Raw genomic sequence first — 226,081 nt, 5'->3', positions numbered from 1 at the left:
AGCGTTTCGGCGGTTCGGCCCGCTTCACCGCCAAGGTCGGCGACAGCTCGGAAGCGTACCTGCTGGTCAACTTCCAGCAGTCGTCGAGCAACTATACGGGGCGTCCGGCCACCATCCGCGCCAACGCACCGGCTGGCATCCTCTTCCCGCAGTTCTCGACGTCGCAGAACCAGACCCCGGCACTGGCAGCCGGGTCCTCGGTGCTGGCACTGCCGGTCTATGTCTGCGCCGCGCGCGTGAACTGCGGCCCGACCAACGGCACGCTCAACCCGAACAACCCGTTCGCGGCACAGGGCCAGGTCGCTCGCCTCGTCGGCGCACTGCCCGACACCGTCACGTCGAACGCAACGCGTAGCCGCGTCTACCGTGCGGCCTTCGGTCTCAAGGGCACCGTGCTCAACGACATCGACTACGACTTCAACGCGACCGCGATGCACACCGACCTGCGTCTCAAGACCAACGGGTATGTGTACATCCAGCATCTGCTCGATGTGATCGCCGACGGCAGCTATAATTTCGTCAACCCGGGCCTCAACACCCAGGCCGTGCGCGATTACCTGTCGCCCGAGAACATCACCGACACCTCGTCGGACCTGTACCAGGCACAGCTGACCCTGCAGAAGTCGCTCGCGACCCTGCCTGGCGGCGACCTGCGTCTCGCCGTCGGCGGGTCGATCTTCTACGAAGCCGTCGATGCACCCAGCGCCAACGACGACTATAATGGCCCGACGCAGCGCTACTTCACGCTCAACGCGTTCGGTACCAAGGGTAACCGTACGGTCAGCTCGGCCTTCGCCGAAATCAACGCGCCGATCCTCAGCGTGCTGACGCTGAACGGTTCGGGCCGCTACGATCACTATTCGACCGGCCAGAGCAACTTCTCGCCGAAGGTCGGCGCGATCTTCACCCCGGCCCGGCAGCTGACGGTCCGTGGTACCTACTCGCGCGGCTTCCGTATCCCGAGCTTCGGCGAGGCGAACGCACTGCCGACGACCGGCTATGTGACGCAGTCGCTCTCCACCATTCCCGCCGCATTCCTGGCGCAATATGGTGCAGGCTGCTCGGTGGCGACGCCGACCGGCTGCCCGACGTACCTGACGTCCTACTCGATCGGCCAGACGACGCTGGCGTCGCCGAACCTGAAGCCCGAGAAATCGCGCAGCTTCACCGGCGGGATCAAGATCGACCCGATCCGCAGCCTGTCGCTGACGGTCGATTACTACAACATCAAGAAGACCGGCGCGATCACCACGCCGGACAACTCGCCGGCCATCGCGGCCTATTACGCCGGTGCTGCGATCCCGACCGGGTTCGAGGTCATCGCCGACGCGGTCGACACCAACAACCCGGGTGCGCGTCCGCGTATCGCGTTCGTCCGCTCGCAGCTGATCAATGCCGACACGATCAAGTCGTCGGGCATCGATTTCGGCATCAACGGTGCGTACGACTTCGGTCCGGTCAAGTGGACGTCGAACCTGAACGCCAGCTACATCATCGAGCTGAGCACGACGATCGACGGCGTGAAGCAGCGCTACGAGGGAACGCTCGGCAACTTCAACCTGACGGCCGGTTCGGGCACGTTCGAGTGGAAGGGCAACTGGCTCAACACCTTCGACTTCGGTGACTTCGCGCTCAGCAGCACGGTCAACTACACGTCGGGTTACGACCTGTCGGCGACCGACCAGGGCAACGACTACAAGGATTGCGGCCTGGCCGCCGCCTACAACAACTGCCACGTGAAGAGCTACATCACGGTCGACGCGAACGTGAACTTCAAGGTCAACGACCGGTTCAGCTTCTACGTCAACGCGCTGAACGTGTTCGATCGCCTGCCGCCGGTGGATACCGTCACCTACGGTGCGTATCTGTACAACGCGGTGCAGGGTGGCGACGGCATCTTCGGTCGTCAGTACCGTGCAGGCGTGAAGTTCGGCTTCTAAGCCGCCTACACGACGCAAAGATTGGGGCGGGTCCTTCGGGACCCGCCCTTTTTTGTGTCCGGCGGTGAGCGTGACTTCGTTCGTCACCCCGGGTCTAGCCCGGGGTGACTGGGGATGGTCAGGCTTAGGCGACCGTGAGTGCGAGCTCGCCGTCGCCTTCGTCCACCCGGACTGTCGCGCCGTCCCTGACTTCGCCGCGCAGGATCAGGTCGGCGAGCGGGTCCTGGAGGTAGCGTTGCACCGCGCGCTTCAGGGGGCGGGCGCCGTAGACCGGATCGTAGCCGACGCGGCCCAGCCAGGCGCGCGCGGCGTCGGTCAGGTCGAGCACGATCTTGCGGTCCGCCAGCAGCTTGTCGACGCGCGAAACCTGGATGTCGACGATCGGGGCCATCTGCGCCATGCCGAGCCGGTGGAACAGGATGATCTCGTCCAGCCGGTTGAGGAATTCCGGGCGGAAATGCGCGCGGACGATCTCCATCACCTGCGGCTCGACCGCGGACACGTCCTCGCCCTCCATGTTGGCGAGATACTGGCTGCCGAGGTTCGACGTCAGGATGATCAGCGTGTTGCTGAAATCCACCGTGCGGCCCTGGCCGTCAGTCAGCCGCCCGTCGTCGAGAACCTGCAGCAGCACGTTGAAGACGTCGCTGTGTGCCTTCTCGACCTCGTCGAACAGGATTACCTGGTACGGCCGCCGCCGCACGGCTTCGGTCAGCACGCCGCCTTCCTCATAGCCGACATAGCCCGGAGGCGCGCCGATCAGGCGGGCCACCGCGTGCTTCTCCATGAACTCGCTCATGTCGATGCGGACCATCGCGGCGGGATCGTCGAACAGGAACTCGGCGAGCGCCTTGGTGAGCTCGGTCTTGCCGACGCCGGTTGGCCCGAGGAACAGGAACGAGCCGAGCGGGCGGTTCGGATCCTGTAGTCCGGCGCGTGCGCGGCGGACCGCGGTCGAGACTGCGCGGACCGCATCGGCCTGGCCGATCACGCGCTTGCCGATCGTCGCCTCCATCGCGAGCAGCTTCTCGCGCTCGCCCGACAGCATCCGGTCGACCGGGATACCGGTCCAGCGGCTGACGACCCCGGCGATGTCGTCGGCGGTGACCTCCTCGCGCAGCATCGCGCCCTGCGTCTGCTGCTCGGCTTCCTCGAGCTGGCGCTGCAGCTGGGGGATGGTGCCGTAGGACAGCTCGCCGGCGCGTGCGAGGTCGCCCGAGCGCTGCGCCTGCTCGAGTTCGAGCCGGGCCGCGTCGAGCCGTTCCTTGAGCTTCGCACCGCCTGCGATCTTGTCCTTCTCCGCCTGCCAGCGCGTGGTGAGCGCGGCCGACTGCTCCTCCAGATTGGCGAGTTCGCCCTCGATGTTGGCGAGCCTGTCCTGCGAGGCCTCGTCGGTCTCGCGCTTGAGCCCTTCGCGCTCGATCTTGAGGCGAAGGATGCGACGGTCGAGCGTCTCGATCTCCTCGGGCTTGCTCTCGACCTCCATGCGAATCCGCGACGCGGCCTCGTCCATCAGGTCGATCGCCTTGTCGGGGAGGAAGCGGTCGGTGATGTAGCGGTTCGACAGCGTCGAGGCGGCGACGATCGCGCCGTCGGTGATCCGGACGCCGTGGTGCAGCTCGTACTTTTCCTTGAGGCCGCGCAGGATGCTGATCGTGTCCTCGACCGTGGGCTCGCCGACGAACACGGGCTGGAACCGCCGCTGGAGCGCGGGGTCCTTCTCGACATGCTTGCGGTATTCGTCGAGCGTGGTCGCGCCGACGCAGTGGAGTTCGCCGCGGGCGAGCGCGGGTTTCAGCAAGTTACCGGCGTCCATCGCGCCTTCGCCTTTGCCCGCGCCGATCAGCTGGTGCATCTCGTCGATGAACAGGACGATGTCGCCCTCGGCGGCCTTCACCTCGTCGAGCACGCCCTTCAGCCGTTCCTCGAACTCGCCGCGATATTTCGCACCGGCGATCAGGCTGCCCATGTCGAGCGACATCAGGCGGCGGTTCTTGAGCGTGTCGGGGACGTCGCCATTGGCGATGCGAAGGGCTAGCCCTTCCGCGATAGCCGTTTTTCCGACGCCCGGTTCGCCGATCAGCACTGGGTTGTTCTTGGTGCGGCGCGCGAGGATCTGGATCGTACGGCGGATCTCCTCGTCGCGGCCGATCACGGGGTCGAGCTTGCCGTCGCGTGCCGCCTGGGTCAGGTCGCGCGCGAACTTCTTGAGCGCGTCGTAGCGGTCCTCGGCACCGGCAGTGTCGGCAGTGCGGCCCTGGCGCAGGCTATTGATCGCGGTGTTGAGGCCTTCGGGGGTCGCGCCGCTGGCCTTGATCGCCTTGCCCGCCGCGGTGTTGAGCGACAGCGCGAGCGCGACCAGCAGCCGCTCGACCGTGACGAAGCTATCCCCGGCCTTGGTCGCGATCTGTTCGGCCTGGTCGAGGATGCGGACCGCGTCGTTGTCGATCCCGGGCGTCGTCTGGGCGCCGGAACCCGAGACGGCGGGGATCTTCGCGAGCACGAGGTCGGTTTCGGAGACGGCACGCTTGGGGTCGCCGCCGGCGGCGGTGATCAGCCCTGCGGCCATGCCCTGCTCGTCCTCGAGCAGCGCCTTCAGCAGATGCTCGGGCGCGATCCGCTGGTGGTTCATGCGGATCGCGACGGTCTGCGCGGATTGGAGGAAGCCCTTCGCGCGGTCGGTGAATTTGTCGATGTTCATGCCAGTTTCCCAGTCGGACTATTGCCGACAAGGTAGTGTTGCATTTGGGCAACACAAGAGGCATTTGCGCCCTATGTAGTATCTACAGGTAATCGTCAGGCGCGGCCCATCGGACGACGGACCGGGATGCCCGCGGCGGCCAGTGCGGCGTGCGCGTCGCCGATCGAGGCCTGGCCGAAATGGAAGATCGAGGCGGCGAGCACGGCGCTGGCATGGCCGTCGCGGATGCCGGCGACGAGATCGTCAAGCCCGCCTACGCCGCCGCTCGCGACCACGGGGACGCTGACGCGGTCTGCGATCGCTCGGATCAGCTCGAGGTCGTAGCCGCTGCGCGTGCCGTCGCGGTCCATCGAGGTGACGAGCAGTTCGCCGGCGCCGAGTTCTGCCAGGTGCAGCGCGTGTGCTACGGCGTCGATTCCGGTGCCGCGGCGGCCGCCATGCGTGAAGACTTCCCAGCCGCCCTCGACGCGGCGGGCGTCGACACTGGCGACGCAGCACTGGCTGCCGAAGCGTTCGGCAATGTCGGCGACGAGTTCGGGACGCTCGACCGCGGCGGAATTGACCGCGACCTTGTCGGCGCCGGCGAGCAGAAGCGCGCGGGCGTCGTTGGCGGTGCGCACGCCGCCGCCTACTGTCAGCGGCATGAAGCAGACCGCGGCAGTGCGGCTGACGACGTCGAGGATCGTGCCGCGGCCTTCGTGGGACGCGCCGATGTCGAGGAAACAGAGCTCGTCGGCGCCGGCGGCGTCATAGGCGCGGGCCTGTTCGACGGGGTCGCCGGCGTCGCGGAGCTCGACGAAGTTGACGCCCTTCACGACGCGGCCGTCGGCGACGTCGAGGCAGGGGATGACGCGGGCTCTGACGGTCATGCTTGGGTCCAGAAGGGGGTTTCACGCGGAGGCGCGGAGACGCGGAGGGGCGGCGTAGCCGCGCAGGAAGGGGTTTTCGCGCAGAGGCGCAGAGGACGCAGAGATAGAGAGGCTGCGCGCGACGGTGAGCGGAGCATCCAGACCATAGGATGAGGGACTGCTGTCGCGGTCAGGCGCGCAGCCTCTGCGTTCTCTGCGCCTCTGCGCGAAAAATCCTTCTCTCCGCGTCTCCGCGCCTCCGCGTGAACCCTCATGCGGCCGAGGCTACAGAAAGCGCTGCGGCAAGGTCGAGGCGGCCGTCGTAGAGGGCGCGGCCGGTGATGACGCCTTCGACGCCGTCGCGGGCGTGGAGGGCTAGGACGTGGATCTCGGCGATGCCTTTCACGCCGCCGCTGGCGATCACGGGGATGTCAACCGAGCGCGCGAGGTCGACGGTGGCCTCGACGTTGCAGCCTTTGAGCATCCCGTCGCGGCCGACATCGGTGAAGAGGAGCGAGGCGACGCCGACATCCTCGAAGCGGCGGGCGAGGTCGACCGCGCTGGTCGTCGAGACGTCGGCCCAGCCCTTGGTCGCGACCATGCCGTCCTTGGCATCGACCGCGACGACGATGCCGCCCGGGAAATCCTTCGCGACGCCGCGGACGAAGTCGGGATCCTCGAGCGCGGCCGTGCCGATGACGACGCGCGAGACGCCGAGGTCGAACCAGCCTTCGACGCTGGCGCGGGTGCGGATGCCGCCGCCGAGCTGGACGTGCCCGGGGAACTGCTTGACGATCGCCCTGACCGCGTCGCCGTTGACCGAGGCACCCGCGAACGCGCCGTCGAGGTCGACGACGTGGAGATGACCGGCGCCCGCTTGCGCGAACAGCATCGCCTGCGCGGCGGGATCGTCGCCGTAGACGGTGGCGCGGTCCATATCGCCCTCGGCGAGGCGGACGACCTGGCCGGCCTTGAGGTCGATGGCGGGGAAGACGATGAGCGTCATGAATTTCGTTCCAACTCGTCACCCCGGCGAAGGCTGGGGTCTTTTCGTAACAGGGAGACCCCAGCCTTTGCCGGGGTGAGGGGCAGTCTTACGGCGCCCATGCCAGAAAACGCTCCAGCAGCGCGAGGCCGTAGCGCTGGCTCTTCTCGGGGTGGAACTGGACCCCGACCATCGTGTCGCGGCCGATCGCGGCGGTGACCGCGCCGGCATGGTCGGTGGTCGCGATCACGTCGCTGCCGTCGAACGCGAAGCTGTGGAGGAAATAGGCCTCGCCGGGTTCGATCAGCGGATGTACGCCGTTGGGCACGACGTCGTTCCAGCCCATGTGCGGGACCTTCGCCTCCATCGTGGCTGGCTCCAGGTGGCGCACGCGGCCGTGGATCCACCCGAGTCCGGCGTGCGTACCCATCTCCTCGCCGGCGTCGGCCATCAGCTGCATGCCGACGCAGATGCCGAGGAAGGGCGTGCCTTCGGTGCGGACTCGGCGGTCGAGGGCGTCGATCATGCCGGGAACCGCGCGCAATGCAGCAGCGCAGGCACCGTAGGCGCCGACTCCGGGCAGGACGATCCGGTCCGCCTTCGCGACCGTGTCGGCGTCCGCGGTCACGATCAGGTCGGTGCAGCCTGCGGTGCGCAGTGCGTTCTCGACCGAATGGAGGTTGCCGGCGCCGTAGTCGATGAGCGCGAGGGTCAAATCCCCCTCCCGCTTGCGGGAGGGGTCAGGGGAGGGGGTGACATATCCGGGACCGCAACGCTGGAGGACAGGCCCTCCCCCAGCCCCTCCCGCGAGCGGGAGGGGGGCATTAGAGTATTCCCTTGGTCGACGGGATCGCGTCGGCCTTGCGCGGGTCGATCTCGATCGCAGTGCGCAGCGCGCGTGCGACGCCCTTGAACGCGGCTTCGGCGATGTGGTGGTTGTTGGTGCCGTACAGCGTCTCGACGTGCAGCGTGATGCCGGCGGCCTGCGCGAAGCTGTGGAAGAAATGTTCGAACATCTCGGTGTCCATGCCACCGAGACGCGGCTGCGAGAACAGGTCCTTCCAGACCAGCCACGGCCGACCCGAGATGTCGAGCGCGACCCGGGTCAGCGTCTCGTCCATCGGCGACAGCGCGTCGCCGTACCGCGTGATGCCGCGCTTGTCGCCGAGCGCCTGCGCGAAGGCCTGGCCGATCGCGATCCCGGTGTCCTCGACGGTGTGATGCTCGTCGATGTGCAGGTCGCCCTTGGTGCGGACGGTCAGGTCGATGAGCGAATGGCGCGAGAGCTGTTCGAGCATGTGGTCGAAGAAGCCGACGCCGGTCGACACGTCGTAGACGCCGGTGCCGTCGAGGGTGACGGTGACGTCGATCGCCGTCTCGGCGGTGGAGCGGGAGATCGTGGCGGTGCGCATGAACCCCCCATAACGCACCCGTCGGCGCATGCAATCTTGACCCCCCTTCGAATGGCGCTACCCAAGGGGACATGAGCGATGGCCTAACCGATAGTCTGATTCCGTACGATGAGATCGTCCAGGAAGCCCTGCGTGCCGTGGTCGGCCGTGTGCTCGGGTCGGTCGCGGAGGCCGGCGGGCTGCCCGGCGAGCATCATTTCTACATCACCTTCAAGACGCAGGCGCCCGGCGTCGACATCCCGAAGCGGCTGATCGAGCGGTTTCCCGACGAGATGACGATCGTGATGCAGAACCGCTATTGGGATCTGGTCGTCGACGAGGAGCGGTTCTCGATCGGGCTTTCGTTCAACCAGGTGCCGTCGAAGCTGGTGATTCCCTATTCGGCGATTACTGGGTTCCAGGATCCGGCTGTGAGCTTCGAGCTGCGGTTCCAGGCGCAGGAGGGGCCGGACGACGGCCCCGGCGGGCATGACGCGGCGGAGAATGACGGGCCGACGGTGACGCCGGTCGAGGACGGCTCGAACGTGGTGTCGGTCGACTTCAAGCGGAAGAAATGACGTCATCCTGAACTCGGTTCAGGATCCACCTTTCCGTCGCGAGCGCGGTGGGTGGCGCTTGGTGGATGCTGAAACAAGTTCAGCATGACGGGGGTTTGTACGGGATGACCCAAAACACCACCCGGACCGAAACCGACTCGCTCGGTCCCATCGAAGTCCCCGCAGACGCGTACTGGGGTGCGCAGACCGAGCGCAGCCTCGAGAACTTCCCGTTCGGCGCGCGCGAGCGGATGCCGATCGAGATCGTCCATGCGCTGGCGCTGGTGAAGCAGGCGGCAGCGCGGGTGAACCGGGCGCATGGCCTGCCCGCGGAGAAGGCCGACGCGATCGAGGCGGCGGCGGCGGAGATCGTCGCTGGGAAGCTCGACGACCAGTTCCCGCTCGTCATCTGGCAGACGGGCAGCGGGACGCAGTCGAACATGAACGTCAACGAGGTGATCGCGGGGCGCGCCAACGAGGTGCTGACCGGCACGCGCGGCGGCAAGACGCCGATCCACCCGAACGACGACGTCAATATGAGCCAGTCGTCGAACGACAGCTTCCCGACCGCGCTGCATATTGCCGCGGCGCTGGCCTCGACCGAGCGCCTGCTGCCGGCGCTCCAGCGGCTGGAGGATGCGCTGTTCGCCAAGGCGGCGGCGTGGGACGACATCGTCAAGATCGGCCGCACGCACCTCCAGGACGCGACGCCCCTGACGCTGGGGCAGGAGTTTTCTGGGTATGGCGCGCAGCTGAAACTCGCGCGGGTGCGGATCGAGCCGTTCGTGACACACGCGCTGGCGCGGCTGGCACAGGGTGGGACGGCGGTCGGGACCGGCCTCAACGCGCCGGCCGGGTTCGGCGAGGCGTTCGCTAGGGAGGTGAGCGCGCTCACCGGCTTTGCGTTCGAGACCGCTCCGAACAAGTTCGAGGCGCTGGCGTCGAATGACACGCTGGTGGATTTCTCAGGGCGGCTCAACAGCCTCGCGGTCGCGCTTACCAAGATCGCCAACGACATCCGGTTGCTGGGGTCTGGGCCGCGGTCTGGGCTGGGCGAGCTCGACCTGCCCGCCAACGAGCCCGGCAGCTCGATCATGCCGGGCAAGGTCAATCCGACTCAGTGCGAGATGCTCACGATGGTGGCGGGGCAGGTGATCGGAAATCACATGGCGATCACCGTCGGGGGGATGCAGGGGCATCTGGAGCTCAACGTGTTCAAGCCGCTGATCGGGGCGAACGTGCTGCGGTCGATCGACCTGTTGAGTGTTGCGATGGAGTCGTTCGCGCGGCGCTGCGTCGACGGGATCGAGCCGAATCGGGGGCGGATCGGCGAGCTGGTCGATCGGTCGCTGATGCTGGTCACCGCGCTCGCGCCCGAGATCGGGTACGACAATGCCGCCAAGATCGCCAAGCATGCGCATGCCGAGGGGCTGACGCTGAAGGAGGCGGGGCTGGCGCTGGGGCTGGTCGATGCCGAGACGTTCGACCGCGTGGTGCGGCCGGAGGATATGCTGGGGCGCTGAAATCCCCCCCCTGCAAGGGGAGGTGGCTGGCGCAGCCAGACGGAGAGGTGTCACCCTATCGATAGCGGGTCACCCCTCCGTCAGCCCTGCGGGCTGCCACCTCCCCTTGCAGGGGAGGATTGTCGGCACGGAACCTCCGCCGCCGTCCTGCGCTATCCCCGCAGCAAAAAGGGAAACGGACATGGGTGCAACGACCATCGGCGCGCTGATTGGCGCGGGGATCGATTCGATGAGCGGCGACGACGGCAACGCCGATGGCGCGATCATCGGCGCGATCACCGCCAACGTGCTGAAGGTCGTCGTGCCGATGGCGGTGACCTATGCGATCGGCTGGGCGGTGCTTCGCGGCGCGGCTGAGCTGAAGGACCAGGTTTTTGGAGAGGTGAAGGCATGACTGGACGGATTGTCAGCGCATTGGTTGGCCGCGAAATGGGTCGCCGCGAAGGCGGCAGCGGTACCAAGGGCGCGATCGCGGGCGTCGTCGCGATGAGCGCGATGCGGCGCATGGGTCCGCTGGGTCTGATCCTTGGCGGCGGCTATGCGGCCAAGAAGGCCTATGATCGCAACAAGGCGCGCAAGCAGGGCTATTGATCGCCCGCGAGTCCACCGCGTGAATATCGGGCGCGGGGCGACCATGGGTTGACGCCCATGGCCGCCCCGCGCCAAAGGCGCGCATGCCTCATTCCACACAGTCCGACCTGCATGGCTTTCGCCGCCGCGGCGTGTTGTTCGTCCTGTCCTCGCCGTCGGGCGCCGGCAAGTCGACGATCGCGCGACGATTGCTCGCCGACGAACCCGAGCTCGCCATGTCGGTGTCGGCAACGACCCGCGCGATGCGGCCGGGCGAGGTCGAGGGCAAGGACTATCATTTCGTCGATCTCGAGGAATTCCGCCGCATGGTGGCGGAGGACGAGTTCCTCGAATGGGCGCACGTGTTCAACCATCGCTACGGTACGCCCAGGGGGCAGGTCGAAGCGATGCTGGCCGCCGGCAAGGACGTGCTGTTCGATATCGACTGGCAGGGCGCGCAGCAGCTGTTCCAGATTTCCGGCGCCGACGTGGTCCGGGTGTTCATCTTCCCGCCGTCGATGGAGGAACTGCACCGCCGCCTCACCAGCCGGGGGACGGATTCGACCGAGGTCATCGACGCACGGATGGCGCGCGCCGCGAACGAGGTCAGCCACTGGGACGGCTACGACTATGTGCTGGTCAACGACGACGTCGACAGCTGCATCCGCGGCGTGAAGACGATCCTCGCGGCCGAGCGGTTGAAGCGCTCGCGGCAGCAGGGGCTGATCGGGTTCATCCGGCGGCTGACGCGCTAGGCATCGTCATGCTGAACTTGGTTCAGCATCCACCCAACCACACACGGTATCGCACGTGGACGGGTAGACCCTGAAACAAGTTCAGGGTGACGGGGTGAGTAATCCCAGGAACTGCACGCCGAAATCGAACTCGCGGCGCTTTGCCGCGCGCGACTGAGCAGCCTGCCAGTCTTCGCCCCACATCTCGACCGACCAGTCCTCGTCGATCCCGGCCGCCGCCCAGGCTGTGTTGGCGTCGATCCGCTGTTCGAGCAGCGCCAACGCGATGATCACCGATCCGGTGAGCGTAACGACCGGGGACAGCCCGGCGAGCGCGAACGGATCGAAGGCCGCGACGGTCGTGCTTAGCCTGGCGATGGTCGCGGGCGGCTGCGTGACGTGCATCACGCCGGACGTCACCGCGAAATGCACGTCATAGCGAGCCGCAGCCCAATCGAGCAGCGGATCCCAGGACGCGGCCTGGCGCTCGACCAGCGGCGGCGGGCCTTCGGAGCGATAGCAGAGCAGGTCGCTCTCGGCATAGCGCGCGAGCCCTGCAGCGAACGCGGCAGGATCGGTCGCGATCGGATCGGTAGCAGCGTTGGCGAGGCCGGTCAGCGGCATTGCCCTGGGATCGATGTCGGTGCCGACCGCGCGCCATTCCTCGGCAACGGCCTGCGCCAACGCATCCGTCGGGAGCGCGAGTGGCCGGCGACCGGGCGTGCGCACCGGCTTGCTGTCGAGCGTGACCACCCGGGCGTCGTCGATCGCGACGTCGGTCCAGAAGCGCTTCATGCCTCGGGCGTCCGCCAGCGGTGCGCGAGCGCCCTTGGCACCACGGCGATCAGCAGCAGCGCCGACAGCACGATCGCGACGCCGAGCGCTTTCTGCGGCCAGGCATAAGCGCGCGCGATCAGCACGAGACCGAGCATCGCGCCCGCGGTGCCGGCGATGCGCACGCCGACCAGCGCCAGCCAGCGCCCCTGCGCCTTGTCGGTCACGGACGGGCTACCAGCCGCGGCAGATCGGCGACGTCGCTGGCGACGACGTCCGCGCCTGCGTCGGACAGTTCGTGGATGGCGTGATAGCCCCAGGCGACACCCACCGCGCGCGCGCCCGCTGCCTTGGCCATCGCCATGTCGAAGCTCGTGTCGCCGATCATCGCGGTATCCTGCGGGCTTGCGCCGGCCTCCGCCATCGCGGCGAGCAACATCGTCGGATCGGGCTTGGACGGGTGGCGGTCGGCGGTCTGCAGCGTCACGAAATGGCCGGTGATCGCGTGCTGATCGAGGATATGCGCGAGGCCGCGGTCGGACTTGCCGGTCGCAACCCCGAGCAGCCAGCCGTCATCGACCAGATTGCGCAGGACGTCGGCGATGCCGTCGAACAACGGCTCCTCGATCAGCGTGCCGCTCGTGCGCATCGCGCGGAACGATTCCTTGTAGCGCTCAGCGAGCAGGCGGTGCGTGTCGTCGTCCGCCTGCGGAGTCAGGACGCGCATCGCCTCAACCAGGCTCAGCCCGACGATGCGGCGGATGGCGGCGCGGGGCGGCGCGACGAGGCCCGACTCCTCGAATGCGGTTTCGCAGGCGACGCAGATGTTCGCCTGGCTGTCGACGAGCGTCCCGTCGCAATCGAATACGGCTAGGCGGATGGACATCGCGCTCTGGTAGATGATGCGGGAGGACAGTCAACGCGCATACCCACGACTGTCGACCAAAGCCGCGCGTCCGCGGCGGAGGCCGGGGCCCAGTTGGTGAGGTCGATGTAAGGGAGCGATGCCCGTCGCCACGATCGTTTCCCAACTGGGCCCCGGCCTCCGCCGGGGTGGGTTTTCAACGGTTTACCGCTTCGGCGCGCCCTTGGGCTTCACGCCGCCGGGTTTGCCCGCTTTCGCGCCACCGGACCGTGCATTGGCGCGGGGCTTGTCGTCCTGCGCGCCGCGCCCGCGACGTTCGCCGCGATGCTCCTTGCGCATCACCTTCGAGTGCGCCTTGGCGCGGCTCTTCAGCTGCTCCTTCGACATCGGGGTCTTTTCTTCGAGCACCAGCGCGTCGCCGAGCTTCTCGTCGAAGCCCAGTTGCTTGAGGCTCTCGGCGAAATGCGTCGGCAGCTCGGCGGTGACGTCGATGCCGCCGCCATCGGGATGGTCGACCTTGATGCGGCGCGCGTGCAGATGCATCTTCCGCGAGATGCCGCCGGTCAGGAACGCCGCGGCGCCGCCGTATTTGCCGTCGCCGACGATCGGGTGGCCGATCGCCGCCATGTGGACGCGGAGCTGGTGCGTGCGGCCGGTGAAGGGCTGCAGCTCGACCCAGGCGGCGCGGTTGCCGGCGCGCTCGATGACGCGGTAGCGGGTGCGTGCGGGCGCGCCCTCGGCCTCGTCGACATGCATCTTCTCGCCGCCGGTGCCGGGCTGCTTGGCGATTGGGAGCTCGATCATGCCGTCCTCGATCGACGGTACGTCGACCACCAGTGCCCAATAGACCTTCCGTGCGGTGCGGCTCGAAAAGGCCTTGGCGAAGAACGCCGCGGCGCGGCTGGTGCGCGCGACGAGCAGCGCGCCCGACGTGTCCTTGTCGAGCCGGTGGACGAGCTTGGGACGGCCCTCATTGTCGTACTGCAGCGCGTCGAGCAGGCCGTCGACATGCTGCGTGGTCTTGGTCCCGCCCTGCGTCGCGAGACCGGGGGGCTTGTTGAGGACGAACGCCTGGAAGTCCTTGTGGATCACCATCGCCTGCGCGGCCTCGGTCTCTTCCTCGGAAAGGATCACGCGTTCGCGGACGCGCTTGGGCTTGTCGACGTCGGCCGCGGCCTTGTCGGCCTCGGGGGGCGGCACGCGCAGCATCTGGCCGGCGGCGATGCGGTCGCCGGGGGTCGCGCGGGCGCCGTCGACGCGGAGCTGGCCGGTGCGCGCCCACATCGCGACGGTGGTGTAGCTGGTGTCGGGCAGATGCCGCTTGAACCAGCGATCGAGACGGATGCCGTCGTCGTCGAAGCCGACATTATATTCGCGGACGCCGGCGTCCTTGCTGTCGCTCTTGCCTGCGGTCATGCGACGGTCCTTGCAAGCGTGAGGCCGGCGAACAGCGCGGCGATCGAGCCGATGACGGACACGAGGACATAGCCGAGCGCGACCGTCAGCTGGCCGCGTTCGATCATCGTCACCACATCGAGCGAGAAGGACGAGAAGGTCGTGAACCCGCCGAGCACGCCGACGCCGAGCAGCAGCCGCCACGTCTCGCCACCGTTCGACGCGCGCGCGAGCACGCCAACCAGCGCCCCCATCAGCAGCCCGCCGACAAGGTTCACGGCAAGCGTGCCATAGGGGAAACCGGGTCCGAACAGCGACAGCGTCGCGCGGCCCGTCAGATACCGCGCGCCGGAGCCGAAGGCGCCGCCGAGCATGACATACAGGAGAGACATGATGCGCCCGTAGCGCGAATCGCGCCCCGGCGGAAGCCGCGCGTCCGGACTCCGGTCAGATCCCGGCGTTGGAGACGAGATCGACCTCGCTGCCGCCGCCGCTGCGCGCCGTGACATAGACGACATAGGCGTCCTCGCCGCGAGTGCCGCCGAGCACATGCTGCGCGCCGTCGGTGCGGTGCCCGGTCGAATACCCCGCCTTCGTCGCCCTGGTGTAGTAGAAGTCGATCAGGCGATCGACGGTCGCGGCGCTGGCGAAGCTGACGACGCGGAGCCGGCAGCCGTCCTGGTCCGCACCCGCTGCCTCGGCGAGCCGTGCGTCGGGGTAGAGCGGCAGGTCGGCGGGCAGGCGGTTCGCCCAGCCCGCGCTGTAGCCGATCGCGCCGGCGCAGGCCGCGGTGCGGCGATTGGCCTGGCGTTCGGCAAGCGCGCCGAGCGTCAGCGCACCCTTGGCAGCCTTGCATTCGGGGCAGTCGCCGCTGGGCGCCGGTGCCTTTTTCAGCGTCGCCGGGTCGGTCGGATCGGTGCGCGGCGCGACTCCGTCGGGCGGCACCGCGCCGCTGGCCGGGCGGGGCGGCGGACGGACCGCGTTGCCGTTGGACGATTGCGCGAGCGTCGGGTCGACCATGATCTGGTCGGCGAGCGCCGCGGTGAGCGCAGGGTCGCGCGCGTTGCCCGTATTGCTCGCGGTCAGTTCGGCGTCGAGGCTGTTCAGATCCTGGCCGGCGGGAGCCTTGTCGCACGCGATCAGGGCAAGAGCGAGCAGGGGGATGGCGCGAATCGGTTTCATGGCGCGAGTGTATAGCGGGGCGGGCGTCAAGAAAGCGTTGTCGCGAGGCTGGGCTGGATCGCGCGGCACACTTGTCGGCGACCGAGCGCTACGCCATATCCGGGGCATGCTGAACCTTGTCTCGATCCTCATCGGCCTCGTCACGCTCGCCCTGGGGCTGGTCGCGTTCATACCGCTGCTGGGGTGGATGAACTGGATGGTGATCCCGATCGGGATCGTCGGCGCGGCGGTCGGCGCGCTGTCGTCGAGCAATGCCGGGCGGAACCTCAACGTGGTGCTGATCATCATCTTCGCGCTGCGGCTGATGCTGGGCGGCGGGATTATCTGATTTCGGGCGGCATCGTCGATGGCGATGCGGCTTGTGCCTTACCATGGGTGGCGTCGCCGGTACGACTCCGCGACACGTCAACGTCGTCATCCCCGCGGAGGCGGGGATCCATATACTCGGACGTTGCGGGCTTCCCGCAAAGCTAGCCAGTCTGGATCCCCGCCTTCGCGGGGATGACGGATTTGGGACGCACGGGTGGGCTATCGTGCTGTCCCGTAGTGCCGCGCCTTCGAACGTTTGCGTGCGCGGCACGATGGATGCCGGACCATGTCCGGCGTGACGCGGGATTACGCCAGCGTGTGCTCGAGCGTGATCTCGCAGTTCAGGACCTTCGAGATCGGGCAGTTCGCCTTGGCGTCCGCGGCGATCGCCTCGAACTCGTCCTTTGCGATGCCGTCGACCTTGGCGTTGAGCGTCAGCGCGGACTTGGTGATCTTGAAGCCGTCGCCGTCCTTGTCGAGCGTGACCTTCGCGCTGGTTTCGAGCGTGCCGGCCGAATAGCCCTTGCCCGCGAGCGCGAAGCTCAGCGCCATCGTGAAGCAGCTCGCATGCGCGGCGGCGATCAGTTCCTCGGGGTTGGTGCCGGGCTCGTTCTCGAACCGCGTGTTGAAGCCGTAGGCGTTGTCGGAGAGGACGCCCGACTGCGTCGAGACATGGCCCTTGCCGTCCTTGCCGAGGCCTTCATATTTTGCCGAAGCGCTACGGGTCGTCATGATTTCTGTCTCCTGAAATGCAAAAGGGGCGCCCGCGATCATCTCGCGAGCGCCCCGATTGTTCCGCCGCCCGGGCCTAACCCAGGGGATTGCCTAGTGGTCCGGGCAAGGCCCGGACCGGGCCGTTTAGCGGCAGCGACGGTTGTTGTTGCTCGAACCCTTGTCGATCGCGCGACCGGCGAGACCGCCGAGGACCGCGCCGCCGAGCGTACCGACCGTGCGGTCGCCGCGGGTGTCGACCGTGCGGCCGAGCAGCGCGCCACCGACGCCGCCGATGATCGTGCCGGTCGTGCCGTTGTTCTTCTTACAATAGATCCGGCCGTCGCGACCGCGCCATTCGCGACGCGCTTCGGCGGACGACACCGGGACCAGCATCGTCGGCAGGACCATCGCGGTGCACCCCAGGGCGAGCATCATCTTACGCATATTCTTACTCCCGTTTTGAAAAGAACTGTTGCCGTAACGTTGGGAGAATAAGGACGGTTGCATGAACCTGAAACAACCGCACGTTCAGGAAGCCAAAGGGTTCCGTCGCGTGCGGCAACGAACTGGGATAAGCCCCTGCAAATGCTGCCGACACCCATCCTTCCCGTCGCAATCCTGCCCGTCGCGGCGCCCTGGGCCGATCTGGCCGGGCTGGCGGTTTTCGCCGCCTCGGGCGCGCTTGCCGCGGCGAAGCGCGGGCAGACCGCGGTCACGCTCGCCTTCTTCGCGCTGATCACTGGGGTCGGCGGGGGTACGGTGCGCGACTTGCTGATTGGTGCGCCGGTGTTCTGGGTGCATGACGCGCGTGCTGCGGCGGTGTGCCTGGCGATGGCGTTGCTGATCTGGACGACGCCGGCGCGCTGGTGGAAGGACGAGGCGCTCGACTGGTTCGATGCGCTGGGGCTTGCCGCCTATGCGGTGTACGGCGCGTCGAAGGCGATGCGCTATGGCATCCCGCCGGTCCCGGCAGCGGTGATGGGGGTGGTGGCCGCGTGCGTCGGGGGGATCATCCGCGACGTGCTGGCGGGCGAGCCGTCGATCCTGATGCGGCCCGAGCTGTACGTCACGGCCGCGGCGCTGGCGTCGGCGACCTATGTCGGGCTGGTGTTGCTGGGCGTGCCGCAGGGCTGGGCGGCGCTGGCCGGCGCGAGCGCGGGGTTCACGCTGCGCGCGGCGGCAATCCGGTTCCACCTGGCGCTGCCGGCGTATCCGGGCACGCGGTGAGCCTTCATCCCGGCGTTCGTCGGGATGACGGATGAGCGCCCGATCCGGCGTTACAGGAAGCGTTTCAGCAGCCCGACATTGGTCTTGCCCAGTTCGATCACCGAATCGCCGCGGCCGCTGAGGACTGCCTTGGCCATGTAGAGCGTGAAGCCCTTCATCTGTTCGATCGTGATCTTCGGCGGCATGGACAGTTCGGTGCGCGCGGTGACGGCGTCGAGCAGCGCGGGGCCGGGATGCGCGAGGACGTCGCGAACGCCGGCCTCGACCTCGCCCGGATCGGTGATGCGAACGCCGTGGATGCCGATCGCCCGCGCCATCGCGGCAAAATCGGGGTTGTCGAGCGTCACGCCGGTCTCGACCAGGCCCGCCGCCTTCATCTCCATCTCGACGAAGCCGAGCGTGCCGTTGTTGAAGACGATGATCTTCACGGGCAGGTTGAGCTGCTTGATCGTCAGCAGCTCGCCCATCAGCATGGCGAGACCGCCGTCGCCCGACAGCGTCACCACCTGCCGCCCCGGATAGGCCGCCTGCGCGCCGATCGCCTGTGGCAGTGCGTTGGCCATCGAGCCGTGGTTGAACGAGCCCAGCAGGCGGCGGCGGCCGTTCATCGCGAGGTAGCGCGCGGCCCAGACGGTGGGCGTGCCGACATCGCAGGCGAACACCGCGTCGTCGGCGGCCTGTTCGCTGAGTACGCGCGCGACGTGCTGGGGGTGGAGGACGCCGCTGCCGGGGGTGCCGTGCGCGAGCTCGTCCAGGCCTTCGCGCGCCTTCGCATAATCCTTGCGCGAGGCCTGCAGGAAGTCGCCGTCGCGGGGCGCGGTCAATTTAGGGAGCAGCGCGGCGATGGTCGCGCCGACGTCACCGATCAGGCCGATGTCGATGCCGGTGCGGCGACCGAGGTTCTCCGAGCGGATATCGATCTGCGCGACCTTGGCCTTGGTCGGGAAGAACTGCCGATAGGGGAAGTCAGTGCCGAGCATCAGCAGCGTGTCGCAGCCCATCATCGCGTCGTAGCCCGACGAGAAGCCGATCAGCCCGGTCATGCCGACGTCATAGGGGTTGTCATATTCGACGAACTCCTTGCCGCCGAGCGCATGGACGATCGGCGCCTGCAACGTCTTGGCGAGATCGAGCAGCGCCGCGTGTGCGGTACGGCAGCCGCGGCCGGCAAGGATGGTGACGCGGCCGGAGCCGTTGAGCAACGCGGCGAGTTCGGCCACGCCCGCCGCATCGGGGACGATCGTCGCAGGCGCGGGCAGCAGCACGCCGCTGGACCTCGCGAGCGTGCCGGTCGTGGTCCGCAGTGCGACATCGCCCGACATCGCGACCACCGACACGCCGCGCTGCCCGACCGCGGCGCGGATCGCGGTGTCGAGCGTGCGCGGCATCTGGTCGGCGTCGCTGATCGTCTCGCAATAGACGCTGCATTCGCGGAACAGCGCCTCGGGGCGGGTTTCCTGGAAATAGTTCGAGCCGATCTCGGCGGTCGGAATCTGCGCGGCGATCGCCAGCACGGGCACGCGCGTGCGGTGGCAGTCGTAGAGGCCGTTGATGAGGTGCATGTTGCCGGGGCCGCACGAGCCGGCGCAGACCGCGAGCCTGCCGGTCAGTTGCGCCTCGGCACCCGCGGCGAACGCCGCGGCTTCCTCGTTGCGGACATGGACCCAGTCGATCTTGCCCTGGCGGCGCAGGCTGTCGGTCAGGCCGTTGAGGCTGTCGCCGACGACGCCGTATATACGTTCGACGCCTGCGAGGTGCAGCGTCTCGGCGAACAGATACGCGATCACGGTCTTCGACATGGGGTACTCCAGGGCTGATGGCGGAGACCCTGTAACGGACCGCGCGCGCGGCCTGTTCCGGCCGACGCTACGGCGTGGCGTGCCCGGGGGCCGGATCGTCGAGCAGGATCGGCACGCGGCCGCGCTTGTCGGGCTTCTTCGCGAGCATGCTCTTCACCGCGCCGACCGCGGCCCTGGCGATCGGCATGATCGGCGGGCCGATACCGACCTGGCAGCCCTTCTGCGAGGCGGCGCAGGGCGTGTTTTCGAGCGCGAGTGCCCGTACCGCGCTTAGTTCCGGGTTCGACGCGACGGGACGATCGGGCGGGCCGCGTTCGTCGGGCAATGGGAGGCGCGGCGAGCTGGCCTGGGTGGAGCCGCAGACGACGATGTCGCGGCCGTCGTCGGAAGTCCGCGCGCACGGGTCGGCGAGGATCGAGAAACGCTGCGGTACGGGCGGTGTGACCGGGGCGGGGGGCGGCGTCGCGGTTGCCGCCGCCGCTTGCAGGAGCAGCGCGAGGATCATGGCGCAGGGGTCCGCATGCCGGCGAATTTCGTCTCGCCGGATCCGCCCACGGTGGCGCTGACGCCTGCCCCGCCGCCGCCGACGAGGAAGGGGCCCATATCCTCCATCGGGGTGCGCGCGTGGACCAGCGCGGCGCGCTGTTCGGCAACGTTGTCGCGGCGGGCGGGTGCGGTCTTGAGGGGAACGCGGAAGCGATCGGCGTTGCGCAGGCCGCAGACGGTGATGTCGGTCGAGTTGGGATCCTGCACGCAGCGCTGCGCGACGCTTGTCATGCGGCGCGCGGTGTCGACGAGGGTAGCCGTGTCGGCCTGCAGGGCCAGGATATAGGGAAACATCTGGCACCCCGTAGCGGCGGACGGAGCGATGCTGCCCGATCGCCCGGCAGAACGCCAGCGGTCGTTAGCGGGGACGGTTCATTCCCGATCGGCCTGGATCGGTGCGACGCCGAGTCGCGGGATGTCGATCGCCGGGCAGCGGTCCATCACGACCTTGAGACCGGCAGCCTCGGCGCGGGCGGCGGCCTCGGGATTGGACACGCCGAGCTGCATCCAGACGGCCTTCGCGCCGACGGCAATCGCCTGGTCGACGGCCTCGCCGGCAGCGGCCGAGTTGCGGAAGATGTCGACGATGTCGATCGGATCACCGAGCTGCGCGAGCTCGCGGAAGACGAACTCGCCGTGGATATGCTCGCCGGTGATCTGCGGATTGACGGGTATGACGCGGTAGCCGTGCGCCTGGAGTTTCGCCATCACGCCGTAGGAGGGCCGGTCGGGGCGGTCGGAGGCGCCGATCATCGCGATCGTGCGGGCACCTTCGAGCAGTGCCTTGATGTCGGCATCGGCGGTGAGCGGCATCGACGCCTCCTAAAATCTGGTCCGCTCGTACCGTGACTCTACGCGTCAGGTACGACCGGTGAAGACATAACGTCGAAAGACTCCGCTGGTTTCACAGTGTTTTCAACCATGCGACGAGCCGTGCGGCGAGTGGTGCGAACACCGTGTCGCCGGGGTCGGCGGCGGGCGGCTTGCCGGCGTCGGAGGCGGTGCGCAGCGCGATCGTCAACGGCACGCGACCGAGGAAGGGGATGCCGAGCTCGGCCGCCGCCGCCTCCGCACCGCCATTGCCGAACGGGTCGGACGATTCGCCGCAATGCGGGCAGACATAGCCGGCCATGTTCTCGACCAGGCCGATGATCGGCACGCCGGCTTTCTCGAACAGGTCGATCGCGCGGCGTGCGTCGATCAGCGCGAGGTCCTGCGGGGTGGAGACGATCACCGCGCCTGTGGGGCGATATTTCTGGACCATCGTCAGCTGGACGTCGCCGGTGCCGGGCGGCAGGTCGAGCACGAGCGTGTCGACCGCGCCCCAGTCCGCCTCGACCAGCTGGCCGAGCGCACCCGCTGCCATCGGTCCGCGCCACGCGAGCGCACGGCCCGGTTCGACGAGCTGGCCCATCGAGAGCAAGGGCACGCCGTAGGGAGTCGGGACCGGATCGAGCACCTTGTCCTTCGCGGTCGGGCGGGTGCCCTCGACGCCCATCAGCCGCGGCTGGGACGGGCCGTAGATATCGGCGTCGACGAGGCCCACGCGGCGGCCGGCCCTGGATAGCGCGATGGCGAGATTGGCCGACAGCGTCGACTTGCCGACGCCGCCCTTGCCGCTCGCGACCGCGATCAGGCGGCGGGTGGAGCGTTCGGCGGTGAGCGCGATGCGGACCTCGGCGACGCCGGGCGCGGTCGCGGCCATCCGCACCGTCGCCTCCAGCGCATCGCGTGCCTTGGGATCGAGGCCGGTGGCGTCGAGCACGATGCCGAGCCTCGCGCCTTCGAGCCGTACCGTGGCGCGCGCGCCGGCCACTGTGGCGATCGCCGCCTTTACCGCTTCGATGTCGATCATGCGCGGCAGATAGGGTGGCCGCGGGCGCTTGGCACTGTTTTTCCGCCGCCGCGGTCTTATAAAGGCATGATGACGAACTTCTCGCGCTGGTTCCGGCGTCCCCCTATCCTTGCGGTAGAAACTCCCAAAGGCCCCTGGGGCGGCTCTGGCGACGATGGTACGGGCAGCACGGGTGGCCCGCGCAATCCCTGGGCGACACCGCCGGGTGGGCGCAAAACGCCCGTCAAGCCGAGCGCGCTCGACGAATTCCTGCGCAAGGCCCGCAACACCGGTGGCGGTGGCGGCGGTGGTGGCGGCGGCAATTTCGGCGGCCTTCCGTCCGGTGCCAATGCGCGGACGCTGTGGGCCGTGGGGGTCGCGGTGATCTTCGTCGCGTGGGTGCTGTTCACCTCGGTGCACCAGATCGGCCCGCAGCAGCGCGGCGTCGTCACCTATTTCGGCAAATATGCGGGTACGCTCGAGCCCGGCCTGCGGCTGACGCTGCCGGCGCCGCTGGCGGACGTCGAAGTGGTCGACGTGCAGAAGATCCGCACCGACAATTTCCCGGTTGGCGAGGGCGAGAACCTGACGCTGACGGGTGACCAGAACATCATCGACCTGGCCTATTCGGTACGCTGGGACATCGCCGATCCGCGCGATTTCGTGTTCCAGCTCGCGCAGCCGCAGGACACGGTGCGCGCAGCCGCCGAGAGCGCGATGCGCGCGGTGGTCGCGACGACCACGCTGAGCCAGGCGATCGGTACCGGCCGAACCGTCATCGAGCAGCGCGTCGCCGAACTGACGCAGCAGATCCTCAACGACTACAAGTCGGGCGTCCGTATCCAGGGCGTCGCGATCAAGCAGGCGGCGGCGCCGGCACGGATCGTCGAGGACTTCAATGCGGTGACCGCGGCGCAGCAGGAAGCGATCGCCAACCTCAACCAGTCGCGCTCCTATGCGCAGCAGGTCGTGGCGCGCGCGCAGGGCGAGGCCGCGTCGTTCGACAAGGTCTATGAGCAGTACAAGCTGGCTCCCGAAGTGACGCGTCGTCGCATGTATTACGAGACCATGGAGGCCGTGCTGGCCAAGACCGACAAGACGATCGTCGAGACCCCCGGCGGCGTCGTGCCGTACCTGCCGCTGTCGAACGCGAAGCGGTTGCCCGAGCCCGATGTCGCGCCCGTGGCGCAGGCGGGGGCAGGCCAGTGACCGGCTTCTATCGCAACCCCGTCGTACTCGGGTTCGTCGCGCTGGCGCTGGTGATCCTGGCGGCCGCGACGTTCGCGATCGTGCCCGAGACCAAGCAGGCGGTGATCCTGCGCTTCGGCCAGCCGGTCCGGACCGTCAACGTGTGGCAGCCGAACGTTCCGTTCGGGCAGACCGGCGCCGGCCTGATCGCGCGCATCCCGTTCATCGACCGCATCGTCTGGGTCGACAAGCGCGTGCAGGACCTCGAGCTCGACAACACGCTGGTGCTGTCGACCGACCAGCTGCGGCTGGAGGTGGACGCCTATGCGCGCTACCGGATCATCGATCCGCGCAAGATGCGCAACGCGGTCGGCAGCGAGGACCGGGTCCCCGACCAGCTGCGGCCGATCTTCGGGTCGGCGTTGCGCAACGAGCTCGGCAAGCGGCAGTTCGTCGAGCTGCTGAGCCCCGAGCGCGGGCAGCTGATGGACAATATCCAGGTCGGGCTGCAGCGTGTCGCGAGCCAATACGGCGTCGAGATCGTCGACGTGCGGATCAAGCAGGCGAACCTGCCGGTCGGGCTGCCGCTCGACAGCGCGCTCAAGCGCATGCAGAGCGCGCGCCAGCAGGAAGCGATCACGATCCGCGCCGAGGGCCAGAAGCAGGCGCAGATCGTCCGCGCGCAGGCCGACGCCGATTCCGCGCGGATCTATGCGGAAAGCTTCGGCAAGGATGCCAGTTTCTACGACTTCTACCGCGCGATGCAGTCGTACCGGCACACGTTCGGCGCGGACGGCGGTGCGAAGCCGGAAGGTTCGACCTCGATCATTCTTTCGCCGAACAACTCGTATCTGAGGGAATTCGAGGGCCGCGGGCGTTGAACGCCTGACGACCCGTTCATATTCAAGCATCGTTCAGCATGATTTGGCGATGAGCCACCTGTTTCGACCGATGAAACGAGAGGATACCACTTCAGTGCGTTACGCTTACGCCATCACGACTGCGCTTCTGCTTGGCGGGGCCACCGCGACGCTCGCGCTGCAGCCCGCCGCGCAGGTCGCACAGAACGAACCCGGCGCGATCCAGGCGGTCGCGCCCAAGCCCGGCGCGCCGATGAGCTTCGCCGACATGGTCGCCAAGCTGCAGCCCGCGGTCGTCAACATCTCGACCAAGCAGACGATCGTCCAGCAGCAACAGGCCAATCCGTTCGCGGGCACGCCGTTCGGCGAGCTGTTCGGCGGCGGCCAGGGTGGTGCGCCGGTGAAGCGCGAGGGCGCGTCGCTGGGCTCGGGCTTCCTGATCTCGCCCGACGGCTATGTCGTGACCAACGCGCACGTGATCCGTCCCGGCGCCAAGGGCGCGACGGTGAACTCGATCACGGTCACGCTGACCGACAAGAAGGAATATACCGCCAAGATCATCGGCCAGGATCCGGATTCGGATCTCGCGCTGCTCAAGATCGACGCGACCGGGCTGCCGTTCGTGAAGTTCGGCAATTCGGCCGGCGCGCGCGTCGGCGACTGGGTCGTCGCGATCGGCGAGCCGTTCGGCCTGGGCGGCACGGTGACCGCGGGTATCATCTCTGCGATCAACCGCGTCACCGGGCAGGGCGGCGCGTATGACCGCTTCATCCAGACCGACGCGTCGATCAACCAGGGCAATTCGGGCGGGCCGATGTTCGACCTGAACGGCAACGTTATCGGCATCAACAGCCAGATCTTCAGCCAGTCGGGCGGCAATATCGGCATCGGCTTCGCGATCCCCGCGGAGCAGGCCAAGCCGATCATCGACACCTTCATGAAGGGTGGTTCGCTCAAGCGCGGCTATCTGGGCGTCGGGCTAGGCGGTCCGGTCGACGAGGATGCGGCAGCGGCGCTCGGCATTCCGAAGAACCGCGGCGAGCTGATCTCGCGCGTCGAGCCGGGCGGTCCGGCGGCGAAGGGCGGCCTGAAGGTCGGCGACGTGGTGACCAAGGTCAACGGCAAGGACGTGACCCCCGACCAGACGCTGTCCTATCTGGTGTCGAACGTGACGCCCGGGCAGGTCGCGCGGCTCGACGTGATCCGCGCCAGCCGTCCGACCGCGGTGAGCGTCACGGTGGCCGAGCGGCCGTCGCAGGAGGCGCTCGCGGCGCTGGTCGGCGGCGGTGACGACGGGTTCAGCGCGGACGACGACGATGCACCCGCCACCGGCGGTGCGGTCGCGCCGACCAGCGGCAACGCACTGGGGCTAACGGTACAGCCGCTGACGCCCGCGATCGCGCGTGCGCCTGCGGTGAACGTCGATGCGACCGTGCAGGGCGTCGTGATCGCGCAGGTCGACCCGTCGAGCGACGCGGCCGGCAAGCTGAAGCGCGGCGACGTGATCGTGGCGGTCAACGGCGCGCAGGTCCGCAGCGCGGCCGACGTCGCCGCCGCGGTGACGGCAGCCAAGGCCGCGGGGCGTCCGCAGGTGCTGCTGCTCGTGCAGCGCGCACGCGGCCCGGGCGCGTTCGTGCCGGTGAAGATCAAGGGCTGATCCTCCGCCAGGTTGAGAAGGGGCCGTCGTTTCCGGAAGGGAATGGCGGCCTTTTTTTGTGGGTACGGGGGCGCGCGTTTTCTTTTGAGCCCCGTCGGCGCCCCGTCTAGGTTCGGGCAAAGCGAACGGAGGCGGTAATGGGCGAGGGCATCTTCATCGGTCAGGGCGGCGGCAGGCCGCAGGTGCTCGAACTCAAGCGCGCCAACCGACACGGGCTGATCGCCGGCGCGACCGGGACCGGCAAGACGGTGACGCTGCAGGGGATCATCGAGGGCTTCTCAGCGAACGGCGTGCCTTGCTTCGTCGCCGACGTGAAGGGCGACCTGTCGGGGCTGGCGATGGCGGGATCGCCGACCGCCAAGACCCACGAGACCTTCGCGGCGCGCGCGGAGGAGATCGGCGATGCCGACTGGGCCTATGCCGACAACCCGGTGCAGTTCTGGGACCTGTATGGCGAGCAGGGGCATCCGATCCGCACGACGATCAGCGAGATGGGGCCGTTGCTGCTGGCACGGCTGATGGACCTGAACGCGGTGCAGGAGGGGGTGCTGGAGATCGCCTTCCACGTCGCCGATACCGAGAAGCTGCTGTTGCTCGACCTCGACGATCTGCAGGCGATGCTGGTCGACTGTGCGGCGCGCGCGGACGAGCTGACGACGACCTATGGCAACGTGTCGAAACAGTCGATCGGCGCGATCCAGCGGTCGTTGTTGCAGCTGAGGACACAAGGCGCCGAGCATTTCTTCGGCGAGCCCGCGCTCGACCTGGCGGATTTCATCGGGGTCGACGATCGCGGGCGCGGGATCGTCAACATCCTGGCTGCCGACAAGCTGATGGCGAGCCCGAAGCTCTATTCGACGTTCCTGCTGTGGCTGATGAGCGAGCTGTTCGAGGCGCTGCCCGAGGTCGGCGATCCCGACAAGCCGACGCTCTGCTTCTTCTTCGACGAGGCGCATCTGCTGTTCGACGAGGCGCCCAAGGCGCTGCTCGAGAAAATCGAACAGGTGGTGCGGCTGATCCGGTCGAAGGGGGTGGGGGTGTATTTCATCACGCAGAACCCGATCGACATTCCCGACACGGTCGCGGGGCAGCTCGGCAACCGCGTGCAACATGCGCTGCGCGCGTTCACGCCGCGCGACCAGGCGGCGGTGCGGTCGGCGGCGGAGACGTTCCGGGCGAATCCGGGGGTGGACGTGGCAACCGCGATCACCGAACTGAAGGTCGGCGAGGCGCTGGTGTCGCTGCTGCAGGCGGACGGGGCGCCGAGCCCGGTCGAGCGTACGCTGATCAAGCCGCCTGCCAGCCGGGTCGGGCCGATCACGCCGCAGGAGCGCGCGGTGATGATCCAGACCGATGCGATCGGGGACAAGTACGACACGCTGGTCGATCGCGAGTCGGCCGAGGAGCTGCTGGCGGCGAAGACGGAGGCGGCGAGCGCCGCCGCGGCGGCTGCGAAGGCGACGACGGACGCCGAGAAGGCGGCCGCGATGCAGGCCAAGGCCGATGCGCAGGCCGCCAAGGTCGCGGCGCGCGAACAGGTGGCGCAGGAGCGCGAGGCGGCGCGCGAGGCCGCGAACTCGCCCTGGACGAAGATCGCGACTTCCGCGACACGCGCGGCCGGGTCGTCGATCGGGCGACAGGTGGCGAACGAGATCGGCAAACAAGTGTTCGGGACCAAGTCACGGAGCCGCTCGTCGTCTGGCGGATTGGTCGGGACGGTGCTGCGCGGGGTTTTAGGCGGGCTGTTCCGGGGGTAAGGTTGCTCGCCATATCAGATCCCCGGCGAAGGCCGGGGCCCAGGTGGGAAGGCTCCGGTAACGATGGATCGTCCCCATGTTATGGCCGTTCCTCAACTGGGCCCCGGCCTCCGCCGGGGAACTGGCTGAACTAGACACGGCAGCGATCCGAAGGAGTTTGCCATGAGCCTGGATTTCGAGACCGCAACCGACTGGGCCGCGGTGGGCGAAGCGTCGCTCGACGAGGCGATCGACCTGCGCCGGGCGATCCATGCCGATCCGGAGATCGGGCTGCACTGCCCACGGACCTCGGACAAGATCAAGGCGGCACTCGCCGGGCTGCCGCTCGAGATCCGCGAGGGGACGTCAACCACGGGTTTCGTCGCGGTCCTGCGCGGCGGGCGCGACGGGAGTGCCGGCGGCAACGGGCGGACGGTGCTGTTGCGCGGCGATATGGACGCGCTGCCGATGCAGGAAGAGACCGGGCTGCCCTTCGCGTCGCAGACCCCCGGGGCGATGCATGCGTGCGGACATGATTCGCATACTGCGATGCTGGTCGGCGCAGCGAAGGCGCTGTGCGCGCGGCGCGACGACCTGCCGGGGACGGTGGTGTTCATGTTCCAGCCGGGCGAAGAAGGGCATCACGGCGCGCGGCACATGATCGCCGACGGGCTGCTCGACGATCCGCTGCCCGAGGCGGGGTTCGCGCTGCATATCTCGCCGAACATGCCGATGGGGACGGTGGTGAGCCGGTCGGGGACGCTGATGGCGTCGACCGATACGCTGCGCGCGACGATCACCGGGCGTGGCGGCCATGCGGCGATGCCGCACGACTGCCTCGATCCGCTGCCGATCGCATGCGAGATCGTGACCGCGCTGCAGGTCTATGTCGGGCGGCAGGTGCCGGTGACGGATCCTGCGGTGCTGTCGATCACCAAGCTCAACGCGGGGAGCGCGCACAACGTCATCCCGTCGACCGTCGAGATGCTGGGGACGATGCGGACGCTGTCGGAGCGGACGCGCGAGCAGCTGCGCGCGGCGTTCACGCGGATGGTCGAAGGAATCGTTGCGGCGCACGGCGCGGTCGGCGAGGCGCGGATCGAGGAGGGTTATCCGGTCACGGTCAACGATCCGCGCGCGACCGAGCTGATGAAGGCATGCGCGACCGGATTGAACGGCGAGGCGGGCTGGGCGGTGATGCCGCCGATGATGGGCGCAGAGGACTTCTCGTACGTGCTGCAGAAGCTGCCCGGCGCGATGGCGTTCATCGGTGCGGCGCCCGAGGGGAGCGATCCGGGGACCAACCCGCCGCTGCACAATACGAAGATGACGATCGACGAGCGGGTGATGGCGCACGGGATTGCGATGCACTGCGCGGTGGCGGAGCGGTTCCTGGCGACAGGGTTCGACTGACTGTCGCGGGCCGTCCGATCGAACCACCCCGGCGGAGGCCGGGGCCCAATTGGGAAGGTCGGTGTAACGGCGGATTGCCCTTCGTTACTACGGTCACCCAATTGGGCCCCGGCCTCCGCCGGGGTGGCCCCGGGCTCGAATGGCAGCCAACAAAAAAGGGGCGGGGCCTTTCGGTCCCGCCCCTTTCGGCATTTCGAACGGTCAGGCTCAGAAGTGCGTGATGATGCCGAGCATCGGACGCAGGCTCTGTGCCTTGCCCCAGGTGTTCACTTCGGCGCGGATGCGGAAGCCCGCGTTGCCGGTGATGCCCTTGAGGCCGATGTTCTGCGGGCCGACTTCGGCGCCGATGCCGTAGGTCACTGCGCCATAGTCACGACCGGTGTCGCCGCCGCGGGTCGAGCGTGCCGAGAAATGGTCGAAGTTGACCCACTGATAGCCAGCCTTGGCGTAGAACAGGCCGCTGTCGCCAGCGCGGAAGCCAACGCGGCCAGCTGCGCCATATTCCCAATCGATGTTGCCATCGACACCCTTGATCACGTTGCCTTCGGCACCGACGAACACCGGCCCGAGCGGAACGTTGACGCCGACGACGCCCTGAACCAGCGCGCCCTGGGGCTTGTAGTGGCGACGCAGCGAACCGTCGGCGTTGATTGCCTGCGGCAGACCGCGGCCGCTCTCGTTGTCGAACTGCTCCCAGCCGCCCATGATGCCGACATAGGGCTCGATGCCGAATGCCTTCGAGCCGTCCGGAGCCGCGGCTTCGCCGGGCTGCGCGCTGTTGTCGGTGGGGGCCATCGTCGTGTCCTGCGCGAAAGCGGGAACCGCAACGGTAGCGGCGGCGAGGGCGATGGCGAGGGAAAGCTTACGCATTAGTATCTGACCTTTTGTCGTTTCGATGCCGTGGTCCGGTCGCTCACCGCGCCTGGTCCAGGTACCTCCAAACCGGCCAATGACAGTATTGTTGCGTTGCAAACAACCGCGAGACGGAACTTATTCGGGCTGTTGCGAAAGCGTCACGGTTCCTGTCAATTTGGTGAACGAACCATGGCCGATTGGGGGCGAGAACCGGTCAGGTGTGTCGCAATCAAGGCACGTGGACGCCTGGCGCCTTGATCCGCCGGGTCGGCACTGGTGCGAATCATTTCGCGGCGGACCGTGCGGACCGGGTCGTGGCTGCCTTGGCGAGCGCGTATCGGTCGATATTCGCCTTGGCGCGTTCGGCCGCGATCATCGTGGTGTCGATCGGTTTGGCAGGCTGTCGCGAACAGGCGCCCAGGCCGACGAGCGAGATCGCGACCAGGATATGCGTGGGCGCTCGCGTGGCGAGGGAGCCGCGGCGGACGCGGCCCCGGCGCGTCATGGCTTCAACGCGACATCGTCGGAATCGTCGAGCTCGTCATCGTCGATGCTGCCGTCGTCGAGCGAATCCTGGACGTCGTCCTCGTCCTGGTCGTCCTCGTCCATCGTGACGCTGGCATCGGTCTCGCCGACTTCTTCGGAGTCCATGTCGAGATCGTCGATATCCTCGTCCTCGGAATCCTCGTCGCCGACGTCCGGGTTGAGGTTCGTCATGATGATGCCGTCGGTCGGCCCGTTGCCGGTCGCCTCGAGGATCTCGGCGCGCTGGCTCTCGTCATAACCGTCTTCGTCGAAGCCGTCGTCGCCCGAACCGGCGCTTGGAATCTGGTGTCCGCCCATGATGTCACTCCTCAGGCCGCGGGATGCGGGTCCGTGGGAAGCGAACGGCGGGGCGGCCTTGCGGGTTCCGTCAGGCGGGCCGGGATGACGGCTGCGCGGGCCGGAACAGCCGGCCGCGCTCGGTAACCGCGACGGCGACCAGCGCGACGAGTCCCGCGAGGAGGAAGCCGACCACCAGCGGGATCGTCGTGCCGTCGAACGCCTGGCCGATCAGCGCGCCGGCGACGGCACCCGCAGTGACGCTGACGAAGCCCTGCACGCTCGACGCCGTGCCGGCGATGCGGCCCATATTCTCCATCGCCATCGCCGAGAAGTTCGAGGTGGCGAGACCGAAGCAGCCGAGCGTCAGCGCCTGGAAGACGGTGAAGCTGACGAGGGTTTCCCATCCGAGCAGGATCGCGGCGAGGTGGAGTAGCGACACCAGGATGAGGCCGGTCAGCGCGCCATGGCTGATCAGCCGGGTGCCGAGCCGCATGACGATCCGCGAGTTGAGCAGGTTGGCGACCGCCATCGTCACCGAGCTCGCCGCGAAGATCACGGGCAACAGCGCGGCCTGCGCGAACACGTCGGCCATGATCTGTTGGATCGAGTTGAGATAGCCGTACAGCGCGCCCATCAGCGCGGTCGAGGCGAGCATGTAGCCGAGCGACTGGCGGTCGACGAGCGTCATCCGCCAGTCGGCGAGGATGCGCGAGGGCGTGATCGGCAGGACGTTCTCGGGCGCCAGAGTCTCGGGCATGCGGATGTAGAACCACAGCAGCACGCCCGTCGTCAGTACGGCGATGGTGGCGAAGATCAGCCGCCAGTCGCCGAACTGCAGCACCAGCCAGCCGAAGCTCGGCGCGAGGATGGGGACGATCATGAAGACCATGAACGCGATCGACATGACGCGGGCCATCGCGCGGCCGTGATAGCAGTCGCGGACTAGGGCGATCGTCGCGACGCGTGCAGCGGCGATCATGGCGCCGCCGAGGACACGGGCGACGAGGAGCAGCGTGAAGCTGCCCGCGATCGCGCAGGCGAGGTTGGCGACGACATAGGCGGCGAGCGACCAGAGCAGCACGGTGCGGCGGCCGAAGCGGTCGGCGAGCGGGCCATGGACGAGCTGCGCGACGCCGAACCCGATCACGAAGGCGGTGACGATGTACTGGCGCGCATTGTCGCTCGCGACGCCCAGCGTCTCGCCGATCGCGGGCAGCGCGGGCAGCATCGAATCGATGCCGAGCGCGGTCAGCGACATCAGCGAGGCGACCAGCGCGACGAATTCGACAAAGCCGATCGGCGCGCCGCGCATCGTCGGCGAGTCGGTAGTGGGAGCAGACGTCATGATGCGGGGGCCCCTACAGCGTCATGGTGCAGTGCGGAACCCTTCGCGGCAGCGGATCGCTGGGCTATGGTCCGGCCTCACCGTCAGGAGACCGTCATGCTTCGTCCCCTCCTTCTCGCCGGCCTCGTGCTGGGCGCCGCTGCCTGCAACCGGTCCGACGAAGGTACGTCGGTGTCGATCAACGCCGATGGCGGCAACGTGATGGGCGCGATCAACGGCGAGACGGGCGAGATGAAGATCGACGTTCCGGGCTTCAAGGGATCGGTGACGCTGCCCAAGATCAAGCTCGATTCGGGGGACTTCGATCTCAACGGGGTGAAGCTATACCCCGGGTCCTCGATCACCAACGTCGCGGTGACCGGCGACGGCCAGGAGGGCGGCGGGCTGCGCGTGCGGTTCGCGAGTCCGGCGACGCCCGACGTGGTGCGCGGCTGGTTCGCCGAGCGTCTCGCCAAGGTCGGGTACCGGGTGAAGGCGGACGGCGCGAACCTGATCGGCACGACCGACGAGAACAAGCCGTTCCGCCTCGAGCTGGCGCCCGACGGTGCGGGGAAGGCGAGCGGGACGGTCGTGATCGGCGGATGATCCTTCGTTGGGGGGGCGTTTGGCAAAGCACGATCGAGGCGCCTATATGCAGCGTTCCCCAATATGGACGCCGCCATCATGCTCGATACCCCCGCCGCCCAGGTCCCGACCCTCAGCCTCGCCATGCAGGACAGCGATCCCGACGGCTTCGCCGCGGCGTTCGGCGGGTCGTTCGAACGCTATGGCTTCGCGGTCATCGCCGATCACGGCATCCCGCAGGACCTGATCGACCGCGCCTGGGCCGAGACCAAGCTGCTGTTCGACCTGCCCGAGGACGAGAAGCGGCAATATCACGTCCCCGGCGGCGGCGGCGCGCGCGGCTACACCCCGTTCAAGACCGAGATCGCCAAGGACGCCAAGGTCGTCGACCTCAAGGAGTTCTGGCATGTCGGCCGCGAGCTCGCCGCCGGGCATCGTTATGCCGACCAGATGGCGCCGAACATCTGGCCCGACCGGCCCGAGGGGTTCAAGTCGGTGTTCGTCGAGCTGTTCGCGGCGTTCGATGCCGCGGGCGACCGGCTGCTGTCGGCGATCGCGCGGCATCTGGGGCTGGCGCCCGACTGGTTCGACCCGGCGGTCAAGGACGGCAACAGCGTGCTGCGGCTGCTCCACTATCCGCCGATCCCCGCCGATGCGGAAGGGGTCCGCGCCGGGGCGCACGAGGACATCAACCTGATCACGCTGCTGCTCGGCGCCGAGGAAGCGGGACTCGAGCTGCTCGGCAGCGACGGGGAGTGGCTGGCGATCAAGCCGCCCGAGGGCGCGATGGTGGTCAATGTCGGCGACATGCTGCAGCGGCTGACCAACCATGTGCTGCCGTCGACCACGCACCGCGTCGTCAACCCGCCGCCCGAGCGCCGCGGCCATTCGCGCTACTCGATGCCGTTCTTCCTGCACCCCGCGCCCGACTTCCTGATCGAGACGCTGCCGGGGACGGTGAGCGCCGAGCGGCCGAACCGCTATCCGACGCCGATTACCGCGCATGATTACCTGCACGAGCGGCTGGTCGAAATCGGGTTGGTGAAGGCGTAAGCCCCCGGTTCTCCCGCGAAGGCGGGAGCCCAGGGTTACGCGCGCTGCCGCCTGGTACTTCTGGGCCCCCGCCTTCGCGGGGGAACGGGGTCCGACTCACCCTTGGGGCGGCTCGTCGCATTGGCAAGGCTTCGGTAACCGTCGCCGCCTAGCGCGGAGGCGATGGCGTACCGAGTTTCCCCGCGCGGGGTTCCGCGCAAATCCGGCATATGGTGGACGAGTTTGCGGGAGGCGCGCGGCGTGCTGCTCGCCGCGCTGGCGCTCGGGCTGGGCGTGGTGGCGGTCGAGCGGGGCGGGGGCGATGCGGCCGCCTATCCCGACGCGCCCCGGCAGACCGGGGCCGCGCGATTCTCGATCTGCGGGTCGGGCAAGCGGATCGACTGCGTGGTCGACGGCGACACCTTCTGGATGGACGGCGCGAAGATCCGCATCGCCGATATCGACACGCCCGAAACGCACCCGCCGCGCTGCACCGCCGAGGCGAAGGCCGGGCGTGCTGCAACGCTCAGGATGCAGGCGCTGCTGAATGCGGGGCCGTTCGAGCTCGTGCCGATCCGGCGCGACGTCGACCGCTATGGGCGGAAACTGCGGCGCGTCGAGCGGGACGGCGTGTCGCTGGGCGCGGTGCTGGTCGGCGAGGGGCTGGCGCGCGACTATGGCGGCGGCCGGCGGGCCGGGTGGTGCGCCGCGGGCTGACGCCCCGTACCGAAGCCTGCCCTACCCAGCCCCCACCACCCGGCCTGCGAAAGCTCATGCGCGCTGCTGGGCGGGGGGATGCGGGCGATCATCGTCGACGTCGGGCAAGTCGGCATCGACATCGGTATCGGCCAGCCCGGTCATGGCCGGGGCAAAATCCGCCTGCATCGCGATGATCGCGGTCGCGCGCGCGGTCATCTTGCCGCCGGGATCGAACGGCGCGGGGTCGAGGTGGCCAGCAGGACCATCGGCATGCGGTCCGACGGGATCGCCTGTTCGACGACGATCCGCCCCTCGCGCCAGATCTGGCGCGGCGTGCCCGCGGTGGCGCGTTCGAACGCCACGGTCATCAGCCGTCCGCCGGCGCGCATCAGGGCCGCGTCCGAGGCGCGCAATGGCTTCGCTCTTGGAGTGTTTGCGCAAACGGTAGGCGGAGCGCGGGGTGATGTCGGCGGCGTCGACGGCGATCGAGATGCTGCCGCCGTTCGCGAGCGGGTTGAGGAAGACGCGCGGCCGGTCCGCGAACCAGCCGTCGTGGCGGCGGTGGAGCGCCACGATCATCATGCTCTCGGTGATCGCCTGCGACGCCTGATTCGACGGCGGGTCGGGGTCGTCGACCATGTCCCCATGGCCGAAATTGGTGACGACACGGCCGGTGCGTTCGCCGCGTAGGAGTCCGTCTTCATGGTTGTGCCCCTGTTTCAGGAGCCATGCCAGCTATGCGCGGTTTGGGGGTGTTGGACAGCGGGTTTGTTGGGTGGGGCCGGGACTTATGGCGGGGCGCGGTTTATGGTGCGGCGCGACCATGAAACCAGTCGTCGACGAGCAGGAAGCTGGACGATACGGGCGGGCTGCCCGCGCGTGGCTAAGACGCGTGGAAGCGGGCCAAGATCGAGCGCGGGCTGGCGCAGTGCCGGGATCGTAGCGCGATGATCCCGTCGAACAGGTTTTGCGCGACTTGTAGCGCCCTTCCGTCATGCCGGACCCTTCGGCGAAGCTCAGGATAGGCTTGGTCCGGCATCCACGGCGCGGCATAATTGAGATGCTTTGGTTCGCGGGACGGTGGACACCGGACCAAGCCCGGGGTGACGAACGTGTCGTCATCCCGGGCTCGTCCCGGGATCCAGAGTTACGGGCGCTGCGGGCTGTTACCCTGGATCCCGGGACAAGCCCGGGATGACGGGGCGGTCGCGCTACGCAGCGTCGCGGACGAGCGCGCCGCTCCCCTTCCATCCGTCATTCCCGCGAAGGCGGGAATCCATACTGGCTGGCCTCGCGGCTGGAGGCGCGAGGGTCGAGGATCTGGATCCCCGCCTCCGCGGGGATGACGGCGTATGTGGGGCGGCTGCGGTAGCCTCAGGCGGCGTCGCGGACGAGTGCGCCGCTGGCCTCCAGTCGCTGGTGCAGCGCATCGGCGGAAAGTTCGAAGCCGTTGGGCCAGGCGAGCGCGCCACCTTCGATAAAGGCACGCGCGAAATAGGCGGGGTCGGCGAGCGGCCGCGTCATCACGGTGTCGCGCGCGATCAGCGCGCCGGCGGACCAAGGGGCGGCGGTGCCGTCGGAGAAGGTGAGCAACAACGTCGTGTCGCCTTGGACGGCGAGGCGGGTGAGCTTAATCATCGAGGTCTGCACCGGCGATCATCTCCAGCGGCAACAGGTCTACGCCGCGCTGCCAGTTTGCCATGAGTTCGGGTTGGTGGTCGAGAGCCCATTGACGGACGATCCGGGTCGCCCGGTTGGGCAGGCTGCCCCGGATGATCGCACCGTCGCTGATCCGAACGAAGGCTTCGAAGCCTTGGTAGCTCGCGTGGAAATGGGGTGGCGGATGATCATCGAAATACATCCGAATCACGATGCCGAAGAAGAGCGAGATTACCGGCAATTACTAGTCCGACCTCGCCTCACACTCTGCATACTCGTACGCGAGTTTGCGAAATTTGTCTACGTCAACCAGATACTGTTCTAGCTGATCGAAGTGGCGTTTAAGGCTGTTTCGGTATTGCTCGACTTCAAACGACGAGCAATTTTGACTAGCTGCGCAATAAGGCCGCGATGGTTTGCTGCTGTAAAGCATGGGTGCTCTTGGAGCCATGCAGAATCCATACGCCGCACTCGCCTGAGAGTTCTGTAGGCCAGTTGCGATGCTTAGTAGGGTGACGATTATAATGGACCTGTAAGATCCACGACGTTTCATCGTATGCACCGCAAATCTCCCCAAGCCGAATAGGTATATCTTGGGGGTCAATTTGGCATTCTGTAAATAGTGGAATTCGAGGCGCTGGAATATGGATGAATTCGATTGAGGCCATCACAAGATGGTACGACATGGGCAAAGCCCATGCCGTCGGTCGGCGCTTGTAGCGCCGCCGGCCGGTCGCGCCGCCGGTGGCGGGAGTTAGCTTTGCGCTAACTCCTCGCGCGGCGCGACTTACTCAGCCGCAACCGAGTCCGAAAACATATCCCGAACCTCACCCAGATCCAGGTTCGCCGCAGGCCCACGCTTCGCGCTCTGCCGCTTGTCGAACGAATCCCAGACGTCGGTCCACTGGCCCTTGGTCGCGGCCTTCGAATATTCGGTCGCGCGGGCTTCGAAGAAGTTGGCGTGCTCGACGCCGTTGAGCATCGGGGCGAGCCAGGGCAGCGGGTGCTCGTCGATCATGTAGATCGGCTTCAACCCCAGCTGGTTCATCCGCCAGTCGGCGATGTAGCGGATGTACTTCTTGATCTCCTTGGGCGTCATGCCGTTGACCGGGCCCATTTCGAACGCGAGGTCGATGAAATTGTCCTCGAGCCGGATCGTCGTCTGGCACACGTCGGCGATGTCGTCCTTCACCGCCTTGGTCAGGCACTGGCGCTCGGCGCAGAAGGTGTGGAACATCTTGATGATGCCCTCGCAGTGCAGCGTCTCGTCGCGGATCGACCAAGTGACGATCTGGCCCATGCCCTTCATCTTGTTGAAGCGCGGGAAGTTCATCAGCATCGCGAAGCTGGCGAAGAGCTGGACGCCCTCGGTGAAGCCGCCGAACATGGCGAGCGTGCGCGCGATGTCCTCGTCGTTGTCGACGGTGAACTTCTGCATGTAATCATGCTTTTCCTTCATCTCGGCATATTCGAGGAAGGCGCCATACTCGCTCTCGGGCATGCCGATGGTGTCGAGCAGGTGGCTGTAGGCGGCGATGTGCACCGTCTCCATGTTGCTGAACGCGGTCAGCATCATCTTGATCTCGGTCGGCTTGAACACCCGGCCGTATTTCTCGTGATAGCAGTCCTGCACCTCGACGTCCGCCTGGGTGAAGAAGCGGAAGATCTGCGTCAGCAGGTTGCGCTCGTGGTCGGTGAGCTTCTGCGCCCAGTCGCGGCAATCCTCGCCCAAGGGCACTTCCTCGGGGAGCCAGTGGAGCTGCTGCTGGCGCTTCCAGAACTCGAACGCCCAGGGGTATTCGAACGGCTTGTACTGCTTGGAGGCTTGGAGGAGGGACATCGGATACTCCGGTACGATGAAGAGATGAAAACGGGGAAACTGAATTACTTGAGTCAGGGGCGGACGGTCAGGGACTGGCGGCCCAGGACTGCATCGCGCCGGCCGACATGGCGAGGACGATCGCGCCCGAGACGAGCATGATCCCGATCATCCTGAACGCATAGACCTGCCCCTGGGTTACCCGAGGGGAGGCGAGGCGGACGAGGCATGCTATCCCGATCAGGCCGAACACGCCCGCGACCGCAAACATGATCAGCACCTGCCAGCTCATGCGACCAATTCCGGGCCTGCGCGTTCTGCACCCGAACCCAACACAGGAGAAGACCCATGGTCGATGTCAGCCAGATCCAGGAACATGCCGAAGTCATCGGCGCAGACGGCGTCCATGTCGGCACCGTCGACCACGTCGAGGGCGACCGCATCAAGCTGACCAAGAAGGACTCGGGCGCGCAGGTCAAGGAAGGCACGACCAGCCACGAGGGCCATCACCACTTCATCTCGCTCGGCCTGGTCGCCGGTGTCGAGGACGGCAAGGTGCGCTTGAGCGCGAATGCCGACGTCGCCGTGACGTTCGAGGAAGAAGCGTAGGACTGGACCTCCTCTCCCCTTGTGGGAGAGGAAGGGGCCCGCGGCCGCAGGCCGGGGGAAGGTGAGGGGGCCGTCCATCATGGGCGGCCCTTTTGCATGTCAGGCGAAAGCGCGGCGCCGATCGTCTGGATCACGCCGTCGATGTTTTCCATGACCTCGTTGTTCCAGAAGCGCAGCACGCGATACCCTTCGTTGTTGAGAAATTGGGTGCGGGCCGCATCATAGCCTGCCGTACCAGCATGCGTGTCGCCGTCGATTTCGATGACCAGCCTGGCAGCGTGCGAGCAGAAATCCACGAAATAGGGTCCTAACGGGACTTGGCGGCGGAAGCGTTGCGCGGGATGCGCCTCGCGAACGGCGCCCCACAAGCGGCGCTCAGGTTCACCCGTATTCCTGCGCAACACGCGGGCGCGTCTTGTCGTGTCAGCAGGCAGCAGTTGGCGCTTCGTCAGGCCTTCCGCATTCCCCCTCACCTTCCCACGCTTCGCGCGGGCCCCTTCCTCTCCCACAAGGGGAGAGGAGTCCTGCTGTCCCTCTTCCCTTGTGGGAGAGGAAGGGAGGCCCGCAGGGTCGGAAGGGTGAGGGGAACCTATCGATGACACCTCACTGGCACGCCAGACATTCGTCATAGTCCTTCGACTCGACCTCGATCTGGCGCAGGTCGATCGTGTTGTCGGCCTCGACGCCGCCGGCGAACCCGGCGCGCTGCACCGACTTCGAGCGGAGATAGTAGAGCGACTTGATGCCGAGCTCCCAGGCGCGGAAGTGGAGCATGAGGAGGTCCCATTTCTCGACGTCGGCGGGGATGAACAGGTTCAGCGACTGCGCCTGGTCGATGTACGGCGTGCGGTCGGCGGCGAGTTCGAGCAGCCAGCGCTGGTCGATCTCGAAGCTCGTCTTGTAGCAGTCCTTTTCCTCGGTCGAGAGGAAGTCGAGGTGCTGGACGCTGCCGCCCTGCTCGAGGATCGAGTTCCACACCGCGTCGCTGTTCTTCGACTTCTCGGAGAGCAGCTTTTCCAGATACGGGTTCTTGACCGAGAAGCTGCCCGACAGCGTCTTGTGCGTGTAGATGTTCGCCGGGATCGGCTCGATGCACGCGCTGGTGCCGCCGCAGATGATGCTGATCGACGCGGTCGGCGCGATCGCCATCTTGCAGCTGAACCGCTCCATCGCGCCGACATCGGCGGCGTCGGGGCAGGGGCCGCGCTCGATCGCGAGCTGCATCGACGCTTCGTTGGCCGCGGCGTTGATGTGCTTGAACATGCGCAGGTTCCACGACTTCGCCATCGCGCCCTCGAAGGGCAGGCCGCGCGCCTGGAGGAAGCTGTGATAGCCCATCACGCCGAGGCCGACCGAGCGCTCGCGGCCCGCCGAGTAGGCGGCGCGCTCCATGCCGGGCTCGTGGCGGTCGATGTAATCCTGCAGGACGTTGTCGAGGAAGCGCATGACGTCCTCGATGAAGCCCTTCTCGCCGTTCCACTGGTCCCAGGTTTCGAGGTTCAGCGACGACAGGCAGCACACGGCCGTGCGGTCGTTACCGAGATGGTCGCGGCCGGTCGGCAGCGTGATCTCGCTGCACAGGTTCGAGGTCGAGACCTTGAGGCCGAGTTCGCGGTGATGCTTGGGCATCGCTTTGTTCACGTGGTCGGCGAAGATGATGTAGGGCTCGCCGGTCTGCAGGCGGGTCTCGACGAGCTTCTGGAACAGCGAGCGCGCGTCGACGGTGGCGCGGATCGCCTGGTCCTTGGGGGAGCGCAGATGCCATTCGGCGCCGGCGCGGACGGCTTCCATGAAGTCGTCGGTGATCAGCACGCCGTGATGCAGGTTGAGCGCCTTGCGGTTGAAGTCGCCCGAGGGTTTGCGGATCTCGAGGAACTCCTCGATCTCGGGATGCGAGACGTCGAGATAGCAGGCGGCAGACCCGCGGCGCAGCGAGCCCTGCGAGATCGCGAGGGTCAGCGAATCCATCACGCGGACGAACGGGATGATGCCGCTGGTCTTGCCGTTGAGGCCGACCGGCTCGCCGATGCCGCGGACATTGCCCCAATAGGTGCCGATGCCGCCGCCGCGCGAGGCGAGCCAGACATTCTCGTTCCAGGTGTCGACGATGCCGTTGAGGCTGTCGGGCACCGAGTTGAGGTAGCAGCTGATCGGCAGGCCGCGGCCGGTGCCGCCGTTCGAGAGAACGGGGGTGGCGGGCATGAACCAGAGCTTCGAGATCGCGTCGTAGAGGCGCTGCGCATGGCCGGCGTCGTCGGCATAGGCCGAGGCGACGCGGACGAACAGGTCCTGGTAGCTCTCGCCCGGCAGCAGGTAGCGGTCCTTCAGCGTTTCCTTGCCGAAATCGGTGAGCAGCGCGTCGCGGCTATGGTCGACCTCGACCGGATAGGGCTGCGGGCGCACCGAGTGGCTGTCCTGCGCCTGAGCCGCCTGCGGGGCGGCCGCTGCGGCGGTGTCGAGGGTGTCCGTGGTCATGTCGCTATCCCGGCTGCTATCACTGAAGTCCATCGAAACCGCTCCCCATTCGTTCTCGGTCCGTTCGAATCGGGAGCGGGCTCCCTATTACACCCGCGCGACCCCAAGCGGAGAACAAAAAGAGATCACGCAGCCGAAACGACGGTTGCGATGCTCCTGCCTGCATATGGTAATGCAACGACAATTCTACCAGCGATTGGGTCCGGCAACGAACGCAACCCCAAGAGATTGTGCCAAAGCGGAAGGCGACGCAAGCGGGTTGATGACGGGACGGTCATCTTGCGGGTCGGTTCGACCGGCGATGCCCGCGCGACGCACGGACTTCTGCGGGGTTCACGATGTGCAAGGGAACAGGGCGCGAACGAAAATATTTTGGTGGGGATGGTCGGGGTGTCTTCTCCACCCGTCATCCCGGGCTCGTCCCGGGATCCAGGGTTACGGGCGGGTCGCTTGGGGCTCTGGATGCCGGGACGAGCCCGGCATGACGAAGGGGGGGCGGCTGACCGAACGGGGCGTCGTACGACGGGGGGCGGCGTCAGGCCGAGCGGCGGAGGACGCGGGAGACCTGGGCGGGGGTGAGGCGGTCGAGGTTGAAGGCTTCGGCGAACTCGATCCCTGCCTTGCCGTCCTTGGCCCAGCGGATGCGGGCGGTGATCATCTGGTCCTCGAGCAGTTCGATCTGCATCTCGATCCCCGCGGGGTCGCCCTCGATCGCGATCCCGTCGATCATCGCGCCCTTGGTCGAGATGTCGCGGATGCGCACGTCGCCGCGGGCGCCGTCGATCGCGATCCGCGCGGAGCGGAGCATCTTGGTGCGCGGCGACCGGCTGACCTTGAAGCCGCTGGGCTTGGCGATGCCGGCCTGTCCGCCGAGTTGCACCAGGACCTCGTCCGCGGGCGCCGGGCGGCCATAGACATAGCCCTGGATATGGCTGCAGCCGAGGTCGCGGATCAGGTCGATCTCGTCCTGGATCTCGACGCCCTCCGCGGTGGTTTCCATCCCGAGCGTGTCGGCGAGCGTGACGATCGCCTTGATGATCGCGGCGTTGCGGTTGCCCGACTGTGCCGCGCCCTTCACGAACGACTGGTCGATCTTGATCTTGTCGAACGGCGCGTTGCGCAAATAGCCGAGACTCGAATAGCCGGTGCCGAAATCGTCGAGCGCGAGGCGGACGCCGATCCCCTTCAGCGCCTTGAACATCTGGTCGGACGACTGCGTCTCGTCAAGGAACACGCCCTCGGTGATCTCGAGTTCGAGCCGGCCGGGCGCGATACCCGAATGCGCGAGTGCGCTGGTGACGAGTGCGGGCAGCGCCGGGTTGGCGAACTGGATCGGCGAGACGTTGACCGCGACGCGGATGTCGCCCGGCCAGCGCGCCGCCTCGAGACAGGCGGTGCGCAGGACCCATTCGCCGATCCCCTCGATCAGTCCGCTCTCCTCCGCGATCGGGATGAAATCGGCGGGCGATACGTTGCCGCGGGTCGGGTGGGTCCAGCGGATCAGCGCCTCATAGCCGACGATGCGCGCGGTCTTGGTGCTGACGACGGGCTGATAGGCGAGGTGGAAGGCGCCGTCGGACACCGCGGTGCGCAGGTCGTCCTCGAGCTGCTTGCGGCTCTTGGCACCCGCCAGCATGTCGTCCGAATAGAAACGGTGGATGCCGCGGCCGTCGCCCTTGGCAGCATAGAGCGCGAGATCGGCGTTGCGGACCAGCGTCTCCGAATCCTCGCCATGTTCGGGTGCGACCGCGATGCCGATCGAACAGCCGATCGCGACTGAGGCGCCGCTGATGAAATAGGGCTGGGACAGCGACGTGATCAGATCGCGCGCGAGCACCGCGAGCTGCTCGCGATTGTCGATGCCGGGCAGCACGACCTTGAACTCGTCGCCGCCGAGGCGCCCGACCAGACCGGCGTCGCCGACCCCGCGCTGCAGACGCTGCGCGACCTGTTTGAGCAATGCGTCGCCCGCCTGGTGGCCGAGCGTGTCGTTGACCGCCTTGAAGCGATCGAGATCCATCAGGAACAGCCCCGTAGGGCGATGCGGGCCCGCCTGCTGCGCGAGCGTCTTGTCGAGCGTCAGACGCATGCGCTGGCGATTGGCGAGACCGGTCAGGCCGTCGAACAGCGCAAGGCGAGTGATCTCAGCCTCCGACTTGCGCTTCTCGGTGAGGTCCGAGCCCGAGCCGATAAAGCCCTGGAAGCGGCCGATCTCGTCGACCAGCGGGCGCCCCGAGATCGACCACCAGCGCGGCGAGTCGGTGTCGATCGGCGGGTCGATCGCGGCACGAACCGAATAATCGGCGAACGAGGTGCGCGAGGAGAGATGGAAGGCGAGCGTGCGTTCGGTGCTGTCGCTGTCCATCCGGAACAGGTCGGTCAGCAGCATGCCCGCGGGGCTGCCCCCGGTCGGGGTCAGCTCGCCCGCGACCTTGGCAGAGATATAGGTGACGCGGCCGTGGCGGTCGGCTTCCCAGAACCAGCCGGTGCCGTGGCTTTCGAACTCTGCGATCATCTTCACCGCGAGGCGACCCTCGCTGCCTTCGTCGACGCGGTCGAGCGCGATGTCGTGATCGACCTGGGCGAGCCGGTGCGCGACCAGCGCGAGGCAGCCGAGGAAGAGCACCGCGACGGCGAAGGCGAGGCTGATCCCCGACAGGATCGCGAGCATCAGCACCACGCCAGCGCCGAAGCCGAGCGTCGCGACGCGGACCGGGTGGATGCTGAGCGCGGTGACGCCGATCGCGCCCGAGACCGCGACGAAGCAGCCGAGCTGCACCGTGCCGACGGGCATCCGCGTCGTCGTCCAGAGCAGCGCGAGCAGCCCGGCGGCGAGACCGGCCGCACCCGCGGTGAGGATCCGGTAGCGCTGATGCGCCGGCCAGCGACGCATCGCGGGAACGCGCAACGTCGCCAGCAGCGCCAGCGAGACGATCGCGACGATCCCGACATAGACGCCGATCAGCGGCAGCATCGCGCCCCGCCCGTCGATCGCGGCGATGACGATCAGCAGCACGCCGGCGACGAGCTGGGTCGCCAGCGTGAACGGCCATACCGCGCCGATCTGCGCGAGCAGCGCGCTCTGGACCGCGACGACCTGATCGCGGCCGTCTTCTCCCAGCCCGAACAGGCCATAGGCCGCGGGGCGACTGCGTTGGCGACGATCGGCTTTGGGAAGGGGCGCGTGCATGGCGCTGGATAGCCCCGGATGCGTTGCGAAACTGATAAGCGATCAGGGTTAACGCGCGTCGATCGCCCGAAATCGGTTCGATCGCGCGCGCCGGGGACTCAGTGCTTGGGCAGCGGCGTACTGCCTTCGATCAGCGCCCTGGCGGTCTTGTAGCAATCCTCAATATGCGCGTTGCCGACGAGCTTCATCGCGCCGAAACTGATCGAGGCGGCGACCGCGGAACCGGCGAAGGGGACGAACTTGGCGACCGAGCCGACCGCGAGTCGCGTGCCGATGCGGCGGAGCAGTGCGGCGACGACGCGTTTGGTGACCATCCGGCCGATCATCGTGTTGCCCATGCTGGTCGCGAGCACGAAGACCTGCTGCGCAAGGCGCGGGTCCATCTTCTCGATCTGCGCATGGTCGAGCTCGAAGCGTTCGCTGATCTTCGGCAGCAGCGTCGTCAGCAGGCCGACATCGGCAACGAGGTCCGCGCCGGGGACCGGCACGACCGCGGCACCCGCCGAGATCAGCGCGCGGTTGGTGACGAGGCGGCGGGTTTCGTCGCGGATGCGGTCGAGTTCCGCGAGGCTGGTGATCATGGCGGGCGCTGTCCTGAAAGAGAGGTGCGGGCAGAACGCGCTTGCGGCCGGTAAGTGCCGTCAGACCGGTTGCGTTACGATCCGCGACGCGGCTTCGCTGGCGACGATGGGGGCGCCGGGAACCTGGAAATAGCCGGCGCGCGCCATCGCCTCGCCGCGCGCGATCCCGGCGGTCCAGATCGCGAGCCACGGCGCGAGCAGCAACCCGAGCGTCACCGGGATCAGCCACAGGGCGGTCATCGGCGCGAACGGCGACAGCAGCAGGAACACCACGCCCAGCGCCATGTGCCAGCGATAGCGCGGGAACGCGTCGGCCCAGGCAAGCCCGTCGCGGTTGCGGTTCTGCGGTGCCCAGCCCGAGGGACGGCCGCGCAGGATGTTGAACAGGTCGATCGTCTGCGTGAGCGCGGTGACCGGCGCGACCAGCATCGACAGCGGCACGTCGAGCGCGACCGAGCGCAGGATCGCGCGACGGCCGCCGAACGATTGGCGGCGCGGCGTGTCCGCGAACGCCCAGATCACGCTAAGCAGCTTGGGACCGAACAGCAGGACGAGCGTGACGCCGAACACCTGCAACGACACCGCCGCGTTGACGATCGTGGTCTGGCCCGCGAGCGCCTGCAGAATCGTCGTCGCGATCAGCACCAGCCAGGCGGGCGAGGTGATATAGGCGGACGCGCCGATCAGCAGCTGCAGCCGGCTTATCCAGTGGAAGCCTGCACTGTTCAGCAGGCGGAGATGCTGGATATTGCCCTGTGCCCAGCGGCGGTCGCGGACCGCCTGGTCGATCAGCGTCGGGGGATATTCCTCGTGGCTGTCGTCGATCATGATCATGTGCACCGACCAGCCGCGGCGGCGCAGCAGCGCGGCCTCGACCATGTCGTGGCTCATGATCGCGCCGCCGAACGGGGGCTTGCCCGACAAATCGGGGAGGCCGCAGCTCGAGGCGAAGGCGGTGACGCGGACCAGCGCGTTGTGGCCCCAGAAGGTCGCCTCCGCGCCCGACCACCAGACCAGCCCCGCGGTCGAGATCGGGCCGTAGAGTCGGCTGGCGAACTGCATCCAGCGCTGGAACAGCGTCTGCGCGTCGATGACGGTGGGGACGGTCTGGAGCAGGGCGATGCCCGGGCGCTGTTCCATGACCTGCGCCATGCCGACCATCGCGCGCCCGCCCATCAGGCTGTCGGCATCGAGCATCATCATATAGTCGTAGGCGCTGCCGAAGCGGCGGATCCATTCGGCGACGTTGCCCGGCTTGCGCCCGACATTGTCGGTGCGGCGGCGGTAATAGACGGGCACCGCAGCGCGGGGGGCGAGCGCCTCCCAGGCGGCGAACTCTTCGGGCTCGGCGGCAGCGGCGGAATCGCTCAGGATGAAGAAGTCGAACAGGTGCGCCGCGCCGGCATCGGCGAGCGAGCGCGCCATCTGCTCGACGCGACCATAGACCGCGTCGACGTCCTCGTTGTGGATCGGGACGAGCACCGCGGTGCGGCCGTGGAGCGTGCCGGCGCTCTGCGGCGCGGGGACGAAGCCGGGGTGCGACCCGGTGATCAGCAGGACGAAGCCGATCGCGGCGTTGAGGAAGCCGAACGCGATCCATGCGAACAGCGGGAAGAACAGCAGCAGCAGCGCGACGTCCCACGCGTCGATGCCGTCCTGGATCAGCGATTCGCGCAGCGTCGTCGATGCGGCGGTAGCGAACAGGCCGGTGAGCAGCACGAGCAGCACGCGGCGGCCGAGCATGTCGCCCGAATCGACGCTCTGGCCCTCGGCGATCGGCGCGTTGGGGCGCGGCGGCTCGCCGAAGCGCTGCACGGGCATTGCGATCGGCGCTTCGGGGGGGAGCGGCTGCATCAGAAGATCGGGGCCAGCACGGTTTCGCTGAGCGAGGTGGTGCCGCGCTTCAGGAACAGGCGGACATCGGCGGGGCCGCCGCCCTCGATCGCGACGTCGGCGGTGACGCGCCAGCGGTTGGGCTGGCCGACGACCGGATAGGCGGCGCTGGCGAGCAGCTTGCCGCGGGCGACGTCGATCTGCGGGGTGACGCCGCTCGAGCGGTCGAGCCCGGCGAGACCGGGGCCGACGAAATCGACGACGAGCTTCTTGGCACCCGCGATCGCCTCGCCGCCAGGGCGGCCGGCGGTGCCGCGCCAGGACTCGACCGCGTGCGCGACGTTGGCGGTGTTTGGGGCGACGGTCGGATCGGTCGAGCCCCAGGTCAGCGCATAGTCGAATTTGAGCGTCTGGCCGGCGCGGACCGGCGCGGCGGGGGTCCAGAAGGCGACGATGTTGTCGACCGTCTCGGCGGCGGTCGGGAAGGCGAACAGCGTGACGGCGCCCTTGCCCCATTGGCCCTGCGGCTCGACCCAGAGGTTGGCGCGGCGATCGTAGAAGGCACCGTCGTCCTGGTAGTGATCGAAGGCGCGGTCGCGCTGGATCAGGCCGAAGCCCTTGGGGTTCTCGTCCTGGAAGCTGTCAGTGGTCTCGTGCGGCGGGTTGGCGAGCGGGCGCCAGATGCGCTCGCCGGCGCCCGTGTGGAGCGCGAGGCCGTCCGAATCATGGATTTCGGGGCGCCAGTCGGTGCCGGCCGCGCGATTGCCCTCACCGTACCAGAACATGCTGGTGGCGGGCGCGATGCCGAGGCGCTGGATGTCGCGGCGGATGTTCAGGACCGACGAGACGCGCTGGCGGACGCCGTTCGCATGGGTGGATTCGAAGCGATAGGCGCCGGTCAGGCTGGGGCCGTCCATCAACGCATAGATCGTATAGGCCTGCGGACCGGTGCGCTCGATCCAGAATTCGGTGAAGTCGGGGAACTCCTCCTTGTCCGATATGCCGGTGTCGATCGCGATGCCGCGCGCGGACAGGCCGTACTGGTCCTGCGAGCCGGCGGTGCGGAAATAGCTGGCGCCCATGAAGGCGAGCCAGTCGCTCTTGCCGCCCGGCGCCATCGCGCGGAAGCCGGCGATGCCGAGTGCGGGGGCGTGGCCTGCCTCGCTCTCGAACAGGTCGGGGGTGAAGGGCACCGGGATCGCCCGGCCGTTTTCGACCACGTTGATCTTGACTGGCATGGGCGCGTAGCGGCCGAGCGGGAACAGGCGGATGCCGCCGGCGAGCTGCTTCGCCTCGCGGTAGCGGATCGCGCCGACCTTGTCGTAATCGACCGCGGCGGCGGCGGCGACCTTGGCCGGGGCGGTGTAGGGCTGGCGGGCCAGGGCGGCGGCGCGCGCCTGCAAGGCGTCCCATGAGAACGGCGCGGCGGCGGCGGTGGCAGCGCCGCTGGCCCTGGCAGCGACCATGAGCGCAGCGAGGCCGCCCAACATCTCGCGTCGGTAGAAGTCGACCATGAATACCCCTGTGCCGTGTCCGTCGCCGTGTTCGTCGAACGATCGTTACGGGACTGACTCGTTGTGCAACGCGGCATAACCTATCGCGTTCCCGTGTGCATCCCCACGCAAATGCGACGGTCCGGGTGCTTCACGCTTTCGCGCGATACCGGGTCCACAGCCGCAACACGACGAAGATCGCGGCGACGACGCCGATCAGGATCGCGATGCCGACGAGTTTGTTGCCCCCGAGTAGCTCCAGCACCTGATCGCCGAACAGATAGCCGATTCCCGTGAACAGCACCGCCCAGACGATCGCCGAGACCGCGTTGAGCGCGACGAAGGTGCGCGCGGGGACGTGGCTGGTGCCGATCGCGATCGGGCTGATCGTGCGCAACCCGTAGAGAAAGCGGAAGCCGAGGATGAACGCGGTCGGGTGGCGATCGAGCGTGCCAAGTGCCTTGGCAAAGGCGGGCTTCTCGATCATCCGGCGGATGCGTGCGGTGTCACGGTAGCGGCGGCCGATGAAGAAGAAGAGCTGATCCGCGGCGAACGAACCGGTCGCGGCGGCGACGCCGGTGCCGACGAGCGGGAGCAGGTGCTGGTGCGCGAGCAGGCCGCCGGTGACGACGCTGGTCTCGCCCTCGAACCCGGCGCCGAGGAAGATGGCCGCTAGGCCGTATTGGGTGATGAATGATTCTATCGACATGGGGGGCCTTGGACGAAGGGTTTGAGCGCATCCCAGGCGGGTTGCTTGGCCGCCAGCCCGATCGTGTGGAGCGGGCTGCTCGAGGGGAGCGTGATGCGGGGGGCGGGGTGTTCGCCGAGTAGCGGCGCGCCATGCTTTGCCGCGGTGGCGCCATTGAAGGCGATCGCCTGGAGCTCGGGGAGCGTGGCGGCGAGCGCGGCGAGGTCGTTGCCGGCGATGTCGCGGATCGCGGCGTCGGTGCTGCCGGGGCGCAGCGCGGTGGCGACGACGTCCCACAGGCCGATCCCACGCGCGAGCAGCGCGGCGAGGCGGTCTTCGTAGGGAAGCGCCATCAGGTCGTGGCCGATCACCGGGGATAGCAGCCGCCAGAACTGGTTCTGCGGGTGCGCGTAATAGCGCGCTTCGGCGAGCGAGCGGTCGCCAGGGAGGCTGCCGAGGATCAGCAGCCGGGTGTTCGGGGCGACCACGGGTGGGAAGGAGCGCTTGAGCATGAGGGTACCCTACCTCCGTCACCCCGGACTTGTTCCGGGGTCCATCGTGTCGCGTACTCGATGGTCCGGGGCGTGCGGTGGCATGGATGCCGGAACATGTCCGGCATGACGGGGGAGGCGAGGGCGGTCCGCCAATTGCGGGCCGGGGGGAAACGCGCTTATGTTCGCGCCCATGAAAATGCTCCTCTCCGCAAGCCTCGCCGCGATCGCCGTCGCGAGCCCCGCCGCCGCCCGCCAAATCACCATCGACGACGTGGTCGGCCTGTCGCGCGTGTCCGCGCCCGTCGTGTCGAAGGACGGGCGCTGGCTCGTCTGGCAGCAGCGCGAGACCGATCTCGCCGCCGACAAGGGCCGGTTCGACGTCTGGCGGCTCGATATGACCCGCAAGGGCGCGGCGCCCGAGAAACTGGTCGCCGAGGCGGACGTCAACGAGACGTCGCCCGCCTTCTCGCCCGATGGCACGACGGTGTATTTCCAGTCGGACAAGGGCGGCGACGATGCGATCTGGTCGGTGCCCGTGGCCGGCGGTACGCCGCGGCAGTTGACGACGGTCAAGGGCGGGATCGGCGGGTTCAAGGTCGCGCCGACCGGCGACAAGCTGCTGGTCTGGGCGGATCGCCGGCCGGGCGCGCCGAGCCTGGAGCCGGCGATGGTCAAGAAGGATCCCAATGCCGGCGGCGCGCGGACCTATGACCAGCTGTTCGTGCGCCACTGGGACACCTGGGCGGACGGGAGCCGGTCGCAGCTGTTCGTGCTGCCGCTGACGCCTGGCGGTGCGGCGGGGAACGGCGTGGCGATCGGCGGGCAGCTGATCGGCGATACGCCGTCCAAGCCGTTCGGCGGTGGCGAGGAACTCGCCTGGTCGGCGGACGGCAAGACGGTGTATTTCGCGCTGCGCGAGGCGGGGCGGATCGAGCCGCTGTCGACCAACATGGACATCTTCGCGGCCCCCGCGGACGGGTCGTCGCCGCCGGTCAACCTGACCGATGCGAACGACGGGACCGACACCGCGCCATCGGTGTCGCCGGACGGCAAGTGGCTGGCGTACACGGCCATGAAGCGCGCAGGGTACGAGGCGGACCGGCTGGTGCTCCAGCTGCGCAACCTGGCGACGGGCGAGACGCGCGCACTGACCGAGGGCTGGGACCGGTCGGTCGCTTCCGTCGCCTGGTCGCCGGACGGCGCGCGGATCCTGGTGACCGCCGAGGATACGCAGGAGACGCCGATCTGGTCGGTCGACCCGAGGAGCGGCAAGGTCACGCGACTGACCGGCGTCGGCAACGTCACGGCGGTGGTGCCGACGGCGAAGGGCATGGTGTTCGCGATGAACAGCCTGGTCGCGCCCGACGATTTTTACCGGATCACGGGCAAGGGTAAGCCGGTGCGGCTGACCTCGGTCAACGCCACCAAGCTCGCCGGGATCGAGATGCCGAGCGTCACGCGGTTCAGCTTCGCGGGCGCGGGCGGCGACACGGTGTGGGGCTATGCGGTGAAGCCCACCGGCATCACCGGCAAGCTGCCGGTCGCGTATATGGTGCATGGGGGGCCGCAGGGGTCGAGCAACAACAGCTGGTCCTATCGCTGGAACCCGGCGGTGTTCGCAGGCGCGGGATACGGGCTGGTCGCGGTCGATTTCCACGGGTCGACCGGCTACGGCCAGGCCTTCACCGATGCGATCCGGAACGACTGGGGCGGCAAGCCGCTCGAGGACCTGAAGCTGGGGCTGGCCGCGGCGACGAGCAAGTTCGGCTGGCTGGACGGCGACCGCGCGTGCGCGCTGGGGGCGTCCTATGGCGGCTATATGATGAACTGGTTCGAGAGCCAATGGCCCAACCGCTTCAAGTGCATCGTCCAGCATGACGGCGTGTTCGACGCGCGCGCGATGGCGTACGAGACCGAGGAGCTCTGGTTCGACGAATGGGAGCATGGAGGGCACCCCTATTACGAGGACCCGGCCGCGTTCGAGAAATGGAACCCGGTGAACTATGTCGACAAGTGGAAGACCCCGATGCTGGTGATCACCGGCGAGAAGGATTTCCGGATTCCGTACACGCAGGGGATTGCGAGCTTCACCGCGCTGCAGCGGCGCGACGTGCCGTCGCGGCTTCTGGTGTTCCCGAATGCGAGCCACTGGGTGCAGCGGCCCAAGGACAGCCGGCAATGGTATGGCGAGGTGATCGGGTGGATGGACAAGTGGACGGCGAAGCGGTGAGCCCCCCGTCATGCTGAACTTGGTTCAGCATCCATGGCTGTGCGGGCGCAGCGGTCGATCGTAGGCGCTGCGTTTGCCGCGCGATGGATCTTGAAACGAGTTCAGGATGACGGAGTTGGGGGGAGCGGCGGGCGTTTCGCGAATCCTCCCCCGCCAGGGGGAGGTGGCAGGCGCAGCCTGACGGAGGGGACGGAAAGGGAAACGCCCGTTCCGTGTCCGCCCCCTCCGTCACCTTCGGTGCCACCTCCCCCTGGCGGGGGAGGATTGATGGGGGTCAGTGCTTGCCGCGGGCCTTGTGGATCAGGTGGACGATACCGGCCACTGCGCTGCCGAGGATCATGCCGATTATCCCCGCGCCCACAGCGTTGACGAGCCAGGACACCGCGCCCTTGGCGACCGGGACGGCGGCGGCAGCGCTCTCCGCGGCGTGGTGGATCACGTGCGGGACCGTCGTCAGGCCGTAGCCCTCGATGCCGTGGACGATGATGCCGCCGCCGACCCAGATCATCGCGGCTGTGCCGATGATCGACAGCGCGCTCATGACGATCGGCATGCCCTTGACGAGGCCGCGGCCGATCGCCTGGACGCCGGTGTTGCTGCGCTGGGCCAGGTGGAGGCCGATATCGTCCATCTTCACGATCAGCGCGACGACGCCGTAGACGCCGATCGTGATGCCGATGCCGACGAACGCCAGCACGATCGCCTGTTCCCAGATCGGCTTGTCGGCGACTTCCGACAGCGCGATGACCATGATCTCGGCCGACAGGATGAAGTCGGTGCGGACCGCGCCCGCGACCTTCGAATTCTCGAGCGCCTTGGGATCGGTAATGACCTCTTCCTCGGCCTCGACATGGCCGCCGCCGAACGCTTCGAGGACTTTTTCCGCCCCCTCGAAGCAGAGATAGGTGCCGCCGATAATCAGCAGCGGGGTCAGCAGCCACGGCGCGAACGCGCTGAGTGCGAGCGCGGCCGGCAGGATGAAGAGCAGCTTGTTGCGGAACGAGCCGAGCGCGATCCGCCAGATCATCGGCAGTTCGCGCTTGGGCGAGAAGCCGGTCATGTAGCGCGGCGTCACCGCGGCATCGTCGACCACAACGCCCATCGCCTTGCTGCCCGCCTTGCCCGCGGCGGCGGCGACGTCGTCGAGGCTGGCGGCGGCGAGCTTGGTGATTCCGGCGATGTCGTCGAGCAGCGCGACCAGTCCTGTGGGCATCGATGGTGTCTTTCTCGTGGTCGGTGTATCGGCGCTCGGTACCGTGACAGGATTGTCATGCAACGCCTTTCGCCCTTGCGGTAGTGCGCGGCGCGCGGAAAGGTTGCAGGCAAGACGCCCAAAGCGACAGGACCCGCCATGACCGCCCCGCAATTGACGAACGATTTCATCACCCGCCTGCCCAAGGCCGAGCTGCACCTGCATATCGAGGGCAGCCTGGAGCCCGAGCTGATGTTCGCGCTGGCGGCGCGCAACAAGGTGGCGATCCCGTTCGCCAGCGTCGAGGACGTCCGCGCGGCATACAGCTTCACCAATCTGCAGACCTTCCTCGACATCTATTATGCAGGCGCCGCGGTGCTGAAGACCGAGGAGGATTTCCGCGACCTCGCGGTCGCCTATTTCGACCGCGTCGCGCAGGACGGCGTGGTACATGCCGAGATCTTCTTCGATCCGCAGACGCATACGCACCGGGGCATCCCGTTCGACGTGGTGGCGAACGGGTTGTTCGCCGGGATCGAGGAGGCGAAGGCGAAGCACGGCATGAGCGTCGGGCTGATCATGAGCTTCCTGCGGCATCTGTCCGAGGAGGATGCGTTCGAGACGTTCGCGCAGGCCGAGCCGTGGCTCGACCGGCTGATCGGCGTGGGGCTCGATTCGTCCGAGATGGGCAACCCGCCGTCGAAGTTCGCGCGGGTGTTTGCGGCCGCAGGCGATGCCGGGCTGATGCTGTGCGCGCATGCGGGCGAGGAGGGGCCGGCCGAGTATGTCCACGAAGCGCTCGATCTGCTGCATGTCGACCGGATCGATCATGGCAATCGCGCGCTCGAGGATCCGGCGCTGGTCGCGCGGCTGGCGCGCGATGCGATGACGCTAACGGTGTGTCCGTTGTCGAACGTCGCGTTGCGCAACGTCGATACGCTCGAGAACCATCCGATCGACCGGATGCTCGATCTCGGCCTGCGCGCGACGATCCATTCGGACGATCCGGCCTATTTCGGGGGGTATATCGGCGAGAATTACCGGCAGACCGCCGCGGCGCGGAACCTGTCGCGCGAGCAGGTGGTAACGCTGGCGCGCAACAGCTTCCTGGGGAGTTTCCTGGATGACGAGACGCTTGCGGGGCATCTGGCCACGCTCGATGCCTATGTGAAGGCGAACTGACCTTTGATCCTCCCCCGCAAGGGGGAGGTGGCGCCGAAGGCGTCGGAGGGGGCGGACATGAAACCGCCGTTCCCCTGTCCGCCCCCTCCGTCAGGCTGCGCCTGCCACCTCCCCCTGGCGGGGGAGGATGAGGCGGTCGAGTGACGGACATGTGAGATTCGATGATCAAACGCTTCCTCGCGGTGTTCGAGCCGTTCATCCTCATGCTGCTCGGCACCGTCGTGCTGGCGAGCCTGCTGCCCGCGCGCGGCGGGTGGGCGACCGCGGTGAGCTATGCCGCCGATGTCGCGATCGTCCTCCTCTTCTTCCTCCACGGCGCGAAGCTGTCGCGCGAGGCGATCCTGGCGGGGCTGCGCAACTGGCGGCTGCATCTGGCGGTGCTGGCGGTGACGTTCGTCGCCTTCCCGGCATTGGGGCTGGGCGTGGCGGCGTTGCCGTTCGTCACCGGGCCGCTCGCCGCCGGCCTGTTGTTCCTGACCTTGCTGCCGTCGACGGTGCAGTCGTCGATCGCGTTCACCGCAATCGCGCGCGGCAATGTCGCGGCGGCGGTGTGCAGCGCGTCCTTCTCCAACCTGCTCGGGATCATCGTGACGCCGGCGCTGGTCGCGTTGCTGATGCCGAACGCGGGCGGGGGCGGAGTGTCGGTCGAGGGGGTCGAGGCGATCGTGCTGCAGCTGCTCGTGCCGTTCGTCGCGGGGCATCTGCTGCGGCCGTGGATCGGCGCGTGGGTGTCGCGGCGCAAGGCGGTGCTGGGCGTGGTCGACCGCGGGTCGATCCTGCTGGTGGTCTATTCGGCGTTCGGCGCGGCGGTGGTCGAGGGGCTGTGGCAGCGGCTGTCGATCGGCGACCTGGTGCTGATCGGCATGCTGTGCTGCGCGATGCTGGCGTTGGTGCTGGGGCTGACGGTCGCGGTCGCGCGTGTGATGAAGCTGCCGCGCGAGGATGCGATCGTGCTGCTGTTCTGCGGGTCGAAGAAGAGCCTCGCGGCGGGGGTGCCGATGGCGGGGGTGCTGTTCCCGGCCGCGCAGGTGGGCGTGATCCTGTTGCCGCTGATGCTGTTCCACCAGATCCAGCTGATCGCGTGCGCGGTGATCGCGCGGCGGTATGCGGCGGCGGATGCGAAGCAGGAACCGCTATCCTGACTCCCGCCGGCATCCTGACGAACGTCAGGATCCAGGGTTACGGGCGCTGACGTTTGGAGCTCTGGATCCTGACGTTCGTCAGGATGACGGCAGGGTTGGGTTGGATGGTAGGCTCAGCAACACCGCCCGCCGCCCTTGCCGCCGTAGCGGGCCTGTTGCCGGTCGCGGAAGAAGGTCTTTTCGTCCATCGGCGCGTGGTCCGGGTGGCGGTCGGCCATGTGCTGGCGATAGGCGGTGTAGCTCGGCACGCCGACCATCAGCAGCGCGGTTTCGCGGAGGCGGGCGAGGATCGTCATTCCGCCGGAACCAGCTGCGGCGGGACTTCGCTGACCGTCGGGCGGTCGGTTTTCAGCGCGGCGAGGCAGGTGCGGATGCCGAAGCCGAGGATCGACACGACGACGCCGAGGAACAGCGCGATCAGCGCGGCGTCGATGCGGTCGTTGAAGACGATGCGGTGCATCTCCTCCATCGTCTTGGCAGGCGCGAGGATCTCGCCGCGGGCGGCCGCGTCGCCGAACTTGGCCGCGTGCGCGAGAAAGCCGACCTTCACGTCGCTGGAGAAGAGTTTCAGCAGCCCCGCGGTGATCGTGCACAGGCACAGCCAGGCGGCGGGGACCATCGTGACCCAGGCGAAGCGCTGGCGCTTCATGCGGAACAGCACGACCGTGGCGAGCACCAGCGCGACCGCGGCGAGCATCTGGTTCGAGATGCCGAACAGCGGCCACAGCGTGTTCACCCCGCCCAAGGGATCGGTGACGCCCTGATAGAGGAAGAAGCCCCAGGCGATCACGCACAGGGCCGTTGCGATGATCCCGGGGACGATCGCGGAGGCATTGCGGAACGAAGGCACGACGAGGCCGATCAGGTCCTGCAGCATGAAGCGCCCGGCGCGCGTGCCCGCGTCGACCGCGGTGAGGATGAACAGCGCCTCGAACAGGATCGCGAAATGGTACCAGAATGCCTTCATAGCCGGGCCGCCGACGACGTTCGAGAAGATCTCCGCCATCGCGACCGCGAGCGTGGGCGCGCCGCCGGTGCGGCTGATGATCGTCGCCTCGCCGACGTCCTTGGCGGCCTGCGTCAGCGCGTCGGGGGCGATGAGGAAGCCCATCTTGCTGACCGCGGTCGCGGCGGAGACGGCGTTGGTGCCGACCACCGCGGCGGGGCTGTTCATCGCGAAATAGATGCCGGGATCGAGGATCGTCGCGCCGACCAGCGCCATGATCGCGACGAAGCTCTCCATCAGCATCGCGCCATAGCCGATGAACGGGGCGTCGCTCTCGCTGGCGATGAGTTTGGGCGTCGTGCCGCTGGCGATCAGCGCGTGGAAGCCCGACACCGCGCCGCACGCGATGGTGATGAACAGGAACGGGAACAGCCCGCCCGACCAGACCGGGCCGCTGCCATCGATGAACTTGGTGAGCGCGGGCATTTTCAGCGGCGGCGCGACGATCGCGATGCCGACCGCGAGGGCGACGATCGCGCCGATCTTGAGGAAGGTCGACAGATAGTCGCGCGGCGCGAGCAGCAGCCAGACGGGGAGCACCGAGGCGACCGCGCCGTAGCCGACCATCATCACGCAGAGCTGGACCGGGGTCAGCGTGAAGATCGGGCCCCAGACCGGCGAGGCGGCGACGCTGCCGCCATAGACGATCGCGAGCAGCAGGCCGATCACGCCGAGCACCGAGACCTCGCCGACCTTACCCGGGCGGATCCAGCGCGTGTAGATGCCCATCGCGAAGGCGAGCGGGATCGTCGCGGCGACGGTGAACAGCCCCCAGGGGCTGCCGGCGAGCGCGCGGACGACGATCAGCGCGAGCACCGCGAGGATGATGACCATGATCGCGAACGCGCCGATCAATGCGATCACGCCGGGGACCGCGCCCATCTCCATGCGGATGAGTTCGCCCAAGGACCGCCCGTCGCGGCGCATCGAGATGAACAGCACCATGAAGTCCTGCACCGCGCCTGCGAGCACGACGCCGGCGAGGATCCAGAGCGTGCCGGGGAGATAGCCCATCTGCGCGGCGAGCACCGGGCCGACCAGCGGGCCGGCGCCGGCGATCGCGGCGAAATGGTGGCCGAACAGCACGTTGCGGTCGGTCGCGACGTAGTCGAGCCCGTCGGCGCGGCGGATCGCAGGCGTCGGGCGGCTCGGGTCGAGCTGCATGACGTGGCGTGCGATGTAGCGCGCGTAGAAGCGGTAGGCGATGAGGTTGATCGAGACCGACGCGGCGACGATCCACAGCGCGTTGACGTTCTCGCCGCGGACGAAGGCGATGACCGCGAGTGCGCACGCCGCGAGCAGGCTGAGCGCGCCCCAGCCGAATTTTTCGCGTAACGTCATGCGGTACCCCTACCGTTCAGGAAAACGACCACCCCGGCGAAGGCCGGGGCCCAATTGGCAAGGTCGATGTAACGGACCGGTGCGCGTCGTCACAGCTGTTTCCCAATTGGGCCCCGGCCTTCGCCGGGGTGGAAAAGACTATTTCCGCCCCTTCAACTCGTCGCCGACGATCCGCACGACGTGCAGCACGTTGGTCGATCCCGGCGTGCGGAACGGCACACCCGCCATCACGATCACGCGGTCGCCGGCCTTGGCCATGTTGTGCCGCAGCGCCATGCGCTTCGACTTGCCGACCATGTCCTCAAACGATTCGACGTCGCGGGTGTGGACCGCGTGCGTGCCCCAGAGCAGCCCGAGCCGGCGCGCGGTCTCCAGGCTGGGGGTGAGGACCAGCAGCGGCACGCCCGGCCGCTCGCGCGCGATTCGCCGGGGCGTCGAGCCCGAGGTGGTGAAGCAGATGATCGCCACCGCATCGACCGTCGCGGCGATGTTCTTCGCGGCCTCGGCGAGCGCATCCGCGGTCGTCGGATCGGGCTTCATCACGGTGAAGTGCATGCGGTCGCCGTGCTCGGGATCGCCCTCCACCGAGACACCGATCGCGTTCATCATCGCGACCGATTCGACCGGCCAGTCGCCCGCCGCACTCTCGGCCGAGAGCATGATCGCATCGGCGCCGTCATAGATTGCGGTCGCCACGTCCGAGACTTCGGCGCGGGTCGGCGACGGCGAGGTGATCATGGATTCGAGCATCTGCGTCGCGACCACCACCGGGCGGCCCATCCGGCGCGCAACCTCGACGATGCGCTTCTGCAGCGGCGGCACCGCCTGGGGCGGCATCTCGACGCCGAGATCGCCGCGCGCGACCATCACGCCGTCGCACGCCTCGACGATCTCCTCGAGCCGGTCGATCGCCGCGGGCTTCTCGATCTTGGCGAGCAGCGCGGCCTTGCCGCCGATCAGTTTCCGCGCCTCCCAGAGGTCCTCGGGCCGCTGCACGAACGACAGCGCGATCCAGTCGACGCCCTGGTCGACCGCGAAGTCGAGATCGCTGCGATCCTTGTCGGTCAGCGCGGCCATCGGCAGCACGACGTCGGGGACGTTCAGCCCCTTGTTGTTCGACAGCATGCCGCCGACCACCACGACCGTCTCGATCTGCGTCGGGCCGTGTCCGGTGACGCGCAACACGAGCTTGCCGTCGTCGAGCAGCAGGCGGGCGCCGGTCTCGATCCCCTCGAAGATCTCGCGGTGCGGCAGTTCGACGCGGGTGGCGTCGCCGGGCGTGGTGTCGCGGTCGAGCAGGAAGGTCGTGCCGGTCTTGAGCTCGACCTTTCCGGCCGCGAACTTGCCGACGCGCAGCTTGGGGCCCTGGAGATCGGCGAGGATCGTCGTCGGGCGCCCGAACTCCTTCTCCATCGCGCGGATCGCCTGGATCACCGCGATCTTCGACTGCTGGTCGCCATGGCTCATGTTAATGCGGAACGCGTCGGCGCCCGCCTCGAACAGAGTCGCGATCATGTCCGGGGAATTGCTCGCCGGGCCCAGCGTCGCGAGGACGCGCACCTTGCGGGGGCGTGGGGATATCGCCTTCGTCATTCAGCACTCCTGGGGGCTTTGCCGGTTCGTGCCTTAACCCCTATCTCGACACGATCAACCTCAACCACGGGATGGACGCGGATAATGGACAAGCTCGACGAACTCGACGATGCCGTAGCGGCGGCAGCCTTTCGCCGGCTGGTGCGCCACCTGCGCCACCGCGGCGACGCACAGAATATCGACCTAATGGGATTGGCCGGCTTCTGCCGCAACTGCCTGTCCGACTGGGTCGAGGAGGCGGGGCACATGGACAAGGAGGCCGCGCGCGAGACGGTCTACGGCATGCCCTATGCGCAGTGGAAGGCGCAGAACCAGGGCAGCGCGAGGCCCGAGCAGCTCGAGCGGATGCGCGCGAGCGTGGCGTTGAACGCACCGGGGAACGCACCCGCCTAAAGCGGCATTGAGCCGCGCACGGTTAACGCCTAGACGCGGCGCCGCACCGGGTCGCGCGATTCACCGGCCGTCCTTCGCGGACGCCGATCGCGCCCGGTCTGTCTTTTGAGCGAATGGGGATATCATGACGGACGAACGCCAACACGGCATGGGCGGCGGCGCGGTCGCGGCAGACGAACTGCGCCTGCTGATCGAGCGCGCCGAGCGGCTCGAGGAAGAGAAGAAGGGCATTTCGGACGACATCAAGGACGTCTTTGCCGAAGCCAAGGGCCGAGGTTACGACGGCAAGGCAATGAAAAAAATTATGGCTATCCGAAAAAAGAAGAAGGAAGAATATCAGGAGGAGGAAGCTATACTCGAAGTTTATTTACAGGCTTTGGGAATGCTCTGATAAACTGGACGGGGGCGATCAGTCGTCCTCGTCTATAGCTAAAGCGGCGCGATATTCCGAGAGCGCGCCCTTGTCACCACTTAAAAGTGCATCAACGATTGTGCGCATTTCCGTTGCATGCGTTCGAAAGGCGGCGGTTGTGGCGGTAAGAGCCGCAAGTATCGAATCGTTGATCCACGAGAACGCTATTTCTGCTCTTGCCATATCGTCATTGCCGAGATGTAGATCTTCCCGGCTCTTGGGATGGGTGATGCGGTGGCGCGCGCTCAATGCATCTTTTAGAGCCGACCAGCCTGTGCTTCCGAAATCAAGAGACAGTTCCGGATCGATAAGCTTCGCCTGTCGGTTTGTGAGTTTTATTATCGTGGGTAGAGTAATGAACTTTACTTGCTCTATGATCGTGCCTCGGTCAGTGACGCTAAAGCTTCTTTCCTGTAGGGCAAGGTCAGCTACCGGGGTAAGTAGGCCCATGCTTTTCGCCATCGATCGTACCTGCTGCCGGTATAACCAGATAGATCCTTCAATTGCTGCGAAGATCGTTCGAATGACTTCGCGGCGGTGTGTCTGAGAGTCGCAGTCATCCCGGCGCGCCCTCGCAACGAGCACGTCTTCCATCAAGGTGCCCAGAAAACTTAGGCGCAGCTCGTCGTCAATGGGGGAGTCTTGCATGCACTGCCGTCTCCCATGCTCCGCCTAACCTATCAAGGAGTATTGGCCTCCGCCGGCTGCGTGGTCCAGCCGAGGCCGGGAATCGTGATCGAACGCTTGCCGGCGAGGTCGACGCGGCAGACGATCAGGTCGCGGCTCTCGATATAGCCGATCAGGCGCTTCACGCGGCCGATCGAGCTGGTGCCGTAGGTCGCGGCGATGCGTGCGTCGGACGGGCAGGGCTCGCCCTCGCGCGCGGCGCGGGCGACCAGCAGGAACGCCCCGAGCATGTCGTCGGGCAACCCGCTGGCGACGTCGAGCGCGGCGGTCCACGCCTCGTCCGTCATGTCGAAGATTCCGGCGCGCGCGCAGCTCAGACGGCGGACGAAGCCGGGCAGGTCGAGCGGCGGCTTGGCGAGTCCCGCCATCCGGCAGCGCACCTGGAAATCCTGGAACAGCACCGAGGGCGGGCGCAGCGACGATTCGGCGTCGGCGACGATCGCGCGGAATACCTCGGCATAGATCGCCTCGACCTCGTCGTCCGACTTGTCGGGCGGCGGGGGGGCGGCGGTGCGCGGTTCGGGCGTGCGGCCGATGCCGTCGATCAGTTCCTCGGCGGGGACGCGGCGCGGGCGCGAATCGAACAGCAGGCCGAGCTCGGGCGCGTCGATAACGGGTTCGGAGAGCAGGTCGGCGAGGTCCATCGGCGTGGCGGTGGGGAGCGGCGTGAGCTTGGGGCTGCCGCTGCGTGCCGAGGTCTCGACGTCGCCGATCTTGACCGTGATCGGCCGCCTGGAGACCGCGGGGCCAAGCGCCATGAAGGTGCCGCGCTGGAGGTCGCGGATCGCCTCGGCCTGGCGGCGCTCCATGCCGAGCAGGTCGGCGGCGCGCGCCATGTCGATGTCGAGGAAGGTGCGGCCCATCAGGAAGTTGGACGCTTCGGCCGCGACGTTCTTGGCGAGCTTGGCGAGACGCTGCGTCGCGATGACGCCCGCGAGCCCGCGCTTGCGGCCGCGGCACATCAGGTTGGTCATCGCCGCGAGCGAGGCGCGGCGGACTTCCTCCGACACTTCGCCGCCGGTGACGGGGGCGAACATCTGCGCCTCGTCGACGACGACAAGCGCCGGGTACCAATGCTCGCGCGGGGCGTCGAACAGCGCGGAGAGGAACGACGCGGCGCAACGCATCTGGCCCTCGACCTCGAGTCCCTCGAGGCTGAGCACCGCCGACGTGCGGTGTTCGCGCAGGCGGGTGGCGATCCGCGCGATCTCGCGTTCGCTGTATTCGCCCGCCTCGATCACGACATGGCCGTGCGGGCCGGCGAGAGTCACGAAATCGCCCTCGGGATCGATCACGATCTGCTGGACCTGGCCTGCCGAGCGTTCGAGCAGGCGGCGCAGCAGATGCGACTTTCCCGACCCCGAATTGCCCTGCACCAGCAAGCGTGTGGCAAGCAGTTCCTCGAGGTCCATCGCCACGGCGGTGCCGTTGCCGTCGGTTCCCATGTCTACGCGTACCGTCATGCCGGGCGTTTGGCAGGTCGGGCGCCCCTGCGGCAAGCGGCGAGTTCGGATTCTATGATCCTCCCCCGCCAGGGGGAGGTGGCGCCGAAGGCGACGGAGGGGGCGGCAACTCCAACGCCGGTTCCGTGTCCGCCCCCTCCGTCACCTGCGGTGACACCTCCCCCTGGCGGGGGAGGATGGAAACGCGTTCACATTCCGGGCTAGACCCGCCCCATGACCCAGACCTCATCGCTCGACGAACTTTCGCAGCGCCTGCTCGGCAAGCCGCCGGGGGCGCTCGACGACGAGGAGCGGCGCGTCCTGGCGGGAATCGAGGCGGGGACTACGGTCAGCCGTGACGCCGCAGACGTCGCCGACGAACAGGCGAGCTTCGGCGACCGGCTGGCCGACCGGGTCGCGGCGGTCGGCGGGTCGTGGGGGTTCATCATCGCCTTCGCGGCCGTGCTGTTCGGGTGGATGATCCTCAATTCCGAGATCCTCGGGCATGTCGGGCGAGCGTTCGACCCCTATCCGTACATCTTCCTCAACCTGCTGCTGTCGACGCTGGCGGCGATCCAGGCGCCGGTGATCATGATGAGCCAGAACCGGCAGTCGGCAAAGGACCGGTTGGCGGCGAGCCTCGATTACGAGACCAACCTGCGCGCCGAACTCGACATCCTGCGCGTGCACCACAAGATCGACCATCTGGTGCTCGACCGGCTCGACGCGATCGAGCGGAAGATCGACGGTCTGGCGAAAACGCCGCCCACGGCCTAAGAGCGGCGCAACAGCTCAAAAGAGGCACCGATGGCAGGCCATTCCAAATACAAGAACATCATGCACCGCAAGGGTGCGCAGGATAAGAAGCGCTCGTCCGCGTTCAGCAAGCTCAGCCGCGAAATCACCGTCGCCGCCAAGATGGGCCTGCCCGACCCCGACATGAACCCGCGCCTGCGCGCGGCGATCAACGCCGCCAAGGCGATGTCGCTCCCCAAGGAGAACATCCAGCGCTCGATCGACAAGGCGAGCAAGGGCGACGCCGAGAATTACGAGGAAATCCGTTACGAGGGGTTCGGCCCCGGCGGCGTGTCGCTGATCATCGAGGCGCTGACCGACAACCGCAACCGCACCGCGACCAACGTGCGCGTCGCGGTCGCCAAGAACGGCGGCAATCTGGGCGCGAGCGGCTCGGTCAGCCATGCGTTCGACCGGGTGGGCCTGATTTCCTATCCCGCGAGCGCGGGCGATGCCGAGGCGGTGTTCGAGGCGGCGCTGGACGCGGGCGCCGAGGACGTGACGTCGAGCGAGGACGGCCACGAGATCTGGACCGCGGTCGCCGACCTGCACGAGGTCGCCAAGGCTTTGGAGGCCAAGCTGGGCGAGGCCGAGGGCGCGAAGCTCGCCTGGCGGCCGCAGACGATGGTCGATGTCGGCGAGGACGATGCGGGGACGCTGTTCAAGCTGATCGAAGTGCTCGACGAGGACGACGACGTGCAGACGGTGTGGGGGAATTACGAGGTCTCGGACGAGATTCTGGAGAAACTGGGCTGAATTTGATTCACGCAAAGGCGCGAAGGCGCAATGAAGAAGAGGTTTTCGCGCAGAGGCGCAGAGAGCGCAGAGGGAGCGCGCGCGCTTCATCTGTTGCCCGCGTCAGCGGGCCTTTGCACCCGCGGGTAACAGCACAGGCGAAGGTCTCGCTAAGGCGAGACGATGGCCCCGACCGCATCACCTCGGCGTCCTCTGCGCCTCTGCGCGAACACACCTTCTCTTCGCGTCTTAGCGGCTTCGCGTGATCATCCTCGGCCTCGACCCGGGGCTCGGCACGACCGGATGGGGCGTGATCCGGGCGGAGGGGAACCGGCTCAGCCATATCGCCAACGGGCAGGTGAGGACCGACCCGTCGATGGCGCTGCCGCGGCGGTTGACGGCATTGTACGGTGCGTTGATCGACGTGATCCGCGCCGAGCGGCCCGATGGCGCGGCGGTCGAGGAGGTGCTCGGCAACACCAACGCGCAGTCGACGCTGAAGCTGGGGCAGGCGCGCGGCGTCGTGTTGCTCGCCGCGGCGGGGGCGGGGCTGCATATCGGCGAATATCATCCCTCGACCGTCAAGAAGGCGGTGGTGGGATCGGGGGGGGCCGAGAAGCGGCAGATCCAGGCGATGATGGCGGTGCTGCTGCCGGGGACCAAGCTCGCCGGGCCCGACGCCGCTGATGCGCTCGCGGTGGCGATCACGCATGCGCATCACCTGGCGAGCGCGCAGGCGCAGGCGCGGCGGAGCATCGCCTGACGTCTGACTCTTGGGTTGCGCTCGCCGCGATTGGCTGCGAGCAGAGCGCGCCGAGCAATCACGGCGGGGGGGAAGAACATGGCCGATCTGCTCGCAAACGCACGGACGATCATCGCGCATATCGCCGGGCATCTGCAGGCCGATGTCAGCGTCGAACTGTGGAACGGCGAGATCGTGCCGCTGGGGCCGAATGCACGCGACGACATCCGCATCGTGATCGCATCGCCCGCGGCGATCGGGCGGCTGGTGCGATCGCCCAAGCTGATGACACTGGTCGAGGTGTACATCGCCGGCGGGATCGACATCCAGGGCGGCAGTCCGCTCGAGGCGCTGGGGCGGTGGGAGCATCTGCGCGCGGTGGGGCTGGTCAAGTCGGTGAACCGCGGGCTGATCATGAAGGCGGCGTGGCCGTTCCTGTTCGCGACCGACGGCGACAAGGGCGCGCTGAGCTTCGGCGACCGGGTCGGCGCGCTGTTCGGCAAGGGCCGCGACGACACCGCGATGATCCAGTTCCACTACGACGTGTCGAACGCTTTCTATCAACTGTTCCTAGACCCCGAGATGCAATATTCGGCCGCGGTGTTCGCGACGCCGGAAACGAGTCTCGCGGATGCGCAGCTCGCCAAGATGGATCTGATCTGCCGGAAGCTGGAGCTGGTGCCGGGCGACCGGATGCTCGATCTCGGATGCGGCTGGGGTGGCCTAGCGTGCCATGCGGCGGAGTTCTTTGGCGCGACCGTACACGGCATCACGCTGTCGCAGGAGCAGCATGACCTAGCGCAGGCGCGCGTCGCGAGCCGGGGCTTGAGCGACCGGGTGACGATCGAGCTGCGCGACTATCGGACGATCGAGACCCCGGGGATTTACGGCAAGATCGCGCAGATCGGGATGTTCGAGCATGTCGGGATCGACAATCACGACCGGCATTTCGAACAGATGCACCGGTTGCTCGGCCCGCACGGGTTGTATTTGCACCAGGCGACAACTCGGCGCGCGACCAAGGACCTGACCAAGTTCCGCAAGCGGACCGCCTATATGGCGGTGATCAACCGTTATATCTTCCCGGGCGGCGAACTCGATTATATCGGGATGACGACGACCAATCTCGAGCGGCACGGCTTCGAGGTGATGGATGTCGAGAGCATGCGCGAGCATTATTACCGCTCGCTCAAGGCCTGGAGCGAGGCGCTGTACGCGAACCGCGAGGCGGCGGTCGCCGAGGTCGGGCTGACGCGGACCCGGTTGTGGCTGTTGTATCTCGCGCTGTCGTGCACCGGGTTCTGGCGCGGGGTGCTGTGCGATTTCCAGACGCTCGCGCAGAAGCGGACGGTGGGGTTGTCGGGGCTGCCGTTGCGGCCGGGGTATCGAGGGCTCTCCTGATCCTCCCCTGCGAGGGGGAGGTGGCACGCGTAGCGTGACGGAGGGGGCGGGAACTCCAACGTCCGTTCCGTGTCCGCCCCCTCCGTCGCCTACGGCGCCACCTCCCCCTGGCGGGGGAGGATTTAGCGGTGCTTCAGGCCACGGACACGGTGCCAGACGTAGAACCCCACCAGCGCGATCAGGACCAGGCCGATCAGCAGGTCGGCAGAATGGAACGCCGCCTTCACCCGCGGGTCGCTGTCCCATTTGTCGCCGAGCTTCATGCCGACCCAGGCAAGGCCGAAACACCACGGCCAGGAGCCGATGAAGGTGTAGAGGTGGAACGGCACCAGCTTCATCCGCGCGACGCCCGCCGGAAACGCGATGAACGAACGGATCACCGGGAGCAGCCGGCCGATCAGCACCGCCGCCGAGCCCCAGCGCACGAAGAAGCGGTCGGCGGCGTCGAGCTCGCCCGGGCCGATCAGCACGTAGCGGCCCCAGCGCTCGGCCATCGGGCGCCCGCCGCGCTTGCCGACCTCATAGGCGACGATCGAGCCGAGATTGCACCCGATCGCGCCCGCGGTGGCGGCGAGATAGAGGTCGAACCGGCCGGTCGAGACGAGATAGCCCGCGAACGGCATGATGATTTCCGACGGCAGCGGGATGCATGCACTCTCGATCGCCATGAGGATCGCGATGCCGACATAGCCGCCCGACGAGATCACCCAGATGGTGAAGGTGGCGAGGACGCCGAGGATCTTTTCGAACATGGGCGCGCGATCTGGGGCAAGTGGCGCGGCCGGTCAATCGGAACCCGCTGCGGCTCCGGTCTGTTGGGGGCGAATGACAGATCTCACACTCAACGACGGCCGCACCATGCCCCAGCTCGGCATGGGGACGTGGCAGATTCCCGACAGCCAGGTGGCGGCGATCGTCCGCAACGGGCTCGATATCGGCTTCCGGCTGGTCGACACCGCCGCGATCTACGAGAACGAGCGCGGGGTCGGCGACGGCTACAAGGGGTCGGATGCGTTCCTGACGACCAAGTTGTGGAACGACCGGCAGGGCGATCCCGAGGCCGCGCTCGACGAGAGCCTCGCGCTGCTCGGGCTCGACGCGGTCGACCTGTATCTGATGCACTGGCCGGCGCCGGGGCAGGGACAATTTGTCGACGCGTGGAAGGCGATGGTGGCCCTGCGCGATGCGGGGAAGACGCGGTCGATCGGCGTGTCGAACTTCGAGCCCGCGCATCTGGACGCGATCGTCGCGGCGACCGGCGTGACGCCGGTGGTGAACCAGATCGAGCTGCACCCGAACTTCCAGCAGCGCGAGGCGCGGGCGTATCACGAGCGGCACGGGATCGTGACGCAGAGCTGGAGTCCGCTCGGGCAGGGCAAGACGCTGCTGACCGACGCGCGGATCACAGACATCGCGGCGAAGCATGGGCGGAGCGCGGCGCAGGTTATCCTGGCGTGGCATCTGGCGTTGGGGCTTTCGGTGATCCCGAAGGCGTCGGATGCCGAGCATCTGACGGACAATTTCGCGGCGCTGGACCTGACACTGGACGATGAGGATATGGCCGCGATCGCGGCGATGGATGACGCGGGTGGGCGGATGGGGCCTGAGCCGGGGTCGATGTAACAGCAGACCGCCCCCTATTCCGTCATCCCAGCGAAGGCTGGGATCTCGTGCGGCTGGCAGGGGACAGGAGCCGCGGGAGACCCCAGCCTGCGCTGGGGTGACGGGGTTTGGATGGGACGACCCCTATATCCGCCCACCCACGACGCGCAGATCCTCGACGAACCGCGCATATTCCTCCCGCGCCTGGCCCTCGTCGGGCAGGCGCAGCAGATAGCTCGGGTGGACGGTGATCCACGCTTCGCCGCCGCTCGGTAGCTCCATCGCGCGGCCGCGGTTCTTGCCGATCGCCATGACCTTGCCGAACAGCGAGCGCGCGGCAGTTGCGCCCAGCGCCACCGTGACCTTGGGCTTCACGAGCATCTGCTCCTGCTCGACCCACCAGCGGCACGCGTCGATCTCGCCGGCAGCCGGCGACGAGTGGATGCGGCGCTTGCCGCGCTGTTCGAACTTGAAGTGCTTGACCGCGTTGGTGACGTAGGCGCGCGCGCGGTCGACGCCGGCCTCGGCCATCGCGCGGTCGAACATCTGGCCGGCGGGACCGACGAACGGGCGGCCGGCGAGGTCCTCCTGGTCGCCGGGCTGTTCGCCGACGAACATCAGCGGGGCATCGACCGGGCCTTCGCCGAACACGGTTTGCGTCGCGGGCTTGTACAGCGGGCAGCGGGTGCAGCCGGCGGCCTCGTCGCGCAGCGCCTCCCAGGCAATCAGGCTGTTGCCGCCGATATGCTCGCGTGACTTGGTGATCATGCCCGACTCCCGTGCCTGCGCTGCTGCGAGCATGCCAGGGACCAGCGCGGTCTCGGGCATGTTCTTCCAGTATTTCTTCGGCATCTCCTTTAGCATCGCGCCGATCTTCACGCGCGCCGGGTTGAAGGTGCTGGCATAGTAGGTCTTCCAGACGTCCTCGGTCGGGTCGCCGTCGGGGGCGTCGGCCTTGCTCGCGCCGGGGCCTTCGGACAGCGCCTTGCCGTCCCAGTGGATCGAGACCTCGGGCGTCAGGATCGACCAGCGCATGCTGGCGAAGCGGTTGACGAAGAACGCGGCGTTGGCGCGGACGATGTGGTGATCGGGTTCGAACCACGCGACGAAGCGCGGGGCGCCGTCCCCCCCATCACCGTCCTCCACCTCGCGGAAGCGGAGGAAGGCGCGCATCTTGTGGATGTCGCGGCGGACATCCTTGGCGATGCGGTCGAGCCGGCGGACGAGCGGGTCGGCGCGGTCCTCGATCGCCTTGGGCTCGCGGCGCAGGCGGAAGAGCAGGGTGTAGAGCAGCGCGAAGCGTTCGGGGTCACTGGCGAGGATCGCCGAGCGCGCGAGGTCGAGGAACGCGCGGGGGACGCTGAGGCCGCCGGGGGCGGGGGCGGCGACCGGATCGGCGGTGGTCGCGAAGAGATCGGCGGGGGCGTCGCCGACCTGCCAGACGACGTCGTCGGGGGGGGTGTCGCTGGCGATCAGGCCGCGCGCGGCGTCGCGCCAGCCGTCGAAATCGTCGGGTTCGGTGAGTGTTACGACGCGCATCGAACCCCAACGCCGTCATGCTGAACTCGTTTCAGCATCCAGGCCGCCTCATGCGATATCGTTTGCGGAAAGATGGACCCTGAAACGAGTTCAGGGTGACGGGGGTCACGCAAACATTTCCATCTGTTTGGGCCTTGGCTTCGGAGCGATCAGTGGGCGAAGGTCCGCCGTGTCGGACAGCACGACCGGGCGCCAGTCTTCCGCGATAATAAAAGGCCGGAGCTTCGCCACCGACACGGTCAGCCGCGCGACGTCGGCCAGGTGCAGCCTCCGCCAGCGCCGGCTCGCCAGGATGCCGTTGACCGCTTTCACCCCCAGCCCCGGCACGCGCAACAGCATCTCCCGCGGGGCGCGGTTGACGTCGACCGGGAACGATCCGCGGAACTTGAGCGCCCAGGCGAGCTTGGGGTCGATGTCGAGCGGGAGCATGCCCGTCGCGTCGTCGGCGGCGGCGACTACCTCGTGCGGCTGGAACTCGTAGAAGCGCATCAGCCAGTCGGACTGGTAGAGCCGGTGCTCGCGCATCAGCGGCGGGCGCTGCAACGGCAGCACGGCGCTCGCGTCCGGGATCGGGCTGAACGCCGAATAATAGACGCGGCGCAAACCGAAGCGATCGTAGAGCGTCGAGGCCTTCTTCACGATGTCGCCATCGGTCGCGGCGTCGGCGCCGACGATCATCTGCGTCGACTGGCCCGCGGGGGCGTAGCGCGGCGCGGACTTGTACTTGGCCTTGGCGTCCTTGCCGTCGACGATCGAGGCCTTCACTTCCGACATCGCGGTTTCGATACGGACGCCGTCCTTTTCGGGGGCGAGCCGCTTGAGGCCACCCGCGGTCGGCAGCTCGACGTTGATCGACAGGCGATCGGCGTAAAGCCCCGCCTGGTGGACCAACTCGGGATCGGCGTCGGGGATCGTCTTGAGGTGGATATAGCCGCGGAAGTGATGGTCTTCGCGCAAGCTACGCGCGACCTCGACCATCTGCTCCATCGTGTAGTTGGACGAGGCGATGATGCCCGAGGAGAGGAACAGACCCTCGATATAGTTGCGCTTGTAGAAGGCGATGGTCAGGTCGACGACCTCCTTCGCGGTGAAGCGCGCGCGGCGGACGTTCGAGCTCTTGCGGTTGATGCAGTAATGGCAGTCGAAGATGCAGCTGTTGGTCAGCAGGATCTTGAGCAGGCTGATGCAGCGGCCGTCGGGGGCATAGGCGTGGCAAATGCCCATGCCTTCGGTCGAGCCAAGCCCCTTGCCGTCCTTCGAGTTGCGTTTGGCAGTGCCGGACGAGGCGCAGGACGCGTCGTATTTCGCGGCGTCGGCCAGGATCTCCAGCTTTTCACGGGTGTCGAGCTGCGCCATCCGTTCGCTGTACGTTCTCGATCGAGCGTTGTCGATTGCTTCAGATCAAGAGAACAGGCCTAACAGGTAGCGGATCAGGTCGACGATGCTGCCCAGGCTGACCGGTAGGAGCAGCAGAACCAGCGCATAGGCGAGCAGCAGGCGGGTCAACGCCTTTTCGTGGCGGAAGGGCGGCTTGCGCGGGGGCAGGTCGTCCTTGCGGGGCCAGATGGTCGAGTCGTCGAGGAACATGCGCGGAGGATATCGTATCGGCGCGGGCGCGTCATTCCGCCGCGAGCAGGCCTTCGGCGGCCTGCAGGTCGACCGAGACGAGTCGGCTGACGCCGCGTTCGATCATCGTCACGCCGAACAGGCGGTGCATCCGGCTCATCGTCACCGCATTGTGCGTGACGACGAGGTAACGCGTGGCGGTGTCGGTCGCCATCCGGTCGAGCAGGTCGCAGAAGCGTTCGATATTGGCGTCGTCGAGCGGCGCGTCGACCTCGTCGAGCACGCAGATCGGCGCGGGGTTGGTCAGGAACAGCCCGAAGATCAGTGCGACCGCCGTCAGTGCCTGTTCGCCGCCCGAGAGCAGCGTGAGCGACTGGAGCCGCTTGCCGGGGGGCTGCGCCATGATCTCGAGTCCCGCCTCGAGCGGGTCGTCCGAATCGACGAGTTCCAGATGCGCGGCGCCGCCGTCGAACAGCGTCGAGAACAATGTGCGAAAATGCCCATTGACCGCCTCGAACGCGGCGAGCAGCCGTTGCCGCCCCTCGCGGTTGAGCGTGCCGATCGAGCCGCGCAGGCGGTTGACGGCTTGGCCGAGTTCGTCGCGCTCTGCGGCGTTGCCGACACTGGCGGCTTCGAGCTCGGCGAGTTCCTGCGTCGCCATCAGGTTGACCGGGCCGATCCGTTCGCGGTCGAGCGAGAGGCGGTCGTGCGCGGCGGATTCCTCCGAGGGCGCGCGGACGGTGGCGGCGTCGAAGGCGAGGCGTTCGGGGAGGACGGGGGCGGGGCAGGCGAAGCGTTCGCCCGAGAGCCGGCCCATCTCGACGCGGCGCAACTCCTGGTTCTCAACGCGCGCGACCGCGCCGGCGCGGTGTTCGCGGGCCTGGGCGAGCGCTTCGTTGGCGCGGCGGTGCTCCTCGTCCGCGGTGCGGAGGGCGGCGTCCGCAGTCAGTTCGGCCGCCGCGCGCTCATCCGCGGTGACGCGCGCGGTTGCGTGGTCGGCGTCGCGGCGAACGATGTCGGCGTCGAGCGCGGCGGGGCGATCGACGAGCGCGGCGATGTCGAGCGCGAGGCGGGCGGCGCGCGCGTCCATGTCGGCGATGCGTTTGGCGGCCTCGCCCGCGCGGGCGCGCCAGCTGCGCGTGTCGGCCTGCGCCGCGGCGAGGCGTTCGCGGTGGGCGGCGTGCGCGCGTTCGCCGGATGCGCGGTCGGCGCGTGCCTGGCCGACGGTCGCGCGGCAGGCTTCGGCGTCGCGTTGCAGCGTGGCGACGCGGTCGGCGTTGGCGCGGCCGTCGGGAACCGCGGCCATCGCCGCCTGCGCTGTGACCAGTTCGGCGGCGGCGTCGGCGGCATCGTCCGCGACACGCGCGGCGCGCGCGTCGAGATCGGCGCGCTGGCTGGCGAGGCGTTCGAGCGCGGTGGTCGCGCGGTCCTCGATGCGAAGCGCATCGCGGCCCTCGGTCTCGGCGCGTTGCAGTGTGGCGCGCGCAGTCTGTGCGGCCTGGCGGGCGGCGGCGATCGCCGTGTCGATCGCCGCTTGCGCGGTTTCGGCATCGGCCAGTGCGGCGGCGGCGGGGGCCCGGGCGTCGTGCAGCGCCTTCAGGCGGTTGAGGCGGACGAGCCGTTCGACTGCGGCGGCACCGCTGCCGCTGGCGGCGAACCCGTCCCAGCGGCGCAGCACCCCCGCGCGCGTGACGAGCCGCTGGCCGACCGCGAGCGGGTGTCCGGCGTCGGTGTCGGTGACGAAGATCTGCGCGAGGCGGCGCGCGAGGGCGGGCGGTGCGTCGACGTGCGGGGCGAGCGGTTCGGTGCCCGAGGGGGCCTCGGGGTCGTCGGGCGCGGGTTCCGCGCCGGTCCAGGCGGCGAGGCCGGTGTCGAGATCGTCGGCGAGCGCGGCGGCGAGCGCGCGTTCATAGCCGGGGCGGGCGGCGACATGGTCGAGCAGGCGGTCGCGGCCGCTCGCCTGCGTCGCTTTCGTCAGCGCGGCGGCCTCGCTGTCGATCGCGGCGAGTTCGGCGCGGGCGGTGGCTCGGGTCGCCTCGGCGGTGTCGCGCGCGGCGATCGCAGTGCGTTCGTCGGTGTCGGCCTGGGCTAGCGTCACGCGCGCGGCGTCGGCGGTGGCAGCGGCCGTCGTGCGCGCCGTTGCGGCTGCGGCGCGCTCGGCTTCGAGCGGGGCGGGCTGGGGGAGCACCCGAAGCGCGGCGGCGAGGCTCGCACCGTCGCGCGCGGCACGATCGGTGCGCGCGCGGGCGGCGGCAAGTGCGGCGCCGGCGACGCGGAGTTCTGCGGCGTCCTGCGCCTGGCGGGCGAGCGCCTGGGCGAGCGCAACCTCGGCATCGCGCGCACGGCGTTCCGCCTCGGCAAGCGCGGCGTCGAAGGCCGGGCGCGCCTGTACTGCGGCAGCGATCGCGGCGTCGAGCGTACGCGCCTCGTCGGCAAGGCGCGCGAGCGCGGCGGCGGCGTCGCTGGCTAGCGAGCCTTCGCGGTCGCGGTCCTCGGCGATGCGGTCGCGATTGGCGATCAGTTCGGCGATACGCTGGTCCAGGCTCGTCTTCTCGGTCCGGAGCGCGGCGAGCGCGTGCGCGGCATCGCTGGCGGCGTCGCGCGCGGCGAGGGCTGCGGCGCGTGCGGTGCCGACGGTACGCGCGGCGTCGAGTTGGGCGGTAGCGGCGGCGCGTTCGGCATCGGTGGCGGTGCGGACGCGGGTCTCGGCGTCCGCGGCTTCGGCCTTGGCGGCGTCGGCGGCGGCCGCGGCTTCGCGCCAGCGGGCGAAGATCAGCCGCGCCTCGGCGACGCGGATCTGGTCGGAGAGCTGGCGATAGCGGTCTGCGGCGCGCGCCTGGCGGCGCAGCGCGGCGACGCGCGCGTCCTGGTCGGCGATCACCTCGTCGAGCTTGGCGAGATTGGCTTCGGTGGCGCGAAGCTTGGATTCGGCGTCTTTCCGGCGGACGTGAAGCCCCGAGATTCCTGCCGCATCCTCGAGCATCGCGCGCCGGTCGGCGGGCTTGGCGGCGATGACCGCGCCGATCCGGCCCTGGCTGACGAGCGCGGGGCTGTGCGCGCCGGTGGCGGCGTCGGCGAACAGCAGGCCGACGTCCTTGGCGCGGACGTCGCGGCCGTCAATCCGGTAGGCGGAGCCGGCGCCGCGTTCGATGCGGCGGACGATCTCGGTTTCCTCGCCCGCGATCTCGGCGAGGATCGAGACTTCGGCGAAGTCGCGCGGGGGGCGGGTGGTGGTGCCGGCGAAGATCACGTCTTCCATGCCGGCGCCGCGCAGGGACTTGGCGCTGGCCTCGCCCATCGTCCAGCGCAGCGCTTCGAGGAGGTTGGACTTGCCGCAGCCATTGGGGCCGACGACGCCGGTCAGCCCGGGCTCGATCCGCAGGTCGGCGGGTTCGACGAAGCTCTTGAACCCCGCGATGCGGAGGCGTTTGATCTGCATGTTGGCGCCCCCCTTCTGCCGGTCGCGGCTAGCCTAGTCGAAGGGCGGTGGCACAAACAGGCCTGTCCTTCGACTTCGCTCAGGACGAACGGGGGGGTACTCGATCCTCCCCCGCCAGGGGGAGGTGGCGCCGAAGGCGACGGAGGGGGAGGACACGGAACGGATGGTAGCGTTTCCGCCCCCTCCGTCACGCTACGCGTGCCACCTCCCCCTGGCGGGGGAGGATTGTGGGACGCCTACGCGCCCGCGGCCTTCAGTGCCTTCTCCATCGCAGCCCAGGTCACTACGCCTTCGACGTTCTTGCCGTTGAGGAAGAAAGTCGGGGTGCCCGTCACCGAGCCGTCCTGCATCGCCTTCTCGGTCGGCTTGGCCATGATCTCGAGCTGCTTCTGGTCGGCTAGGCAGGCGCGCGCCTTGGCCTCGGGGATGCCGCGCTGCTTGACGAAGTCGATCGCGCCCATCTGTTCGGCGAGCGCGGTCGCGACCTGCGTCGGGGACTTGCCCTGCAGCGCTGCCTGCGCGGGCTGCGGCATCGCCTGCAGCTTGTCGAGGAACGCGATCTGGTTCTGATAGGTCTGTTCGAGCAGCGGGAAGAAGCTGTCGACGGTGCCGCACTGACCGAGCAACGTCAGCGCAACGTCGGAGGCGCCGTGGACGAGGAAGTCGCGGAATTCGAAGCTGACCTTGCCGGTCGAGACATAGTTGTCGGTCAGCGGCTTGTACGCCTCGCGGCCGAACGCGCCGCAGGTCGGGCACGAGCGCGCGCCATATTCGACGAGCTTGATCGGCGCGTCGGGGTTGCCCATCCGATAGCCCTCTTCGGTCTTCACGACCGTCTCGGACCAGTTCTTGCCGGCGGGTGCGGGGGTCGCGGCGACCGGGGTCGCGGAGGTCACGCTGTTGGCGGAATCCTCCTTCGAGCAGGCCGCGAGGGGAAGGGCCACGAGGGCGATGGCAAGGAGGGGTGCGTAGGCGAACTTCATGCGAGTACTCCGCTTGGGATTATCTGGCGCCGGCGGCGCGTAAGGCGGGTTCGAGCTGCTTCCACGCGGCGTGGGGCGCGCGCTTGCCGTTGACGTAGAAGGTCGGGGTCGAATCGATTTCCGATGGCGCGTTGGCGGTCAGCGCGACGATGCGGTCGATCTCGGCTTGGTCGGCGAAGCACGCGCCGATCGCCGCGTCCGACAGGCCGCGCGCCTTGACGAGTGCGGTCAGGCCGGCGCCGTCGGCATTGGCGCGGAGCTGCGCCTGGGTCGGGTAGAGCCCGATCCGCGCGCCGTTCGCCTGCTGGAAATCGATGCCGCGCTGGAGCCAGCTCGGCTGCGCGGCGAAGATCGCGGCGGTTGTGCCGGCAAATCCCTTCGGCCCGGTGCATCGCGCGAGCACCGCGGCGGCGAGGTCGAGCTTGTCGCGGATGAAGTGGCGGATCTCGAGGCTGGTCGAGCCTGAGGCGATCATCTGCTTGTGCAGCACCGCTTCGGAATCGCCGGAGAACGCCGCGCAGTGCGAGCAGGTGTAGCTGGCATATTCGACCAGCTTCACGCGCGCGGCGGGGTTGCCGATGACATAGGCGCCCGCGGGCGTCTTCGTCGCGACGGCGTTCCAGTCACGCCTGGGCGCCGCACCGGTGAGGAGGACGACGGAAACGAGGGCAAGCAGCAAGCGCATTCAGCTGATCCTGGGAGGGCCGTTGGTCGAGGCGACGCCGGCGGCAAGCGATTCGAGGACGGCGCGGAGTTCGGGGTCGGCGATGCCCTTGAGGCTGTCGCCGAGCTCGAGCGGGACCGCGCGGATCGACGGCGGGCTTTTGCGCGGCGGCGGCGCGGCGACCTCGCCCTGGCGGATCGCGACCTTGGCGACCGCGGCATAGCCGAAGAAGCGGTTCACGCGCTCCATGATCTCGGGCGTGATGTGCTGCATCATCGGCGCGTGGGCGCCGCGGACGGTCAGCGTGAGCGTGCCGTCCTGCTTCTTGCCGACTGGGAAGCGGATCGATTCGGGGGTGCTGGCGCCCGCCAGCTTCTCGCCGACGATCTCGGGCCAGCGGCTGACGATCGAGGATTGCACGAAGCCGAAGCGCCTGAACGCCGCGCCGCCGATCGACGGCAGCAGCTCCGACACGGCGCGCGCGCGGTTCTCGCGCGGGGCGTCGGGGTCGGTGCGACCTTTCGCTCTGGGACGCGGGCTGGGCGGCTTGCTCATCCGCGAACCCATGCCATAGGCGGCGTGTGAACGCCAAGCGCTCTTCGGTGTCGGACGCCCTGCTCGACTGGTATGACGTGCATCGCCGCGTGCTGCCGTGGCGGGCTGCAGCGGGCGCGACGGCGGACCCGTACCGGGTGTGGCTGTCCGAGGTGATGCTGCAGCAGACCACGGTCGCCGCGGTGACGCCGCGCTTCCTGGCCTGGACCGCGCGCTGGCCCGATTTCGCGAGTCTGGCGGCTGCCGACGATGCGGACGTGATGGCGGCGTGGGCGGGGCTCGGATACTATGCGCGGGCGCGCAATCTGGTCGCCGCCGCGAAGGCCGTGGTCGCGGAGCATGGCGGCGTGTTCCCGGGGACCGAGGCCGAGCTGCGCGCGCTGCCGGGACTGGGCGCGTACACCGCAGCGGCGGTGGCGGCGATCGCGTTCGGGCAGCGCGCGGTGGTGGTCGATGCCAATGTCGAGCGCGTCGTCGCGCGGCTGTTCGCGATTGCGACGCCGCTGCCCGCGGCGCGGCCGGCGATCCGGGCGGCGGCGGATACGATCACGCCGGACCTGCGCGCGGGCGATTTCGCGCAAGCCATGATGGATCTGGGGTCGGGGATCTGCACGACGCGCGCGCCCAAATGCCTGCTCTGTCCGCTGCGCGACGCATGCGCGGGGTTTGCGGGCGGCGCGCCCGAGCTGCTCCCGGTCAAGGCGAAGAAGGGGGTAAAGCCGCAGCGGCACGGCACGATCTTCTGGCTGGATCGCGGCGGACAGGTGCTGCTGGTGCGGCGGCCCGACACCGGGCTGCTGGGTGGGATGCGCGCATTGCCGACGGGCCCTTGGGTCGATGCGGCACCCGGGTTCGAGGATGCGCCGGCGCAGGCGGACTGGCGGATGCTCGATATCCGGGTGTCGCATGGCTTCACGCATTTCGACCTCGACCTGTCGCTTGCCGTGGCCGAGGTCGAGGCGCATCAGCCGTCGACCGAATCGACCGAATGGTGGCCGATCGACCGGCTGGATACAGCCGGGCTGCCGACCGTTTTCGCCAAGGCCGCCCTCGCCGTGAAGGGGGCCATCAGGAGGGCTGCATGACGCGTACGCACTGGATTACCGGCGGCATCGCCGCGCTCGCCGCGACCGCGGCGTTCGGGCAGGCGCAGCGCGCGGCGGTGCAGGCGCCGGATTCCGGGGTCGCCACGACGACCGCCGCGCTGCTGCCCAACACGCAAGGACTGTTCGCGGGCTACGTCCGTGACGACAAGATGCCGGGCATCGTGGGCGCATTCGGCTTTGGCGACCGGCCGACGCTGTTCCCCGCCGCGGGAAGGATCGCCGAAGGAGGTCCGGTGGCGACCCCCGATTCGCTGTGGCGGGTCTATTCGATGACCAAGCCGATCACCGGGATGGCGGCGATGATGCTGGTCGAGGACGGCAGGCTCAAGCTCGACGATCCGGTGAGCAAGTATATCCCGGCGTTCAAGACGATGACCGTCGCGACCAATCCCGAAACATCGCTGGAGGGGCGGCCGGCGCGCAACGCGATCACGATCCGGATGCTGCTGACGCATACCGCGGGGCTCGGCTACAGCATCAACGCGAAGGGTGCGTTGCTGAAGGCGTATGAGCAGCTCGGGGTGCTGCCGTTCACGGTCAACGCGCAGACGGAGATGCAGATGCGGCGCGCGCGGCCGACCTCGCTCGCCGCGTTCGCAGACCGCGTCGCGACGCTGCCGCTGATCGCCGAGCCGGGCGCCAAGTGGAGCTATTCGATGGGGCTCGACGTGATGGGCCGCGTGATCGAGGTCGCAAGCGGCATGAGCTTCGAACGCTTCCTGCAGACACGGATGTTCGCGCCGCTGAAGATGAATTCGACCTATTGGAGCGTGCCCAGGAGCGAGGTCGGGCGGCTGGCGACGAATTACGCGTTCGTGGGCGCGAACCGCACGCCGCTCGATCCCGCGGCGACCTCGGCATTCCTGACGCCGCCGAGCTTTGCCTATGGCGGTGCGGGGCTGGTGATGTCGGCGCGCGATTACGACCGGTTCCTGCACATGCTGCAGGAAGGCGGCACGCTGGACGGCGTGCGCGTGATGAAGCCCGAGACAGTCGCGCTCGGCATGTCGAACCTGCTGCCGGCGGGGGTCAGTTTCGGCGGGATCGGCAACGGCAATGGCGGGACGACGCGCAGTGCGGGGATGGGGTTCGGCGCGGGCGGATCGGTCGTGCTGGCCGATATGCCGGGCGGCGCGTCTAAGGGAACGTACGGCTGGGGCGGGGCGGCAGGCACGATCGGCTGGGTCGATCCGGTACGACATAGGCGAGGAACGGTGATGGTGAATTATTTCCCCGGTGAACGCTGGCCGGTGCGGCAGGAAACGATCGCGGCGCTCGCCAAGGATGCAGCGCGGTTCGCCCGATGACCGGTAACGCTGGGATCGGCTTCACGGGAGGCACGCTCGATCGCGCCGATGCGCTGCGGCACGATGTCGGGGGTCTCGCGGCGGCGCTGGCGGATCCGCGCGCGCGGCTGCTGATGCTCGACGGGTTGATGCCCGCGATGGTCGATGCGGGGCTGCTCGGCTGGACGTCGACCGCCGACCTGCCCGACGACGCCGAGCCGATCCTGCTCGGGCTCGACGGCGAGGGGCGGCCGCATTTCGCGGCGCTGCTGGACGGCATGCGCGTCGACAACACACCGGCGATGCGGTCGCCGCAGCTGATGGCGGCGCTGCATGCGCTCGCGCCGGGCGAGGCGGCGACCTATGCCGCGGCGCGCAGCGTGATCGATTGGCATGTCCGGCACGGCTTCTGCGCGAAGTGCGGGCATGGGACCGCACCGTTCCGCGCGGGCTGGGGGCGCAAATGCCCCAATTGCGCGACCGAGCATTTCCCGCGCGTCGACCCGGTGGTGATCATGATCGCCGAGCATGACGGGCGTGCGCTCCTCGGGCGGGGCAAGAACTGGCCCGCAGGCCGCTATTCGGCACTCGCCGGGTTCATGGAGCCCGGCGAATCGATCGAGGAGGCGGTCGCGCGCGAGATCGTCGAGGAATCGGGGGTGCGGGTCGGCAACGTCCGCTACGTCGCCAGCCAGCCCTGGCCGTTCCCGTCGTCGCTGATGATGGCCTGCATCGCGGAAGCCGAGGACGACGCGATCACGATCGATCCGAACGAGCTCGAGGATGCGATGTGGGTGCCGCGCGAGATGGTCCGCGCGGTGCTGCGCGGTGAAGAGGGCCCGTTCGTGGCGCCGCCTCCCTACGCGATCGCGCATACGCTGTTGACGGAGTGGGCGAAGGGCTAATCTCCCTCTCCCCCTTGGACAGGGGGAGCAGGCTGTCAGCCGCGCTTGCGGGCCTGGGGGTATGTCCCCAGCACGCGGAGCCATTTCGAGTGGAAGCCCAGTTCCGCCAGCGCGCGGTCGAGGTTCGCGTCACCGGGCTTGCCGACCACGTCGGCGTAGAATTCGGTCGCGGCGAAGCTGCCGTTGCGCTGATAGCTTTCGAGCTTGGTCATGTTGACGCCGTTGGTCGCGAACCCGCCCATCGCCTTGTAGAGCGCGGCGGGGACGTTGTGGACCTCGAAGATCAGCGTCGTCATCCAGTCGCCGTCGCCGAGCGCGGGCTTGCCGCCGCGGGCGAGCGTGACGAAGCGCGTGGTGTTGTGGTCGGCATCCGCGATGTCGACGTCGAGCAGGTCGAGGCCGTAGAGCGCAGCCGCGGCGGGCGGCGCGAGCGCGGCGATCTTGGGGTCAGCGAGTTCCGCCACCAGCGCCGCGGCGCCTGCGGTGTCGGGATAGCTGACCGGATCGATCCCGTGCGCCTTGAGCCAGTGGCGGCACTGGCCGAGCGCCTGCGGGTGGCTCATCGCCTTACGGATGCCGTCGCGCGGGCCGGTGCCCATCAGTGCGTGGCGGATCGGCAGGAAATGCTCGCCGGTGATGACGAGCCCCGATTCGGGGAGCAGGAAATGGATGTCGGCGACGCGGCCGTGCAGCGAATTCTCGATCGGGATGATCGCGCAGTCGGCGCGACCGTCCTTCACCGCATCGATCGCGTCGGCGAAGTCGAAGCAGGGCAGCGGCAGGCCGTCGGGGAAGGCTTCGAGCGCGGCGACATGCGAGTTCGCACCGGGTGCGCCCTGGAACGCGACGGTGCGCGCAGGGTCGGCTGCGGCGGCTTCGGTCATCCGCGCGACGATCGGACGGGCGGGGATCGCGAAATTTTCCATGGAGCGGGCGGGTAATGCGCTCGGCACGCGGCGGCAAGCGCGGCTTGCGGTGCGCGCAAGGCTTTCCTATGGGTCGACGCAATCATAGGGGCAGAGGCGCAAAAATGGACAATCGGACCAACACGATCGCCGGCTGGGTTCTTGCAGGCTGCGGCGCTGCGCTGGGCTTGTCGATCGTCGGTGGCATGGTGTTCCACGGCGAGCGTCCCGAGAAGATGGGCTATGCGATCGAGGGCGTGGTCGCCGAAGGTGCCGACGGCGCCGCGGCCGACGTGCCGATCGCATCGCTGCTGCCGACCGCTGACGCCGCCAAGGGTGCCGAAGTGTTCAAGAAGTGCGCGGCGTGCCACACCGTCAACCAGGGCGGCGCGAACGGCATCGGCCCGAACCTGTACGCGACGCTGGGCGAAGGCATCGCGCAGGGCAAGGGCGGGTTCGCCTTCTCGGATGCGTTGAAGGCGGTCGGCGGCAAGTGGGACTTCGACAAGATGAACGCGTGGCTGACCAGCCCGCGCAAGTTCGCCTCCGGCACGAAGATGACCTTCGCCGGGCTCGGCAACCCGCAGGATCGCGCCAACGTGATCGCGTACCTGAATGCGCAAGGGTCGAACCTGCCGCTGCCGGCAGCGCCTGCTGCGGGCGCCGCTGCACCGGCGGCTGCGGATCAGCCGGCGACCGCCGACGCGGCGGAGGCTGCGGCGACGAACGGATCGGATACCGCGGATATCGCGAACACCGGTACGCCGGCATCGGGCGCGCCGTCGGTCGATCCGGAAGCCGCACGCAAGGGTGCGCGCAGCGAGAAGTAAGCTTCTTCCTTCGTCATGCTGAACTCGTTTCAGCATCCACCCCTCCCCGGGCGATAGCGTGCGGGGAGGGGTGGACCCTGAAACAAGTTCAGGGTGACGAAGACTCAGCACTCCGCCGCAGGCGCGCAAGGGTGCTTGCAGTCAGAAATCGTTTATTACTCCGTCATGCTGAACTCGTTTCAGCATCCACCCCTCCCCGGGCGATAGCGTGCGGGGAGGGATGGACCCTGAAACAAGTTCAGGGTGACGGAGACTAGGGGGCACACCTCGTCATCCCGTCGTCATCCCGTCGTCATCCCGTCGTCATCCCGCACGGCGCGGGCGTGACGGATTATGACGGGAGGGCCTCAGGCCTCCGCCGTCTCCTTTTCGGCGCGCTCGCGGTAGAAGGTCTGCACAACCTCCCAGGCTTCGTCGGCGGTTTCGACATAGTGGAAGATGCCGAGGTCCTTTTCGCTGACCACGCCTTCTTCGACCAGCGCCTCGAAATTGACCACGCGGTCCCAGAAGGCGCGGCCGAACAGCAGCACCGGGATCGGCTGGATCTTGCCGGTCTGGATCAGCGTCAGCAGTTCGAACAGCTCGTCGAACGTCCCGAACCCGCCCGGGAACGCGGCGAGTGCGCGCGCGTGGAGCAGGAAGTGCATTTTCCGGAGCGCGAAATAGTGGAACTGCACCGACAGCGACGGCGTGACATAGGGGTTGGGCGCCTGTTCGTGCGGCAGGACGATGTTGAGCCCGATCGATTCGGCGCCGACATCTGCAGCACCACGATTGGCCGCCTCCATGATCGAGGGACCGCCGCCCGAGCAGACGACGAACTGGCGCCAGCCACGTTCGTCGCGCGGCAGCACGCTGACCTTGGCCGCGAGTTCGCGCGCGACGTCATAATATTTCGACTTCTCGACCAGCCGCTCGGCGATCTTCTTGGATTTCTCGTCGGTCGCGAGCGCGAGCAGCGCCTGCGCCTTGGACGGTTCCGGGATGCGCGCCGAGCCGTAGAACACGAAGGTCGAGGCGATCTTCGCCTCTTCGAGGACGAGTTCGGTCTTCAGCAGTTCGAGCTGGAACCGCACCGGCCGCAGGTCTTCGCGCAGCAGGAAGTCCATGTCCTGGAAGGCGAGCCGGTAGTGCGGGTGCTGGGTTTGCGGGGTGGAAACGATTTCGCGGGCGGTTTCAGCATCCTGGCTGGCGTTCGCGAAAACGCGCGATGGTATACGGGTATCTGTCATTTCGGCGGATTTAGAGGAAAGTCGGGACCGGTGCTAGACCGGTGCGTCAGCGGCAGAATCGTGCGCCGTCGTCCTCCAGATGGAGGTGGTTGCGGTGCGCCGCGTTGTAGTCGGGGCTGAGCACGGTGCCGAACCGCCGGCACGCCGAGGCGCGGATCGTCTGCAGGAATCGCCGCACCTGCGGGTCGCCCGAATTCCAGTCGTTCAGGATCGTGATCCGCCGCCCGTCCTTCAGCACGAAGCCGCCGATGTCGATCGCGTTGGCGATCGCATGGCCTGATCGGCGGGAGCCGTTGCCGGCGGAGCCGACGATGTTGCGACAGGCGTAGCTTCCCATCGAATCGATTCGCGCGAGTTCGCTGCCGAGCATCTGGTACGCCGCGGGAGCGACCGCGTTGCGCGCCCAGGTGACGAACGCCCGCGCCTCGCCGCAGCGGATCGCGGTGAGGTTGTTCACCGGCACGCCGATCTCGAGCAGCTGGACCGTGCCCGACAGGCCGCAGCCGGGGCCGGTCTGCTTGTCGGGGAGCGCGCGGAAGGTGACGCCCGCGGCGCGCAGATCGGCCTCGCACTGCGCGGTTTCGCGGGCGGGGACGCGCGACAAATCGGGGCGGACCTGCGCTTGCGGGCGCTTGGGCGAGCTGCCGCAGGCGGCGAGCGCTAGGGTCAGTCCCAATCCCATCGTCATGCCGGACTTGGTCCGGCATCCACCGTAACGCGCGATCATCATCCGGTTGGTTTGCGGCACGGTGGACCCCGGAACAAGTCCGGGGTGACGGAGCGGTGGTGGCAAGGGTCCGGTCGAGTCTTTGCGGGTTGCCACCTCCACCCCCCGCGGCTAGGGCGGGAACGGGCCACGCGGTCCCAACGCCGCGCGTGCTCTCTGTGAGGAGAGACTATTTTGACGGACACGACCTACGCCCCCGCCACGGGTGCGCCTGCACTGCCGACGACGAAACCGGCACGCCCCTATTTCTCCAGCGGTCCCTGCGCCAAGCCTCCGGGCTGGGATGCGGCCAAGCTGGCGACGGCGAGCCTCGGCCGCTCGCATCGCTCCAAGATCGGCAAGCAGCGACTCCAGTACAGCATCGACCTGATGCGCGAGCTGCTGAAGCTCCCCGACACGCACCGCATCGGCATCGTCCCCGGGTCCGATACCGGCGCGTACGAGATGGCGATGTGGACGATGCTCGGCGCACGGCCGGTCACCGCGCTCGCCTGGGAAAGCTTCGGCGAGGGCTGGGTGACCGATGCGGTCAAGCAGCTCAAGATCGATCCCACCGTGGTGCGCGCCGATTACGGCCAGCTGCCCGACCTGGATGCGGTCGATTGGTCGAACGACGTCCTGTTCACCTGGAACGGCACCACCAGCGGCGTGCGCGTGCCGAACGCCGACTGGATCCCCGACGACCGCGAAGGCCTGTCGTTCGCCGACGCGACGAGCGGTGTGTTCGCCTATGACATCGACTGGGCGAAGATCGATGTCGCGACGTTCAGCTGGCAGAAGGTGCTGGGCGGCGAGGGCGCGCACGGCGTGCTGATCCTCGGCCCGCGCGCGGTCGAGCGGCTGGAAAGCTACACCCCCGCCTGGCCGCTCCCGAAGGTGTTCCGCCTGGTGTCGAAGGGCAAGCTGACCGAGGGCGTGTTCAAGGGCGAGACGATCAACACGCCGTCGATGCTGGCCGTCGAGGACGCGATCTGGAGCCTCGAATGGGCGAAGTCGCTCGGCGCGGGCGGGCTGATCGCGCGGTCGGACGCGAACGCCGCGGCGCTCGACGCGATCGTCGAGGAGCGCGACTGGCTCGGCCATCTCGCCGCCGATCCGGCGACGCGGTCGAAAACCAGCGTGTGCCTGACCGTCGAGGGCGCCGACGAGGCGTTCATCAAGACGTTTGCCGGGCTGCTCGAAAAGGAAGGCGCTGCGTTCGACGTCGCCGGGTATCGCGACGCACCGCCGGGTCTGCGGATCTGGTGCGGGGCGACCGTCGACACCGCGGATATCGTCGCGCTCGGGCCGTGGCTCGACTGGGCGTACGCGAAAGCGCGCGCGGCCTGAACCCTCTCGTGCTCCTGCGAACGCAGGAGCCCAGGGCCGCACGCGCTGCCCTTTGAAACCCTAGGCTCCTGCCTTCGCAGGAGCACATGCTCCCCCATTCGAAAGTAGAACCATGCCCAAAGTCCTCATTTCCGACAAAATGGATCCCAAGGCTGCGCAGATCTTCCGCGAGCGCGGCGTCGAGGTCGACGAGATCACCGGCAAGACCCCCGAAGAGCTGATAGCGATCATCGGCGAGTATGATGGCCTGGCGATCCGCAGCGCGACCAAGGTGACCAAGGCGATCCTCGCGCATGCGACCAACCTGAAGGTCGTCGGCCGCGCCGGGATCGGCGTCGACAATGTCGATATCCCCGCGGCCTCCGCGCAGGGCGTGGTCGTGATGAACACGCCGTTCGGCAACTCGATCACCACTGCCGAGCACGCGATCGCGCTGATGTTCGCGCTCGCGCGCCAGCTCCCCGAGGCGGACGCCTCGACGCAGGCGGGCAAGTGGGAGAAGAACCGCTTCATGGGGGTCGAGCTGACCGCCAAGACGCTGGGGCTGATCGGCGCGGGAAATATTGGCGGGATCGTCGCCGACCGTGCGCGCGGCCTCAAGATGAAGGTCGTCGCGTACGATCCGTTCCTGACGCCCGAGCGTGCGCTGGAGATGGGCGTCGATAAGGTCACGCTCGACGAGCTGCTGGCACGCGCCGACTTCATCACGCTGCACACGCCGCTGACCGACCAGACGCGCAACATCCTGTCGGCCGAGAATCTCGCCAAGACCAAGAAGGGCGTGCGGATCATCAACTGCGCGCGCGGCGGGCTGGTCGACGAGGCGGCACTGAAGGCCGGGCTCGATTCGGGGCATATCGGCGGCGCGGCGCTGGACGTGTTCGTCGAGGAGCCGGCGAAGACCTCGCCGCTGTTCGGCACGCCGAACTTCGTCAGCACGCCGCATCTGGGTGCGTCGACCAACGAGGCGCAGGTCAACGTCGCGATCCAGGTCGCCGAGCAGATGGCGGACTTCCTGATGTCGGGCGGCGTCACCAATGCGCTCAACATGCCGAGCCTGTCGGCCGAGGAAGCGCCGCGGTTGAAGCCGTACATGGCGCTGGCCGAGAAGCTGGGCTCGATGGTCGGGCAGCTGGCGCACGGCGCGATCGACCGGATCTCGGTGCACAGCGAAGGCGCGGTTGCCGAGCTGAACCCCAAGCCGATCACCAGCGCAGTGCTGTCGGGCTTCCTCAAGACGCAGACCGCGACGGTCAACATGGTCAACGCGCCGCTGATCGCGCGCGACCGCGGTGTCGAGGTCCGCGAGGTGCGGACCGAGCGCGAGGGCGATTACCACACGCTGCTGCGCGTCGCGGTGCGCACCGACGACGGCGAGCGCTCGGTCGCGGGCACGCTGTTCGGCGACCAGGCACCGCGCTTGGTCGAGCTGTTCGGGGTCAAGATCGAGGCCGATCTGGCGGGGCCGATGCTCTACGTCGTCAACGAGGACGCGCCGGGGTTCATCGGGCGTCTGGGTACGGCGCTGGGCGAGGCGGGCGTCAATATCGGGACGTTCCATCTCGGGCGCCGCTCGGCGGGCGGCGAGGCGGTGCTGCTGCTCTCGGTCGACGAGCCGGTGACCGCCGAGCTGCTGACCCAGGTCCGCGCGCTGCCGGGCGTGAAGACCGCGATGGGGCTGAACTTCTAAATCGCTTACCGAGCTTGTTCCCCGGCGGAAGCCGGGGTCCAGTCGGGATGGTCGTCGTGACGGTTTGCAACGTCCACCCAACTGGGCCCCGGCCTTCGCCGGGGAACGGCTTTTCGCGATACGCTTTCCCTTCACTCGATCCGCGGCTATCCGCCACCGCATGACCGCACTCCTCCCCGAAGGCTATCGCGACCGCCTGCCGCCGTTCGCCGATTCCGCTGCCGCGCTCGAAGCGCGCGTGCTCGAAGCCGCGCGGCTGCATGGCTATGAGCGTGTCGATCCTCCGCTCGTCGAGTTCGCCGACGGGCTGGAGATGCGGCTGAAGGCCGGCGGGCTGCACGATGCGGTGCGGTTCGTGGATCCGGTGTCGCAGCGCACGCTCGCGATCCGGCCGGACATCACCGCCCAGGTCGGGCGGCTCGCCGCGACGCGGATGGGGCATCACCCGCGGCCGGTGCGGCTGTCCTATGCGGGGTCGGTGCTGAAACTGCGCGCGTCGCAGCTCGCGCCGGCGCGCGAATGGCGCCAGATCGGATGCGAACTGATCGGGCTCGATTCGGTCGCCGCGGCGCAGGAACTGGTGACGGTCGCGGTCGATGCGCTCGAGGCCGCCGGCGCGACCGGGCTGTCGATCGATTTCACGCTGCCCGATCTTGTGCAGACGCTCGCCGACGGGCCGCTGCCCGTCGCGGCGGATCGGATCGCCGAGTTGCGCGACCGGCTCGACGCTAAGGATGCCGGCAGCGTCGCGGCGATCGCGCCCGACTATCTGCCGCTGATCGAGGCGGCGGGGCCGTTCGACCAGGCGATCGCGAAGCTGCGGGCGTTCGATACCAGCGGGGCGCTCGGCTCGCGGATCGACGGGCTCGTACGGATCGCCGCGGCGATCGGCGACCGGGTGACGCTGACGCTCGATCCGACCGAGCGGCACGGGTTCGAATATCAGAGCTGGCTCGGCTTCTCGCTGTTCGCCGCCGGGCTGTCGCAGGAAGCGGGACGCGGCGGCACCTATACCGTCGTGCACGAGACCGGCGCGGAAGAAGCGGCGACCGGATTCTCGCTCTACGCCGACGCGTTGGTCGCGAACGGTGGCGGCGTCGATCGCCGCCGGCTGTTCCTGCCGTTCGGCACGCCCGTAGCAGACGGTGCCGACATGCGCGCGCAGGGCTGGGTCACGGTCGCGGCGCTGGAGGCGGGGGATACCCCGGAAGCACAGCTTTGCACGCATCTATGGGTGGCGGGCGAGACGCGCGCGCTGTAGGCGCTAGCCGCACTCTTTCCCCGTCATGCCGGACTTGTTCCGGCATCCATCGCGCCGCACCATCGAGAGACTTTGGTTTGCAGCACCGTGGACCCCGGACCAAGTCCGGGGTGACGGCAGCATCTAATTCCGGCCGGCTCGTCCTGCCTTGTGGGAGACACGTAATGGGCAACGTAGCAGTCATCGGCGCGCAATGGGGCGACGAGGGCAAGGGCAAGATCGTCGACTGGCTCGCCGAGCGCGCCGACATGGTCGTGCGCTTCCAGGGCGGGCACAATGCCGGCCACACGCTGGTGGTGGGCGAGAATGTCTACAAGCTGTCGCTGCTGCCGTCGGGCATCGTGCGCGGTACGCCGTCGTTCATCGGCAACGGCGTGGTGCTCGATCCCTGGGCACTGAAGGACGAGATCGCCCGGCTGGGCGCGCAGGGCGTCGTCGCGACGCCCGAGACGCTGCGGATCGCCGATACCTGCGCGCTGATCCTGCCGTTCCACCGCGACCTCGACGGTCTGCGCGAGGATGCGAGCGGCGCGGGCAAGATCGGCACCACGCGGCGCGGCATCGGGCCTGCGTACGAGGACAAGGTCGGGCGCCGCGCGATCCGCGTGTGCGACCTCGCGCACCTCGACGATCTGGGCGCGCAGCTCGATCGGTTGACCGCGCATCACGACGCACTGCGCGCCGGGTTCGGCGAGAGGCCGATCGACCGCGAGGCGCTGATCGCCGAGCTGCGCGAGATTGCGGGCTTCGTTCTGCCGTTCGCCAAGCCGGTGTGGCGCGACCTCAACGAGGCACGCGCCGCGGGCAAGCGGATTCTGTTCGAAGGTGCGCAGGGCGTGCTGCTCGACGTCGATCACGGCACCTATCCGTTCGTGACGTCGTCCAACACCATCGCCGGTGCCGCGGCGGGGGGCTCCGGGCTCGGACCGTCGGCTGTCGGATTCGTACTGGGGATCGCCAAGGCCTACACGACGCGCGTCGGGTCGGGGCCGTTCCCGACCGAGCTCGAGAACGAGACCGGCGAGCGGCTGGGGCAGCGCGGGCACGAATTCGGCACGGTGACGGGGCGCAAGCGCCGTTGCGGCTGGTTCGATGCGGTGCTGGTGCGCCAGTCGGCGGCGGTCGGCGGCATCACCGGGATCGCGCTGACCAAGATCGACGTGCTCGACGGGTTCGATACCGTGTCGATCTGCACCGGCTACCGCTTGCGCGGCGAGACGCTCGATTACTTCCCGGCGCATGCCGCCGACCAGGCGCTGGTCGAGCCGATCTACGAGACGATGGAAGGCTGGCAGGAAACCACCGCGGGCGCGCGCAGCTGGGCTGACCTGCCGGCGCAGGCGATCAAGTATATCCGCCGGATCGAGGAGCTGATCCGCTGTCCGGTCGCGCTGGTCTCGACCAGCCCGCAGCGTGCGGACACGATCCTCGTGCGCGACCCGTTCTCGGACTGATTATTTCTTCGGCGCGTCGGTGCTGGCGGCGGGGTCTCCCGCGGCCGGCGTCGCGGCTTCGGTCGTGTTCGCGGTCGGCTCGGCGACCAGGTTCGCGGTGACGTTGCCGAGCGCGGCGTTCGAGGCCTCGCCCTTCTGTTCGATGGGCGTGGTGGCGACCTGCGCGATCGCGGCGGTCGACAGGCCGAGGATCGCCGCGCTGGCGAGGGTGGTCAGGCGCATGGTGGTTCTCCTGTGACGGACATGCGAATACCGGGCGACTGCGTCGCCCGGTATTCGACGTCTTTAGGGCTGATCAGCGCGGCGTGGTGCTGCCCATGGTGCCGCCGGTCGTACCACCCATGGTGCCGGTCGTGCCGCCCATGGTTCCGCCGGTCGTGCCACTCATGGTTCCGCCGGTCGTGCCACTCATGGTTCCGCCGGTCGTGCCACCCATGGTGCCGTCGGTCGTGCCGCCCATCGTACCACCGGTCGTGCCGCCCATCGTGCCACCGGTCGTGCCACCGGTCGTTCCACCCATGGATCCGCTGGTCGTCCCGCCGGTGGTCGATCCGGTCGTGCCGCTTGTGCTGCCCGAGCGCTTGTTGCGGCTCGATTTGGTCGATGTCGTCGTGCTCGGCGAGGTCGTCGTCGAGGTGTCGGCGCCGGGCATGCCAGCCTGGCTACCCATGGTGCCGGACTGGGTTCCCATCGTGCCGCCGGCGGTACCGGTAGATCCCGAGGTCTGTGCCATCGCGGCAGCCGGAATTATCAGGGCAGCAATGCCCAAAGTCTTGATAAGACGCATCGTTTCTCTCCTATTTTCTTAAAGGAGCCAACGAACTTCTATCGCAACTGTTCCCGCGTTCAGCCGCACTGGGCCCGATGCAGCAACGCCTGGTCCGCGAGTACCAGCGCGACCATCGCCTCGACCACTGGGACGCCGCGGATACCGACACAGGGGTCGTGGCGGCCCTTGGTCGCGATCGTGGTCGCGACGCCGTCTGGACCGATCGTCTCGACGGGGGTCAGGATCGAACTGGTAGGCTTGAACGCGACGCGCAAGGTGATCGGCTGGCCGGTCGCGATCCCGCCCGCGATCCCGCCGGCATGGTTTGCGAGGAATTCCGGACCGCCCCCGGTTTCCGGCGCACCCGGCCGCATCGGATCGGCATTGGCCTCGCCCGACAGCGCGGCGGCGGCGAACCCGTCGCCGATCTCGATGCCCTTGACGGCGTTGATGCTCATGCACGCCGCGGCGAGTTCGGAATCCATCTTGGCATAGAGCGGAGCACCCCAGCCCGCGGGAACGCCGGTCGCCTCGCACGCGATCACCGCGCCGAGCGACGAGCCGGATTTCCGCGCCTCGTCGACCAGCCGCTCCCAGCGCGAGGCCGCAGCGATGTCGGGGCAGAAGAAGGGGTTCTGGTCGATCTGCGCGTCGTCGAACCGGGCGGGGTCGATTGCGTCGCCGCCGATCGCCTCGACCCAGGCCCGCACACGGACCTGCGGCACCACCAGCCGCGCAATCGCGCCCGCCGCGACCCGCGCGGCAGTCTCACGCGCAGAGGAGCGCCCGCCGCCGCGGAAGTCGCGGAACCCGTATTTGGCGTCATAGGCATAATCGGCATGGCCGGGGCGATAGGCCTTGGCGACGTCGGAATAGTCCTTCGAGCGCTGGTCGACATTCTCGATCATCAGGCTGATCGGCGTGCCGGTGGTACGGCCGTCGAACACGCCCGACAGGATGCGGACGGCGTCCGGCTCGCGGCGCTGCGTGGTGAAGCGCGAGGTGCCCGGCCGGCGCTTGTCGAGCCAGGGCTGGATATCCGCCTCGCTCAGCGCGATCCCGGGGGGGCAGCCGTCGACCACCGCGCCGAGCGCAGGGCCGTGGCTCTCGCCCCAGGTGGTGAAGCGGAACACGCGTCCGAAGGTATTGAAGCTCATTGTCCCCTCTCCCCGACGGGGAGAGGGAGGGGCCCGCCCGGTGCAGCCGGGTGGGAGGGTGAGGGCACGCTGCCGAGCGCGGACAGGATTGCGGCGAGCACATCGTCCATCCGCTGCATCACGTCGTTGTTCCAGACACGGATCACGCGGTATCCCTTGCTCGTGAGGTAGGCGGTTCGATTGCCGTCATACGCGACGTCACCGAGATGCTGACTGCCGTCTACCTCGACGACGAGCATGGCGTCCATGCAAAGGAAGTCGGCGATGAAGGGGCCGACCCAAACCTGGCGGCGGAATTTGAAATCCCCAAGGCGACGATTGCGGAGGTGCTGCCAGAGCAATGCCTCGGCGCGCGTCGCATTACGGCGCAAGCCTCGGGCGCGTTCCAGTGCTTCGCTGCCATCCCTCTGTCTCACCGTGCCCTCACCCTCCCGTGCTTTGCATGGGTCCCTCCCTCTCCCCGGAGGGGGCGAGGGTTTATGCCAGCGCTATGTCGGGGGCGTCTTCGGCCTTCATGCCGATCACGTTGTAGCCGGCGTCGACATGGTGCGTCTCGCCCGTCACGCCGCTGGCGAGGTCGCTCAACAGGTAGAGCCCGGCGCCGCCGACATCGTCGATGGTGACGTTGCGCTTGAGCGGCGAGTTGAGCTCGTTCCACTTCAGGATCAGGCGGAAGTCGCCGATGCCGCTGGCGGCGAGCGTCTTGATCGGGCCGGCCGAGATCGCGTTGACGCGGATGTTGTCGCGGCCGAGATCGACCGCGAGATACTGCACGCTTGTCTCGAGCGCGGCCTTGGCGACGCCCATGACGTTATAGTGCGGGATGACCTTTTCGGCGCCGTAATAGCTGAGCGTCAGCATCGACCCGCCGGGGTTCATCATCTTCGCCGCGCGCTGCGCGACCGCGACGAACGAATAGACCGAGATGTTCATCGTCAGCAGGAAATTGTCGAGGCTGGTGTCGACGAACCGGCCGCGGAGCTCGTTCTTGTCGGAGAAGCCGATCGCGTGGACGACGAAGTCGATCGTCGGCCACTCCGCCGCAAGTGCCGCGAAGGTGCCGTCGAGCGCGGCCATGTCGGACACGTCGCAGTCGAACAGGCGAGCGACGCCCAGCTGCTCGGCAAGCGGGCGGACCCGCTTCTCCATCGCCGCGCCCTGGTAGCTGAACGCGAGTTCCGCGCCGGCCTCGGACAGCTTCTTGGCGATCCCCCAGGCCAGCGACTTGTCGTTGGCGAGCCCCATGATGAGCCCGCGCTTGCCTGCCATCAAACCATTCACGCCGTCGCCGTCCCCGATTGTTCAGTCGTAGCCGGTTGCTCTAGCGCCGATTCAGGTGGTTCCGCCAGTGCCGCGTTGAGATGGGCGCCGAATACGAGGCCGAGCCCGATCACGTAGAAGAACAGCAGCATCACGACGACGCCCGCTAGGCTGCCATAGGTCAGGTCGTAGCCGCCGAGCTGCGCGAGGATCACCGGCAGCAGCGCCGTCGCCGAAATCCACCACGCCGTGGTGAACAGCGCGCCCGGCCATTTCGGATTCTTGCTGTAGCGATAGCGCGACGGCGTGACCGAATAGAAGAGCAGGTACAGCGCGCCGAACATGATCAGGCCGGGGATCAGGCGCGACAGTCCCACCCAGCTGGCCGCATCCTCGGCAAAGGGGAGGAGGCGGTAGATGAATTGTTCGGCGGCGGTCAGGATGCCCTGTACGAGGAACGACAGCAGCGCGATGATCACCGAGCAGATGATCACGAACGACGAGCCGAGCCGCGATTTCCAGAACGGCGCGGTCGCCTTGATCCCATAGGCGCGGTGGAAGATGTCGCGGATCGTCTCGACGAACCCGCCGACCGTCCACAGGCCGACCAGTCCGCCCAGCCACAAGAGCGATCCCGTCCGCGCCGCAAGCACGTCGGCGATCGGCTTGCGCAGCAGGTCGGCGACGTTGGGCGGCAGGACGTGGAGGAAGGAGTTCACCGCGCGGATCGTCTCCTCGCTCTGCCCGAACAGCGAAGCGATCGCGGCCGCCGTGATGAAGAACGGGAACAGCGTCATCAGCGCCAGATAGGCGAGGTTCCCGGCATGGATGAACCCGTCGGTGAACACGCCCACCGCCGACCGCCTGACGACTTCGAAGGCGAAGCTGCCCGGACGGACCTTTGCGAAACCACGGTCGATGCGGCGGCGCGCGGTGCCATGCTGGTGCGCCCGGGCTTCGGGCGAAAGAGCGCTGATATCATTCACCTGGGGTCAGACGCCCATCGCACCCCTCGGGTTCCCGGCGTCGCGGCCGTCCCAGCTCTCGACGAATGCGGTCAGCGCGGCATCACCGGCGGGGATGTCGACCATCAGAGTCACCAGCTGATCGCCGCGGCCACCGGTTTTCTTGTGGAATCCCTTGCCCTTGAGGCGAAGCGTCTTGCCCGAACTGGTTCCCTTGGGGATGGTCAGCATCACCGGTTTCTCGACCGTGGGCGCCTTCACCGAACCGCCGAGCACCGCTTCGGCCAGCGTGATCGGCAGGTCGAGCCGGACGTCGTCGCCGTCGCGCGTGAAGAACTTGTGCGGGGCGACGTCGATCGTGAGGATCGCATCGCCCGCACCGCCGGGGCCGGGCTCGCCCTTGCCGGTCAGCTTCATCTGCGTGCCGCTCTCGACGCCCGCGGGAAGTTTGAGGTCGAGCGTCTTGCCGTCCGCCAGCGTCACGCGCTGGGGCTCCAGCGTCGCCGCCTCGACGAACGGCACGAGCAGGCGATAGGCGGCGTTCGCGCCCTTGGGCTGCGGGCGCCGGCCGAAGCCGCTGGAGAAGCCGCCGCGCTGGCCGCCGAACAGCCCTTCGAAAATGTCGCCGACGTCCGGGCCGCCAGCGCCGAATTCCTCGCTGCGGAAGCCGCCGGGACCGCCCGGGTGTGGGCGTCCGCCGCCACCGCCGCCAAAGCCGAACGGTGCGGCCGGGTTGCCGTCGCCGTCGATCTCGCCGCGGTCGAAGCGCGCGCGCTTGTCCTTGTCCTGCAGCAGGTCGTACGCGTTGGTGACCTGGCTGAACTTCTCCGACGCCTTGGGATTGTCCTTGTTGCGGTCGGGGTGCAGTTCCTTGGCAAGCTTGCGATACGCCTTCTTGATGTCGGCTTCGCTCGCGCTGCGGTCCACGTTCAGGATCTTGTACGGATCGGCCACTTACGTCCCCATGGTGTATTAGGCGCCTATGTGGGGCGGACGAGCCCGTAACGCAATTCCCGTAGCTTCGTCATGCCGGACCTGTTCCGGCATCCCCGGCATCCATCGTCAGGCATGTTTGTCGGCCGGTTGGTTTGCGGCACGATGGACCCCGGACCAAGTCCGGGGTGACGGAAGGGTCAGCTATCCTCAACAGGGGCCACGTCGACGCTGACCTGCATGTCCTGCGCGCCCGACCCAAGCACCACGCCGTCGACCGGCGCGATCTCGGCATAGTCGCGGCCGACTGCCATGACGATGTGGTCGCTCGCCATCCAGATGCCGTTGGTGGGATCGACCCCGACCCAGCCGTGCCGCGGCCCGCACCACAACAACACCCAGGCATGCGTCGCGTCGGCGCCGACCAGGCGCGGCTGCCCGGGGGGCGGGATGGTGCGGATATAGCCCGAGGCATAGGCCGCGGGGAGGCCGGCGGCGCGCAGGCCGGTGATCATGATCTGCGCGAAATCCTGGCACACGCCGCGACGCTTGAGGAACGCCTCGTGCGGGGGCGTGTCGACGAAGGTCGCGGTGGCGTCGAACTCGAACTCTGTCTGTATCCGCCGGGCGAGCGCGATGCCCGCCTCCAGCGCGCCGCGTGCCGGATCGAGGTCGGCGGCGCACCAGTCCGCGATCGCATGGTCGAGCGGGATCAGCGGCGAGGGGTAGAGATAATTGGCCGGGCTGGCCGCCGACAGGTCGGTACTGGCGCGCGCCAGGGCCGCGACCTCGGCAAGCGTCGGGTCGTCGTCGCCGGGGACGGGGACGAGCCGGTCGACGATCATCCGGGAGACGCTCTCGATCGTCAGGTGGCGGACGGGGGAATCGACCACCAGCCGGGTAACGTTGGCGAGCCCCGCCTCGGCACGCGCGGGGCTGGTCCGGCCCGCGGGGTGGACCGACAACGCATAGGTTTCGAGCCGCTGGCCGGGCCAGTCGATCGGCTGCAGCCGCAGGTTGCAGCGCGCGAACTTGACGCTCGCGCCATAGTCGAACGTCGTGACGTGGCGGATGTCGTAGATCATGCGAGCGTCAGCTCCGCCGCGCGGAGCGGTTCGGCGCCCTGCAGGAAATAGCGGCGGGCGAGCGCGTCCGATACGCCGCCCAGCCGGCGTTCGATGTCGCCGAGCGTCTCGGCGTCGATCTCGGCGGCGGTCGAGGTGGTGACGATCGCCTGCAGCGCGGTCGCCTGCCATTGCTGCGGTTCGGCCATCTCGTCGTCGCTGAGCACCGGGAGCTCGGCGAGCCGCTTCGCGATCCGCTCGGCGGAGAAGGCGAGGCTACGCGGGTTGCCGGGGTCGAGCGCGACCAGGTCCGTCACCGGCACGCGCGCGATCCCGGTCGGATAACGCTGGCGATACGAGATCTGGCTGTCGGCGAGGTCGAGCAAAACCGACAGGTCGTCGGGCGACGCGCCGGGCATCCCGAACAGCCGGATCGCGCGCGCCATTGCCATCGCGCGTTCGATCCGCCGGCCGAGATCGTGGAACCGCCACGCCGCGGTGCGCCCCATATGCTCGGCGGACAGTCCGGCGATCGCGGCATAGCGGCGCTGCAGCGAGCCGGCGCGATCGAGCATGCCGCGGTGCGTGGGGAAGGGGGCTTCGAGCAGCCGGACCATGTCCGCCGACAACCGGTCGCGCGATCCTTCGCCGATCTCGCGCGCGCGGCGGTTGATCGTCGCGATCGACTGCCAGCCCTCGTCCTCCATCGCGGTGCGCGCGAGTGCGGCGAGGTCGGCACGGCGCAGCGACGGGGGATGCGCGGCCGCGCCGGCGCCCACGATCAGCCCGACCAGCCGCCCGACGGTGGCCGCCGACAGCACCGCGCCGCCATCGACGTCGATCGAGTTGCCGAGCATCACGCGGATCGCGCCGAGCAGCGCCTCGCCGCGTTCCAGATAGCGGCCGAGCCAGTAGAAATTGTCCGCGACGCGGCTCGGCAGCGTGCCGGGGTTGCGGCGGACGTGGAGCGAATCGGGCGCGGTGAGCAGCGAATCAGGCGCGACGGGGTCCGGGCCATAGACGCAGACATCGGCGGACCAGACGCCTTCGCCCATCACGCTCGCCTGCGGGTCGGGATGCTCGCCGATCCGCGCGAACCCGCCGGGCAGCACGGTCCAGCCGCCATCGGCACTGCGCGCAGCGAAGACGCGCAGCGTGAACGGCCGCGGCACCAGCGCGTCGCCGACCACCACGGGCATCGTCGACAGCCGGACCATCTCCTGCCCGACATAGTCCTGCGGGCGCCGGGCGAGGTCGGCCATCAGCGCGGCGCGCGCGTCGCCGGTGATGTCCGCGCCGGCGACGGATCCGCCGGGCATGCCGAGCGGGGTCGCGCGGAAGGCGGGGCCGATCAGCATCCGGTCGAACCGTGCGATCACCGCGTCGCACGCGGCGGGCTGCCCGCACCACCAGGTCGCGATGTTGGGGAGCAGCAGCTCCTCGCCGAGCAGGCGGCGCGCGAGTCCGGCCATGAAGCCGGCAAAGGCGGGTTCCTCGAGCACGCCCGCGCCCGGCGCGTTGGAGAGCACGACGTTGCCCGCGGCATAGGCGTCGATCAGCCCCGGCACGCCGATCTGAGAATGCGTGTCGAACGCCAGCGGATCGAGCAGGCGGGGATCGATGCGGCGCCACAGCGCGTCGATCCGCTTCAGCCCGCCGATCGTGCGGACATAGACCTTGTCCTCGAGCGCGGCGAGATCGGCGCCCTCGACGAGCAGCAGTCCCAGATAGCGCGCCAGATGCGCCTGTTCGGGATAACTGGGGCTGAAGCGGCCGGGGGTGAGCAGCCCGATGCGCGGATCGGTCCGCCGGCACATCGCCGCCATCCCGGCGCGGAATGCCGCGAAGAACGGCGCGTGGCGCTGAACGTTGAGCTTTGCCTGCAACCCGCCCAGTGTACGGCCGAGCGCGAGCCGGTTCTCGAGCGCGTAGCCAGCCCCCGCGGGCGCGCGCAGGTGGTCGGCGAGCACGCGCCATTCGCCAGTCGGCCCACGACCGAGATCGACCGCGATAAAATGCAGGTGCTTGCCACCGGGCGGGTCAAGACCGACCATCGGGCGCAGGAAATACGGGCTGCCGGTGACGAGCGCGGCGGGGATCTGCCCTTCGGCGACGAGAGACGCGTCGCCATAGAGGTCGGCGACGATCGCTTCGAGCAGGTCGGCACGCTGGACGACCCCGCGTGCGATGCCGGCCCATTCGTCCGATTCGATCAGCAGCGGCACCGGCGAGACCGGCCAGGGGCGCTCGTCGGGTTCGTCGGCGATGCGAAAGCCGGTGCCGATGTCGACCGCATGGCGCTGCACGCGGTCGCGCGCATGGCCGAGATCGTCGGACGCGACCGTCGCCAGCTCCTCGAACATCGCCGCCCAGGCAGGATCGTCGGCCTTGCAGAGCACGTCGTCGGGCCCCGAGCGCGCGCAATAATCGGCGATCCAGCGGCGGGCGTGGAGCGCTGCATCGAACAGGGGGGCGGGTTGCGTCGCCATCGTCACGTGTCTTCCCCAAAGCGCGTCGGGCTTGGTCCACCTTTCGGTGGCGCGGTGCAACATAATTCCCGTCGTCCGTTCGTTGCCCGCTATCCTCCCGTCATCCCAGCGAAGGCTGGGATCTCCCGTTGCTCGGGCGGGGCAGGAGCCGCGGGAGACCCCAGCCTTCGCTGGGGTGACGAATAAGGGGCGGGGTGACGCAGGCCCTCAGGCTTACAGGTCCGGCAGCACCTGATCCGCGATGCCCCAGCCCTTGAGCGCCGGCGACCCGACCCGCGCGATCAGTTCCGCCGCATCGCGGACGCTCCACTTCGCGGCGGTGTCGATGTCGCGCAGTTCGGTCCACGATACCGGTGCCGCGACCGGCGCGCCGGCGCGGGCGCGTGCGGAATAGGGCATGATCGCCGTGCTGCCGCGCTGGTTGCGGAGGTAATCGATGAAGATCTTGCCGACCCGCTTGGCCTTGGTCATCACCGCGACGAAGCGGTCGGGCTCGGCGGACGCGAGCGCGCGCGCGAAGCGATCGGCGAAATCCTTCACCGCGGGCCATTCCGCCTCCGGCGTCAGCGGGACGACGACGTGGACGCCCTTGCCGCCAGAAAGCAGCGGGAAGCTGACGAGTCCCAGTTCGGCAAGCTGCGTCTTCAGATGCTCGGCGGCCTTCTTGGTGTCCTCGAAATCGAGGCCCTCGTCGGGATCGAGGTCGAACACCAGCCGGTCGGGCTTTTCCAGGTCGTCGATCTTCGAGCCCCAGCCGTGGAATTCGATCGTGCCCATCTGCACGCACGCGACCAGCCCGTCGGCGCTGTCGACATAGAGGTAGTTCTCGGTCGATCCGTCCTTCTCGCGGATCGGGACCTGGTGGACCTGCTCGCCGAAGCTGCCTGCGTCGTGCTTCTGGAAGAAGCAGGCGCGGGCGCGGCCTTGGGGGCAGCGGACGAGGCTGACCGGGCGGTTGCCTGTCCAGGGGAGCATGATCCCCGAGACCGCAGCATAATAGTCGGCGAGTTCGCCCTTGGTGACGTTGGATTCGGGGAAGATCACGCGGTCGCGGCTGCTGACCTTGACGGTGACCTCCGGCGCGGCCGCGTCGGGAAGCGGGGCGGGGGTCTCGGCGACGACGTCCTTCGCCGCCTTGTCCTCGCGCAGGCCGATGAAGCTCGAATGGCGGAGCACGCCGTCGGGCGTCGTTTCCGCGAAGGCGACCTCGGCGACGAGCTTCGGCGTGACCCAGCGTGCGCCGCGCACCGCCGCCTTGGGCGCATCCACGGTCGGGGTCTTGCGGGCGAGCGCGTCGAGCTTCTCGCGCAGCTCGGTCATCAGCGCCTGGTCGAACCCGGTGCCGACCTTGCCCGCATAGATATAGCCGTCCGGGCCGTTGACGCCGAGCAGCAGCGACTTGAACCCGCGTGTCTTGTCCGAGGGGAGCCAGCCGACGATCACGAATTCCTGGCGGCGGATGCATTTGACCTTGAGCCACGCCTTGGTCCGCTTGCCCAGATAGGGCGCGTCGGCGCGTTTGGAGACGATGCCTTCCAGCCCCTCGCGGCACATCGTCTCGAACAATTGCTCGCCCGCGCCGATGACGTGGTCGGAATAGCGCAAGGCCTCGTCGCTGCCGTCGATCAACGGTTCCAGCCGAGCCTTGCGGTCGAGGTTGGCGAGGCCGGTCAGGTCCTCGCCGTCGAGCGCGAGCAGGTCGAACGCGAACATCGTCATCGCGCCGTTGGTGGAGATCGCGTCCTTGAGCGTCGAGAAATCGGGCTGACCATCCTTGAACGCGACGATCTCGCCGTCGATCAGCGCGGATTTGACCGGGAGTTTGGCGGCGGCGGCGGCGATCCCGGGGAACTTGTCGGTCCAGTCGAGGCCCGAGCGGGTGAAGACCTTCGCCGTGCCGTTCGCGACCGACACGAGCGTGCGGTAGCCGTCATATTTGACCTCGTGCAGCCAGGCGGTGCCGGTGGGAACGGCGTCGACGAGGGTGCAGAGCTGGAGTTCCTGGAAGGGGGGGAGCTTGCCCGCGCCCTTCTTCGTCGTCCCCCCCTTCGTCACCGACTCCTTCTTCGCCGCCGCCTTCTTCGTCACCCCAGCGAAGGCTGGGGTCTCCTGCGGCTCATGTTTCGCGCCTGCCACGCGAGATCCCAGCCTTCGCTGGGATGACGAAGAGGGTTTTGGTTTCGCTTTGCGCTTGGCCTTCGCCTTCTTCCCCTCCTCGATCTCCACCATTGTCCGCCCGGTCGCGACGCTGGTCAGCGCCTCCTCGACCAGCGTGTCGGTCCCGCCGGCCTCGGCATCGCCGATTTTCCGGAGCAGCCAGTTCTCGCGCTTCTCCTTCGCGCGCGGTTTCAAGCGGATGAGGAGCCATTCGCCTTTCATCCGCTCGCCATCGAGGACGAAGTGGAGATGACCCTTGTCCAGGTCCTTGGCCGACTTGCGCTTGATCGGCGACCAGGTGCCGCGGTCCCACAGCATCACTGTGCCGCCACCATATTCGCCCTTGGGGATCGTCCCCTCGAACGTCGCGTAGGACAGCGGGTGATCCTCGGTGCGTACCGCGAGGCGCTTCTCGTCGGGATCGAGACTGGGGCCGCGGGTGACGGCCCAGCTTTTCAGGACGCCGTCGATCTCGAGCCGGAAGTCCCAGTGGAGGCGCGTCGCGTCGTGCTTCTGGACCATGAAGCTGTTGCCGTTGCCCGGGGCCAGCGTGCCGGCGGGTTCGGCGGTCTTCGCGAAGTCGCGCTTGGCGTTGTAGAGGGCGAGGGGATCGACGGTCACTGCATTCCCCTACCGCTCGCGGGAGGGGGCAGGGGGTGGGCTCGCGCTCTCGACGAGAGCTGACGCGGATGGCGCGAGCCCACCCCCGGCCCCTCCCGCGAGCGGGAGGGGGGAAGAAGTGTATTATGCACGCTTCTTCCCCGGGGCGCGCTTAGCGGGCGTCTTCTTCGCCGGTGTCTTCTTCTCCGCTGCCTTGGCCGGCTCCTTCGCCGCCATCGACTTCTTCAACGCCGCCATCAGATCGACCACGTTCGACCCCGAGCGCGCTTCCCCCTTGTCCTCGATGATCTTCTTGCCGTTCGCCTTGCGCTTGCGTTCGATCAGGTCCTTCAGCGCGTCGACATAGCGGTCGTGGAATTCCTGCGGGTGGAACGCCGCGGTGCGCTTGTCGATCAACGCTTCGGCGAGGTCGAGCAGCTCGTCGTCGGGCTTGTCGTCGGGGATCTCGCGGAAATAGCCCTGCGCCTTGTGCACCTCGTCGGCGTAGCGCAGCGTCTCGAGCACCATACCGCGCCCGCACGGCTTCAGGCTGACGACATATTCGCGGCCGCGCATCGCCAGCTGGCCCAGGCCCACCTTCTTGGTGCGGCGCAGCGCCTCGCGCAGCACGATGAAGGCCTCTTCGGCGAGGTCGTCGGCGGGGACGACGAAATAGGGCTTCTCGTAGTAGAGCACGTCGATCTCGCTCGCGTCGACGAACTGGGTGAGCTCGAGCGTCTTCTTCGATTCGAGCTTCACCGCATCGATCTCGTCCTGTTCGAGCAGGACATATTCGCCCTTCGAGATCTCGTAGCCCTTCATGATCTCGTCGGCGTCGACCGGGCCGACTCCGGTAACGACCTTGTCGTAGTGGATCGGCTGGCCCGACGGCTCGTGGATCTGCTTGAAGCTGATCTGCGCGCCGCTCTTGGTCGCCGAATAGATCTCGACGGGGATCGAGACCAGCGCGAGCCGAATCTGTCCCTGCCAATATGCGCGTGCGGCCAAAGCGGTATCCTTCGTTGCGGAACCGATTCAATCATCGGCGGGCTGAGTCGTTCCGCCGCCTCTGCTCCCCTCCCTGGAAGGGAGGGGCTGGGGGTGGGTTGGCCCGTTGTCTGGCAGAGCACTGGTCCGGAAAGCGACCCACCCCCAACCCCTCCCTTCCAGGGAGGGGAGTTAGGTTTCGCGAACCGCCAAGGTCGGCTATGGGATCGGCATGTCAGACGATCCCTTCGCGCTGTTCGACTCCTGGTACGCCGAGGCCAAGACCAGCGAACCCAATGATCCCAATGCGGTGGCGCTGGCGACCGCGGATGCGGCGGGGCGACCGTCGGTGCGGATGGTGCTGCTCAAGGGCCATGATCCGCGCGGCTTCGTGATCTACACCAACCGCGAGAGCCGCAAGGCGGGCGACCTGGCCGCGAACCCGCATGCGTCGCTGCTCTTCCACTGGAAGTCGCTGCGCCGGCAGATCCGTATCGAAGGCGCGGTCGAGCTGGCGAGCGATGCCGAGTCCGACGCCTATTTCGCGTCGCGCGGGCGCGACTCGCAGCTTGGCGCCTGGGCGTCCGAACAGTCGCGGCCGCTCGATGCGCGCGCGACGTTCGAGGCACGCTTCGCAGAAATGACCGCGCGGTTCGACGGCAAGGACGTGTCGCGCCCGCCGCATTGGGGTGGATATCGGATCGTGCCTGCCCGGATAGAATTCTGGCAGGACCGCGCGCACCGGCTGCACGAACGTCGGCTGTTCGTGCGGGACGGCGAAGGTTGGAGTGAAGGGCAGCTGTACCCATGACGAACGACGAACGCCGCCGGATCATTCCGCTGGCGACGCGCGCAGCGCTCGCCAGCGTCGCGATGGCGTGTTTCCTGCTGCTGCTCAAAGGGTTCGCGGCGTGGTCTACGGGCTCGGTCGCGATGCTCGGCTCGCTCGCCGATACCGCGCTCGACCTGCTCGCCAGCCTCGTGACCTTGTACGGCGTGCGGCTCGCCGCGACGCCGGCGGATCACGACCATCGCTTCGGCCACGGCAAGGCGGAGGCGCTGGCGGCGCTGTTCCAGGTCATGCTGATCACCGCATCGGCGGGCGCGATCGCATGGCGCGCAATCGTCGCGCTCCGCAATCCAGGGCCCACGACGGGCGCCGAATTCGGCATCGGCGTGTCGATGATCGCGATCGTCGCGACGATCTTCCTGCTTGCCTATCAGCGGCGCATCATCCGCGAGACCGGATCGGTCGCGATCCTCGCCGACAACGTCCATTACCAGTCCGACGTGCTGCTCAACGGATCGGTGATCGTCGCGCTGGTGCTCGACCAGTATCTGGGGTGGAGCGGCGCGGATCCGATCTTCGGCATCATCATTGCGCTGTGGCTCGCCTGGGGCGCGTTCTCGGCGTCGTCGAACGCGATCGACCAGCTGATGGACAAGGAATGGCCCGAGGAGTTGCGCCAGCAGTTCCTCGACGTCGCCGCGCGCCAGCCCGGCCTCAAGGGCATCCACGACTTCCGCACCCGGCGCTCGGGCAGCCACGACTTCGCGCAGTTCCACATGGAGGTGTCGCGCGACCTGACCGTCGGCGCCGCGCACGACATCGTCGAGGGTGTCGAGCGCAATCTGCGCACGATGTTCCCCAAGGTCGAAGTGCTGATCCACCTCGATCCCGAGGGCCATGTCGACACCGACAACCCGCTGGTCGAGGCCGACGTCACCCCACACTGGTTCGGCAAGCGCATCTAGGACGGACGATATGAGGATTCCCTTCGCGCAGATCGATGCGTTCGCGGGTGCGCCGTTCACGGGCAATCCGGCCGCGGTGATGCCACTGTCGGCCTGGCTCGACGACGCGGTGCTGCAGGCGATCGCGCAGGAGAACAACATCAGCGAGACCGCGTTCCTGGTCGCTTCCGACCGCGACGACGTCGAATTCGAGCTGCGCTGGTTCACGCCGTCGGCCGAGGTCGCGCTGTGCGGCCATGCGACGCTGGCGAGCGGGCATTTCGTGCTGGCGTCGGACACCGCGCTCGACCGAGTGCGGTTCGCGACGCGGCAGGCAGGCGTGCTGGAGGTCGCGCGCGCGGACACCGGCTATACGCTCGCGCTGCCCGCCTGGGTGCCAGCGCCGAAACCGCTGCCCGAGATCGCCGCGGCGCTGGGGATCGCGGCGCCGGTCGCGGCCTTGTGGCACGACAAGGGCTATGCGCTGGTGATCGCCGACGACGAGCAGATCGTCCGCGACCTGGCGCCCGACATGGCGGTGCTGGGCACGATGCCGATCGTCGCGATCGTCGCGGCGAAGGGCAGGGCGACCGATATCGTCAGCCGCGTGTTCACGCCCTTCTACGCGATTCCCGAGGATCCGGTGACGGGCTCGGCGCATGCGGTGATGGTGCCCTATTGGGCCGAGACGCTCGGGCGCACGCAGTTCAGCGCGTTCCAGGCGAGCGCGCGCGGCGGGCGGCTGGGCTGTAGGCTCGACGGCGACCGGGTGATCCTGAGCGGCGCGTGCGTGACGGTGATCGAAGGCACGTTCCTGCTGCCGTAACCCCCCGTCATCCCGGGCTCGTCCCGGGATCCAGGGCCACGAACGCTGCGCCCGGTAACCCTGGATCCCGGGACGAGCCCGGGATGACGACGGATTAGCGCTTCCGCCCCTTGGTCATCGGATCGGGCTTCTTCGGTTTCACCCAGCCATCGGGCGGGACGACGCGTTGCTGGCTGGTGCCGAGCCCCATCGCGCCGGGCTGTTGCCGCGTCAGGCCTTCGGTGTCGGCGACCTCGCCGCCGCCGCGCAGCACGCTGATCTGGTCGCGCAACCGCTTCGCCGTCTCGAAGTCGAGCGCGTCGGCGGCGGCTTCCATCTGGCGGCGCAGGGCCTCGATATCGGTCATGCCGCGAGCATCGCGGCTTCGGTCTCGGCGATCCAGCCGCCGCCGAGCACGCGCGATTCCGCATAGAGCACCGCGGCCTGGCCCGGCGCGACGCCATATTCCGGCGCGTCGAACACCACGCGGTCGCCGACCAGCCGCGCCGGGACCGGCTTCGCCATCGAGCGGACCTTGACGGACAGCGGCCCGTCGAACTCGCCGCCGAGCCAGTTGAGGTCGGTCAGTCGCGCCGCCTCGATCGCCAGCGCGCGCCTGGGGCCGACCACGACGCGCTTGGTCTCGGGTTCCAGCCGCACGACGTAGAGCGGTTCGGGCGTGCCCCCGATCTCGAGTCCGCGGCGCTGGCCGACGGTGAAGTGGATCAGCCCCTTGTGCGCGCCGAGTTTCGCGCCGCCCAGGTCGACGATGTCGCCCGCGGTGTCGGCGTCGGGGCGCAGTTTCTTGACGAGGCCCGCATAGTCGCCGTCGGGGACGAAGCAGATGTCCTGGCTGTCGGGCTTCGCCGCGACGCCGAGGCCGAGTTCGGCGGCGATCTCGCGCACCCGCGCCTTCGGCAGCGCGCCGAGCGGGAAGCGCAGATAGTCGAGCTGGGCTTGCGTGGTCGCGAACAGGAAATAGCTCTGGTCGCGCGCAGGGTCTGCGCCGCGGTGGAGTTCGGCCCCCGTCGCGCCTTCGAGTCGCTGCACGTAATGCCCGGTCGCGAGGCAATCCGCGCCGAGATCGCGCGCGAGCTTCAGCAGGTCGGTGAATTTGGGACCCATGTTGCACTGGACGCAGGGGATCGGGGTCCGGCCGGCAAGATATTCGTCGGCGAAGCGGTCGACGACCTGTTCGCGAAAGCTCGTCTCGTGGTCGAACACGTAATGCGCGATGCCCAGCCGGTCGCAGACCGCGCGCGCGTCGCGGATGTCGCGTCCGGCGCAGCACGAGCCGGCGCGGCCGACCGCCTCGCCGTGGTCGTAGAGCTGCAGCGTCACGCCGATCGTCTCGGCGCCGGTCGCCGCCGCGAGCGCCGCGACCACCGAACTGTCGACGCCGCCCGACATCGCGACGACGATGCGGCGCGACGAGACGGGGTCGCCGAGTTGAAAATCCACCTGGTCCATGATGCCGACCACATAGGCGTTGCGCCCGTTGGATGCAAAAATGCGACGAAGAATTGGAAAAAAGCGACAGGTTCACGAACTCTTGCACCGGGCTTTACCCGGCTTTCATTCCCTCGGGCCTACAAGGTGGGTCTGCCGAGGATGGCGCTAAGACATTAGAGCGAGAGAGTAGAGCGTTTGGACCTGAGTTTTCCCCGTTTCGATCGTGACGTCGAGCTCACCGTGCTTCCGGGTGATCTCGCCGTGCTGATCGTCGGTATCGCCGCGCGACAAGCGGCGAGCCACACGGCGGTGGTGCAGGCGGGCTTCGCGCGCGGCGAGCCCGATCCCAAATTGTTCGCGCCGCTGCATGGCGCGTTCAACGGGCCGATGGCGGCGATGCTGATCCGGTGGAAGGAGGAATGAAGACCCCGTTTACCGTCGCGTTTCAGGCGATCTTCAAGCCCGGCCCTTATGTGCCGATCCTGCGTAGCGAGAGGGGGCCCCCCGCCCCGATCAGAGGTTGTACATGATCGAGAATCAGAAAATTCGTCCCGGCAAAGTGATCGGCCCCCTGGGCGAGCAGCTGACGCTGGAATCCCTGCCGCCGCCGAGCACGACGCGGTGGGTGGTGCGCCGCAAGGCCGAAGTGGTCGCCGCGGTGAACGGCGGGCTGTTGTCGGTCGACGACGTCTGCGCGCGGTACGGCCTGACGGTCGAGGAGTTCGCCAGCTGGCAGCGCGCGATCGATCGCTCGGGCATGCCGGGGCTGCGCGTGACGCGGATCCAGCACTACAAGTCGCTGTACGAACGCCAGCAAAAATATTGAGGCATCAAAGGTTAAAACGGTAGCGGAACAAAAAACCCTGCTCGCTCGTCTTTTCGCCGTCGCCCATCACACGGGCTAACGGAGGGAAGTAAAATGGGTCTCATTCTTTGGCTGATCATCGGCGGTGTCATCGGCTGGATCGCCAGCATGATCATGCGGACCGACGGGCAGCAGGGCATCTTCCTGAACATCGTCGTCGGCATCGTCGGCGCGTTCATCGGCGGCCTGATCCTGTCGGGTGGTTCGATCAACAGCGCACCGCTCACGCTGACCTCGTTCATCGTGTCGCTGATCGGCGCGATCATCCTGCTCGCGATCGTGAACCTCGTGCGCCGCGGTAGCGTCCGCTAAGCGGTCGCATCCGGTACGAAAAGAAGGGCCGCCCGAGCGATCGGGCGGCCCTTTTTTTGTGTTTGACGGTTCCGGCATACCACGCGGGCCCCAATTCCGTTCGTGCTGAGCGCAGTCGAAGCACCTGCGTTCGGGGCATGCCCTTCGACTTCGCTCAGGGCGAACGGGGGGGGAACTGTCCCGACCCCGAACGTCTCAGTCGAGCAGGAACCGGACCGACAGCGTCACCGTCACGTCCTTCTCGCCGGCGGCAATCTGCGTGCTGTCCTTGGCCATGGATGCGCGGGCCATGTACACCACCGGCGGCGGCGATCCGCCCGCATTCTCGCCATTCTCCGCGATCGACACGATCCGCGTCACGCGCATCCCGGCCGCCTTCGCGTACAGTTCAGCCCGCGCCCGCGCGCGCTTGACCGCATCCGCGCGGGCTTCGTCGAGTGCCTGGTCGGGCTGGTCGATCGACAGGTTCGGCCCGTCGATCTGGTTCGCGCCCTCGCCGACCAGCGCATCGAGGATCGCACCCGATTTCGCGACGTCGCGGAAGCGCACGCTGACGCTGTTGGTGGCCTGGTAGCCGGTGATCACCGGCGGCTGGTTGTCGGCATAGCGATATTGCGGGCTGAGCCCGACCGTCGCGGTCGCGATGTCGCGCGGGGCGACGCCGGCGCGCTTCAACGCCGCCATCACCTTGGCCATGCGCTGTGCATTGTCCGCGAGCGCGGCGGCGGCGGTCGGCGACTGGCTGACGACGCCGGCGCGGATCGTCGCCAGGTCGGGCACGCGCGTGGTGCGGCCCTCCGCAGTCACGTCGAGCACGGTGCCGGTGGCGGGCACCATCGGGGCGACGCTCGGCGCGGTCTGCGCGCTCGCGATAGTCGCCAGGGTGGTCAGGGGCAGGGCGGCAAACGCGCCGAGAATGGATGCAGTCTTCATATGGCTCTCCCAGGAACACGGTACATGCGGCTTTCGACGATCCGAGGTCAACGCAAGCTGAACGTTGTGGCGGCGCCGATTCCGTTGCATGTCATCGGCAAGCGCCGGCCGGGGGGCTTGAGCGCGGTGACCTATTCAGATAACACAGTTGGGGATCGCGGCGGCGACGGGTGTCGAGCGCCACGATTCGGACGGGGATGGCGACGCGCATGAATTACGAGACCAAGACGATCAGCGGCGGTGACGAACAGGTGCTGCTGGACGATCTGACCCCGCCGCCGTCCAACCGGCGCCGCAATATCGTCATCGCCGCGATCATCGCGGTGCTGGTGATCGCAATCGCCGTCTATGCGTTCGGCCACAAGAAGGCCGCACCCGCCGGCCCGGTCACCGAAAGCGTCCCCAGCGTGACCGTCGTCGTGCCCGGCCGCCAGACGATCGACCGGACGATCTCGACCACCGGCACGCTGGCGGCGCGGCGCGAGATGCCGGTCGGCGTCGCGGGCGAGGGCGGGATGGTGACGCGCGTGCTGGTCGAGCCGGGCCAGTGGGTCGCCGCCGGCCAGGTGCTGGCGATGGTCGACCGGTCGGTGCAGGTGCAGACCGCGGCGAGCCTGGCGGCGTCGGTCAACGTGGCGCGCTCAGACGAATCGATCGCGCAGGCCGAACTCGACCGCGCCCAGCAGCTCGTCGATCGCGGCTTCATTTCGAAGGCCGACCTGCAGCGCAAGGCCGCGACCCGCGACGCCGCCGCGGCGCGCGTCAAGGTCGCGCAGGCGACGCTCGCCGAGGCGCGGGCGCGCAACGGCCGGCTCGACATCCGCGCGCCCGCCGCCGGGCTGGTGCTCACCCGCGGGGTCGAGCCGGGCCAGATCGTCAGCTCGGGCTCGGGCGTGCTGTTCCGCATGGCGATGGGCGGCCAGATGGAGCTGCGCGCGCTGATGAGCGAGAGCGATCTCGCCGGTTTGCGCGCCGGCGCGCGCGCCACGGTGACGCCGGTCGGCTCGACGCAGAGCTTCGCGGGCGAGGTGTGGCAGGTCTCGCCGATCATCGATCCGGCCACGCGCCAGGGCATCGCCCGCGTCGCGCTGTCCTATAACACCGCCCTGCGACCGGGCGGATTCGCATCGGCGACGATCCATGGCGGATCGAGCGCGGCGCCTCTGCTCCCCGAATCGGCGGTGCAGAGCGACACGCGCGGCAATTTCGTGTATATTCTCGACGCCGCGAACAAGGCGGTGCGCCGCGACATCGTCGTCGGGCAGACGACCGATGCAGGCGTGTCGGTGAAGAGCGGGCTCGCCGGTACCGAGCGCGTCGTGATGGCAGCCGCGGCCTTCCTGACGCCGGGTCAGAAGGTCAAGCCGGTCGTCCAGAAGATGGGAGGCTGACCCCGTGAACTTCCGCAACATCTCCGCCTGGTCGATCCGGAACCCGGTCCCGCCGATCGTGCTGTTCCTGGCGCTGACGCTGGCGGGGATCGTCAGTTTCATGCGGATGGACGTCAACAACGACCCCGACATCGATTTTCCCGTCGCCTATGTCCAGATCAGCCAGCCCGGCGCCGCGCCGAGCGAGCTCGAGACGCAGGTCACCAAGCGGGTCGAGGCCGCCGCGCGCACGTTGCAGGGGATCGACGAGATTCGCTCGACTGTGACCGAGGGCAGCTCGCAGACCGTCGTGCAGCTCAAGATCGGCGCGCCGATCGACCGCGCGGTCAACGACCTGCGCGACGCGATCACGCAGATCCGCAGCGATCTTCCCGACGGCATCCTCGAGCCGCAGATCGGCCGCGTCGACACCACCGACAACGACATCGCCAACTTCTCCGCGATCACCAGCGACATGACCGTCGAGCAGCTGAGCTGGTACATCGACGATACCGTCAGCAAGGAACTGCTCTCGATTCCCGGGATGGGCGGCGTCGAGCGCAACGGCGGTGTCAACCGCGAGATCCGCGTGATCCTCGATCCCGTGAAGCTGCAGGCGCAGGGGCTGACCGCCAACGCGATCAACGCGGTGCTGCGCGCGGTCAACCTCAACGCGACCGGCGGCAAGGCCGAGATCGCGGGATCGCAACAGGCGGTCCGCGTGCTCGGCAACGCGCGTGACGCGTACACGCTGGGCCAGACGCAGATCAGCGTCGGCGCCGGCCGGACGATCCGCATTTCCGACATCGCCGACGTCCGCGACCTTTATGCCGAGCGCACCTCGCTGTCGGCGTTCAACGGCCACCAGGTCGTCAGCTTCAACTTCAAGCGCTCCAAGGGCGCGTCCGATGTCACCGTGTTCAACGAGGCGGAAAAGAAGCTGAAGGAGCTCGAGGTCCGCAACCCGAGCGTCAAGTTCCAGCTGCTGTCGACCAGCGTCAAATATACCGAACAGGAATATGAGACCGCGATCCACGCGATGATCGAGGGCGCGGTGCTCGCGGTGGTCGTGGTGTGGCTGTTCCTGCGCGACTGGCGCACGACGATGATCTCGGCGCTCGCGATTCCCTTGTCGGCGATCCCGACCTTCTGGTTCATGGACCTGATGGGGTTTAGCCTGAACGGCATGACGTTGCTGGCGCTGAGCCTGGTCGCAGGTGTGCTGGTCGACGATGCGATCGTCGAGATTGAAAACATCGTGCGGCACATGAAGATGGGCAAGACCGCCTATCAGGCGTCGATCGATGCCGCCGACGAGATCGGCCTGGCGGTGCTGGCGACGACGATGTCGATCGTCGCGGTGTTCCTGCCGGTGTCGGTGATGCCGGGGATTTCGGGCCAGTTCTTCAAGAATTTCGGGCTGACCGTGGTCGCCTCGGTGCTGATGAGCCTCGCGGTCGCGCGCCTGATCACGCCGATGATCGCGGCCTATTTCCTGAAGCCGTTCGGGCATGGCGACGCGCCCGACGGGCGGGTGATGCGGACCTATATGCGCGTGCTGCGCTGGACGCTCGACGAATCGGGCGTCGCGCGCGCGCGGGCCAAGGGCGGCATCCGGCGGGTCTTCGCGCGGATGTTCGACCACCGGTTCTACATCGTGCTGGTCAGCATCGCCGCGCTGATCGCGACCGTCGCGATCTTCATGCAGCTGCCGCAGGAGTTCCAGCCGCAGCAGGACAATGATCGCAGCACGGTGACGATCGACATGCCGCCGGGCTCGACGCTCGAGCAGAGCGAGGCCGTGACGACACGCGTCGCCAACCTGCTCGCGCAGCAGAAGCCGATCGTGACCTCGGTCTATCAGCGGGCGTTCGTCGGTCGCGGCCGGGTGACCGCGCAGCTTGCCGACGATCGCAAACAGACCAGCGTGGAGTTCGAACGCGGCCTCGCACCGCAGCTCGCGCTGATCCCCGACGCGCGCGTCTCGTTCCAGAACCAGAATGGCTGGGGCGGCAGCACGCGCGACATCAGCCTGACGCTGGGCGGCGACGACCCCGCGCTGCTGGTAAAGACCGCCGACGGCATCGTCGCGGAGATGGCGAAGCTGCGGTCGTTGCAGGCGCCGCGCACCGAAGGCGGGCTGCAACGCCCCGAGATCGTGATCCGTCCGCGGATGGACCTCGCCGCCGATCTGGGCGTGACCACCAGCGCGCTGTCCAACGCGATCCGGATCGCGACTTTGGGCGACATCGACCAGAACAGCGCGCGCTTCTCGCTGAGCGACCGCCAGATCCCGATCCGCGTGGCGCTTGCCGAGAACGCACGCGAGCGGCTGTCGACGATCGAGAACCTGCCGGTGACGACGTCGACCGGCGGTTCGGTGCCGCTGAAGGTCGTCGCCGAAATCGGCTTCGGCGCCGGCCCGACGCAGATCGACCGCAACGCGCAGCAGCGCAAGCTGACGATCGGCGCCGACCTGTCGCAGGGCGTCAAGCAGGGCGACGCGCAGAAGCAGATCGATGCACTCTATTCGGTGCAGCATCTGCCGATCGGCGTCAGCCGGCTGAGCGTCGGCCAGTCGAAGATGCAGGCCGAGCTGGTCACCAACATCGTCATCGCGGTGACGTCGGGCTTCTTCCTGCTCTTCGCCGTGCTGGTGCTGCTCTATCGCCGCTTCCTGCCGCCGTTCGTCAACCTGGGCTCGCTGTTCCTGGCACCGCTGGGCGCGTGCCTGGCGCTGTGGGTCGCGGGGATGTCGGTGTCGCTGGCGGTCTATATCGGACTGTTGATGCTGCTCGGCATCGTCGCCAAGAACTCGATCCTGCTGGTCGATTTCGCGCTCGAGCAGATGGCGCACGGCGTGCCCAAGTTCGAGGCGATCCTCGACGCCGGGCACAAGCGCGCGCTGCCGATCGTCATGACCACGGTCGCGATGGTCGCGGGGATGATCCCGACCGCGCTGTCGATCACCGGCGACGGATCGTTCCGCGCGCCGATGAGCGTGACCGTGATCGGCGGGCTGACGCTGTCGACGTTGCTGACGCTGCTGATCGTGCCGGCAGGGTTCAGCCTGGCGGTGGGCGTCGAGCGCGCGATCGGGCGGCGGCTGGGCAGCCGGCTGATCACCTACCGGCCCGGTGACGCCGGCACGGTGATCGAGGGGCCGCCGGTCCGCCCCGCGCTGGCGCCTGCCACCCCCAAGCTGGGCGACGGCACGCAGCCCGCCGAATGATCGGGCTTGAACAATCCCCGCGCTCGGGGATTGTTCAGGTCATGACATTTTACCGCGCGCGCCCGGCCGCCGAAGCCGCTCCGCCCGCACTCGTCAGGATGCGGATCGTCGCGACCGCGCTGCTGCTGTTGATGGCGGTGGTGTTCTTCGTCAGCCGGTCGCTGGTACCAGTCCACCCCGGCTGGGGCTTCGTCCGCGCCTTTGCCGAGGCGGCGATGGTCGGCGGCCTCGCCGACTGGTTCGCGGTGACCGCCTTGTTCCGCCATCCGCTGGGCCTGCCGATCCCGCACACCGCGATCGTCCCGCGCAACAAGGACCGGATCGGCGACACGCTCGCGCAGTTCCTGCGCGACAATTTCCTGATTCCCGTCGTGATCGCCAGGCGGACTCGGCGGCTCGACGTCGCGGGTGCGATCGCGCGGTGGCTGACCGACCCGCCCGAGGGTGCCGGCGGCCGTTTCCGCCAGGGCGCGTCGAAGATGGTCGCGCAGGTGCTCGACGGGCTCGACCCCGCGCGGCTCGGCGGGATGGTGAAGGCGGGGATCGGCGCGCGGCTGCGCGAGACCGAGGTGTCGCCGATCCTCGGGCAGCTGCTCAACGCCGCGATCGCCGAGGGGCGCCACACGCCGCTGCTCGACGCCGCGATCCGCTGGGCGGCGAAGGCGCTGGCGTCGAACGACCATCTGATCCGCGCGATGGTGCACGACCGCGCGGGGTCGATCCTGCGCTGGACCGGGCTCGACACCACGGTCGCGGACAAGCTGATCGACGGGCTCGACAAATTGCTGGCCGAGATGGTCGACAAGCCCGACCATCCGCTTCGGCTGCGCGTCGAGGAAGGGCTGGTCCGCCTCGCCTGGGACCTGCAGCACGACCGCCGCGCCCGCGCGCGCGTCGAGGCGATGAAGAACGAGCTGCTCGACAACCCGGCGATGCAGCGTTGGCTCGACGGGTTGTGGGAACAGGCGCGCGGCGCGCTGCTCGCGATCGCGCGCGATCCCGAGCGGGCGATGAACGGGAAGCTCGGCGACCTGCTGCGCCAGCTCGGCGAGACGCTGCAGCGCGACGTGCGGCTGTCGCACACGATCAACCGCTTCGTGCGCCGCTCGATCGTCGGGATCGCGGCGGATTATGGCGACGGCATCGTCCGCCTTGTGTCGGAAACGGTGCGCGGCTGGGATGCGGACACGATCACGCGCCGGCTGGAGAATGCGGTGGGGCGGGATCTGCAGTATATCCGGGTCAACGGGACTCTGGTCGGCGGGCTGGTCGGACTGGTGATCCACACGGTGGATCTGGCTTTATAATCCGCCCGTCATGCCGGGCTCGTCCCGGCATCCAGAGCCACAAGCGGTGTCGCCCGTAACCCTGGATCCCGGGACGAGCCCGGGATGACGAAGGGGCGGCGGCCTACCGCTCCCAATCCGGCATCGGCCACCCCTTCGCCGCGGCGAGCAGCTTCAGCGGTCCGTGCGCATTGACCGCGAACGGTTCGTCCGCCCAGGCGAAGGTCGGCGCGTCGGACACATGGTCGGAATAGAAGCGCACATGCGCATCCTTCCGCGCGATCCCCTCGCGCGCCATCCACGCCTCGATCATCCGCAGTTTCGCCGGGCCATAGCAATTCTCGCCGTCGATCCCCGCGAGCAGCCGGCCATCGGCGCTGCGCAGGCTTTCGGTCCCGATGACCGCGTCGAAGCCCAGTCGCTCGGCGATCGCCTCGACATAGAAACGGTACGACGCGGTCGCCATCACCAGCCGGTAGCCTGCCGCGCGGTCCGCCGCGATCCGCGCCAGCGCGCCCGCGAACACGCGGTCGGCCATCACCCGGTCGGCGAACGCCTCTGCCGCGCGGCGTTCGGCCGCTTCGGACATGTGCTTGCCCAGCATCATCCGCTGCATCACATATTTCAGCCGGCCGCGGCTGATGAGGCGCGCGACGTATCCGGCGGCGGCAAAGCCGGCGAACGGGATGAGTGCGAGCCGCCAGGGCGCGCTGTTTTTCGCGGTGTGGATCAGGAACGGCGTCCAGGTGGGCGCGTGCGTGATCGTCTTGTCCATGTCGTAAATGGCGAGGCGTGTGGTCATCGGTTCGGCTTACGCCGCATTCGCCTTGCCGATCCAGCGACTTTGCCGCAAAGGTGCGCGCGATGAGCGCTATGGCCGATTTCCAGCAGGACACCGCCGATGGCGGCACGTTGCGGTTCACCGGCAATTTGTCGCTGGCCCGACTCGGCACACTTCCCGATCGCCTCGAGGCCGTCGACGGCGGTTCGGTCAAGCGGGTCGACCTGAGCGGCATCGATCGAATCGACACCGTCGGCGCGTGGGTCGTCCATCGATTCGCCGCGCGCAACGATGCGACGATCGAGGGTCTCGACGAGGACGGCCAGAACCTGTTCGATCAGGTCGTCGCCGCGGACCAGCCACTGGCGCTGCGCGAGGGCAAGACGAGTGCCTTCACGCGCGTGCTGGGCGAGATCGGCGATGCCGTCGTCCAGAGCTTCCGGACGATGTACGGCCTGATCGGGTTCATGGGCGCGACCACGCTCGCGCTGCTTGCCGTCATCCGCCACCCGCGCCGCTTCCGCTTCGACGCGGTGGTGCAGCAGTTCGAATCGGTCGGCGTCCAGGCGCTGGCGATCATCGGACTGATGAGCATCCTGATCGGCGTCGTGATCGCGCAGCAGGGCGCGGTGCAGCTTCGCCAGTTCGGTGCGGAGGTGTTCACGATCAACCTGGTCGGGCGCCTGACGCTGCGCGAAATGGGCGTGCTGATGACCGCGATCATGGTCGCGGGACGGTCCGGCTCGGCGTTCGCCGCGCAGATCGGCACGATGAAGCTGACCGAAGAGATCGATGCGATGCGGACGATCGGCGTCTCGCCGCTCGAGGCGCTGGTGCTTCCGCGGACGATTGCCGCGGTGCTGCTGATGCCGCTGCTGGGCTTCTACGCCTCGATGATCGCGTTGATCGGCGGCGGCCTGCTGGTCTGGGTCACGCTCGGCGTGCCACCGATCACGTTCGTCCAGCGCATTCGCGAAGTGGTGCCGATCACCGACCTGTATGTTGGGCTGATCAAGGCACCGGTGTTCGGCGCGATCATCGCCGTGGCGGGCTGCTTCCAGGGCATGCTGGTCGAGAGCGATTCGGAGCAGGTAGGCAAGCGCACGACCTCGGCGGTCGTGCAGGCGATCTTCCTGGTGATCGTGCTCGACGCCTTCTTCGCGGTGTTCTTCACCTGGCTGGGGTGGAACTGATGCCGCAGACGACAAAGCGGGACGATCGCGACATCGTGATCTCGGTCAAGGGCCTGCGCAACAGCTTCGGCGACTCGGTGGTCCATGAGGGGCTCGATCTCGAGGTCCGGCGCGGCGAGATCCTCGGGGTGGTCGGCGGGTCGGGCACCGGCAAATCGGTGCTGATGCGCTCGATCATCGGGCTGCAGCGGCCCGACACGGGGGACGTGACGGTGTTCGGCGAATCGAACATCGACCGCGACGAGACCGAGGCCGTCGAGATCCGCAAGCGCTGGGGCGTGCTGTTCCAGGGCGGCGCACTGTTCTCGACGCTGACCGTCGCCGAGAACGTCGAAGTGCCCCTGCGCGAATTCTACCCGGACCTGAGCCCCGCGCTGCTGGCCGAGATCGCATCGTACAAGGTCGTGATGACCGGGCTGCCCGCCGATGCCGCGCCCAAATTCCCGGCCGAGCTGTCGGGCGGGATGAAGAAGCGCGCAGGACTTGCCCGCGCGCTCGCACTCGATCCGGAATTGCTGTTCCTCGACGAGCCGACCGCGGGGCTCGACCCGATCGGCGCCGCCGCGTTCGATTCGCTGACGCAGTCGCTCCAGAAGACGTTGGGACTGACCGTGTTCCTGATCACGCACGACCTCGATACGCTGTACGCGATCTGCGACCGCGTCGCTGTGCTGGCGGACAAGAAGGTGATCGCGGTCGGCACGATCGACGAGCTGCTCGCGCTCGACCATCCGTGGATCGAGGAATATTTCAAGGGACCGCGCGGCCGCGCCGCGGTCGCAACGCAGGAACGTCACGCCGCCGAGCAGGCGTCGATCAAGGCTGAGGCACGCTGATGGAAACCCGTTCGAACCATGTCCTCGTCGGAGCGGTCGTGTTGATCCTGCTCGCGGTGCTGGCGCTCTTCACCGTGTGGATCGCGCGGCTCGGCGGCACCGCGGAGAAGGAATACGACATCTTCTTCCGCCAGTCGGTCGACGGTCTCGCACCCGGTTCCGCGGTCACCTTCTCGGGCGTGCCGTCGGGGCAGGTCAAGGGAATCTCGCTGTGGAAGAACGATCCGCAGTTCGTGCGCGTCCGCATCAGCGTCAAGGACGAGACCCCGATCCTGCAGGGCACCACCGCGTCGATCTCGGGCGTCGGCTTCACCGGCGTCAGCCAGATCTCGCTCGACGGTGCCCGCAAGGGTGCCGCGGCGATCGGCTGCCCCGAAGTCAGCACGCCGACCGAATGCCCCTACGGCGTTCCCGTGATCCCGACCAAGCTGGGCGGCCTCGGCGCGATCCTCAATTCGGCACCGCAGCTGCTAGAGCGTCTGTCGACGCTGACCGAGCGGCTGACCGGGCTGCTCACCGACCGCAACCAGGCGTCGATCGCGGGTATCCTCGAGAACACCAACCGCCTGACCGATGCGCTGGCCGATCGCGGTCCCGAGATCGCCGCGACGCTGGCGCAGACCCGGGTCGCGATCCAGCAGGCGGGCGATGCCGCGCAGCAGTTCGGTGTGCTCGCCAAGACCACCAACGGCGTGCTGTCGGAGGACGTGAAGCCGGCGATGGCGAACCTCAACAAGGCGATCATGTCGGCGCAGACGAGCGCGGATACGCTCAACGCGGCGATCGGCGATGCACGACCGGGCCTGCAGGCCTTCTCGAAGACGACGATCCCCGAGGCCAACCGTCTGGTCCACGACCTGCGCACCACTGCGGCGGCGCTGTCGTCGGTCGCGGAAAAGGTCGACCAGCAGGGGGCCAGCTCGCTGATCGGCCAGCAGAAGCTCCCGGATTACAAGGGTAAGTGAGGCACGCCATGAAGACACCACTCATCCTGATCGCGATGCTCCCGCTGGCCGGGTGCATCAGCTTCGGCGCCAAGCCGCCGCCCTCGCTGCTGACGCTGACGAGCAGCTCGCAGGTGCCGGTCGGGCAGAACCAGGATTCGGCGACCGCGCGGTCGATCACCATCCAGGTCCCGACCACGCCGCTGGCGCTCGCCACCGCGCGTGTACCGGTGCAAGCGACGCCGACGAGCATCGCCTACGTCCCCGACGCGCAATGGTCCGAACCGCCGGCGCGGCTGTTCGCGCGACTGTCGGCGGACACGATCGCGGCGCGTACCGGGCTGGTCGTGCTGTCGACGGTCCAGTCGGTCGGCGATCCCAGCGCGCAGCTGGCAGGCGAGCTCCGCAATTTCGGGCTCGATGCCGGCACGCGCGAGGCGGTTGTGACGTTCGACGCCTCGCTGACTCGCGCTGGCAAGACCTCGGTCGAGAAGCGCCGCTTCGAGGCGCGCGTGCCCGTCGCCGCGATCGATGCGCCGTCCGCGGCCGCGGGGATCAACCAGGCGGCGAACCAGGTCGCGACGCAGCTCGCCGACTGGATCGGTCGCTAAGCTTGCGCGTTGTCGGCTTTCCATAGGGAGAGCCGCGATGCCGCAGGGTGACAAGAGCGCGTACACCGACAAGCAGAAGCGCAAGGCCGCGCACATCGCCGAAAGCTATGAGGAGCGCGGCGTTCCCGAAAAGGAAGCCGAAGGGCGCGCCTGGGCCACGGTGAATGCCGATTCGGGTGGCGGCAACAAGTCGGGCTCGGGACGCGGCAAGCCGGACACGCATGCGGCAGCGAAGCGCGGCGGGAAGGCGGCGGCTGGCCGCAGCGCGGCGGACCGATCCGCGGCGGCGAAGAAGGGGTGGGAGACCCGGCGCAAGGCGGGGTAGCTCCACCATCATCACCACCACCGTTCGCCCTGAGCGCAGTCGAAGGGCACCTGTTCACGAGGGCGACGCTCTTGTGGACAACAGTGCTTCGACTTCGCTCAGCACGAACGGAGGGGAAGGCGACGCGCGCTAGAGGATCGACGCCGCCAGGATCAGCACCATCTTTGCATCGATCGCCACCCCCGCGGCACGCTTCGCCGCTACGAACGCCGGGACCTCGGCCAGCTTCACCCGGTGCACGGTGATGTTCTCGTCGCCGTCGCCGCCGCCATCGCCGACCTTCGTCAGCCCAGACGCGCGAACCAGCGTGAACGATTCCGAGGTCATCCCGGGCGACGAATAGAACAGCCCCAGATCCTCGATCCGATCGGCGCGATAGCCGGTCTCTTCCTCGAGCTCGCGACCCGCGGCGACCGCGACGCTCTCGCCCGCGGTCTCGTCGCCGACCAGCCCGGCGGGCAGCTCGAGGCAGTTGCGCCCGATCGGCACGCGAAACTGCTCGACCAGCAGGATATGCCCGTCGTCGATCGCGACGATCACCGCCGCGGCGATGTCGCCCGCCCGCGTCGCGAATTCCCACGTCCCCTGTTTCTGGATCGTGAGGTAACGGCCCTCCCAGACGATGCTCAAAGGTCGGCGCTCACAATTCGATCAATCGGTCGGGAAGTTCGTTCACGGGTTTGCCGCTCCTCGGGAAATGTTCGGTCAGGACCAGGCCGATCCGTACCACCGCGTCCGCCATGCCGTCGCCGGGCCGGTCGTCGCGCACGCCTGCCAGCACCGCCGCCATCGCCTCGCCCCAGGTTTCGTTGGGCACGCGGCTGTGGATCGCCGCATCGGCGATGATCTCCGCGCGGCGCTCGGCGATCGAGAGATAGAGCAGCACGCCGGTCGAGGCGCGCGTCCGCTTCTCGGCGCCGGCACGGAACAGCACCAGCGCGCGCCGGCGCACGCGCCGCGTCTTGGTCGGTCCGGGCGACACCGCGATCCGCAGCGCGTCCGACGCCAGCATCAGCCGCACCAGCAGGAACACCAGCACCATCAGGATCAGTGCGATGCCGAACAGCGCGCCCACCGGCGCCTGGTCCCAGGGATCGAACCGCGCATAGATCGAGTCCGCAATCCCCGGCCGGAACGCGAGCAGCGCGGGTACCAGCAGCATCGCGAGGACCGCATAATGGAGCGACACGTCGTGATAGCGGTCGGACCCGGCCGCGACGATCGTCACGATCTCGCCGTCGGTATCGCGTTCGGCGGCGCGCACCGCGGCGGTGACGCGGTCATGGTCGAGATTGCTCAGCCGCATGTCACCAGCTCCCCGACGCGCCGCCGCCACCGGCGGATCCGCCGCCGCCGCCAGTGAAGCCGCCGCCCATCCAGCCTCCGCCCCCACTGTCGCTGCCGCCGCCGCCGCCGCTCCAGCCGCCGCCGCCACCGCTCGATCGGCCGATCTCGTTGGCGACGCTCCACAGCACGATCGGCCAGTTGCTTCCGCCGCCGCCGCCATAGCGCCGTCCCCGCGCGCGCCGACCGATCATCGGCACGACGATGACCGCGAGCACGATCAGCCAGAAGATCAGCCCGAACGGCACGCCGCCGCCGCTGCCCTGGGCCTGCGTGCGATGCGTCTTGCCATACTCGGCTGCCGCTGCGGTGACCTTCGCGCGCGCCTCGGCATCGGGCAGTGCGAGCTGGTCCGCGACCGCGTTCGCGCCCGCGACGATCCCGCCGGGCATGTCGCCGGCCTTGAACCGGGGCAGGATCTGCTGGTTGACGATCACGCTGGAGAAGGCGTCGGTCAGGACGGGCTCGAGCCCATAGCCGACCTCGATCCGGACTTTCCGGTCGTTCGGTGCGACGATCAGGATCGCGCCGTTGTTGACGTCCTTCAGCCCGACGCCCCAGCTGCGCAGCAGGCGATAGCCGTAATCCTCGATCGGATAGCCTTCGAGGCTGGGGATCGTCGCCACGACCAGCTGGTTGCCGGTCGTCTTCTGCAGATCCTGCAGCCGCGTCGTCAGCGCCGCTTCCTGGTCGTCGGGGATGACGTTCGCCGCGTCGACGACCACGCCCGTGAATTTGGGGAAGGTCTGCGCGGACGCCGTGCCGAGTCCGGCGACCGCCATGACCAGCAGCAGCGCGGCTTTGCGCATATGGGTCAGCTCGCGTTGCCGAAGCTGACGCTGGGTGCGGTCTCGGCGCCCGGGGTGGTCGCCTGGAACGGTACCATCGGCTTGGCGCCGTAGAAGATCTTCGCGCCGACCGCGGCGGGGAAGGTGCGGATCGTCGTGTTGTAGCTCTGCACCGCGCCGTTGTAATCGCGCCGCGCGATCGTGATGCGGTTCTCGGTCCCCTCGAGCTGGCTCTGCAGCGCGAGGAAGTTCGCGTTCGACTTCAGGTCCGGATATTGTTCCTGCAGCGGCCGCAGCTGGCTGAGCGCGACGGTGAGGCCGTTCTGCGCGTTGGCATAGTTCTGCACCTTGGCCGGATCGGTCAGGTCGTCGCCGCTGAGCCGGACCGAGCCGGCGCGGGCGCGCGCCTCGCTGACGCTGATCAGCACCTTGCTCTCCTGCGCGGCATAGCCCTTCACGGTGGCGACCAGGTTGGGGATCAGGTCGCTGCGGCGCTGATACTCGTTCTGCACGTCGGCCCAGCGCGCCTTGGCGGCCTCTTCCTGCGTCGGGATGCTGTTGATGCCGCAACCGGCGAGCATCGTCGTTGCCGCCAACACGGTGCTCACGCGGACCAGGGACTTGTGCATTGGGGCTCTCCAGACTGCCGGTGCCGCCACCATAGGACGGCGGCACGGCTTGGCGAAACCGAAATCGGTGGGTAGCATCGGGGCGAAACGACGAAGGGGGCAGGCGTGCTCAAGGAATTCAAGGCGTTCATCATGCGCGGCAACGTGCTCGATCTCGCGGTCGCGGTGATCATCGGCGCGGCGTTCAGCAAGATCGTCAGTTCGCTGACCGACGACATCCTGATGCCGATCATCGGCAAGATTTTCGGCGGGCTCGATTTTTCCAGCTATTTCCTGGTGATGGGTCCGATCCCCGAGGCACTGCGCGGGTCGACCGATTACGTCGCGCTCAAGAAGGCGGGCGTGCCGCTGGTCGGATACGGCGCGTTCGTGACGCAGCTCGTCAATTTCCTGATCGTCGCGTTTATCATCTTCATGATCCTGCGCGTCGTGAACCGTGCCTCCGCACTGATCGAGCGCGAGGCCGCCCGCCTGCGCCGCGAGGAAGAGATCGCAACTCCGCCCGCACCCGAGCCGGTCGAGATCGCGCTGCTCCGCGAGATCCGCGACGAGCTGAAGGCGCGGGATAATGTCTAATCCTCCCCCCGGCAGGGGGAGGTGGCAGCCGAAGGCTGACGGAGGGGGCGGAAAGAGTAACCCGCGTTTCGTGCCCGCCCCCTCCGTCGCGCTAGCGCGCGCCACCTCCCCCTAGCGGGGGAGGATCAGCTACGCCGCGACCAGCTCGTCGGCGTTGGCGTCCGCCAGGCTGGTCCCGTCCAGGATCCGCGCGGTCTCGTCGCGGACGCGCATCATCGCGTGGCGGATCGCGCAATCGGCTTCGCTCTTGCAGTCGCCACAGGCGCGATAGGCGGTCCGGCTGACGCACGGCACCAGCGCCAGCGGCCCCTCGATCACGCGGATGATCTCGCCGAGCGAGATCAGGTGGCGCGGCCGCGACAGGCAGTATCCGCCCATCTTGCCGCGGTGGCTGTGGAGGAACCCGGCCTCGCGCAGGTCGGCCAGGATCAGTTCGAGGAACTTGCGCGGCACGTTCGCTTCGGCGGCGATCCGCGTCATCGGGATCGGGGGGCTTCCAGCCGGCGCACCGCCCAGGAAGATCATCGCGCGAAGCGCGTAACGGGATCGCTGCGTCAACATGATGGGCGCTATGCACAGTCTTTATGGCAAGCGAAAGGCGGGCTTTCCATGGCGCCGCATCGTCCCTATATCGGTCGGGCCGATGGGGGAATTTTCTCCTGCCGGCTATGGCGATAAACCGTGGCGTGTCATAGACACAGCGGACCCGGGGGCAGTACCCGGCGACTCCACCACCGCCCCTTTGCAAAGAGGGACGATGACGGGGTCGAACTAGGATCGACGTGTGTTCAACGACGCTATGTTTCGCTCGGAATGGGACCACCGCAACGGCCCATACACAAGTGCCAACGATAACGAAGCACTCGCAATTGCCGCATAACTGACGGTCTAACGACCTAAGTTATACGGACGAAAGCGCGGTTCGGGCCACACCGGGCAACAGAAGTGGACACCGGCGGTACGGGGAGCACCGAGCAACAGAAGCTCCCCACTCAGGCCGCAAGCTGTTCTGCCAACCGCAGCACGGGCGCGCTGAACCCGACCGGCCCAACCAGCACCTGCGTCACCACCAGAACACCGCCGCCCCACCAATAGGCCGGATGGACGCGACCGCGGCGTCTGATGTCATATGCCATCCCGACCAGCACATAGACCGACATCGCGACGAACACCGCGAGCGGGCCGAACGGGCCCAGCAGCGGCATCGGCAGGATGCGGCCGAGCGCGGGGGACATGACCAGCACCGTCCCGCACAGCATCAGCCTCTTGTGCCAGTCGGCCTGGCGACGAAGGGCGATCGCCCAGGCCGTCAGCACCCCGAAGCCGAGGATACCCAGCACGTCGAGCGCGAGGAACAGGCCGGGGGAAAAGAACGGCGGCACGCGGTGCATCTCGATCGCCCATACGGTCGTCGTGATGCCGAGCACGACCATCATGGCCGCCACGACCCCGCCCAGCACGCCGATCCGGCGGTGCAGCGCGACCGATCCGCTCGCGACCAGCCAGTTCTGCAGCACGTAGAACAGGATCCAGGCGGTGAAGACCGCGCCGTGCAGATGCACATGGAACGGCAACGAAAAGAACAGCCCGTCGAAGCGCCAGAAGTCCAGGCCGAATCCGAAGATGACCGTGCCCGCGATCGCGAGCGCCATGACAAGAAAGAACCGCCGTTCGCTGGCGAAAAGGTCCGCTCGTTCCGATCTGGTCGCCATCTTGCCGCCCCCGCGTTGGATTAGACGCTAAAACCGGCCCCGTACGCATACGGTGAGGCAGCAATACTATGTCTCGATTCTCCGCCCCGCGCAACAGGCAGCGGGGGCTTTGCCTCATGCAGCCTTGAGCTGCACCACGAAGCTGGCGGTCGCCGCCTGAAGCCGCTGCGCGGTGCCCGACAATCCGCTCGCCGCCATCGAGACCTCGTTCGAGAGCGTCGCGGTCTTGCCCGCGACGCGCGCGACGCCGAGGATCTCTTCGGCGATTAGGTCGATCCCGACAGCCGTGCCCTGCGCGGTCGTCTCGATCGCGTTCGCGGTATCGCGGTGATGCCGCACCTCGCTGCGGATCGTCTCCGCGGCGTTGGAGAGCAGTCCGATCATCCCGGTGATGTCGGCGAGCGCGCGATACGCGAGGGCCGCGCCGCTCTCGACCGCGCTCGCCAGCGTGTGGATTTCGCTCGACGCGTCTTTCGCCTGGCCAGCAAGCTGCTTCACTTCGCCGGCGACGACGCGGAAGCCGAGCCCCGCCTCGCCGGCGCGCGCCGCCTCGATCGTCGCGTTGAGCGCGAGCAGGTTGGTGCGCGCGGCGATCTGCTGGATCGAATTGGCGAAGGTCGCGATCGTCGCGGAGCGTTCGGCGAGCGACATCACCGCGCCATGGCTCGACAGCGACGTGTCGCGGGCATCGACGCCGAGCCGCGCCTGCTGTTCGGCATTGTCCGCGATCGACGAGACCGATTGGCTGAGCGCACGGATCTGGCTGGCGAGGTTGCCGGCGTTGCGCGACGATCGCGACGCGGTGTCCGCGGTGACGCCGATCTTTCGCGTCGCATCCTGGGCGAGCATGTTGAGCGCCCGCGCGGAACCGTCGAGCTCGGTCGAGGCCGCGCCCACCGACTGGACGATGTCGGCGACGGAGGCCTGGAACGCCTCGGCCAGGGCCAGCATGTCCGCGCGCTTCCCCACCTCGGCCTCGCGCTCGATCCGCTCGCGCTGCGTGCGTTCGGCCGCAGCGAGCCGTTCGGCCGCCGCGGTCTGCGCGATCGCGGCGGACAGGTCGTCGCGGGCGCGGAGCGCATCGGCCGCCAGTTGCTCGCTGTCGACGCGCGCGGCGTGCTGGCGAACCATCAACTGGTGGAGCTGCCCGGTGACATAGCCGAGCACCGCGAGCTGCAACCCGACCGCGACGCCGTGAAGCAGGACGCGGCCGAGATTGCCCGATCCGTTGAAGACCCATCCGGGCATCACCGCTTCTATCAGCAGATGATGAACGACGATCAGCGCGGACGCGAGCGCGATCGGACGCCAGTCGCACAGCACCACCAGAGCGGCGAGCGCGACGAAGAAATACATGTGCGCGTCCATCTGCCACGGATCGCCCTTGAGCAGGAAGACTGCCAGCGCGGGGTACACCGCCGCGAGCGTGCCCGTGACCAGCCGTGCAGCCTCGTCCTGACGGCGCCGGACGACCATCACGGTCGGCGCGACATTGGCGATCGCCGCCATGACCACGACCAGCGCGACGTGATCGGCGCCGAGCAGCAGTCCCAATATGCCGAGACCGAGCGTGGCGGCCCAGCCCGCGGCGACGAGAATGCGCATGCCGTGAGCACGGAAGAGGTCGAGTTCGGTGGTCATTGCCCGACCGCCGTCCCGCAACCGGCGAACGGCGCGGCCAGCCTGACGATCGCGTGGCCCGCGGTTACCGCCGCCAGCCGAGCATCGGCCATCACGACATAGGAGCGGGGCAGGGGTCCCGGCCCGATCAGCAGGCTGCCCGACCGGGTCGCGAGCGGCAGGAGTTCGGCGTCTGCGCGCGCCGTCACCGGCACGAGCAGCATCCGACCCGTTGCCGGAGGGGCGAAGGCGAGGACCGCGAGGCCGAGGCCGATCCCTCCGGTCTGCAGGATCAGGGACGGGGCGGGCAGGCGTAACGGCATCACCCAGCCATGGCGGGATGAAGGTTAGCGCGGCGTAAACGTTCCGGCCTTCGATCAGGCCCGGACGCAAAAAGGGGCCCGGTTTCCCGAGCCCCCCTTGCTTCGCAGTTTCCGTCATCCCGGGCTGGACCCGGGACGACGCGGCAATCAGTCGCGATCGCCGGTCAGGAAGGCCGGAGCGAACTCGGGCGCCTTGCCCTCGCCGCCCTCGGCGCGGGGCGCGCGCTCGCCGCCCGAACCGCCGTCACGACGCGGGCCACGGCCGCCGCCGTCGCGGCCGCCATCGCCGTCACGACGCGGACCACGCGAGCCGCGATCCCCCCCGTCACGACCGCCGCCGCCTTCGCCGCGCGGACCACGACCACCGCCATCACGGCCACCATCGCCATCGCGACGGGGCCCACGCGGACCACGATCGCCACCCTCACGGGGCTCACGCGCCGGGCGGGTATCTTCCAGCTCTTCGCCGGTCGTCTGGTCGACGACGCGCATCGACAGGCGAACCTTGCCGCGCGGATCGATTTCGAGGACCTTGACCTTGACTTCCTGGCCTTCGCTCAGCGCATCGCTGACCTTCTCGACGCGCTCGTTCTTGATTTCGGACACGTGGACGAGACCGTCCTTGCCACCCATGAAGTTCACGAACGCACCGAAGTCCACCAGGTTGACGACCTTGCCGTCATAGACCTTGCCGACTTCGGCTTCCTCGACGAGGCCCTTGATCCACTTGATCGCGGCTTCGATCTGCGTCGGGTCGGACGACGACACCTTGATCACGCCCTCGTCGTCGATGTCGACCTTGGCGCCGGTCGTCGCGACGATCTCGCGGATGACCTTGCCGCCGGTGCCGATGACTTCGCGGATCTTCGACTTGTCGATCGTGAAGCTCTCGATGCGCGGTGCGTGGCTCGAGAGTTCCTCACGGGTGTGGTCGAGCGCCTTGGCCATCTCGCCAAGGATATGCGCGCGGCCTTCCTTGGCCTGTGCCAGCGCCTTGCCCATGATCTCCTCGGTGATGCCGGCGATCTTGATGTCCATCTGCATTGTGGTGATGCCCTCGGACGTGCCGGCGACCTTGAAGTCCATGTCGCCGAGGTGATCCTCGTCGCCCAGGATGTCCGACAGGACCGCGAAGTTCTTGCCCTCGAGGATCAGGCCCATCGCGATGCCCGAGACCGGACGCTTCAGCGGAACGCCCGCATCCATCATCGACAGCGAACCGCCGCAGACCGTCGCCATCGACGACGAGCCGTTGCTCTCCGTGATGTCCGACAGGACGCGGATCGTGTAGGGGAACTCGTCCTTCGACGGCAGCACCGGGTGCAGCGCGCGCCAGGCGAGCTTGCCGTGGCCGACTTCGCGACGACCCGGCGCACCGAAGCGACCGACTTCACCGACCGAGTAGGGCGGGAAGTTGTAGTGCAGCATGAAGTTTTCGTACGAAAGCCCGTTCAGGCCGTCGATCATCTGCTCTGCGTCGCGCGTGCCGAGCGTGGTGGTGCAGATCGACTGCGTCTCGCCGCGCGTGAACAGCGCAGACCCGTGCGTGCGCGGCAGGAAGTGCACCATCGCCTCGATCGGACGAATCTGCGTGGTGGTGCGGCCGTCGATACGGGTGCCGTCCTTGAGGATGGCGCCGCGGACGATCTCCGCCTCCAGCTTCTTCATCAGCTTGCCGGCAGCCATCTGGTCCTGCGGGGTCGCGTCGGCAAAGGCGGTCTTGCCCTTGGCGCGCGCGGCGTTCAGCAGGTCCGAACGCTTGGACTTGTCGGTCACCTTGTAGGCGGCCGCGATGTCCTTGCCGATCAGCTTCTTCAGCTTGTCCTTGGCGGTCGAGATATCTGCCTGCTCGGCCATCTCCCAAGGCTCCTTGGCAGCCTTCTCGGCCAGGTCGATGATCAGGTTGGCGGCTTCGCGGCACGCCTTGTGCGCGAACTGCACTGCGCCGAGCATGACCTCTTCCGAGAGCTCCTTGGCTTCGGACTCGACCATCATCACGGCGTTGCCGGTGGCGGCGACGACCAGGTCGAGATCGCCGGTCTTGGCGACTTCGGCGGTCGGGTTGAGGATGTATTCGCCATCGACGTAACCGACGCGCGCCGCGCCGATCGGGCCCATGAACGGCACGCCCGAGATCGTCAGCGCGGCCGATGCCGCGACCATCGCGAGGACGTCGGGCTCGTTCTCGCCGTCATAGCTGAGAACCTGGCAGATCACGTTGATCTCGTTGTAGAACCCTTCCGGGAACAGCGGACGGATCGGGCGATCGATGAGACGGCTGGTCAGCGTCTCCTTCTCGGTCGCGCCGCGCTCGCGCTTGAAGAAGCCGCCGGGGATGCGGCCGCTCGCGGAGAACTTCTCCTGGTAATGGACGGTGAGCGGGAAGAAATCCTGCCCTTCCTTGACGGTGCGTGCGGCCGTGACGGCGCACAGGACCACGGTCTCGCCGAGCGTTGCGAGCACGGCGCCATTGGCCTGGCGGGCAACGCGGCCCGTCTCGAGCGTCAGCGTCTTGCCGCCCCACTGGGCGCTTACGGTCTTGGTATCGAACATTGTGTTTCCTTCACTCCGGCGGCCAGATGCCGACCGGGGCCTATCTGCGAGCTAAGCCGGCTCGCGCGGTTGCGGGACTATTATGTCCCTTGGATCATTCGGCCGAATTGCCGGTGATCCCGGTCCTCCGTCATGCTGAACTTGTTTCAGCATCCACCGAACGATGGTCCTCCGGCGGAGAGTTGGATCCTGAACCGGGTTCAGGATGACGAAAAAGGAAAAAGGGCGACCTTTCGGCCGCCCTTTCGGATTACTTGCGAAGGCCGAGCTTCGCAATCAGGTCCAGGTACCGCTGGCCGTCCTTGTGACGGAGATAATCCAGCAGCGACCGGCGCTTGTTGACCATCATGAGAAGGCCACGACGCGAGTGGTTGTCCTTCTTGTGGCCCTTGAAGTGCTCGGTCAGGTTCTTGATCCGCTCGGTCAAGATCGCGACCTGGACCTCGGGCGAACCCGTGTCGCCCTCGGCGCGTGCGTGGATCTTGACCAGCTCGGTCTTGCGTTCTGCGGTAATCGTCATGAATTCTTCGTCCTCGACATCACAGATTGAAACCGCGCACGATGCGGACGTTGCCGTCCTCGACCTCCACCAGCGCGACCGGGACCAGGTCCAGTTCGGCGAAATATTGGCCATCGTCTGCGGCGATCCCGACCAAGACGCGCCCCTGTCGGAGCGCTCCTGCCTGATCGGGAGTGAGGGAGAGAGCCGGGATGTCGTCCAGCGCCACCCTCAAGGGCAGAAGTATGTCATCTAGGGCGCGCGCCTGCCCGAGTTCGGCCAGTTTGTCCAGCGATATCGCGTTTTCGAGCCCGAACGGACCGGCCTTGGTCCGCCGCAACATGGTGACGTGGCCGACCGTGCCGAGCGCCAAGGCGATGTCGCGCGCGAGGCTGCGGATATAGGTCCCCTTGGAGACGTGGGCGGTGAGGGTGACCTCTTCCAGCGCGTCGTCCGCCATGCCCGCGTCACTTACTTCGCCCACGTCACCCGCCACACCCTCGTGACCCGCGACACTTTCGTCACCCCAGCGAAGGCTGGGGTCTCCCCGTGGCGGCCGCGCGCCCTCCTCAGGGAGATCCCAGCCTTCGCTGGGATGACGGGTGGGGAGGGGGGGGTGTACGACGGTGAGCGCATGAACCGTCACGCTCCGGCCCGCCAGCACCACTTCTTCCCCGGCGCGGGCGAGATCATACGCCCGCTCCCCATTCACCTTGAGCGCGGAATACGCCGGCGGTACCTGCGAAATCGGCCCCGTAAACCGCCCCAGCACCGCCTCGACCGCGGCCAGCGTCGGCCGCACATCGGAGGTCGCGACCGGCACGCCCTCGGCATCGAGCGTATCGGTCTGCACCCCGAACATCACCGTGAAATCATACACCTTGTCGCTGTCGAGCATCCGCCCCGCGAGCTTGGTCGCCTCGCCCACCGCGATCGGCAGCACGCCGGTCGCGAGCGGATCGAGCGTGCCCCCATGCCCGACCTTGAACTTGCCGTACTCCCCGGTGCGTAGCGCGCGCTTTACCGCCGACACGCCCTGCGTTGACCCAAGCCCCGGCGGCTTGTCGAGAATGATCCATCCATGCATTTGCGCGCCCTAGCCCGCGACGCGCGCGCCGCCCAGCGCTTCGGTGAAATGCCGTCGGCACAGCGCGACATACAGGTCGTTGCCGCCGATCGCGGTCTGCGCACCCTGGCCGACCGCACGCCCCTCGGCGTCTACGCGCAGGTTCATCGTCGCCTTGCGGCCGCAGACGCACACCGACTTGATCTCGACCAGCGAGTCCGCGATCGCCAGCAACCGGGCCGACCCCGGGAACAGCGCCCCCTGGAAATCGGTGCGCAGGCCGTAGGCGAGCACCGGAATCCCCAGCACGTCGCAGATATGCGCGAGCTGATCGACCTGTGCCGCCGAGAGGAACTGCGCCTCGTCGACCAGCACGCACGCGATCGCCTCGCGCGCCACCCGGTCCGCCACGCACGCGGCGAGATCGGTCCCGGCATCGAACGCGATCGCACTCTCTGATAGTCCGATCCGCGAGGTGATCGTACCGTGCTCGAACCGGTCGTCGACGCCCGCCGTGAATAGCATCGTCGCCATCCCGCGCTCACGATAATTGAAGTCCGCCTGGAGCAGGTTCGTCGACTTCCCCGCGTTCATCGACGCATAATAGAAATAGAGTTTGGCCATCACGCCACCCTAAGCGCGGCCGATCGCCCGCGTCTATCGCCCCCTTCTATCGCAGGTGCTGGACAGGCGCGCGTTAATCGGGTCCAACCCGTTGAACTTTCGGGGGGAAGACGATGCGCGGCGCGATCTGGGTCTTGGGTATCTTTGCGGCAGTCTGGGGAGCGATCGGGCTCAGTCCGCTCGGGCTGCCGGCAATGGCGGTTCCGGTCGCGATCTCGGTCATCCTGATCGGCTGGGCGAGCCGTGTGGCGTTGCCCGAACGGGGTGCCGCCGAAACCAGGCGCATCGGGCGCCTGATCGCGATCTGGAGCAGCATCCAGGGGGTCGCGATCTTCGCCACGTTCGTGCTGTGCCCGCGACTCGGCATTCCCGATGCCGCGGTGCCGATCCTGGCGATCATCGTCGGCCTGCACTTCCTCCCGCTCGCGCGGGGCATTCCGGTGCAGGTCTATTACGCGACGGCCTCGGCGATGATCGCGGTCGGCGCGCTGGCGCTCCTGATGCCGCCGACGGTCCGCTATGCCGCGACGGGCATCCCGTGCGCGATCATCCTCTGGGCGAGTTGCATGACGCTGATCGCACGCGGTCGGCGCCTGATGGTCGCCTAGCCCTCGTCGGGGGTGAGGTCGCGCGCGATGTCGGGCTGCCTGAGCAGCTGCTCGATATGCGTGCCCTCGTCGAAGCTCTCGTCGGCGATGAACTTCAGCTTGGCGGCGAACCGCGCCTGGACGCGCTGCGCGACCTGGCGCTGCAGGAAGGCGGTGTTGGTGCGCAGCGCCTTGATCACGACCGCCTCGTCCTTGCCGAGCAGCGGCTTCACGAAGGCGGTAGCGTGGCGGAGGTCGGGTGACATGCGCACCTCGGTGATCGTGACCATGTGCTTTTCGAGCACCGGGTCATGGACGTCGCCGCGCGCAAGGATGTCGGACAGCGCGTGACGCACCTGCTCGCCGACGCGTAAGCCCCGGACGATCTTGGTTTCGTTGGTGTCGGTTTTCATAAAACTCAAACTCCCCTCCCGCTTGCGGGAGGGGCCGGGGGTGGGCTCCCGGCCTCAGCGTCTCGCGCCGTGGATGGCGGGTGCCCACCCCCCAGCCCCCTCCCGCGAGCGGGAGGGGGAGCAGTACTTACAGCGTGCGTTCGCGCATCTCGACTTCGAACGTCTCGAGGACGTCGCCTGCCTTGATGTCGACGAAGTTCGACGTGAACGTCACGCCGCACTCCAGCCCTGCACGGACCTCCGCCACATCGTCCTTGAAGCGACGCAGACTTGCGATCTCGCCCTGGTAGATGATGACGTCGTTGCGCGTGATACGGGCTTTCAGCGCCTTGCGGATATTGCCCTCGGTGACGAGCAGACCCGCCGCCTTGCCATGCTTGCCCGCCGAGAAGACCTCGCGGATTTCCGCACGGCCGACGACCGTCTCGAACGCCTCCGGCCCGAGCTCGCCCGCCATGCCGGCGCGGATCTCGTCGATCAGGTCGTAGATCACGTCATAGTATTTGAACGCGACCTTCTGGCGCTCGGCGATCTCGCGGGCCTTGGCATTCGGACGAACGTTGAAGCCGATGATCGGCGCGCCCGAAGCCCCGGCGAGCGTCACGTCGGACTCGGTGATGCCACCGACGCCCGAATGCAGCACGCGGGCCTTGATCAGATCCGTGGAGATCTTGTTGATCGCGCCGACGATCGCCTCGACGGTCCCCTGCGTGTCTGCCTTGACGACCAGCGGATACTCGATCGCCTGCTTCTCCTTGAGCGCCGAGAACATCGATTCCAGGCTTGCCGGAACCGAGGTCGTGCGCTTGTCGGTCTTCACGCCCTTGCGATATTCCGCGACTTCGCGGGCACGCGCCTCGTTCTCGACCACCGACAGCGGGTCCCCCGCCAGCGGCACGCCCGACAGGCCCAGGACCTCGACCGGCATCGCCGGACCGGCTTCCTTGATCTGCCGACCCTTGTCGTCGACCAGCGCGCGGACCTTGCCGCTCTCGGCACCGACGACGAAGATGTCGCCGATCTTGAGCGTGCCGCGGTTGACGAGGATGGTCGCAACCGGACCACGACCCTTGTCGAGCTTGCCCTCGATCACGGTGCCTTCGGCCGCGCGGTCGGGGTTCGCCTTGAGGTCGAGCAGCTCGGCCTGCAGCTGGATCTTCTCGATCAGCTCGTCGAGGCCGGTCTTCTTGAGTGCCGAGACCTCGACGTCCTGGACGTCGCCCGACATCTCCTCGACGATGACCTCGTGCTCGAGCAGGCGCTCGCGCACCTTCTGCGGATTGGCACCGTCCTTGTCGATCTTGTTGATCGCCACGATCATCGGCACGCCGGCCGCCTTGGTGTGGTTGATCGCCTCGATCGTCTGCGGCATCAGCCCGTCGTCGGCCGCGACGACGAGGACGACGATGTCGGTGACGTCCGCGCCGCGCGCACGCATCTGCGTGAACGCCTCGTGGCCCGGCGTGTCGAGGAAGGTGATCTTCGACTTGTCCTTCAGCGTGACCTGATAGGCGCCGATATGCTGCGTGATGCCACCGGCCTCGCCGCGCACCACGTCGGTGCCGCGAAGGGCATCGAGCAGCGACGTCTTGCCGTGATCGACATGGCCCATGATCGTGACCACCGGCGGACGCGCCTTCAGCGTGTCCTCGGCGTCCATCTCGATATCGGCAGCAATGTCGATGTCCGAATCGCTGACGCGAGTCAGGTTGTGGCCGAATTCGGTTACCAGCAGCTCGGCGGTATCCTGGTCGATCGTCTGCGTCATCGTAACGGGCATGCCCATCTTGAACAGCGTCTTGACCAGGTCGGCGCCCTTCTCGGCCATGCGGTTGGCGAGTTCCTGCACGGTGATCGATTCCGGCACGACGACGTCGCGAATCTGCTTGACCTGCGGCTCGCGCGGGCCACCCGAACCACGGCGTTCCTTCTCACGGGCACGCTTGAGCGCGGCGAGCGAACGCGCGCGCGCGCCGTCACCGTCGCCGAGCGCGCGGTTGACGGTCAGCTTGCCCGCGGTGCGACGATCGTCGCCCTTGCGGTCGCGCTGCTGCGGACGGCTCGGCACGGCGTCGCGACGGACGCCACCGGCAACCGCGTTCGGACCGGTCGCGCCGGGACGGGCGGCCGCACCAGCCGTCGTCGATGCGGTCGCTGCCGGAGCAGGCGCCTCGACGGGCTTGGGCGGCGGCGGCGGAGGCCGCTCGGGCCGGGCAACGGGCGAGAAGCGGCGCGGTGCCGGCATCGACGGATCGCGGGTCAGCTCGACGATCGGCGGCGGAGGTGCCGGAGTCGGGGCGGGAGCGGGCGCCGGTGCGGCGCGCGCCACGACCGGAGCAGCCGCCGGAGTCGGCGTGGGCGTCGATGCAGGCGCGGCAGCGACCGGAGCCGGAGCGGGCTCGGGCGTCGGTGCCGGGGCAGCAACCGGATCGGCTGCCACGGGAGCGGGCGCCGGTGCCGGAGTCGGCGCGGGTGCAGGCGCCGCCTTGGCGTCTGCCTCGGCCTTCACCTTGGCTTCGGCGCGCTGGCGCTCTTCCTCGATCGCACGCAGGCGATCGCTCTCCGCACGACGGCGCGTTTCCTCCAGCGTGTTCATGCGCTGCTCTTCGGCCTGGCGCAGCAACAGCGCCTGGCGCTCCTGTGCGGACAGGTTGCTCGGCACCGGACGCGGTGCAGGCGTCGGCTCGGGCGCACGCGCCTGCGGTGCCGCGACCGGCGGGGTCGGTGCTGCAGGAGCGACGGTCTCCTGGACCGGCTCGGGCTCGCCCGGCCGGCGCAGGACGCGCGCCCGCTTCGTTTCGACGATCACCGTGTTGGACCGGCCATGGCTGAAGCTCTGCTTCACCTGGCCGGTCTCGACCGTGCGCTTCACACCCAGAGGTGCGCGCATGCCAAGTTTCGGCTTCTCGTTGTCGGTGTCGCTCACTCAAATTCCTCGTGTACGTCTGCGGCCGTTGGGGCGCCGGAAAGGTCGGGCGGCCCCTTTTGTTGAGACGCCGATGCGCCCTGCGAGGCCGTTTCGCAAGGCACGGGAGTAGGTTCGGGTCCGATAAAATGCAGCCAGCGGTCGAGCGCTTCGCTCACCCGCTTTGCCGCAGCACGATCAGTCAGGCCAATGTGTACCACATTTTCACGGCCCAGCGCCAATCCCAATATGGTGCGCGTCGCCGGCAGTGCCAACCCCCTGAGGCCGGAGCCCTCGACATCGTTGCCGATGCGCCAGGCCTGGTCGAGCTTGCGGTTGCCGTCCTCGCTCGCGTCCGACGCGTGATACAGGCTCGCAAGCTTCCCCGACCGCGCGTTCTGCGCGATCCGGTCGGAGCCGATCAGCACGGTACCGCTGCGCGATTCGAGGCCGAGGCGGTCCATCGCGTTGCGTTCCAGCGCGACGGCGATCTGCTCGGGCAAGTCGGGGGAGAGCGTGAACTCGCTCGTCTTGAACGCGCGGCTCAGTACGCCCTTGAGCTTGCCCTTATTGAGCGCGACCTCGAGTTCCGCGCGGGTCACGCCGATCCACGCGCCGCGGCCGGGGGCCTTGGCGCGGACGTCGGGATGGACCTGCCCGTCGGGCGCGAGCGCGAGGCGGATGAGATGGGGGCGGACGTCGCGCTCGCCGGAGAGGACGCATTTGCGGATGGGGTCAGTCATGCCGCGATCCTCCCGTCGTCATGCCGGGCCCTTCGGCGGAGCTCAGGACAGGCTTGTCCCGGCATCCAGGGAGTAGCACGCTGATCGAGATGAGAGAGCGACAACCCTGCGTCTACATCCTGGCCAGCGGCCGCAACGGCACGCTGTACATCGGCGTGACCTCGAATCTGGTCGGCCGCATCATGCAGCACCGGGATTGCAGCTTCGAAGGCTTTACCAAGCGCTACGGGGTAACCCGCCTCGTCTGGTTTGACATGGCCGACACCATGGAAGGGGCAATCGAGGCCGAAAAACGGATCAAGAAATGGCCGCGCCGCTACAAGCTGACCATGATCGAACGCGACAACCCGCAATGGCGCGACCTGGCGCTCGACCTCGGCCTGCCGCCGCTCGACTGATCTCTCCGTCATGCCGGGCTTGTCCCGGCATCCAGAGTTGTCGAACGGGACCGACGGGTGGAGACACACCCTGGATGCCGGGACGAGCCCGGCATGACGGGGTAATAAACGCCCTAGCGTCTCATTGCGAGGATTCCGCATGCGCGTCCTCCTGCGAACGAGGTTTGGGCTTGTCGCGGTCGGCGATCAGCATCCCGCCGGCGCCGTAGTTTTCCAGCGCGACCTCTTCGATCACGATCTGCACCGCAGCCGGGTTCTTCCCCAGCCGCTCGACGAGCGACTGGGTGACGTCGGCGACGATGCCGGCCTTCTGGTCCTTGGTCGCGGACCCGGAGATGCGGATGCTGACGAACGGCATCAGGCTTCGCTCTCCTCCGAGTCGGCCGACTCGGCGGCAGGCTCTTCGTCGGCGAACCAGTGCGCGCGCGCGGCCATGATGATCTCGTTGCCCTGCTCGTCCGACAGGCCATATTCGCTGAGGATGCCGCCCTTCGGCTCAGGCCGCTTCGGCGCGTCCTCGTTGCGGCGGCGCGGTTCGACGCGCTTCTTCTCGACCAGCTCGTCGGTCGCGAGATCGGCGAGGTCGTCGAGCGTCTTGATGTTCGCCTTGCCGAGCGTGACGAGCATCGCCTCGGTCAGATACGGCATGTTGATCAGCGCGTCGTCGACGCCCAGTGCGGTACGCTCTTCCTTGTTGGCGGCGTCGCGGCGCTCGAGCGCCTCGGTCGCGCGGTTCTGCAACTCGCCGGCCAGATCCTCGTCGAAGCCCTCGATGCCCGCGATCTCGTCGACCTCGACATAGGCGACTTCCTCAAGGCTGGTGAAGCCCTCGGCGACGAGCAGCTGCGCGAGCGTCTCGTCGACGTCGAGCTCCTTCTCGAACATGCCCGACCGCTCGACGAATTCCTTCTGGCGCTTCTCCGATGCATCGGCCTCGGTCAGGATGTCGATCGCGCTGCCGGTCAGCTGGCTGGCGAGACGGACGTTCTGGCCGCGGCGACCGATCGCGAGGCTGAGCTGATCGTCGGGAACGACGACCTCGATGCGATCCTCTTCCTCGTCGATCACGACGCGGCTGACGGAGGCCGGCTGCAGCGCGTTGACGACGAAGGTCGCGGTATCGGGCGACCAGGGGATGATGTCGATCTTCTCGCCCTGCATCTCCTGCACGACGGCCTGCACGCGGCTGCCCTTCATGCCGACGCACGCGCCGACCGGGTCGATCGACGAATCATGGCTGATGACGCCGATCTTCGCGCGGCTGCCCGGATCGCGGGCCGCAGCCTTGATCTCGATGATGCCGTCGTAGATTTCGGGCACTTCCTGCGCGAACAGCTTCTTCATGAAGTCGGGATGCGCGCGGCTGAGGAAGATCTGCGGGCCACGGTTCTCGCGGCGGACGTTGAGGATCAGCGAGCGGATGCGGTCGTTGACGCGCACCACTTCGCGCGGGATCTGCGCGTCGCGGCGGATGACGCCCTCGGCGCGGCCCAGGTCGACAACGACATGGCCGAACTCGACGCGCTTGACGACGCCGGTGATGATCTCGCCAGCGCGGTCCTTGAATTCCTCATACTGGCGCTCGCGCTCGGCATCGCGGACCTTCTGGAAGATGACCTGCTTGGCGGCTTGGGCGGCGATGCGGCCGAACTCGATCGGGGGCAGCGGATCGACGATGTAATCACCGATCACCGCGCCGGGCTGCAGCTTCTCCGCGCCCTTCAGGTCGACCTGCTTGAAATAATCGTCGACCGCCTCGACCACCTCGACGACGCGCCACAGGCGAAGGTCGCCGGTGTTCGGGTCGAGCTTGGCACGGATGTCGTTCTCGGCGCCGTAGCGCGAGCGCGCCGCGCGCTGGATCGCGTCCTCCATCGCCTCGATGACGATGCCCTTGTCGATCATCTTTTCCGACGCGACCGAGTTTGCGATTGCGATCAGTTCGGCGCGGTTTGCGGTGACTGCCGTGGCCATCAATGCTGTCCTTCTTCGTTGGTCTCGGCGGCCTCTTCAGGCACATCCTGATAGAACACCTCGTCCGCGCCTTCGGTTGAAAGCGGGGCCGTGGCGGCGATGAGTCGATCGGTCATGACGAGTTTCGCGTCGGCGACCTGCGTATAGTCGATCGTCATCATCTTGTGCTTGTTGACGTCGACCGTGATCTTCGTACCCTCGACGCCGACCAGATTGCCCGAGATCTGCTTGCGGTCCTCGAACGGCTCGGTGAGGCGGATGCGCGCTTCCTGCCCCGCCCAGTCGGCAAAGTCCTGCAGCCGGGTCAGCGGCCGGTCGATCCCCGGGCTCGACACTTCGAGGCGATAGGCGACGGGGATCGGGTCCTTGCCGGCTTCCTCAAGCGCGTCGAACTTGTCCGAGATACGGCGCGAAAGCTCGGCGCAATCCTCGATCACCAGCTGGCGGGTGTCGGGGCGCTCGGCCATCACCTGCAGCGTCGGGTCGGACTTGCCGCCCTGCATGCGCACGCGCACGAGCGACAAGCCTAGGGCCTGCGCCTCGGGCTCGATCAACGCGGTCAATAGGGCGATATCCGCCATCGGGGCTCCAAACACGGGAGGTTGGCGCCGCGGGGAGAACCCCGCAGCCTCTTCATCTGACGATTTAGAGTAGGTGGATGATATACGCAGGTTGCAGGCCCCATACAAGCCTTGCCGTACAAGCCCTGCTCGACGGGCCTTGCGCATCGAATCGGCGCGGACGATCGTTGTGCGGAGGATTTCCCGGGAGAGAAACCAATGCGTCCATCCTTGCTTGCCCTGCCGATCGCCTTGATCGCCTGTTCGTCGCTGACCGCCCCCGCCGCTGCGCAGGCGACCGCCGATCCGTTCACGCGCACCGTCGTCGCCGATTTCGAGTCGCCCTGGGCGATGACGGTCCTGCCCGACAACCGGATGCTGGTGACGGAAAAGGCGGGCACGATGCTGCTCGTTTCCGCCGACGGCGCATCGCGCCAGACGGTAGCGACGATCACCGTCGATTCGGCGGGGCAGGGCGGACTGATGGACGTCGTCCTCGCGCCCGATTTCGCGACCAGCCAGCGCGTGTATTTCAGCTATTCGACCGCGGGCGAGGGCGGCAAGGGCGTCGTGCTGGCACGGGGGCGCCTGCGTCCGGACGGTGCCGGGGGCACGCGTCTCGGCGAGATCGAGGCCCTTTTCTCGGCGCGGCCGTTCGTCGAGGGCAACGGCCATTATTCCGGCCGCATCGCCTTCTCGCCCGACGGGAAGTACCTGTTCTTCACCAATGGCGAGCGGCAGAAGTTTACGCCCGCGCAGGATCCCAAGGCGACGCTCGGCAAAGTCCTGCGCCTGACGCTCGACGGCAAGCCCGCGCCCGGCAACCCGCTGGTGAGCAAGGGGTTCGCACCCGAGGTATGGAGCTATGGCCACCGCAACCTGCTGGGACTCGCGTTCGACAAGGCCGGCAATCTCTGGGAGCAGGAGATGGGGCCGAAGGGCGGCGACGAGGTCAACCTGATCAGGCCCGGTCTCAACTATGGCTGGCCCAACGCGTCGAACGGCAGCCACTATGACGGCCGCGACATCCCCGATCACAAGGCCGGCGACGGCTACGAGGCGCCGAAGGTCTGGTGGAACCCGGTGATCTCGCCGGGCGGGCTGATGATCTATTCGGGCGCGATGTTCCCGCAATGGAAGGGCGACGCGTTCATCGGCGGGCTGTCGTCGCAGTCGCTGGTCCGCGTCCACCTGACCGGCACGACCGCGACCAAGGGCGATCAATGGGATATGGGCGCGCGCATCCGCGAGGTCGAACAGGGGCCCGACGGCGCGATCTGGGTGCTGGAGGATGGCGGGAAGTCGCAGGGGCGGCTGCTCAAGCTGACGCCGAAGCGGTAGCTGTTCTTTTGCGACCCACGCTGTTCCCCGGCGAAGGCCGGGGCCCAGTTGGGGGACGACGGTAACACCGGACGGACTTTCGTTACGACCGTCCCCCAACTGGCACCGGCCTCCGCCGGGGAACGGAGAGTGGGATCAACCCTCCACCCATCCGTTCTCCCGCGAAGGCGGGAGTCCAGGATTACAGGCGATACCGTTCGTGGCTCTGGACCCCCGCCTCCGCGGGGGAACGGAAAGCCTAGACCTCCGCCACCACCGCTTCCGCCTCGGCGAGATGCAACCGTTCGACCATTTGCCCGTCCAGCCGGATCGCGCCCTTGTCGGCATTCCCCGGCGCCGCGAACGCCGCGATCACCGCGCGCGCCCAGGCCAGGTCCTCCGCGCTCGGCCCGAATGCCGCGTGCGCGGCGTCGATCTGCGCCGGATGGATCAGCGTCTTCCCGTCGAACCCGAGCGCCACACCCTGTGCGCATTCCGCCGCGAACCGATCGGGCGCATCGAGCGCGTTGCACACGCCGTCCAGCGCCACGATCCCCGCCGCGCGCGCCGCCGTCACGAGTCCCGCCAGCGCCGGCACCAGCGGCATCCGGTCCGCGCCCGGCCGACACCGCATCTCCTTGGCGAGATCGTTGGTCCCTGCGACCAGCGCCGCCAGCCGCATCTCGCCCGCCGCCGCGGCGAGCGCGGGCAGGGCGAGCACGCCTGCGCACGTCTCGATCATCGCCCAGATCGGCGGCCCGTCCTCGCGCAGTGCATGCCGTACCGCCGCGAGTCCGCTCACGCTCGCCATCTTCGGCACCAGTACCGCATCCGCCCCGATCGCGCGTACGGCCGCGGCATCGTCGGCACCCCAAGGCGTATCGAGCGCGTTGATCCGCACCACCAGTTCACGCGTTCCAAACCCGCCGGCGCCGATCTCGTCCACCACCTGCTGACGCGCCCGCGCCTTCTCGTCGGGAGCGACCGCATCCTCCAGATCGAGGATCACGACGTCGCAGGCGAGCCCGCGCGCCTTCGCGATCGCCCGCGCGTTCGAGGCGGGCATGTAGAGCGCGGTGCGGCGACGGCGGAGCGTCATGGCATCAGCGCCCGTGTCACGCCGTTGGTCCAGCCGAACCCGTCCTGGTTCGGATATTCGCCGCCGCCCCCCGGCCGCCGCTCGACCACGTCGTATTTCTCGAGCAGTTTTCCGCTCGCCCGATATTCGCGCTCGACGCTCGCCAGCCAGGCCGCGGCGATGCGCTCCGCCAGCGCGGTTTCGCGATACCGTCGCAGACCCTGGACCCCGACCCACTGCAGCGGCGCCCAGCCATTGGGTTCGTCCCATTGCTGCCCGCTGCTAACCAGCGTCGTTCGGATCCCGCCTTCGCCGACGAAGGGTGCCAGCGCCTTCGCCGTCGCGCGCGCCTGGTCCTCGGTCGCGACGCCCGCGAACAACGGAAATGCCATCGCCGCGCTCGCAAAACCGTTCGGCTTGCCGGTATCGAGGTCGAGATCCGCGAAGAACCGCCCGTTCCACAGATGCGCCCGCATCGCGGCGACCCGCGCCGTCGCCCTCTTGTCGAACGCGGTGGCGCACGGCGCATCGCGCAGCGTCCGGCAATTTGCCGCGATGGCCTGCTCCATGCCCACCATCAAGCTGTTGAGATCGACCGGCGCGAACCGCGTGGTGCGGATCGTCGCCAGACTCCGCCCGTCCGCGAACCAGCGCGACGAGAAGTCCCAACCGCTCTCCGCCGCCGCCCGCAGGTCGCGGAACAGTTGCTTGCGGTCCCGACCCGGGGTGCGGTCGGCGAGCTCGGTATCTTCCTTGTAGCTTTCGTCGCGCGGGTCGTCGCGATCGTCCCAATAGCGGTTGAGCAGCGCGCCGTCGGCGAGCCGCACGACGCGCGCATTCTGTTGCCCGAGCTTCAGCGCCTCGGCGCCTGCCATCCAATAGGCGTGCTCGGCACGCAACTGGCGGTTGCGGACGCTGAGCGTCTTCGCGTCGCGCGACAGCCCGGCGATCAGGTAGAAGACCGGCGGTTGCGAGCGGCTAAGATAATAGGTCCGCGTGCCGTTGGGGATATGGCCGTAGCGATCGACCAGGCTGCCGAAATCGACCACCATGTCCTCGACCAAGTCCTGCCGCCCGCCTCGCGCCAGCCCCAGCATCGTGAAATAGCTGTCCCAATAGTACATCTCGCGGAACCGCCCGCCCGGCACGACATAGCGCCGCGGCAGCGTCAGCGCCGACGATCCTGCGGGGACGCGCGCGGTCGTCCGGGTCAACTGTGGCCACAGCGCGTCGATATGCGCCTTCAGCGGCAGGCGTTCGGACGAGGGCGGTGCGGCGGGCGCCTCGGGAATGTCGAAATTGACCCGCACGAACTGGCGAAGCGTCGCATCCTCGGCGCACCGGCACTTCGCATAATCGGCGAGGATCGCCGCCGCCGGCCGCTTCGGCGTCGCGTCGGCAAAGGTCTTCGAATCCGGGAAGATCCCGCGCATCTGCACCGCGTGATACAGCGGCCCGAACAGCTGTGCGGGCGACTTCGGCGCCGGGCTTGCCGCGACCAGCAGCGCGGGGAGGAGGTAGCGCAGCTTCACGTCACGACGTCCGGGGCAGTCCTCCCGGTATGCTCGACGATACCCGCGATCGCGTCCGCCGCTGCGACGATGTCGGCGAGCATATCGCCCGTCTCGCGGTCGAGATCGCCACCAGCGGGCTCGTACCGCTCCAGATACACGCGCAACGTCGCGCCGCTGGTGCCGGTGCCCGACAGGCGGAACACGACGCGGCTGCCGCCCTCGAACAGCACGCGCACGCCTTGGTTGCGGCTGACCGACCCATCGGTCGGATCGGTATAGGCGAAGTCGTCCGCCGCCTCGACGACGAGATCGCCGAAGCGCGTCCCCGGCAGCGTCGCCAGCGACCCGCGCAGCGCCGCCATCAGCGCGTCGGCCTTGTCGCTCTCGACGCCCTCATAATCATGCCGCGCATAGTAATTGCGCCCGTACTTCGCCCAGTGATCGCGTGCGATCGCATCGACGCTCTCGCCGCGGACGGCCAGGATGTTGAGCCACAGCAGCACCGCCCACAGCCCGTCCTTCTCGCGGACATGGTCGGACCCGGTGCCTGCGCTCTCCTCGCCGCAGATCGTCGCCATGCCGGCGTCGAGCAGGTTTCCGAAGAACTTCCACCCCGTCGGCGTCTCGAACGCGGGAATGCCGAGTGCTTCGGCCACCCGGTCGGCGGCGGCGCTGGTCGGCATCGACCGGGCGATGCCCTTGAGCCCGCCGGTATAGCCCTTCGCCAGATGCGCGTTCGCCGCCAGCATCGCCAGGCTGTCCGACGGCGTCACGAACCGATGCCGCCCGATGATCAGGTTGCGATCGCCATCGCCATCCGATGCCGCGCCGAAATCGGGCGCGTCCGCGGCCATCATCGTCTCGTAGAGTTCGTGCGCATGGACGAGATTGGGATCGGGATGATGCCCGCCGAAATCGGGCAGGGGAGTGCCGTTGCGCACCGTGCCCTTTGCGAACCCCAGCCGGCCTTCGAGGATCTCGGTCGCGTACGGCCCGGTCACCGCGCTCATCGCGTCGAACGCCATCGTCAGCCTGGCCGCCCGGATCGCGTCGAAATCGAACAGCGTCTCCATCAGCGCGGCATAATCTCCGACCGGATCGACCACCTCGACCGGCATCCCGCCGACCTCGACCACACCGTCCGCATCCAGGTCGATGTCGTCTGCATCCACCGTCAGCCAGCGATCGATGTCGAGCGTCCGCGCCAGAATTCCGTTGGTCACCTTCTCGGGCGCCGGACCGCCATTGGCGATGTTGTACTTGATCCCGAAATCCTCGGTCGGCCCGCCGGGATTGTGGCTCGCCGACAGGATCAGCCCGCCGATCGCGCCGCGCTTGCGGATCATGTGGCTGGCAGCGGGCGTCGACAGGATGCCGCCACGCCCGACCACGACGCGCCCGAAGCCGTTCGCCGCCGCCATCCGGATCGCGACCTGGATCACCTCTCGGTTGAGGAACCGTCCGTCGCCGCCGATCACCAAAGTCGCCCCGGCCTTGTCCTCGACCACGTCGAACACCGCCTGCACGAAATTCTCGGCATAGTTCGGCTGCTGGAAGACCGTCGCCTTCTTGCGCAGCCCCGACGTGCCGGGCTTCTGGTCGGTATAGGGCGTCGTCGCAACGGTACGGATCATGAAGGCTCCATCAGTTTCGCGTAGAGCTGGGCGTAGCGACGACCGCTCTCTCCCCAGGAAAAATCGGCGCGCATGCCGTTGCGCTGCAGCGTCGCCCAGCGGTCCGGCGTCGCATACAGCGCGGTAGCGCGCGCGATAGCGTGCGACACCGCCTCGGGCGAGACGCCGTCGTGCTGGATCCCGGTCGCGACGCCGGCGGCGATTCCCGCTTCGTTGGCGTCGATCACCGTGTCCGACAGCCCGCCGGTCCGCGCCACCACCGGTACGCACCCATAGGCCAGACCGTAGAGCTGCGTCAGTCCGCACGGTTCGAACCGCGACGGGATCAGGATCGCGTCCGCACCACCCTGCAACAGATGCGAGGCGGGTTCGTCATAGCCGATCCGCACGCCGATCCGCCCGGGGTGGCGATCGGCGGCAGCGAGGAAGGCGAGTTCGAGCGCGGTGTCGCCCGACCCGAGCAGCGCGAGCCGCCCGCCCATCGCAACCAGATCGTCGAGCACGCGGACGAGCACGTCCATGCCCTTCTGCCAGGTCAGGCGGCTGATCACGGTGAAGATCGGGCCATCGCCGGCGTCGAGCCCGAACATCGCCTCGACCGCGCGCTTGTTGACGCGCCGCCGCGCGATCGTGCGTGCCGAATACCGCGCGTGCAGTGCGGAGTCGCTTGCCGGGTTCCACACCGCGGGATCGATGCCGTTGACGATCCCCGTCACGCGCGCGGCGTGCGTGTTGATCAACCCTTCCAGCCCCATGCCGAATTCGCCGCGACGGATCTCCGCGGCATAGGTCGGGCTGACCGTGGTGATCGCGTCCGCAGCCTCGAGCCCCGCCTTGAGGAAGCCGACGCCGCCATAATATTCGACGCCGTCCAGCGCGAACGCGGCGTCGGGCAGCCCGAGTTCGGAAAAGATGTCGGCGCCGTAGCGGCCCTGGAACGCGATGTTGTGGACCGTGACAACCGACTTCGCGGGGCGCCCCGGGCCCGGCGCCCAGCGCAGATAGGCGGGCGCCATCGCCGCCTGCCAGTCATGCGCGTGGAGAATGTCATAGGCATGCCCGGCCACCACGCCCGAGGCGAGATCCGCGCCGACCCGGCCGAATGCGGCGAACCGCCGCCAGTTATCGTCCCAGTCCGCGCCCGTCGCATCGCCATACGGCCCGCCGCCGCGCGCGAACAGCGCCGGCGCGTCGAGCACCAGCAGCGGATGCTCGCCGATCTTCGCCGAGAGGATCCGCGCCGGGCTGCCGAACAGGTCGGTGTAGCGATGCACGACCTTCGCCCGCTTCGTGACCGCGGCGAGCGCCGGATATCCCGGCAACAACGTCGTCGTCGCAACGCCGTGCGGCGCGAGCGCGGCGGGCAGGGCGCCGACGACATCGGCCAGCCCGCCGGTCTTGATCAGCGGATAGGCCTCGGACGCAACCGAAAGGACACGGGTCACAGCCCCTCTCCCATCGGGAGAGGGGAGGAGCCGCGCGAAGCGCGGCGGAGGGGTGAGGGCAGGGCTGCGATCATAACGAACCTGCCCTCACCCCGCGCCGCTGCGCGGCTTGCCCCTCTCCCGGAGGGAGAGGGGGTAGGAAAAGTGTCCCCCTCACGGGATCAACGCGTCGATCATCGACTTGGTGATCAGCACGACGCCGTTGTCGGTGCGTCGAAACCGCTGCGCATCGAGCACCGGGTCTTCGCCGACGATCAGCCCGTCGGGGATCACGACGCCGCGATCGACGACCACCTTCGACAGTCGCGCGCCACGGCCGATCTCGCAGCGCGGCAGGATCACGGCCTGGTCGAGCGTCGAATAGCTGTGCGCGCGCGTGCCGGTGAAGATCAGGCTGCGATGGATCGAGGATCCCGAGATGATGCAGTCGCCCGAGACCAGGCTGGACACCGCCTCGCCGCGTCGGCCGTCGCTGGCATGGACGAACTTGGCCGGCGGCGTGACCTCGGCATAGGTCCAGAGCGGCCAGCTATGGTCGTAGAGATCGAGCTTCGGCACCACGTCGGTGAGGTCGATATTCGCCTCCCAATAGGCGTCGACCGTGCCGACGTCGCGCCAATAGGCTTCCTTCTCGAGCCCCGACCGCACGCAGCTGTCGTTGAAGCGGTGCGCGACTGCCTTGCCGTGCTTGACGAGGTACGGGATGATGTCCTTGCCGAAATCGCGCGACGATCCCGGTGTCTCGGCGTCGCGGCGCAGTTCCTCGAACAGCAATTTCGTCGTGAAGACATAGATCCCCATCGAGGCCAGCGCGATGTCGGGATTGCCCGGTACCGACGGCGGATCAGCAGGCTTCTCGACGAAGTCGGTGACCCGGTCCTGTTCGTCGACCGCCATCACGCCGAAGCCGACTGCCTCCATCCGCGGCACTTCGAGACAGGCGATCGTGACGTCCGCACCGGTCTCGCAGTGCTGTTGCAGGATCAGCTCGTAATCCATCTTGTAGATATGATCGCCCGCCAGGATGACCATGTATTCGGGCGCGCGGCTCTCGATGATGTCGATATTCTGGTACACCGCGTCGGCGGTGCCCTCATACCATTGAAATTCGCTGATCCGCTGCGATGCGGGCAGAATGTCGAAGCTCTCGTTGCGCTCGGAGCGCAGGAAGTTCCAGCCGCTCTGCAGATGGCGGATCAGCGAATGCGCCTTGTACTGCGTCGCCACGCCGATCCGGCGGATGCCCGAATTGATCGCGTTCGACAAAGCGAAGTCGATGATCCGCGCCTTGCCGCCGAAATACACCGCGGGCTTGGCGCGGCTGTCGGTCAGTTCCATCAGCCGGCTGCCGCGTCCGCCTGCCAGGACATAGGCCATCGCGTCGCGTGCCAATGGTTGTCCGCGTCGTTCGACCATGTTCGCTCTCTCCCCGATTCTTCCGTTTCTATACCGACGTCACCCCGGACTTGTTCCGGGGTCCAGGGTTCCGCACACTCGCCCCAAGGGCGCGCGGGACCCTGGGTGCCGGGACGAGCCCGGCATGACGGGGCGCTATTCCTCGAACTCCAGCATGATCGTCGCGAGCGGCGGCAGGCAGACCCAGGCCGCGCCGTCCTTGGCGACCACACCACCCAGATTGCCGAGCCCGCTGCCCCAATATTCGCGCGCGTCGCTGTTGATGATCTCGCACCAGCGCCCGTCATGCGGCAGGGGGATGCGGTACGGCGCGCGTGCGATCGGGGTCATGTTGGCGATGATCGCGACCGGCTTCGCACCCGGGCTTTTCCGCAGCCAGGCGAACACCGAATTGGCGGCGTCGTCGGCGATCAGCCATTCGAACCCCTCGCTCTCGCAGTCGCGGCCGTGCAGCGCGGGCTTCTCGCGGTACACCTGGTTGAGGTCGCGGATCAGGTTGCGCATCCCCTCATGGCTGCGATTGTCGCGCAGGCTCCAGTCGAGCGCGCGCGCCTCGCTCCATTCGCGCCGCTGCGCGAACTCCTGCCCCATGAACAGCAGCTTCTTGCCCGGATAGCCCCACATGAACGCGTAATAGGCGCGCAGATTGGCGAATTGCTGCCAGTCGTCGCCCGGCATCTTGGTCAGCAGCGATCCCTTGCCGTGCACCACCTCGTCATGGCTGAGCGGCAGCACGAAATTCTCGCTGAACGCATAGACCAGCCCGAAATTGATCTCGCCGTGATGATGCTTCCGGTGGAGCGGGTCGCGCTGCATGTATTGCAGCGTGTCGTGCATGAAGCCCATGTTCCACTTGAACCCGAAGCCGAGGCCGCCCTCGTGCACCGGCTTCGAGACGCCCGGCCAGGACGTGGACTCTTCGGCGACGGTGAACACGCCCGGATGTTGGCCATAGACCTCTTTGTTCATCGCCTGGAGGAACTTCACCGCCTCCCAGTTCTCGCGCCCGCCGTCTTCGTTCGGGATCCATTCGCCGGCCTTGCGCGAATAGTCGCGGTACAGCATCGACGCAACCGCATCGACGCGCAGGCCGTCGACATGATAGCGCTCGGCCCAGAACAGCGCGTTGTTGACCAGGAACGACGACACTTCGCGCCGCCCGAAATTGTAGATCGCGGTGTTCCAGTCGGGGTGATAGCCGAGCCGCGGATCGGCATGTTCGTACAGCGCGGTGCCGTCGAAATGCGCGAGCCCGAACGCGTCGGTCGGGAAATGCGCAGGGACCCAGTCGAGCAGCACGCCGATCCCCGCCCGGTGCGCACCGTCGACGAACCGCGCGAACCCATCGACATCGCCGAACCGCGCGGACGGCGCGTACAGCCCGGTGGTCTGGTATCCCCATGACGGATCATAGGGGTGTTCGCTGATCGGCATGAACTCGATATGCGTGAAGCCCATCTCGACCACATAGGGAATCAGCCGGTCGGCGAGCGCATCCCAGGTCAGGAACCAGTCATTCTCGTCGCGGTCCCACGACCCCGCATGGACTTCGTAGATGCTGATCGGCACGCGCCGCGGATCGACCGAGGCCCAGTGCGCGCGGTGATCGGCATCGCCCCATTCATGCACCATGTTCCGCGTGATCGACGCGTTGGCGGGGCGAAGTTCGGCGGCGAACGCGAACGGATCGGCCTTCAGCGGCTCGGTCTCGCCGTCCGCGCCGACGATCTCGAACTTGTAGCTGCGATATTCGGCGAGGTCGGGGATGAAGATTTCCCACACCCCGACGCCGCCGCGCTTACGCATCGCATGGCGGCGGCCGTCCCAGTCGTTGAAATCGCCGACCACCGACACCCGCCTGGCATTCGGCGCCCACAGCGCGAAGTGCACGCCGCTCGCGCCCTCGTGCGTGATCAGATGCGCGCCGAGCTTGTCGTGCAGGCGCAGATGCGTGCCCTCGGCCATCAGCACGTCGTCGATCGGCCCGAGCACGGGGCCGAAGCTGTACGGATCGGTCACCCACCACTCCGCGCCGCCGCCCTGCGCGTGATAGCGCACGGGCTGCGCCTCGCCCTTGACGATCCCCTCGAACAACCCGCGCGCCTCGACGCGCTTCAGCGTGCCGAGCGACCTGCCGGCCAGGTCGTGCGCCTCGGCCGTCTCGGCGCCCGGGATCCAGGCGCGCGCGAACACGCCCTCGGGTCCGGCATGGAGCCCGAGCAGCGAAAACGGGTCGTCGTGCCGCCCGTCGAGCAGGGCGGCGATGGCACCGGCGGGTGGCTTCACATGACGGTCCAGATATCGCGGGCATACTCCCGGATGGTGCGGTCGGACGAGAACCAGCCGACGCGCGCGACGTTGCGGATCGCCGATGCGGTCCACGCGTCGCGGTCGACATAGCGCGCATCGACGCGGCGCTGTGCGGCGGCATAATCGTCGAAATCGGCAGCGACCATGAACCAGTCGCCGTCGTACAGCCCGCCCATCAGCCCGGCATAGCGACCCGGATCGTCGGGCGAGAACACGCCCGACGCGATCCCCGACACCGCCTGGCGCAGTTCGGGCGACGCCTCGATCACGCTGCGCGGATCATAGCCGTTGGCACGCTTCGCTTCGACCTCGTCCGCGGTCATCCCGAAGATGAAGATATTGTCGTCGCCGACGCGGTCCTTGATCTCGATGTTCGCGCCGTCGAGCGTGCCGATCGTCAGCGCGCCGTTCATCGCGAACTTCATGTTGCCGGTGCCCGACGCCTCCATCCCCGCGGTCGAGATCTGCTCGCTGAGATCGGCGGCGGGCACGATCCGCTCGGCCAGCGACACGTTGTAGTTGGGCACGAACGCGACGCGCAGCAGGTCGCGCGTCATCGGATCGGCGTTGACCCGCCGTGCGACGTCGTTCGCCAGCTTGATGACGAGTTTCGCGTTCTGGTAGCTCGACGCGGCCTTGCCGGCGAACAGCTTCACGCGCGGCGTCCAATCGCGTTCGGGATGGCTGCGGATCTGGTCGTACAGCGCCACCGTCTCGACGATGTTGAGCAGCTGCCGCTTATATTCGTGGATGCGCTTGATCTGGACGTCGAACATCGCGTCCGGATCGATGCGCAGGTTCATGGATTCGAAGATGTGGTTTGCCAGCATGACCTTGTTCGAACGCTTCACGGCGGCAAAGCGCTCCCGGAAACCCGAATCTTCGGCAAACGGGTCCAGATCGATGAGCCGCTCGGCATCGTCGAGGAATCCGTCGCCGATCGCCTCGCGGATCAGCGCGGTCAGTCCGGGGTTGCATTGCTGCAGCCAGCGGCGCGGCGTGATGCCGTTGGTCTTGTTGTTGATCCGCGTCGGGTACAGCCGGTGGAGATCGGCGAACACCGTCTTCTTCATCAAGTCGGTATGGAGCGCGGCGACGCCGTTGATGCTGTGTGATCCGGCGAACGCCAGGTTCGCCATCCGCACGCGCCGCTCGCCGCCCTCGTCGATCAGGCTGATCGCGGCGATCGACTGGTCATTCGACCCCGCGCTCCGCGCCTCGCGAAGTAGCTTGGCGTTGATCTGGTAGACGATCTGCATGTGCCGCGGCAGCAGCCGCTCGAACAGCGACAGCGGCCAGCTCTCCAACGCCTCGGGCAGCAACGTGTGGTTGGTATAGCCGAACGTCCGCTTGGTGATCTCCCACGCCGCGTCGAACGCGAAGTCGTGATGGTCGATCAGCACGCGCATCAGCTCGGCGACCGACACCGCGGGGTGCGTGTCGTTCAGCTGGATCGCGGCCTTGTCGGGCAGCGTCTGGATGTCGCCGAAATACTGGATGTGCCGCCGGACGATGTCCTGGATCGATGCGGACGAGAAGAAATATTCCTGCCGCAGCCGCAGTTCCTGCCCCGCGGGCGTCGAATCGTTCGGATACAGCACGCGCGTCAGCGTCTCGGCGCGCATCTGGTCGCCCAGCGCGCCCTCGAAATCGCCCGCGTTGAACTTGTCGAGCTTGATCGGATCGAACGCGCGCGCGTTCCACAATCGCAGCGTGTTGACCCACTTGCCCCGCCAGCCGACCACCGGGGTGTCGACCGCGATCGCCTCGACCGCCTCCGCCGGGTTCCAGTGGACGCGGTTGCCGGTGATCGTCACCTCGCCGCCGAAGCCGATGAAATAGGCGCTCTCGCGGCGCTCGAACTCCCAGGGATTGCCGTGCGCGAGCCAGTTCTCGGGCATCTCGACCTGCCAGCCATCGTCGATCCGCTGGCGGAACATGCCGTTCACATAGCGAATGCCATAGCCATAGGCGGGCAGGTCGAGGCTCGCGAGGCTCTCCATGAAGCACGCCGCCAGTCGTCCGAGCCCGCCATTGCCGAGCGCGGCGTCGGGTTCGATCTCCTCAAGCTCGGCGAGCGTCTGGCCGTGGATCGCGAGCGCGCGCGTCACCTCGTCGCTCCGCTGCAAATTGGTCACCGCGTCGCGGAGCAGCCGACCGATCAGGAATTCGAGGCTCAGATAATAGACGCGCTTGGCGCCCGCGGCATGCGCCGCCTTGGTCGACGCCATCCAGCGTTCGACGATGTCGTTGCGCACGGTGAAGATCGTCGCCGCCAGCCAGTCGTGCGGTCGCGCCGCCTGCGCATCCTTGCCGATCCGGTGGACGAGCGTGTCGAGGATCGAATCGGCGAGGGCTTGGACGGTCGGTTCGGGCGGCTGTACGGCGGTGTCTGAGGTCACGCTGGTCCCGGAAGTCGTTTCGGTTCTACCGATCCTAGCCGGTATGACGGCAATGTCACCCGCGACTTCGCCGCGCAGACCTCGTCATGCTGAACTCGGTTCGGTGTCTCCGGCGTTGCGGGCACCGCGTTTTGAGTGAGACCGCATCGCCTGCCGCTCGGTGGATCCTGAACCAAGTTCAGGATGACGAAGGGTTACAGCGCGCCCTCAGCAACACACCCGTCATGCTGAACTTGGTTCAGCATCCACCGCGTCGCGAGCACCGCGTTCGAGTAAGGCCGCATCGCCTGCCGCAGGGTGGATCCTGAACCGAGTTCAGGATGACGGGAGGGCTACAGCATCCCCCAGAGCAGCGTCGCGTTGAGCCCGATGATCACCGCGGCAATTCCCCAGGCGAGCATGCGCAGCCATACCGGGCTCACCAGCACGCCCATGATCTTCGCGCTGCCGGTGAACGCCACCAGCGGCACCACCGCGAACGGCAGCTGCAGGCTGAGCACCACCTGGCTCAGCACCAGCAGCCTGGTCGCGCCTGCATCGCCCGACGCGCCGACGACAACCACCGCCGGAACGATCGCCAGCAGCCGCGTTACCAGGCGGCGCGCCCAGACCGGCATCCGCAGGTGCAGGAACCCCTCCATCACGATCTGCCCGGCGAGCGTCCCCGTGACGGTCGAATTCTGCCCCGAGGCGAGCAGCGCGACCGCGAACACCACGCTCGCCGCGCCCACGCCCAGCATCGGCGCGAGCAGCTGGTGCGCCTGGTCGATGTCGGCGACGTCGGTCCGCCCCGCGACATGGAACGTCGCCGCCGCGAGGATCAGGATCGCCGCGTTGATGAAGAAGGCGAGTCCCAGCGCGACCGTGCCGTCGATCGTCGCCATCGTGATCGCGTCGCGCTTGCCCGCCTCGTCATGCGCGAACGCGCGCGTCTGCACGATCGAGGAATGGAGGTAGAGATTGTGCGGCATCACGGTCGCGCCCAAAATCCCGATCGCGATGTAGAGCATCGCCGGGTTGGTCACGATCTCGGTCGTCGGCACCAGCCCGCCGAGCACGCCCGCCATGTCGGGCCGCGCCAGGAACAGCTCGAAGATGAAGCAGCCCGCGATGATCACCAGCAGCGCGACGATGAACGCCTCGAGCTTGCGGAACCCGAAGCGCTGCAACGCGAGGATCAGGAAGACGTCGAGCGCGGTCAGGCACACGCCCCAGACGAGCGGCAGCCCGAACAGCAGTTTCAACGCGATCGCGGTACCGAGCACTTCGGCCAGGTCGCACGCGATGATCGCGATCTCACACAGGACCCACAAGGCGACCGAGACCGGCCTGGAATAATGCTCCCGGCACGCCTGGGCGAGGTCGAGCCCGGCGACGATCCCGAGCCGCGCCGACAGCGCCTGCAGCACGATCGCCATCAGGTTCGACAGCAACACGACCGACAGGAGCGTATAGCCGAACGCCGATCCGCCAGCGATGTCGGTCGCCCAGTTGCCGGGATCCATATAGCCGACCGCGACCAGATAGCCGGGGCCTGCGAACGCGAACAGTCGCCGCCAGAACGGCCCGCCGACGGGGACGGCGACGCTGCGATGGCTCTCGCTGAGCGAGGCGGCGGCCGGTGACCGGGGGAGGGAGGTGACTGCATCCATTCCGGACGCTGTGCCGCAATGTTTCGGGAGCGACAAGCGCCCCCTTTCCGTCACCCCGGACTTGGTCCGGGGTCCATCGTGTGGCGTACCAACCGGCCGGAGGGTGTGCGGAACCGTGGATGCCGGAAGGAGTCCGGCATGACGAAGAGGTTATGGCGTGACCGTCTCCGGCATCGGCACAGGCTCAGCCGGCACAGGCTCGGCGGGAATCGTCGCCACCGGCTCCACCACCGGCAACGTCCGCACCACCGGCGGCGGCGTCACCGGGTCCCGGCCATGCAGATGGTCGATCTCCGCCTGGCGCCGCCGCAGATAGAATTCGCGCGATGCGGTGTACGGATCGACCGAGCCGTCGTGCAGCACCTCGAGCGTCTCGTCGAAGTCGGCGCGGTGGTCGAGCGCCCCGAGCACGCCCAGCGGCGCGGTATAGGTCGCGCTGGTGAAGGGATGCCCCACCGTCACGGGCAGGATCAGCCGGTCGACGAACCCGCCGAACAGGTCGCGCACCGTGGTCGGCCCGACGATCGGCAGGAACAGGAACGGCCCGTTCTTGACCCCGTGATAGCCGAGCGTGTCGGCAAAGCCGTTCGCGCGTCGCGGCAGGCGGAACGGCTTGCGCTTGGCGAAGTCGAACACGCCGGCGACACCCACGGTCGAATTGATCACGAACCGGCCCGCCGTCTCGGCCGCCTTGCCCGGCTTGAACTGCAGGAGGAAGTTGAGGAACACGACCGGCTCCTTCAGATTGTACAGGAAATTGTGGATCCCGCTGCGGATCGGGGAGGGCACCTTGCGCTTGTAGACGCGCGCGACCGGGCCGACGACCGCGCTGTCGACCGCCTGCGTCGCGCCGAACGCCTTGACGTTGGCGCCCTGCAGCGGATCGCCCTTCTTGTCGCGCGCGAGCACCAGGATGTCGCCGTCGCGGACCTCGATGCCTGCGGCCTTCGCGGCCTTTGCGGCATCGGCCTGGCGCTCGGCCGCGCGCGCCGATTCGACTGCGATCGTCGCCTTCGCGTCGGCGCGCGGGTTGGACGAGGGTATGCCCTTTGAATGATCGGGGGCCGGAGCAGCCTGGGGTGCCGCCGCCAGCAGGGCCATCGTCAGTATCAGCACGCAACATCGCTCCCGGTTCGTCCGTCCTCCAGACGCCAGCGCACGACATTAGGCAAGCGGTCAGCGACACGAAATCGCCGTCCGACCTCCCCTCCGGCCCCCCTCCGCCTCCCCCCTCCGGGCCGGCGGCGCTCAGATGACCTTCATGTCCGCCTGGTAATGATGCCACGCGAAGATCGCCGCCGCACCGCGGTGCGGGCGCCAGGCCTCGGCGACCTCGCGCGTCAGCTTCTCGCTCGGCCGTGCGTCGTGACCCAGGATCCGGCCCACCGCGATCTGCACCGCGAGATCCCCCGCCGGCCAGATGTCGGTCCGCCCTTCCGCGAACAGCAGGTAGATTTCCGCCGACCAGCGGCCGATCCCCTTGACCCGCACCAGCGCGGCGATCGCCTCCTCGTCGTCCTCGGGCAGGTTCTCCAGGTCGAGTCGGCCGCTCGTCACCTCGTCGGCCAGGCTGCGCGCATAGCCCAGCTTCTGCCGCGACAGCCCGGCGCTGCGCAGCGTCTCGTCGCTCGCCCCCGCGATGTTTGCCGGATCGGCGGCGCCGCCGACGACGTCGTCGAGCTTGCGCCACACCGCGGCGGCGGATGCGACGCTCACCTGCTGGCCGACGATCGTCCGCAACAACGTCGCGAACCCGCGGTCGCTGAGGCGCGGGGCAGGGTGACCGGCCTCCGCGACCGCGGCGGCGAACGCCGGCTCGATCGTGCAGAGCGCCGCCATCGCCGCGGCGAGCTGTTCGGCGCTCAGCCCCATGACGCTTGCTCCCGAAGGTCGGGACCGGCATGGGCGAATTTTTGGGAGGACATCATGCCAAAGCTTATCGTCGTGACCCGCGAAGGGGAAGAACGCGAGATCAACGGCGAGACGGGGCTGTCGGTCATGGAAGTGATTCGCGACGCCGGCATCGACGAAATCCTCGCGCTGTGCGGTGGCTGCTGCAGCTGCGCCACCTGCCATGTCCATGTCGACCCGGCGTTTGCGGCCAAACTCAAGCCGATCACCCCGGACGAGGACGATTTGCTCGATTCGACCAGCGACCGCGACGCGTTCTCGCGACTGTCGTGCCAGATCGCGATGACCGACGAGCTCGACGGCATGAAGGTGCGAATCGGCGCAGAGGACTGACGTACGCAGGCGTGGCTCCGTCCGCGCCGCCGTGCGGCTGGGCCGCGCGGCGTCCGGCACGGGCGGCGGGTCGGCCTGAAGCCGATCCCGGCGGACGGCGGCCTTGCCGTCGTCCGCCCGTTCTTGCCTACGTCCGCGTCGTCACCGCATACAGTGCGATCGCCGCGGCGTTCGACACGTTGAGGCTCTCGACCTTGTCCGAGATCGGCAGCTTGGCGAGCTCGTCGCAGTGCTGCTCGGTATTCTGCCGCATGCCTTCGCCCTCGGCGCCCAGCACGATCGCGATTCGCTGCGTGCCCATCGCCTGACCCAGCGTCTGCGTGGCATGGCCGGTGAGGCCGATCCGCCAGAACCCCGCCTCGGCGATCTCCTCCAGCGCGCGTGCCAGATTGACGACCCGGACCCACGGCACCGTCTCCAACGCACCCGATGCGGCGCGCGCGATCGTCCCCGATTCGGGTGGCGCGTTGCGGTCGGGCGTCACGATCCCCAGCGCGTCGAACGCCGCCGCCGAGCGCATGATCGCCCCGACATTGTGCGGATCGGTCACGCCGTCGAGGATGACGAGCGGCCGGTTGTCGTCCTTGCCATGCTCGAGCAGGTCGGCGAGCCACATGTCCTCGAGGGGGTCGACCTCGATCACCACGCCCTGGTGCGGTGCGTCGCCCGGCACCAGGCGCGCTAGGTCGGGCGCCTCGGCAAAGGTCACCGGCACGTTGGCCGGCAGATCGAGCCCGGCCAGCGCCTCGCGCGTGCCCATGATTTTCCGCACCACCCGCTCGGGGTTGGCGAACGCCGCGGCGACCGCGTGCTTGCCCCAGAAACGGGGACGGCCGGCGGGCGCCTTGCTCGGCCGATGGCCTTTCCGCGCGGCCATCAGCGCGTGCCGCCTGGATATGTGTGGGTCATCGTCGGTCTTTCATTTGGACGGATCATGTGCGGAAAAGCGCTATGCGGCGGCGCTCGACGACGCAACCCGCGTTGACACGCCCGGCAAGCTTCGCCATGGAGCCGCCTCGCTTGAAGAGCGACACCTGGACAGGTGGCCGAGTGGTTAAAGGCAGCAGACTGTAAATCTGCCGGAGTTTCTCCTACGTAGGTTCGAACCCTACCCTGTCCACCATACCCCCATGCTGATCAGGCGGGGTATCGGGACCCGCCGCGAGCGGCGTGCGCAATGGCCTGAAACGGCATGCTTAATACAACAGATATGGTGCAACGGCCCGACTATGCAGGTAAGGCATAGCCATGACCGGGGGACGCATCGATCAGCTGACCGAAGCCCAGCGCGCATGTTTGCGCCTCGTCCTGTCGCATCACAACTCGAAAGAGATCGCCGCGATCGTCGGCGTGTCCCCGTCCGCCATCGACAAGCGCATCGAGCGCGCGATCCAGATCCTCGGCGTCGGATCACGGTTCGAGGCCGCGCGCCGGTTGCAGGAGCATGAGGGGCTGTCCGCTCCGGCCGCCGGGCAGGCGTTCGGTTCGGCGGCGGGTCCGACGCCCGAGCCAGCGCCCGATACGACGTACGAACGGCTGCCATCCGAACCAATCGACGTTCCCAACCCCCCGTCCGAGCCGGCAGACGTCAGGGCGTCCGAGCCGTGGGGGCTCGGTCACCGTTTCTTCGGAACGCTTCCGACGGACGGTTTCGAGGGAGTGGCGCGCAACCGGTCGTCGAAGGGGACGCGGCTCGTCAGACTGATCGGCCTTACCGTCATGATCGCCATCGCATCGATGGCCATCGTGAACATGGCCATGACGTTGACCAGCCTGCTTCGATCCAGCCGGACCGCTGCCGCTCCGTTCAACAGCGCCGCTTCCGCGGTGCCGAACGGTGGGACACAGACAATGCTCAAAGAACGACGCCGTGCGACGGACGCGGTCACTGCGGATTTCCTGAAGGCCGAGGCCGCGGTCGACGAGGCGGCCCAGCTCGCCGCGACCTGCGTCTCGACGCTGCTCCAGCAGCGCGTCGCCGCCAATCTGCCGGTCTCCACCGGAACCGCAGCCCTGCAGCTGGTCGCCGAAGCCTCGATGGACATCATCAAGGCCCGCCAGCGCTTCGTCGATGCGCACCGTGCGCTGATCGAGGTGCGCCACGACATCGGTCTCGGCCAGTTCTACGGCTATGGCGACGTGTCGGAATGCCCGCCGAACGAAGGCGCGCTGCGCGAGGCACCGCGGCTTTCCGCGGTCGCCTGATCGCAGCGTTTCGGTAGGGGGCGAAGGAAACGGTATGGATCGCGTCTGGATATTCTACGCGATCCAGATCGCGGCCTCCGTATTCGCATTGTGGCGCGGCGGCGCACCCGAGCGCGTGCTCGGGCTTGCGCTGCTGCTCGCAGCGGTATCGACGCAGGTCCTGCAGGATGACATGGCGGTCCGGTTCGCGGGCGTCGAACTCGACGTCCTGCTCGTCGACCTCGCCTTGCTCGCAGTCATGCTCGCCATCACCCTCCATGCCGATCGTTTCTGGCCCGCCTGGGCCACCGCGCTCCATCTGCTCGGCACGGGTGCGCATCTTGCCCGCGCGATCAGCCCCGACGTCATCCGCCTGACCTATGCGGTTCTCGCGGCGGCGTGGAGCTATCCCATCGTCGTGCTGCTCGTGATCGGCACCCTTCGGCATGCGTCGCGAATCCGGTCCAAGGGCTGGGATCTCGACTGGAGCCGTCAGGACCCGACCCTGCGCTAGCGTCCATGAATCGGAACTGGTTCGATGCACCATGCCCTTATCGACGTCCCGGCCCTCGGCCGGGGATCGGTTGCCGTGAAGAAGCCGGGCGCGACGCTGGTCGATGTCGCGCGGCGGCTCTACCTGCTGCGCAAGCGGCGCGACGCCGAGCTCGGCAACCTGCTGTTCTCCGAACCGGCCTGGGACATCCTCCTGGACCTGTTCATCTCGGACTATGACGACCGCCAGCTGAGCGTGTCCGCGGTCTGCATCGGCGCCCGCGCGCCGTCGGCGACCGCACTGCGCTATCTGTCGCTGCTGCAGGACGCCGCGCTGGTCGAACGCGTCCGCGACGCGACCGATGGCCGGCGCTCGCACGTCAAGCTGACGACGCTCGGGCGACGCCGGATGACCAACCTGCTGGCAATGCTCGCGCTTCCCTGACGGGCAGGCGACCGTCGACCCCAGCGCAGGCGCGGCAACGTCGCGTCGGCGCCGGGGTCGTTTCATATTTCCTGCCGGTCGCTCGCGATGATCGGTCCCGGCGGACGGGCGGTTACTCGCGGCGCGCGTCCGAAAATATACATCGGCGCGGATCGAACAGTTGCCAAATCCCGAACTTCGATCAAGTCTGCGTAAAGGCACCGTCGCGTATCAATATAGGTTAAGATGTCCAGATGGGGGATGGCAGAGTAGGGGTGGAGCAGGGCCGCGACAGGTCGGATGTCGATCTGGCAAGCCGTATCGCCATCATCCCGACAATTCTGGAAACGGTCTGCCAGACGACCGGCATGGGGTTTGCGGCGGTCGCGCGGGTGACCGACAAGCGCTGGATCGCCTGCGGGGTTCGCGACACCATCGATTTCGGCCTCGAGCCCGGCGGCGAACTCGAACTCGGGACGACGCTTTGCGACGAAATCCGGCGGTCCGGCGACCCGGTGATCATTTCGGACGCGTTTGGCGATCCGGTCTTCGGCACGCATCGCACGCCGGCGCAGTACGGGTTCCGCAGTTACATCTCCTACCCCATCATCCTGCCGGACGGCAGCTTCTTCGGGACGTTGTGCGCGATCGATCCGGAGCCCCGCGATCTCGCCAGGCCCGAAATCCGGAGCATGTTCGCGATGTTCGCCAAGCTGATCGGCTTCACGCTGGATCAGGCACGGCGCCTCGGGGACAGCCAGGCCGATGTCGCGGCGCAGCAGGAGGCGGCGGAGTTGCGCGAGCAGTTCATCGCGGTGATGGGGCATGACCTCCGCAACCCGTTGGCGGCGATCCAGGCGGGGATCACGCTACTCGAGAACCAGCCGTCGCCCGAGCGGGCCGCCTTGCTGCTCGCGCAGATGCGCCGCAGCACCGACCGCATGACCGGGTTGATCGCCGACGTCCTCGACCTCGCGCGGGGACAACTGGGCGGCGGCATCGCGCTGCGGCGCACGCTGGTACCGATCGAGCCGATCATCGACCAGGTGGTGACCGAACTGGCGAGCACGCATCCCGATCATGTGATCTCGGCGGAATGCTCGACGGACCAGCAGGTCCACTGCGATGCCGATCGGATTGCGCAATTGCTGTCCAACCTGATCGGCAACGCGCTGACGCACGGCACGTCCGCGCAGCCGGTCCGCGTCCTCTGCTCGTCGCAGGACGGCGTGTTCACCCTGTCCGTCGCGAACGGCGGGCAGCCGATACCGCCGGCCGCGATGGAGCAGCTGTTCCAGCCCTTCGTCAGGGGAAAGGCGGCCTCGGACCGCGAAGGGCTGGGTCTCGGCCTCTACATCGCCGCCAAGATCGCCGCGGCGCATGACGGGCATCTGAGCGTGGCATCGACGACCGAGGAGACGCGCTTCAGTCTTCAGATGCCGCTGGTTTGAGTCGGCGTGGGTTGAGGCGGGGGCTGGGGCTGGATCCGGCAACCGGGATCGATTTCCGGCTCGGAATAGCCGCAGATCGGCGGCATGCCGGGTGTCATGATCACGTCGCGTCGGTCCGCGCAACCGGTGGCGAGGCCAGCCACGAGGATCAGGGGGCGTATCGCCTCCTTCATCCGATATCTCCGCGGCGGATCGAGCCGGGACTGTGCGTCGGAAGGCGAGGGGCTCGTGCTGGAAGGCGGCGGTGGAGCGGGTAACGGGAATCGAACCCGTGTATTCAGCTTGGAAGGCTGCTGTACTACCATTGTACTATACCCGCCCAGGGGCGTGATCGCGCGGTGTCGTCGCTGCGGACGGGTTAGCGTCGGGCCGCGGCGCGCGCAAGCCGCCGAATGCTTCACGGCTTGCTTACCAATATCGGCTAGGGCCTCTGCCATGTATCACGACCCCGCGCTCGCGGCCCAGACCCAGGCCGATCCCCGTCCCCGATCGGCGGTCAGCCACGGCGCCGGGCTTGCCGGCCTCGCAGGCGTGCTCACCTGGGTGGCGATCGCGCGTCGCTACGGCATGGACGGGCCCTATTCGGCGCTGGTCAACCTGGCCGCGTGCGGGGTGCCGATGGTGATCTGGTCGCTGCTGGTCGACAAGGTGCACCGGAACCCGAGCACGGGGATCGACTGGTCGTCGCCGCGACCCTGGCGCGACACGATCGAGCTGAGCCTCACCAAGCTCGCTGCCTTCTGGGTCACCTGGATCGGGATCGCGACGATCTATTTCATGGGCCGCTTCTACTGGACGGGCAATTTCGCGTTCGCGATGTGGTGCTTCACCAACGCCGCGCCGATCCTGTTCGTCGCGTCGATCCCCTATGTGACCTGGCTCGACCGCTATCTGGTCGAGCCGAAGGACGGCGCCTGGCATCTCGGCGCGTGGCTGACCGGGCAGGGGGGCGTCGACCGCGAGGCGATCTACGGCCATCTGCGCGCCTGGGGGGTGAAGACCTTCTTCCTCGCCTTCATGCTGGCGATCGTGCCGCCGGGGTTCGGCGACTTCATCCGCGGCGATACCAGCGCGATCCTGCGCGATCCGGCCGCGCTCGCGAACTGGCTGATCACCTTCATGTTCACGATCGACGTGGCGTTCGCGACGGTCGGCTATCTGCTGACGTTCCGCCCGCTCGATTCGCACATCCGCAGCGCCAATCCGTTCGCGGTGGCGTGGCTCGCCGCGCTGATGTGCTATCCGCCGTTCATCCTGATGAGCACCGGCGGCCCGCTCGATTACCACGAGGGCACGCGCTACTGGGATTTCTGGTTCCAGTACCATCCGGTGGTGCTCGCGCTGCTGGGGTCGGTGCTGGTCGGGCTGACCGGGATCTATGCCTGGGCGACGATGGCGTTCGGGATGCGTTTCTCCAACCTCACGCATCGCGGCATCCTGACGCACGGGCCCTATGCGTTCTCGCGGCACCCGGCCTATCTGTCGAAGAACCTGTTCTGGTGGCTGTCGACGATCCCCGTGCTGACGATGGGGACCACGACCGACGCGGTGCGCGCGACGTTGCTGATGATGGCGGTCAGCGGGGTCTATTACTGGCGCGCCAAGACCGAGGAGCGGCATCTGGGGCTGGACCCGGCCTACCGCGCGTACAGCGACTGGATGGCGCGGCACGGGCTGGTGCCGCGGCTGTTCGCGCGTCTGCGGCCCAAGACCCCGACGCCGTTACCCGAGGCTCCGTCACCCTGAACTCGTTTCAGGGTCCACTTATCCGCAAGCGATATCGCCCGCGGCGCGGTGGATGCTGAAACGAGTTCAGCATGACGGGGAGGTCAGAAGCTGGCCTCGTCATACACCTTCGAAACATCGCCGCCCCACACTCCGTGATAGCGGTCGAGCAGAACCTGCGCCGGCACCTTCCCACTGCGCACGATCTCGCGGAGCGGGTCGAGGAACCCCGTCTCGTTGTCGCCCGCGCGGTTGAGCCGTGCGCGCGCCGACAGCCCCGCGCTCGCGATGTCGAGCGCCGCACCGGCGATGTCGCGGAGCTTGCCCCCGCCCGCGATCGGCGCGTCGAGCCCGAGCTTCGGCACCGCGTCGCGCAACGCCTGGCGCTCGTCGATCGTCCAGTCCTTGATCAGATCCCACGCCGCATCGAGCGCATTTTGGTCGTAGAGCAACCCGACCCACAGCGCCGGCAGCGCGCAGATCCGGTTCCACGGCCCGCCATCGGCGCCGCGCATCTCGAGGAAGGTCTTCAGCCGCACCTCGGGGAACGCGGTCGACAGATGGTCGGTCCAGTCGTCCAGCGTCGGCTTCTCGCCCGGCAGGATCGACAGCTCACCCTTCAGGAAGTCGCGGAACGAGAGGCCGGCGGCATCGATATACTTGCCGTCGCGGTAGACGAAGTACATCGGCACATCGAGCGCATACTCGGCATAGCGTTCGTAGCCGAAGCCGTCCTCGAACACGAAGGGCAGCATGCCGGTGCGGTGCGGATCGGTGTCCGACCAGATATGGCTGCGGTACGACAGCATGCCGTTGGGCTTGCCTTCGGTGAACGGCGAGTTGGCGAACAGCGCGGTCGCGAGCGGCTGCAGCGCGAGGCCGACACGGAACTTCTTCGCCATGTCGGCTTCGGACGCATAGTCGAGGTTCACCTGGATCGTGCAGGTGCGCAGCATCATGTCGAGCCCCATGCTGCCGACCCGTGGCATGTGCCGCAGCATGATCGCATAGCGCCCCTTGGGCATCGTCGGCAGCTCGGCGCGCGTCTTGTCGGGCCACATGCCGAGCCCGAGGAACCCGATGCCGAGCTTCTCGCCCGCAGCTTTCACTTGGTCGAGGTGCCGGCCGGTCTCGGCGCACGTCTCGTGCAGATTGTCGAGCGGTGCACCCGACAGCTCGAACTGACCCGCGGGCTCGAGGCTGATGCTGCCGTCCGCACCCGACATCGCGATCGGCTTGCCGCCCTCGAGCACCGGCTTCCAGCCATATTGCTCGAGCTCGCCGAGCAGCGCGCGGATCCCCGACGGCTCGTCATAGGACGGCGCGTGATGGTCGCCGTTCGCATAGACGAACTTCTCGTGCTCGGTGCCGATCCGCCACGCGTCCTTCGGCTTTTCGCCGCGCGCGAAACTCTGGATCAGCTGGTCGCGCGATTCGATGATCGGGCTGGCGGGCTTGGAAGCGGTCGTCATGGCCGCGCCTTACGCGCCGATGAACGTGGCCGCTAGGGGATATTCGGACCGATCGGTACCGATATGGCTATCGCCAATCGCCCGCCGCCGCCATCCACAGCGAAACCGCCGCTGCCGCCGCGGTCTCGGCGCGCAGGATCCGGGGGCCGAGCGCGATCCCGACCGCCTGCGGAAGCGCGCGGATCGCGTCGCGCTCGTCCGCGTCGAACCCGCCTTCGGGGCCGATCAGCACGGCTGCGGGACCGCCGCGCGCCGTCATCGCTTCCAGCGCGGGCATGCCACCGGTCTCGTCCGCAAAGAAGAGCGCGCGCTCCGCCGGCCAGTCGCGGAGAAGTGCCGGGAGCTTCACCGGCTCGGCGACCTCGGGCAGCGCGGTGCGGCCGCATTGTTCGGCGGCCTCGATCATGTGCGCGCGCAGCCGTTCGGTGTTGGGCTTGTCGACGACGGTGCGGCGGGTGACGACGGGCACGAGCCGCGCGACGCCGAGTTCGCATGCCTTCTCCGCCATCCAGTCGACGCGCCCCTTCTTGAGTGGGGCGGCGCAGAGCCAGAGGTCGGGCACGTCCTCGCGAGGACGCAGGCATTCGGTGACGTCCAGCACCAGGTCGCGGCGGCCGACGCTGGTCGCGACGGCGAGCCATTCGCCGGTCGTGTCGTCGAACAGCTTGACCGGATCGCCGACCTTCATCCGCATCACGCCGGCCAGATAATGCGCGGCGGGGCCGTCGATCGCGCGGGCACCGAGAGCGAGGGGGGTGTCGACATAGAGCCGCGGCGTGGATTGCGGCGGCCAGGCTGGGGTGGCGGGCATGGCGCGTCCTAACCGATCCTTTCCGTGAGGGGGAGGGGAAGCTGATGCCCACACCGTCACCCTGAACTCGTTTCAGGGTCCACCGACCCGCACGCGATATCGCTTGTGGCGCGGTGGATGCTGAAACGAGTTCAGCATGACGAAGAAGAGGGCGCTCCCGCTATCGCCGCCGCGCCCAGATCTTGCGTGCCACCACGACCAGGATCACCAGCACCACAACCGCGCAGAGCATCACCCCCGCGACAGCCCCTGCGACGCGAAAGATGCCCCAGAACAGCGCCTCGACGAAGCGGCCGACGGCAACCGAAAGGCCGATCATGACAGGGGTTCCGGACGCGACACTGAGTGGAGCCTAGCCGCTCCGGGCTTGCGCGCCAAACCCGCTGTTCCTAACCCCGCGGGCATGCAGGCAGAGATCGTCCCCGACAGCGAGCGCGTTCCCGATAGCCAGTATGGGGGCCTCGTCGGACGCCTGCCCCCGACGCTGCGCGGACTCGCGCTGCTCGCGCGGTTCGATCGGCCGATCGGCTGGTGGCTGTTGTTCTGGCCGGGCGCGTGGGGGATCGCGCTCGCCGGCGCGGCGGTCGCGCGTTGGGACCTGATCCTGTGGTTCCTGCTCGGCAGCATCGCGATGCGCGGGGCGGGATGCGTGTTCAACGACATCGTCGACCGCGATCTCGACGCGCAGGTCGCGCGCACGCGGGCCCGGCCGATCCCGAGCGGCCTGGTGTCGATCAGGCTCGCCTGGGTCTGGCTCGTCGCCCTGTGCCTGGTCGGGCTCGTCGTGCTGCTGCAACTCACGCCGTTCGCCGCGGTGGTCGCGCTCGCCAGCCTCGCGCCGGTGGCCGCCTACCCGTTCATGAAGCGGATCACCTGGTGGCCGCAGGCGTGGCTCGGGCTCGTCTTCTCCTGGGCGCTGCTGGTCGGGTGGAGCGACATCGCAGGTCAGCTCTCGGCGCCGATGTGGCTGCTCTATGCCGGGTCGATCGCCTGGGTGATCGGCTATGACACAATCTATGCGCTGCAGGACCGCGAGGACGATGCGATGATCGGCGTCCGGTCGTCCGCGCTGCGGATGGGGCGTCATGTGAAAGGCGGGGTCGCCACGTTCTACGGCGTCGCGCTGGCGTTCTGGGCCGGCGCCTTCTGGCTGATGCGCCCCGATCCGCTCGTGATCGCGACGCTCTTGCCGATCGCGCTGCATCTCGGCTGGCAGGTCGTGACGCTCAGGCCCGACGACGGCGCCGGCGCGCTCGCGCGGTTCCGCAGCAACCGGTTCGCCGGGCTGCTGATGTTCCTCGCCTGTATGGTTGTCGGCACGAGCCTCTGACCCTAAGTCGGGCGGATGCTGACCCCCGACCAAGCCCGCGACCGCGCCACCGATATCGTCGCGCGCGCCGCCGCCGCGGGCGCCGATGCCGCGGACGCCGTCTTTGCCGCCGACGCCGCGCTCGACGTCTCGATCCGCCTCGGCAAGCTCGAGGATGTCGGGCGGTCGGAGAGCGAGGAACTGGGGCTGCGCGTGTTCGTCGGACGGCGATCCGCGAGCGTGTCGAGCACCGACCTGTCGAGCGCCGCGATGGATGCGCTGGTCGAGCGCGCGGTGGCGATGGCACGCGAAGCGCCCGAGGATCCCTGGGCTGGCCTGGCCCCGCAGGACCGGCTGCTGCACGGCGCGCCGCCGCAGCTCGACCTCGACGATGGCGGCGAGGTCAGTCCCGAGCAGCTCCGCGACGCCGCGCGTGCCGCGGAGGATGCCGCGCGCGCGGTGCCCGGCGTGACCAACAGCGAGGGCGGCGGCGCCAGCATGTCGCGCAGCGTCTGGGCGCTGGCAACGAGTCACGGCTTCGCCGGCGCCTATGCCGCGACCGGCCACGGCATCTCGGCGAGCGTGGTGGCCGGCGAAGGCGGCGGCATGCAGCGCGACTATGCCTACAGCAGCGCCCGCCGCCGCGCGCATCTCGAATCGCCCGAGGTGATCGGCCGGCGTGCAGGCGAACAGGCGGTCGCGCGGCTCAACCCGGGGCGGCTGGCCAGCGGGCCGATGACGGTGGTCTACGACCCGCGCGTCGGCGGATCGCTCGTCGGCCATCTGATCGGTGCGATCTCGGGCTCGTCGATCACGCGGAAAACGAGCTTCCTGCTCGAGGCGCTCGGCACGCAGGTGTTCGCGCCCGGCGTGACGATCCGCGACGATCCGCACCGCCCGCACGGGCTGCGCTCGCGACCGTTCGACGGCGAGGGGCTGCCGGTGTCGCCGACCGCGATCATCGAGGCGGGGATGCTGGAGAGCTGGCTGCTCGATTCGGCGTCGGCCCGCCAATTGGGCCTGTCGCCGACGGGCCATGCGGCGCGCGGCGTCGGCGGCAATCCGGGCGTCTCGACCAGCAACGTGTTCATGGAGGCGGGGCGTGTTCCCCCGGCGACCTTGGTCGAGGACATCGTCTCGGGCGTGTACGTCACCGAACTGATGGGCGGCGGCGCGAACGGCGTAACGGGCGACTATAGCCGCGGCGCGGCGGGCTTCAGGATCGAGAACGGCGTGATCACCGAGCCGGTCGCCGAGTTCACGATCGCGGGCAACGTCCGCGACATGTTCCTGGCGCTGACCCCCGCCAACGACCTGGAGTTCCGCTACGGCGTCAACGTGCCGACGCTGCGCGTCGAGGGGATGACCGTCGCGAGTGGCTGACCGCGCGATCCTGGATGCGGTCGCAAGGATCGCGGCCGAGGCGGGGCAGATGGCGCTCGCCCGGTTCGACACCGACTTCCGCCGCTGGGAGAAGACGCCCGGCAGCCCGGTGTGCGAGGTCGACCTCGACGTCGACGCGATGCTCAAGGCGCAGCTGTCCGCGTTGCTCCCCGACGCCGGCTGGCTGTCGGAGGAGACCGCCGACAATCCCGACCGGCTCGCGCGCGACCGCGTCTGGGTGGTCGATCCGATCGACGGCACCCGCGACTATATCCGCGCGCGGCCCGGCTGGTGCGTGTCGGTCGCGCTGATCGAGCGCGGCGTCGTGACGATCGGCGTGCTCGATGCGCCGTCGCGTGGCGAGCGCTGGCGTGCGGCTCTCGGGCAGGGGGCGACGCGCAATGGCCTGGCACTGCGGGCAGGCGATCGCACACAGTTCGCCGGGTCGCGCGTGCCGAGCGACGCGCTGCCCAAGGCGGACCGCGACCTGACCGCGATCCACAAGCCCAACTCGATCGCGTTGCGCATCGCGATGGTCGCGGCGGACGAGGCGGACCTGGTCGCCACGCTGCGCTGGGGCAATGAATGGGACATCGCCGCCGCCGCGCTGATCGCGAGCGAGGCCGGCGCGGCGGTGAGCGATGCGTTCGGCGGCGCGCTCGCGTTCAACAAGCCGCGGCCCGAGGCATTCGGCGTGCTGGCGAGTGCACCCGGCATCCATGCGGCGGCGGTGGAACGACTGGCCGAACGCGCGGCCGCCGCGACCCGGTAGCAGCAACCGGTCGCGGCTCAGCGATAGCGGTCGATCGCGTCGCCGAGGATCGCGACCCAGTTATGCTTGCGATCCTCATAGACGGAGAAGAGCGGCGGCGGGAACGCGGGGTCCGCGAACGCCCCGATCGGGATCGCGGTCGTGCCCGGCAGGCTCTCGTTCGAGAACGATATCGTCGCGCCGCAGGTACCGCAGAACCGGAAGGTGGCCCGCGAGCCGCTGTCGCCGGTGTGCGACCATTCGCGGAACTCGCCCGTCAGGCAGACTTGTGCATCGGGGTAGCGTGCCTGCGCCGCGAACGCGCTGCCGGACCGTTTCTGGCAGGCGAGGCAATGGCAGACCGAGATGCGGACGGGATCGCCCGTACAGACGACGGTCAGCTGGCCACAGCGACAGGTTGCCTTGCGAGCGGTCATGGGCGTTCCGCAGCGAGTCGTCAGCGCTCGTTCTCGTCCTTGTATTTGAGTTCGAGAAAGCGCCCGCGCGTCGACAACGTGTCGAGATCGGCCTGCGCCAGCCGCGTGGTCATGTCGGCGATCTCCTGTTCGATCAGCGACAGGCCGGCGACGAGCTCGGCATCGGGCGAGCGGCCGTTGCGCGGCGTGGTGCGGAGCGACGGCGGTACGCGCGCGTAATCCTTGACGAAGGCGGGTAGCTGTTCGCCGATCAGTTTCCGCACCTCCTGTGCGGCCTCACCGTCATCGTCGACCGCGACGAGCTGTGGCGACAGCGTTTCGAGGCGCAGGCCGATGCGGTCGACAAGTGTCACCGCGGGCGCGGGGAGGGCGGGGCGCTGCGCGTCGAGCCAGCGTTCGGTCTGCGCGGGCAAGGCCTTGATATCGACCGAGGCGAGGCGCTCGGGGGTCGGTGCGGTCTCCGCCGGCCAGACCGCGAACAACAGTGTCGCCGCGATCAGCAACGCCATCACCAGCAGCGCGCCCATGATGCCGAGCGGCACGACCATGCCGATCGCCACCGCCGCGACCAGGATCGCGCCGTCGGCGACCGCGATCCGTGTCAGCCGCTTGCCGATCGCCTGTGTGGTGCGACGACGGCTGCGGGTGTCAGCGCGGGCGATCGAGAGCGGTGCGGACCGGTCCTCGGAAATCCGCGCCCAGGAACTGCGCGCGCTGGCGATGGCGTCGTCGACTTCGCTCATGGGATCAGAGCGACTCCAGCTTGAACTGCGGGCCCGGGCCGTTCAGCGACCCCTGCGTCGCGCCCTCGGCGCGCGCGATATAGCCGCGCGACTTGTCGACCTCGTTCGACAGCGCGCCGACCGTGGTCTTCATGCTGTCGAGCGCCTTCAGCTTGAACGTGTCGATCGCGTCCATCGTGTCGTAGATGTTCTGGAACGCGCGCTGCAGCGTCTCGAGCGGGATGGTCGACGCGGCGGCCTGTTCGTGGATCGTCGCGGTCTGCGACTTCAGCAGCTTGCCGGTCGAATCGATGATGTTCGCGGTCGTGGTGTTGAGCGCGGTGATCTGTTCGAGCACCAGCCGCTGGTTGGTCAGCGCCTGCGCCACCGTCACTGCGGTGCGCAGCGCGGACACGGTGGTGGTCGAGGCGCGGTCGACGCCCTTCACCAGCTCGACATTGTTCTTCTTCACCAGATCGAGCGCGAGATAGCCCTGCACGGTCACCGCCATCTGAGTCAGCAGGTCCTGCGTTCGCTGGCGCGTGTAGAAGAGCGCGGTCTCGCGGATCGCCTTGGCCTTGGCGGGGTCGGTGTGGTCGAGCTCGTTCGCGACGTCCTCGAGTCTCGCGTCCATCGTCTTCGACAGATGGATCATCTGTTCGAGCCGCCCCATCGCCGCCCACAGGTTGCTGCGCTCGGTATCGATCGCGGCATTGTCCATCAGCAGCTCGTCCTTGCCCGAGGACAGGCTCTTCAGGATCTGCGCGATGTGCGTCTGCGACGATTTGTAGCCGTCGAAATAATTGCGCATCTTGCTGCCGAACGGGATGATCCCGAACAGCTTCTGCGGCGCGGTGAGGTTGCCCTTCTTGCCGGGGTCGAGATCCTCGACGACGCGGCGCAGCGCGGCGAGGTCCTTGCCGACGCCGGTCTCCTGATCCATCGCCTTGACCGGGCGGTCGAGGAAGCGGTTCGATTGGCCGGCGGCCTCGCGGATCTCCTTGGCGCCCATCGCGGTGATCGCGTCGACGCGCTTGCCGAATTCGGGGGAGTTCACGTCCTGGGCGACGAGGTCGCTGACGAAGCCCGCGACGCGTTCGTCGAGCTGCGACTTCACGCCGGAATCGACGGGGACGAGCCCGGCGGCGCGTTCGGCCGAGACCGTGGGCACGGGATCGGGCGGTGTCAGCACGAGCTCTTTCTCGGGGCTCAGCGTGTCGGGGGTCGTCGCCATGTCGGTCTCCAGATCAGCGGTGCGCATGGTGACGGCAACCGGCGCTGCGTTCAAGTGGTATATGGGGGTAATACACTGCGATAATCCTCCCCCGCCAGGGGGAGGTGGCAGGCGTAGCCTGACGGAGGGGGCGGATCGGGTCACCTCTGTTTCGTGTCCTCCCCCTCCGTCACCTTCGGTGCCACCTCCCCCTGGCAGGGGAGGATCGTAAGGGGGCCGCCTTGAAACCGGCCGCCTGCGTCAACAGCTGGAAGGCTCCCAAGGAGATTTCCATGCGTGCCATCGGCTATACCCGCTCGCTCCCCATCGACGACCCACAGTCGCTGGTCGACATCGACCTCCCCAAGCCCGAAGCGACGGGCCGCGACCTACTCGTCGCGGTGAAGGCGGTGTCGGTGAACCCGGTCGACGCCAAGATCCGCCAGCGCCGCGTGGACGCGGACGGGGCGTGGCAGGTGCTCGGCTGGGACGCGGCGGGGGTGGTCGAGGCGGTCGGGCCCGACGTCACCGGTTTCGCGATCGGCGATGCGGTCTACTACGCCGGCGCGCTCGACCGGCCGGGGACCAATGCCGAATATCACTTGGTCGACGAGCGGCTGGTCGGCGCCAAGCCGGCCTCGCTCGACTGGGCGCAGGCGGCGGCGTTGCCGCTGACCGCGATCACCGCGTGGGAGGTGCTGTTCGACCGGCTGGCCGTCAACACGCCGGTGCCGGGCGGTCGCCGGGCGATCCTGATCGTCGGGGGCGGGGGCGGGGTCGGCTCGATCGCGGTGCAGCTCGCGCGGACGCTGACCGACCTGACCGTGATCGCCACCGCCTCGCGCGACGAGACGCGCGACTGGGTTCGCGATCTAGGGGCGCATCACGTGATCGACCACGGCAAGCCGCTCGCCGCGCAGGTCGAGGCACTGGGCCTGGGCGCGCCCGAGTTCGTGTTCTCGACAACGCATACCGATTCGCATCTGGCGGAGATCGTCGACCTGATCGCGCCGCAGGGGCGGTTCGCGCTGATCGACGACCCCGAGGTGCTCGACGTCGTGCCGTTCAAGCAGAAATCGGTGTCGATTCACTGGGAGCTGATGTTCACCCGGTCGCTGTTCGAGACCGCGGACATGGGCGAGCAGGGCCTGATCCTCGCCGAAGTCGCGCGACTGGTCGATGCGGGCCGGCTGAGGACCACGCTCGGCGAGGCTCTCGGGGCGATCAATGCCGCGAACCTGCGCCGTGCGCATGCGCGAGTCGAAAGCCATACGGCCAAGGGCAAGGTCGTGCTCGAGGGGTTCGGCTGACGCTCCCTCTACCACCGTCATCCTGACGAACGTCAGGATCCAGAGCCAAGCACGGTACCGCGCGTGACCCTGGATCCTGACTTTCGTCAGGATGACGGATCTTTCGTGCGGATGGCGAGCGAGCGAACCCACTACGGCGATCCAGCCCTGATCCAGACCGAGGCTTCCCGCGGCGCAACAATTCCGCTATGGGCGCGCCCAGCTATATCCACGCACCTTCAGGAATTTTCATGAGCCTCCGCAATGTGGCGATCATCGCGCACGTCGATCACGGCAAGACGACGCTAGTCGACCAGCTCTTCCGCCAGTCCGGCACCTTCCGCGACAACCAGCGCATCGAAGAGCGCGCGATGGACTCGAACGACCTCGAGAAGGAGCGTGGGATCACGATTCTCGCCAAGCCGACCTCGGTCGACTGGACGCCCCCGGGCGAGAGCGAGAGCATCCGCATCAACATCGTCGACACCCCCGGCCACGCCGATTTCGGCGGCGAAGTCGAGCGCATCCTGTCGATGGTCGACGGCGTCGTCCTGCTGGTCGATTCGTCGGAAGGCGCGATGCCGCAGACCAAGTTCGTGACCGGCAAGGCGCTGGCCCTCGGCCTCAAGCCGATCGTCGTCGTCAACAAGGTCGACCGCAACGACGCGCGCATCCAGGAAGTGCTCGACGAGGTGTTCGACCTGTTCGTGTCGCTCGATGCGAACGACGACCAGCTCGATTTCCCGGTGCTCTACGCATCGGGTCGTAACGGCTATGCCTCGACCGACATGGACGCGCGCGAAGGCACGCTGATCCCGATGTTCGAGACGATCGTGAAGCACGTGCCCGCGCCGAAGGTCGAGGTCGAGGGCGTGCCCTTCACCTTCCTCGTCACGTTGCTCGACCGCGATCCGTTCCTCGGCCGCATCCTGACCGGCCGCGTGAATTCGGGCTCGATCAAGATCAACACCCCGATCCATGCGCTCAACAACGACGGCAAGATCATCGAGACCGGCCGTGCGTCGAAGATCCTGTCGTTCCGTGGCCTCGATCGCGTTCCCGTCGACGAAGCCAAGGCGGGTGACATCATTTCGCTCGCCGGCCTGTCGGTCGCGACCGTCGCCGACACGATCGCGGACATCACCGTGACCGAGCCGCTGCACGCGCAGCCGATCGATCCCCCCACGCTGTCGATGCGCTTTGCCGTGAACGATTCGCCGATGGCGGGCCGCGAGGGCACCAAGGTGACCAGCCGCATGATCCGCGAGCGGCTGTTCCGCGAAGCCGAGTCGAACGTCGCCGTGAAGGTGACCGAGGCGTCTGACAAGGACAGCTTCGAAGTCGCCGGCCGCGGCGAGCTCCAGCTCGGCGTGCTGATCGAGACGATGCGCCGCGAGGGCTTCGAGCTCGGCATCAGCCGCCCGCGCGTGCTGTTCGGCGAGGATGAGGACGGCAAGAAGACCGAGCCGTACGAGACCGTGATCATCGACGTCGACGAGGAGCATTCGGGCACCGTCGTCGAGAAGATGAACCTGCGTAAGGCCGAGCTGACCGACATGCGTCCGTCGACCGGCGGCAAGACCCGGATCACCTTCTCGGCACCGTCGCGCGGGATGATCGGCTATCACGGCGAGTTCCTGTCGGACACGCGCGGCACGGGCATCATGAACCGGCTGTTCGAGAAGTACGGTCCGCACAAGGGCAACATCGAGGGCCGCAAGAACGGCGTGCTGATCTCGAACGGGTCGGGCGAAGCGAACAACTACGCGCTGGGTCCGCTCGAAGAGCGCGGCATCCTGTTCGTGGGACACGGCGAGGCGCTCTATGAGGGCATGATCGTCGGCGAGAACGCCAAGCCGGACGACCTCGAGGTCAACCCGATGAAGACCAAGGCGCTGACCAACTTCCGCGCCTCGGGCGGCAAGGACGACCAGGTCCGCCTGACCCCGCCGAAGCGCGCGACGCTGGAGCAGGCGATCGCGTACATCGACGACGACGAGATGGTCGAAGTCACGCCGAAGTCGATCCGCCTGCGCAAGCGGTTCCTGGACGCGAACGAGCGCAAGCGCGCGAGCCGGGCTAAGCAGAGCGCCTGAGGCCAGCACGGCGAAGCCGGCTGAGCCTCAGGCGCTCGGCCGGCCTCGCCAAAGCGAGGTCCGACGACGCGGCTTCGCCGCGGCGCGCTGAACATAGAAAAGGGGCCGGGAGGAATCTCCCGGCCCCTTTTTCTTGCCCGTTACTCCGTGCGCCAGTTCCCCGTCATCCCGGGCTCGTCCCGGGATCCAGAGCCACGAGCGCTGGCGCCCGTAACCCTGGATCCCGGGACAAGCCCGGGATGACGGAGTTAGTCGCCGGCCGCCCCTACCTTAATACGCCGCCGACAGCGTCAGGAACCACTGCCGCGGCGCGATCGGATAGGCCGAGTAGCTGTTGGTGGCCGATCCGACCGACAGCGTCGACGCACCCTTCTTGTCGGTGAGGTTGGTCACGTTCAGCGCCAGCTCGAGCTTGCTGAGCGGCAGCGTCCCTTCCGGAAGCCGCGCCGCGACCCGCAGCGACGTCAGGAAATACGACGCGACGCTCGCATCGTTGCTGAAGGTGGCGAAGCGTCGCCCGACATAGTCGCCGATCAGCTGCGCCTCGAACGGGCCTCCTGCGAGCGTGGCGACGGTCTTGTTCATCCATTTCGGCGTGCCGGGCAGCTGTTTGCCACAGGTCGGCACGACCCCGTTGGTGACGAGAAAGCCGCCGATGCAGCTGTCCGTCGCGCCGCCGATCCCGGTCGCGGTCGAGGTATAGTCGCTCTGGTATTTCGACAGGTTGTACGACGTGGCGTTGTAGAGCGAGAAGGCGCGGCCGAGGTGCAATGTGAAGGCTGCGTCGACGCCGTCGGTCTTGACCGAGCCGACATTGACCAGGATCGACGTGCCCCCGGTGATCGCGCCGCCGGCGATGCCGCCGGGATTGGTCGAGATCGCGAGCAGGCGGTTGTCGAACACGACGTGGTAGTAATTGACCTGCGCCTCGAGCCGGACGTCGCCGCCGAAGCCGCGCTTGGTGCGCAGACCGCCTTCATAGGTCCAGCTGCTCTCGGGCTTGCCGTCCGCGGCGAACGCGTCGAACGCCGCCTGGCTGCCGGTGAACCACGGGCCGCCGCCGCCGGCGAGATAGGCGGGATATTGCCGCAGGTTCTTCTGCGCGTTGAAATAGACCTCTTCATGGCCGTTGAAGTCGTAGGTCGCGCCGGCGGCGGGCAGGAACCAGCGCAGCGTGTTGATCTTGCCCTCGGGCAGGCCGCCGGTCAGCCCCGACAGCGAGCCGAGCCTGGGCTGTACCGGGAAGCGCCCGTCGGCCCATTGCGCGCTGGTCTTGAAGCCGGCCTGGACGACCAGCTGGTCGAGCGCCTGCCAGGTGTCCTGGACGTGGAGCTGCAGCGTGTTGATCCGCGCGTCGCCCTGATATTGCGTGAACAGCGGCGCGGCGGCCTCGAGCGGGCGGATGTACGGCGTGCTCGATGCCGGGTTGTTGACGTCGACGCCGTACCAGCGGCGCCACTGCGTCGTGCTGTTGTGCTCGAACCAGCCACCGAGCTCGACCTTGTGCGCGCCGGCGTCGATCGCGAGCGCCGAGATCACGCCTTCGCGGTCGATGCGGTATTCGGTGGTACGCGTGATCAGCCCCGATCCGCCGGTCGCCGCGACCAAGGCCGCGCCCGACGCGCTCGCCTGCGCCGCGGTCAGCGCGGTGCAGGCGGCGGGCCTGATGCCGTTGGCGTTGCTGGTGAAGCGGCAGTTGCTCGGCAGCGTCGCATAGGCGGGGTCGAGATAGGCCTGCGCGGTGGTGATCGACTGGCCGAGCGGGCCGGCGACGACGCCGGCGCCGTCATTGTGATGGAAATAGCCGGTGGTCGACCAGGTGACGTGCTGCGACAGATGCGCGTCGTAGCGGGCATAGCCGAGATAGTCGGTGCGCTGCGCGTCGGAATAATAGTTGCGGTAGTTGCCGCCCTCGGCGCTCGGGCTGTTGCCGAGCGGGCTCAGATAGCTGCCGCGGTAGGTGGTGAAATCGGGATAGAAGAACGGCTTGGTATAGGGCGTGTAGAGCTGCACCGCGCTCGCCGTGCCGCCGGCCGAGGGCTTGAAGAAGACGGTCGCGTCCTCGTTCGGCTGGGTGAAGTCGTTATAGTCGAAATAGAGCGTCAGCTTGCCGACATGGTCGTCGTGCACGAACTTGGCATTGGCCTGGTAGCCGCCCTGGATGCCGTCGAAATCCCAGGCGCGGGCGCGCTGGCGTGCGCCCGAGACATAGGCGCTGTTGGTGCCGCCGAAGGTGCCGGTGTCGATCCGCACGAAGGTGCGTGACGTGTCGTAGCTACCGACGGTCTGCGTCGCCTGGACGCCCAGTTTGGCGAGCGGGTTGGACGAGAAGGTCTCGACCGTGCCGCCGAGATTGCTGTTCGATGCGGTCGCGAGATCGCCCGCGCCGGTCGCGACGACGATTCGCCCGACATTCTCCGAGATCACCGCGCGCTGCGGCGACAGGCCGTTATAGTTGCCATAGCTCTGGTCGCCGAGGGGCACGCCGTCCATCGTGTAGCCGAGCTGGTTACCCGCGAACCCGTGAATGAAGATCTGCGCGTTCTGCTCGTTATACCCCCAGGGATCGGCGGTGATGTAGAGCACGCCGGGCAGCGTCTGGATCGCCTTCGGCGGCGAGATGCCGGGCAGGATCTTCTGGATCTCGGCCTGCGCGATCGCGGTGGCCGAGCGGGTCGTCTTCGCCGTGACGACGATCGCCGAGGCTGTGTCGGGCTCTGAGGCGGTTTCGGGCGCGGCCGTATCGAGCGCCGCGATTTCCGTTGACTGGGCAGAGGCGGGCGCGGTCGCGAACAAGGCGGCGGCGAGCGCGAACAGGCTCGAAGTGTGTCGGATCATGGATGGCCCCCCCGGGTATTGGATGTGTGCGATGCAGCAGGCCGCCCTTTGGCGATGATCCGTGACCGTTGCGGGACGGTACCGTTACGGGAACGTGACGATTGATTTTGTCGGTGGTCGTCCGGGCGCGAAAACTTCAGGCGCGCCCCTATGGAGTTCCCCACGAACCTCACTTATAGACCGCGGACCCCGGCGCTCCGTGCCGCGGGGCGTATGCGGGCGTGGTGGAATTGGTAGACGCGCCGGACTCAAAATCCGGTTCCGAGAGGAGTGTGGGTTCGATTCCCACCGCCCGCACCATCAGGGTTGAGGAGCGGCATGACCGAGAGCTATGACGTCCTGATCGTCGGCGCCGGGCATGCCGGCGCGCAGGCCGCGATCGCGCTACGCCAGCGCAAGTTCGCCGGCACCATCGCGATGGTCGGCGACGAACGCGAACTCCCCTATGAGCGCCCGCCACTGTCGAAGGACTATCTGGCGGGGGACAAGCCGTTCGAGCGCATCCTGATCCGCCCGGCCGCCTTCTGGGCGGAGCGCGAGATCGTGACGATCCTCGGCAACCGGGTCGAGACGGTCGATCCAGTCGCGAAGACGGTCACGCTCGGGGACGGGGCCGTGATCGGCTATGGCGCGCTGATCTGGGCGACCGGTGGGTCGCCCCGGCGGCTGACCTGCACCGGCAACGCGCTGCGCGGCGTGCATGCGGTGCGCAACCGCGCCGATGTCGACCGGATGATCGCCGAACTGCCCGACGTGACGCGGATCGTGGTGATCGGCGGCGGCTATATCGGGCTCGAGGCCGCGGCGGTGCTGACCAAGATGGGCAAGCCGGTGACCGTGCTGGAAGCGCAGGACCGCGTGCTCGCGCGCGTCGCCGGAGAGCCGCTGTCGCGCTTCTTCGAGGCCGAGCACCGCGCGCACGGCGTCGAGATCCGGCTGAACGTGACGGTCGCGTGTATCGAGGAACGCGACGGGGCGGCGGTCGGCGTCCGGCTCGCGGACGACACCATCCTCGATTGCGAAATGGTGATCGTCGGGATCGGCATCGAGCCCGCCGTCGCAGCCGTGCTGGCGGCCGGCGCGGACGGCGGGAACGGCGTCGCGGTCGATGCGCAGTGCCGCACCTCGCTGCCCGACGTGTACGCCATCGGCGACTGCGCCGCGCATGCGAACCGCTTCGCCGACTGCGCGACGATCCGGCTGGAATCGGTGCAGAACGCGAACGACCAGGCGAACACCGTCGCCAAGCTGCTGACCGGCGCGCCCGAGCCCTATGACGCGGTGCCGTGGTTCTGGTCGCATCAATACGACCTGAAGCTGCAGACCGTCGGCCTGTCGATCGGCCACGACGCCGCGATCGTCCGCGGCGACCCGGCCGCGCGCGCCTTTTCGGTGGTCTATCTGAAGGCGGGGCGGGTGGTCGCGCTCGACTGCGTCAACGCCACGCGCGACTATGTCCAGGGACGTGCGCTGGTCGAGCGCGGTGCGATCGTCGACCCCGTGCCGCTCGCCGACGCCGCGGTTCCGCTCAAGACGCTGGCGTAGCCCCCCGCGTCACCGCTAGGATGGAAAAAACAACGAGAGGATTTTCCATGAAGCTGGCCAGCCTCAAGAGCGGACGCGACGGTGCGCTCGTCGTGGTGTCGACCGATCTCGCCTGGTGCGCCGACGCCGCGCATATCGCGCCGACGCTGCAGGCCGCGCTCGACGACTGGGACGCGCTGGCGCCCGCGCTCGAGAATCTCTCGATCGATCTCGAGCACGAGATGATCCCGATGCGGCGGTTCCACGAACATGGCGCGGCGTCGCCGCTGCCGCGCGCGTATCAATGGGCGGACGGATCGGCCTATGTGAACCATGTCGCGCTGGTGCGCCAGGCGCGCGCGGCGGAGATGCCCGACAGCTTCTGGCACGACCCGCTGATGTACCAGGGCGGGTCGGACGGGTTCCTGGGGCCCCGCGATCCGATCCCGCTCGCCGACGAGTCCTGGGGCTGCGACATGGAGGCCGAGGTGGTCGTCGTCACCGGCGACGTGCCGCTGGGCGCGACGCGCGACGAGGCGCTGGCGGCGATCCGGCTGGTCGGGCTGACCAACGACGTCTCCCTGCGTAACCTGATCCCCGGCGAGCTCGGCAAGGGCTTCGGCTTCTTCCAGTCGAAACCCGCCAGCGCCTTCTCGCCGGTGTTCGTGACGCCGGACGCGCTCGGCGACTGGTGGCGGGACGGCAAGCTGCACCGCAGGCTGATGGTCGACCTCAACGGCCAGCCGTTCGGCCGCGCCGAGGCGGGCGAGGACATGACGTTCGACTTCGGCACGCTCGTCGCGCACGCCGCCAAGACCCGCGCACTGGGCGCGGGGACGATCGTCGGGTCGGGCACCGTGTCCAACCGCGGGCCCGATGGCGGTCCGGGCAAGACGATCGCGGCGGGCGGCGTCGGCTATTCCTGCCTCGCCGAACTGCGCACGATCGAGACGATCGAGGGCGGCAAGCCGGTGACGCCGTTCCTGAAGGCCGGCGACACGGTGAAGATCTGGGCCGAGGACGACAAGCACCGGCCGATCTTCGGGACGATCGAGCAGGTGGTGGGGTAACCGTTCCCCCGCGAACGCGGGGGCCCGGGAGTCTCGAGCGGTACCGCCCGGGACCCTGAACCCCCGCCTTGCGGGGGAACGGAAGCGCACGACAAAGCTTGTAATTTAATAACAAAGCTAAGAAAGGGCTGTCCACGCGTAGAAGCGCGGAGACTTAGGAGAATCGCGTGGCGACCGAGCATTTGCGCGCCAATCTGCAGCCGTTGTCGCTGCATGTGCCAGAACCGAAATTCCGCCCCGGCGACGCCGTGGACTTCGCCGCCGTCGACGTACCGCCCGCAGGCGCCGCGCGCCGCCCGGATACCGCCGACAAGCCCGACAGCTTCCACGACCTGGCCTACACGCTGATCCGCGTGCTGGACGACCAGGGGAACGCGGTCGGGCCCTGGGACCCCAAGCTTTCGCCCGACGTGCTGCGCCGTATGCTGCGCAGCATGGTTTTGCTGCGCGCGTTCGACGAGCGCATGTTCCGTGCACAACGACAGGGCAAGACGAGCTTCTACATGAAGGCGCTGGGCGAGGAGGCGGTCGCGGTGTCGGCGGCCTATGCGCTCGATTACGACGACATGTGCTTCCCGTCCTACCGCCAGCAGGGCCTGCTGATCGCGCGGAACTGGAGCCTCGTCGACATGATGAACCAGATCTATTCGAACAGCGCCGACCGCCTGCAGGGCAAGCAGCTGCCGATCATGTATTCGGTCAAGGAAGCCGGGTTCTTCTCGATCTCGGGCAACCTCACGACGCAATATCCGCAGGCCGTCGGCTGGGCGATGGCGAGCGCGGCCAAGGGCGACACGCGGATCGCGGCGACCTGGTGCGGCGAGGGATCGACCGCAGAGGGCGACTTCCACTCGGCGTGCACCTTCGCCAGCGTCTACCGTGCGCCGGTGATCTTCAACGTCGTCAACAACCAGTGGGCGATCTCCAGCTTTTCGGGGTTCGCCGGCGCGGAATCGACGACCTTCGCGGCGCGCGCGATCGGCTACGGCATCGCCGGGCTGCGCGTCGACGGCAACGACGCGCTCGCGGTCTATGCGGCGACGCAGTGGGCGGCCGAGCGCGCGCGGACCAACCAGGGGCCGACGCTGATCGAGCATTTCACCTATCGCACCGAAGGCCATTCGACCTCCGATGATCCCGGCCAGTATCGCAGCGCGGGCGAGCCGACAGCGTGGCCGCTCGGCGACCCGATCGTGCGGCTGAAGGACCACCTGATCGCGATCGGCGAATGGGACGAAGACCGCCACGCGGCGCAGGACAAGGATGTCGCCGACGAGGTGAAGGCGGCGCAGAAGGAAGCCGAAAAGAACGGCATCCTCGGCCACGGCCTGCACCAGCCGCTCGACACGCTGTTCGACGGCGTGTTCGAGGAAATGCCCTGGCACCTGCGCGAGCAGCAAGCGCAGATGATCGCAGAAGAGACGGCGTCCGGCCGTCCGTGGGATCGCAAGTGATGGGTGGTGGCGTGCCGCGAGCGCTTCGTCACCCCGGACTCGTTCCGGGGTCCACCGTGCGGCGTACCAACCGGCCTGAGAGTGTGCGGAACGGTGGATGCCGGAACGAGTCCGGCATGACGGAGTGGATGGTGTGAGCGAAGTGACCGAACAAGAGACCATCGAAGCGGCGGATGGCGGCACCACCCGCATGAACATGATCCAGGCGATCAATTCCGCCATGGACGTGATGATGGAACGCGATCCGAACGTGATCGTGATGGGCGAGGATGTCGGCTATTTCGGCGGCGTCTTCCGCGCCACCGCCGGGCTGCAGGCGAAACACGGCAAGACGCGCGTGTTCGACACGCCGATCACCGAATGCGGCATCATCGGCGTCGCGGTCGGCATGGGCGCGTATGGCCTGCGCCCGGTGCCCGAGATCCAGTTCGCCGACTATATCTACCCCGCGCTCGACCAGCTCGTGTCCGAAGCGGCGCGGCTGCGCTATCGCTCGGCGGGCGAGTTCACCTCGCCGATCACCGTGCGCTCGCCGTTCGGCGGCGGCATCTTCGGCGGCCAGACGCACAGCCAGAGCCCCGAGGGACTCTTCACGCACATGTCGGGTATCAAGACGGTGATCCCGTCGACGCCGTACGACGCGAAGGGCCTGCTGATCGCCGCGATCGAGGACAACGACCCGACGCTCTTCTTCGAACCCAAGCGCATCTACAACGGCCCGTTTGACGGGTACTGGGACCGCCCCTCGCAGAACTGGTCGAAGCATCCCGCGGGCGAGGTCCCGACCGGCTATTACAAGATCGAGCTCGGCAAGGCGAAGGTCGTGCGCGAGGGGCAGGCGCTGACGATCCTCGCCTATGGCACGATGGTGCATGTCTGCACCGCGGTCGTTGCCGAGGCCGGGATCGACGCCGAGATCGTCGACCTGCGCACGCTGGTGCCGCTCGACATCGAGACGATCGAGGCGTCGGTGAAGAAGACCGGACGCTGCATGATCGTCCACGAGGCGACGCGCACCAGCGGCTTCGGCGCCGAGCTGTCCGCGATCGTGCAGGAACGCTGCTTCTACCACCTCGAGGCGCCGATCGAGCGCGTCACCGGTTTCGACACCCCGTACCCGCACAGCCTTGAATGGGCATATTTCCCGGGCCCCGTCCGCATCGGCGAGGCGCTCAAGAAAATCATGAAGGACGCATAATGGCTCGCTTTACCTTCAAGCTGCCGGACATCGGCGAAGGCATCTCCGAGGCCGAGATCGTCGCGTGGCACGTCGCGATCGGCGACCGCGTCGAGGAAGACCAGGGCATCGCCGACATGATGACCGACAAGGCGACCGTCGAGATGGAATCGCCGGTGTCGGGCGTCGTAATCGAGCTGGCGGGCGAGGTCGGGGACCAGGTCTCGATCGGCGCCGCGCTGGTGGTGATCGAGACCGATGCGGTGGTTGCGGACGACGCGGAAGTCGTGGCGGCACCGCCGACGCCCGCGCAGGTCGAGACGGCCGAGCAATATGAGGCGGAGAATCCGGGGGTCGAGGAAGTCGCCACCGAAACTCCCCTCCCGCTCGGAACCGGTTCCCCGGCGAATGCCGGGGCCCAGCTGGGGGACTCGGGTAACGACGCGCAGCCCGCCGTTACGACCACCTCTCCAACTGGGCCCCGGCCTTCGCCGGGGAGCGGCGAGGGGCAGGGCGCTGCACCCAAAACCCACGCCCTCGCATCCCCCGCGGTCCGCGCCCGCGCGCGCGACCTCGGGATCGATCTCGCCTCGGTGAAGACCGACGCCGACCGCGTCCGCCACAGCGATCTCGACGCGTATCTGCGCTACGGGTCGGGCGAGGGCTATCACGCCCCCAACGCGTCGCGTGCCCGCGCCGACGAGCCGATCAAGGTCATCGGCATGCGCCGCCGCATCGCCGAGAACATGGCGGCGTCGAAGCGGGCGATCCCGCATTTCACCTATGTCGACGAGATCGACGTGACCGCGCTCGAAGCGATGCGCGCCGACCTCAACGCCAACCGCGGCGCGCGGCCGAAGCTCACCATGCTGCCGCTGATGATCGTCGCGATCTGCAAGACGATCCCCGACTTCCCGATGATGAACGCGCGCTACGACGACGAGGCGGGCGTGGTCACGCGGCACGGCCAGATCCATCTGGGCATGGCGGCGCAGACCGATGCGGGGCTGACCGTCCCCGTGATCCGCGACGCGCAGGACCGCAACGTCTGGCAGCTCGCGACCGAGATCACGCGCCTCGCCGAGGCTGCGCGCGCGGGCAAGCTGGCGCCCAGCGAAATGGGCGGCGGCACGATCACGGTCACCTCGCTCGGGCCCTTGGGCGGCATCGCGACGACGCCGGTGATCAACCGGCCTGAGGTCGCGATCATCGGGCCGAACAAGATCGTCGAGCGCCCGGTGTTCCGGGGCGACGAGGTGGTGCGGGCGAAGCTGATGAACCTGTCGATCAGCTGCGACCACCGCGTCGTCGACGGCTGGGACGCGGCGAGCTTCGTCCAGGGGATGAAGAAGTATCTGGAGACCCCGGTCCTGCTGTTCGCGGACTAGTGTCAAGGAAGGGGGTACTGCATCCTGTCCTCACCCTTCCCACCCGGCTGCGCCGGGCGGGCCCCTTCCCTCTCCCATCGGGAGAGGGAGAGACGCCGAAGGCGGCGATGGGTGAGGGCAGGGCAGTGTTGCCGAGCTACCCCCGCGCCTTCTGCAGCGACCCCGCGATCCGCCGCGCCAGCGCGCGCGGCGTGAAGCGGATGCCCTGCGCCATCGCCCTGTTCATCACGCCCGATACCTTCACCGCCTGGTTCGCCTCCAGCGCGGCGAGGCCGTCGCGCACCACCGCATCGGCATTGCTCGCCAAGCGCTTGAACAGCGCGGTGTCGCCCAGCCCGGCGACCTCGGCGAACTCGGTCCGCGTCGGTCCGGGGCATAGCGCGGCGACGCGGATGCCCTTGTCCTTGACCTCCTCGTGCAGCGCTTCGGAAAAGCTCAGCACGAAGGCCTTGCTGGCATAATAGACCGCCATCCACGGTCCCGGCTGGAACGAGGCGACCGAGGCGAGGTTGAGGATCGCGCCCGAGCGCCGTGCGATCATCTGCGGCAGCACGCCGTGTGCGAGCGCGACCAGCGCGCGACAGTTGAGATCGATCATCCCGAGCTGCACCGCGCCGTCGAGCTCGGCCACCGCGCCGCGCGCGCCAAAGCCGGCGTTGTTGATCAGCGTGTCGATCGTGAGGCCGGCGGCGGCGATGTCGGCGAGGAGCTTGGCGGGGGCTTGCGGATCGGCGAGATCGGCGGCGAACACCGCGACAGTGATGCCGTGCGCGGCGCGCAGCTCCGTTGCCAGCGTTTCGAGGCGATCGGCGCGGCGCGCGGTGAGGATCAGGTCGGTACCCTTGGCGGCGAGCGCCCGCGCGAAGCCTTCGCCGAGTCCCGCCGACGCGCCCGTGATCAGTGTGATGGTCATGCGCGTCTCCTTCGTCGGCCCATCCCCAATCCGTCACTCCAGCGCAGGCTGGGGTCTCCCGTTGCAGCCCACCCGGCCCGAACGGGGAGACCCCAGCCTGCGCTGGGGTGACGGACTTGGCAACGCGGGGCGGCTTCGGGAATGGGGGGCAACACGCAAACTAGAGCGGCGGTGTTGGCAATGTGGGACAAACGTCCACCACGGCGGTTGCCCTTCCACCTACCCCCGATCGAGCCACCCGCCGCGGAACCCCGCGCGCTCCAGTCCGCGGCGGATGTGGGGATGGCGGCGCATCGTCTTCCAGATCAGGCCGGAGCGCAAATTCTCGATCCCCGCGACGATCGGGCCCTGGTCGATGCCGATGTAATCGTCGTCGACCCAGCCGGTACCGGGAAGTATCTTGCCGTGCTTGAGCGGCGGCGTGCCCTCCGACAGCGTCGGGTTGAACGAGTCGAGGAACCCGTATTTTCCGTAGATGTCGGGGCCATAGCGCCGGTGCATCGCCTCGATCGCGGGGACGCAAATGTCGGGCGCGAACGCGATCGATCCGGCCGCGGCGGTGGGCGCGATCGTGCCGTCGTCGCGGTCGCCGGGGCCGCGCGCGGAATAGCTGTAGAAGTCGCGCTTGCGCCCCGCGATCTGCTGGCTGAAATCGCCCGGCCCGTCGCATGCGGTCAGCCCCCAGACGTCGGCGTCATAGCCCTTCCATCCGCCCGGATTGGCGATCGCATAGGCACGCTGCGCGCGCGTCGCGCGGATGCTGTTCTCGAAATAGTCGATGTTCTTCGCACCGATGAACCGATCGCGGATGCCGCGGAAATCGACCCAGACATGGCTGTACTGGTGGCCGAACATCGGGCCGAAATGCGCGTGCGCCTGCTCGCCCTCACCGGACCAGGCCTTTTCGAACGTCTCGGTCCACATGTCCCAGCGTTCGGCCGGGATCGGGTACGTCGGCGATCCCAGCGCCAGCACGTAGAGCAGCATGCTCTCGTTGTAGATGTTCCAGTCGTCGGCGATGAAGCCGCTCTCGGGGTGCCAGCCCATTGCGAGATAGCGCTGACGCGGCGTGATCCAGTCCCATTCGACCGCGAAATACAGCTTGTCGGCGAGTTCGCGGATGCGGATCTCGTCGGGGTGCTCGTCGTCGAACCACGCCTGCGCGAACAGCACGCCGCCCAGCAGCAGCGCGGTGTCGATCGTCGACAGCTCCGAGCGCGCGAACCGCTGGCCCTTGGTGGTGCCGAGGAAGTGGTAGAAGAACCCCTTGTACCCGCTCATTCCCGTGGGCGCGTCGCCCTGCGGCGCGCGCGCGAAGAATTCGAGCGTGGCGAGCGTGCGTGTCCGTGCCTGCGCCCGGCTGATCCAGCCATGGACGACGCCGATCGGATAGGCGGTGAGCGCGAACCCGACCGCGGCGATCGAGGCGAAGGACGGCGTCGGCCAGCGATCGGGCGCGAGGCCGGTCAGCGGGTCGGTGGTGTCCCAGAAATAGCGGAAGGCGCGTTCCTGCAGGTCGCCGACCAGGTCCAATTTGGGCGCGAGCCCGATCGGCCGCCGCACGCTGGCGCACCCGCCGAGAGCGAGTGCGCTGGCGCCGAGGAAGTGGCGGCGGTCGAGGCGTTGGGGCAATCCGGCATCGTCGATGTCATCGGTCATGGTAAACCAACGAACGAGGGCCGGTCCGGGTGCCCGCCGTCCCGGTCAGAACCGATAGCCCGCGCGGAACTGGAAGCGGCGGGGCAGCGTCTGCAGGCCCGTCGGCGCGTTGGTGGTCGTGTTGAACGAATAGCTCTCGCCGACCCCCAGGAACCCCGAATAGCCGGTGTAGTTCTTGTTGTTGAACGCGTTGAGCAGGTCGACCGCGACGTTGATGTTGTGCGTGCCGAAGACCTTGATGTTGTTCTGCAACGTCAGGTTGACCTCGCAGAACGCGAACACGCCCTTGATGCAGTTCTTCGGGCGGTACAGCGAGCGGATCACCTGCTGGTTGACGCTGGTGCCGGCGGTCTGATCGAGCAGCTGGAACGCGGTGCCGCTGCCGAGCGTGGTCAGCGTCGACAGCTGGAAACCGAGCGGCAGATCGCCGATTCCCGAGAGCACGATGCGGTGGCGTTCGTCCTGGTCGGCGATCGGGCGCCAGCCATATTTGTCGGGCGTGACCTTATCGAGGCTGAACAGGTCGCCACCGTCCTGCTCGGCCTTGGACAGCGTATAGGCGATGTTGAAGCCCCAGCCCGACGCCTGCGTATAGTCCTTGTCGAGCGTGAAGAGCAGCGCCTTGTAGCGCGTGCGCAGCCCGTCATAGCCGATCAGCACGTTGCCATAGCCGTTGGCGCGGGGGATCGTCGTGTCGCAGCACGACCCGTCGGCGTTGCGCGTCGCGAACAGGTGCGTGTAGCCGTTCTGGCCGCGCACATAGGATCCCGTGACCGAGGCGCGGAACACGCCGAACTTCTGGCGCAGGCCGAGGCTGAACTGGTCGGTCGACGGCGCCTTGGCATCGTTCTTGACCGCGAACAGCTCGGGCAGGCCGGTCTGCGCGGTCTGGCGCAGCGCGAGCAGCCCGTCGCGCGTCAGATAGGCCGGGTCCCACCGCACCGTCGGGTTGCCGTCGCGCGGCTGTCCGTCGCGCGAGAAATAGAACACGCCGGTCGCGTATTGCAGGCGGAATTGCTCGTCGAGCGTGTTGTTGAACACGTTGCGGTCGAAATATTTGCCGTAGCCGCCGAACACCACGGTGCGCTGGTCGTCGTTGAAGTCGTAGCTGAAGCCGATGCGCGGCTGGAACATGTCCTTGCGCGTCGGGCGGTCGCTGCCGTCGGTGATGTAATCCGCCGGATCGAAATAGTCGGTCCTGGGCAGCGCGCTGATCGTCGCGATCGCCGAGCCGGGGCTGCGATACTTGTTGTTGAACAGGTTGCTCTCGTAATCCCAACGGATGCCGGCATTGATCTGCAGCTTGTCGGTGACGTCCCAGTCGTCCTGCAGGTACAGGCCGAGCTGCGAGTTGGACGCGATGATCCGCGGGTTGCCGACGCCGATCTGCGCGGTCGCGGGGAAGTCGAAACTGAGCCCCCGGGTCGCGTCGGTCTGGAAGAAATAGCGTGGCTGGACGAACAGGTTCTTGGTGAAGTCGTAATCCTGGAACGCGAAGCGGATGCCGCCCTTGATCACGTGACCCGCGAGGCCGTTATAGGTCAGGTCGTCGCGCAGGACGTAGCTCTGCTGGCTGATCTTCTGCGTCGAATCCTTGCCGCCGAAGGTGATGACGCCCTGATATTCGAAGCTCGGATCGTCGGGGTTGAGCGACGACGGGTTATAGACCGTGTCGAGATAGGTCAGGTTCGCCTCGTTGACGAAGCTGTCGCCGGTATAGGTCCACTTGTAGGTATAGGTGTCGGTCTTGTTGATCTTGTTGACCGCCGCCGAATAGGCGATGTTCGCCGAGCCGAAATTGGCGCCGAAGCCAGTGACGTCGGTCTCTTCGCGGCGGCTGAACGACAGGTCGAACACCTGGCGCTCGTCGGGGGTGAAGGTCAGCTTGCCGAAGTAGAAATCGCCGCGATACGGGCTGACATAGGTGCCTTCATACTGGCCGAACGCCGCGGCGTTGGCAGGAGTGCGGTTGCCGACCGTGACGCTCGATGCGCGATCCTGGTCGTTGCCTTCGTACGCGCCGAAGAAGAACAGTTTGTCCTTGATGATCGGGCCGCCGAGCGAGATGCCGTACTGCTTGCGCTCGAACTTCGGTTTGCCCCGGCCCGCGCGCTGGTCGATGATGCTGGCCGCAGTCAGGCTGCGGTCGGTATACTGGCCGAACATCTCGCCGTGGAAGTCGTTGGTGCCCGACTTGGTGATCGCGGTGACGATCGCCGAGCCCGCCTGTTCGTACTCCGCCTTGTAGTTCTGCGTCAGGACGCGGAACTCGCCGACCGCGAGCTGCCCGAACGGGTTGCCGCGGCTGTCGGTCTGGCCGGCGATGCCACCCAAGGTCTGGCTCTTGAGGCTGGTCCCGTCGATGAAGACGTTGACCTGGCTCGCGGGCGAGGCGCCCGAGACGATGCCCTTGTTGGTCTCGCTGTCGTTGTAGCGCACGCCGGGCGCGAGTGCCGCGAAGGTCAGGAAGTTGCGATCGCCCTGCGGCAGGATGCGGATCTGGTTCTGGCTGACGTTGGTCGCGACTTCGCTGGTCTTGGTCTCGACGAGGCGGTTGCCGGTGACGACGATCTCGTCGCTGGACGCGGTCGTGGGCGTGGCATCGTCCGGCGCGGCGACGGTGCCGTCAGCAGCGGGGGCGGGGGCGGGGGCGGGGGCAGCAGCCGCAGCGGTCAGGACGACGTTCAGCGTGGTCGCCTGACCGACGCCGACGATCACCGCCTGTTCGAACGTCGCGCCGTTCGGGCCGGTCGCGGTGATGGTGTATTGCGCGGGGCGCAGCCCGTTCAGCACATAGTTGCCGCTTGCCGACGACGTCGCGCGCACGGTCTGGTTGGTGCCGCGATTGACCGCGACGACGGTTGCGCCCGCGACCGGTGCGCCGGCGCCGTCGCGCACCTGGCCGCGGATCGACGCGGTCGTGGTCTGCGCGGCAGCGGGCACGGCGAGTGCCAGGCTGGCGCCGAGGATGGTCGTCGTCGCGAGGGCGGCGCGGAGCGCCACCGATCTCATCATGGTCATTGTCGCGTGTCCCTGTCTGACGACGGGGGCGTGCGGCGCGCAGTCGTCCCTGCCGGCCCGATGGGCGGCATGCGCGTGACGCGCTGGCGACTGTCGCGGCCCCATGGCCCCTCGTCCTGCTCCTGTCCGGGCCGTGCGTCTGACGCGCACGGGTGTCCGTCAGCCGCGGTACGCCCGCAGGGGAGCATCGCCAATGGCTAACCCATGACGGGCGGCATTCGGATACCATCCGTGTCTTTATGGTAACAATCGATACCGCCCTGGAATCCTCCCCCGCCAGGGGGAGGTGGCAGGCGCAGCCTGACGGAAGGGGCGGCAAGGGTCCGAGAGGCTCCGTGTCCTCCCCCTCCGTCACCTTCGGTGACACCTCCCCTGGGCGGGGGAGGATCAGCTTTTCTTAGCGCATCAGGACGAGTTCTTCGGCCATGCTCGGGTGCAGCGCCACGGTGGCGTCGAAATCGGCCTTGGTCAGCCCGGCCTTCACTGCGATCGCCGCTGCCTGGAGGATCTCGGCGCAATCGGGGCCGATCATGTGCAGACCGACGACGCGGTCGGTTTCGGCATCGCACACCATCTTGTAGAGCGACCGCTCGTTGCGCCCCGCCAGCACGTTCTTCATCGGCCGGAAGTCCGACGAATAGACGCGGACCGAGCCCAAGGCGTTGCGCGCCTCGGCCTCGGTCATCCCGACGCCTGCGAGCGGCGGGTGGCTGAACACCGCGCTCGGCACGCAGGCATAGTCGACCGAAGTCGGCTTGTTGCCGTACAGCGTGTCCGCGAACGCCTGGCCCTCGCGGATCGCGATCGGGGTCAGCTGGATGCGGTTGGTGACGTCGCCGATCGCATAGATGCTCTCGCAGCTCGACCGGTTGTCGGCGTCGACGACGATCGCGCCGAGCGAATCGAGCTGCACGCCCGCGCTGTCGAGCCCCAGCCCGCGCGTGTTGGGCAGGCGCCCGGTCGCGAACATCACCGCATCGACCACCGCGGGCTCGTACCCGCCCATGCGGACGGTGAGGCAGCCGTCCTCGCCCTTGTCGATGCCCTGCAGCGCGGCGTTGAAGCGGAACTCGATCCCCTTGGTGATCGAGATCTGCAGCAGCCGGTCGACGATCTGGCGGTCATAGCCGCGCAGGATCTGGTCGGTGCGGTTCATCAGGATGACGTGCGCGCCGAGCTGGTGGAAGATCCCGGCGAACTCGTTGGCGATATAGCCACCGCCGAGGATCAGGATACGCTTGGGCACCGCGTCGAGGTGGAACGCCTCGTTCGAGGTGATGCCGTGTTCCGCGCCGGGGACGTCGGGGACCAGCGGATGCGCGCCGACCGCGATCAGGATGCGCTTCGCGGTCTTCTTCGTGCCGTCCGCCAGCGTGACCTCGTTCGGGCCGCTGACGACCGCGCGCGACAGGATGATCTCGACGCCGTTGTTGTTGAGCGTGTTGGTATAGGCGCCGTTGATCCGGTCGACCTCCTCCATCACGTTGTCGCGCAGCGTCGGCCAGCTGAACGCGCAGTCGTCGGGCACCTGCCAGCCGAAGCGCTTGGCGTCCTTCAGGTCCTCTGCGAAGTGCGCGCCGTAGACGAGCAGCTTCTTGGGCACGCAGCCGCGGATCACGCAGGTGCCGCCGACCCGGTATTCCTCGGCCACCGCGACCCGCGCACCGTGCGCCGCCGCGACCCGCGACGCACGCGTCCCGCCCGATCCTGCGCCGATGACGAAGAGGTCGTAGTCATACTGGGGGTCGGTCACAGGCGTTCCTCGTGCGGTATCCCGTGCCACTTGGGGCAGGGGGCCGACATGGACAAGGCCGGCGTCGCGATCACTGTGATCGAGTCAGCGCTGTCCGGCTCTCCGCATCGGCATCGCATCGATCGTCTCGGCCAGCGCCGCGGCGGGGAAGGGGCGGGGACTGCGCAGCTTCTCGCCGCCGTCCTTGCCGATCAGGATCGCGGTGAACCCGGCGGGGAGGCGGTATTTGCGCCGGACCGCGGTGGCGCTGTCAGCGGCGCCGGAGACGCGATCGCCGACGATCTCGACGATGGTGAGGTCGCGCGCGTCGCTTTCCTTGCGCCAGGCGGCCAGGATGCGGCGCTGTTCGGCGAGCTGGGGGTCGGTCGCGGTCTGCGCGACGATGAGCAGGATGCGCCGCTCCCACTTCATCTGGGCGATGGTGGCCTGGGCGAGCGCGGCGGCGAGGAGCAGGGACATGCGGGAGTAACGCGCGAGGCCTCTCCGTTCTCCCGCGCAGGCGGGAGTATCGCAGTCTCATCCTCCCCCGCCAGGGGGAGGTGGCGCGCGAAGCGTGACGGAGGGGGCGGCAACGATAACGCCGGTTCCGTGTCCACCCCCTCCGACGCCTTCGGCGCCACCTCCCCCTGGCGGGGGAGGATCGAAGGTTACCCGAAGGCGCGCTTGATCAAATCGTCGGTCGAGGGATCGAAGCTGCCGCCGCCCTTGGCCGCTTCCTTGGCCATTTCCTTGCCCAGCTCGACGCCGAACTGGTCGAACGAGTTGATCCCCAGCAGCACGCCGTTCACGAACACGCGGTGCTCGTAGAACGCGATCAGCGCCCCCAGCGTGCGCGCGTCGAGATCGTCGAGCAGCAGCGTCGACGACGGCCGGTCGCCCGAATAGCTGCGCGCCGGATCCTCGACCTGCTTGCCCGCCATCAGCGCCGCGCCCTGTGCGAACGCGTTGAGCAACAGCGCCTTGTGGTGATCCTCGGCGAGCGTGTCGCCCGCCTCGATCACCGCGATGAACTCGACGGGGACGAGGTGCGTACCCTGGTGGAGCAGCTGGAACACCGCATGCTGTGCATCGGTGCCGACGCCGCCCCAGGTGATCGCGGCGGTCGGGCGGCCGACGGGCTGGCCGTCCGCGGTCACCGCCTTGCCGTTCGATTCCATCTCGAGCTGCTGCAGATAGCTCGGCAGCAGCCGCAGCCGCTCGTCATAGGCGAACGGCGCGCGCGTCTCGGCGCCGCGGACCTGCGTGTAATAGAGGTCGGCGAACGCCGCGAGTGCGGGCGCGTTCTCGTGCAGCGCGGCGAGCCGGAAATGCCGGTCCATCTCGGCCGCACCCTCAAGCAGCTCCTCGAACTTGTCCCAGCCGAGCCCGATCGCCGCGGGAAAGCCGATCGTCGACCATAGCGAGTAGCGGCCGCCGACGCTCTCGGCGAACGGCAGGATGCGCGTCTCGTCGACGCCCCAGTCCATCGCCTTTTGCGGCGCGGCGGTCAGCGCGATCACGCGGCCGTACGGATCCTCGACATTGTGCTCGGTCATCCATTGCAGGACCGACTCGGCGTTCATCATCGTCTCGGTGGTGGTGAAGGTCTTCGACGCGATCACCAGCAAGGTCGCGGCCGGGTCGAACCGCTCGAACACGTCCTCCAGCGCGACGCCGTCGACGTTCGAGACGATCGCGACGTCGTAGCGCTTGTCCTCGCGCCCCAGCGCATCGACCAGCAGATGCGGGCCCAGCGCCGACCCGCCGATGCCGACGTGGAGGATATGCCGCACCGGCCCCAGCGCCTCGGCCTCGATCGCGTCGATCAGCGCGCGCATCCGCGCGTGGCTCGCCGCCGCGATCGCGACGCTTTCGGGCTTGCCCTCGCCGCGCTCGGCGGTGTGCTCGACCGCGCGGCCCTCGGTCACGTTGACGACCGCGCCGGCGAACAGCGCCTCGCGCTTGCCGGCCAGGTCCTGCGCCTTGGCGAGCTCGGCGAACGCAGCGATCGCATCCCTGGTCAGGTGCGTCTTCGACCAGTCGAAATGGATCCCCGACACGTCCAGGCTGAGCGTCGCGAGCCGGTCCGGATCGCCCGCGAACAGCTCGGTCAGCTTGGACGAGGGCAGCGCTTCGATTTTCGACCAGTCGGCCATGGGAGTCTCCGTATGCTTGTCGGAACGACGATACGCGCCGTGCCTACCAATCGATCCTCCGATCCGCCAGCTTGACGACACGCACGCCCCCACGCAAACCGCGCGACATGGCAAAATCCCCGAAACCCGTCCGGTCCGAGACCAGCGAGACGTTCCGTTTCCTGCTCAAGCTGGCGCTCGTCGTGCTCATCGTGCGCAGCTTCCTGTTCGCGCCGTTCAGCATCCCCAGCGAGTCGATGCTGCCGCGGCTGTTCATCGGCGACTATCTGTTCGTGACGAAGTGGAACTACGGCTATTCGCGCTGGTCGCTGCCCTGGGGCGTGCCGCTGATCCCCGGACGGATCATGGGCCGCATCCCGACGCGCGGCGACGTCGTCGTCTTCCGCGCCCCCGAAGTGCTCGACCACGACGTGATCAAGCGCGTGATCGGCCTGCCCGGCGAGACGATCCAGATGCGCGCGGGCCAGGTGATCCTCAACGGCGTGGCCGTCCCCAAGCAGCGGATCGCCGACTTCACGCTGCCGCTCACCGGCAATTTCGACGCCGAGAGATGCGGCGCGACCTTCCAGGACGTCGACGCGGCGGGCGTCCCGATCTGCCGCTATCCGCGGTTCCGCGAGACCTTGCCCGGGGGCCGCAGCTACGAAGTGCTCGACCAGGGCCAGATGGCCGACCGCGACGATACCGGGGCCTATACCGTCCCCGCCGGCCATGTCTTCGTGATGGGCGATAACCGCGACGACAGCGGCGACAGCCGGTTCCCCGCGCCGCAGGGCATGGGCTATGTCCCGCTGGAGAATGTCGAGGGCAAGGCGGTGGTGTCGTTCTTCTCGACCAACGGCAACGCGTCCTGGGCACCCTGGACCTGGTTCAGCGCGGCGCGGTGGCAGAGGATCGGGGAAGGGTTTTGAGCGATCTCGCGCACTGGCTGACCGAGACGTTCGGACGCCGCCCCGCCGACCTCGCCCCCTATGAGCGCGCGCTGACGCATGGCAGCCAGGCCGCGGCGAACTACGAACGGCTGGAGTTCCTCGGCGACCGCGTGCTCGGCCTGATCGTCGCCGAATGGCTGTACGAGACGTTCGCGGGCGACGCGGAAGGCCAGCTGTCGAAGCGGTTCAACGCGCTCGTCACCGGTGCCGTCTGCGCCGACGTCGCGCGCGAGCTCGGCGTGCGCGATCATCTCAAGCTCGGCAAGCAGGCGCGCGACGACGGCGCGTCCGACAGCGACAACGTGCTCGGCGACGTGATGGAGGCGCTGATCGGCGCCTGGTACCGCGAGGCGGGGCTCGACGCGGCGCGCATGTTCGTGCGGCAGGCCTGGGGCGACCGCGTCAAGGCAGGCGCCAAGGCGCCGCAGCATCCCAAGTCGCAACTCCAGGAATGGGCCGCCGCGCACAACCGCAAGCCGCCCGAATACCGCATCGTCGAGCGCACCGGCCCCGGCCACGCGCCGCGCTTCACCATCGCGGTGTCGGTCGGAAAACTGGCGGAAGCGACCGCCGAGGGCACGAGCAAGCAGGAAGCCGAGACCGCCGCGGCGAAGGCGCTCTTGGAAAAGCTCGGCTAATACGTCATGCCGGACTCGTTCCGGCATCCATCCATCCGCATATTCGATGGGTTAGAGTGTGCGGAACGATGGACCCCGGAACAAGTCCGGGGTGACGGAGCATGATTTGACTGATCCCATTATCCCTACCGACGCAGCGACCTCGACCGCGGCCCTCCAGCATTGCGGTCTCGTCGCCGTCGTCGGCGCGCCCAACGCCGGCAAGTCGACGCTCGTCAACGCGCTCGTCGGGCAGAAGGTGGCGATCGTCAGCCCCAAGGCGCAGACCACGCGCACCAAGCTGATGGGCGTCGCGATCGAGGGCGATGCGCAGATCCTGCTCGTCGACACGCCCGGCATCTTCGAACCCAAGCGCCGCTTCGACCGCGCGATGGTCGCCGCCGCCTGGGGCGGCGCGGAGGGCTCGGACATCATCGCGCTGGTGGTCGATGCGAAGGGCGGGATCGGCGGCAAGGTCACGACGATCGTCGAATCGCTGATCGGCCGCACCGAGCCGATCTGGCTGATCCTCAACAAGGTCGATCTCGCCGACAAGACCAAGCTGCTGATCCACGCCGAGAAGCTGAACGCGCTGCTGCCGTTCGCCGAGACCTTCTTCATCAGCGCCGGGACCGGCGACGGCGTCGCGCACTTCAAGGCGGCACTAGCCAAGGCCATGCCTGAGGGGCCGTGGCATTTCCCCGAGGACCAGGTCTCCGACGCCACCGAACGCGCGCTCGCGTCCGAAGTGACGCGCGAGCAGCTCTATCTGCAGCTCCACGCCGAGCTTCCCTACGCCAGCACGATCGACACCGAGCAATATATCGAGCGCCAGGACGGCAGCCTCGAGATCCACCAGCAGATCCTGGTCGAACGCCCGACGCAGCGCGCGATCGTGCTCGGCAAGGGCGGCCAGCGGATCAAGGAAATCGGCGCGCGCGCACGGATCGAGCTCGCCAGCATCACGGGCAAGCCGGTGCATCTCTACCTGCACGTCAAGGTCAAGCCAGGCTGGGACGAGGACCGCGAAGTCTACCGCGACATCGGCCTCGACTGGGTAGAATAACCCTTCATCCTCCCCTGTAAGGGGAGGTGGCAGCCCGCAGGGCTGACGGAGGGGTGACCCGCTATCGATAGGGCGACACCCCTCCGTCTGGCTTCGCCAGCCACCTCCCCTTACAGGGGAGGATCAGTTTTGCGCGAGGATTTCCTCCACCCACGCCGGCACCAGATTCCCCGCCGCCCCGATCCGCGTCTCCTCGAAATGGACGCTCCCCATCGACGGGTCGAGGTTCATCTCGAGCGTCCGCGCGCCGTGCCAGCCGGCGGTCTGCACGAACCCGGCGGCAGGATATACCGCGCCCGACGTCCCGATCGACACGAACAGGTCGCACGTCGCCAGCGCCGCCTCGATCCGCTCCATCTGGAACGGCATCTCGCCGAAGAAGACGATGTCGGGCCTGAGCGCCGGCGCCCTGCACGCGCCGCACACCGACCCCGGCGGCAGGCTCGCCACCCATGCTTCGCGCGTACCGCACGCCGCGCACAAGGCCGACAGCAACTCGCCGTGCATGTGCAGCACCCGCTGCGCGCCGGCACGATCGTGCAGGTCGTCGACATTCTGCGTCACGATCAGCAGCTCGCCCGACCACGCCTCATCCAGCCGCGCGAGCGCCCGGTGCGCGGCATTCGGCTCGACCTCGCGCAGCGCCGCGCGGCGTAGATCGTAGAAGCGGTGCACCAGTACCGGATCATACGCCAACGCCTCGGGCGTACAGACGTCCTCGACCCGGTGTCCTTCCAACAGACCGCCCGGCCCGCGGAACGTCGCGATGCCGCTTTCGGCGGAAATGCCGGCGCCGGTCAGGATCACGATGTTCCGAATTTCGGTCACGCTCATCGGCCCGGCCGGTAGCGGCGTTCGAGATGGCCCTTCAGGTCTTCGGGGTAGAAATAGACCGGGCGCAACCGGCCCTCCGCATAGGCGTCGATCTGGTCCGCGAAATGCGGCGAGCGGACGTCGCCGCTCTGGCCGCCCGCCATCACCGCAATGGCCTTCACGCGCGGGCCGAACTCGACCACCGCGACGAAGCTGTTGCCGCTGGTGCCGTAATAGCGTTTCGTGCCGGGCCAGGGCTTGGCGCCGAACGACGCCAGGCTGCCCCATTGCGCGGAGGTGAAGGGCACTGCGGTCGACGGCTTGGCGTCGTCGAAATGCGGCGTGATCGCATCGTCGAGCCGCTGGAACCGGTTGATGGTTTTCCACGGCGTCCGCCAGCTGCCAAAGTCGCGCGTCAGCCGGTTGACCGCGGCGGCCAGCGCGGCGAGCTTTGCGTCCGCGCTGACCCGGGTCGCGATATAGTCGGGGACGTTCATCCGTTCCGCCTGCGCGAAACTGCCGACCTCGCGCCACAGCTGGTCGCCCCAGAACACGGCGAGGCTCGTCGCGGTCGAGTCGTATCCCCACCGGTGGTCCCACCCGCGAAGCAGCGCGATCGGCGCCTCGAGCGACTGCCGTCGCGGATCGCTGGCGGGCAGGGCGGTCCAGGCCGCGACCAGCCCGGGCAGCAGCGTCGCGAACGCGGGAAGGTACGGATCGAACGCGGCATCGCGCAGCGTCTCGGGGGTCCAGCCCGTCTTGCCCGTCAGCAGCAGGTCGGCATGCACGCCGCGCGCGTTGCCGCCGACCTGATCCATGTAGCGCGGATAGTCCGCCGCCTTGGGGCTGTCGGGCCCGGCCGCGCTCCACGGCCAGTCGTTGGTGTTGTGCGCCCATCCGGTCCGCGGGTTGAGCACGCTCGGCAGGCTCGGCAGCGTGTGGAGCCCGCGCCAGTCGGTCGCGGGATCGCTGCCGTCGACGGGACGCGTATAGTCGAACCGGTCGTCGCGGACCGGCATGAACTGCGGCATCAGGAACGCGATCTCGCCCTTCGCATCGGCGAACAGCGTGTCGTTCGACGAATTCGCCTGCCGCGCCGCGACCTGCATGTACCCGGCGAGATCGGTGGCCTTGGTCCGCAGATAGCTCTGCTCGAGCGCGGGGACGGGCTTCCACATCAGCGCGGTAGCGATCCAGCGACCGCCGGCCGTCGCGACGATGGGCCCGTGATGCGTGCGATAGGTCGTGAAGCGGCGCTCGCCCGTGGTGCCGTCGGCCTTGCGGTAGCGCAGCGTCACCGCGCGCGTCGTCACCGGACGGCGCGCGGTGCCGTAGCGATAGGTGTAGCCGCTGCTCCCTCGCGCGACGCGCTCGGCGAACTGGTCGACATTGTCGACGGTCGACGAGGTGTGCATCCAGCCGGCCTTGGCGTTGAAGCCCTGGTAGATGAAGAACTGCCCCCAGGTGCTCGCACCATAGGCGTCGAGGCCCTCGTCGCTGGTCATCTGCGCCTCGGAACGGAAATAGAAGCTGGTGTGCGGGTTGATCAGCAGCAGCGCGCGGCCGTTAGTAGTCAGCTTTGGTGCGATCGCGATGCCGTTGGACCCGGACGGCTCGCGCGGGATCATGCCGATCTCGTCGGGCGTCGGCGGGGTCGGGCGGCCGTAGAAGGTCTTCAGGTCGCTGAGCGAAATCCGCTCGATGTCGCCGCCGATGCTGCCCTCGGTGAAGCTCAGCGCCATCCAGGGTTCGAAACGGTTGAGCACCCGCGGTTTCGTCTTGGGGTGGGTGGCGAGGTAATAGTTCAGTCCGTCCGCCCAGGCCTGCATCAGCGTCCGCAGCCAGTCGGGACTCGCGGCGTATTGCGCCTGCAGCTCTGACGGGTCGACGAACAGCCGCTGCCGCAGGTCCGCCCAGATCGCCTCCTCGCCGTCCGCCTCCGCGCTGCGGCCGAGAGCGGTCAGGTAATTGGCCTCGATGCGCGCGAAATCATCCTCCGCCTGCGCGTAGATCAGCCCGAAGACGGCGTCGGCGTCCGACCGCCCGCGGACATGCGGGATGCCCCAGCTGTCGCGCGTGATCGTGACACGCGCGGCCCGCGCCTGCCACCGCGCCATGTCGGGCGCGGGGGCGGCCGAGAGCGGGGTGGCCAGCAGGGCCAACAGGATCACCGGATTGCGCGCGCGCCGAAGGATCGTATGCATGGCGGCAGCGTAAGACGGGAAAAGGGGAAACGCCATGCGGGGTCTGGCGATGATGGCGGCGATCCTGCTCGGGACGGCGGCGGCGGTGCCGGCGGCCGAACCGGCTGCGCCCGTCTCCGTCCTGTTCAAGCCCGCGGGCGTGTTCGACGGCGTCGACGGCGTCGTGCATGTCGGCTGGCAGGTGCTGGTCACCGGCGACCGGATCGCGGCGGTCGGGCCCGACCTGCCGGTGCCGGCGGGGACGCGGGTCGTCGCGCTCGCGGGCGATACGCTGATGCCCGGCATGATCGAGGGGCACGGCCATCTGTTCCTCCATCCCTATGACGAGACCAGCTGGGACGATCAGGTGCTCCACGAGCCGCTCGCGCTGCGCACCGCGCGCGCGGTGGCGCAGGCGCGCGCGACCCTGCTCGCCGGGTTCACCAGCGAGCGCGATCTCGGGACCGAGGGCGCGGGCTATGCCGATGTCGGGCTGAAGGCGGCGATCGACCAGGGCATCGTGCCCGGACCGCGGCTGGCGGTCGCGACGCGCGCGATCGTCGCGCTCGGCGCCTACGGCCCCAAGGGGTTCGAGCCCGGCGTCGCGATCCCGCAGGGCGCCGAGGAGGTGTCGGGCGTTGAGCAGATGGTCGCCGCGGTCCGACGGCAGATCGCGGCGGGCGCCGACTGGATCAAGCTCTACGCCGATTATCGCTGGCGACCGGGCGAGGAGAGCCGCGCGACGCTGAGCCAGGACGAGATCGTGGCGGCGGTGACGGCGGCGCACGACGCCGGGCGGCCGGTCGCGGTCCATGCAGCGACCGCGGAGGGCATGCGCCGCGCGGTCGCTGCCGGGGTCGACACGATCGAGCACGGCTATGGCGGCACGCCCGAGATCTTCGCGCAGATGGCGGCAAGGCGGATCGCGCTGTGCCCGACGCTCGCCGCGTCGGATGCGACGTCGCGTTATCGCGGCTGGACCGGCAGCGAGCCCGCGCCGCCCGCGGTCGCGCTCAACCGCAAGAGCCTGGCGCTCGCGGTCCGTGCGGGCGTGCCGATCTGCATGGGCGGCGATGTCGGCGTGTTCGCGCACGGCGACAATGCGCGCGAGATGGACCTGCTGGTCGCGGCCGGCATGCGCCCCGCACAGGTGCTGGTTGCGGCGACCTCGGGCAACGCGCGCTGGATGCGTGTGTCGGACCGGGTCGGGGCGGTGAAGCCGGGGCTGCTCGCCGACCTCGTCGCGGTCGAGGGCGATCCCGTGGCCGACATCCGCGCGGTGCGCCGCGTCCGGCTGGTCGTGAAGGGCGGCGCGATCGTCGAGCGATAACCCCGTCCATCATCTAGCTATCGCGGCCCCGGAGGCTGCAAGCGGGCGACATCCATCCCGGGCTGATCCGCAAGCGTGCGATCCTGCCCGACGGGCTGCGCTGGATCTCGCGCGATCAGCCGCGCCGTCGGTAGCGTCGGCTATTCAACGAAAACAGGCACATCACCCCTTGACACCGGTGGACAGGCGGTCATGTATCGATGCCTGAATTGGCAAGATAGCCAAAGATCCGGGAGAGAATGTATGCGGGGTATTACCAGTCTGCGCAGCAGTGCGTCCGTCGGTGCGATGATCATGGGATCGTTGCTGTTGATGACACCGCTTACCGCTACGGCACAGGGGCAGAATGCGACGGGCGCCGGGACGCTGTCGCCGACCGAGGCGCGTCCCGCGACGGGCACGACCCCGCCCGACCAGGCCGCGACCGCGCCGCTCGGCACGTCGCCGGTCGAACAGGCCGCGACCGCCGGGGCAAGCGGCGAGGACGCCGACATCATCGTCACCGGGTTCCGCGCCAGCCTGGCCAGCGCGGTCGACCTGAAGCGCGAGTCGAGCCAGATCATCGACGCGATCACCGCGGAGGATATCGGCAACTTCCCAGACGCCAACCTGGCCGAATCGATCCAGCGCCTGCCCGGCATCTCGATCGACCGCGACAATGGCGAGGGGCGCAGCATCACCGTCCGCGGGCTCGGCGGCGACTTCCAGCAGGTCCGGCTGAACGGCGCCGACGCGCTCAGCATCACCGGCGGCGGCAACGACGCGTCGGGGGCCAACCGCTCGCGCGGGTTCGACTTCAACACCTTCGCGTCCGAACTGTTCGGCGGCGTCACGGTCACCAAGACCACCTCGGCCGCGAACGACGAAGGCTCGCTCGGCGCGATCATCGACCTGACGACGGGGCGTCCGCTCGCCTACAAGAAGGATCGCTACGCGCTGGGTCTCGAAGGCGAGTATCGCGAGAACGGCAAGACCGTGAACCCGCGCCTGACCGGCCTGGTGTCGAAGCACATCACCGACACGCTCGGGGTGCTCGGGTCGATCGCCTACCAGGACCAGAAGCAGCAGATCGATTCCTACCAGCGCAGCATCGGCGCGTTCGACTATGCCTATCGCAATTCGCAGCTGCAGGGCGTCACGCCCAACACCTTCGGCTTTGCGCGGCCGTCGACCGCGGGAACGGGCGCGACCTTCGGGTCGGATCCCGCCGCCTATGCGCTGATCACGCCGACCACGCTGATCCCCGCGCTGCCCTCGATCAACCGCCAGGACCTGCACTACAAGCGGCTCGGCGCGACCGGCACGATCCAGTGGAAGCCGACCTCGCATACCGAGCTGACCGTCGACGGCGTCTATTCGCGCTATCAGCAGGACCTGACGACCGCGGGCATCACGACGATCGGGCTCAACCGCAACGGCACCAACGCCAACGCCGCGCGCGGCGCGCTGGGCGCGGCGAACACCGCGGCCGGGCTGACCAACCGGCTCGCGCTCTACCCGAACTGCGTGCCCTCGGCGACGCTCGACTGCGGCCAGTCGCTCAACGGCGGCGGGCTCGTCGCCGGCACGCGCGCCAGCTACAATCCGAACAACCTCAACCCGTTCGACTATTATAATTCGACCGTGTCGCCGGGCTATATCGCCGACGCCAACCAGTCGGCCTTCTACACCCAGCTGATCGGCCGCCCGAACACGAAGATCCGCGCCGCCAACGTCAATTCGGCGGGGCAGGCGGACTATCTGGTGCTCGACGACGTCGACTGGCGAAGCTCGACGCAGCGCGTCGCGGGCAAGACCGAATTCTACCAGGGCACGGTCAATCTGCGCCAGGACCTGGGCGACACGCTGCGCTTCGACGGCACCGCGGGCTATTCGCGCTCGAAATACACCGGCGAGACCACGCTCGCCGAATTCAACGCGATCGACCAGGACAACTACACGTTCGACGAGCGCGGCAGTGGCAAGATGCCGGTGTTCAGCCCCGGCTTCGACGTCGCCAACCCGCAGAGCTGGTCGCTGGTGAAGGGGCTGTCGTCGATCCGCTACCTGACCGACGAGATCGTCAACACCTTCCGCGTCGCGCGCGGCAACCTGACGTGGAGCGTCAACGACGAGTTCAAGGTGCTCGCCGGGATGACCTACAAGCGTTTCAGCTATTCGAGCAACCAGGGCCGCCGCAACAGCGACATCGAGGCGATCAACCCGACCCTCGCCGAGGCGAGGCTGAACATCACCGATCTCGGCCAGACCCTGGGGTTCGGCAAGGGGCTCGACGTGTCCGCAGGCACGCCGACGAGCTTCTACGCGCCCGACATCGGCAAGTTCGTCAACCAGTTCGGCATCGACTGCAACTGCATCAACAAATGGGGCGACTTCCGTGCACAGGTCGATGCGCGGCAGGCGAACCGCGTGACCGAGAACGACCTGTCGGGCTATCTGCAGGTCGACTGGGACAGCACGCTCCTCGGGCTGCCGTTCCGCGGCAATGCGGGCACGCGCATCGCGAAGACGATCGTGCGCGGCACGGGGTCGGTCGGCGCCGCCGCCAACGGCGTCATCGGCACCACCGTCACCGCGCGCAACGAATATACCGACTTCCTGCCCGCGATGAACGCGACGCTGGAGTTCTTCCCCGACACGCTGCTGCGCTTTGCGACCGCGAAGGTCATCTCGCGCCCGCAGCTGGCCGCGCTGACGCCGGGGACGACGTCGTTCCCGACCGGGCTCAACGCGACGACCGCGCCGCAGATCACCGTCGGCAATCCGTATCTAAACCCCTATCGCGCGACCAACATCGACTGGGCGATCGAGCATTATTTCGGCCGCGGCGGGATCGTCTCGGTCGGCTTCTTCATCAAGAATCTCGAGAATTTCCCGCAGCAGATCGCCGGCGAATATCCGCTGCAGTCGATCTATGACGGGCCGACGCTGCAATCGATCCTCGCCGGGATCACCAGCCCGACCCTGCTCGCCTATACGCAGGCGGGCGGCACCTATGCGGTACGCCAGTTCAACGACGCGCCGGGCGGCAAGATCAAGGGCGTCGAGGTCAACGTCCAGTCGAACTTCAGCTTCCTGCCGGCCCCGCTCGACAATTTCGGCGTCACCGCGAACTACACGCACATCGCGTCGCGGCTGAACTACCTGACCAGCGCGCAGCTGGCGACGACGCGCACGCAGAGCGGCACTGCGGTCAACGCGTTCGCGCCGGGACCCTTCCTCAACACCTCGCCCGACGCGTTCAACGCGACCTTCTACTACGAGGACAAGAAGTTCTCCGCGCGGGTCTCGGGTGCGTATCGCAAGCAGTACGTCACGCGCTTCCCGCTGGCCGCGGGCACCTGCGCGGTCGGGCTGACCACGAACAACGGCGCGGTCTGCAACTCGCCGGTGATCTCCGACTTCGGCTACCGCGACAGCCAGCTCAACGTCGACGCGGCGATGGCCTATTCGGTCACCGACTTCGCCAAGCTGACGCTGGAGGGGCGCAACCTGACCAACGCGGCGACCTATTCGACCGAGTACCAGGCCAATCCGGTCGCGCAGAACTACCAGAGCACCGGCCGCGTCATCACCGCCGGCCTGCGGGTGGTGTTCTGATGATCGCGCTGCTGCTCGCCGCCGCGGCGGTGACTCAGCCGCTGGCGTTTCCGGGTGCGGAAGGGGCAGGGCGCACCGCGCTCGGCGGGCGCGGCGGCAAGGTCATGATCGTGACGACGCTCGCCGATCACGGCCCGGGCTCGCTGCGCGCGGCGGTCGAGGCGAAGGGGCCGCGTACCGTCGTGTTCGCGGTGGCGGGCACGATCCAGCTGGAAAAGCCGCTGCGGATCCGCGAACCGCGCATCACCATCGCGGGGCAGTCGGCACCCGGCGGCGGCATCACGCTGCGCGACCAGCCGCTCGAGGTCTCCGCCGACGACGTCGTCATCCGCTACATCCGCTCGCGGCTCGGCGACGAATCGAAGACCGAGAGCGACTCGATCTGGATCCTCGGCGGGCGGCGGATCATCCTCGACCATGTCTCGGCGAGCTGGTCGGTCGACGAGACGCTGTCGGCGTCGGCCAACTACACCAGGCCCGGCGAGGGGTATTACGACCTGACCGTGCAATGGTCGATCATCGCCAACTCGCTGACGCATTCGCTCCACGCCAAGGGCGAGCATGGTTACGGCAGCCTGATCCGCGGCGGTCGCGGGTCGCGGGTCAGCTTCCACCACAATCTCTGGGCGAACCACGAGGCACGGATGCCGCGGCCCGGCAATTACAGCGGGCCCGACGTCGATCCCGACGGCGCGTGGTTCGATTTCCGCTCGAACGTCTTCTACAATTGGGGCGGCGGAAGGTCGGGCTACAACGCCGACAAGGCGAGTCTCGCGCGCTACAATTTCGTCGACAACAGCTATGTCGCGGGGCCGCAGTCGAAGAAGCCGATCGCGTTCGACGAATCCAACAGCCTCGCCAGGGCGTATTTCGCCGGCAACAGCATGAACGGCGCGATCCCCGCCGATCCGTGGTCGCTGGTGACGGGCGTCCAGGCGCCCGGCTATCGGTTGACGGCTCCGGTCGAGATGCCGCCGGTCGCGGCCGATCCCGCCGCGTCGTCCTACGCGAAGGTGCTGGCAAAGGCGGGCGCCTCGCACGCACGCGACAGCGTCGACGCAGCGATCGTCGCCGGGGTGCGCGACCGCACCGGGCACCAGATCGACAGCCAGCGCGACATGGGTGGCTGGCCGGTCCTCGCCGCCGGCACCGCGCCGGTCGACAGCGACCATGACGGCATGCCCGACGCCTGGGAGCGCCGCCACGGGCTCGACCCCGCGCGCGACGACAGCGCGAGCGACGCGAACCGCGACGGCTATACCGCACTGGAGGAGTATCTGAAAGGTTTGGCGAGCGCGTAGCGCTCGCCAGATCGGTCGGTCTAGGCGCTTACCACCGGCGCATCGGTGCGGGCCGCGATGCCGTAGGCGGCCACGACGAACACCAGCGCGCCGATGATGTTGCCGAGCGTCACGAAGGCGAGGTTGTGGAGCACGCCGGGCAGCGCGATCGTCTCGCCCGGCGAGAACAGGCCCAGCGTCAGCGCGGTCATGTTGGCGACCGAATGCTCGAACCCGGCCGCGACGAAGGCGAGCAGGATCCACGCCATCACGATGCACTTGGCGGCATCGCCGGTGACGCGTGCGGAGGCCCAGATCGCCAGGCATACCAGCCAGTTGCACAGGATCGCGCGGCACAGCAGCGCCAGCCCGTCGACCTCGACCTTGTGGGCGGCATAGGCGTTGAACATCGTCGCGGCATTGGCGAATACCTGCCCGCCGCCACCCGCGATGAACAGCGCCGACAGCAGCAGCGCCCCGACCAGGTTGCCGACCCACACCACGACGATCAGCAGCGCGGCATCCGCCCAGCTGACCGTGCGCCGCATCAGCCCGAAGCCCAGATACATGACATAGCCGGTGAACAGTTCGCCCCCTGCGAACACCGTCAGCACCAGCCCGAGCCCGAAGGTCGACCCCATCACCAGCGGCCGGACGCCCGCGGGCAGGCCGGCGGCGGTGCTGATCGCGAGGATCATCGCGATGCCGATATAGGTCCCCGCCAGCATCGCGCCGACGAAGAAGCCGAGCGGCGAGCGCCGGATCGCGATCGCCTCCGCGGCGGCGCGATCGGCGAAGCCGGTAATGGTCGGTGCGTACATGGCGTCAGGCTTTCGCACGAAGGGACTGGCCGGCGACGCCCGCGCGCTCGACGACGAGCCCTGCGCCGCGGTTGGTCCCGGCGGCGTGGATCTGGACGGGGACCGACTTGTAGGATGGCGTGAAGCTCTGCGGATCATGGTCCTCGAGCGCGATCAGCGGCTGCGTCTCGGGATAATAGGACGCGCAGCAGCCATCGGGCAGCGCGTGCTCGACCAGCATCAGGCCCTGCACGATCCGGTCGTCGCGCTTGAAGTCGAGTGCGGTGGTGACGTCGATCACGTCGCCCTCCTCGAACCCCAGCCGCGCGATCTCCTTGCCGTTCATGAACAGCACGTCCCGCCTGCCGAACACGCCGCGATAGCGGTCGTCGAGCGCGTAGATCGTCGTGTTGTACTGGTCGTGCGAGCGCACCGTGGTGAGCCGCATGACGCTCGGATCGCGCGTGCTCTCGTCCTCCTCGAGATGCGGCGCGACCATGAAATTGGCCTTCTTGGTATCGGTCATCCACACGCGCTCGGCCGCCGAGTTGACCAGATGGAAGCCGCCGGGCTGCCGGACGCGCGCGTTGAAGTCCTTGAAGGCGGGGAACACCGCTTCGATCTTGTCGCGGATCAGGTCGTAATTGGCGACATAGCCGTCCCAGTCGATGCCGCCCTTGCCGCCCAGCGTCGCCTTGGCGATGCCCGCGACGATCCACGGCTCGGAGCGGACATTCTCGCCCGGCGGCATCAGGAACCCGCGCGAGGCGTGGACCATCGACATCGAATCCTCGACCGTCACCGACTGCGGACCGCTTTCCTGCAGGTCGCGCTCGGTGCGTCCGAGGCAGGGCAGGATGTAGGTCGCGCCCTTCGCCATCAGCAGCTGCGTGCGGTTCAGCTTGGTGGTGATGTGGACCGCGAGGTCCATGTTGCGGAAGCCTTCCGCGCACGCCTGCGGGTCGGACGCCGCGACCGCGAGGTTGCCGCCGAGGCAGACCACCGCCTTCGCCGTGCCGTCGCGCATCGCGGCGATGCTCTCGACCACCGAATGGCCGTGCTCGCGCGGCGGTTCGAATCCGAACACCTCCTTCATCTTGTCGAGCAGCACCGGCATCGGCCGCTCGGTGATGCCGACGGTGCGGTCGCCCTGCACGTTGCTGTGGCCGCGGAGCGGGCAGATGCCGGCACCGGGGCGGCCGATATTGCCGCGCAGCAGCAGCAGGTTCGCGATCTGCTGCACGTTGCTGGTGCCCGTGCGGTGCTGCGTGATGCCCATGCCGTAGCAGGCGATCGCCGCGGTCGACTGCGCATAGAGCCGCGCGACCTCTTCCAGGTCGCTCTGGCCGAGCCCGCTGGCTTGCACGATGTCGGCCCAGTCGCTGGCTTCCAGATCGGCGATCAGCGCGTCGAAGCCCGCGGTATGCTCGGCGATGAACGCGTGGTCGATGACCGGCGGCTCGCCCGCGGCGGCGGCGGCCTTGTCGAGCGCGAGCAGCGCCTTGCAGATGCCCTTGATCGCGGCCGCGTCGCCGCCGACCTTCACCTGCAGATAGTTGGTAGCGATCGGCGTCGCCGACAGCGTCGCCATCTCGACCACCGACTGCGGCGATTCGAAGCGTTCGAGCGAGCGTTCCTTGAACGGGTTGAACGCGATGATCTTGCCGCCGCGCCGCGCGACCTCGCGCAACGTCGCCATCATCCGCGGATGGTTGGTGCCCGGGTTGTGGCCGATCGAGAAGATCAGGTCGCACGAATCGAAATCCTCGAGGCTGACGGTGCCCTTGCCGATCCCGATCGACTTGGGGAGCCCGACCGAAGTCGCCTCGTGGCACATGTTCGAACAGTCGGGGAAGTTGTTGGTGCCATAGAGGCGTACGAACAGCTGCAGCAGGAATGCCGCCTCGTTCGAACACCGGCCCGAGGTGTAGAATTCGGCCTGATTCGGATCGTCGAGTTTCACAAGGCCCGCGCCGATCTCGGCCAGCGCCTCGTCCCAGCCGACGACCTCGTAATGATCGGTCGCCGCATTGTAGCGCAGCGGCTCGGTGACGCGGCCTTCGCCTTCCAGCCAATGGTCGGTCTTCGCCCACAGGTCCGACACCGAATGCTCGGCGAAGAACTCCGCGCCGATGCGCTTGGCGGTCGATTCCCACGCCACCGCCTTCGCGCCGTTCTCGCAGAACTCGAACGACGAGGTATGCTTGGGGTCCGGCCACGCGCAGCTCGGGCAGTCAAAGCCGTCGGGCTGGTTCGATTTCAGCAGCGTCTGCGCGCCGCGCTGGACGATCTGCTGCGCCTTGAGCGACACCGCCACCGCCTTCAGGGCACCCCAGCCGCCGGCCGGTCCGGTATAGTCCTTGATCCCCTCGGGACGTGGTTTACGCATACTCACTCTCCTGCAAGCGGACGATCGCGCGCCCGGGCATGCGGCGCTTCAAGGAGCACAGCGGGTATGGCGCAAGTGAATTCGTGCCCGGATCGGGCAACAGAATTTTTCGCCGCGGACCTTGAAACGCGGTCGCCGCGTATGATCGCCGCTGCCGATGAAAGCCCTGACAAGCCCGCCAGCGCGGCCTAGAGGAGCGCCACGAGGTGACGATGGTCGAGAATGCTGCACGCGAATGGGATGGCGCCGCCGTCCGCAAATGGCTGGACAGCCGGATCGCGGCTGCGCGGTCCGACCAGGTGCGCGCCGAGCGCGGCGGCTACGGCCACCACGACGATTGCGACAAGGCGGCCGCCGAGGAAATGGTGTGTTCGTCGGTCAAGAGCACCGACAGTGCCGACGCGGTCCTGAAGGACCTCAAGGCGCTGCTCGAGCGCGACGCGTTCATCTGGCGCGGGGTGTACGACGACACCCGGTTCGACCGCCACGTCCGCGCCTATATACGCAAGCTCACCAAGATGGCGAAGACCAATGACGGGTTCGCCAAGACCGCGCATTACCAGTAAGGCGGCGCGATGAAGGCTGTCCCTCCATTCCTATGACGCCGCCCGATCCGGATCTGCCCGCGCTCGGCTGGGACGCGCATTTCGCCGACCAGCTGTCGGCGACGGAAGCGACCTATCTGCGCCCCGTCCGCGTGATGTCGGTGCACCGCGGGCAGATCGCGGTCGCAGGCGAGGGATGGGACGGTACCGTGCCGTCGCACATCCAGGGCGCGCAGCCCGAGGACGATCATCCGACCGTCGGCGACTGGCTGCTGCTCGCCGGCGATCCGCCGCTGCCGGTCCGCGTGCTCGCGCGCAAGAACCTGTTCAAGCGGCGCGCGCCGGGCGACCCGCGGCGCGAACAGATGATCGCCGCGAACGTCGACACGGTGTTCCTCGTCGCGTCGTGCAACCAGGACTTCAGCGTCGCGCGGATCGAGCGCTATCTCGTGCTCGCGCGCGAAGTCGGCGTCCGCGCGGTCGTGATCCTCACCAAGGTCGACCTAACCGACACGCCCGAGACCTATGTCGCGGCAGCGCGTGCGATCGAGCCGGGGCTGGTGGTGCACAGCGTCAACGGCCGCGACCCCGCCGACGTGGCCTTTCTCGCCGACTATTGCGGACCGGGCCAGACCGTCGCGTTCCTTGGCTCGTCCGGCGTCGGCAAGTCGACTCTGGTCAACACGCTGCGCCGCTCCGACAGCATCGCCACCCAGCCGATCCGCGAGACCGACGGCACGGGGCGGCACACGACGACCGTGCGGCAGATGCATCGCCTCGATCAGGGCGGCTGGCTGCTCGACCTGCCCGGCATGCGCGAACTGCAGCTGTCCGAGGCGACCGCGGGAATCGCCGAGGTGTTCGACGATTTCGAGCGGGCGGCGCAGGACTGCAAATTCTCCAACTGCCTGCACGGTCGCGAGCCGGGCTGCGCCGTGCGCGCGGCGATCGAGACGGGGGCGCTGACCGCGGACCGCTTCGCCCGCTGGCGCACGCTGGAGGCCGGGGATAGCGCAGCGCCGACGCCCTCGACCAGGCGCCGCCGCCGCTAGCGCCGCCCACCCTGCACGCACCGACTTAAGTCTGTCATCGCGCCGACGCCGATCTGTCTTCGCCGCCCGCTAGGCGGACCCGGAGCAGGGTGGATTACGCAACATGATCAAGACTTTCAGGGCCGCATTGGCAGCGGGCGTCGCAGTGGGCGCGATGCTGGGTGGCGTCGCGCAGGCGCAGACGGTGCCCGCTACCGCGGCGGCCACGGCAGCCGCCGCCGATCCGACCGACGCGCCCGACATCGTCGTCACCGGCACGCGCGCCGGCGAACGCAAGGCGATCGAGGAGAAGCGCAGCGCCGACAATTTCGTCGAGGCGATCTTCGCCAACGATGTCGGGAAGCTGCCCGACCAGAACGTCGCCGAGGCGGTCCGCCGCATCCCCGGCCTGTCGGTCGCGAACGACCAGGGCGAGGGGCGCTACGTCATCGTCCGCGGGATCAACCCCGATCTCGTCAATGTCACGCTCAACGGCATGACGTTGCCGGCACCCGAGCCCGAGGGGCGCCAGGTCAAGCTCGACGACATCCCGTCGGCGCTGATCAACGCGGTGGTCGTCACCAAGTCGCTGACCGCGGACCAGGACGCCAACGCGATCGGCGGATCGGTCGATATCCGCACGCTGTCGGCGTTCGACCGCAACAAGCCCTATTTCGCCGATGCGCGCGCTGCCTATGGCTGGTCGAAGCTCAACGGCAAGCACCCCTATGAAGGCGACGTCCAGGTCGGCGGGCTGTTTGGCCCCGACGGCCAGTTCGGTGCGGTGCTGTCGGTCAATTATTCGAAGCGCCCGATCGAATCGGAGAATTTCCAGGGTTCGACCAATTATCGTGTAGCCACCGCGGCGAACGGCTTCGTCGTTCCCGACCAGTACGGCCTGCGCGACTACAACCTGACGCGGACGCGCAAAGGTGCCGTGCTCAACCTCGACTGGCGGCCGAGCGACACGACGAAGATCTTCCTGCGCGGCACCTATTCGGCGTTCGACGACAGCGAGACGCGCGATCAGTTCATCATCGACAACCAGTCGGCGTTCACCAACCAGACCGCGACCACCGGCACCTTCCGCGGTCGCGGTAGCGTGCGCGTCCGGCGCCGGCAGGAGGCCGACACCACCAAGTCGGTGCAGGGCGGCGGCGAGTTCGCGGTCGGCCCGGGCCAGCTCGCGATCAGCGGCGGCTATGCCCGCGCGCAGAAGCGCGATCCGCTGCGCTCGGAATACAACTTCCGCACCGGCGGGACCGCGCTGACCGTCAACTACGACGTGTCCGACGCGCCCTATGATTTCGTGCCCGGCACCACGCTCGCGCAGACCGCGTACACGCTGAACAGCGTCAACTACGACCGCCGCCTCGCGGTCGAGCGGCTGGCGCAGGGGCGGGTCGACTATACGATCCCGCTCGCGTTCGGCAGCGGCGGGTCGTCGGTCAAGATCGGCGGGAAATATCTCGACCGGCACAAGACCAACAACCGCGACTACCAGACCTATGGTCTGACCGCGGGGCGGACTTTCACGCTCGCCAACGTTTCGTATCTCGGCGACACCAGCTTCTACGGCGGCGACTACAGCTTCGGCCCGCGCATCGGCTACGACACCGCGGAGGCGTTCCTCGCCGCCAATCCGGGGACGGTCACGCTCAACGCGGCAGGCTCGGTCAACAACAGCCTCGCGAACGATTACGACGTCAAGGAACGCATCATCGCCGGCTATGCGATGGCGACGCTCAAGTTCGACCGGTTGACGCTCGTCCCCGGCGTACGAGTCGAGCATACCCGCGACCGCAGCCAGGCTAAGCTGATCACCGCGACGACCTCGGCCAGTTCGGGGTTCAACAGCTTCGGGTCGAAGCAATATACCGACGTCTTCCCGGGGCTGAACGCGCGCTACGACGTCGCCGACGACCTGGTGCTGCGCGCGGCGGTGACGACCGCGATCGGGCGTCCGAACTACGCGCAGCTCGCACCGTTCGTGTCGGTCGACACCACGACCAACCCGGTCTCGGTCGCGCAGGGCAATCCGGACCTCAAGCCGTACAAGGCGCTCAACTTCGACGGCGCGATCGAATATTATCTGCCGGGGCAGGGGCTGATCTCGGTCGGCGGCTTCTACAAGAGGCTCGACGACCCGATCTACCAGCAGGTCCTGCTCGGCCAGACCGGCAGCTTCGCGGGCCAGGCGCTGACCAACGCCAGCGTGTCGACCCCGCTCAATATCGACAAGGCCAAGGTCTACGGGATCGAGGTCAACCTGCAGACCCGCTTCACTTTCCTGCCGTCGCCGCTCGACGGCTTCGGGGTCAGCGCGAACTATACGCGGATCTGGGGCGACGGGAACGGCACCGTGCTCGGCGCCACGCCGCGGACCGGGGACATTCCGCTGTTCCTGCAGTCGAAGCATGTCGGCACCGCGCAGCTATTCTACGAGAAATACGGCTTCGCGGTGCGCGCGGCGTATTCGTACCGCTCGGCCTATCTCGACACGCTGGGCGCGACCGCGGCGCAGGACCAGTATACCGACCGCAACGGCCAGCTCGACGTCAATGCGAGCTATCAGGTGACGCCCGAATTGACCTTCTTCGCCAACGCGACGAACCTGACCGACGCACCGTGGCGCCGCTATATCGGCACCAAGGCGCAGCTGGTCGAGCGCGAACGCTACGACCTGTCGGTCCGCTGGGGGGCGCAGCTCCATTTCTAGGATGCAAGGAACCCCGATGCGCGCTCTTCTCAACGCCACCTGCGCGGCCCTGCTGCTCTCGGCCGGGACCGCGGCGACGGCGCAGGCGGGCCTGCGCGTCGAGCGCGTCGTGATGCTGATGCGCCACGGCGTCCGCCCGCCGACCAAGGCACCGCCGATGCCGGAGGGGACCGCCGCCGAGGCCTGGCCGAGCTGGCCGGTGAAGCCCGGCTATCTCACTCCGCACGGGGCCGAGGCGCTGCGCCGTCTCGCGGCGTCCGACCGGGCGGCGCTGGTTCGCGACCGCGTGCTGCCGGCCAAGGGCTGCGGCACGGTCCGGGTCGTCGCCGACAGCGACCAGCGCACGATCGCCACCGCCGAGGTCTGGACCGCGGCGCTGCTACCCGGTTGCAAACCCGTGATCGCGCACCGGCCGCAGGACGTCGCCGACCCGCTGTTCGCGCCGATCGGCGAGCGCGCGGTGGCGTTCGATCCGGCGGTGGCCCGCGCCGCGGTGCTGGCCGATGCGGGGGGCGGCGGCATCGCCGGGGAGGATCGCCGGTTGCAGCCGGTCATGCGCCGGCTCGACGCGATCCTGTGCGGTTCGGCAAAGACCGGCTGCGGCGTGACCGGCGAACCGTCGGGGCTCGCACCCGCGAAGTCCGACAGCCGGCCCAAGCTCAGCGGTGCGCTCGACAGCGCGTCGACCGTCGCGCAGATCCTGTTGCTGCAATATGCCGACGGCAAGGCGATGCGCGAGGTCGGCTGGGGCCGGGCGAGCGCGGCGGATATCGCCGCCGCGTCGGAGCTGCATGCGGTCGAGTTCCGCCTGCTCGCGCGGCCGCTCTACGTCGCGGCGCGCAACCTGTCGGGGCTGGGGCCGCTGATGCGCGAGGCGGTCGTCGATGCGCGGCCCGGCGCGCCGGCGCTCACGATGATCTCCGGCCACGATACCAATGTCGCGAGCCTCGCCGGGCTGCTCGACCTGCACTGGCGCGTCCCCGGCCTCGCCGCGGACGATCCCGCCCCGGGCGGCGCGATCATGGTCGATCGGCTCGTCGACCGTCAGGGCAGGCGCTACGTCCGCGCGGTGTACCGCGCGCAGACGCTGGAGCAGATCCGCATGCTCGGCACGGCGCGGCCCTATCGCCACGTCATGCCGATCGCGGGCTGCACCGCGCGCGGCGTCCGCGGGCTGTGCACGCTCGCGGCGTTCGACGCGCTGATGGCGAAGCGGCTGTCGCTCGACTAGCGCTCAGCCCCGCGCCGCGACCGCGATGATCTCGACCTTGTAGTCCGGCGATGCGAGCTTCGCCTCGCCGGTCGCGCGGGCCGGCGCCGCGACCCCGGCGATCCACGGATCCCACACCGCGTTCATCGCGGCGAAGTCGGCCATGTCGGCGAGCCAGATCGTCACCATCAGCAGCTTCGACTTGTCGCTGCCGGCCTGAGCCAGCAGCGCGTCGACCTCGGCGAGCGCGGTGCGGGTCTGTTCGGCGACGTCCTGGCCGGGCTCGCCGACCTGGCCGGCCAGGTAGATGGTGTCGCCGTGAATCACGGCCTGGCTCATGCGGGCGTCGGTATCGATGCGGGTGATCGTCATGGCGCAGGTCCTAGTTGTAGCGCGAGAGCGCGAGGTCTTCGACCTCGATATTGGGGGTATGGCCGCTGACGATGTCGGCGATGATGCGGCCCGACCCGCACGCCATCGTCCAGCCGAGCGTGCCGTGGCCGGTGTTGAGAAACAGGTTGGGATAGCGCGTCGGGCCGATGATCGGCGTGCTGTCGGGCGTCATCGGCCGCAGGCCGGACCAGTAGCTCGCGGCGGACAGATCGCCCGCGCCGGGGAACAGCGTGCCGACCGAATGCTCCAGCGTCGCGCGCCGCGCCTCGGGCAGGGCGTTGTTGTAGCCCGAGATCTCCGCCATCCCGCCGACGCGGATCCGGTCGCCCAGCCGCGTGATCGCGACCTTGTAGCTCTCGTCGAGCAGAGTCGATTCGGGCGCGCGCGCGGCGTTGGTGATCGGCACGGTGATCGAATAGCCCTTTACTGGAAAGACAGGTACCTTCAGGCCCAGCGACTTGACGATCTGCGGCGAATGCGGGCCGGTCGCGACGACATAGGCGTCCGCGGTCATCACGCCGCCATCGGTGACGACGCCGGTGATCTTGCCCTTTTCCGACGTCAGTCCCTCGATCGTGCGGTTCTGGATGAAGGTCACGCCGCGCGCCGCCGCCAGCTTCGCCAGCGCGTTGGTGAACTTGAAGCAGTCGCCGGTCTCGTCGTTGGGCAGCCGCAGCCCACCGGCGATCGGGGCCGCGCTGTTGGCGAGCCCCGGCTCGATCGCGATACAGCCGGCGCGGTCGAGCACCTCGAACGGCACGCCGTCGGCGGCGAGCACTTCGATGTCCTTGGCCATGCCGTCGAGCTGCTTGGCATCGCGGAACAACTGCAGCGTGCCCTGCATCCGCTCGTCATAGGCAATGCCGGTGCTATGGCGCAGGTCGATCAGCCGATCGCGGCTATATTCGGCGACCCGCACCATCCGGCGCTTGTTGATCGCATAGCGCTCGGCGGTGCAGTTGCGCAGCATCGCGAACAGCCAACGCATCATCGCCATGTCCGCCCGCGGCCGCAGAATCAGCGGGGCGTGCTGCATGAACAGCCATTTCATCGCTTTTGCGGGGATTCCCGGCGCCGCCCAGGGCGAGGCATAGCCTGGTGAGATCTCGCCAGCATTGGCGAAGCTCGTCTCCATCGCGGGCGCGGGCTGGCGGTCGACGACCGTCACCTCATGGCCGGCTTCCTGCAGGTACCAGGCCGATGTGACGCCGATCACGCCGCTGCCTAGGACGAGGACTTTCATGCTCTTTCTCTCCGATGGATCTCGCTCGGATTGTCTCCGATGGTCCCACCGACATAGTGTCGGGCGTAGCGTTGCCCAAGTTGGGTCAGGATTTCGTACGATATCGTGTCGGCATCGCGCGCGACCGCGTCGACGGTCTGGTGGGGGCCGAGCAGTTCGACCGGCGCGCCGGGCTGACGCGCCGCTTCGGCGACCGCGCTGACGTCGATCAGCAGGCTGTCCATCGAGACGCGGCCGACGATCGGCACGCGCTGCCCGTCCAGAAACGCCGATCCGCGCCCGCCCAGTCGGCGCGGCCAGCCATCCGCATAGCCGATCCCGATCGTCGCGATGATGCGGTCGGTGTTGCTCGCGGCGGTCAGGCCGTAGCCGATGCCTGCGCCCGCGGGGACGATGCGCGTCTGGATGATCGCGGCGGTCAGCGTGACGACGGGCTCCATCACGACGTCGGGCCGCGGCTGCCCGCCGTACAGCGCGATGCCGGGGCGCAGCAGGTCGAAATGATAGTCGGTGCCGAGGAACGCGCCGCCCGAATTGGCGAACGATCGCGGTACCGGCGGCAGCTGCGCGCAGATCGCCGCGAAGCGATCGCGCTGCCAGCGATTGGCGGCGAGCTCGGGTTCGTCGGCACAGGCGAGGTGGCTCATGACGTAGCGCAGATCGATGTCGCCCAGCAGCTCGGGCGCCGCGATCAGCGCCTCGACCTCCTGCGGCGAAAGCCCGAGACGCTGCATCCCCGAATCGACCTGGAGGATCGCGGGCAGGCGTTGCCCCTGCGCGCGCCACGCGGCGACCTGCACGAGCGAGTTGAGGACGGGGATCGCGCCGAGCGCGACGCAATCCGCTTCGGCCCCCGCGGCAAGGCCGTTGAGGACGTAGACGGGGGCGCCGCGCGCCGCGTCGCGGACCGCCGCCACCTCCGACAGATGCGCGACGAAGAAGTGCGCGCAGCCGGCGTCCGCCAGCGCAGCGGTGACCCGCCCCGCGCCGAGGCCATAGGCGTCCGCCTTTACCACCGCGGCCACCGCGCTGCCCGGGGCGAGCGCGATGATGCAGCGGTAGTTGCGGACGATGGCGTCCAGGTCGATCGTCAAGCGGGTCATGGCCATCCGCTCGGCCGTGCATGCAGTCATCGGGATCCTCTCGCGCCCGCATAGTAACGTGCCGGGGCGACGGAAAGTGGCGATCGTCATTCGCGTCGTTCGCGTGGGGCGCGCGCGGAGACGGTCTTCGTGCCGTAACCCAAATCCCACAGCGCTGTCACACTCGTGGGGCATAGCATCGGCAGGACTTCGTTGGGGGCTGCCCATGACCGCCGAGTTGCCGTTCGACCGCGGGATCGCCGATATCACCGCCATCGCCGATTTCATCCATTCGCGGCCGGCGATCCCCGAACGGATCGTCGAGCGGCGGCGGTTCCGGACGATCTGGATCTCCGACGTCCATCTCGGCACGCGCGGCTGCAACGCCGAGATGCTGGTCGACTTTCTCGATCACGTCGACAGCGACACGATGTTCCTGGTCGGCGACATGATCGACGGCTGGCGGCTCAAGAAGCGCGTCTATTGGCCGGCCGCGCACAACGACGTCGTCTGGCGGCTGCTCAAGCGGGCCAAGCGCGGCACGCGCGTCGTCTACATCCCCGGCAACCATGACGAAGCGTTCCGCCAGTTCACCGGGCTCGACTTCGGCGGCATCGCGATCCAGCGCAACGCGGTGCACGAGACCGCGGACGGCCGCCGGCTGCTGGTGCTGCACGGCGACGAGTTCGACGCGATCACGCTCGCGCACCGCTGGCTCGCGCATGTCGGCGACGCCGCCTACACGCTGCTGATGGGCGTCAACCGCTGGGTCAACGCCGCGCGCCGCCGGCTCAACCTGCCCTACTGGTCGCTGTCGAAGCATGCCAAGGCCAAGGTCAAGAACGCGGTCGCGTTCATCTCGCAGTTCGAGACCGTCGTCGCGCACGCCGCCGGGCTCAAGGGCGTCGACGGCGTGGTGTGCGGGCACATCCACACCGCCGAGATGCGCGAGATCGCCGGCGTCGCCTATTTCAACGACGGTGACTGGGTCGAGAGCTGCACCGCGCTGGTCGAGCATTTCGACGGGCGGATGGAGCTGCTGCACTGGGGCGACGAGATCGCCGCGCGCAGCCGCGACACCGTCGTCGCGATCGCGGCCTGAATTTTCCCCTCTCCCATCGGGAGAGGGGCCAGCCGCGAAGCGGCGCGGGGTGAGGGCAGGTGCCACCGCGCTCGATCGGATCCTGCCCTCACCCTCCCACCCGGCTGCGCCGGGCGGGCCCCTCCCTCTCCTGATGGGAGAGGGTTTCAGGAAGGAAACCACGATGCGTATCGCGATCGTCACCGACGCCTGGAGCCCGCAAGTCAACGGGGTCGTCCGCACGCTGCAGGCGGTGCGCGCCGAATTGGAGGCGATGGGGCATGTCGTGCTCGTCGTCTCGCCCGAACGCTTCGCGTCGGTGCCGTGCCCGACCTATCCCGAGATCCGGCTGGCCTTCGCGCGCTCGGCGGCGGTCGGGCGGATGCTCGCCGCATTCGGCGCGGATGCGATCCATCTCGCGACCGAGGGACCCGTATGCCTCGCTGCCCGCACGTGGTGCCTGGCGCGCGCGATCCCGTTCACGACCGCCTATCACACGCAGTTCCCCGACTATATCGCCGCGCGGACCGGCGCGAACCCCGAATGGATATGGCGCTACATCCGCTGGTTCCACGCGCCGGCGCACGCGATCCTGGCGTCGACCCCGTCGGTCGAGGCGACGCTCGCAGCGCACGGGCTGAACCACGCTCGCGCCTGGGGCCGCGGCGTCGACTTCTCGCTGTTCGGGATGGACGGCGCGCGCGACCCGGCGTTCGCCGAGCTGCCCGGCCCGGTAATGCTCTATGTCGGGCGCGTCGCGGTCGAGAAGAACATCGAGGCGTTCCTGGCGTGCGACCATCCCGGCACCAAGGTCGTCGTCGGCGACGGCCCCGCGCGCGCAGCGCTCGTCAGGCGCTTTCCCGATGTGCGCTTCCTCGGCCAGCGCACGGGATGCGAGCTCGCCGCGGCGTACCGCGCCGCCGACGTGCTGGTCTTCCCCAGCCGTACCGACACGTTCGGGCTGGTGATGATCGAGGCGCTGGCGTGCGGCACCCCGGTCGCGGCCTATCCGGTGACCGGGCCGCTCGACGTGCTCGACGAGCGGGTCGGGGCGATGGACGCGGACCTGCGTACCGCGATCGCCGGGGCGCTGACTCGCGACCGCGTGACCTGCGCGGCCTATGCAGGCCGGTTCAGCTGGGCGGCCAGCGCGCGGCAGTTCCTCCACGCGCTGGTGCCGCTGCAACCGCTCGCCCTGGCAGCCTGAAGCGTCGCTTGCCTGAAAGCCCCGCGCGCGGTACATCATCCGTCATGTCAGGCCGCTCCGAAAGGGGCGGCCCTTTCTATTTTTACGGAGTTCACGCCGTGGCCCAGCCGCTCATGCCCCACGCGACCGCCTCCTGGATGGTCGACAATACCGCGCTCAGCTTCGAACAGATCGCCGATTTCTGCGGGCTGCACATCCTCGAGGTCCAGGCGATCGCCGACGATACCGCCGCGACCAAGCTGACCGGCCGCGATCCGGTTCGCGCGCACGAAGTGACGCAGGACGAGATCGACAAGGGCTCGGCCGATCCCGATTACCGCCTCAAGATGATCAAGGGTCCCGAGCAGGTCCGCCGCACCAAGGGCCCGCGCTACACGCCGGTCAGCAAGCGGCAGGACAAACCCGACGGCATCTCGTGGATCATCCGCAACCACCCCGAGATCAGCGATGGCGCGATCGGCCTGCTGATCGGCACGACGCGCACGACGATCGCCGCGATCCGCGACCGCAGCCACTGGAACATCGCCAACATCACCCCGAAGGACCCGGTGACGCTCGGCCTGACGACGCAGCGCGAGCTCGACGCCGCGGTCGCCAAGGCCGCGAAGGCCGCCGGAATGGAAGCGCCGACCGACACCCGTCTGGAGGGCGACCGCGAGGCGCTGCTCGAGCAGCTCCGCGGCGAGCGCGCACAGGCGGCGGCGGACGCCGAGTTCGTGGCACAGGGCGGCGTCCTGCCGGTCAAGCCGCTGTTCGACGACCCGTTCAAGCGGTGACCCCTTCATCCTGGACCTAGTCGTCATCCTGAACTCGGTTCAGGATCCACCGGGCGGCGCGCTGACGTGCAGGACCGCGCGGCGGCGTCTTCGGCGAGGTGGATGCTGAACCGAGTTCAGCATGACGGGTGGTTTGCGGTGTGGGCGGTTGGCACCTGCAACGGATGGCCACCGCATGTGATGTTCTATGATCCTTCCAAGCAGTGACTTCGTCATCCTGAACTCGGTTCAGGATCCACCGAGCGGCGAGCGCTGACGAGCAGAGTCGAGCGGCAGCGTCTTGGCGAGGTGGATGCTGAAACAAGTTCAGCATGACGGGTGGTTTGCCGCGCGGGCGGTTGCCACCTGCAACGCATGGCGACCGCATGCGCTGTTCGATGATCGGTTCAAGCGGTGACCGCGTCATCCTGAACTTGGTTCAGGATCCACCGGGCGGCAAGCCCTGACGTGCAGGATCGCACAGCGGCGTCTTCGGCGAGATAGATGCTGAAACAAGTTCAGCATGACGGGTGGTTTGCGGCGCGGCCGGTTGCTACCTGCAACGTATGGCCACCGCACCCACCGCACCCACCGCACCCACCGACCTCGCCCCGATCCGCCACAAGGGCCTGACCTACCCGTTCGGCGACGCCGAGCCCGCCCCCGGCGGCACGATGCGAGTCGCGCCCGGGATCGCATGGGTCCGGCTCACGGTGCCCGGCCCGCTGAAGCATGTGAACTGCTGGGTCCTCGACGATGCGGACTCGCGCGGCGAGGGCGTCGCGCTGGTCGATACCGGGATGAACACCGCGGACGCGCGCGATGCGTGGAAGGCGGTCTTCAAGGGGCCGCTGGCCGGCACGCGCGTCACCAAGATGGTCGGGACGCATTTCCATCCCGATCATATCGGCCTCGCGGGATGGATGTGCGACCGCCACGATGCGCCGCTGGTGATGACCCGCGGCGAATGGCTGACCGCGCGGATGCTGCTCGGCGATGCGAGCGAGACGGTCCCCGAGGCGCAGATCGCGTTCTGGCGTGGCGGCGGGTGGGACGACGCGCAGGTCGCGCATGCCAGCATGCAGGGCTGGGCGTTGTTCCGCCTCGTCACCCGGCCGTTGCCGCTGGGCTATACGCGCATCGCGGATGGCGACACGCTGACGATCGGTGCACGCGACTGGCGGGTCGTGGTCGGATCGGGCCACAGCCCGGAACATGCGTGCCTTTACGACGCGGAGGCGGGCGTGCTGATCGGAGGGGACCAGGTGTTGCCGCGGATCAGCCCCAACGTGTCGCTGGGGGCCACCGAGCCGAACGCGGATCCGCTCGGCGAATGGTTCGCGTCGATCGCCAAGCTGAAGACGCTGCCCGACAATTTGCTCGTGCTGCCTGGACACGGCGCGCCGTTCACCGGACTGCGCGCGCGGCTCGATGCGATGGACCGCGAGCATCGCGAACGGCTCGACGAGCTCGAGGCCTTCCTCACCGAACCGCGCCGCGCGGTGGATTGCTTCGGCCGGTTGTTCCGCCGCGCGATCGGGCCGGAGATGCTGGGCATGGCGACCGGCGAGTCGCTCGCGCATCTGCGGCGGCTGGAGGTCGAGGGCAGGGCGGTGCGCGATACCGTCGATGGCGTGTGGTGGTGGCGCGCGACCTGATATAGCCTCGGCGCAGAGGACAGGAGAGCTTGGATGTGTGACGACCATACCACCGAGGACAATGGCGCGTATTTGGGCGGCGTCTCACGCCGTCAGTTCGGTGCGATGACCGGCGCTGCAGGGATCGCGATGCTGCTGCCCGCGCCTGCCAACGCCGCCACGATCAAGGGCCGCGACGTGACCATCGCGACGCCCGACGGCACCGCGGACGCCTATTTCGTGGCGCCGGCGACCGGCCGGCATCCCGGCGTGCTGGTGTGGCCCGACGTCATGGGGCTGCGGCCGGCGTTCCGGCAGATGGCCGACCGCCTCGCCCAGTCGGGCTATGCGGTGCTGGTCGTCAACCAGTTCTACCGCTCGACCAAGGCGCCGTTCCTGAAACCCGGTGAATCCTACGACCAGCCCGAGGTGAAAGCGCGGATCGCGCCGTTCCGCGCGGCGCTCAGCACCGAGGGCACGGTGCGCGACGGCATCGCCTTCACGAGCTTCCTCGACAAGCAGCCGCAGGTCGATCGCAAGCGCGGGATGGCGAGCACCGGATATTGCATGGGCGGACCGATGGTGATGCTGACCGCGGCCGCCGTGCCGGGGCGGATCCGCGCCGGCGCGACCTTCCATGGCGGCGGGATGGTGACCGACAAGCCCGACAGCCCGCACCTGCGCATCCCGCAGATGAAGGCGCGCTACCTGATCGCGATCGCGGCGAACGACGATGCGCGGTCGCCGACCGAGAAGGACACGCTCAGGACCGCGTTCGCCGCGGCGAAGCTGCCCGCCGAGATCGAGGTCTATCAAGGCGCGATGCACGGCTGGTGCCCGCCCGACAGCCGCGTCTACAACGCCGCGCAGGCCGACAGGGCGTGGGGACGGATGCTCGCGCTGTTCGAGACCGCGCTCGTCTGACCTCGCTCGGCTGACCGCGCTTGACGGTGGGCGTGATCGGGTAGATGTTCCTCATCTGTTCACAGGGGGATCCGATGACGCTCACTTTCTACACCAATCCGATGTCACGCGGGCGCATCGCGCGCTGGATGCTCGAGGAGGTCGGCGCGCCGTACGAGACGGTGGTGCTCGACTATGCGTCGTCGATGAAGGGCGCCGCGTATCTGGCGGTCAACCCGATGGGCAAGGTGCCGGCGATCGTCCATGACGGGCGGGTAGTGACCGAGGGCGCGGCGATCTGCGCGTATCTGGCAGAGGCATTTCCCGAGGCGGGGCTGGCGCCGACCGCGGACGAGCGCGCGGATTATTATCGATGGCTGTTCTATGCGGCGGGGCCCGTCGAGGCCGCGGTGACGAACAGGTCGCTGGGGGTGGTGCCGACCGACGACCAGCAGCGGATGGTCGGCTATGGGTCGTTCGACACGATGCTCGACACGCTCGAGGCGGCGGTTTCGGCACATCCGTTCATCGCCGGCGACCGGTTCACCGCGGCCGACGTCTATGTCGGCAGCCAGGTGATGTGGGGGCAGATGTTCGGCTCGATGCCGAAGCGCGATGCGTTCCTGGCCTATGGCGCGCGGCTGGCGGAGCGCGAGGCGTACACGCGTGCCGCGGCGATCGACGATGCGCTGATCGCGAAGCCAGCCTGAATCCTACCGTCTTGCCGGACTTGGTCCGGCATCCACCGTGCGGCGTGCTCTACGCGGTCGAGTTTGCGGAGGGGTGGACCCCGGACCAAGTCCGGGGTGACGGTTGGCGGGTTACGCCGCCCAGCCTGCGAGCCAGTCGGCGAGCGCTTGGGGGCCTGCCGAGCGGGCGTCGGACAGGTCGGTCTCGTGGCCGGCGTTGAGCAGCTTGTTGGTCCGCGGATCGACGACCAGCACGGCGGGGACGCCCTTCAGCCGGCCCTTGATGCCGTAGCGCGCGGCGATCTGGCCGTTCTTGTCGAAGCGGCCGACATCGACCGTGACGACGACGAAATGCGCGTCGACGAAGCGCTTCACTTCGGGAAGGTCGATCGTGCCGGCCAGCAGGCGGCAGTCGAGGCACCAGTTGCCGCCGAGGTCGATCAGCAGCCGCTTGTGCGACTTGAGCGCACGGTTGCGCGCGGCGGCGACCTGCGCGTCGGCATTCGCCTTCTCGTCGTACGGCAGCGGCAGCGGGCTCGCGAGATTGGTGAAGCTCGCGGCGCTCACGCGCGGCGCGGCGACCTTCGAGACGGCGGGCGCAGCGAGCGCCGTGGCAGCGAGCGCGACTGCGGCAAAACGAAATGCGGACATGTTAGCCTCCGATGACGGCACTGAGGAAGTCGGGGACCGGACCGTTCCAGCCAGTGTCCGGCGTATCGTCGTCCTGGCGGGCGCGGCGCGGTTCGGCGCGCTTTGGCTCGGGGCGGCGCGTCTCTACGCGCTGCTCGCGGACCGGCTCGCGCTGGGCCGCGGCGACGGGCTCCTCGCGACGGGGGCGCTCTTCGCGGCGGGGACGGTCTTCGCGGACGGGCTGCACGAGCTCGGATTCGGCACGGCGCGGCCGCTCTGCACGCTTCGGCTTGGCGGCGATCTCGGCGAGCACTTCGGCCTCGACCGCAGGGGCCACCGTGTCGGCGCGCGGTGCGCGACGGGGGCGGCTGCGGCGCGGGGCCTCGGCCTCCTCGGCCGGCGTGGCGGTCTCGACGGGTTCGGCCTTGGCGGGGGTGCCCAGGCGTTCGATCGTCTGGCCGGTCAGCTTCTCGATGTTCTGGATGTTCTCGGCATCGTCGGGCGCGACGAAGGTGTAGGCGGTGCCCGTCGCACCCGCGCGGCCGGTGCGGCCGATGCGGTGGACATAGTCGTCGGGGTGCCACGGCGCGTCATAGTTGATGACGGTCGAGACGCCCTTGATGTCCAGACCGCGCGCCGCGACGTCGGAGGCGACGAGCACGTTGACCGCCCCGGTCTTGAACAGCTCGAGCTCGGCGAGGCGCTCGCGCTGTTCCATGTCGCCGTGGATCTCGCCCGACTTCAATCCGGCCTGCTTGAGGATCTTGTTGAGGTCGCGGACCGTCGTCTTGCGGTTGCAGAAGATGATCGCGTTGGTCACCTCGGCCTGGTCGAGCAGGCGGCGCAGCGTGTCGCGCTTGGCGCTCTGGCTCGCGACGGTAACGAGATACTGCTTGATGTTGAGGTTGGTCGAGGCAGGGCGCGAGACCTCGATCGTCTTGGGGTTCGACAGGAACTTGTCGGCCAGCTTCTTGATCGGCGGCGGCATCGTCGCGGAGAAGAGCAGGGTCTGGCGGGTCTTGGGCAGCTTGGTGCAGATTTCCTCGATATCAGGGATGAACCCCATGTCGAGCATCCGGTCGGCCTCGTCGATGACGAGCATCGAACAGCCGGTGAGCAGGATCTTGCCGCGCCCGAACAGGTCCATCAGCCGGCCCGGGGTCGCGATCAGCACGTCGACGCCCTTTTCGAGCGCGGCGAGCTGGTCGCCCATCGACACGCCGCCGATCAGCAGCGCCATCGAGAGATGCGAGTTGACGCCGTATTTCTCGAAATTCTCCGCGACCTGCGCGGCGAGTTCGCGCGTCGGTTCGAGGATCAGCGAGCGCGGCATCCGGGCGCGGCTGCGACCGTGCGCCAGGATGTCGATCATCGGCAGCACGAACGACGCGGTCTTGCCGGTGCCGGTCTGCGCGATGCCGATGATGTCGCGCATCATCAGCACCGACGGGATCGCGCCTGCCTGGATCGGAGTCGGCTCGGTATAGCCGGAGTCGGTGACCGCCTTCAGCAGTTCGTCGGATAGGCCGAGATCGGCGAAGCTCATGCAGTCAGGCTCATGCGAAATATCCGGATAAACAGCGGGTGCGCAGACACGGTCCCCGAGACCGTCGGCGCTCGCGGATTTACCGTGAAATGTCAAGGAAACCCGGTGTCGGGCGCAGTAAAGCGTCGCTTCAGCGCTTGATGCGGAGCGACTTGAACCCTTCGATCTCGCAGGTCGCGCCAGACCGCATGCGGATCGCGTCGCGGTCCTGGCAGATCAATCCGTCGGCGGCGGGGCGGATGTAGAACCCGGTATAGTAATCGAGCGGCTTGCAGTCGCCGTCGAGTTTCGCGCGCAGCCGGGTACCATTGTCCATCATCAGGTCGACCACCCCGGGCTTGCCCAGCGCAGCGCCGGCAATGTCACCGACCGCGACGCATTTGGGACCCTTGTGCTCCTTGAACTCCGGCGCCGTCGCCTCGCTTGGCCTAGACTTCGCGTGCGACATGCGCGGCACCCGGATGATGATGCGTTCGTGGATCGACATCTGCGCGATCTGGAGTCCGTCGAGGTCGGACTGGACCATCGCCGCGGCGGGCGCCGCGAGCGCGAACAGGGTGACGGGGAGCGCTGGATGAATCATGGATAATGCAAGCGTTAGGGGCGCTGGTTGAACGCGAGGTGAACTGGGCAGTGGATTCTCGGAAAGTCACGAAAGTCCTGCCCACGCGTGTTGCCACCTGAGGTGCTGCTCGGGGAGGTCGGCGTTGAAACTCTTCATCCTGACGAAAGTCAGGACCCAGGTCGCGAACGTTGCGCTGCTTGGCTCTGGGTCCTGACTATCGTCAGGATGACGATAGGGCGGAGGCGGAGGGGACGGAGGCCGTGCGAATGCTATCGCTACCGGTCCCTGCGCACTAAGAAGCGCCCATGACTCCCGCACAGACCCGCATGCTCGACGCGCTGTCGTCGCGGCTCGACGCCAAGGCGATCGTCACCGACGCCGCTGACATCGCGCCGTGGCTGGTCGACTGGCGCGACCGGTATCACGGGCGGACGCCCGCCTTGCTCGCGCCGGCATCGACCGCGGACGTCGTCGCGATCGTGCAGGCGGCGTCGGAGTTCGGCGTGCCGCTGGTGCCGCAGGGCGGGAACACGTCGATGGTCGGCGGCGCGACGCCGCCGTCGGACGGCACCGCGCTGCTGCTGTCGATGCGCCGGATGGCGCGGATCCGAAGCCTCGATGCGGACGCCGGACTGGCGGTCGCGGAGGCGGGCGTGATCCTCGCCAACCTCGACGCGGCGGCGCAGGGGCAGGGCGCGCGCTTTCCGCTGACGCTGGGCGCGCGTGGAACGGCGACGATCGGCGGGCTGGTGTCGACCAATGCCGGCGGGACGCAGGTGCTGCGGTTCGGGACGATGCGCGGGCTGGTCGCGGGCGTCGAGGCGGTGTTCGCGGACGGATCGGTGCATGATGGCCTGTCCGCGCTGAAGAAGGACAATCGTGGCTACGACCTCGACCAGCTGCTGATCGGGTCGGAGGGGACGCTGGCGATCATCACCGCGGCGACGCTGCGGCTGGTGCCGGGGATTGCCGCGCGGGGGGTGGCGTGGGTTGGCGTCGACAGTCCGGCGAGCGCGCTCAGGCTGCTGCGCCGGTTGCAGGCCGCGACCGAGACGATCGAGAGTTTCGAGCTGTTGCCCGCGGAGTCGCTCGCCGCGGCGATCGCGCATGTCCCCGCGACGCGCGCGCCGCTGACGGGCGAGCATCCGTGGCACGTACTGATCGAAGCGACGGCGGCGACGATCGACGGCGAGGCGCCCGCAGCCCTGCTCGAACGGTTGCTCGGCGGCGCGCTGGCGGACGGCCTTGCCGCCGACGCGGTGATCGCGGCGAGCGAGGCGCAGGGCGAGGCGTTCTGGCGAATCCGCGACTCGCTGTCGGCGTCGGAGCGTGCGCTGGGCCCCGCGACGCAGCACGACATCTCGGTCCCGGTCGACGCGATGCCGCGCTTCATGATCGAGGCGAGTGCGGCCTGCGAGGCGCGCTTCCCCGGCACGCGCGCGAGCGGCTTTGGCCATCTCGGTGACGGCAACGTCCATTTCCATGTCCGCGCGGCGCCGGGGACCGATCCGGCGCGATGGTACGGCGAGGATGCGCCGGTCGTGACGCGCTTCGTCGACGACCTGGTCGTCGCGGCGGGCGGGTCGATCTCCGCCGAGCACGGCATCGGACAGATGAAGCGCGCCGAACTCAAACGGCTGTCGTCGCCCGCGCGGATGATGGCGCTGCGGCGGATCAAGGCGGCGTTCGATCCGCTCGGCATCCTGAACCCGGGAAAACTCGTTGCGCTTGCGCCGGACGCCCCCGCACCATAGAGCCTCGCGCCAATCGCCCTGCGTGGCGGCTTACCAACGCCCTTGGAGAGACTTAATGGCCAGCGCTGCCCAGCTTCCGCTTTTCTACAACGGTCTCGAGCCGCTTTCGAGCGACACGCATGCCAACTACAAGGTCCGTACGCAGGACAGCGCACCGTTCGTGGTCGGCCAGCACGCCATTCCAATCACCGTCGACGAATTCCCGCTGGTTCAGCGGCACATGCCGATCGTCTTCTCGGTCGGCGACGACGCGATCCCGCTGGCGCTGATGGGCCTGAACGAGGGCGTCAACGTGTTCGTCGGCGACGACGGCAAGCTGACCGAGAACACCTTCTACGTCCCGGCCTATATCCGTCGCTACCCGTACATGCTGGCGCGGCTGCACCCGGATGCGCAGGAGCTGTCGCTCTGCTTCGACCCGACGTCCGAAGCGGTCGGCGAGTTCGAGGACGGCGACGCGCTGTTCGCCAACGGCCAGCCGACCGAGGTCACGCAGAACATCCTGGCGTTCAACGAATCGTTCGAACAGGCCGGCGCCCGCACGCAGAACTTCATGAAGGAGCTGCGCGAGCTCGACCTGCTGATGGACGGCGAGGTCAGCATCCAGCCCGACGGCGCCGAGCAGCCCTTCATCTATCGCGGTTTCCAGATGATCAACGAAGAGAAGCTGATCGACGCGCGGGGCGACACGCTGCGCAAGATGAGCAAGTCGGGCATGCTGCCGCTGCTGTACGCGCACCTGTTCTCGCTGTCGCTGATGCGCGACCTGTTCGGCCGCCAGCTGCAGCTGGGCAAGGCGCCGCAGCCGCCGCTGGGGTGATGCTGGAGTCCGCGGCTTAACCCGACTGCTCTCCTCCGTCATGCCGGACCTGTTCCGGCATCCACCGTGCCGCACACTCCATACCGTTGAATTTGCGGCACGGTGGACCCGGACCAAGTCCGGGTGACGGTGCGTGGGGTGATGCCGGGATGGCATCGGCGCGACGCCAGATGCGTCTCTGTTCGGCGGGCTACCCAGCCTGATTGCCGCGGTGTAGCATCGCCTTCCGAACCTGGGGAGGCTCCGATGCCGGCATATGAACGTACCGACCGCTATTCCACCGTGGCGATCTGGTTGCACTGGACGATCGCGCTGCTGGTGCTCGTCAACATCGCGGTCGGCCTGCTCCATGATCCGATCCCCGCGCTGCGCGGATGGATGGCCGGGCACAAGGCGATCGGCATCACCGTCCTGGTGCTGACGCTGGGGCGCATCATCTGGCGGATCACGCATCCCGCCCCGCCGCTGCCCGCCGACGTGCCGGCCGCCGAGAAGGGGCTGGGGCATGCGACTCACTTCGCCTTCTACGCGCTGCTGCTGGCCATGCCGGTGACCGGATGGATGATGGTGTCGGGCAGCGCCAAGCCCGGGGGCCTCACCTGGTTCGGGCTGTTCGACATCCCCTATCTGTCGGTGTCGAAGGCGACGAGCGGGTTCGGCCACGCCGCGCACGGCGTGCTGGGGTGGCTGATGCTCGCGCTGGTCGTGCTGCACGTCGCCGGCGCGCTGCGTCACCACCTCATCCTGCGCAACAATGTGCTGGCCCGGATGGCCCCTGCGGTACGTCGCTGAAATTTTTTGCGACTTTTCGGCAACAGGGTTGAACCAAAATCGCGTTCGCCTATTTAGAGCTTGTACGGCATCGTGTCCCCCCCTTTCGCGGCGCCGTACGACACGCCTTTCAGG

At 68.1% G+C, this 226,081-nt stretch carries 209 protein-coding genes, 3 tRNA genes and 1 other RNA gene (1 of these 213 only partly in view); 92 read left to right on the top strand and 121 right to left on the bottom strand.

Going from position 1 to position 226,081, the window contains the following annotated elements; genetic code table 11:
* Nucleotides 1–1,940 carry the 3' portion of a TonB-dependent receptor domain-containing protein gene (locus tag FSB78_RS13230; protein ID WP_147083083.1) on the top strand. The gene continues 1,093 nt to the left of window position 1, outside the view, so 1,940 of the gene's 3,033 nt are visible here — the last part of the coding sequence; the start codon falls outside the window, past its left edge; the stop codon is at nucleotides 1,938–1,940.
* A gap of 124 nt (nucleotides 1,941–2,064) precedes the next feature.
* Here FSB78_RS13230 and clpB read toward each other — a convergent pair whose 3' ends face one another.
* From clpB to hisB, 5 genes are all read right to left on the bottom strand, one after another.
* Complete coding sequence (gene clpB / locus FSB78_RS13225) at nucleotides 2,065–4,641, bottom strand: ATP-dependent chaperone ClpB (RefSeq protein ID WP_147083082.1); 2,577 nt, start codon at nucleotides 4,639–4,641, stop codon at nucleotides 2,065–2,067.
* 95 nt (nucleotides 4,642–4,736) lie between these two features.
* A complete protein-coding gene (gene hisF / locus FSB78_RS13220) occupies nucleotides 4,737–5,510 on the bottom strand; it encodes an imidazole glycerol phosphate synthase subunit HisF (RefSeq protein WP_147083081.1) in 774 nt (257 codons plus the stop codon).
* Nucleotides 5,511–5,760: 250 nt separating this feature from the next.
* A complete protein-coding gene (hisA, locus tag FSB78_RS13215) occupies nucleotides 5,761–6,495 on the bottom strand; it encodes a 1-(5-phosphoribosyl)-5-[(5-phosphoribosylamino)methylideneamino]imidazole-4-carboxamide isomerase (RefSeq protein WP_147083080.1) in 735 nt (244 codons plus the stop codon).
* Nucleotides 6,496–6,583: 88 nt separating this feature from the next.
* Entirely contained in the window at nucleotides 6,584–7,189 is a 606-nt protein-coding gene (gene hisH / locus FSB78_RS13210; RefSeq protein WP_147083079.1) for an imidazole glycerol phosphate synthase subunit HisH, read from the bottom strand.
* A 109-nt stretch (nucleotides 7,190–7,298) separates the two neighbouring features.
* Nucleotides 7,299–7,886, bottom strand: a complete 588-nt coding sequence (hisB, locus tag FSB78_RS13205) for an imidazoleglycerol-phosphate dehydratase HisB (protein WP_147083078.1) — start codon at nucleotides 7,884–7,886, stop codon at nucleotides 7,299–7,301.
* Between the two features lie 71 nt (nucleotides 7,887–7,957).
* Here hisB and FSB78_RS13200 point away from each other — a divergent pair, with 71 nt between their 5' ends.
* The 5 genes from FSB78_RS13200 to gmk all read left to right on the top strand — a co-directional run bounded on the left by FSB78_RS13200 (nucleotide 7,958) and on the right by gmk (nucleotide 11,270).
* Nucleotides 7,958–8,443 (top strand): SspB family protein, encoded by a 486-nt coding sequence (locus tag FSB78_RS13200; RefSeq protein ID WP_147083077.1) that lies wholly within the window; start codon nucleotides 7,958–7,960, stop codon nucleotides 8,441–8,443.
* Between the two features lie 104 nt (nucleotides 8,444–8,547).
* Nucleotides 8,548–9,945, top strand: coding sequence for a class II fumarate hydratase (gene fumC, locus FSB78_RS13195; RefSeq protein ID WP_147083076.1), 1,398 nt, complete (start codon nucleotides 8,548–8,550; stop codon nucleotides 9,943–9,945).
* A 181-nt stretch (nucleotides 9,946–10,126) separates the two neighbouring features.
* Entirely contained in the window at nucleotides 10,127–10,339 is a 213-nt protein-coding gene (locus FSB78_RS13190; RefSeq protein ID WP_147083075.1) for a hypothetical protein, read from the top strand.
* Nucleotides 10,336–10,536 (top strand): hypothetical protein, encoded by a 201-nt coding sequence (locus FSB78_RS13185; RefSeq protein ID WP_147083074.1) that lies wholly within the window; start codon nucleotides 10,336–10,338, stop codon nucleotides 10,534–10,536. Before FSB78_RS13190 ends, FSB78_RS13185 begins: the two co-directional genes overlap by 4 nt.
* Nucleotides 10,537–10,619: 83 nt before the next feature.
* A complete protein-coding gene (gmk, locus tag FSB78_RS13180) occupies nucleotides 10,620–11,270 on the top strand; it encodes a guanylate kinase (RefSeq protein ID WP_147083073.1) in 651 nt (216 codons plus the stop codon).
* 81 nt (nucleotides 11,271–11,351) lie between these two features.
* On the opposite strand, the gene FSB78_RS13175 is transcribed toward gmk, so the two are convergent.
* The 6 genes from FSB78_RS13175 to FSB78_RS13150 form a co-directional block, all read right to left on the bottom strand.
* Nucleotides 11,352–12,044, bottom strand: a complete 693-nt coding sequence (locus FSB78_RS13175; protein WP_147083072.1) for an ATP12 family chaperone protein — start codon at nucleotides 12,042–12,044, stop codon at nucleotides 11,352–11,354.
* The gene (locus FSB78_RS13170; protein ID WP_147083071.1) at nucleotides 12,041–12,250 is read right to left on the bottom strand and encodes a hypothetical protein; all 210 of its coding nucleotides are present in this window, start codon (nucleotides 12,248–12,250) and stop codon (nucleotides 12,041–12,043) included. Before FSB78_RS13170 ends, FSB78_RS13175 begins: the two co-directional genes overlap by 4 nt.
* Nucleotides 12,247–12,909: an HAD-IA family hydrolase gene (locus FSB78_RS13165; RefSeq protein ID WP_147083070.1), complete on the bottom strand. Its 663-nt coding sequence runs from the start codon at nucleotides 12,907–12,909 to the stop codon at nucleotides 12,247–12,249. The genes FSB78_RS13170 and FSB78_RS13165 overlap by 4 nt, the downstream gene beginning before the upstream one ends.
* Before the next feature lie 183 nt (nucleotides 12,910–13,092).
* Entirely contained in the window at nucleotides 13,093–14,304 is a 1,212-nt protein-coding gene (locus FSB78_RS13160) for an RluA family pseudouridine synthase (RefSeq protein ID WP_147083069.1), read from the bottom strand.
* Entirely contained in the window at nucleotides 14,301–14,675 is a 375-nt protein-coding gene (crcB, locus tag FSB78_RS13155) for a fluoride efflux transporter CrcB (RefSeq protein WP_422396697.1), read from the bottom strand. Before crcB ends, FSB78_RS13160 begins: the two co-directional genes overlap by 4 nt.
* A 55-nt stretch (nucleotides 14,676–14,730) precedes the next feature.
* Nucleotides 14,731–15,465 carry a hypothetical protein gene (locus tag FSB78_RS13150; RefSeq protein WP_147083068.1) on the bottom strand — a complete coding sequence of 245 codons (735 nt, stop codon included), beginning with the start codon at nucleotides 15,463–15,465 and terminating at the stop codon, nucleotides 14,731–14,733.
* A gap of 106 nt (nucleotides 15,466–15,571) precedes the next feature.
* Between FSB78_RS13150 and FSB78_RS13145 the strand changes: the two genes are divergently transcribed.
* Nucleotides 15,572–15,793 (top strand): hypothetical protein, encoded by a 222-nt coding sequence (locus tag FSB78_RS13145; protein ID WP_147083067.1) that lies wholly within the window; start codon nucleotides 15,572–15,574, stop codon nucleotides 15,791–15,793.
* 287 nt (nucleotides 15,794–16,080) lie between these two features.
* On the opposite strand, the gene FSB78_RS13140 is transcribed toward FSB78_RS13145, so the two are convergent.
* Both FSB78_RS13140 and FSB78_RS13135 read right to left on the bottom strand, forming a co-directional pair.
* A complete protein-coding gene (locus tag FSB78_RS13140; RefSeq protein ID WP_147083066.1) occupies nucleotides 16,081–16,506 on the bottom strand; it encodes an OsmC family protein in 426 nt (141 codons plus the stop codon).
* A gap of 126 nt (nucleotides 16,507–16,632) precedes the next feature.
* The gene (locus FSB78_RS13135; RefSeq protein ID WP_147083065.1) at nucleotides 16,633–16,932 is read right to left on the bottom strand and encodes a glycine zipper 2TM domain-containing protein; all 300 of its coding nucleotides are present in this window, start codon (nucleotides 16,930–16,932) and stop codon (nucleotides 16,633–16,635) included.
* A gap of 141 nt (nucleotides 16,933–17,073) precedes the next feature.
* Between FSB78_RS13135 and FSB78_RS13130 the strand changes: the two genes are divergently transcribed.
* Entirely contained in the window at nucleotides 17,074–17,715 is a 642-nt protein-coding gene (locus FSB78_RS13130) for a trimeric intracellular cation channel family protein (protein ID WP_147083064.1), read from the top strand.
* 50 nt (nucleotides 17,716–17,765) lie between these two features.
* Here the strand turns inward: FSB78_RS13130 and poxB are convergent, their stop codons facing one another.
* The 5 genes from poxB to FSB78_RS13105 form a co-directional block, all read right to left on the bottom strand.
* On the bottom strand, nucleotides 17,766–19,514 hold the full coding sequence (poxB, locus tag FSB78_RS13125) for a ubiquinone-dependent pyruvate dehydrogenase (protein ID WP_147083063.1): 1,749 nt from the start codon (nucleotides 19,512–19,514) through the stop codon (nucleotides 17,766–17,768).
* Between the two features lie 67 nt (nucleotides 19,515–19,581).
* Nucleotides 19,582–20,019 (bottom strand): hypothetical protein, encoded by a 438-nt coding sequence (locus FSB78_RS13120; protein WP_147083062.1) that lies wholly within the window; start codon nucleotides 20,017–20,019, stop codon nucleotides 19,582–19,584.
* Nucleotides 20,016–20,354: a hypothetical protein gene (locus tag FSB78_RS13115; protein ID WP_147083061.1), complete on the bottom strand. Its 339-nt coding sequence runs from the start codon at nucleotides 20,352–20,354 to the stop codon at nucleotides 20,016–20,018. The genes FSB78_RS13120 and FSB78_RS13115 overlap by 4 nt, the downstream gene beginning before the upstream one ends.
* Before the next feature lie 78 nt (nucleotides 20,355–20,432).
* Entirely contained in the window at nucleotides 20,433–20,873 is a 441-nt protein-coding gene (locus tag FSB78_RS13110) for a CoA-binding protein (RefSeq protein ID WP_147083060.1), read from the bottom strand.
* Between the two features lie 91 nt (nucleotides 20,874–20,964).
* Nucleotides 20,965–21,915 carry an Mrp/NBP35 family ATP-binding protein gene (locus FSB78_RS13105; protein WP_147083059.1) on the bottom strand — a complete coding sequence of 317 codons (951 nt, stop codon included), beginning with the start codon at nucleotides 21,913–21,915 and terminating at the stop codon, nucleotides 20,965–20,967.
* A gap of 69 nt (nucleotides 21,916–21,984) precedes the next feature.
* Between FSB78_RS13105 and hflK the strand changes: the two genes are divergently transcribed.
* The 5 genes from hflK (at nucleotide 21,985) to FSB78_RS13080 (ending at nucleotide 28,748) form a co-directional block, all read left to right on the top strand.
* Complete coding sequence (gene hflK / locus FSB78_RS13100) at nucleotides 21,985–23,103, top strand: protease modulator HflK (RefSeq protein ID WP_147083058.1); 1,119 nt, start codon at nucleotides 21,985–21,987, stop codon at nucleotides 23,101–23,103.
* Nucleotides 23,100–23,963: a protease modulator HflC gene (gene hflC, locus FSB78_RS13095; protein WP_147083057.1), complete on the top strand. Its 864-nt coding sequence runs from the start codon at nucleotides 23,100–23,102 to the stop codon at nucleotides 23,961–23,963. The genes hflK and hflC overlap by 4 nt, the downstream gene beginning before the upstream one ends.
* Before the next feature lie 94 nt (nucleotides 23,964–24,057).
* Nucleotides 24,058–25,599, top strand: coding sequence for a Do family serine endopeptidase (locus FSB78_RS13090; protein WP_147083056.1), 1,542 nt, complete (start codon nucleotides 24,058–24,060; stop codon nucleotides 25,597–25,599).
* A gap of 137 nt (nucleotides 25,600–25,736) precedes the next feature.
* Nucleotides 25,737–27,356, top strand: a complete 1,620-nt coding sequence (locus tag FSB78_RS13085) for a helicase HerA-like domain-containing protein (protein WP_147083055.1) — start codon at nucleotides 25,737–25,739, stop codon at nucleotides 27,354–27,356.
* A 162-nt stretch (nucleotides 27,357–27,518) separates the two neighbouring features.
* The gene (locus tag FSB78_RS13080; protein ID WP_147083054.1) at nucleotides 27,519–28,748 is read left to right on the top strand and encodes a M20 metallopeptidase family protein; all 1,230 of its coding nucleotides are present in this window, start codon (nucleotides 27,519–27,521) and stop codon (nucleotides 28,746–28,748) included.
* 207 nt (nucleotides 28,749–28,955) lie between these two features.
* On the opposite strand, the gene FSB78_RS13075 is transcribed toward FSB78_RS13080, so the two are convergent.
* From FSB78_RS13075 to FSB78_RS13060, 4 genes are all read right to left on the bottom strand, one after another.
* Complete coding sequence (locus tag FSB78_RS13075; protein ID WP_147083053.1) at nucleotides 28,956–29,618, bottom strand: outer membrane protein; 663 nt, start codon at nucleotides 29,616–29,618, stop codon at nucleotides 28,956–28,958.
* A 268-nt stretch (nucleotides 29,619–29,886) separates the two neighbouring features.
* Nucleotides 29,887–30,108, bottom strand: a complete 222-nt coding sequence (locus FSB78_RS13070; protein ID WP_147083052.1) for a hypothetical protein — start codon at nucleotides 30,106–30,108, stop codon at nucleotides 29,887–29,889.
* Nucleotides 30,105–30,446: a DNA primase gene (locus FSB78_RS13065; RefSeq protein ID WP_147083051.1), complete on the bottom strand. Its 342-nt coding sequence runs from the start codon at nucleotides 30,444–30,446 to the stop codon at nucleotides 30,105–30,107. Before FSB78_RS13065 ends, FSB78_RS13070 begins: the two co-directional genes overlap by 4 nt.
* Before the next feature lie 70 nt (nucleotides 30,447–30,516).
* Entirely contained in the window at nucleotides 30,517–31,773 is a 1,257-nt protein-coding gene (locus FSB78_RS13060; protein ID WP_147083050.1) for a multidrug effflux MFS transporter, read from the bottom strand.
* A 96-nt stretch (nucleotides 31,774–31,869) separates the two neighbouring features.
* On the opposite strand from FSB78_RS13060, the gene FSB78_RS13055 reads away from it, so the two are divergent.
* The 3 genes from FSB78_RS13055 (at nucleotide 31,870) to FSB78_RS13045 (ending at nucleotide 34,086) form a co-directional block, all read left to right on the top strand.
* Nucleotides 31,870–32,358 carry a hypothetical protein gene (locus tag FSB78_RS13055; RefSeq protein WP_147083049.1) on the top strand — a complete coding sequence of 163 codons (489 nt, stop codon included), beginning with the start codon at nucleotides 31,870–31,872 and terminating at the stop codon, nucleotides 32,356–32,358.
* A 78-nt stretch (nucleotides 32,359–32,436) separates the two neighbouring features.
* Nucleotides 32,437–33,390 (top strand): isopenicillin N synthase family dioxygenase, encoded by a 954-nt coding sequence (locus FSB78_RS13050; RefSeq protein ID WP_147084191.1) that lies wholly within the window; start codon nucleotides 32,437–32,439, stop codon nucleotides 33,388–33,390.
* 222 nt (nucleotides 33,391–33,612) lie between these two features.
* Nucleotides 33,613–34,086, top strand: coding sequence for a thermonuclease family protein (locus FSB78_RS13045; protein ID WP_242008268.1), 474 nt, complete (start codon nucleotides 33,613–33,615; stop codon nucleotides 34,084–34,086).
* 54 nt (nucleotides 34,087–34,140) lie between these two features.
* Here FSB78_RS13045 and FSB78_RS19520 read toward each other — a convergent pair whose 3' ends face one another.
* From FSB78_RS19520 to FSB78_RS13020, 5 genes are all read right to left on the bottom strand, one after another.
* Nucleotides 34,141–34,707 (bottom strand): hypothetical protein, encoded by a 567-nt coding sequence (locus FSB78_RS19520; protein WP_242008266.1) that lies wholly within the window; start codon nucleotides 34,705–34,707, stop codon nucleotides 34,141–34,143.
* A gap of 735 nt (nucleotides 34,708–35,442) precedes the next feature.
* Nucleotides 35,443–35,706 carry a DUF2442 domain-containing protein gene (locus tag FSB78_RS13035; protein ID WP_147083047.1) on the bottom strand — a complete coding sequence of 88 codons (264 nt, stop codon included), beginning with the start codon at nucleotides 35,704–35,706 and terminating at the stop codon, nucleotides 35,443–35,445.
* A complete protein-coding gene (locus tag FSB78_RS13030; protein WP_147083046.1) occupies nucleotides 35,699–35,968 on the bottom strand; it encodes a DUF4160 domain-containing protein in 270 nt (89 codons plus the stop codon). The genes FSB78_RS13035 and FSB78_RS13030 overlap by 8 nt, the downstream gene beginning before the upstream one ends.
* Nucleotides 35,969–36,514: 546 nt before the next feature.
* On the bottom strand, nucleotides 36,515–37,567 hold the full coding sequence (locus FSB78_RS13025) for a ribonucleotide-diphosphate reductase subunit beta (protein WP_147083045.1): 1,053 nt from the start codon (nucleotides 37,565–37,567) through the stop codon (nucleotides 36,515–36,517).
* Between the two features lie 67 nt (nucleotides 37,568–37,634).
* A complete protein-coding gene (locus FSB78_RS13020) occupies nucleotides 37,635–37,838 on the bottom strand; it encodes a hypothetical protein (RefSeq protein WP_147083044.1) in 204 nt (67 codons plus the stop codon).
* A gap of 56 nt (nucleotides 37,839–37,894) precedes the next feature.
* Here FSB78_RS13020 and FSB78_RS13015 point away from each other — a divergent pair, with 56 nt between their 5' ends.
* The gene (locus FSB78_RS13015; RefSeq protein WP_147083043.1) at nucleotides 37,895–38,155 is read left to right on the top strand and encodes a DUF2171 domain-containing protein; all 261 of its coding nucleotides are present in this window, start codon (nucleotides 37,895–37,897) and stop codon (nucleotides 38,153–38,155) included.
* A gap of 77 nt (nucleotides 38,156–38,232) precedes the next feature.
* Here FSB78_RS13015 and FSB78_RS13010 read toward each other — a convergent pair whose 3' ends face one another.
* From FSB78_RS13010 to FSB78_RS12975, 8 genes are all read right to left on the bottom strand, one after another.
* Nucleotides 38,233–38,784 (bottom strand): endonuclease domain-containing protein, encoded by a 552-nt coding sequence (locus FSB78_RS13010; RefSeq protein WP_199743180.1) that lies wholly within the window; start codon nucleotides 38,782–38,784, stop codon nucleotides 38,233–38,235.
* Nucleotides 38,759–40,630, bottom strand: coding sequence for a ribonucleoside-diphosphate reductase subunit alpha (locus FSB78_RS13005; protein WP_422396696.1), 1,872 nt, complete (start codon nucleotides 40,628–40,630; stop codon nucleotides 38,759–38,761). Before FSB78_RS13005 ends, FSB78_RS13010 begins: the two co-directional genes overlap by 26 nt.
* A 535-nt stretch (nucleotides 40,631–41,165) precedes the next feature.
* Nucleotides 41,166–43,820: an EAL domain-containing protein gene (locus FSB78_RS13000; protein ID WP_147083040.1), complete on the bottom strand. Its 2,655-nt coding sequence runs from the start codon at nucleotides 43,818–43,820 to the stop codon at nucleotides 41,166–41,168.
* A gap of 98 nt (nucleotides 43,821–43,918) precedes the next feature.
* On the bottom strand, nucleotides 43,919–44,401 hold the full coding sequence (locus FSB78_RS12995) for a hypothetical protein (protein WP_147083039.1): 483 nt from the start codon (nucleotides 44,399–44,401) through the stop codon (nucleotides 43,919–43,921).
* 60 nt (nucleotides 44,402–44,461) lie between these two features.
* The gene (mdoH, locus tag FSB78_RS12990; protein WP_147083038.1) at nucleotides 44,462–46,255 is read right to left on the bottom strand and encodes a glucans biosynthesis glucosyltransferase MdoH; all 1,794 of its coding nucleotides are present in this window, start codon (nucleotides 46,253–46,255) and stop codon (nucleotides 44,462–44,464) included.
* On the bottom strand, nucleotides 46,255–47,748 hold the full coding sequence (locus tag FSB78_RS12985; RefSeq protein ID WP_147083037.1) for an OpgD/OpgG family glucan biosynthesis protein: 1,494 nt from the start codon (nucleotides 47,746–47,748) through the stop codon (nucleotides 46,255–46,257). Before FSB78_RS12985 ends, mdoH begins: the two co-directional genes overlap by 1 nt.
* Nucleotides 47,749–47,878: 130 nt before the next feature.
* Nucleotides 47,879–48,436, bottom strand: coding sequence for a DedA family protein (locus FSB78_RS12980; RefSeq protein ID WP_147083036.1), 558 nt, complete (start codon nucleotides 48,434–48,436; stop codon nucleotides 47,879–47,881).
* Nucleotides 48,427–48,927 (bottom strand): DNA-deoxyinosine glycosylase, encoded by a 501-nt coding sequence (locus tag FSB78_RS12975; protein ID WP_147083035.1) that lies wholly within the window; start codon nucleotides 48,925–48,927, stop codon nucleotides 48,427–48,429. The genes FSB78_RS12980 and FSB78_RS12975 overlap by 10 nt, the downstream gene beginning before the upstream one ends.
* Before the next feature lie 172 nt (nucleotides 48,928–49,099).
* Here FSB78_RS12975 and FSB78_RS12970 point away from each other — a divergent pair, with 172 nt between their 5' ends.
* Complete coding sequence (locus tag FSB78_RS12970; RefSeq protein ID WP_147083034.1) at nucleotides 49,100–51,139, top strand: S9 family peptidase; 2,040 nt, start codon at nucleotides 49,100–49,102, stop codon at nucleotides 51,137–51,139.
* A 274-nt stretch (nucleotides 51,140–51,413) separates the two neighbouring features.
* Here the strand turns inward: FSB78_RS12970 and FSB78_RS12965 are convergent, their stop codons facing one another.
* Nucleotides 51,414–52,352, bottom strand: a complete 939-nt coding sequence (locus FSB78_RS12965) for a DUF808 domain-containing protein (protein ID WP_147083033.1) — start codon at nucleotides 52,350–52,352, stop codon at nucleotides 51,414–51,416.
* Nucleotides 52,353–52,490: 138 nt separating this feature from the next.
* On the opposite strand from FSB78_RS12965, the gene FSB78_RS12960 reads away from it, so the two are divergent.
* A complete protein-coding gene (locus FSB78_RS12960; protein ID WP_242008264.1) occupies nucleotides 52,491–53,513 on the top strand; it encodes an adenosine deaminase in 1,023 nt (340 codons plus the stop codon).
* A 161-nt stretch (nucleotides 53,514–53,674) separates the two neighbouring features.
* On the top strand, nucleotides 53,675–54,655 hold the full coding sequence (locus FSB78_RS12955) for a bile acid:sodium symporter family protein (protein ID WP_147083032.1): 981 nt from the start codon (nucleotides 53,675–53,677) through the stop codon (nucleotides 54,653–54,655).
* A 113-nt stretch (nucleotides 54,656–54,768) separates the two neighbouring features.
* Here the strand turns inward: FSB78_RS12955 and FSB78_RS12950 are convergent, their stop codons facing one another.
* From FSB78_RS12950 to pyk, 3 genes are all read right to left on the bottom strand, one after another.
* Entirely contained in the window at nucleotides 54,769–54,951 is a 183-nt protein-coding gene (locus FSB78_RS12950; protein WP_147083031.1) for a YbdD/YjiX family protein, read from the bottom strand.
* Nucleotides 54,948–57,002, bottom strand: coding sequence for a carbon starvation CstA family protein (locus tag FSB78_RS12945; protein WP_147083030.1), 2,055 nt, complete (start codon nucleotides 57,000–57,002; stop codon nucleotides 54,948–54,950). The genes FSB78_RS12950 and FSB78_RS12945 overlap by 4 nt, the downstream gene beginning before the upstream one ends.
* A gap of 138 nt (nucleotides 57,003–57,140) precedes the next feature.
* The gene (pyk, locus tag FSB78_RS12940; protein ID WP_147083029.1) at nucleotides 57,141–58,595 is read right to left on the bottom strand and encodes a pyruvate kinase; all 1,455 of its coding nucleotides are present in this window, start codon (nucleotides 58,593–58,595) and stop codon (nucleotides 57,141–57,143) included.
* Between the two features lie 84 nt (nucleotides 58,596–58,679).
* On the opposite strand from pyk, the gene FSB78_RS12935 reads away from it, so the two are divergent.
* Nucleotides 58,680–58,988: a DUF1244 domain-containing protein gene (locus FSB78_RS12935; RefSeq protein ID WP_147083028.1), complete on the top strand. Its 309-nt coding sequence runs from the start codon at nucleotides 58,680–58,682 to the stop codon at nucleotides 58,986–58,988.
* Nucleotides 58,989–59,136: 148 nt separating this feature from the next.
* Entirely contained in the window at nucleotides 59,137–59,379 is a 243-nt protein-coding gene (locus FSB78_RS12930) for a DUF2312 domain-containing protein (RefSeq protein ID WP_199743283.1), read from the top strand.
* Nucleotides 59,380–59,397: 18 nt separating this feature from the next.
* On the opposite strand, the gene FSB78_RS12925 is transcribed toward FSB78_RS12930, so the two are convergent.
* On the bottom strand, nucleotides 59,398–60,048 hold the full coding sequence (locus FSB78_RS12925) for a hypothetical protein (RefSeq protein ID WP_147083026.1): 651 nt from the start codon (nucleotides 60,046–60,048) through the stop codon (nucleotides 59,398–59,400).
* A 32-nt stretch (nucleotides 60,049–60,080) separates the two neighbouring features.
* Nucleotides 60,081–61,550 (bottom strand): helicase HerA domain-containing protein, encoded by a 1,470-nt coding sequence (locus FSB78_RS12920; RefSeq protein WP_147083025.1) that lies wholly within the window; start codon nucleotides 61,548–61,550, stop codon nucleotides 60,081–60,083.
* Nucleotides 61,551–61,763: 213 nt separating this feature from the next.
* Between FSB78_RS12920 and FSB78_RS12915 the strand changes: the two genes are divergently transcribed.
* From FSB78_RS12915 to FSB78_RS12900, 4 genes are all read left to right on the top strand, one after another.
* A complete protein-coding gene (locus FSB78_RS12915; RefSeq protein WP_147083024.1) occupies nucleotides 61,764–62,306 on the top strand; it encodes a DUF1003 domain-containing protein in 543 nt (180 codons plus the stop codon).
* A gap of 30 nt (nucleotides 62,307–62,336) precedes the next feature.
* A complete protein-coding gene (locus FSB78_RS12910; protein ID WP_147083023.1) occupies nucleotides 62,337–63,080 on the top strand; it encodes a YebC/PmpR family DNA-binding transcriptional regulator in 744 nt (247 codons plus the stop codon).
* Between the two features lie 241 nt (nucleotides 63,081–63,321).
* Nucleotides 63,322–63,822, top strand: coding sequence for a crossover junction endodeoxyribonuclease RuvC (gene ruvC / locus FSB78_RS12905; protein ID WP_147083022.1), 501 nt, complete (start codon nucleotides 63,322–63,324; stop codon nucleotides 63,820–63,822).
* Nucleotides 63,823–63,900: 78 nt separating this feature from the next.
* Nucleotides 63,901–65,202, top strand: a complete 1,302-nt coding sequence (locus FSB78_RS12900) for an SAM-dependent methyltransferase (protein WP_147083021.1) — start codon at nucleotides 63,901–63,903, stop codon at nucleotides 65,200–65,202.
* Nucleotides 65,203–65,324: 122 nt separating this feature from the next.
* Here FSB78_RS12900 and FSB78_RS12895 read toward each other — a convergent pair whose 3' ends face one another.
* A complete protein-coding gene (locus FSB78_RS12895; RefSeq protein WP_147083020.1) occupies nucleotides 65,325–65,954 on the bottom strand; it encodes a DedA family protein in 630 nt (209 codons plus the stop codon).
* A 73-nt stretch (nucleotides 65,955–66,027) separates the two neighbouring features.
* Here FSB78_RS12895 and FSB78_RS12890 point away from each other — a divergent pair, with 73 nt between their 5' ends.
* Complete coding sequence (locus FSB78_RS12890) at nucleotides 66,028–66,825, top strand: aldo/keto reductase (protein ID WP_147083019.1); 798 nt, start codon at nucleotides 66,028–66,030, stop codon at nucleotides 66,823–66,825.
* 123 nt (nucleotides 66,826–66,948) lie between these two features.
* On the opposite strand, the gene FSB78_RS12885 is transcribed toward FSB78_RS12890, so the two are convergent.
* The 7 genes from FSB78_RS12885 to FSB78_RS12855 form a co-directional block, all read right to left on the bottom strand.
* Nucleotides 66,949–68,343 (bottom strand): UdgX family uracil-DNA binding protein, encoded by a 1,395-nt coding sequence (locus FSB78_RS12885; RefSeq protein WP_147083018.1) that lies wholly within the window; start codon nucleotides 68,341–68,343, stop codon nucleotides 66,949–66,951.
* 105 nt (nucleotides 68,344–68,448) lie between these two features.
* Complete coding sequence (locus FSB78_RS12880; protein ID WP_147083017.1) at nucleotides 68,449–69,699, bottom strand: putative DNA modification/repair radical SAM protein; 1,251 nt, start codon at nucleotides 69,697–69,699, stop codon at nucleotides 68,449–68,451.
* Between the two features lie 45 nt (nucleotides 69,700–69,744).
* A complete protein-coding gene (locus FSB78_RS12875; RefSeq protein ID WP_147083016.1) occupies nucleotides 69,745–69,930 on the bottom strand; it encodes a hypothetical protein in 186 nt (61 codons plus the stop codon).
* 31 nt (nucleotides 69,931–69,961) lie between these two features.
* On the bottom strand, nucleotides 69,962–73,348 hold the full coding sequence (locus FSB78_RS12870) for a chromosome segregation SMC family protein (protein WP_147083015.1): 3,387 nt from the start codon (nucleotides 73,346–73,348) through the stop codon (nucleotides 69,962–69,964).
* Nucleotides 73,349–73,584: 236 nt separating this feature from the next.
* Nucleotides 73,585–74,331, bottom strand: coding sequence for a thioredoxin domain-containing protein (locus FSB78_RS12865; protein WP_147083014.1), 747 nt, complete (start codon nucleotides 74,329–74,331; stop codon nucleotides 73,585–73,587).
* 19 nt (nucleotides 74,332–74,350) lie between these two features.
* The gene (locus FSB78_RS12860; RefSeq protein ID WP_147083013.1) at nucleotides 74,351–75,016 is read right to left on the bottom strand and encodes a thioredoxin domain-containing protein; all 666 of its coding nucleotides are present in this window, start codon (nucleotides 75,014–75,016) and stop codon (nucleotides 74,351–74,353) included.
* A complete protein-coding gene (locus tag FSB78_RS12855) occupies nucleotides 75,017–75,550 on the bottom strand; it encodes a DUF721 domain-containing protein (RefSeq protein WP_242008262.1) in 534 nt (177 codons plus the stop codon).
* A gap of 26 nt (nucleotides 75,551–75,576) precedes the next feature.
* Between FSB78_RS12855 and FSB78_RS12850 the strand changes: the two genes are divergently transcribed.
* From FSB78_RS12850 to nudC, 3 genes are read left to right on the top strand one after another with little or no spacing between them, the layout of a single operon-like run.
* The gene (locus FSB78_RS12850) at nucleotides 75,577–76,635 is read left to right on the top strand and encodes an A/G-specific adenine glycosylase (protein ID WP_242008260.1); all 1,059 of its coding nucleotides are present in this window, start codon (nucleotides 75,577–75,579) and stop codon (nucleotides 76,633–76,635) included.
* A complete protein-coding gene (locus tag FSB78_RS12845) occupies nucleotides 76,632–77,963 on the top strand; it encodes a serine hydrolase domain-containing protein (RefSeq protein ID WP_147083011.1) in 1,332 nt (443 codons plus the stop codon). The genes FSB78_RS12850 and FSB78_RS12845 overlap by 4 nt, the downstream gene beginning before the upstream one ends.
* The gene (nudC, locus tag FSB78_RS12840) at nucleotides 77,960–78,847 is read left to right on the top strand and encodes an NAD(+) diphosphatase (protein WP_147083010.1); all 888 of its coding nucleotides are present in this window, start codon (nucleotides 77,960–77,962) and stop codon (nucleotides 78,845–78,847) included. Before FSB78_RS12845 ends, nudC begins: the two co-directional genes overlap by 4 nt.
* A gap of 35 nt (nucleotides 78,848–78,882) precedes the next feature.
* On the opposite strand, the gene FSB78_RS12835 is transcribed toward nudC, so the two are convergent.
* Entirely contained in the window at nucleotides 78,883–79,773 is an 891-nt protein-coding gene (locus FSB78_RS12835) for a prephenate dehydratase (RefSeq protein WP_147083009.1), read from the bottom strand.
* Between the two features lie 104 nt (nucleotides 79,774–79,877).
* On the opposite strand from FSB78_RS12835, the gene FSB78_RS12830 reads away from it, so the two are divergent.
* Nucleotides 79,878–80,582, top strand: a complete 705-nt coding sequence (locus FSB78_RS12830; protein WP_147083008.1) for a c-type cytochrome — start codon at nucleotides 79,878–79,880, stop codon at nucleotides 80,580–80,582.
* A gap of 347 nt (nucleotides 80,583–80,929) precedes the next feature.
* On the opposite strand, the gene FSB78_RS12825 is transcribed toward FSB78_RS12830, so the two are convergent.
* The gene (locus FSB78_RS12825) at nucleotides 80,930–81,814 is read right to left on the bottom strand and encodes an LOG family protein (protein WP_147083007.1); all 885 of its coding nucleotides are present in this window, start codon (nucleotides 81,812–81,814) and stop codon (nucleotides 80,930–80,932) included.
* Between the two features lie 46 nt (nucleotides 81,815–81,860).
* Nucleotides 81,861–82,502 (bottom strand): extensin family protein, encoded by a 642-nt coding sequence (locus FSB78_RS12820; RefSeq protein WP_147083006.1) that lies wholly within the window; start codon nucleotides 82,500–82,502, stop codon nucleotides 81,861–81,863.
* Nucleotides 82,503–82,715: 213 nt separating this feature from the next.
* Between FSB78_RS12820 and FSB78_RS12815 the strand changes: the two genes are divergently transcribed.
* From FSB78_RS12815 to FSB78_RS12800, 4 genes are all read left to right on the top strand, one after another.
* Nucleotides 82,716–83,870: a phosphoserine transaminase gene (locus FSB78_RS12815; RefSeq protein WP_147083005.1), complete on the top strand. Its 1,155-nt coding sequence runs from the start codon at nucleotides 82,716–82,718 to the stop codon at nucleotides 83,868–83,870.
* A 112-nt stretch (nucleotides 83,871–83,982) separates the two neighbouring features.
* Nucleotides 83,983–85,560 carry a phosphoglycerate dehydrogenase gene (gene serA, locus FSB78_RS12810; protein WP_147083004.1) on the top strand — a complete coding sequence of 526 codons (1,578 nt, stop codon included), beginning with the start codon at nucleotides 83,983–83,985 and terminating at the stop codon, nucleotides 85,558–85,560.
* A 160-nt stretch (nucleotides 85,561–85,720) separates the two neighbouring features.
* Nucleotides 85,721–86,821, top strand: a complete 1,101-nt coding sequence (locus FSB78_RS12805; protein ID WP_147083003.1) for an ATP phosphoribosyltransferase regulatory subunit — start codon at nucleotides 85,721–85,723, stop codon at nucleotides 86,819–86,821.
* Between the two features lie 164 nt (nucleotides 86,822–86,985).
* The gene (locus FSB78_RS12800) at nucleotides 86,986–88,275 is read left to right on the top strand and encodes an adenylosuccinate synthase (RefSeq protein WP_147083002.1); all 1,290 of its coding nucleotides are present in this window, start codon (nucleotides 86,986–86,988) and stop codon (nucleotides 88,273–88,275) included.
* Here FSB78_RS12800 and FSB78_RS12795 read toward each other — a convergent pair whose 3' ends face one another.
* Nucleotides 88,276–88,497 (bottom strand): hypothetical protein, encoded by a 222-nt coding sequence (locus FSB78_RS12795; RefSeq protein WP_147083001.1) that lies wholly within the window; start codon nucleotides 88,495–88,497, stop codon nucleotides 88,276–88,278.
* Nucleotides 88,498–88,570: 73 nt separating this feature from the next.
* Complete coding sequence (locus FSB78_RS19295; protein WP_199743179.1) at nucleotides 88,571–88,795, bottom strand: hypothetical protein; 225 nt, start codon at nucleotides 88,793–88,795, stop codon at nucleotides 88,571–88,573.
* Here FSB78_RS19295 and FSB78_RS19290 point away from each other — a divergent pair.
* Nucleotides 88,794–89,084: a hypothetical protein gene (locus FSB78_RS19290; protein ID WP_199743178.1), complete on the top strand. Its 291-nt coding sequence runs from the start codon at nucleotides 88,794–88,796 to the stop codon at nucleotides 89,082–89,084. The two genes, FSB78_RS19295 and FSB78_RS19290, sit on opposite strands and share 2 nt — an antisense overlap.
* A 37-nt stretch (nucleotides 89,085–89,121) precedes the next feature.
* Here FSB78_RS19290 and aroC read toward each other — a convergent pair whose 3' ends face one another.
* The 9 genes from aroC to ku form a co-directional block, all read right to left on the bottom strand.
* Nucleotides 89,122–90,201: a chorismate synthase gene (aroC, locus tag FSB78_RS12785; protein WP_147082999.1), complete on the bottom strand. Its 1,080-nt coding sequence runs from the start codon at nucleotides 90,199–90,201 to the stop codon at nucleotides 89,122–89,124.
* A complete protein-coding gene (locus FSB78_RS12780; protein ID WP_147082998.1) occupies nucleotides 90,198–90,617 on the bottom strand; it encodes an endonuclease domain-containing protein in 420 nt (139 codons plus the stop codon). Before FSB78_RS12780 ends, aroC begins: the two co-directional genes overlap by 4 nt.
* A gap of 61 nt (nucleotides 90,618–90,678) precedes the next feature.
* Nucleotides 90,679–91,482 (bottom strand): enoyl-ACP reductase FabI, encoded by an 804-nt coding sequence (gene fabI, locus FSB78_RS12775; RefSeq protein ID WP_147082997.1) that lies wholly within the window; start codon nucleotides 91,480–91,482, stop codon nucleotides 90,679–90,681.
* Entirely contained in the window at nucleotides 91,479–92,447 is a 969-nt protein-coding gene (locus FSB78_RS12770) for a YihY/virulence factor BrkB family protein (protein ID WP_147082996.1), read from the bottom strand. Before FSB78_RS12770 ends, fabI begins: the two co-directional genes overlap by 4 nt.
* Before the next feature lie 6 nt (nucleotides 92,448–92,453).
* Nucleotides 92,454–93,380, bottom strand: coding sequence for a DnaJ C-terminal domain-containing protein (locus tag FSB78_RS12765; RefSeq protein ID WP_147082995.1), 927 nt, complete (start codon nucleotides 93,378–93,380; stop codon nucleotides 92,454–92,456).
* Nucleotides 93,381–93,559: 179 nt separating this feature from the next.
* Complete coding sequence (locus FSB78_RS12760; RefSeq protein ID WP_147082994.1) at nucleotides 93,560–94,444, bottom strand: transglutaminase family protein; 885 nt, start codon at nucleotides 94,442–94,444, stop codon at nucleotides 93,560–93,562.
* Nucleotides 94,441–96,912, bottom strand: coding sequence for a circularly permuted type 2 ATP-grasp protein (locus FSB78_RS12755; RefSeq protein ID WP_147082993.1), 2,472 nt, complete (start codon nucleotides 96,910–96,912; stop codon nucleotides 94,441–94,443). Before FSB78_RS12755 ends, FSB78_RS12760 begins: the two co-directional genes overlap by 4 nt.
* 213 nt (nucleotides 96,913–97,125) lie before the next feature.
* Complete coding sequence (ligD, locus tag FSB78_RS12750) at nucleotides 97,126–99,690, bottom strand: DNA ligase D (protein ID WP_147082992.1); 2,565 nt, start codon at nucleotides 99,688–99,690, stop codon at nucleotides 97,126–97,128.
* 123 nt (nucleotides 99,691–99,813) lie between these two features.
* Nucleotides 99,814–100,677: a non-homologous end joining protein Ku gene (gene ku / locus FSB78_RS12745; protein WP_147082991.1), complete on the bottom strand. Its 864-nt coding sequence runs from the start codon at nucleotides 100,675–100,677 to the stop codon at nucleotides 99,814–99,816.
* Between the two features lie 211 nt (nucleotides 100,678–100,888).
* Between ku and pdxH the strand changes: the two genes are divergently transcribed.
* The 3 genes from pdxH to FSB78_RS12730 are packed head-to-tail and all read left to right on the top strand — an operon-like array spanning nucleotide 100,889 to nucleotide 103,216.
* The gene (gene pdxH, locus FSB78_RS12740) at nucleotides 100,889–101,467 is read left to right on the top strand and encodes a pyridoxamine 5'-phosphate oxidase (protein ID WP_147082990.1); all 579 of its coding nucleotides are present in this window, start codon (nucleotides 100,889–100,891) and stop codon (nucleotides 101,465–101,467) included.
* On the top strand, nucleotides 101,464–102,411 hold the full coding sequence (locus FSB78_RS12735) for a cation diffusion facilitator family transporter (protein WP_147082989.1): 948 nt from the start codon (nucleotides 101,464–101,466) through the stop codon (nucleotides 102,409–102,411). Before pdxH ends, FSB78_RS12735 begins: the two co-directional genes overlap by 4 nt.
* Nucleotides 102,412–102,421: 10 nt before the next feature.
* Nucleotides 102,422–103,216: a PhzF family phenazine biosynthesis protein gene (locus FSB78_RS12730; protein WP_147082988.1), complete on the top strand. Its 795-nt coding sequence runs from the start codon at nucleotides 102,422–102,424 to the stop codon at nucleotides 103,214–103,216.
* Between the two features lie 94 nt (nucleotides 103,217–103,310).
* Here the strand turns inward: FSB78_RS12730 and FSB78_RS12725 are convergent, their stop codons facing one another.
* Nucleotides 103,311–103,562, bottom strand: a complete 252-nt coding sequence (locus tag FSB78_RS12725; RefSeq protein ID WP_147082987.1) for a UvrB/UvrC motif-containing protein — start codon at nucleotides 103,560–103,562, stop codon at nucleotides 103,311–103,313.
* A complete protein-coding gene (gene mnmA, locus FSB78_RS12720) occupies nucleotides 103,559–104,665 on the bottom strand; it encodes a tRNA 2-thiouridine(34) synthase MnmA (protein WP_147082986.1) in 1,107 nt (368 codons plus the stop codon). Before mnmA ends, FSB78_RS12725 begins: the two co-directional genes overlap by 4 nt.
* 177 nt (nucleotides 104,666–104,842) lie before the next feature.
* Here mnmA and FSB78_RS12715 point away from each other — a divergent pair, with 177 nt between their 5' ends.
* The 3 genes from FSB78_RS12715 (at nucleotide 104,843) to FSB78_RS12705 (ending at nucleotide 105,824) form a co-directional block, all read left to right on the top strand.
* Nucleotides 104,843–105,070 (top strand): hypothetical protein, encoded by a 228-nt coding sequence (locus tag FSB78_RS12715; RefSeq protein WP_199743177.1) that lies wholly within the window; start codon nucleotides 104,843–104,845, stop codon nucleotides 105,068–105,070.
* Nucleotides 105,071–105,173: 103 nt separating this feature from the next.
* The gene (gene sciP, locus FSB78_RS12710; RefSeq protein WP_147082985.1) at nucleotides 105,174–105,473 is read left to right on the top strand and encodes a CtrA inhibitor SciP; all 300 of its coding nucleotides are present in this window, start codon (nucleotides 105,174–105,176) and stop codon (nucleotides 105,471–105,473) included.
* Nucleotides 105,474–105,566: 93 nt separating this feature from the next.
* A complete protein-coding gene (locus FSB78_RS12705; RefSeq protein WP_147082984.1) occupies nucleotides 105,567–105,824 on the top strand; it encodes a GlsB/YeaQ/YmgE family stress response membrane protein in 258 nt (85 codons plus the stop codon).
* A 195-nt stretch (nucleotides 105,825–106,019) separates the two neighbouring features.
* Here the strand turns inward: FSB78_RS12705 and FSB78_RS12700 are convergent, their stop codons facing one another.
* A complete protein-coding gene (locus FSB78_RS12700) occupies nucleotides 106,020–106,757 on the bottom strand; it encodes an SIMPL domain-containing protein (protein ID WP_147082983.1) in 738 nt (245 codons plus the stop codon).
* Nucleotides 106,758–106,966: 209 nt separating this feature from the next.
* Between FSB78_RS12700 and FSB78_RS12695 the strand changes: the two genes are divergently transcribed.
* The 3 genes from FSB78_RS12695 (at nucleotide 106,967) to FSB78_RS12685 (ending at nucleotide 112,666) form a co-directional block, all read left to right on the top strand.
* Nucleotides 106,967–108,148 (top strand): efflux RND transporter periplasmic adaptor subunit, encoded by a 1,182-nt coding sequence (locus FSB78_RS12695; RefSeq protein WP_147082982.1) that lies wholly within the window; start codon nucleotides 106,967–106,969, stop codon nucleotides 108,146–108,148.
* Between the two features lie 4 nt (nucleotides 108,149–108,152).
* Nucleotides 108,153–111,359: an efflux RND transporter permease subunit gene (locus FSB78_RS12690; protein ID WP_147082981.1), complete on the top strand. Its 3,207-nt coding sequence runs from the start codon at nucleotides 108,153–108,155 to the stop codon at nucleotides 111,357–111,359.
* Between the two features lie 98 nt (nucleotides 111,360–111,457).
* Nucleotides 111,458–112,666, top strand: coding sequence for a DUF445 domain-containing protein (locus FSB78_RS12685; RefSeq protein ID WP_147084185.1), 1,209 nt, complete (start codon nucleotides 111,458–111,460; stop codon nucleotides 112,664–112,666).
* A 103-nt stretch (nucleotides 112,667–112,769) separates the two neighbouring features.
* Here the strand turns inward: FSB78_RS12685 and FSB78_RS12680 are convergent, their stop codons facing one another.
* Nucleotides 112,770–113,447 (bottom strand): HAD family hydrolase, encoded by a 678-nt coding sequence (locus tag FSB78_RS12680; RefSeq protein ID WP_242008254.1) that lies wholly within the window; start codon nucleotides 113,445–113,447, stop codon nucleotides 112,770–112,772.
* A 62-nt stretch (nucleotides 113,448–113,509) separates the two neighbouring features.
* On the opposite strand from FSB78_RS12680, the gene FSB78_RS12675 reads away from it, so the two are divergent.
* From FSB78_RS12675 to FSB78_RS12655, 5 genes are read left to right on the top strand one after another with little or no spacing between them, the layout of a single operon-like run.
* A complete protein-coding gene (locus FSB78_RS12675) occupies nucleotides 113,510–114,619 on the top strand; it encodes an ABC transporter permease (RefSeq protein WP_147082980.1) in 1,110 nt (369 codons plus the stop codon).
* On the top strand, nucleotides 114,619–115,455 hold the full coding sequence (locus FSB78_RS12670) for an ABC transporter ATP-binding protein (RefSeq protein ID WP_147082979.1): 837 nt from the start codon (nucleotides 114,619–114,621) through the stop codon (nucleotides 115,453–115,455). The genes FSB78_RS12675 and FSB78_RS12670 overlap by 1 nt, the downstream gene beginning before the upstream one ends.
* Complete coding sequence (locus FSB78_RS12665; protein ID WP_147082978.1) at nucleotides 115,455–116,420, top strand: MlaD family protein; 966 nt, start codon at nucleotides 115,455–115,457, stop codon at nucleotides 116,418–116,420. The genes FSB78_RS12670 and FSB78_RS12665 overlap by 1 nt, the downstream gene beginning before the upstream one ends.
* An 8-nt stretch (nucleotides 116,421–116,428) precedes the next feature.
* Nucleotides 116,429–117,010, top strand: coding sequence for an ABC-type transport auxiliary lipoprotein family protein (locus FSB78_RS12660; RefSeq protein ID WP_147082977.1), 582 nt, complete (start codon nucleotides 116,429–116,431; stop codon nucleotides 117,008–117,010).
* Nucleotides 117,011–117,047: 37 nt separating this feature from the next.
* On the top strand, nucleotides 117,048–117,335 hold the full coding sequence (locus FSB78_RS12655; protein WP_147082976.1) for a plasmid stabilization protein: 288 nt from the start codon (nucleotides 117,048–117,050) through the stop codon (nucleotides 117,333–117,335).
* 129 nt (nucleotides 117,336–117,464) lie between these two features.
* On the opposite strand, the gene FSB78_RS12650 is transcribed toward FSB78_RS12655, so the two are convergent.
* The 4 genes from FSB78_RS12650 to FSB78_RS12635 are packed head-to-tail and all read right to left on the bottom strand — an operon-like array spanning nucleotide 117,465 to nucleotide 120,096.
* Nucleotides 117,465–117,965, bottom strand: a complete 501-nt coding sequence (locus FSB78_RS12650) for an NUDIX hydrolase (RefSeq protein WP_147082975.1) — start codon at nucleotides 117,963–117,965, stop codon at nucleotides 117,465–117,467.
* A gap of 10 nt (nucleotides 117,966–117,975) precedes the next feature.
* On the bottom strand, nucleotides 117,976–118,641 hold the full coding sequence (locus FSB78_RS12645) for a TPM domain-containing protein (protein WP_147082974.1): 666 nt from the start codon (nucleotides 118,639–118,641) through the stop codon (nucleotides 117,976–117,978).
* Nucleotide 118,642: 1 nt separating this feature from the next.
* Nucleotides 118,643–119,488, bottom strand: a complete 846-nt coding sequence (locus FSB78_RS12640; RefSeq protein WP_147082973.1) for a TPM domain-containing protein — start codon at nucleotides 119,486–119,488, stop codon at nucleotides 118,643–118,645.
* A 5-nt stretch (nucleotides 119,489–119,493) separates the two neighbouring features.
* Nucleotides 119,494–120,096 carry a LemA family protein gene (locus tag FSB78_RS12635; RefSeq protein ID WP_147082972.1) on the bottom strand — a complete coding sequence of 201 codons (603 nt, stop codon included), beginning with the start codon at nucleotides 120,094–120,096 and terminating at the stop codon, nucleotides 119,494–119,496.
* 105 nt (nucleotides 120,097–120,201) lie between these two features.
* Here FSB78_RS12635 and mscL point away from each other — a divergent pair, with 105 nt between their 5' ends.
* Nucleotides 120,202–120,672 (top strand): large conductance mechanosensitive channel protein MscL, encoded by a 471-nt coding sequence (gene mscL / locus FSB78_RS12630; RefSeq protein ID WP_147082971.1) that lies wholly within the window; start codon nucleotides 120,202–120,204, stop codon nucleotides 120,670–120,672.
* Nucleotides 120,673–120,801: 129 nt separating this feature from the next.
* Here mscL and FSB78_RS12625 read toward each other — a convergent pair whose 3' ends face one another.
* Complete coding sequence (locus FSB78_RS12625) at nucleotides 120,802–121,233, bottom strand: RrF2 family transcriptional regulator (protein ID WP_147082970.1); 432 nt, start codon at nucleotides 121,231–121,233, stop codon at nucleotides 120,802–120,804.
* Nucleotides 121,234–121,272: 39 nt separating this feature from the next.
* Between FSB78_RS12625 and ssrA the strand changes: the two genes are divergently transcribed.
* Nucleotides 121,273–121,626: a transfer-messenger RNA gene (gene ssrA, locus FSB78_RS12620) on the top strand.
* Nucleotides 121,627–121,664: 38 nt separating this feature from the next.
* Here the strand turns inward: ssrA and FSB78_RS12615 are convergent.
* The 7 genes from FSB78_RS12615 to FSB78_RS12585 form a co-directional block, all read right to left on the bottom strand.
* Entirely contained in the window at nucleotides 121,665–122,384 is a 720-nt protein-coding gene (locus tag FSB78_RS12615; RefSeq protein WP_147082969.1) for a hypothetical protein, read from the bottom strand.
* 114 nt (nucleotides 122,385–122,498) lie between these two features.
* Nucleotides 122,499–124,025, bottom strand: coding sequence for a methyl-accepting chemotaxis protein (locus FSB78_RS12610; RefSeq protein WP_147082968.1), 1,527 nt, complete (start codon nucleotides 124,023–124,025; stop codon nucleotides 122,499–122,501).
* Nucleotides 124,022–124,327, bottom strand: coding sequence for a hypothetical protein (locus FSB78_RS12605; protein WP_147082967.1), 306 nt, complete (start codon nucleotides 124,325–124,327; stop codon nucleotides 124,022–124,024). Before FSB78_RS12605 ends, FSB78_RS12610 begins: the two co-directional genes overlap by 4 nt.
* A gap of 147 nt (nucleotides 124,328–124,474) precedes the next feature.
* A complete protein-coding gene (gene pnp / locus FSB78_RS12600; protein WP_147082966.1) occupies nucleotides 124,475–126,880 on the bottom strand; it encodes a polyribonucleotide nucleotidyltransferase in 2,406 nt (801 codons plus the stop codon).
* Nucleotides 126,881–127,130: 250 nt separating this feature from the next.
* On the bottom strand, nucleotides 127,131–127,400 hold the full coding sequence (gene rpsO / locus FSB78_RS12595) for a 30S ribosomal protein S15 (protein WP_147082965.1): 270 nt from the start codon (nucleotides 127,398–127,400) through the stop codon (nucleotides 127,131–127,133).
* 19 nt (nucleotides 127,401–127,419) lie between these two features.
* Complete coding sequence (truB, locus tag FSB78_RS12590) at nucleotides 127,420–128,466, bottom strand: tRNA pseudouridine(55) synthase TruB (RefSeq protein ID WP_147082964.1); 1,047 nt, start codon at nucleotides 128,464–128,466, stop codon at nucleotides 127,420–127,422.
* 9 nt (nucleotides 128,467–128,475) lie between these two features.
* Nucleotides 128,476–129,069: a thymidine kinase gene (locus FSB78_RS12585; RefSeq protein ID WP_147082963.1), complete on the bottom strand. Its 594-nt coding sequence runs from the start codon at nucleotides 129,067–129,069 to the stop codon at nucleotides 128,476–128,478.
* Between the two features lie 113 nt (nucleotides 129,070–129,182).
* On the opposite strand from FSB78_RS12585, the gene FSB78_RS12580 reads away from it, so the two are divergent.
* Complete coding sequence (locus tag FSB78_RS12580; protein WP_147082962.1) at nucleotides 129,183–129,677, top strand: hypothetical protein; 495 nt, start codon at nucleotides 129,183–129,185, stop codon at nucleotides 129,675–129,677.
* Here the strand turns inward: FSB78_RS12580 and rbfA are convergent.
* From rbfA to FSB78_RS12565, 3 genes are all read right to left on the bottom strand, one after another.
* Nucleotides 129,674–130,069: a 30S ribosome-binding factor RbfA gene (gene rbfA, locus FSB78_RS12575; protein WP_147084182.1), complete on the bottom strand. Its 396-nt coding sequence runs from the start codon at nucleotides 130,067–130,069 to the stop codon at nucleotides 129,674–129,676. The two genes, FSB78_RS12580 and rbfA, sit on opposite strands and share 4 nt — an antisense overlap.
* Nucleotides 130,070–130,196: 127 nt before the next feature.
* A complete protein-coding gene (infB, locus tag FSB78_RS12570) occupies nucleotides 130,197–132,995 on the bottom strand; it encodes a translation initiation factor IF-2 (RefSeq protein WP_147082961.1) in 2,799 nt (932 codons plus the stop codon).
* On the bottom strand, nucleotides 132,992–133,717 hold the full coding sequence (locus tag FSB78_RS12565) for a DUF448 domain-containing protein (protein WP_147082960.1): 726 nt from the start codon (nucleotides 133,715–133,717) through the stop codon (nucleotides 132,992–132,994). Before FSB78_RS12565 ends, infB begins: the two co-directional genes overlap by 4 nt.
* 89 nt (nucleotides 133,718–133,806) lie before the next feature.
* On the opposite strand from FSB78_RS12565, the gene FSB78_RS12560 reads away from it, so the two are divergent.
* The gene (locus FSB78_RS12560) at nucleotides 133,807–134,115 is read left to right on the top strand and encodes a GIY-YIG nuclease family protein (RefSeq protein WP_147084180.1); all 309 of its coding nucleotides are present in this window, start codon (nucleotides 133,807–133,809) and stop codon (nucleotides 134,113–134,115) included.
* 121 nt (nucleotides 134,116–134,236) lie between these two features.
* Here FSB78_RS12560 and FSB78_RS12555 read toward each other — a convergent pair whose 3' ends face one another.
* The 3 genes from FSB78_RS12555 to rimP are packed head-to-tail and all read right to left on the bottom strand — an operon-like array spanning nucleotide 134,237 to nucleotide 136,670.
* Nucleotides 134,237–134,473: a tautomerase family protein gene (locus FSB78_RS12555; RefSeq protein ID WP_147082959.1), complete on the bottom strand. Its 237-nt coding sequence runs from the start codon at nucleotides 134,471–134,473 to the stop codon at nucleotides 134,237–134,239.
* Nucleotides 134,473–136,089, bottom strand: a complete 1,617-nt coding sequence (gene nusA / locus FSB78_RS12550) for a transcription termination factor NusA (RefSeq protein WP_147082958.1) — start codon at nucleotides 136,087–136,089, stop codon at nucleotides 134,473–134,475. Before nusA ends, FSB78_RS12555 begins: the two co-directional genes overlap by 1 nt.
* Entirely contained in the window at nucleotides 136,089–136,670 is a 582-nt protein-coding gene (rimP, locus tag FSB78_RS12545; RefSeq protein WP_147082957.1) for a ribosome maturation protein RimP, read from the bottom strand. Before rimP ends, nusA begins: the two co-directional genes overlap by 1 nt.
* A gap of 198 nt (nucleotides 136,671–136,868) precedes the next feature.
* Here rimP and FSB78_RS12540 point away from each other — a divergent pair, with 198 nt between their 5' ends.
* Complete coding sequence (locus FSB78_RS12540) at nucleotides 136,869–137,990, top strand: PQQ-dependent sugar dehydrogenase (RefSeq protein ID WP_147082956.1); 1,122 nt, start codon at nucleotides 136,869–136,871, stop codon at nucleotides 137,988–137,990.
* 238 nt (nucleotides 137,991–138,228) lie between these two features.
* On the opposite strand, the gene FSB78_RS12535 is transcribed toward FSB78_RS12540, so the two are convergent.
* From FSB78_RS12535 to FSB78_RS12490, 10 genes are all read right to left on the bottom strand, one after another.
* Nucleotides 138,229–139,068 carry an HpcH/HpaI aldolase/citrate lyase family protein gene (locus tag FSB78_RS12535; protein WP_147082955.1) on the bottom strand — a complete coding sequence of 280 codons (840 nt, stop codon included), beginning with the start codon at nucleotides 139,066–139,068 and terminating at the stop codon, nucleotides 138,229–138,231.
* Nucleotides 139,065–140,579: an alpha,alpha-trehalase TreF gene (gene treF, locus FSB78_RS12530; protein WP_147082954.1), complete on the bottom strand. Its 1,515-nt coding sequence runs from the start codon at nucleotides 140,577–140,579 to the stop codon at nucleotides 139,065–139,067. The genes FSB78_RS12535 and treF overlap by 4 nt, the downstream gene beginning before the upstream one ends.
* A complete protein-coding gene (locus tag FSB78_RS12525; protein WP_147082953.1) occupies nucleotides 140,576–142,195 on the bottom strand; it encodes an alpha-D-glucose phosphate-specific phosphoglucomutase in 1,620 nt (539 codons plus the stop codon). Before FSB78_RS12525 ends, treF begins: the two co-directional genes overlap by 4 nt.
* Nucleotides 142,192–143,640, bottom strand: coding sequence for a glycogen synthase GlgA (glgA, locus tag FSB78_RS12520; protein ID WP_147082952.1), 1,449 nt, complete (start codon nucleotides 143,638–143,640; stop codon nucleotides 142,192–142,194). Before glgA ends, FSB78_RS12525 begins: the two co-directional genes overlap by 4 nt.
* 153 nt (nucleotides 143,641–143,793) lie before the next feature.
* Nucleotides 143,794–145,056: a glucose-1-phosphate adenylyltransferase gene (glgC, locus tag FSB78_RS12515; RefSeq protein WP_147082951.1), complete on the bottom strand. Its 1,263-nt coding sequence runs from the start codon at nucleotides 145,054–145,056 to the stop codon at nucleotides 143,794–143,796.
* A gap of 135 nt (nucleotides 145,057–145,191) precedes the next feature.
* Nucleotides 145,192–147,342 carry a 1,4-alpha-glucan branching protein GlgB gene (gene glgB, locus FSB78_RS12510; RefSeq protein ID WP_147082950.1) on the bottom strand — a complete coding sequence of 717 codons (2,151 nt, stop codon included), beginning with the start codon at nucleotides 147,340–147,342 and terminating at the stop codon, nucleotides 145,192–145,194.
* A complete protein-coding gene (locus FSB78_RS12505; protein WP_147082949.1) occupies nucleotides 147,339–149,768 on the bottom strand; it encodes a glycogen/starch/alpha-glucan phosphorylase in 2,430 nt (809 codons plus the stop codon). The genes glgB and FSB78_RS12505 overlap by 4 nt, the downstream gene beginning before the upstream one ends.
* 332 nt (nucleotides 149,769–150,100) lie before the next feature.
* Nucleotides 150,101–151,420 carry an Nramp family divalent metal transporter gene (locus tag FSB78_RS12500; RefSeq protein WP_147082948.1) on the bottom strand — a complete coding sequence of 440 codons (1,320 nt, stop codon included), beginning with the start codon at nucleotides 151,418–151,420 and terminating at the stop codon, nucleotides 150,101–150,103.
* 150 nt (nucleotides 151,421–151,570) lie between these two features.
* Nucleotides 151,571–152,536, bottom strand: coding sequence for an MlaA family lipoprotein (locus FSB78_RS12495; RefSeq protein ID WP_242008253.1), 966 nt, complete (start codon nucleotides 152,534–152,536; stop codon nucleotides 151,571–151,573).
* A gap of 132 nt (nucleotides 152,537–152,668) precedes the next feature.
* The gene (locus FSB78_RS12490) at nucleotides 152,669–153,292 is read right to left on the bottom strand and encodes a DNA-3-methyladenine glycosylase family protein (RefSeq protein ID WP_147082947.1); all 624 of its coding nucleotides are present in this window, start codon (nucleotides 153,290–153,292) and stop codon (nucleotides 152,669–152,671) included.
* A gap of 54 nt (nucleotides 153,293–153,346) precedes the next feature.
* Here FSB78_RS12490 and FSB78_RS12485 point away from each other — a divergent pair, with 54 nt between their 5' ends.
* Nucleotides 153,347–153,664, top strand: coding sequence for a 2Fe-2S iron-sulfur cluster-binding protein (locus FSB78_RS12485; protein ID WP_147082946.1), 318 nt, complete (start codon nucleotides 153,347–153,349; stop codon nucleotides 153,662–153,664).
* Between the two features lie 127 nt (nucleotides 153,665–153,791).
* Here the strand turns inward: FSB78_RS12485 and rlmB are convergent, their stop codons facing one another.
* Nucleotides 153,792–154,541, bottom strand: coding sequence for a 23S rRNA (guanosine(2251)-2'-O)-methyltransferase RlmB (rlmB, locus tag FSB78_RS12480; RefSeq protein WP_147082945.1), 750 nt, complete (start codon nucleotides 154,539–154,541; stop codon nucleotides 153,792–153,794).
* Between the two features lie 159 nt (nucleotides 154,542–154,700).
* Here rlmB and FSB78_RS12475 point away from each other — a divergent pair.
* The 5 genes from FSB78_RS12475 to FSB78_RS12455 all read left to right on the top strand — a co-directional run bounded on the left by FSB78_RS12475 (nucleotide 154,701) and on the right by FSB78_RS12455 (nucleotide 158,215).
* A tRNA-Tyr gene (locus tag FSB78_RS12475) sits at nucleotides 154,701–154,787 on the top strand.
* A gap of 125 nt (nucleotides 154,788–154,912) precedes the next feature.
* Nucleotides 154,913–155,869, top strand: coding sequence for a helix-turn-helix domain-containing protein (locus FSB78_RS12470; RefSeq protein WP_147082944.1), 957 nt, complete (start codon nucleotides 154,913–154,915; stop codon nucleotides 155,867–155,869).
* A 34-nt stretch (nucleotides 155,870–155,903) separates the two neighbouring features.
* On the top strand, nucleotides 155,904–156,362 hold the full coding sequence (locus FSB78_RS12465) for a hypothetical protein (RefSeq protein ID WP_147082943.1): 459 nt from the start codon (nucleotides 155,904–155,906) through the stop codon (nucleotides 156,360–156,362).
* 24 nt (nucleotides 156,363–156,386) lie between these two features.
* Entirely contained in the window at nucleotides 156,387–156,785 is a 399-nt protein-coding gene (locus tag FSB78_RS12460) for a helix-turn-helix domain-containing protein (RefSeq protein ID WP_242008252.1), read from the top strand.
* A gap of 233 nt (nucleotides 156,786–157,018) precedes the next feature.
* Nucleotides 157,019–158,215: a GAF domain-containing sensor histidine kinase gene (locus FSB78_RS12455; protein ID WP_147082942.1), complete on the top strand. Its 1,197-nt coding sequence runs from the start codon at nucleotides 157,019–157,021 to the stop codon at nucleotides 158,213–158,215.
* Here the strand turns inward: FSB78_RS12455 and FSB78_RS12450 are convergent.
* Nucleotides 158,197–158,388, bottom strand: coding sequence for a hypothetical protein (locus FSB78_RS12450; RefSeq protein ID WP_147082941.1), 192 nt, complete (start codon nucleotides 158,386–158,388; stop codon nucleotides 158,197–158,199). The two genes, FSB78_RS12455 and FSB78_RS12450, sit on opposite strands and share 19 nt — an antisense overlap.
* A 72-nt stretch (nucleotides 158,389–158,460) precedes the next feature.
* Nucleotides 158,461–158,534: transfer RNA gene (locus tag FSB78_RS12445), tRNA-Gly, on the bottom strand.
* Nucleotides 158,535–158,650: 116 nt separating this feature from the next.
* On the opposite strand from FSB78_RS12445, the gene FSB78_RS12440 reads away from it, so the two are divergent.
* Nucleotides 158,651–159,961 (top strand): methyltransferase family protein, encoded by a 1,311-nt coding sequence (locus FSB78_RS12440; protein ID WP_147082940.1) that lies wholly within the window; start codon nucleotides 158,651–158,653, stop codon nucleotides 159,959–159,961.
* Nucleotides 159,962–160,044: 83 nt separating this feature from the next.
* Here the strand turns inward: FSB78_RS12440 and FSB78_RS12435 are convergent, their stop codons facing one another.
* The 3 genes from FSB78_RS12435 to FSB78_RS19285 all read right to left on the bottom strand — a co-directional run bounded on the left by FSB78_RS12435 (nucleotide 160,045) and on the right by FSB78_RS19285 (nucleotide 162,542).
* Nucleotides 160,045–161,412 (bottom strand): glutamate--cysteine ligase, encoded by a 1,368-nt coding sequence (locus FSB78_RS12435; protein WP_147082939.1) that lies wholly within the window; start codon nucleotides 161,410–161,412, stop codon nucleotides 160,045–160,047.
* A 67-nt stretch (nucleotides 161,413–161,479) separates the two neighbouring features.
* Complete coding sequence (locus tag FSB78_RS12430; protein WP_147082938.1) at nucleotides 161,480–162,223, bottom strand: 16S rRNA (uracil(1498)-N(3))-methyltransferase; 744 nt, start codon at nucleotides 162,221–162,223, stop codon at nucleotides 161,480–161,482.
* A gap of 160 nt (nucleotides 162,224–162,383) precedes the next feature.
* Nucleotides 162,384–162,542 (bottom strand): hypothetical protein, encoded by a 159-nt coding sequence (locus tag FSB78_RS19285; protein ID WP_199743176.1) that lies wholly within the window; start codon nucleotides 162,540–162,542, stop codon nucleotides 162,384–162,386.
* Between the two features lie 84 nt (nucleotides 162,543–162,626).
* Here FSB78_RS19285 and ubiA point away from each other — a divergent pair, with 84 nt between their 5' ends.
* Genes ubiA through FSB78_RS12415 form a run of 3 tightly spaced genes read left to right on the top strand, consistent with a single transcriptional unit; the run spans nucleotide 162,627 to nucleotide 165,687 of the window.
* Nucleotides 162,627–163,553, top strand: coding sequence for a 4-hydroxybenzoate octaprenyltransferase (gene ubiA, locus FSB78_RS12425; protein WP_147082937.1), 927 nt, complete (start codon nucleotides 162,627–162,629; stop codon nucleotides 163,551–163,553).
* A 15-nt stretch (nucleotides 163,554–163,568) separates the two neighbouring features.
* A complete protein-coding gene (locus tag FSB78_RS12420; RefSeq protein WP_147082936.1) occupies nucleotides 163,569–164,915 on the top strand; it encodes a TldD/PmbA family protein in 1,347 nt (448 codons plus the stop codon).
* Nucleotides 164,908–165,687 carry a 3'(2'),5'-bisphosphate nucleotidase CysQ gene (locus FSB78_RS12415; protein WP_147082935.1) on the top strand — a complete coding sequence of 260 codons (780 nt, stop codon included), beginning with the start codon at nucleotides 164,908–164,910 and terminating at the stop codon, nucleotides 165,685–165,687. The genes FSB78_RS12420 and FSB78_RS12415 overlap by 8 nt, the downstream gene beginning before the upstream one ends.
* A gap of 17 nt (nucleotides 165,688–165,704) precedes the next feature.
* On the opposite strand, the gene FSB78_RS12410 is transcribed toward FSB78_RS12415, so the two are convergent.
* Genes FSB78_RS12410 through FSB78_RS12400 form a run of 3 tightly spaced genes read right to left on the bottom strand, consistent with a single transcriptional unit; the run spans nucleotide 165,705 to nucleotide 168,059 of the window.
* The gene (locus tag FSB78_RS12410; protein ID WP_147082934.1) at nucleotides 165,705–166,103 is read right to left on the bottom strand and encodes a GFA family protein; all 399 of its coding nucleotides are present in this window, start codon (nucleotides 166,101–166,103) and stop codon (nucleotides 165,705–165,707) included.
* Between the two features lie 20 nt (nucleotides 166,104–166,123).
* Nucleotides 166,124–166,846, bottom strand: coding sequence for a hypothetical protein (locus tag FSB78_RS12405; RefSeq protein ID WP_147082933.1), 723 nt, complete (start codon nucleotides 166,844–166,846; stop codon nucleotides 166,124–166,126).
* Nucleotides 166,847–166,850: 4 nt separating this feature from the next.
* Nucleotides 166,851–168,059: a toxic anion resistance protein gene (locus FSB78_RS12400; protein ID WP_147084178.1), complete on the bottom strand. Its 1,209-nt coding sequence runs from the start codon at nucleotides 168,057–168,059 to the stop codon at nucleotides 166,851–166,853.
* A 272-nt stretch (nucleotides 168,060–168,331) separates the two neighbouring features.
* Here FSB78_RS12400 and FSB78_RS12395 point away from each other — a divergent pair, with 272 nt between their 5' ends.
* Together FSB78_RS12395 and typA are read left to right on the top strand one after the other, a co-directional pair.
* Nucleotides 168,332–169,348, top strand: coding sequence for a zinc-binding alcohol dehydrogenase family protein (locus tag FSB78_RS12395; RefSeq protein ID WP_147082932.1), 1,017 nt, complete (start codon nucleotides 168,332–168,334; stop codon nucleotides 169,346–169,348).
* A 230-nt stretch (nucleotides 169,349–169,578) separates the two neighbouring features.
* Nucleotides 169,579–171,423, top strand: a complete 1,845-nt coding sequence (typA, locus tag FSB78_RS12390) for a translational GTPase TypA (RefSeq protein ID WP_147082931.1) — start codon at nucleotides 169,579–169,581, stop codon at nucleotides 171,421–171,423.
* A gap of 270 nt (nucleotides 171,424–171,693) precedes the next feature.
* Here the strand turns inward: typA and FSB78_RS12385 are convergent, their stop codons facing one another.
* A complete protein-coding gene (locus FSB78_RS12385) occupies nucleotides 171,694–174,261 on the bottom strand; it encodes a TonB-dependent receptor (RefSeq protein ID WP_147082930.1) in 2,568 nt (855 codons plus the stop codon).
* Between the two features lie 215 nt (nucleotides 174,262–174,476).
* Between FSB78_RS12385 and FSB78_RS12380 the strand changes: the two genes are divergently transcribed.
* The 6 genes from FSB78_RS12380 (at nucleotide 174,477) to FSB78_RS12355 (ending at nucleotide 180,874) form a co-directional block, all read left to right on the top strand.
* A tRNA-Leu gene (locus FSB78_RS12380) sits at nucleotides 174,477–174,561 on the top strand.
* An 18-nt stretch (nucleotides 174,562–174,579) separates the two neighbouring features.
* The gene (locus tag FSB78_RS12375) at nucleotides 174,580–175,806 is read left to right on the top strand and encodes an NAD(P)/FAD-dependent oxidoreductase (RefSeq protein WP_147082929.1); all 1,227 of its coding nucleotides are present in this window, start codon (nucleotides 174,580–174,582) and stop codon (nucleotides 175,804–175,806) included.
* Nucleotides 175,807–175,853: 47 nt separating this feature from the next.
* A complete protein-coding gene (locus tag FSB78_RS12370) occupies nucleotides 175,854–176,855 on the top strand; it encodes a fumarylacetoacetate hydrolase family protein (protein ID WP_147082928.1) in 1,002 nt (333 codons plus the stop codon).
* Between the two features lie 167 nt (nucleotides 176,856–177,022).
* Nucleotides 177,023–178,309: a 3-methyl-2-oxobutanoate dehydrogenase (2-methylpropanoyl-transferring) subunit alpha gene (locus FSB78_RS12365; protein WP_147082927.1), complete on the top strand. Its 1,287-nt coding sequence runs from the start codon at nucleotides 177,023–177,025 to the stop codon at nucleotides 178,307–178,309.
* Between the two features lie 190 nt (nucleotides 178,310–178,499).
* Entirely contained in the window at nucleotides 178,500–179,507 is a 1,008-nt protein-coding gene (locus FSB78_RS12360; protein ID WP_147084176.1) for an alpha-ketoacid dehydrogenase subunit beta, read from the top strand.
* A complete protein-coding gene (locus FSB78_RS12355) occupies nucleotides 179,507–180,874 on the top strand; it encodes a dihydrolipoamide acetyltransferase family protein (RefSeq protein WP_147082926.1) in 1,368 nt (455 codons plus the stop codon). Before FSB78_RS12360 ends, FSB78_RS12355 begins: the two co-directional genes overlap by 1 nt.
* 136 nt (nucleotides 180,875–181,010) lie before the next feature.
* On the opposite strand, the gene FSB78_RS12350 is transcribed toward FSB78_RS12355, so the two are convergent.
* The 6 genes from FSB78_RS12350 to pgi all read right to left on the bottom strand — a co-directional run bounded on the left by FSB78_RS12350 (nucleotide 181,011) and on the right by pgi (nucleotide 190,355).
* Nucleotides 181,011–181,787: an SDR family NAD(P)-dependent oxidoreductase gene (locus FSB78_RS12350; RefSeq protein WP_147082925.1), complete on the bottom strand. Its 777-nt coding sequence runs from the start codon at nucleotides 181,785–181,787 to the stop codon at nucleotides 181,011–181,013.
* A 219-nt stretch (nucleotides 181,788–182,006) separates the two neighbouring features.
* Nucleotides 182,007–183,446 carry a glucoamylase family protein gene (locus FSB78_RS12345; protein ID WP_147082924.1) on the bottom strand — a complete coding sequence of 480 codons (1,440 nt, stop codon included), beginning with the start codon at nucleotides 183,444–183,446 and terminating at the stop codon, nucleotides 182,007–182,009.
* A gap of 45 nt (nucleotides 183,447–183,491) precedes the next feature.
* On the bottom strand, nucleotides 183,492–186,467 hold the full coding sequence (locus tag FSB78_RS12340) for a TonB-dependent receptor (protein WP_242008251.1): 2,976 nt from the start codon (nucleotides 186,465–186,467) through the stop codon (nucleotides 183,492–183,494).
* Nucleotides 186,468–186,864: 397 nt separating this feature from the next.
* Nucleotides 186,865–188,220 (bottom strand): glutathione-disulfide reductase, encoded by a 1,356-nt coding sequence (gene gorA, locus FSB78_RS12335; protein WP_147082923.1) that lies wholly within the window; start codon nucleotides 188,218–188,220, stop codon nucleotides 186,865–186,867.
* 84 nt (nucleotides 188,221–188,304) lie between these two features.
* Nucleotides 188,305–188,679 (bottom strand): DUF4174 domain-containing protein, encoded by a 375-nt coding sequence (locus FSB78_RS12330; RefSeq protein WP_147082922.1) that lies wholly within the window; start codon nucleotides 188,677–188,679, stop codon nucleotides 188,305–188,307.
* Between the two features lie 188 nt (nucleotides 188,680–188,867).
* Nucleotides 188,868–190,355 carry a glucose-6-phosphate isomerase gene (gene pgi, locus FSB78_RS12325; protein WP_147082921.1) on the bottom strand — a complete coding sequence of 496 codons (1,488 nt, stop codon included), beginning with the start codon at nucleotides 190,353–190,355 and terminating at the stop codon, nucleotides 188,868–188,870.
* 107 nt (nucleotides 190,356–190,462) lie between these two features.
* On the opposite strand from pgi, the gene lepB reads away from it, so the two are divergent.
* The 3 genes from lepB to era all read left to right on the top strand — a co-directional run bounded on the left by lepB (nucleotide 190,463) and on the right by era (nucleotide 192,970).
* Complete coding sequence (lepB, locus tag FSB78_RS12320; RefSeq protein ID WP_147082920.1) at nucleotides 190,463–191,266, top strand: signal peptidase I; 804 nt, start codon at nucleotides 190,463–190,465, stop codon at nucleotides 191,264–191,266.
* A complete protein-coding gene (rnc, locus tag FSB78_RS12315) occupies nucleotides 191,263–191,925 on the top strand; it encodes a ribonuclease III (protein ID WP_242008250.1) in 663 nt (220 codons plus the stop codon). Before lepB ends, rnc begins: the two co-directional genes overlap by 4 nt.
* 106 nt (nucleotides 191,926–192,031) lie before the next feature.
* Complete coding sequence (era, locus tag FSB78_RS12310; protein ID WP_242008248.1) at nucleotides 192,032–192,970, top strand: GTPase Era; 939 nt, start codon at nucleotides 192,032–192,034, stop codon at nucleotides 192,968–192,970.
* A gap of 123 nt (nucleotides 192,971–193,093) precedes the next feature.
* Here the strand turns inward: era and FSB78_RS12305 are convergent, their stop codons facing one another.
* Nucleotides 193,094–193,798 carry an NAD-dependent deacylase gene (locus tag FSB78_RS12305; RefSeq protein WP_147082918.1) on the bottom strand — a complete coding sequence of 235 codons (705 nt, stop codon included), beginning with the start codon at nucleotides 193,796–193,798 and terminating at the stop codon, nucleotides 193,094–193,096.
* Nucleotides 193,799–193,800: 2 nt separating this feature from the next.
* A complete protein-coding gene (locus FSB78_RS12300) occupies nucleotides 193,801–195,987 on the bottom strand; it encodes a penicillin acylase family protein (protein ID WP_147082917.1) in 2,187 nt (728 codons plus the stop codon).
* A 34-nt stretch (nucleotides 195,988–196,021) separates the two neighbouring features.
* Here FSB78_RS12300 and FSB78_RS12295 point away from each other — a divergent pair, with 34 nt between their 5' ends.
* From FSB78_RS12295 to FSB78_RS12285, 3 genes are all read left to right on the top strand, one after another.
* On the top strand, nucleotides 196,022–197,296 hold the full coding sequence (locus tag FSB78_RS12295) for a metal-dependent hydrolase family protein (RefSeq protein WP_199743175.1): 1,275 nt from the start codon (nucleotides 196,022–196,024) through the stop codon (nucleotides 197,294–197,296).
* 312 nt (nucleotides 197,297–197,608) lie between these two features.
* A complete protein-coding gene (locus FSB78_RS12290) occupies nucleotides 197,609–200,896 on the top strand; it encodes a TonB-dependent receptor plug domain-containing protein (protein ID WP_242008247.1) in 3,288 nt (1,095 codons plus the stop codon).
* Entirely contained in the window at nucleotides 200,896–202,197 is a 1,302-nt protein-coding gene (locus tag FSB78_RS12285) for a pectate lyase (RefSeq protein ID WP_147082916.1), read from the top strand. Before FSB78_RS12290 ends, FSB78_RS12285 begins: the two co-directional genes overlap by 1 nt.
* A 20-nt stretch (nucleotides 202,198–202,217) precedes the next feature.
* Here the strand turns inward: FSB78_RS12285 and FSB78_RS12280 are convergent, their stop codons facing one another.
* Nucleotides 202,218–202,997 (bottom strand): formate/nitrite transporter family protein, encoded by a 780-nt coding sequence (locus tag FSB78_RS12280; protein WP_147082915.1) that lies wholly within the window; start codon nucleotides 202,995–202,997, stop codon nucleotides 202,218–202,220.
* 4 nt (nucleotides 202,998–203,001) lie between these two features.
* Nucleotides 203,002–205,365 (bottom strand): FdhF/YdeP family oxidoreductase, encoded by a 2,364-nt coding sequence (locus tag FSB78_RS12275; RefSeq protein ID WP_147082914.1) that lies wholly within the window; start codon nucleotides 205,363–205,365, stop codon nucleotides 203,002–203,004.
* 212 nt (nucleotides 205,366–205,577) lie between these two features.
* Here FSB78_RS12275 and FSB78_RS12270 point away from each other — a divergent pair, with 212 nt between their 5' ends.
* From FSB78_RS12270 to FSB78_RS12255, 4 genes are all read left to right on the top strand, one after another.
* Nucleotides 205,578–205,931, top strand: coding sequence for a hypothetical protein (locus tag FSB78_RS12270; RefSeq protein ID WP_147084167.1), 354 nt, complete (start codon nucleotides 205,578–205,580; stop codon nucleotides 205,929–205,931).
* Nucleotides 205,932–205,963: 32 nt separating this feature from the next.
* Nucleotides 205,964–206,962 carry a ribosome small subunit-dependent GTPase A gene (rsgA, locus tag FSB78_RS12265; RefSeq protein ID WP_199743174.1) on the top strand — a complete coding sequence of 333 codons (999 nt, stop codon included), beginning with the start codon at nucleotides 205,964–205,966 and terminating at the stop codon, nucleotides 206,960–206,962.
* A 103-nt stretch (nucleotides 206,963–207,065) separates the two neighbouring features.
* The gene (locus FSB78_RS12260) at nucleotides 207,066–209,660 is read left to right on the top strand and encodes a TonB-dependent receptor (protein WP_147082913.1); all 2,595 of its coding nucleotides are present in this window, start codon (nucleotides 207,066–207,068) and stop codon (nucleotides 209,658–209,660) included.
* A gap of 16 nt (nucleotides 209,661–209,676) precedes the next feature.
* Nucleotides 209,677–210,891, top strand: coding sequence for a histidine-type phosphatase (locus FSB78_RS12255; protein WP_147082912.1), 1,215 nt, complete (start codon nucleotides 209,677–209,679; stop codon nucleotides 210,889–210,891).
* Between the two features lie 3 nt (nucleotides 210,892–210,894).
* On the opposite strand, the gene FSB78_RS12250 is transcribed toward FSB78_RS12255, so the two are convergent.
* From FSB78_RS12250 to alr, 3 genes are read right to left on the bottom strand one after another with little or no spacing between them, the layout of a single operon-like run.
* Entirely contained in the window at nucleotides 210,895–211,242 is a 348-nt protein-coding gene (locus FSB78_RS12250; RefSeq protein WP_147082911.1) for a RidA family protein, read from the bottom strand.
* 10 nt (nucleotides 211,243–211,252) lie between these two features.
* Nucleotides 211,253–212,506, bottom strand: coding sequence for a D-amino acid dehydrogenase (locus tag FSB78_RS12245; RefSeq protein WP_147082910.1), 1,254 nt, complete (start codon nucleotides 212,504–212,506; stop codon nucleotides 211,253–211,255).
* Nucleotides 212,503–213,609: an alanine racemase gene (alr, locus tag FSB78_RS12240; RefSeq protein WP_242008245.1), complete on the bottom strand. Its 1,107-nt coding sequence runs from the start codon at nucleotides 213,607–213,609 to the stop codon at nucleotides 212,503–212,505. Before alr ends, FSB78_RS12245 begins: the two co-directional genes overlap by 4 nt.
* A gap of 205 nt (nucleotides 213,610–213,814) precedes the next feature.
* On the opposite strand from alr, the gene FSB78_RS12235 reads away from it, so the two are divergent.
* From FSB78_RS12235 to FSB78_RS12210, 6 genes are all read left to right on the top strand, one after another.
* The gene (locus tag FSB78_RS12235; RefSeq protein ID WP_147082908.1) at nucleotides 213,815–214,690 is read left to right on the top strand and encodes a UDP-2,3-diacylglucosamine diphosphatase; all 876 of its coding nucleotides are present in this window, start codon (nucleotides 213,815–213,817) and stop codon (nucleotides 214,688–214,690) included.
* Nucleotides 214,691–214,853: 163 nt separating this feature from the next.
* Nucleotides 214,854–215,876 (top strand): glycosyltransferase family 4 protein, encoded by a 1,023-nt coding sequence (locus tag FSB78_RS12230; protein WP_147082907.1) that lies wholly within the window; start codon nucleotides 214,854–214,856, stop codon nucleotides 215,874–215,876.
* Nucleotides 215,877–215,974: 98 nt separating this feature from the next.
* Nucleotides 215,975–216,652, top strand: a complete 678-nt coding sequence (locus tag FSB78_RS12225) for a DUF1013 domain-containing protein (RefSeq protein WP_147082906.1) — start codon at nucleotides 215,975–215,977, stop codon at nucleotides 216,650–216,652.
* A gap of 545 nt (nucleotides 216,653–217,197) precedes the next feature.
* On the top strand, nucleotides 217,198–218,289 hold the full coding sequence (locus FSB78_RS12220; protein WP_147082905.1) for an MBL fold metallo-hydrolase: 1,092 nt from the start codon (nucleotides 217,198–217,200) through the stop codon (nucleotides 218,287–218,289).
* A gap of 33 nt (nucleotides 218,290–218,322) precedes the next feature.
* Nucleotides 218,323–219,192 (top strand): dienelactone hydrolase family protein, encoded by an 870-nt coding sequence (locus tag FSB78_RS12215; RefSeq protein WP_147082904.1) that lies wholly within the window; start codon nucleotides 218,323–218,325, stop codon nucleotides 219,190–219,192.
* A 74-nt stretch (nucleotides 219,193–219,266) separates the two neighbouring features.
* Nucleotides 219,267–219,881: a glutathione S-transferase family protein gene (locus tag FSB78_RS12210; RefSeq protein ID WP_147082903.1), complete on the top strand. Its 615-nt coding sequence runs from the start codon at nucleotides 219,267–219,269 to the stop codon at nucleotides 219,879–219,881.
* 111 nt (nucleotides 219,882–219,992) lie between these two features.
* Here FSB78_RS12210 and FSB78_RS12205 read toward each other — a convergent pair whose 3' ends face one another.
* The 3 genes from FSB78_RS12205 to FSB78_RS12195 form a co-directional block, all read right to left on the bottom strand.
* Nucleotides 219,993–220,511, bottom strand: a complete 519-nt coding sequence (locus tag FSB78_RS12205) for a thioredoxin family protein (RefSeq protein WP_147082902.1) — start codon at nucleotides 220,509–220,511, stop codon at nucleotides 219,993–219,995.
* Between the two features lies 1 nt (nucleotide 220,512).
* On the bottom strand, nucleotides 220,513–222,036 hold the full coding sequence (locus FSB78_RS12200; RefSeq protein ID WP_147082901.1) for a DEAD/DEAH box helicase: 1,524 nt from the start codon (nucleotides 222,034–222,036) through the stop codon (nucleotides 220,513–220,515).
* A gap of 130 nt (nucleotides 222,037–222,166) precedes the next feature.
* On the bottom strand, nucleotides 222,167–222,619 hold the full coding sequence (locus FSB78_RS12195; protein WP_147082900.1) for a hypothetical protein: 453 nt from the start codon (nucleotides 222,617–222,619) through the stop codon (nucleotides 222,167–222,169).
* Between the two features lie 287 nt (nucleotides 222,620–222,906).
* Here FSB78_RS12195 and FSB78_RS12190 point away from each other — a divergent pair, with 287 nt between their 5' ends.
* From FSB78_RS12190 to FSB78_RS12180, 3 genes are all read left to right on the top strand, one after another.
* Nucleotides 222,907–224,355 carry an FAD-binding oxidoreductase gene (locus FSB78_RS12190; RefSeq protein ID WP_147082899.1) on the top strand — a complete coding sequence of 483 codons (1,449 nt, stop codon included), beginning with the start codon at nucleotides 222,907–222,909 and terminating at the stop codon, nucleotides 224,353–224,355.
* A 55-nt stretch (nucleotides 224,356–224,410) separates the two neighbouring features.
* Nucleotides 224,411–225,175 (top strand): SapC family protein, encoded by a 765-nt coding sequence (locus FSB78_RS12185; RefSeq protein WP_147082898.1) that lies wholly within the window; start codon nucleotides 224,411–224,413, stop codon nucleotides 225,173–225,175.
* Between the two features lie 246 nt (nucleotides 225,176–225,421).
* On the top strand, nucleotides 225,422–225,967 hold the full coding sequence (locus tag FSB78_RS12180; protein WP_147082897.1) for a cytochrome b: 546 nt from the start codon (nucleotides 225,422–225,424) through the stop codon (nucleotides 225,965–225,967).
* Nucleotides 225,968–226,081 lie beyond the last annotated feature (114 nt).

Source organism: Sphingomonas ginsenosidivorax, from assembly GCF_007995065.1.
GTDB lineage: Bacteria > Pseudomonadota > Alphaproteobacteria > Sphingomonadales > Sphingomonadaceae > Sphingomonas > Sphingomonas ginsenosidivorax.
Note: the sequence above shows the minus strand (reverse complement) of the source record. Positions and strands in the feature narration are given on the sequence as shown.

Coding starts and splice junctions, on each gene's coding strand:
- FSB78_RS12935 (WP_147083028.1), top strand. CDS start 58,680: ATGGACAAGCTCGACGAACTCGACGATGCCGTAGCGGCGGCAGCCTTT.
- FSB78_RS12875 (WP_147083016.1), bottom strand. CDS start 69,930: ATGTTCCTCGACGACTCGACCATCTGGCCCCGCAAGGACGACCTGCCC.
- FSB78_RS12930 (WP_199743283.1), top strand. CDS start 59,137: ATGGGCGGCGGCGCGGTCGCGGCAGACGAACTGCGCCTGCTGATCGAG.
- FSB78_RS13035 (WP_147083047.1), bottom strand. CDS start 35,706: ATGATTAAGCTCACCCGCCTCGCCGTCCAAGGCGACACGACGTTGTTG.
- FSB78_RS12220 (WP_147082905.1), top strand. CDS start 217,198: ATGGCCACCGCACCCACCGCACCCACCGCACCCACCGACCTCGCCCCG.
- FSB78_RS12735 (WP_147082989.1), top strand. CDS start 101,464: ATGACGAACGACGAACGCCGCCGGATCATTCCGCTGGCGACGCGCGCA.
- FSB78_RS13085 (WP_147083055.1), top strand. CDS start 25,737: ATGGGCGAGGGCATCTTCATCGGTCAGGGCGGCGGCAGGCCGCAGGTG.
- FSB78_RS12890 (WP_147083019.1), top strand. CDS start 66,028: ATGACAGATCTCACACTCAACGACGGCCGCACCATGCCCCAGCTCGGC.
- FSB78_RS13060 (WP_147083050.1), bottom strand. CDS start 31,773: ATGACGTCTGCTCCCACTACCGACTCGCCGACGATGCGCGGCGCGCCG.
- FSB78_RS12920 (WP_147083025.1), bottom strand. CDS start 61,550: ATGACGGTACGCGTAGACATGGGAACCGACGGCAACGGCACCGCCGTG.
- FSB78_RS13055 (WP_147083049.1), top strand. CDS start 31,870: ATGCTTCGTCCCCTCCTTCTCGCCGGCCTCGTGCTGGGCGCCGCTGCC.
- FSB78_RS12295 (WP_199743175.1), top strand. CDS start 196,022: ATGCGGGGTCTGGCGATGATGGCGGCGATCCTGCTCGGGACGGCGGCG.
- pnp (WP_147082966.1), bottom strand. CDS start 126,880: ATGTTCGATACCAAGACCGTAAGCGCCCAGTGGGGCGGCAAGACGCTG.
- hisB (WP_147083078.1), bottom strand. CDS start 7,886: ATGCGCACCGCCACGATCTCCCGCTCCACCGCCGAGACGGCGATCGAC.
- FSB78_RS12615 (WP_147082969.1), bottom strand. CDS start 122,384: ATGGCGACCAGATCGGAACGAGCGGACCTTTTCGCCAGCGAACGGCGG.
- FSB78_RS13025 (WP_147083045.1), bottom strand. CDS start 37,567: ATGTCCCTCCTCCAAGCCTCCAAGCAGTACAAGCCGTTCGAATACCCC.
- FSB78_RS13140 (WP_147083066.1), bottom strand. CDS start 16,506: ATGACGACCCGTAGCGCTTCGGCAAAATATGAAGGCCTCGGCAAGGAC.
- fumC (WP_147083076.1), top strand. CDS start 8,548: ATGACCCAAAACACCACCCGGACCGAAACCGACTCGCTCGGTCCCATC.
- FSB78_RS12665 (WP_147082978.1), top strand. CDS start 115,455: ATGGAAACCCGTTCGAACCATGTCCTCGTCGGAGCGGTCGTGTTGATC.
- rlmB (WP_147082945.1), bottom strand. CDS start 154,541: ATGGCCGCGCGGAAAGGCCATCGGCCGAGCAAGGCGCCCGCCGGCCGT.
- FSB78_RS12565 (WP_147082960.1), bottom strand. CDS start 133,717: ATGACTGACCCCATCCGCAAATGCGTCCTCTCCGGCGAGCGCGACGTC.
- FSB78_RS12855 (WP_242008262.1), bottom strand. CDS start 75,550: ATGAGCAAGCCGCCCAGCCCGCGTCCCAGAGCGAAAGGTCGCACCGAC.
- FSB78_RS13115 (WP_147083061.1), bottom strand. CDS start 20,354: ATGTTTCCCTATATCCTGGCCCTGCAGGCCGACACGGCTACCCTCGTC.
- FSB78_RS12235 (WP_147082908.1), top strand. CDS start 213,815: ATGACCGCCGAGTTGCCGTTCGACCGCGGGATCGCCGATATCACCGCC.
- FSB78_RS13200 (WP_147083077.1), top strand. CDS start 7,958: ATGAGCGATGGCCTAACCGATAGTCTGATTCCGTACGATGAGATCGTC.
- glgC (WP_147082951.1), bottom strand. CDS start 145,056: ATGGTCGAACGACGCGGACAACCATTGGCACGCGACGCGATGGCCTAT.
- pyk (WP_147083029.1), bottom strand. CDS start 58,595: ATGACGAAGGCGATATCCCCACGCCCCCGCAAGGTGCGCGTCCTCGCG.
- FSB78_RS12420 (WP_147082936.1), top strand. CDS start 163,569: ATGCTGACCCCCGACCAAGCCCGCGACCGCGCCACCGATATCGTCGCG.
- FSB78_RS12960 (WP_242008264.1), top strand. CDS start 52,491: ATGACCGCCCCGCAATTGACGAACGATTTCATCACCCGCCTGCCCAAG.
- FSB78_RS12830 (WP_147083008.1), top strand. CDS start 79,878: ATGGACAATCGGACCAACACGATCGCCGGCTGGGTTCTTGCAGGCTGC.
- FSB78_RS13020 (WP_147083044.1), bottom strand. CDS start 37,838: ATGAGCTGGCAGGTGCTGATCATGTTTGCGGTCGCGGGCGTGTTCGGC.
- FSB78_RS12250 (WP_147082911.1), bottom strand. CDS start 211,242: ATGACGATCACCCGCATCGATACCGACGCCCGCATGAGCCAGGCCGTG.
- FSB78_RS13150 (WP_147083068.1), bottom strand. CDS start 15,465: ATGAAACCGATTCGCGCCATCCCCCTGCTCGCTCTTGCCCTGATCGCG.
- FSB78_RS12350 (WP_147082925.1), bottom strand. CDS start 181,787: ATGACCATCACACTGATCACGGGCGCGTCGGCGGGACTCGGCGAAGGC.
- FSB78_RS12375 (WP_147082929.1), top strand. CDS start 174,580: ATGACCGAGAGCTATGACGTCCTGATCGTCGGCGCCGGGCATGCCGGC.
- FSB78_RS12395 (WP_147082932.1), top strand. CDS start 168,332: ATGCGTGCCATCGGCTATACCCGCTCGCTCCCCATCGACGACCCACAG.
- FSB78_RS12725 (WP_147082987.1), bottom strand. CDS start 103,562: ATGACCGATATCGAGGCCCTGCGCCGCCAGATGGAAGCCGCCGCCGAC.
- FSB78_RS12910 (WP_147083023.1), top strand. CDS start 62,337: ATGGCAGGCCATTCCAAATACAAGAACATCATGCACCGCAAGGGTGCG.
- FSB78_RS13105 (WP_147083059.1), bottom strand. CDS start 21,915: ATGATCGACATCGAAGCGGTAAAGGCGGCGATCGCCACAGTGGCCGGC.
- FSB78_RS12195 (WP_147082900.1), bottom strand. CDS start 222,619: ATGATTCATCCAGCGCTCCCCGTCACCCTGTTCGCGCTCGCGGCGCCC.
- FSB78_RS12675 (WP_147082980.1), top strand. CDS start 113,510: ATGAGCGCTATGGCCGATTTCCAGCAGGACACCGCCGATGGCGGCACG.
- FSB78_RS12995 (WP_147083039.1), bottom strand. CDS start 44,401: ATGATCACCAGCCTCGCGGAACTCGACCGCATCCGCGACGAAACCCGC.
- FSB78_RS13120 (WP_147083062.1), bottom strand. CDS start 20,019: ATGATCCTCGCGCTGCTCCTGCAAGCGGCGGCGGCAACCGCGACGCCG.
- FSB78_RS12730 (WP_147082988.1), top strand. CDS start 102,422: ATGAGGATTCCCTTCGCGCAGATCGATGCGTTCGCGGGTGCGCCGTTC.
- FSB78_RS12450 (WP_147082941.1), bottom strand. CDS start 158,388: ATGAAGGAGGCGATACGCCCCCTGATCCTCGTGGCTGGCCTCGCCACC.
- FSB78_RS12680 (WP_242008254.1), bottom strand. CDS start 113,447: ATGACCACACGCCTCGCCATTTACGACATGGACAAGACGATCACGCAC.
- FSB78_RS12485 (WP_147082946.1), top strand. CDS start 153,347: ATGCCAAAGCTTATCGTCGTGACCCGCGAAGGGGAAGAACGCGAGATC.
- FSB78_RS12925 (WP_147083026.1), bottom strand. CDS start 60,048: ATGCAAGACTCCCCCATTGACGACGAGCTGCGCCTAAGTTTTCTGGGC.
- FSB78_RS12975 (WP_147083035.1), bottom strand. CDS start 48,927: ATGCTCAAGCGCTCCTTCCCACCCGTGGTCGCCCCGAACACCCGGCTG.
- FSB78_RS12185 (WP_147082898.1), top strand. CDS start 224,411: ATGGCCAGCGCTGCCCAGCTTCCGCTTTTCTACAACGGTCTCGAGCCG.
- FSB78_RS12880 (WP_147083017.1), bottom strand. CDS start 69,699: ATGGCGCAGCTCGACACCCGTGAAAAGCTGGAGATCCTGGCCGACGCC.
- FSB78_RS12430 (WP_147082938.1), bottom strand. CDS start 162,223: ATGCCCGCCACCCCAGCCTGGCCGCCGCAATCCACGCCGCGGCTCTAT.
- FSB78_RS12805 (WP_147083003.1), top strand. CDS start 85,721: ATGACCGCACTCCTCCCCGAAGGCTATCGCGACCGCCTGCCGCCGTTC.
- FSB78_RS12385 (WP_147082930.1), bottom strand. CDS start 174,261: ATGATCCGACACACTTCGAGCCTGTTCGCGCTCGCCGCCGCCTTGTTC.
- FSB78_RS12795 (WP_147083001.1), bottom strand. CDS start 88,497: ATGCGCCTGACCACCCTCGCCAGCGCGGCGATCCTCGGCCTGTCGACC.
- FSB78_RS13080 (WP_147083054.1), top strand. CDS start 27,519: ATGAGCCTGGATTTCGAGACCGCAACCGACTGGGCCGCGGTGGGCGAA.
- FSB78_RS12980 (WP_147083036.1), bottom strand. CDS start 48,436: ATGTCGATAGAATCATTCATCACCCAATACGGCCTAGCGGCCATCTTC.
- FSB78_RS12580 (WP_147082962.1), top strand. CDS start 129,183: ATGCGCGGCGCGATCTGGGTCTTGGGTATCTTTGCGGCAGTCTGGGGA.
- pgi (WP_147082921.1), bottom strand. CDS start 190,355: ATGGCCGACTGGTCGAAAATCGAAGCGCTGCCCTCGTCCAAGCTGACC.
- FSB78_RS12645 (WP_147082974.1), bottom strand. CDS start 118,641: ATGCGGCTGAGCAATCTCGACCATGACCGCGTCACCGCCGCGGTGCGC.
- FSB78_RS13000 (WP_147083040.1), bottom strand. CDS start 43,820: ATGCACGCGCCCCTTCCCAAAGCCGATCGTCGCCAACGCAGTCGCCCC.
- FSB78_RS12555 (WP_147082959.1), bottom strand. CDS start 134,473: ATGCCGTTCGTCAGCATCCGCATCTCCGGGTCCGCGACCAAGGACCAG.
- FSB78_RS12400 (WP_147084178.1), bottom strand. CDS start 168,059: ATGGCGACGACCCCCGACACGCTGAGCCCCGAGAAAGAGCTCGTGCTG.
- FSB78_RS12540 (WP_147082956.1), top strand. CDS start 136,869: ATGCGTCCATCCTTGCTTGCCCTGCCGATCGCCTTGATCGCCTGTTCG.
- FSB78_RS12625 (WP_147082970.1), bottom strand. CDS start 121,233: ATGTTGACGCAGCGATCCCGTTACGCGCTTCGCGCGATGATCTTCCTG.
- mdoH (WP_147083038.1), bottom strand. CDS start 46,255: ATGCAGCCGCTCCCCCCCGAAGCGCCGATCGCAATGCCCGTGCAGCGC.
- FSB78_RS12275 (WP_147082914.1), bottom strand. CDS start 205,365: ATGCGTAAACCACGTCCCGAGGGGATCAAGGACTATACCGGACCGGCC.
- FSB78_RS12655 (WP_147082976.1), top strand. CDS start 117,048: ATGCCGCAGGGTGACAAGAGCGCGTACACCGACAAGCAGAAGCGCAAG.
- FSB78_RS12755 (WP_147082993.1), bottom strand. CDS start 96,912: ATGGCGACGCAACCCGCCCCCCTGTTCGATGCAGCGCTCCACGCCCGC.
- FSB78_RS12440 (WP_147082940.1), top strand. CDS start 158,651: ATGTATCACGACCCCGCGCTCGCGGCCCAGACCCAGGCCGATCCCCGT.
- FSB78_RS12245 (WP_147082910.1), bottom strand. CDS start 212,506: ATGAAAGTCCTCGTCCTAGGCAGCGGCGTGATCGGCGTCACATCGGCC.
- FSB78_RS12695 (WP_147082982.1), top strand. CDS start 106,967: ATGAATTACGAGACCAAGACGATCAGCGGCGGTGACGAACAGGTGCTG.
- mnmA (WP_147082986.1), bottom strand. CDS start 104,665: ATGGACCAGGTGGATTTTCAACTCGGCGACCCCGTCTCGTCGCGCCGC.
- FSB78_RS13160 (WP_147083069.1), bottom strand. CDS start 14,304: ATGACCGCAGGCAAGAGCGACAGCAAGGACGCCGGCGTCCGCGAATAT.
- FSB78_RS12260 (WP_147082913.1), top strand. CDS start 207,066: ATGATCAAGACTTTCAGGGCCGCATTGGCAGCGGGCGTCGCAGTGGGC.
- FSB78_RS12455 (WP_147082942.1), top strand. CDS start 157,019: ATGGGGGATGGCAGAGTAGGGGTGGAGCAGGGCCGCGACAGGTCGGAT.
- FSB78_RS19295 (WP_199743179.1), bottom strand. CDS start 88,795: ATGGGTGGAACGACCGGTGGCACGACCGGTGGCACGATGGGCGGCACG.
- FSB78_RS12230 (WP_147082907.1), top strand. CDS start 214,854: ATGCGTATCGCGATCGTCACCGACGCCTGGAGCCCGCAAGTCAACGGG.
- clpB (WP_147083082.1), bottom strand. CDS start 4,641: ATGAACATCGACAAATTCACCGACCGCGCGAAGGGCTTCCTCCAATCC.
- typA (WP_147082931.1), top strand. CDS start 169,579: ATGAGCCTCCGCAATGTGGCGATCATCGCGCACGTCGATCACGGCAAG.
- FSB78_RS12190 (WP_147082899.1), top strand. CDS start 222,907: ATGACTCCCGCACAGACCCGCATGCTCGACGCGCTGTCGTCGCGGCTC.
- FSB78_RS12255 (WP_147082912.1), top strand. CDS start 209,677: ATGCGCGCTCTTCTCAACGCCACCTGCGCGGCCCTGCTGCTCTCGGCC.
- FSB78_RS12435 (WP_147082939.1), bottom strand. CDS start 161,412: ATGACGACCGCTTCCAAGCCCGCCAGCCCGATCATCGAATCGCGCGAC.
- nudC (WP_147083010.1), top strand. CDS start 77,960: ATGACCGGTAACGCTGGGATCGGCTTCACGGGAGGCACGCTCGATCGC.
- FSB78_RS13165 (WP_147083070.1), bottom strand. CDS start 12,909: ATGTCCATCCGCCTAGCCGTATTCGATTGCGACGGGACGCTCGTCGAC.
- rbfA (WP_147084182.1), bottom strand. CDS start 130,069: ATGAAAACCGACACCAACGAAACCAAGATCGTCCGGGGCTTACGCGTC.
- FSB78_RS12180 (WP_147082897.1), top strand. CDS start 225,422: ATGCCGGCATATGAACGTACCGACCGCTATTCCACCGTGGCGATCTGG.
- FSB78_RS12860 (WP_147083013.1), bottom strand. CDS start 75,016: ATGCGCTTGCTGCTTGCCCTCGTTTCCGTCGTCCTCCTCACCGGTGCG.
- rimP (WP_147082957.1), bottom strand. CDS start 136,670: ATGGCGGATATCGCCCTATTGACCGCGTTGATCGAGCCCGAGGCGCAG.
- FSB78_RS12470 (WP_147082944.1), top strand. CDS start 154,913: ATGACCGGGGGACGCATCGATCAGCTGACCGAAGCCCAGCGCGCATGT.
- FSB78_RS12460 (WP_242008252.1), top strand. CDS start 156,387: ATGCACCATGCCCTTATCGACGTCCCGGCCCTCGGCCGGGGATCGGTT.
- FSB78_RS12215 (WP_147082904.1), top strand. CDS start 218,323: ATGTGTGACGACCATACCACCGAGGACAATGGCGCGTATTTGGGCGGC.
- FSB78_RS12800 (WP_147083002.1), top strand. CDS start 86,986: ATGGGCAACGTAGCAGTCATCGGCGCGCAATGGGGCGACGAGGGCAAG.
- lepB (WP_147082920.1), top strand. CDS start 190,463: ATGGCAAAATCCCCGAAACCCGTCCGGTCCGAGACCAGCGAGACGTTC.
- FSB78_RS12360 (WP_147084176.1), top strand. CDS start 178,500: ATGAACATGATCCAGGCGATCAATTCCGCCATGGACGTGATGATGGAA.
- FSB78_RS12370 (WP_147082928.1), top strand. CDS start 175,854: ATGAAGCTGGCCAGCCTCAAGAGCGGACGCGACGGTGCGCTCGTCGTG.
- FSB78_RS12685 (WP_147084185.1), top strand. CDS start 111,458: ATGCGGATCGTCGCGACCGCGCTGCTGCTGTTGATGGCGGTGGTGTTC.
- FSB78_RS19290 (WP_199743178.1), top strand. CDS start 88,794: ATGGATCCGCTGGTCGTCCCGCCGGTGGTCGATCCGGTCGTGCCGCTT.
- FSB78_RS13015 (WP_147083043.1), top strand. CDS start 37,895: ATGGTCGATGTCAGCCAGATCCAGGAACATGCCGAAGTCATCGGCGCA.
- poxB (WP_147083063.1), bottom strand. CDS start 19,514: ATGTCGAAGACCGTGATCGCGTATCTGTTCGCCGAGACGCTGCACCTC.
- aroC (WP_147082999.1), bottom strand. CDS start 90,201: ATGAGCTTCAATACCTTCGGACGCGTGTTCCGCTTCACCACCTGGGGC.
- rsgA (WP_199743174.1), top strand. CDS start 205,964: ATGACGCCGCCCGATCCGGATCTGCCCGCGCTCGGCTGGGACGCGCAT.
- rpsO (WP_147082965.1), bottom strand. CDS start 127,400: ATGACGATTACCGCAGAACGCAAGACCGAGCTGGTCAAGATCCACGCA.
- FSB78_RS13135 (WP_147083065.1), bottom strand. CDS start 16,932: ATGCGTAAGATGATGCTCGCCCTGGGGTGCACCGCGATGGTCCTGCCG.
- FSB78_RS13175 (WP_147083072.1), bottom strand. CDS start 12,044: ATGAAGCGCTTCTGGACCGACGTCGCGATCGACGACGCCCGGGTGGTC.
- alr (WP_242008245.1), bottom strand. CDS start 213,609: ATGACCCGCTTGACGATCGACCTGGACGCCATCGTCCGCAACTACCGC.
- FSB78_RS12200 (WP_147082901.1), bottom strand. CDS start 222,036: ATGAGCTTCGCCGATCTCGGCCTATCCGACGAACTGCTGAAGGCGGTC.
- truB (WP_147082964.1), bottom strand. CDS start 128,466: ATGCATGGATGGATCATTCTCGACAAGCCGCCGGGGCTTGGGTCAACG.
- FSB78_RS12865 (WP_147083014.1), bottom strand. CDS start 74,331: ATGAAGTTCGCCTACGCACCCCTCCTTGCCATCGCCCTCGTGGCCCTT.
- FSB78_RS12330 (WP_147082922.1), bottom strand. CDS start 188,679: ATGTCCCTGCTCCTCGCCGCCGCGCTCGCCCAGGCCACCATCGCCCAG.
- FSB78_RS12970 (WP_147083034.1), top strand. CDS start 49,100: ATGAAAATGCTCCTCTCCGCAAGCCTCGCCGCGATCGCCGTCGCGAGC.
- FSB78_RS12205 (WP_147082902.1), bottom strand. CDS start 220,511: ATGTCCGCATTTCGTTTTGCCGCAGTCGCGCTCGCTGCCACGGCGCTC.
- FSB78_RS12585 (WP_147082963.1), bottom strand. CDS start 129,069: ATGGCCAAACTCTATTTCTATTATGCGTCGATGAACGCGGGGAAGTCG.
- FSB78_RS13010 (WP_199743180.1), bottom strand. CDS start 38,784: ATGACGAATGTCTGGCGTGCCAGTGAGGTGTCATCGATAGGTTCCCCT.
- hflK (WP_147083058.1), top strand. CDS start 21,985: ATGACGAACTTCTCGCGCTGGTTCCGGCGTCCCCCTATCCTTGCGGTA.
- FSB78_RS12490 (WP_147082947.1), bottom strand. CDS start 153,292: ATGGGGCTGAGCGCCGAACAGCTCGCCGCGGCGATGGCGGCGCTCTGC.
- FSB78_RS13065 (WP_147083051.1), bottom strand. CDS start 30,446: ATGGGCGGACACCAGATTCCAAGCGCCGGTTCGGGCGACGACGGCTTC.
- FSB78_RS12670 (WP_147082979.1), top strand. CDS start 114,619: ATGCCGCAGACGACAAAGCGGGACGATCGCGACATCGTGATCTCGGTC.
- FSB78_RS12285 (WP_147082916.1), top strand. CDS start 200,896: ATGATCGCGCTGCTGCTCGCCGCCGCGGCGGTGACTCAGCCGCTGGCG.
- FSB78_RS12660 (WP_147082977.1), top strand. CDS start 116,429: ATGAAGACACCACTCATCCTGATCGCGATGCTCCCGCTGGCCGGGTGC.
- FSB78_RS13005 (WP_422396696.1), bottom strand. CDS start 40,630: ATGACCACGGACACCCTCGACACCGCCGCAGCGGCCGCCCCGCAGGCG.
- FSB78_RS12410 (WP_147082934.1), bottom strand. CDS start 166,103: ATGACCGCTCGCAAGGCAACCTGTCGCTGTGGCCAGCTGACCGTCGTC.
- FSB78_RS12820 (WP_147083006.1), bottom strand. CDS start 82,502: ATGACGATGGGATTGGGACTGACCCTAGCGCTCGCCGCCTGCGGCAGC.
- FSB78_RS13145 (WP_147083067.1), top strand. CDS start 15,572: ATGCTGAACCTTGTCTCGATCCTCATCGGCCTCGTCACGCTCGCCCTG.
- FSB78_RS12870 (WP_147083015.1), bottom strand. CDS start 73,348: ATGCAGATCAAACGCCTCCGCATCGCGGGGTTCAAGAGCTTCGTCGAA.
- FSB78_RS12605 (WP_147082967.1), bottom strand. CDS start 124,327: ATGCCGTTACGCCTGCCCGCCCCGTCCCTGATCCTGCAGACCGGAGGG.
- FSB78_RS12270 (WP_147084167.1), top strand. CDS start 205,578: ATGGTCGAGAATGCTGCACGCGAATGGGATGGCGCCGCCGTCCGCAAA.
- FSB78_RS12340 (WP_242008251.1), bottom strand. CDS start 186,467: ATGACCATGATGAGATCGGTGGCGCTCCGCGCCGCCCTCGCGACGACG.
- nusA (WP_147082958.1), bottom strand. CDS start 136,089: ATGGCCACGGCAGTCACCGCAAACCGCGCCGAACTGATCGCAATCGCA.
- ubiA (WP_147082937.1), top strand. CDS start 162,627: ATGCAGGCAGAGATCGTCCCCGACAGCGAGCGCGTTCCCGATAGCCAG.
- hisA (WP_147083080.1), bottom strand. CDS start 6,495: ATGACGCTCATCGTCTTCCCCGCCATCGACCTCAAGGCCGGCCAGGTC.
- pdxH (WP_147082990.1), top strand. CDS start 100,889: ATGTCAGACGATCCCTTCGCGCTGTTCGACTCCTGGTACGCCGAGGCC.
- FSB78_RS12535 (WP_147082955.1), bottom strand. CDS start 139,068: ATGACGCTCCGCCGTCGCCGCACCGCGCTCTACATGCCCGCCTCGAAC.
- FSB78_RS12290 (WP_242008247.1), top strand. CDS start 197,609: ATGACACCGCTTACCGCTACGGCACAGGGGCAGAATGCGACGGGCGCC.
- FSB78_RS12835 (WP_147083009.1), bottom strand. CDS start 79,773: ATGGAAAATTTCGCGATCCCCGCCCGTCCGATCGTCGCGCGGATGACC.
- FSB78_RS12560 (WP_147084180.1), top strand. CDS start 133,807: ATGAGAGAGCGACAACCCTGCGTCTACATCCTGGCCAGCGGCCGCAAC.
- FSB78_RS12280 (WP_147082915.1), bottom strand. CDS start 202,997: ATGTACGCACCGACCATTACCGGCTTCGCCGATCGCGCCGCCGCGGAG.
- FSB78_RS12700 (WP_147082983.1), bottom strand. CDS start 106,757: ATGAAGACTGCATCCATTCTCGGCGCGTTTGCCGCCCTGCCCCTGACC.
- crcB (WP_422396697.1), bottom strand. CDS start 14,675: ATGTCTCTCCTGTATGTCATGCTCGGCGGCGCCTTCGGCTCCGGCGCG.
- FSB78_RS12635 (WP_147082972.1), bottom strand. CDS start 120,096: ATGCACAAGTCCCTGGTCCGCGTGAGCACCGTGTTGGCGGCAACGACG.
- FSB78_RS12965 (WP_147083033.1), bottom strand. CDS start 52,352: ATGCCCACAGGACTGGTCGCGCTGCTCGACGACATCGCCGGAATCACC.
- FSB78_RS12900 (WP_147083021.1), top strand. CDS start 63,901: ATGGCCGATCTGCTCGCAAACGCACGGACGATCATCGCGCATATCGCC.
- FSB78_RS13130 (WP_147083064.1), top strand. CDS start 17,074: ATGCTGCCGACACCCATCCTTCCCGTCGCAATCCTGCCCGTCGCGGCG.
- hisF (WP_147083081.1), bottom strand. CDS start 5,510: ATGACCGTCAGAGCCCGCGTCATCCCCTGCCTCGACGTCGCCGACGGC.
- FSB78_RS12525 (WP_147082953.1), bottom strand. CDS start 142,195: ATGATCCGTACCGTTGCGACGACGCCCTATACCGACCAGAAGCCCGGC.
- FSB78_RS12945 (WP_147083030.1), bottom strand. CDS start 57,002: ATGACGTTACGCGAAAAATTCGGCTGGGGCGCGCTCAGCCTGCTCGCG.
- FSB78_RS12705 (WP_147082984.1), top strand. CDS start 105,567: ATGGGTCTCATTCTTTGGCTGATCATCGGCGGTGTCATCGGCTGGATC.
- FSB78_RS12640 (WP_147082973.1), bottom strand. CDS start 119,488: ATGCGCAAAGCCGCGCTGCTGCTGGTCATGGCGGTCGCCGGACTCGGC.
- FSB78_RS19520 (WP_242008266.1), bottom strand. CDS start 34,707: ATGGTCGACGACCCCGACCCGCCGTCGAATCAGGCGTCGCAGGCGATC.
- FSB78_RS12985 (WP_147083037.1), bottom strand. CDS start 47,748: ATGGTCGACTTCTACCGACGCGAGATGTTGGGCGGCCTCGCTGCGCTC.
- gmk (WP_147083073.1), top strand. CDS start 10,620: ATGCCTCATTCCACACAGTCCGACCTGCATGGCTTTCGCCGCCGCGGC.
- sciP (WP_147082985.1), top strand. CDS start 105,174: ATGATCGAGAATCAGAAAATTCGTCCCGGCAAAGTGATCGGCCCCCTG.
- FSB78_RS12345 (WP_147082924.1), bottom strand. CDS start 183,446: ATGACCGATGACATCGACGATGCCGGATTGCCCCAACGCCTCGACCGC.
- FSB78_RS13190 (WP_147083075.1), top strand. CDS start 10,127: ATGGGTGCAACGACCATCGGCGCGCTGATTGGCGCGGGGATCGATTCG.
- FSB78_RS12825 (WP_147083007.1), bottom strand. CDS start 81,814: ATGACAGATACCCGTATACCATCGCGCGTTTTCGCGAACGCCAGCCAG.
- FSB78_RS12760 (WP_147082994.1), bottom strand. CDS start 94,444: ATGATCTACGACATCCGCCACGTCACGACGTTCGACTATGGCGCGAGC.
- FSB78_RS12465 (WP_147082943.1), top strand. CDS start 155,904: ATGGATCGCGTCTGGATATTCTACGCGATCCAGATCGCGGCCTCCGTA.
- FSB78_RS13070 (WP_147083052.1), bottom strand. CDS start 30,108: ATGACGCGCCGGGGCCGCGTCCGCCGCGGCTCCCTCGCCACGCGAGCG.
- FSB78_RS13075 (WP_147083053.1), bottom strand. CDS start 29,618: ATGCGTAAGCTTTCCCTCGCCATCGCCCTCGCCGCCGCTACCGTTGCG.
- FSB78_RS12210 (WP_147082903.1), top strand. CDS start 219,267: ATGACGCTCACTTTCTACACCAATCCGATGTCACGCGGGCGCATCGCG.
- FSB78_RS12500 (WP_147082948.1), bottom strand. CDS start 151,420: ATGGATGCAGTCACCTCCCTCCCCCGGTCACCGGCCGCCGCCTCGCTC.
- FSB78_RS12405 (WP_147082933.1), bottom strand. CDS start 166,846: ATGAGCGAAGTCGACGACGCCATCGCCAGCGCGCGCAGTTCCTGGGCG.
- FSB78_RS13050 (WP_147084191.1), top strand. CDS start 32,437: ATGCTCGATACCCCCGCCGCCCAGGTCCCGACCCTCAGCCTCGCCATG.
- FSB78_RS12885 (WP_147083018.1), bottom strand. CDS start 68,343: ATGCGCGTCGTAACACTCACCGAACCCGACGATTTCGACGGCTGGCGC.
- FSB78_RS12895 (WP_147083020.1), bottom strand. CDS start 65,954: ATGTTCGAAAAGATCCTCGGCGTCCTCGCCACCTTCACCATCTGGGTG.
- FSB78_RS12950 (WP_147083031.1), bottom strand. CDS start 54,951: ATGACGATCCTCGCCCGCCTCCGCGAAACCGCGCTGCTGATGGTCGGC.
- FSB78_RS13110 (WP_147083060.1), bottom strand. CDS start 20,873: ATGCCGCTCACCGCCGATGCCGACATCAAGGCACTGCTCGAAGGTGCC.
- FSB78_RS12300 (WP_147082917.1), bottom strand. CDS start 195,987: ATGCATACGATCCTTCGGCGCGCGCGCAATCCGGTGATCCTGTTGGCC.
- FSB78_RS12845 (WP_147083011.1), top strand. CDS start 76,632: ATGACGCGTACGCACTGGATTACCGGCGGCATCGCCGCGCTCGCCGCG.
- serA (WP_147083004.1), top strand. CDS start 83,983: ATGCCCAAAGTCCTCATTTCCGACAAAATGGATCCCAAGGCTGCGCAG.
- FSB78_RS12355 (WP_147082926.1), top strand. CDS start 179,507: ATGGCTCGCTTTACCTTCAAGCTGCCGGACATCGGCGAAGGCATCTCC.
- FSB78_RS19285 (WP_199743176.1), bottom strand. CDS start 162,542: ATGATCGGCCTTTCGGTTGCCGTCGGCCGCTTCGTCGAGGCGCTGTTC.
- FSB78_RS12955 (WP_147083032.1), top strand. CDS start 53,675: ATGATCAAACGCTTCCTCGCGGTGTTCGAGCCGTTCATCCTCATGCTG.
- FSB78_RS12610 (WP_147082968.1), bottom strand. CDS start 124,025: ATGACCACCGAACTCGACCTCTTCCGTGCTCACGGCATGCGCATTCTC.
- FSB78_RS13185 (WP_147083074.1), top strand. CDS start 10,336: ATGACTGGACGGATTGTCAGCGCATTGGTTGGCCGCGAAATGGGTCGC.
- FSB78_RS12915 (WP_147083024.1), top strand. CDS start 61,764: ATGACCCAGACCTCATCGCTCGACGAACTTTCGCAGCGCCTGCTCGGC.